Below are 230,686 nucleotides of genomic sequence, written 5' to 3'. Positions count from 1 at the left end.
CGTTGAACGAATGGATATCGTTCAGAGTGAAACGGTAGTTAGCCGTAGTAGTCTCTGTCAGGTTGATGGCATCGCTGCTCTGGCGTGCCGCAGTACCCTGTCCGTGATTTGAAGAGAGACTTGGGAACGACTGGAGGAATGCTGTAGAATGGGTGAAATCGACACCAAACTGAGTACGGATAGTCAGATTCTCTATCGGATAGATTTCAGCATACATGGTAGAGAGCACCTTATATTTCTTGTTCTTGATAGGATTCAAGCCCATGTAAACGATAGGGTTCTCGCTGGTTCCAGCCCAGTTGCCTGCTGAAAGTGAAGCCAGACTGCCATCCTTTGCGTATGGATTCCAGTAAGGCAGCATGAATCGGCATGCTGAGATAGGAGTAACGGTAGTATAGCTACCGTCGTCAGCCTGCTGAGCCTCCTCATAGGCAGCCATGGTGTTGGTACCTACCTTCAACCACTTGCTAGCCTTTACATCTGCATTGGTGCGGATGTTGTAACGGCGGAAGGTTGAATTCTGTGCGATACCGTCCTGATCGTAGAAACCACCAGAAACATAGTAGTTCAAGCGGTCGGTAGCACGGTTGATAGAGAGTTCGTAGCTCTGCAGCGGAGCGCGGTCGTTAAACACCTCGTCCAGCCAGTTTACGTTTACTCTTGAAAGGAGATTGTAATCCTTACCTGTATCCAGACCTACTTCTTTCTCAAACTGGATACGCTCGTCGGTATTCATCATTTTCCAGTTGGTCTGTGCCAACTCAGAGAAACCATACTGTGCACGGAGCGTAATCTTCGCCTTGTCCATTGACAAGCCTCGCTTGGAAGTGATGACAACCACACCATTGGCAGCACGTGCACCATAGATAGAGGTAGAAGAGGCATCTTTCAATACAGAGATACTTTCGATGTCGTTAGGACTCAAAGTATTGAAATCAGAACTTGAGATTGGCACGCCGTCGAGGATAAAGAGTGGCGACTTTCCGGAGTTGATAGAGTTGGTACCACGGATTTGGAAGGTAGCCGCCTTGCTAGGTTCACCCGAAGAAGAGATGACCTGCAAACCAGTACTCTGTCCCTGCAAAGCTTGGTCGAAGCTTGCCGCCGGCACATTTTCTATTTTTTCAGACTTTACGGCAGACACGGAACCCGCAATGGTTCCCTTCTTTCTCACGCCATACGCCACCACAACCACTTCATCCATCATCTTGGAATCCGAAGCAAGGGTGATGTTGAGCGTATTTGTCTGCGCTTTCACAACGTGCTTCTGCGTAACGCAACCCACATAAGAGTAGGCAAGCGTAGCCTTCGAAGCACCCTTAATTTCGATGGTATAGTTACCGTCAATATCGGTCACTACGCCATTTGATGTTCCCTCTTGCATAATGGTCACACCAATCATCGGTTCGTTGTCTTCAGCAGACACGACTGTACCCTTGACGCTGAAACTCTGCGCCAAGACCGATTGGATAGACAACAATACAAGTGAGACAAGTAAAAGAGTTAATCTTCTCATCCTTGTTTGTTTCAAGTTTATTAATTAATAATTATAATTTTTTTCTCGTTTGGTAAAAGCCGAAAGCACTCAGGGCGACACTTCGCCCCTCCATTTATACATTCTTTCACTAATATGCACGCATGGAAATACCTATTTAACTTAAATCGGTGCAAAATTACGAATATTTTCTTATTTGCCCAAGATTATCGCTTAAAATTTAAATGTTTGATATGAAATATCTATGTTTTTTAGCATATTTGCTCATAAATTTAGTTAATTGTCGATTTTTTGTCACATCCGATTACAGTTTGCAAAAACAAGTTCAATACATACTTTTTTTGTTTCTATGCAGCCGTTTTCATAAAGCTGAAATTACGTCCCGACGTAGCTTGTACTACGTCGGGACGTATCTTTTGCTGCGTCGGGACGTAGCAAATGCTACATCGGGACGCATTTTTTACTGCATCGGAACGTATTTTATCAGCTGACGCAAGTGGTTCAATCAGCTAACGCAAGTAGCTCAATCAGCTAACGCAAGTAGCTCAATCAGCTGACTCAAGTGGCTCAATCAGCTGACGCAGATATCTCGACAAGCCGAAGGATACGTCTCCATTAGCCTACGGAGTCGTATCCGTAACCCAACGGAGTCGTATCCGTAACCCCACGCAGCCATATTCTTAACCCCACGCAGCCATATCTATAGGCAAACGGAAGCACATCATTTATTTACCTCTTCACCTTCATATATTCCGTAGGAGTCATGCCATACTCCTTGGAGAAGCATTTGGAGAAATAACTGCTGTTGGAAAAACCAACGGTATACATCACCTCGGAAACACTGAACTTGCCCTGGCTCAGGAGCTCGGCTGCACGCTTCATACGCATCTCACGGATATACTCTACAGGCGTACGACCCGTTATCGCCTTCGTCTTGCGATACAGCTGTTTGCCACCTATGCCTATCACATCCTGCAACATCGAAACATTGAAGTCGGAATCAATCATGTGCTTCTCTATCGCCTCATTGATCTCTTCGAGCAGACGCTTGTCTGCCCCATCCAACTCGCAGACATTTACTTCCTTCTTTTCCTCTTCAGAAGACTCAGAGCGTGCAGGAACTGGTTCTGAGGATGATGACTCAGGCTCAGATACAGGCGAAGCGGATAACCCAGTGGCAACAGCTGATGGCTCCTCAGGTTTCTTCACATTCAGGTAGCGGACCATCAGAGCTGTCACCTCATCAAATGAATGATGAGCTACGGCAGCCTTCAAATCTTCCGTCAGACGGTTGAAGAAGTCAATACGCATCTGTACCTGCTCCAACACCTCAGCCTTCTGCTTCTGGGCATCAGCCAGTTCCTTGCGCAGAAAATACCAGCTTACCAGCCATGCCACAAACACGATGAGTGCCGTGATATAGAAGAGCTTGCACCACCATGAGAGATACCAAGGCGGCAGGACGGAGATGTCGAGCGAATAAACCTCGGCAGCTATCTTGCCTTCACCATCCACGGCATGAACCGTAAGATGATAATCGCCATACGACAAACCATTGTAGGTGATATCGATGTTGCTCGAGTTCAGATAATGCCAGTCGTGGTCGCTGCCTTCGAGTTTGTAAGCATAAACGGCTGAAGGATGATCAGCAAAAGGAAGGTCGGTGAGCTGCAAGGTGAAGTTGTTCTCATCACTCTTCAGTTTCAGGATTTCTCCACGCTCCTCACGAGCCTGTCCGTTTACGATGATTCCAGCCAGCATCAGGCGGGTAAACTGCTTAGGCTTCTGTGCTACATCGGAACTGATTGCCACATAGCCGTCATTGCCGCCCATCATTACCTCATGAGTCTGTCTGCTGTAACAGATGTTGAGCGGCGCAACAGAAGGAATCATGAAACGCTGGCTCTCGCCCTGTGGATTGATTACGCAGCATTCATTGCCCGATACCACCCATATCTTGCCTTCCACATCGCACATGGTACTTACCTTACCACCAATCTGCCATGTCTTGGAAGAAAAGCTGTTACCCAGCACAGAACCGGCTGCATAATAACAGGTTACCGAATTGTTATCACCCATCCAGATATTGCCCTTGCTGTCTGCCATCAAATAGTTGACAACATCTGAGTTAGCTACCTGCACCACCTTCATATCGTTCGGATTGATGCAGTCGAGACGGGTATAGGTAGAAACCCAAATCCTACCCTTTCCATCCATCACCATCTGACCTACATGCAGACCAGAGAGCGCATTCTTTCCCTTGTCCGAGTAATGCCAGTCGGCTATGGTCTTGCCGCTCAGAAGAGCCGCCTTATCCATCACGAAAACACCGCCCTGATAAGAACCCATCCATATCCTGCCCTTCTTGTCCTGGAGAATATCGTAAGCCCAGGCAGTAGAATACTTGCCACTCTTATCGTAGACGATGAAATTGCGCATCTGACGGGAACTGCGGTCATAGAAGTTGATGCCATGGTCAGTACAGATCCATACATCGCCGTCATGGTCTTCATAAATCTTGCGTACACGGTTATGACTCAGCGGGAAGGCAGAGCTGTTCTGCTTGTACCATGCCACATTCTGATAACCTTCAGCATTCCGGGTGAAATGAATCAGTCCGTTGGTACCGCCCATCCACCATTCGCCGTTACGAGTCTGGAGCATGGCATGGAGACAGTTGCCCTCACCCGACATCGTAATCTTATCGAGCGATACATAGCGGTAATAGGTATGGGTAGTGAGACGGGAGAGTCCATTGTCAGTACCCACCCATACATTCTGCCATTTATCTACAAAGCAAGCCCAGACAATGTTGTTAGGAATAGAAGCATCATCGCGGGAATCGTGGATATAATGGGTAATGGCATTGGAGAGTGCCATCTGATAGAGTCCGTTATCGGTTCCGATATAGAGATTGCCGGCAGCATCTGTAGAAAGACATTTGATGGAATTGCCGTTCAGAGCTGGAATCTGTGAGAAGTTCCTGAGCTGCAGATCGGCACAATAGAGAGCGCCCTCGGTACCAATCCAGTAGCATCGGCGCTTGGCATCATAGGCGAGCGCATTGACCAGCGGCTGTTCTCCGGCACGGAGCGGAATCAGTCTGCTGCCGAGACGCAGACCAGCAAGCGAACCTACGAGCAAGCCTCGCGGAGTAGAGAGCAAGGCATAGACATCGCCACCGAAGTCAGTCTTACCACCCTTGATATCGAGCACACGGAGTTCCTTCAGCTGCTTGCGCTTCGCCTCATCGGCAAAAGCCTTCATGGCTGGTGTTTCGGCATATTGATAAGATTGCGTATCGAATTTCAGGATGCCGTTGCCAGTAGCCAGATAGAGCATCCTGCCCTCGAAGCCGAGCGCATTGACACGCGTATTGCTGAATGTATGTTCCTGAAAATGGCGGTAGCTATGATAACCATCATAGCTGTAAAGACCGTTGTCGGTTCCGAGCCATATCATTCCATCACTGTCCTGGGTAATGGCACAAACGGACTGAGCACCTTCAAGGGAGGTGTTAACGAAACGCTGCGCATAGATGGCGAGCGAAATAAAGAGCATAGCAATTGCCATGCTGATGCGGTTTATAGGTTCTTTTGACTTTTTCATGTGTGCAAATTTACACAATATTCATGATAACGCCAAAAAATATCGGAGAAAATTCAAAAAAAAAGAATCCCCTGAGAAAATAGCCGCTGCTATTCCCAGAGGATCCGATATAAACTATATACTTTATAACCAACTGAAATCTGTCTCAGTCTTCTTATATTGCCTGGAGCGTAATCGACTTTTCGATATTTCGCTTGCTGTCTTTTACCTTCAGGATGATGTCGCCCTTCTGCTTGCTGCTCTGTACGATGACTACGAGTTTGCCAGAGAAGAGTTTCATCTGTGGCTGGGTGAACGGTTCGAGCGATGTGGCATCGCCGTTGCAGGCTGCCTTGAAAGTGCCGGCACCACTCACCTCGAAGGTCAGTTCGTCATCGGCAAGCGGACATTCATTGCCGTCCTTATCCTGCAGACTCACGGTGATGAAGGCAAGATCGTTGCCATCGGCATTCAGAAGCACATTGTGCTCATCGGTACAGCCTTCTACCATGCAGGCAACAGGCTCATGATCAGGTGTTTCTACGCAGAACTTCATCTGTGCAGGCTCGCCGGCAGTACGCTTCACGTCCTCACCAACCTTTTCGCCATACTGGTTGTAAGTAACCACGCGAATCTCACCCGGTTCATACTTCACATTGTTCCAGCGCAGACGGTAGCGGTCGAGGCGGCTTAACTTGTCCTTGCGAACCCTGCCCTGACTCTTGCCGTTGACGAAGAGTTCGCCTTCCACACCATCGGTGTAGCAATATACAGGGGTAACCTGTCCTTCCCTGCCCTTCCAGTTCCAGTGAGGAAGAAGATGGGTAGTATGCTGCTGCTCGTTCCAGCGGGCACGATACATATAGTAGCGGTCCTTAGGAAGTCCGGCAAGGTCGCAGATACCGAAGTAGCTGCTGCGGCTTGGCCAGTAGGTATCGTAAGGAGTCGGCTCGCCCAGATAGTCGTAACCGGTCCATACAAACTCACCGATTACCCAACTGTAGTCATCCTGCATCTTCCAGTCATCATCCGGAAGATTGCTCCAGGAACAGTATTCGGTATCATAGCTTGAGCACTGACCATCAGGATAGGTAGCCTTATCACTTACCACTACCGGGAACTTGTATACGCCACGGGAGCTGACCGTAGAGGCGGTTTCTGAACCGAGGAGGAAGCCCTGGGGCAACTGCTCAATATTCTTATAATATTTATGTACGCGATAGTTGAAGCCCGGAACGTCCATCACCTGGGCAAATCCACTCTTCAGGGCATCCTCAGCCTTATCCATACCCTGGGTTACAGGGCGAGATGGGTCGTACTGATGACAGATATCCTGCAGACGCTTGGCAATCTGCACACCCTCCTTGCTCCACTGTTCTGGAATCTCGTTGCCGATACTCCACATGATGATGCTAGGATGATTGCGGTGGTGCTTTACCAGATTGGTGATATCCTTATCGCTCCACTCCTTGAAGAACTTGGCATAGCCGTTCTTGCATTTAGGATAAATCCACATATCGAAACTCTCTGCCATGACCATCATACCGAGGGAATCGCAGAGTTCCATCTGCATGGTAGAAGGCATGTTGTGGGCAGTACGGATAGCATCGCAACCCATCTGCTTCATCATCTTGATCTGACGGATGAGAGCTGCCTTGTTTTCTGCTGCACCCAACGGACCGAGGTCGTGGTGCAGACAGACACCCTTCAGTTTGCGGGTAACGCCATTGAGCTGGAAACCATAATCCTTGGATACGGCAATGGTACGGATACCGGTCTTCAGGGTCTGGACATCAGCCACCTTTTTTCCTTCATATCGGGTAAGTTTTACCTGATAGAGGTAAGGAGATTCCGGAGACCAGAGCTGAGGATTCGCCACCTTCAGAGTAGTCTTGATTTCAGGATTGGCACCTGTGACAGTCTGCTCGGCAACCTTCTTGCCAGCCTCATCCAACAGGGCTATGACGGTCTTGCCCGACTTACCAGTCTTTCCTTCCAGCAGCGCATTTACTTCTACTTCAGCTTCCTGCTTATCAGCCTTCAGGGTACGGACGAAGGTATCCCAGGTAGAGAAGTTTTCGTTGCCATAGAGTTCTACGGAAACCGGACGGTAAAGGCCGCCTCCCGGATACCATCGGCTGCTCTCCTCTACATTATTAAGATGTACCTCGATGAGATTACTCTTACCAAACTGGATGAAAGGTGTGATGTCGATGCGGAAAGCATTGTAGCCGTAAGCCCACTTGCCTGCCTCCTTGCCATTGACGCTGACAACAGGCTGGCTCATGGCACCGTCGAAGACGAGTACGGCACGCTTATAGCCCTTAGGAGCCGTCCAGTTCATCTTATACATACCCTCACCTATCCAAGGCAGCGCACCAGAACGTCCCGACTTCTCGGTCTTTTCGGTTTCGCCATTCTGCTCGATGGCCACCATCTGCAGGTCCCATTTCTTATCGAAAGGTCCCGAGATAGCCCAATCGTGCGGAACGGCTACCTGCTGCCACGCCTTGCCATCACGGGAGAAGTCCCATGATGGCAGGTTGATAACCTTTCTGCTCTGCGCCTGACACAGCGTAGTGAGGGCCAGGGCAAGAGTCATGAAAGTAATGCTTCTCTTGATCATATTGCTATTTAATATTCTTATTTATATGCATCGAATACGGCAGTTGGTTTGCCGCTGTTGTCGAAGGCTCCCTTGGTATATGCAGGCCAACCCAGAGTGGTATAGTTGGCTGGCTTCCAGTTGTTGTAAACTTCTGGTTCCCAATAGAAGATACCCTCGCAGGTAGAGATTGCCTTACAGCCATCCACCATCTTCTTCATCAATGGCGCAGCCTGGTCAGAGCCCCACCACATACCGATTTCAGAGATGATGACGTCCTTGCCATACATGGAAGAAAGAGTCTGGATGTTAGAGAGACAACTCTCTGCATAACTCTGCCAGTTATCATCTTCCGGATAAAGAGACAGTCCGATGACATCCCACTTTCCGCCATTGTCCTTCAGCTTATCGTAGAGCCAGGTAAGTCCACCGAGGTCCTGACCCTTATCTACATGCACGATGACTTTTGCCTTAGGATAAACTTCCTTTACAGCATCATAACCGGCGTTGATATAAGCAGCAAAATTGGCTGCATTCTTAGATACCTGACCGGTTACAGCCTCATCGCTATTCCAGAGCATTCCGTCGCGGGTTTCATTACCCACCTGCACCCACTCTACGTTGGTTACGCCTCTATCCTTCAGGGCTTTCAACACATCCTTTGTATGATCAGCCACAGCCTGTTTCATCTGTTCAGCAGTATAGCCCTGCCATGCAGCAGGAACTTTCTGGTTGCCCGGGTCAGCCCAGGTATCAGAATAGTGGAAGTCAATCATCAGACGGAAGCCGAGCTGCTGAGCACGCCAAGCCTTGGCGATGACATCATCCTTGCCACACCAGCCACCTTCCGGATTTACCCAGACACGCAGACGGATGGAATTGGTTCCCTCTTCGCGGAGGAGCTTCATGCATTCTGTAGCCTTGCCATTCTGATTATAGAATTTCACCCCATCCTTCTCCATCTCTGTGAGCCAACTTACATCGGCGCCCTTGGCGAAGCCACTCATATCGTATGTCTTCTCCTTTTCAGGAGTGGTATTATCATCATTGCTGCAACTCGTGCCCGTGATAGAAAACAAGAGTGCTGAAGCCAGCAATATGGCTTTTCCTAAAATATTCTTCATTGCTATTTTTCTTATTAATTATTCATATTTCCATGTCATGGTGTTGAGGTCAGCGGTAACGGTAACTTCACCACCAGTTACATCATCCTTGAACCAAATGTCCCAACAGTCACTAGCTGTTGACAATTTAAAAAGATCGCTTGGATCAGAACCATACCAAGTCTGCTTGTCGTCCTTGTTTTCACCTACGAAGATAAACCGGAAATTCTCCCAAGCTGTTGGCTTGTACTTGCAGGTATAAACGCCATCACTCACCTTGTTCATCACGGCAAGAAGGGTGTTACCATCCTTAGAGAACATACAGAGGGTATTGCTAACCTCTGGCTCTGGAGTTGTCTGGTCGCCCTCAACGATGGTGTATTCCAGCTGGCTGTGCTCACCAACTTTCACGGTTACGGTATAAGTACCAGCCTTGGCAATATTTACACTTCCAGCTGTTGCAGCATCTGTCATTTTGCCATCAGCCAAAGTATAGTTCATGGTCTTCACCACAGCTGCAGCATCTTCTGTACCTGTATCCTTGCTGTACTCTGCACCTGTTGCTACGATGCTAATTGGAGTATTATCGGCTGCGGTTGTAATCACCTTGGTCCAAGCATAGTTAGGAGCATCATAGGTCATATCTTCACCATTCAACTGCATCGACTTGATGTAAGTTGGCTTAAGTTCCTTAGCTTTTGTATCAAGAACTGTATAATAAATACCTGTCTGACCTGGGAACCAGATGTTCCATGCAGACTCAGTATTATCCATTTCGTACACATGGTTATCCTGTCCTACATTACCCCAAATGGTACCATCATTTTCCTTACCCCAGATATGGAACCAAGAAGAGGCATTCATATAGCCAGAATAAACTCCATCAGAATTAGGAGAATAGAGTTTGGTCAGAACTTGATCCTTTTTCTCATTCAGGATATTGATGTAGCTCATATCAATGAGGTATGGAGTAACCTTTACCTGGCAGACATTGCTGTAAGCGGCATCAAGATTGGCACCCATCTGACTCTTGATACGGAAATAAAGAGGTGAACTCACATCAGGAGACAAGCCGAGATCCTTGGCTGCAGCATTGAGATCAGCACCGGTGAAAGCCTTGGAAAGGTCGGTTACGGTGTATTCCTTTACTGATGCGAAATCTTCTGAGGCGGATGCCTGCAGATAAGTCTTCAACACTCCGCTGCCCGCAGGCTTGGTTTCATCGCTCGAAAACAAGGTAGGATTCTGCCAAGCCAACGAGAGGACAACGTCCTTACTGTTATCTACAGACAGCTTCACATCGGATGCCGATGCCATCAGATCGGATGCCTTGAAGCCATCCAGATATATCTTGTCGCCACTCTCGTCGCAACTCACCAGGGCGGTGAGTGCGCAGAGAAGCATCATCAAGTTTCTAAATATCTTTTTCATTCTTTTATCCTATTAATAGTTGTCGTTATGAAGATTTGGATTTGCGGTAAGCTCGGTGTTAGGAATTGGATAGATGTTGTACTTGCTATCCACTGCCTGTCCATCGTGGACACCACCCTTCCACTGCCAGATGTACTTATTAGTAGTAAACTGACCATAGCGAATCAGGTCAGTACGGCGATAACCTTCATGATAGAGTTCACGGGCACGCTCATCGAGGATGAACTGGAGGAACTCATCATCGTTGGCAAAGTTGCTTGCCCATACATCAGAAGCATGAGAGCGCTCACGAAGCTGGTTGATCCAATAGATAGCACCCTGCTTGCGGGAAGCAATCACGTCAGGATCTGCAGCATCACTACCACCAGCCCAGTTATCCCAGTCATTATGCAGACGAACCACGCACTCGGCATACATCAGATAGACATCAGCCAAACGGAAGAGAGGGAAATCGGTATCCACACCTGCATCTCCTGTATTGGATGCAGTGGTTCCATCATCCTTCAGGTTACTCCATTTCTCAGAAAGATAGCCAGCGGTTTCATCGGTCATGCTGGTTACATCCTTGCTCTGACCATTGGTAAAGAACTTGCAACGCTTGTCACCATTGCCATCAATATCGGTCTGGGTAAACTTATCCACGAACTCAGGACGAAGACGGAATTCACTCCAGCCGGCAGTTACACCATAATCGGCTACATTCTGGTTGGCATTCGACATACTTACCTGTCCACAAACCAGATAGGTAGAAGAACCCCAGCTTACAGTATGCTCAGCACTTACCGGCAAGGCGAAGATAATTTCGTTGGTACGCTTATCATTATCAGCATTGAAGAGCTTGCTGTAATCAGACTCCAAAGAGTAGCCCATATCCATCACCTTCTCACAAGCCTCCTTGCACTCGGCATACTTGGCAACGCCGGTATAAACCTCGCTGTTCAGATAAAGCTTGGCAAGCAAGGTATAGGCAGCACCCTGAGAAGCCTGACCGTAAGGACAGGTGGATGCTGGAAGCATATCACCTACACAATCCTTCAACTCGCTCTCAATATAATCAAATGTCTGCTGAGGAGTATAACGAGGAGGAATGTAGCTGCCCACAGGGTCGTTCTCTGTCACCATCGGAATGTTGCGATAGAAATCGAGGGCATGGTAATAGAACAGAGCGCGCATAAAACGGACTTCAGCCTTATACTCCTTCATCTTCTCAGCATCAGCACCTGAGAAATTGGCATTATTGGCATTGCGGAGGAACTCGTTGCAGAGGGCGATGTTGTAGTAGATACGATAATACATATCTGATACCCAGGCATCGTTAGCATCCCAGGAGAGATAAGTAAGACCCGTAGTCTGCTCACCTGTCAGCCAGGTAGAGGCAAATTCATCGGTACCACACTCCTGCATATTGATAAACATACGCATGTAGTCGAAGCCACTGCCGCCGTTCAATACGGATTCCATATCCTTATTATCGCCGCCCTTGCCCTGACCGCTAGTCACCATGGCAGCGTAAATCTTACCCAGCACAGCCTCATAATTGGCAAGCGAGGTATAAACATCCTTAGAGGTTGTCTCTGTATGAGGATATTGGTCAAGATCGGAAACACAGCTGGTAGTGCCTGTCAGCACCGCTGTTCCCATCATCATACTATATAATATATTCTTAAGTTTCATTGTTATCTGTTTTGATTGTTAGAACTGAAGTCCGAGGCTTACTGAGTAAGTGCGAGGACGTGGATAGAATGAGTTGTCCATTCCGTTTGGCACCTCAGGATCTGTACCTGAGTAACCGGTGATGGTGAATACATTCTGTACCATCGCAGATACGGTGAGCGAAGCCCACTTGTTGATCTTGCCTACATTGTAACTCAAACTCAGGTTGTCGAGTTTCAGGAACGAAGCATTCTCTACGTAGTAATCAGAGAGATACTGACGGGTCTTGAAACCTGTCTTCAGGAAGCTGGTATTGAGGTTGTTGAGTTGTGAGTTGTTGTAGCTTACTGTCTCAAAAGCACCTGTACTCATACCCATGCCGTTGTATACATAGTTGTCGATGTTGGCACGGAAACTCATACCGAGTGTCAGCTGCTTGTATCTCAAAGATGTACTCAAGCCCATGATGTACTTAGGGGCTGGAGAATGATAGCGGTAGAGATCTGACTCATTGATTTCGCCATCATTGTTCAAATCGGCATAAGCACCCTCGATAGGCTTGCCTGTCTTTGAGTCGTAGAGCTGATGATACACATAGAACATGTATGGCTCATATCCCTCAGAGAGTACCTGGAACTGGTAAGCATCGATAGATGGACCTACCTTCACGTTGGTCTGGCTTCCACCCTTTATCAATGAAAGGTTCTTCACCTTCATGTTCTGCCAGGTAAAGTTATAGCTCAGGTTCCACTCCCAGTCCTTGGTCTGGATAGGGGTTGCATTCAGAGAAACCTCAATACCCTTGCTGTCCACATTACCTACGTTGGTAAGGATAGTCTTTGAGAAGTTGGTACCTGCTGCTGTTGGTACTGATGCCAACAGGTCCTTGGTCTTACGGGTATAGAAATCGATGGCACCACCGATACGGCCATCCAGGAATCCGAAATCGAGACCGAAGTTCCAGGAGGTTGTAGTCTCCCACTTCAAGTCTGATACGTATGCCTCAGGACGGTAAGTATTGATATACTGTCCGTTGATGAATGCTTCGGCACCTGTCACGCTGTAGGTATAAACCGGCAGATAGTTGTAGTTGCCGATACCTTCCTGCTGACCGGTAACACCATAGCTGGCACGGAGTTTCAAGTTAGAAAGTACCTTCTGGTTCTTCAACCAAGGCTCTTCTGTCAAAGTCCAGCCCAAAGCAACAGATGGGAAAGTACCCCAACGGGTATCCTTAGAGAAACGGGAAGATGCGTCTCGACGAACGGTAGCCGTCAGGAGATACTTTCCATCGAATGAATAGTTGATACGTCCGTAATATGACAACATTACATGACGGTAATCTGAAGCCTTTACGGTTGACAGGTTTGTGCCTGCCGCACTTTTGGTATAATAAAGAGGTGTAGTACTCTTCCAATACTGGTAGTCGTAACCGGCTGTCAGATCTACATTACTCTTGATATCTTCGAAATACTTTGCATAGTTGGCATAGAGGGTAAGCAAGCGGTTCTCGTTCTTCTGAGGACCATACTTGTAATCGCTACCGCCCAAAGACTCATCCTTGTTGTAGCTCTGTGCTGCGTAGGCAGGAACATAAACGGTTCCGTCGCCCTTGGCATAGTCAGCACCCACGGTAGCATGGAGCTTGAGGTCTGGCAGGAAGTGAACCTTGTAATCTACATCCATAGAACCGATGAAGCGGCTTACCTTACTCTTTGAATCATACAGATCAACCAGACCGCGAGGGTTTCTTACACCGGCATTCACTGGATAGCCATCAGCATCGAGTGCCTCATTATAGCCACCATATTTGTCGTTGCCGGAATAAACCGGGATGGTTGGGTTGAATGTGGCAGCTGCCCATACAGCGCCACCATTATTGAATGAGTTGTTATTAAGCGTTCCCTTGGCGTTGATGGTCAACTTCAGGTGATCCTGGAAGAAGCTAGGAGTCAATACAACGTTACCTGTCCAGCGCTCTACATTGTCCTTGCGAACCAGACCGCTCTGGTTGTAATAGCCTACAGACACTCGGAATGGCAACCACTTGTCGATGCTGCCGCTCACGCTGAGGTTATTATCTGTACCGAAGGCTGTGCGGTAAACCTCATCGTTCCAATCGGTATTGGCTGTACCGAGCAATGACTTTTGGTTATCTGTACCGTACTGGTTGATGACATTCACAAATTCATCACGACTCAGCATATCTACCATCTGCGCACGGGTCTGCAAACTGTTGGTGGTATTGAAGTTCACCTTTACAGCACCCTGCTGTCCCTTCTTGGTGGTAATGATAATGACACCGTTAGATGCACGGGAACCATAGATGGCTGTAGAAGAAGCATCCTTCAATACAGTCATGCTCTCGATATCAGAAGGGTTGATCATGCTGAGGAAGTTGCTGCTGTTACCCGAAATACCACCCTGCTCCAATGGCACACCATCGAGCACGATAAGAGGGTCGTTACTGGCATTAAGAGATGCACCACCACGCACACGGATGGTACTGCCGGCAGAGGCAGAACCACTGTTGGACATAATCTGTACACCCGAAACCTTACCGTTGATCAACTGTTCTGGAGAAGAAACGAGACCTTTATTAAAGTCCTTCGATTTCACGGTAGCTACGGAACCTGTCAGGTCACTCTTTCTTGCCGTACCATATCCGATGACCACGACATCAGCCAGCGCCTTGCTGTCAGATTCGAGTTTCACCTTCATATTGTCTGAGATAGAAAGTACCTTATCAATATAACCGATATAAGATACCTTGATCTTCTTGGCTGAAGAAGATACCTGAAGACTGAAGTTACCGTCAAAATCAGTAACTGTACCGCCCTTTTCGCCTTCCACTATGACAGTGGCGCCAATCAGAGCCTCACCATTCTGCGCATCAGTCACCTCACCTTTGATGGTTCTTGTCTGCGCCATGAGTTGCAGACATCCGATGACGAACAATGCCACGAGAAGCAAACTTCTCTTTGCTAAATTCTGGATTGCGTTCATTGTTTTACTTTTAGGTTGCGTTTAAAATTGTTTTCGGTTGCAAAAGTAGGGAAAAGAGAAAAAAACAGCAGACAGATTTCAGACAAAAATAAAGAAAAAACGGACAAAAGCAAATCTTTATCTAGCTTTTGTCCGTTTTGTCATTTAAAAAGCAGGAATCTTTATCAGATTCTTACCTGATATCTCGCCGGTAAAAACTTTCCCGTTAGAAAATTACCTTCTTCACGCTTACATGTCCATCATGGTTCACCTTCTTGACGATATTGATACCTTTCTGAGGAGCAGAAAGACGGGAACCTGCCAAATCATAATACTCTATGCGAGAGGAGCCGGTTTCTGCTAACATGTCGGTATGGGAAATACCGGTTGTAGCACTTGTCAATACTTTTCCTTCTGCATCGTAGGTCTTAGCTGTGCTGTAGTTCTTGATGGCATGATCGAGTTCAGACATATCTACCGTAGGAAGTGAAGAAGTATAAGCCTTCCAGATTTCTACCTTACCTGCACCAGAATACTTTTCACAGATGGTAGGAACATCCACTGTCTTGTCGAGATAATGCTGGGTGTAAGAGGATGTGGTTTGAGTAGGAACCCAATCTGTCTTGGTTACAGGAAGAGACTTGCTAATCTTAGCGCCATCAATATTGGTATAACCTTCCATCAAGTTGTTACAGCCCTTGTAGATACAATCATAGCCTTCAGCCTTAGAGATATTCAAGCTACCACCTCTATCTGAGCGGATAGGCGACTTCGTATCTTCGAAATAGCAACCTTCTTCATATGCCACAGCTCCTGTACGGATATCCCAGCCATCCTCGCAACCACGCATATAGTTATTATAATAATGTACATGACCACCACGCTGGAGAGGAAGACGGGAGCCTTCGATCTGATCAAAGAAATTATGATGGAAAGAGATGGTACGGCAGTTATCATAAACATCTGAATCACCCTTACCCCACAAACAGCTCTTGTCATGATCGTGGAAATAATTATAGCTGAATGTCATCCACTGCACATTATTCTTGCAGTCGAGCAAACCATCATAGCGGTCTTTATTGGCTGCACCACCATTGAAGAATTCACAATGGTCTATCCAGATATGTCCACCCCAATTGGTCTTGGCACTTACCTTATCTGCCTGGATTCCGATGCAGTCAGGGTCGCCTACTTCTACCTGTGCTCCATTACGCCAAGCCACAATCTTATTCTCACCTGTTCTGAGCACAGGAACGCCCTTCATGGTGAAACGGCAGTTACGGATAATGATGTTATCAACCGACTGCATCACGAAGGTGATATGAGAAAAGAGAGGTGCCTCACCTGTTGTTGGGTTCACCACGCCAATCAAAGTCTTATTAGGAGCAACCATAATGCGCTCGCCATAGACAGACTCCACGCCAGACTTACCACTCTGGTCGTCAAGCAAACGACCGGTACTCAAATCATCCACATAACACTTGATACCTGTAGTAATATCATGGTCAACGATAACGATATATGGATCTGTTGCCTGGAGATAAGCCTGCAACTGAGAGAAGTTATCAGCCTTCACCACCTTGCCACCGGCACCGCCGGTAGTTCCTCCGGCACGAAACCAGTTAGTACCAGGAACGCCTTCATAGGCAGCAAAGCCATCTATAGAGAAGTCACGACCATCCTGGGTCTGTGCATTTGCCATCATAGAGAATCCACAGAAGAAAGCAGAAGCCAAGAGAGTTTTACGACAAACAGCCTTAAGCTGTGCTGAAAAAGTAGAGTTTATTTGTTTCATTATAGGATTAGTTGTTATTTAATTTATTTCTTTGAGAAAAAAGGGCTGTCCTCATCATGAAAAGACAGCCCTTAGTTTGTTTCACGTTATATTTCCTTCCCTCATTGGGAAAAACATGTTTATTATTCTGTTACAGGTACAAGTTTGATGAGAGCGATTGTAGTTGTATCACCCTTTGTAATCTTATGAGCACCTGCCTCAAGCACAACTGTTGTAGGAGCTCCTGTCTGCTTTACGCCATCTACCTTTACATTAGTTTTTGTACCAGAAGTACCATAATATACATACAGAGTCATCTTCTGAGATGTGGTGAAAGAAACTTCAGTATTAGACTCCATCTTAAGACTTGCAGAATAAGTAGTACCTTCGATAACAGTTTCTTCTGCTTTTACACTCTTAGCTGAACCTGTCAAAAGAAATGCACTATTAGAAGGAACAGCCTCTTTTCCGTTCACAGTAAAGCTGCATGTTACAGTACCCTCAATAGGAGTTACTGTGCTACCACCTTCTGTACCACCAGTAGAGCCGCCTGTGCTACCACCTTCACCAGAACCAGAACCTTCGCCAGAACCACCTGTTTCGCCACCTTCTGTAGAACCACCTTCGCCAGTTGCATTGCTCTCACCGAACACTTTAACAACACCAGAAGTATAAGCATCAAGAATGCTTGCCAAAGCAGGCAATGGCTGCTGGTGACCGTTTGTTACGACTGTCTCATCAGGAATAACGAAATCAATATCACCATGATTCAAACGACCTGCGCCATAGAAGCCTTCTACAATAGCAGGAACATCTTCTGCCTTATCTGCAGCGTATGCATACATGAGGCTTGAGTTGGTATCGAAATTGTTGTAAGAAGTACCACCTACCAAAGTCTTTACGCTTGAAGGAACCTGCTCACTTGGGGCAGAAACCTCGTAAGCATCAAAACTTGTATTATTGTTTGCGTATGTGATATAGCTGAAGTTATCAGGCTTGTTGGCAAATACATTGCCGTACGCTTTAATCAGACCACCATCCTCACCAGAGAAAGTACCATCACCCATAGCATCAGTTCCTTGCTTAGAGCTCATGATAGGACGCTTAACAGCATCAAAGTAATTAGACTCCATGAATACACTTGAACCCTTTGTTGCACCAATACCATAAACATCATTATGCTGATAGTAGTTGTTGTACATGTGAACACTCATGGTACGAACGCGAGCCATACGAGAGTCTGAATGGTCGAACCAGTTGTGATGATAAGTAATCCAGTTTTCACCAGTTTCACTCTTCATACCACACATAGAAGCCTTACCATTATCCCAGAAGCGGTTGTAAGCTACAGTAACATACTTAGAATCGCCCTTGATATCTACCGTACCGTCACCCTTAGCCTGGTCGGCAGCACTACCCTTTTTACCATAGAAGAGATCCATGTTGTGAATCCACACATTAGAGTTTTTGGTATCAAGAGACATAGCATCATCCAGGCAACGCATGATAGCAAAGTTACGGAACTCTACACTCACTGCCTCTCTAAGCAAGAAGCCGAAGCCATATACGGTAGCATCATCACCTACACCTTCGAATGTCATATTCATAGTAGCTCCCTTAACCTGCAATCCCTCTGCAGAACTTGAAATGTGATCCAAATCAGAAAGACTAACCTTACCAATGATACGGAATGCGATAGGAGTTTTATCCTTACCTTTAGAATAAGCATCAATAATAGACTGAAGACCAGTAATAGTCTCTGACTTACCTGTATTGACGGTTGTAGAAACTGTCTTAGCGGTCTTGGCTGTAATATACAGAACCTTAGCACCAGCCTTCAAAGTACCATCATTATTATAAGCACCTACACCATCATACTTGAAATGAGCAAAGCCCTCACGGTTGAAACTCTTTACTACCAAGTTAGAAGCTGTATTGGCACCAGTAATCTCTGTACCTTCAGCATTTACAGGAACAACCTTTACAGAATAAGTACCAGCCTTCAAACCGAGAACATCAGCACGATAGTAAGAAGCATACTGACGAACCAGCTGAGCATCAATCTTCTTGTCATCTACATATACATTATAAGAAGAAGCGCCCTCGAATGGAGCCCACTTCAGGTAAGCAGACTCCTGCCAGCCCTTTGCCTCAGTAATCTGAATCACACCTGCAGGATTTTCAATATCACCACTTTCGCCCTGCTCTACTTTCTTTGCGAAACTGATTTTCTGAACAGAAGCATCATACTCATCATTCTCTGAACCTGATTTAGGTGCGATGATTGCCTTATCACCTTCGAACTTCACACTTGTCAAATCTGCAGTATTATAATACTTCACATCACCCGACTTGGTGGTAACATACATCTGGTTCACCTTGCTGTTACGAGCCACGGCATGGGTAATCTTAAATGTCCCTGTCTGTGCCAAAGCTGCACTCAAGCTCATCAGGAGGAGAGCCAAAGTAAATACCATTTTCTTCATTGTTCAATCCTCCTTATTTTATTTGATGATTACTTTCTTACCATTAATAATATAAACACCCTTAGATAAACCCTGGAGGGAAGAACCTACACACTGGCCCTGAAGGTTATAAACCTTACCTTGCAATGCCTGCTTAATGCCTTCTACCTGGCTGATGCCGGTAGTTTGATAAGTGAAAGAAAGGGTTACGAGCAACATATCTGCCTGATCAGATGTATTATCTGAATACTGAAGAACGACATTGTCGCCATCGAAGGTAATCTCTGAGACAGTCTTTTCTATGACCTGACCATCAATCTTAACCGTCTGTTTGCTGCCGGCAAATACTGCCGTAGACAACATTCCAGCCAACAATAATAAATAAGCTTTTTTCATTTTAATGAATGTTTGTTAGATTAATTTTTTGGTTTGTTGTTGATTTTTACAATGCAAAAGTAGTGAAAAAATAGCTATTATAAAACATCCTGGCGCATTTTTCTTACGCAAACGTTTTCATAAGTGTAAAATGGAGTATTATAAAAAAGGGCATAAAAAAAGACTGAATCCTGTTACGAAGATTCAGTCTCATAAAGAAGTGGTACCACCAGGAATCGAACCGGGGACACAAGGATTTTCAGTCCTTTGCTCTACCAACTGAGCTATGGCACCAACTTTCACAAATCGCGATTTATCATTTGCGGGTGCAAAGGTAATACTTTTTTCTGGTTCCTGCAAATTTTTCGGGAAATTTCTTTCAAAAAAAGATAAAAAAGTCTATTTTTGTTGGTATTATCCATTATTTAATGTACCTTTGCAGCAGAAATCGGGATTTAGCGCAGTTGGTAGCGCACGTCGTTCGGGACGATGAGGTCGCTGGTTCGAGTCCAGTAATCCCGACCAAAAGCCGTCTAATGTGCCTATACACAGGGGATTTGCCTTGGTCGTGGCCAAAATGGTCGGCGAAATTTCGGTATCACAAGAACTTAAAAATCCGTAAGCCTATGAAGTTTATAAAGGATTTTTTTTATATCAATTACCATGAACGGCGAGCAGTACTCGTAATCCTGACCCTGCTCGTTGTCAGTACCACAATGATTTTCATTGTAGGTTCTAAAGAAACCATGCCATCAGAAAAACAACAAGCCCATAACGATAGTATCATCAGGCATGCCACGCGGCAACAGCCAGGCTATTATGAAGACGGACTTCAGTCGAGCGAAGTATTCGCCTTTGACCCCAATACGGCAAGCCAATCTGATTTCCAACGGCTGGGACTGGAATCATGGCAAGCCAGAAGCATCATCAAATATCGAAATAAAGGAGGTATCTTCAGGACACCTAGAGACTTTGCACGGGTTTACGGACTAACCAAGAAGCAATTCGAAAAACTGCTGCCCTTTATCAGAATTGGTAAAGACTACCAGCCGGCTGCCAACTTTTACCCAAGAGAAAGATACAACTACGGCTATCAAGAGACGGCTATAAGAACTAGAGAAGAAAGGAAGAAAGACACTATCCAATACAGTTATCCACGAAAACTGAAAGAAGGTCAGTATATCAACATCAATTCTGCTGATACGACCGAACTGCAGAAAATTCCCGGCATAGGCTCTTACTATGCCAGAAGCATCATCCGTTACAGAGAGCGGTTAGGCGGTTTTGTTTCCATGAGCCAGATACAAGAAGTGGAAGGCGTGCCCGAGACAGCCCTCCACTATATGAATATTGATGCAAAACATATCAGAAAAATGAATGTCAACCAGCTCAGTTTAACCGAATTGCGCAAACATCCTTACCTGAACTTTTACCAGGCAAAGGAAATCGTAAACTACCGCAGAACCCATGGTCCGCTGAAAAGTGCTGAAGAGCTGCGTCTACTCAAAGACTTTCCACCTGCCGAAATAGAAAGAATCAAGCCGTATCTTGCCTACTAGGAGCAAGATAGCCTGTCTGCAAGTTTGCCGGTTTTGCTAAATGACACCAAACTGGTGCAGGAAGATAAGGAAAATACAGATTGGACAGATAAAACGGATAGTGAACAGGAAAACAGGGAAGAGAGTTCCCTTCAAGGTTCCCCAGTTGGTAAACTCATCACGCACAATCTTCTTTGGCACATACCATCCCAGGAACAGACAGGTGATGAACGCTCCCAACGGCATGAGCAGCTGGGCAGTAAAGTTGTCACAATTGCTCAAGAAATCCTTGCCGAAGAAGCCCAAATCAGGTACGGCACCCTGAGAGAGCGAACAGAATACAGCTATGATGCAGCAAACGACGGTCTCGAACCAGGCTCCCTTGGCACGGCTTATCTTACCCTCCTCATAAATAAAGGCGGTACCTATCTCGTGCATCGAGATGGTAGAAGTCAGGGCTGCCAATACAAGCAAAGCATAGAACAACACCGAAATCACATAACCGACAACCGGCATGTTACCGAAAGCCTCCTGGAATACATTTGGCAAGGTAATGAAGATGAGCGAAGGACCGCTGTCTGGCTGCACACCTACCGAGAAAGCTGCAGGGAAGATCATCAAACCTGCCAATACGGCGATTACCGTATCAATGGTCACAATCTGAGTAGCAGACTTCAAGAGATTGGTCTGTCTGTTGAAGTAAGAGGCATAAGTACACAGACAAGCCGTACCCATGCTCAAAGAGAAGAACGCCTGTCCCAGCGCTTCGAGCAACACGTTTTCATCTACCTTAGAGAAATCCGGCTTCAGCAGGAACTCCACTCCCTTCATCGCTCCCGGCAGAGAGCAGGAAGCTATCACAATCACAATCAACAGGAAGAAGAGCATAGGCATCAGTATCTTGGATGCTTTCTCTATACCATTGCGCACACCGCGTACTACCACCATGTGGGTAAGCAGGATAAAACCTACTGCCCATAAGGTAGGACGGATAGGATCGGCTGAAAAGGTCTGGAAATAGGTCTTCACATACTCTGCATCGCCATGAACACCGCCCATGATACTGGCATAGAGATACTGCAGGCACCAGCCAGCCACTACGGCATAGAAACCCAGGATAATCATAGAGGTGATGATACCCATCAAGCCCAAAGCACCCCAAGCCTTATGCTTACCCAGATTGGTATAAGCACGGGCTGCATTGGATGCAGAATGACGGCCGATGATGAATTCGCTCATCATGCCAGGCAATCCGAGTAGGATGATACATACCAAATAGATGAGAATGAAGGCGGCACCACCATTCTGACCTGCCATATAAGGGAAACGCCACACATTACCCAAACCGACTGCCGAGCCGGCTGTGGCAAGAATAACGCCCAACTTACTACCAAAATTTCCTCTTGTTTCCATTATCTAAATCTTTAATGTGTAGTGTTTGTTGTTTTCCGACGAAACGGGAGATGCTACACCTTATTATATATAGTTATATCTGATTATATTATCTATCCGATTACAAATACTTTATCCGAAGACCCCAAACTGGTTCAGGAATACCAGGAAGATGAGGACAGGACAAACGAACTTAATCAGGAAAAGATAAATACCGAAGAGACGGCCCTTCAAGGTTCCCCAGTTAGTAAACTCATCCTGTACGATCTGCTTAGGTACATACCAGCCCAGGAACAGGCAGGTAAGGAATCCTGCCAGAGGTAGGAATATCTGACCCGTAACGAAGTCGAACCAATCGAACAGCGCCTTTCCGAAGAACGAAAGCTTATCTGTTGCACCCAAAGAGAGCGAACAGAAGGCTCCGATGATGGCACAGGAAACCGTAACGATGGTAGCACCCTTCTTGCGGTCTATCTTCAACTCCTCGTAGAAGAAAGAGGTATTCACCTCATGAAGTGACATCAGCGAGGTCAAGGCTGCTACCGACAGCAACACGTAGAAGAGCAGCGAGATAATCCAACCCAGTACAGGTAACGATGCAAACGCCTGATTAAAGACATTCGGCAAAGTGATAAAGATGAGCGAAGGACCACTATCCGGTGATACTCCTACTGAGAAGGCTGCAGGGAATATCATCAGACCAGCCAGTACTGCTACCAGCAAATCGATGATGGAAATCTGCAAAGCACTCTTAAAGAGATTGGTCTGACGGCTGAAGTAAGAGGCATAGGTACAGATACAGCCCATACCGATACTCATAGAATAGAACGACTGACCCAAGGCATTCAGGAACACGTTTCTGTCTACCTTTCCGAAATCAGGCTTCAACAGGAACTCCACGCCCTTACCTGCATCCGGCAACAGACAAGCTGCTACCACAATGATCAAAAGCAGGATGAACAGGAGAGGCATCATCACCTTAGAAGCCCTCTCTATACCGCCGCGCACACCATGAATAATCACGAAATGACAAATCAGGAATATCGCTACCGTCCACATAACCGGACGCACAGGATCAGAAGAAAACTCCTTGAAGTAATTCGCCACAAAGGTTGGGTCACCATGCAGTTCGCCCATGATGCTGGCATAGACATACTGCAGACACCAGCCCGAAACCACCGCATAATAGCCCGTAATCAGGAAACCGGTAAGCACTTCAAGATAGCCTACCCACTTCCAAGCAGTACCATTAGAGAGTTTGGTATAGGCACGTGCGGTATTAGAGGCACCATGACGGCCGATGATAAACTCAGAAATCATACATGGAATGCCCAACAGGAGCACACTTCCGATGTATACCAGAATAAAGGCTGCGCCACCTTCCTGACCAGCCATATAAGGGAAGCGCCATACGTTACCCAAACCTACGGCGCCACCTGCTGTAGCAAGAATCAATCCAATCTTGCTACCAAAACTTCCTCTATTTGAATCAGTCATTTCTATCTTTCTATTACTAATTTCTTATTTTTTAATTTTTCTTCGTGCAAAATTATAAAATAATTCTGAAATATATGAATTATTTGAAAGTAAAAACACAATTTTAGTAATATTTATGCAATTTAATCCGTTTTAGGACGCAGAAATGACCTTTTCGATACATTTTCTAACGATATTCAGCCGGCAAGGTATCACGCCACTTCGAGAAAGGATTGCCCAAGAGATGCGAATTGTAGAATCGCTTGTCGCCTGTTACCTCCATGCCGATGAAATCAGGTTTCTCATAGGCTTCGGTCTCGCTAGCCAACTCCACCTCTGCCATGACCAGACCTTCGTTATCGCCATAGAACTCATCTACCTCGAAGGTATGACTGCCACTTTTCACAAGATAGCGACGCTTATCGATGACGCCACCCTGACAAAGCTGCAGAAGATGCTGCGCCTCGTCCATCGTTATCTCCTTTTCAAACTCATAGCGGGTCATGCCGCCATTTACCGACTTACCCTTAATAGTAAGGTAAGCCTTCTCATCCCGTGTGCGAACCCGCACCGTAGCCCCCTCGGCAGGAATATATCCCTGCTGGATATGACTAGAAGAAAAGGCGGCGCTTTTGTAAGCGTCGCCCTTCTTAACGAGGAATTTTCTTTCTATTTCTAATCCACTCATAGTCTTATGCTAATGATGCTGCATAGATGAGAAAAAGAATACCGAGGGCTATCAAGCCACCGAATATCCACTTGATTACTTTCTCGCCTTTTGCAGCCTGTTTCTTCTGATAAGCCTCATGTTTGGCTCTTCTTAAGTCTTTATTTCCACTCATAGTCGTATGTTTTTTAGATGATTATTGTTGTTCGTCATCATTCGTAGGGAACTCCATCAGGTATGCCTTGATGAAATCATCTATCTTGCCGTCCATCACGCCATCTACATCCGATGTCTGATAGTTGGTACGGTGGTCTTTCACACGACGGTCGTCGAAGACATAACTTCTAATCTGGCTTCCCCACTCTATCTTCTTCTTACCAGCCTCAATCTTAGCCTTAGCCTCCAGACGCTTCTTCATGGCGCGGTCGTAGAGTTGGCTCTTCAAGAGCAACAGGGCTTTGGCACGGTTCTTTGGCTGGTCACGGGTCTCGGTGTTCTCGATGAGGATTTCTTCTTCCTCGCCGGTATCAGGGTCGGTATACCAATAACGCAGACGGACACCGGATTCAACCTTATTCACATTCTGACCACCGGCACCACTCGAACGGAAGGTATCCCAGGAGAGCTTGGCTGGATCAACATATACCTCGATGGTATCATCTACCAGTGGAGTTACGAAGACACTGGCGAAACTGGTCATTCGCTTGCCCTGGGCATTGAAAGGAGAAACACGCACCAGTCGGTGCACACCGTTCTCGCTCTTCAGATAGCCATAAGCGTACTCGCCGCCCTCGATGGTCATGGTCACGCTCTTGATACCAGCCTCATCACCTTCCTGCATATCGGTGATGGTTACCTTGTAGCCATGAGCCTCAGCCCAGCGCATATACATACGCATCAGCATCTGTGCCCAGTCCTGGCTTTCTGTACCACCGGCACCGGAATTAATCTTGAGCACGCAGTCCATCGGGTCTTCCTTCTGGCGAAGCATGTTCTTCAACTCCAGGTCTTCTATGGCTTTTATCGCCTTGGCATAATCGGCATCCACCTCTTCCTCTGTCACCATTTCGTCTTTATAGAAATCGAAGGCAAGCTGCAGTTCATCGGCATAAAGACGTACAGTCTTATAACCGTCGAGCCATTTCTGTATGCCTTTTACCTTCTTCATCTGCTCCTGAGCATACTTCGGGTCTTCCCAAAAGTCAGGAGCCTGGGTGCGGAGCTGCTCCTCTTCGAATTCTACTTTCTTCTGGTCTATATTGAGATAGTGATGCAGAGCGTCAGCTCTGTCCATCACATCCTTCAACTGGTCAGCTGTAATCATTAACTCTTAACTTTTAACTTTAAACTTTATGATTACTCCTCATACATCTTGTCAATCTCCGCCTTGTAGTTCTTGTTGATGATAGGGCGGCGAATCTTCAAGGTATTGGTCAACTCACCCGACTCCATAGAGAAGTGGTGAGCCAGGAGGGTAATGCGCTTAATCTGCTCATAATAAGCCAGATGCTGCTGGAGAATCTGGATACGGTCCATCAGCATCTTCTGCACCTTTTCGTTAGCACACAAATCTTCACGGCAAGTGAAGGCGATATGATGCTCACGTGCCCAGTCCTCCACGAGACGGAACTCTGGAACGACGAGGGCTGATACGAACTTGCGCTGGTCGGCAATCACAGCCACCTGATCGATAAACTTATCTACCAGGAGCAACGATTCTACCTGCTGCGGAGCGATATACTTACCATTCGATGTCTTGAACAGGTCCTTGATACGCTCGGTGAGATAAAGCTCGCCATCCTTCATGTAGCCGGCATCACCGGTATGGAAGAATCCATCCTTGTCGAATGCCTTCGCATTGGTGGTATCACGATGATAATATCCCGGAGTGATGGTAGGACCCTTGAGGAGCACCTCATTATCCTCACCTATCTTTACCTGAATGCAAGAGATAGGGCGCCCCACAGAACCCAGACTGCGTTTCTTGTCAGAATGATCGCAAGATACGGTGGCAAGACTCTCGGTCAAACCATAACCCACCACCATATTGATACCGATGGCATGTACAAATGCCTCTACTTCCGGACTTACATAAGCACCCGCTGTAGGGAAGATATTAGGTTTATCCAAGCCCAACTGCTTGCGAACCATGCTCAAAATGGTCTTGTTGATAACCTTATATTCCAACTCCAATGTCAGAGGAGGGCGCTTGCAGTTTGCCAGATATTCTATATTCCGCTTCTTTCCTACTGCCAAGGCATGGTAGAAGAGTTTCTTCTGAAGAGGACCTGCATCATCCATCTTTGCCTTTACGGCGATATACACCTTCTCCCAGAAACGTGGCACACTACACATACAGGTAGGATGCATCTCTCTCATACTCTCCTGAATTTCATGAGGATAAGTATTGATGATGAGTTCGGCACCTTCGCTCAAGCAGAGATATGCCCATCCACGCTCAAAGATATGGGTGAATGGAAGGAAATCAATGACACGGTCCTTTTCGGTAACAGGAATGCACTCATTGTTTGCCTTCAAAGCAGCATAATACTGGCTATAGGTAAGCATCACGCCCTTGCTATCTCCGGTTGTTCCACTGGTATAGAGGATATTAGCCAAGTCATCCATACTTGCCTGCTTGTAGAGTTCCTCTACCTCCGTCTGACGAGGAAGATTCTCACCCAACTTCAGGAAGTCCTTGAAATAGAGGGCAGCAGGGTCATGTGTACTGATGCGCACGCTTGAATCGAAGATGATGATACGCTCCAGAGAAGGACAGAGGGCAAAGATACGGTGAGCCTTGTCATACTGCTCCTGTTCGCCAACAAAGAGGAAGCGAATCTGCGCATCATTAATCATATATTGAATCTGCTGCTCGCTGCTGTTGGCATAGAAAGGCACAGAGGTTACTCTGATACCGTACGCACCGAAGTCGGTGTACAGATAATGCACACAGTTCTGCGAGAAGACAGCGATTTTGTCAAGAGGTTTAGCCCCAAGATTCAGGAGGGCATTGCTCACTTGTTTCACTCTTAAGGAAAAGAGGCTGAATGAAACCGATTGCCACTGGTCGCTGCCAAACTTTCTGAAAGTTAAAGCAGTTTTCTCTCCCCATTTCTTGGCGAGATCATGTACCAGTACCGAAAGATGACTATTAATCTGCATAAGCTTATATTTATATTCTGATGCAAAGATAATAGAATTTGTTAAGAACACAAAATAAAAAGATATTTTTTCCACTTTATCTGCTCTTTTTTTCGTATCTTTGCAAAAAAATCAAAGAATAGGGAGATTATGATGACACAAGAAGAATATGTAAGCGATGCCGTGGATTTGCTGAAAAAGCTTATCGCCACCCCATCTGTAAGCAGAAACGAGAAGGATGCTGCCGACATCATGGAGCAGACCATCCGCAAATATGGTTTCGAACCTCATCGTGAGGCGAACAACATCTGGATTATCGACCCTCATTACGATGAGAGCCGACCTACCCTGCTGCTCAACGCTCACATCGATACCGTGAAGCCTGTGGCTTCATGGACACGCAACCCGTTTTCACCGGATATAGAAGAGGGTGTACTTTACGGCTTGGGCAGCAACGATTGCGGCGGTGGACTCTGTTCGCTCCTCCAGATATTCAGAATGCTGACCGCAAAGCCTCAGCAGTATAATCTCATCTATCTGGCATCTGCCGAAGAAGAGGTTTCGGGAAAGGATGGCATTACCCGTGCCCTGCCTTTGCTTCCGCATATCGACCTTGCCATCGTAGGTGAACCTACCGGCATGAACCCGGCTGTTGCCGAAAAGGGACTGATGGTGCTGGATGTGATTGCTCACGGAAAGAGCGGTCATGCTGCCCGCAACGAGGGAGTAAACGCTATCTACGAGGCATTGGATGATATGCGATGGATTCGTGACTATAAGTTTGAGAAGGTAAGCGAGTTCCTGGGACCTACCAAGATGACGCTTACCGTAGTGAATGCCGGAACCCAGCACAATGTGATTCCGGATAAGTGTACGATGCTTGTGGATATCCGCACCAACGAGTTCTATGACAACGAGGAGGTTTACAAGTTTATCTGCCAGCACCTGAAGAGCGAGGTGAAGGCGCACAGTTTCCGTCTGAAGTCATCCCGCATCGACCCGGCGCATCCTCTTATCAGGAAATGTGTAGCCATGGGCATGAAGCCATTCGGCAGTCCTACCCTCAGCGACCAGGCTCTGATGCACTTCCCTTCGTTCAAACTGGGTCCGGGCGAATCCTCCCGCTCCCATTCAGCCGATGAATTTATCAAAATAAGCGAGATTTCGGATGCTGTAGCTAAATACCGGAAACTCTTGGATGGAGCCAGCATCTGAAAGAGACATTCGTAATCTACATCTCCACTTTCAGCAGCTTTATCTCCTCTGCCGTCAGCCCCGTCATATCCATGATAGACGCTTCATCCATACCCTTTGCCAGCATCTTCCTGGCAATTTCAAGGCTTCGCTGGTTCATGCCTTCTTCTATGCCTTCAGCTCTACCTTTCTCCATGCCTTTCTCCATGCCTTTTTCCATACCTTCTTCCATTCCTTTCTGGTATCTGTCATCCAGAAGGGTTCTTTCAACACTTACCGAATCCCAGAATTTATCATAGGCTCTGAGTTCGGCATCAGTAAAACCGGAAACTTCAAGATCTTCTACGGCTTTTCCAATCTCTGGGTCATTGAGCAGGTCGGCAGGAATATCCTTCGTATTGGAATTTATTTCTGTCAGGAAACGGAGCCACAAGACCATCATGCGCTTATCGGCAATGGAATGTGGAGTGAACTTAGGGAGTTCAATGAAGGTAAAATGCAAGCCTTCGATGATCTTATTGCTGTCCTTATCGTGCACGATGCGGTAGTTGTGGATGAAATCTGGAGTATCATGCGCAAAGATATCATTTATCAGGTTGAGAGAATACACTGGTTGCAGTTCGCTGTATTTTCCTCCCTTTTTTGCCTGACTCACATAGAGTTTGGATGCATTGAACAGTACGCGCTGCTGGAAAGCGTCGGACCATTCCATCTGCATTTCCACGCAGAACTTCCTGCCTCTGACATCGGTGCAGAGTACATCCACTATGGTGTTCTTGCCCCCTTCGAGCTGAGGCACAAGTTCTGTAGGCAGATACTTGATTTTGCGTATCTGCTCCTCGTCGCTGAGTGGCAGGAGGGCGTTCAGAAGGCTGATCAGTCTTTTAGGATGATTGCCGAATATCTTCTTGAACGTAAGGTCTGCCTTAGGATCTAAGTACTTCATAACCATCTGTTTTAAAATTCTATAGCGCAAAGTTACGGTTTTATTTTCATATCTGCAAGAGTTTTCTAGGATTTTTAAAGGTAAAAAAGTAAAAAGGTAAAAAAGTAAAGATTTTGCTATCCCCAATACTATCTGATAACTTTTTCTAAAACTTTTCGACCTGTACGGTTGAAATTACCCACACGCCCTGGGCTAGGAGCTTACTTGCGAAACTTGAATGCATACTTTTGCACGCAAGCGTATGCTGCAGATTATTCAAGTGGTTCAGTCAGCTTATTCAAGTGGCTCAATCAGACTACTCAAGTGGCTCAATCAGCGAGTACAGCCGTCTGCGTAACCCAGTTCAGTCGAATCCTTAACCCAACGCAGCCATATCCTTAACCCAGTTCAGCCACATCAGTTGGTAAACGGAAGTACATCGTTTGTTTACCTCATTTGAGTGCTCAATGACTACCAGGGAGAATTAGCCTTTCTGAGGGTACCATCAGGGACAATAACAGGTACCATCAGAGACAATCATGAGTTTTCTGATATGCCCGAATGACTACCAGGGAGAATCTTAAATATATATTACTGAATATCAGACAGTTAGGTACAGTTTTTTCTTCCCTATACTATACCAAGTATATTATATATATACATTTACATCTTTTACACTATACGTAATACGGGAGGAAAAAGATTTTTTTTTCAACAAATCAGCTTTTAAAATGCATTTTTTCTCTTCAAAAATTTGCATAAGTCTGAAATAAATATTACTTTTGCAACATGAAAGCGCGGAGAATGCGATTCTCCTCCCGATGAAGGACACCGGGAAATGCTTTCGGTTAAGGATTAGAACATAGCTCATTGAGTAGGATTCAGCCCCAAAAGGTGAGTGATCAAACTGTAATCCTTACAGGGCATTCTATGCCTGATAAATTTGATGAAAATTTATCGGCATGGATGCAGAGTAAGGACATAAGTTTGACAGCAAGAGAAAAGGCTGAAACTCCTTCCATCACGGATTGAGAATTTTTATCTTGTTATGTTTTCCTTACTCCAATTCCATGCCGGTTTTCAATAAACAACAACAAGACTTGCCCCAATCGGTAGGCCATTAACAATTTTAAAAGAAACCTACAATGGAACAATTTAATCAACAGCATCCGGGCGGGCAGCAGGCCTTCCCTCAGACAAACCAACAAGAGAAACAACTGATAGCCATCCTTGGCGTACAGGGATTGTCTTACCAGAACTATTCTGTGCTAGAACTCAAAATCGTTCTGCAGATTATCAAGCATGCCCAGAAAGCCATCTTGGGCTATGTTATCCCTTATCAGGTAACTTCACAGACTTTTAATGGCTTCACCGCAGAACAGAGAGCTGCAGACCACACCGATGTCATCATGAAACTGTCGGAGTTTCCTTATGGTGCTCATCATTATCCGCAATTGCGCGATGCCATCAAGCGTATAGAATCCCAGCCCATCCTGCTGCCGTTTAAGCTGGAAAAACAGACATTATACCGGAAATTTGCATGCCTGTTTAAGAGTGAGATATACCAAGACCGGCACAAGAACTGGATGGTAAAATTCCGCTTCGACAACAACGTGATACGGTTTTTCTACAGTTTCGACAAGGGAGTCAGCCGTATCGACCTCAATGCCATCAACCAATGCCGCAGCGCATCGAGCATCAAGTTATATATCATCATGAATTGCTGGGGTGCAAAGGGATTCACCATCTGCAAAACGGCGCATATCCAGCAACTGATGCATGGCAGGGAAGATTACTACAAGACCTGGTCGGCACTGGACAACAAATGTCTGACTTTTGCCTGCAAAGACCTCAAGCGCCTTTACCAGAACCACATCATCGACCAGTATCTTACCTATAAGCCTTTCTTTCTGGAGGAGGGTAAAAAAGAGAAGCATCACCTGCCCGAACACATCACCTTTACCCTGCACGACCGTCGCACTTCTGGCGAAACTGCGGAGGGTGCAGAAGTGAGCAGCGAACTGAGAGGACAGCGGAGCAAACTGAAACTCCGGCTGCAATACAATTATGATGTGAGCGAGAAGAAGGCTGACCAGCTGAGCGGCTATCTCAGGTTAGATATGATTGGCGACCTGGAGGACTTCTTCATGCGAAAGGATTATTACATAGCCAACTGCAGGCGTTCGAACAAGAAGATGAACATGGGTGGCTATATGACCACAGCGATGATAGGTTTCTTTAAGGATCATGGTGTAGAAGGATTGTAAAAAATATAAAGCTTATGAATTATCCCCAACGTATGTACAGCAAGACCGAGCTGGGTCTGCTCTACTTTCCCGACACAACCGACGGGGCAACAGCGCGCCGTCATATCATGGGATGGATTAAGCGTTGTGAGCCCCTCTGGAACGAGCTGCAGCGCTTAGGCTACCAGGAGCATAGCCAGTATTTCCCTCCCCGCCAGGTATTCACCATCTTCGAATACCTGGGCGAGCCGGGGGCATAAAGAAAAAAGGGTGTGTCATAAGTCCAGATAATGGCAGCAAGATGCCCTGAACCAACGGTCACCGGCCGAAGGGAAAGGTAAAGGGCAAAAGCTCCTAGCCCAGGGCGCTGCCCTGGGCTAGGAGCTTCTGCCCTTTCAGGGCGTGTGGGGCAACTATTCATACATTATCGGCTCATTCATACATTATCGGCTCATTCATACATTATCTGCTCAGCCAAGCCTCCGGATTGAGTTTGGCAGTCTCCTTGCGAAGCTGGAACTGGAGGATGTTATCAGAGCCAACACTACCCAAAGCCTGACGGGTACTTACCTTCTGACCTTTATGAACGCTGACCGATTTCAGATTACAGTAAACAGAGATGTAGGCACCATGACGGACCAGCACGTTCCACATGCCACCATAACCGAAGACGGCACTCACCTCACCATCGTAGATGCTGCGAGCCACACAACCCGGCTTGCCCTGGATATTGATACCCTTATTGTCGAGCGTTACACCCTTCAAACCTTCTACATGATACTGACCGAAATGACTCACCACACGGTAACTGCCGCTGATAGGCATCGGCAATCGGCCACGGTTAGCCTCGAATCCACCGCTCAGCATGCGGTCTACCGAACTCAAGGTAGAAGCCTCCTGTGCCTCCTTCCTGGCAGCGGTAATCTCACGGGTACTGCGTTCCGCATCCATCTTCGCCTTCAACTCGGCAGCCCGTCTTTCAGCCTCCGCCTTTCTTGCAGCCTGTTCGGCAGCAGCCTCACGGGCAGCCTGTTCGGCGGCGGCACGCTTGGCAGCCTCGGCAGCAGCACGCGCCCTAGCCTGCGCTTTTGCCTTCGCCTTAGCCTCAGCCTGGGCAGCAGCCTCCTCCTGAGCCTTTCTTGCAGCCTCGGCAGCCAGTCTTGCTTCTTCGGCAGCCTTTCTGCGGGCAGCTTCGGCAGCAGCCTCACGCGCCTTGGCTTCGGCTATACGACGGGCATTCTCCCTGGCAGCAGCCTCGGCAGCAGCTTTCTTGCGAGCCAGTTCCTCGGCACGCTTCTTGGCGGCAGCAGCGGCAGCAGCCTTTCGCTTAGCCTCGGCAGCAGCACGGGCTCTCGCCTTGGCAACTTCCCGAGCAATCAGACGGTCAATCTGTGCATTGATTGCCGCATCTTTCTGACGCTGGTCGGCAATCACAGCCTGAATGGTCTTCTGCTGTTTCTGCAGTCCCTGCACCATTTCCTGCTGCTGGGTCTGCTTACCTTCCAATGCCGTCTTCTCCTGCTTACCCTTATATAATAAGGTGTTCTTATGTCCCTTTACATGCTGCAACTGCTGGTGCTTCTCGTTCACCTGCTTCTGCTTAGCCTTTACAGCCTCGCCCTGCACCTTCTGATAGGAAGAATACTGGCGGATGAAGGAAAGGCGGCGATACATCTGTGTCAGATTCTTGGCACTGAAGATGAACATCAGCTTGTCCTGAACCGTATGATGACGGCTCATATAGCGCATGGAACGGATATACTTGTTCTTGCGATCCTGCAACTGTTGCTGAAGCGTTTTCAACTGTGCCTGCAGAATGCCGATATTGCCGTCAATATGATGGATATCCTTCTGGATACCGTCAATCTTCTTCTGACGCTGGTCTATTTCTCCGTTCAGCGCCATCAGGTCTTCAAGACGTTTCTTCACATCCGCCTTATTTCTCTGCAAAGCCTGCTCCTGTTCTCTGATCTTCTTCCGGATAGAAGCGCGCTGTCCCTGCAAACCTCGGATAGAGGCATTACTATAGGTTGCCGCCTTGCGTTCTGCTCTGGTTGACGCAGCTGATTTGGATGTTTTTTTGGACACATGCCTTCTGCTGTTCTTCTTTCTGGCAGGAGTAGCAGCCTTCTTTTTCGCAGTTACGGCAGTCTTCCTCACCGGCTTCTTCTGGGCAGTATGGTTCTGCGCAAAAGGTGCGAGCGAGAAGGTGATTGCCATGATGAATAATAAGATTCGCTTCATTTCTTATATTAAAAACCCATGTTCTATAATTTCAAACTCTTGATGAGTATTTACATACTCAATATCTTGCTGAGCACATCAGTTGGAGAAATCTGCTTGTATTTGCCCGAAATCTCGGTCTGAGTGCTCCATTTGCTGTCGGTCTTCACCTGATTCAATTCCAGATTGATTTTAGCCTCCTGCTTTTTCCTGGTAGCAGTAGTGGTCATCGACAGATTCAGGGAGGCAGGGAACATCTTGACGCCTACACTCTTGAAGTTGCCGTAGTCGACGTGGAGATTGGAGGTGCCGTTCTGCGTACTCTTATAGACAACATCTGCTGCTGTGATACGGCCGGTAGTGCGGTTGGCTGTCCAGGCATAGGTCATATTGCCGTTCCTGTAACTTACCGGCACAGCATCTCCTGCCACATCCAGTCTGGCATCAAACTTCTTCAGGTCTGATTCCTTCACGGTCCTTTCGCCCGGCAGGAGCAGCTGGTTCCAGAAGAGAGCCTGCAGAGAATAGAAGGAGATGCCCTGCTTCTTGAGGAAGTCTACCTGGGTATAATCTGCCTTGATATATTCCTTGTGCAGACGGTCGATGATAAGTACATGGTCGGGAGTAAACTCCAGACGGCCCACCTCTGTACCTAAGATAGGAATAAAGAGCTGGATGCGGATGATTTCATCCTTACGCATGCTCAGTTTGCCCGGCACGGTAATATCCTTATCACCAGCCTGGAGAGTAAACGACATGTTGCCTACAATATTCTTGGTATACACCTGATTGTCTGAAACCTTCTGTACGAAAGCCAACTTCTTGAGCGTCTCACTCTGACGAGAGTCAGAACCCTTGGTGGCATTCTCTTTCTGATGACTGGCTGATGTGGAGCCAGAGCCCTGTACATTCTTGCTGGTTCCGCAAGAACCGAGGAGCAGGATGCTGCAGGCTGCGGCAAGCAGCATCATCTTATTCTTCTTCATTATATATTTCATCTTTCCTGATTTTTCTACTTTCCGTTTATTTCTTCTTACCTTTTCTAACTGACTTTTTCGTAGCGGCAGGTTTCTGCTTTGGCGCATTACGCTTCTTCAGTTCTTCTTCGGTAATATATTGTCTGTTCTTAATCTTCCATGCCAACACCTCAGTCTGGTTCTCGCCGGTATAGGCTTTCTTCCAGAAATCTACGGATTCATCGGCCATACCGTTCATATAATAGATATCGCCGGCATGTTCCAGAACCGTACTGTTATCTGCGGTGGAATCGCGGTTTTTGAGTGCCTGATCTATATAGGTCTTGGCATCAGCATAGCGTTCTTCCATAAAGAGAATCCAAGCATAGGTATCCAGATAAGTACCGTTGTTCGGCTCTGCCTTGATGGTCTTGTAGCTCATCGACTCAGCCTTATGCAGGTCAACGCCCTTCTCGCTCAGATAGTAGGCATAGTTGTTCAGCGCCATCACGTTATCATCTTTCCATTGCAGGCAGGAGTCGTAAGCCGCAAAGGCTTCCTGCTCTTCACCTTTCTTATGAAGGATATCGCCGGTTACGGCATAGAGGTCAGAAACCAGGTTAGCCGGCGACTGTGCATTCACCTGCGCCAATCCGAGACGGAACTCACGGAGCGCCTCGTCTTCCTTATCTTTCTGATAATACGCCATTCCACCGAAGTAATAGAACACCATTTCTTCGGGATTATACTCCTGAGCCGCCTTACATTGCTGGGAAACCAGGTCATATTTCTTCTCGTTCCAGAGCATCTGTACGAGTTGCATTCTGGCATTCACGTTATCCGGAGCTATGGTAAGCACCTTTTCGAAGGCACGGCAAACAGAGTCGGCCGGCATCTTCTTCAAACTCATATAAGCAGCTCTCATCTCTGCCACTTCGGCTGACGGATGAGCCACGTTGAGCGCCTTGTCAAACAGCGCAATCACCTTGGTAGAATCGCCCCCTTCGCTCTCGTTCTTCTGAATGAAAGAGCGGTACATCATCACCTTGGTCTCCAGATCCGATTTCGGACTCATCAATATCTTATCGAGCATCTGCTCGGCAAGCTGCTCCTGATGGGTGGCATTATAATAGTCGTAAAGCGACATCTGGGCATAGGAATTGTCAGGCTCTTCCTTCAGCACATCGGTAAAGCACTTGTAAGCTTCCTTCTGGCGGTCGTGCTGTACGAGCCAGTTGCCCAGCATTGTCTTGTACTGCATATCCAGCGGATGCTGGTCTACCAGCGACTTCAGTTCCTGATAGGCAGCCTTCTTGTCGTTCATCAGTTCATAAACTCTCATTTTAGAGAGGGTGAACTGTTCGCTTTCACCTTCTTCCACCTCAAGACGCGAAATGGTTTTGAGTACTGATTTATAATCTTTATTCTGGGAATAAAGCTGAACCAGGATGCGGAGGGCATCGGTATTATCGTGGTTTTTGGCATACAGATCCTCATAGGCATTGATGGCAAGATCGTATTTCTGGCTACCTATATAATATCTGCCCAACTGCTCTGCATAGGTCTGATTTTCCGGATTCAGTTCTATCGCCTTCTGCATATAGGCAAGTGCCAGGGAATCCTGCTTGAGCTGAGAATAGAAAAGCGACTCATAGAAATAGGTTTCAGCCGCCTTCGGGTCAATCTTCCGGGCATGCTCAAAGAGGTCGAAAGCTGCCGAATAATTGCCGGCAGCCTGCTGGCGCGCTCCCTCCAGGAAGAAATAGTTGTAGCGCTGGCGGTCGTTTGGAGAGAGATGATCCTCCTGAACCGCCGGCTTCTGAACCGGCTGCACCTTCTTCTTACGGGCAAGCGACGGCATGGCTACCGAACCCAGCAAGACCAGCCCCATTGCCCAACTGATATTTCTAAGATTCATCTTCACGATTCTAATCCTTTCTATTCTATCTTTAATAATCTGTTATTTTACACCCGTATGACCGTATCCGCCGGCTCCACGTTCGGTTTCATCGAGCTCATTAACCTCGATGAAATCGCATTGTTCGTGCTTGGCCAGCACCATCTGGGCTATACGTTCGCCATCGTTGATAACGAAATCCTCTGTAGAGAAATTGATGAGCAGAACCATGATTTCACCGCGATAATCGGCATCGATGGTTCCCGGCGTATTCAGTACAGTAATGCCATGCTTCAAAGCCAGACCGCTGCGAGGACGGATCTGCGCTTCATAACCTGCAGGCAAAGCCATATAAAGACCGGTTGGCACCAGTCGCCGCTCCATAGGATGAAGCACGATTGCCTCATCGATGTTTGCACGCAAATCCATGCCGGCACTCTGAGGTGTGGCAAACGCAGGTAGAGGCTGATGCCCCTTGTTGATAATCTGTACTTTTATCATGACTTTTTCTTTTTTATCTGTGTCTGAGTTTAATAATCTGCAAAAATAAGCAATTTTGATGGAATAAATGAATTTTTGAGGATAAAAACATGTAATTTATCATATTTTATTTTGATTTGTGCTTACTTTAGTGTATTTTTGCGCTACAGAATCAAGTAATACAATAATATGGAATGGAAACAACTGATATCCAACAAGCGTTTCGGACAGGAGCATAAGCATGCCGAGCGCCATGATGATCGCTCTGAATTCAAGCGCGATTACGACCGTCTTATCTTTTCATCGGCATTTCGCCGCCTGCAGAACAAGACGCAGGTTTTCCCTTTGCCGGGCAGCATCTTCGTTCACAACCGCCTCACCCACAGTCTGGAGGTGGCGAGTGTGGGCATGTCGATAGGTAACGACATTTCCCGACGTGTCATCCAGAAGCGGCCTGAACTGAAGGATACGCTCGTTGAGGAGATAGGTACCATAGTAAGTGCAGCCTGTCTGGCACATGATTTGGGCAATCCGCCTTTCGGTCATTCCGGCGAGAAAGCCATCCAGACTTTCTTCTCTGAAGGACCGGGTCAGAAAATAAAATCAATGGTTTCATCGGAGTTTTGGGATGATATTACGCATTTCGAAGGCAACGCAAATGCCTTCAGAATCCTGACCCACCGGTTCAAGGGGCGCCGTCAGGGAGGCTTCGTGATGACCTATTCCATGCTTGCTTCCATCGTAAAATACCCGTTTGCAAGCAGTCTTGCCGGCAACCACGGCAAATTCGGTTTCTTTGCTTCCGAAGCGGAATCTTACAGGAAAATTGCCGATGAATTGGGCATTTTTTGCAAATCTGCACCGGGTGAGCCTCTCAAATACGCCCGCCATCCACTTGTATATATGGTAGAAGCTGCTGACGATATCTGCTACGAAATCATGGACATCGAAGACTCCCATAAGCTCAAGATTCTTTCCTTTGCCGAGACCGAGCACTTGCTGCTGAGTTTCTTCGATGAAGATATCCAGCAGAAGATACGCCAGCGCATCATCGACGAAGAAATGACTGACGAAAACGAGAAAGTGGTTTACATGAGAGCCAGCGTCATCGGCAAACTGGAGAACGAATGTGTGGCAGCCTTCCTGGCGCACGAGGAAGAAATCCTTGCCGGAACTTTCGAGGGCAGTCTCATCGACCACATTTCCGAGCGCCAGAAAAAGGCATACAAGGAATGTGAGAAGATCTCCTACTCTAAGATTTACCAAAGCAAGCCGGTGCTCGACATAGAACTGTCGGGTTATAAAATCATGGCAACTCTGATGGAGGTTTTCATAGAGGCAGCCGTCAACCCATCGCGTTTCTACTCCAAGCAGCTCTTACGCCGGGTAAGCAGCCAGTATGATATAGAGAACGAGAATCTGGAGGAGCGCATCATGGCGGTAATTGATTATATCAGCGGCATGACCGACATCTATGCGCTCGACATCTATCAGAAGATCAACGGAATCAGTCTGCCTATTGTATAAGGGAAAATGTAAGGGATAAAACAGATCTTAAACTAAAAAAATAACACGGACAATTTGATTTGTCCGTGTTATTTTTTTCTTCTTATTTTAAAAACACCCCGTATAACGGCATGTTGGTGATATTAGCCTGCTGACGATAAGGCAACATAGAATAACGGATGGCTGAAATATCCGGATGCTCCAGCAGATAATGATGAAGGGAGGTTGCCTTGACGCTTGTACCCCCTTTTACCTCAATAGGCAATAAGACACCATCACGCTGAATCAGAAAATCCATTTCCATACGAGAAGTATCGGAACTGTAATAATAAATATGCTGCAATCCGGATGCAAGCAACTGCTGCAACACATACTGTTCCGTAAAAGCTCCTTTATATTCAGTAAATACCGCATCACCCAAAAGAACCTCCTTGGCAGACGTATCAGCCATGGCGCCCATCAACCCGCAATCGCATAAATAGAGCTTAAACGCCGATAAATCTTCATAAAACTTCAGAGGCAACTCCGGCTTCGATACCTTTGTAATCTTATACACCAGTCCAGCATCCACCAGCCACTGGATGGCAAGTTCAAATTCCTTGGCCCTACCGCCCTTCTTCAATACACCATAGACAAACTTTTTGTTCTCCTTCGACAACTGCCCCAGAATGGATTGCCAAACCATATCAATTCGGGGCACTTCCTGTGATGGAGCATGCTTGGAGAAATCACTGGCATAGTTGGAAAGAATCTCGTTCTGCAGGCTGCGCACCTGATTGAGCAACTTATTTTCAGCAAAAGCCTTTACCACTTCGGGCATGCCACCTACATAATAATATTGTCGCAGCAAATCCTTCAGTTTTTCGTGAAAAGCATTCATCAGTTCATAATCATGGCTGTGCATCAGCTTCAGCAACTGCTCCTCGCCCATCGCCATGAGGAATTCCTCGAAATCCATCGGAAAGAGACGCAAAGTCTGCACCTTGCCTACAGGAAACGAAACTCCTGCATGTAAAGCGACTCCCAGCAGAGAACCAGCTACTACAATATGATATTCCGGGGCATCTTCACAGAAATATTTCAAAGCCTCTAAAGCCTGCGGGAATGCCTGCACTTCATCCAGAAAAATAAGAGTTTTGCCTGGAATAATATCTACCCCAGTCAAAGCACTTAAGCCCTGAATGATTCTGGCGACATCAAAATCACCCGAATAGATAGCTTGCAGGTTTACATTCCTATCGCAACTTACGTAAGCCAGACTATCAAATTCCTGCCTACCGAATTCCTTAAGGACATAAGTCTTTCCACATTGTCGTACACCATTAAGAATCAATGGCTTGTGGTGCTCCTGACTCTTCCATTCCAGAAGCTGTTCATATACCTTTCTCTTCATATCTTTACACTTTTAGACACATAAAAATGCCAGAACGATACACTTTTCGACACATGAAACCATGCTATCATTACACTTTCTGACACATAAAACCTGCGCAAAGATACACTTTTCGACACATAAAACCAAAATTCCGCTGCCTTTTCCGAGATTCATTAAGACTATTTAACCCAAGTTGTTTTGCCCCATACGCCCTGGGCTAGGAGCTTCTGCCCTTTCAGGGCGTGTGGGGACATGATGGTGTTCTGATGCCTGGGGCGTGTGAAGCTTACATGCGAAACTTGAATTAAATACCTTTTTCCTTATAAATCAAATTATTGGCTCCGCTCGTAATCTTCAGAGCCTCAGGATGTTCCTTAATAAAACTGTTGATATGGCGAACTCGCTTCTCTTCCAAAATCTCATCGATGGCGATGAGGATACCGGTCTCCTCCACATCACCAAAACCATAGTTGATGGCGGTACCGAAAAGCTTCATCGTAGGACTCAGACTCATGTAGGCATTAACAAGAGGAGGAATATTATAACCCAACTTGCGAACTTCACGGTTCAGAATACGATAGTCTGCCTTGAAGTCATCTTCTGTAAAGATGGCAGCCAAATCACTCTCCGGAATATCCAATGTCAGCGGTTTCATCGGGATTACGAGATTCTCCTTGTCATCAAAATGCTTCTTGAGGAAATAGAGAATCATGTCGCGGCCACGACGGATGTAAGACGGATACATCGTCATCTTGCCGAAGAAATATTTTACTTCCGGATAGAGAACCGTCAAGGCGCCCAAACCATCCCAGAGATTGTCGAGAGCAAAGATGCTCTTGGTGTTGGTACGCACATTCTGATATTCGAGCGAAACGAAAGAACGGCCCAACTCTACGGTATAAGGCATATACTCCTTGAGAAACTTGTCGGAGAAATGGAACATGTGGCTGGTTGCCAGCTTAGGCTGTCCCTTCTCATCGAGCTCCCAGTCCTTACCCAAGAGATAACGGTAACCGCCGATAATCTCATCGGCTTCAGGATTCCAGACAATCAGCTGCTTGTAACAGTTGTCACCAAAGTCGAACTCATCAAGATCCATAGATTTGCCCGTTCCGCCTCCCGCTTCGCGGAAAGCGATTTCACGAAGTCGACCAATCTCTTTCAGCACATTAGGCGAATCATTTGCCGTAACGATGTAAATCTCGTTATGGCTCTTATTGGTCATTCTCAGTTGCTTGTCGGGTGTAAGCTCGCTCTTCAGGAGCTCACGGTCAATCGGTTGGATGATTTCTTCTTCCATATTACTCTTCTTCTATGCTATGATTCTACGATTTCGTTAATATAAAACAATGTTCCCGGGTTTTGCAAACCATTAAAGTTCATAAACCCTGTCTTCAACATACTGCGCCCACTCGGTAGCCGACTTGCTCTTATCAAAAGTCTGCCAAGGAATCGGTTTGCCGATGGAGATGCGGAAATGCTTGCCCACATTCCTGTACATCTCGTCAACCAGGAACAGCATGGCGAGATTAAACGGCAGATACTTGTCGCTAAATCGGGCGATGCGGTAGAAACGTTCAGAGTTGCACCCTCCGAAATGGATAGGCACCACATCGCGCTGATATTCTATACTCTTAGAGATAAACGTCTTCTTCCAAGGCAGGTCGTGGATGGTTCCATCCTTGCGCTTGCGGCTGTTCAAGCCTGCCGGAAACATCAGCATGTGGTTGTCACTCTTGAAGCCCGCCTCCACCATCCGTGGGAAATCGCGACTCTGGCGACCCGTCTTGTTGATGCCGATACTTACAGGTTTCAAACCCGGCAAGTTGAGCAGAAGATCATTCACCAGATAGCGGAACTTGCCATCATAGTGCTTGCCGATGATGGAACCGAGACATACACCGTCCTGTCCGCCCAGAGGATGATTGGAAACAAAGGTATAGAGTTTGCCGTCGTTCTTGTCAGGCAGGTTTTCCAAGCCTACGATTTCAACATCCATCTTCAGATAGCGCACACATTCGGTGAGCCATTCAGTACCCGAAAGGCCACGGCTCTCCCACAAGAACCTGTTCACCTCGTCCTCGTGAATAATCTTCTTGAGCCAGGAAACCAGGAAGCGCGGTACGAATTTCACCTTGCTTCCCATCTTGCTCTTAAGAATCTTATCTATGTCTATCGTTTTCTCTATTGATTCACTCATGTTTGCTAAAACTTATATAAGTTAGTGCAAAAGTAACTCAACTTTTTCAAATACGTGCCATTTTTTCCAAAAAAATAGCAAAAAAGCGAAAATTTATTAGTTTTTTAAAACTATCACGACAAATCGAGCCCATTTTGTACGTATTTTTACAAAAACTTCACACTTGATGAGACCAAAAAGGCGATGCCCGAAACTGGAAGGTGAAGTTGACCAAAAACAACTTTTTCATTAAGTTTTATAAATTTTGTGGGAAAATGTAAGGCTATATGGAGATTTTTATGTACCTTTGAACCCAAATTTATACATTAATAAGTACGCACGCAATATTATAACGCGATAAGACAGCAAAAAGATATATGATAAAGACAGCAGAAACATATCACGTACCGGTGCTCCTCAAGGAGAGCGTTGACGGGTTGAACATACAGCCAGGAGGCATCTATGTAGACGTAACCTTCGGTGGTGGCGGACATTCCAGAGAGATTCTGTCGCGCCTGACTGAGGGAGCGCACCTGTACAGTTTCGACCAGGATGCCGATGCAGAGCGCAACGTGGTGGCAAACGAGAACTTCACCTTCGTATGCTCCAACTTCAGATTCCTGAAAAACTGGATGCGCTACTACGGGGTAGACGGACTCGACGGACTGTTAGCCGACCTGGGCGTATCGAGCCACCACTTCGATGACGAGACCCGCGGTTTCTCCTTCCGTTTCGACTCCCCACTCGACATGCGCATGAACAAGCGTGCAGGCAAGACTGCTGCCGACATCGTAAACGAATATGACGAAGGTGCCCTTGCCGACATCTTCTACCTATACGGTGAGCTGAAGAACTCGCGCCGCATCGCCTCGGCACTCGTCAAGACAAGAACCGAGAAGCCCATCCTTACCACCAAAGACTTCATGGCAGCCGTAGAGCCCCTCTTCAAGCGGGAACGCGAGAAGAAAGACATGGCAAAACTCTTCCAGGCGCTGCGCATAGAAGTGAACCACGAGATGGACGCCCTGAAAGAGATGCTCCGCTCAGCCACGGAACTTCTGAAACCGGGAGGCCGACTCAGCGTCATCACCTATCACTCGCTGGAAGACAGAATCGTAAAGAACATGATGAAAGCGGGCAATGCAGAAGGCAAGATAGAGCAGGACTTCTTCGGAAGAATAGAAACCCCTTTCAAACTCGTGAACAACAAGGTAATCGTTCCCGATGCCGACGAGCAGGAAAGGAACCCTAGGAGCAGAAGCGCCAAACTAAGAATAGCAGAAAAGAAATGATAAACGATAAAGACATAAACATCAGTGAGAAGCCTATAGCCGAAGAAAAGGCACAGGCATCACAGGAACCGCCGAAGCAGGAAACTCCGCAGCAGGAGCCACAGCAGCAGGAGGCTCCACAGGCTTCGCTCAAGGAAGTGATTGCCAAGCAAGCCATTGAGGAAGAGGCGTCAGGATCATCGAGCTTTACGCTGCGAAAGATTCTGGGTGGAGACATTCTTACCGCACAAATCATACGCCGGCAGATATGGCTCGTTATCCTCATCGTGTTTTTTGTCATTATCTACATATCCAACCGATACAATATCCAGAACGATATCATCGAGTTGGACAAACTGCAGAAAGAACTGCAAGACACCAAATACAAAGCGCTGTCTACAAGCAGCCAGATAACAGAGAAGAGTCGTGAAAGTAATGTGCTCGACATGCTGAAGAACAACAAAGACAGCGTGCTGCACATCGCCACCCAACCTCCATACATCATAAACGTACCCGAAGAATGAGCAGCAAATTTGATCACAAGAAAGTAATGCCCCGCTACAGCGCCATCGCCATCATCATGACGATTTTCGCCATAGCCGTAGTGGGTAAAGCGCTCTACATCATGACCGCCAAGCATGATTACTGGATGAAGGTGGCAGAACGGCAGAAGAAGGATTCCGTGACCGTAAAGCCAAACCGAGGCAACATCTTGAGCTGCACAGGACAGCTGATGGCAAGTTCGCTGCCGGAGTTTAAGGTTTTCATGGACTTCAAGGCGCTGAAAGATGCAGAAAACGACTCGCTGTGGGATGCCAAGCAAGACTCCATCTGTCTTTGCCTGCACCAGATATTCCCGAACCTGAGCGAGTCTGATTTCAAGAAGCACCTCACCGAAGGTCGCGCCAAGATGAGCCGCCACTGGCCGGTTTATCCGAGGCGTGTAGACTATAACACCTTCACCGAGATAAAGAACATCCCTGTATTCCGCCTGAAACCCTACCAGAGCGGTTTCCACTGGGAAGAATATAATGCACGAACCAGAACTTACGGTTCGCTGGCAGGCCGTACCATCGGAGCCATGTATGGCGCCAAGGATACCGCCCGCTTCGGTCTGGAGCTGAGTTACGACTCCATCCTGCGAGGCACCAACGGTATCGTGCATCGCCGCAAGGTTCGCAACAAGTTCCTCGACATTACCGATACCCCTCCTATTGACGGAGCCGATATCGTGACCACCATCGATGTGAGCATACAAGACCTTGCCGAACGCTCACTCATCGACGAGCTGAAGGAAATCAACGCCAATGTGGGTGTAGCCATCGTGATGGATGTACCTACGGGCGACATCAAGGCCATCGTAAACATGGAGAAATGTTTCGACGGCGAATACAGAGAAATCCACAACCATGCCGTGAGCGACCTTCTGGAGCCAGGTTCGGTGTTCAAGCCAGCCTCTATCCTCGTAGCGCTGGACGACGGAGTGGTAGACACGACCTATCACGTAGAAACCGGTGGCGGTATATGGCCGATGTACGGCAGAGAAATGAAAGACCACAACTGGCGAAAAGGCGGATACGGAATGCTGACCCTCGCACAGACCCTGTGGTACAGTTCGAACATCGGTGTGAGCCGCATCATAGACGACCATTACCGCAACAACCCAGAGAAATTCGTAAAGGGTATCTACCGTACCGGTCTGCACGACGACCTGAAGATTCCACTGGTGGGAGCAACACCAGCCAGAATCCGCATGCCGCACAGAAACAAGAACGGACAATATGACAACTGGGCAAAGACCAGTTTGCCATGGATGAGTATCGGATATGAGACCCAGGTACCGCCTATCTCTACCCTCACCTTCTACAACACCATCGCCAACAACGGCAAGATGATGCGACCAAGATTCGTGAGCAAGGTAATGAAGAACGGAGAAACCATCATGGAATTTCCTCCTGAAGTGATGCGCCAGCAGATAGCCAAGGAGAAGAGCATCAAGGAGCTGCAAACCATCCTGGAACAGGTGGTAAGCGTGGGACTGGGAAAGAAAGCCGGTTCGCCTAACTTCAAAGTGGCAGGAAAGACCGGTACAGCCCAGATTTCAAAAGGTGCCGGTGGATATAAGAGTGGCGGAACCAGCTATCTCATCAGTTTCGCAGGCTACTTCCCTGCCGATGCGCCACGCTACAGCTGTATCGTCTGCATACAGAAATCCGGTTTGCCTGCTTCGGGCGGTACGATGTGCGGTAAGGTCTTCCATCAGATTTCAGAAGGCATCATGGCGCAGAGTCTGAAAGTTGACGTAAAGGACGCCCGCGACTCAGCATCCGTCTTCGTTCCTGACGTAAAGGCAGGCAATATCCTTGCTGCCAACTATGTGCTCAGCCACCTCGGCATCAAGACCAATGCCAACTGGAGTGGCAGCTATGCCGACGGCAACCCTATCTGGGGCAAGGCAGAGCGCGTGGGTAACCACAGCATCAAGCTCATCAGGGAGAAGCAATACGGCAAGACGATCGTACCCGACATTACCGGAATGGGAGCCCGAGACGCAATCTACAATATGGAGAGCCGGGGCATCAAGACCCAGATTATAGGTAGAGGAAAGGTAGTAAAGCAGAGTCTGGTGCCGGGAACGGTCATCAAGAAAGGTGCCGTATGCAGCATTGTGCTCGAATAAAACTCAGAAACAGTTATCTGAAACCCTATATATAATAAGGTGCAGATAAAGAAATATATAGAATATAAAACAGAAACAGGATATGAAGTTACAAGAATTACTCAAAAACATCGAGCCGGTTCAGATAATCGGCGATGCTGATGTAGAGGTTACGGGAGTAAACATCGACTCTCGCAAGATTAAGGAAGGTCATCTCTTCGTTGCCATGAAGGGAACGCAGGTTGACGGTCACAAGTTTATTCCAAAGGCATTGGAACTGGGCGCAAAGTCGGTTTTGTGCGAAGACATGCCTGAAGAGAAAGTTGAGGGCGTAACTTACATTCAGGTCGCTTCGACCGAGGATGCTGTCGGCAAGGTAGCAACCCTCTTCTACGGCGACCCTTCAAGAAAGCTCAAACTGGTAGGCGTAACAGGTACCAATGGTAAGACCACCATTGCCACCTTATTATATAATATGTTCCGCAAGTTCGGCCATAAGTGTGGTTTGCTCTCTACCGTCTGCAACTACATTGAGGACGAGGCTATCCCTGCCGACCATACCACCCCAGACCCTATCGAACTGAACATGCTCCTGGGCAAGATGGTAGAGGCTGGCTGCGAGTATGCCTTCATGGAGTGCTCTTCTCACGCCATCGCACAGAAGCGTATCGGAGGTCTGCAGTTTGCCGGAGGCTTGTTCACCAACCTGACCCGCGACCACCTCGATTACCACAAGACATTCGAGAACTACCGTAACGCCAAGAAGGCTTTCTTCGACGGACTGCCTAAGACAGCCTTTGCCATTACCAATGCCGACGACAAGAACGGCATGATCATGGTACAGAACACCAAGGCTACCGTGAAAAACTACTCTACCCGCAGCATGGCAGACTTCAGAGCCAGGATTCTGGAGTGTCACTTCGGCGGCATGTATCTGGAGATTGACGGCAGAGAAGTGGGCGTACAGTTCATCGGTAAGTTCAACGTGAGCAACCTGCTCGCCGTATATGGTGCAGCCATTATGCTCGGCAAGAAGCCAGAGGATGTACTCGTAGTGATGAGTACCCTTCACAGCGTAAGCGGAAGACTGGAACCAATCCAGTCACCAGAAGGTTATACCGCCATTGTTGACTATGCCCATACACCAGATGCACTGGAGAACGTATTGAACGCCATCCACGAAGTGCTCGAAGGCAAGGGCGGAGAAGTCATCACCGTTTGCGGTGCCGGTGGCAACCGTGACAAGGGCAAGCGCCCATTGATGGCACAGGAGGCTGTAAAGCAGAGCGATAAGGTAATCATCACCAGCGACAACCCACGTTTCGAAGAGCCACAGGACATCATCAACGACATGCTTGCCGGACTCAATGCCCAGCAAATGAAGAAGGTAATCAGCATCGTAGACCGCAAGGAAGCCATCCGCACAGCCTGCATGCTGGCAAAGAAGGGCGACGTGATTCTCGTAGCCGGTAAGGGACACGAAGATTACCAGGAGATCAAGGGCGTAAAGCACCACTTTGACGATAAGGAGGTGATTCGCGACATCTTCGGAATTTCACAGAAGTAAAAGCAATCAAGAAAAGAAAGAAAAATGTTATACTATCTCTTTAGATTTCTGGAGCAGTGGGGCATCTCAGGTTCTCACATGTGGGGCTACATCTCATTCCGTGCCCTGCTTGCGCTGATTTTATCATTGGTAATCTCTGCCTGGTTCGGCGAGAAATTCATCAAGTATCTCAAGAGCAAGCAAATTACAGAGACACAGCGCGATGCCAGCATCGACCCGTTTGGTGTCAAGAAGATTGGCGTTCCTTCTATGGGTGGTGTCATCATCATCCTGGCTATCCTCGTACCGGTACTGTTACTCGGACGTTTGCGCAACATCTATCTGATTCTGATGATCATCACCACCGTATGGCTCGGCTTTCTCGGTGGAATGGACGACTTCATCAAGATATTCAAGCGCGACAAGGAGGGATTGAAGGGCAAATATAAGATTATAGGACAGATTGGCATCGGCCTGATCGTGGGACTGGTACTCTGGTCTTCACCTGATGTAAAGATGAACGAGAACCTCGCCATCGAGCAACAGGGACAGGAAACGGTGGTAAAGCATCGTACGGAAGCAAGAAAATCGCTGAAGACCACCATCCCATTCGTCAAGGGACACAACCTCGACTATTCCAGCATCACCAGTTTCTGCGGTAAGTACAAGGTAGCAGCAGGCTGGATTCTCTTCGTCATCATGACCATCTTCGTTGTAACAGCCGTATCAAACGGTGCCAACCTCAACGATGGTATGGACGGAATGTGTGCCGGAAACTCCGCCATCATAGGTGTGGCGCTAGGCATACTTGCATATGTGTCGTCGCACATCGAGTTTGCCGCCTACCTCAATATCATGTATATTCCTGGTTCTGAGGAACTGGTAGTATTCTTCTGTGCCTTCATTGGAGCCCTCATCGGTTTCCTCTGGTACAACGCCTACCCTGCCCAGGTATTCATGGGCGATACGGGTTCGCTGACCATCGGCGGTATCATCGCAGTAGGTGCCATCATCATCCACAAGGAGCTGATGCTGCCTATCCTCTGCGGTATTTTCTTCGTAGAAAGCCTCAGCGTGATGATGCAGGTTTACTATTACAAGATAGGAAAGCGGAGAGGTGTGAAGCAGCGTATCTTCAAGCGCACACCTATCCACGACAACTTCCGCACACAGGACAGTCAGCTGGATCCTGACTGCAAGTATCTGTGGAAGAAGCCTCGCAACTGCTTCCATGAATCAAAGATTACCATCCGTTTCTGGATTGTAACCATCATTCTGGCAGCATTGACCATCATCACATTGAAGATCAGATAAAATACAGGCTCTTATCAGCCCGACAAGTATAGAGAATAAGACAATGAGCAAAATTGTAATTTTAGGAGCTGGCGAAAGTGGCGCAGGTGCAGCCGTGCTGGCAAAGAAAGAGGGATTCGAGGTCTTTGTTTCAGACATGTCAAAGATCAAGGATAACTACAAGAAGTTGATGGATGACCACAACATCGAATGGGAAGAAGGTCACCATACAGAAGAAAAGATTTTAGATGCAGATGAAGTCATCAAGAGTCCGGGTATTCCTAAGGAAGCACCTATGATACAGAAACTGATGGCTAAGGGTATACCTATCATCAGCGAAATAGAATTTGCGGGCAGATATACTGATGCCAAGATGATCTGTATCACGGGAAGTAACGGTAAGACAACCACTACCTCGCTGATTTACCACATCATCAAGTCGGCTGGCTATGATGTAGGTCTGGCAGGCAACATCGGAAAGAGTCTGGCCCTTCAGGTGGCTGAAACTCCTCATAAGTACTACGTCATCGAGCTGAGCAGTTTCCAGCTCGACAATATGTATGAGTTCCGTGCCAATGTGGCCATCCTGCTCAACATCACTCCAGACCATCTGGACCGCTATGAGTTTAAGATGCAGAACTATACCGATGCCAAGATGCGCATTACCCAGAACCAGACAGAAGAAGACAGTTTCATCTTCTGGAACGATGATCCTATCGTTACAAAGGAGCTGGCTAAGTACAACCTCAAGTCACATCTCTGCCCATTCTCTGAGTTCAAGGAGGAGGGTTGCGTCGGCTTTATAGAGGATGGCAAGTACAAACTCAACTTCCCTTCAGACTTCGAAATGCCACAGGCAGACATGAGCCTACGCGGCAAGCACAACATCTATAACAGTCTGGCTGCAGGTCTGGCATGCAACATCGTAGGCATCGATCACGAGACCCTGCACAAAGGCTTGAGCGACTTCCCTGGTGTAGAGCACCGTCTGGAGAAAGTGGGCAAGTTCCAGGGCGTTTACTATGTGAACGATTCAAAGGCTACCAACGTAGATGCCTGCTGGTATGCGCTGGAGAGTATGAACACCCCTACCATCCTTATCATCGGCGGTAAGGATAAGGGAAATGACTATAACCAGATCAAGGACCTGGTAAAGGAGAAATGTGCTGGTATCGTATATCTCGGAGCCGACAACCAGAAGTTGCACGACAACTTTGACGCACTCGGCATCCCTGTACGCGACACTCACAGCATGAAGGATTGCGTGGCAGCCTGCCAGGAATTGGCAAAGCCGGGCGATACCGTACTCCTCAGCCCATGCTGCGCAAGTTTCGATCTCTTCAAGAACATGGAAGATAGAGGCGAGCAGTTTAAGACGCTGGCAAGAGCTATCGGAGAATAACAGTTTTCAAAAAATAGAACAGATAGAACTATAAAGAAATGAATAACAAGAGCATTGGTAATATTTTCAAGGGAGACAAGGTGATCTGGATGGTCTTCTTCTTTCTCTGTATGATAAGCATCGTGGAGGTATATTCTGCCTCCAGCTCCTTGTCGTACAAGACAGGAAACTACATGGCACCTGTCATCCGCCACATCTTGCTCTTGGGAGGCGGTCTGTTCACCATGATTTGCATGCTCAAGGTGAAATGCAAGTACTTCAAGATTGTTACCCCCGTCGTGATGGGCATCTCATTACTGTTGCTCGTTCTGGTCTTGGCTACCGGTCAATCTACCAACGGAGCCTCCCGATGGTTCTCTCTGATGGGCATACAGTTCCAGCCTTCAGAAATAGCAAAGGGAGCGGTAGTACTGGCTGTAGCTCAGATTCTTAGTGCCATGCAAACAACTCAGGGAGCCAACAGGAAGGCATTCAAGTTCATACTTGTAGCAACTGCTCCATTTGTAATTCTCATCGGACTGGAAAACTTATCCACAGCCATGCTCCTCAATATCACAATCTTAGCCATGATGCTCATCGGACGAGTGCCGATGAACCAGATTGGCAAGCTGGTGGGACTGGGCATGATTGTCATCGTCACAGCCTTTGCAGGTATCATGATAGTAGGACAGGACAAGGGCGAAGAGGGCAATAAACCGGAAAATATGCTGACCGAGAAGGTTGAGCAGGAACAGAACAAGCCTAACATGGCAGAAAAGATGTTCCATAGAGCCGACACCTGGAAAGCCCGTATTGACAAGTTTATGAACTCAAAGCCTGTAGCCCCACAGGATGTCGATCTCGACAAAGATGCCCAAGTGGCACATGCCAACATCGCCATCGCCTCTTCCAACATCGTAGGCAAAGGGCCTGGAAACTCAGTAGAAAGAGACTTCCTCTCACAGGCGTTCTCAGACTTCATCTATGCCATCATCATCGAAGAGATGGGTATATGGGGAGCCGCACTGGTTGCATTCCTCTACATCATCCTCCTGTTCAGAGCTGGCAGAATAGCCAACAGGTGTGAGAACAATTTCCCAGCCTTTCTCTGCATGGGACTCGCCATCATGCTGGTTACCCAGGCACTCTTCAACATGGCAGTAGCAGTAGGTTTGGCTCCTGTTACAGGACAGCCACTACCACTCATCAGTAGAGGTGGTACATCTACCATCATCAACTGTCTGTACCTGGGCATCATCCTGAGTATCAGTAGAACAGCCAAGAAGAAAGAGATACTTCAAAATGAGCTCGACGACAGCAAAATGGTGGCTGCCTGACAAGAGTTTTATAAATTAAGGTGAAAAAATGGCAGAAAATGCCGTTAAATCGATATTTTTTTATACCTTTGCGTTATAAACATGAACGGATATGAATAATGAATTAAGAATTATCATAAGCGGAGGCGGCACAGGTGGTCACATCTTCCCTGCCGTATCCATTGCAAACGCCATCAAGGCGAAGCGCCCTGATGCTAAGATTTTGTTTGTAGGTGCACTCGGCAGAATGGAAATGCAGCGGGTACCTGCTGCGGGTTATGAGATCAAGGGCTTGCCTATCTGCGGCTTCGACAGAAAGCATCTACTCAAGAACATCGCCGTACTCTTCAAGATATGGAAGAGCCAGCACATGGCAAAGAGTATCATCAAAAACTTCAAGCCTATGGCGGCTGTGGGCGTAGGTGGCTATGCTAGCGGTCCGACTCTCAATGTTTGTGCCAGCAAAGGAATACCTTGCCTCATCCAGGAGCAGAATTCATACGCTGGTGTAACCAATAAACTCTTGGCCAAGAAGGCTGAAAAAATCTGTGTGGCTTACGAAGGAATGGAGCGTTTCTTTCCTGCAGACAAGATTATCATGACCGGTAATCCTGTTCGCCAGAATGTATTGGATACTACCATCACCCAGGAAGAAGCACGCAAGCTGTTCGGTCTCGACCCTGAAAAGAAGACCATCTTGCTCGTAGGTGGCAGCCTTGGCGCAAGAACCATCAACGAGAGTGTGCTCCAGCACCTCGACCTGGTGAAAGAAAGCGGCGTACAGTTTATCTGGCAAACAGGTAAATACTATAATGCTGCCATCATGGAGCAACTGAAAGGTCAGGAGCTGCCAATGCTCAAGGTTACTGATTTCATCAGCGACATGGGTGCTGCTTACAAGGCAGCCGACCTGGTTATCAGCCGCGCAGGTGCCAGCAGTATCAGCGAGTTCTGCCTCATCGGCAAACCGGTTATCCTGGTTCCAAGCCCTAATGTGGCAGAAGACCACCAGACCAAGAACGCCATGGCATTAGTCAACAAAGATGCTGCCATCTACGTAAAGGATGCCGATGCACCAGAGGTATTGCTCAAGAAAGCAGTTGACACGGTAAAAGACGAGGCTAAGCTTGCTTCGCTCTGTGAGAATATCAAGAAATTAGGATTAAAGAACTCTGCCGACGTCATCGCCGACGAAGTAATCAAATTAGCAACAAAGTAATGGAAATAAAAGATATTAAAGCAGTTTATTTTGTAGGAGCGGGCGGCATCGGAATGAGCGCCATCGCCAGATACTTCCTCAGCAAGAAGTTGGTTGTAGCCGGATATGACAAGACTCCATCCAATCTAACTCATGAGTTGGAGAAAGAGGGAATGCTTATCCACTATGAGGAGAATGTTGACCTCATACCAGAAGCCTGCAAGGACGCCAAGACAACATTGGTAGTCTACACACCGGCAATTCCTGCTGAACACAAGGAACTGGTTTTCTTCCATGAGAATGGATTCACCATCGAGAAGCGAGCTCAGGTTCTGGGTACATTAACCCGTACCCATAAGGGACTGTGCGTAGCGGGTACACACGGAAAGACATCAACATCTACCATGTGTGCTCACATCATGCACCAAAGCCATATTGACTGTAATGCCTTCCTGGGAGGTATCTCAAAGAACTATGGCACCAACTATATCCTCTCCGACAAGAGCGACTATGTTGTCATTGAAGCAGATGAGTTTGACCGCAGTTTCCACTGGTTGCGCCCATGGATGAGCGTCATCACGGCTACAGACCCAGACCATCTCGACATCTACGGCACCAAGGAGGCTTATCTGGAAAGTTTCCGTCACTATACAGAACTGATCCAACCGGGCGGTGCACTCATCATCCACAAAGGTCTGGAGATGAAGCAACACGTACAAGACGGTGTCAAGATATACGAATACAGCCAGAACGAGGGCGACTTCCACGCTGAGAACATCAAGATAGAGAATGGAGGTATCACTTTTGATTTCATCTCTCCTATCGAGAACGTAACGGGCGTAGAACTCGGACAACCTGTGCCTATCAACATCACAAATGGTGTGGCAGCAATGGCAATGGCACAATTGAATGGTTGTACAGCCGATGAACTCCGTAACGGCATGAAGACCTACGGAGGAGTTGACCGCCGTTTCGACTTTAAGATCAAGAATAACAAACTGGTATTCCTGTCTGATTATGCTCATCATCCAAAGGAGATATATCAGAGTGCGAAGAGTATCAGAGAGTTATACAAGGACCGTAAGATAACAGCCATCTTCCAGCCTCACTTGTATACTAGAACCCGCGATTTCTATAAAGATTTCGCCAACAGTTTGAGTCTCTTGGACGAGGTTATCCTCTGCGACATCTATCCAGCTCGCGAGCAGTCTATTCCAGGAGTAACCTCCAAGCTTATCTATGACAATCTGAAACCAGGTGTAGAAAAGAGCATGATTCATAAAGAAGACGTTCTTGACCTGGTAAAGAATCGAGACTTCGATGTTCTAGTTATCTTAGGAGCTGGCGATTTGGACAACTATGTTCCACAAATTACCAAAATACTTGAAGAGAAATAAATGCATATCAATTGGAAGAAAACCATCATCATCGCACTGGATTTAGTACTCGGTACTTATCTGGTATTCGCTTTCACCAGGTTTAACAAACCTGATGAAACGAAGTTGGTATGCACCAAGGTGAACATCAACATTCAAGATGAGATGACGAATGGCTTTCTGAATGCGAAGGAAATCAAGAAACGACTGGAAGCCAGGAAACTCTATCCGCTGGGGGAACCGCTCAAAGAGGTGAACGCCCGCATGATAGAAGAAACCTTGAAGACCAGTCCTTTCGTCAAGACGGCAGAATGTTCAAAGACTCAGGATGGTCTTGTTGACATCTACCTCACCCAACGCATGCCAATCGTCAGAATCAAAAGCATCAGCAACGAGGACTATTATATTGATGACCACAATCAGATCATGCCCAACACGAACTATACATGCGACATTATCATCGCAACGGGCTACATCAACAAGTGGTATGCTAAAAAATACATCTCATTATTAAGCAAAGCGCTGATGACGAATGAACTCTGGCGAAACCAGATAGAACAGATCCATGTCCTGCCTGATAGAGGAATAGAACTGGTACCGCGAGTAGGCAACCACATTATATATATAGGTAACCTGCCAGAGACCAACCTCATCGACAAACGAGAGCAAGCCATCAACGATTTCGTCAACAAGAAGATGAATCGATTAGAGAAATTCTATAAGTATGGACTCTCACAAGCTGGCTGGAACAAGTATTCGTATATCAATATCGAATTCGACAACCAGATCATATGTAAAAAGCATCAAAATAGCTAATTAGAAAATAGAAACAGATTAAGATAACATATAAGAACTATGCCAAAGGAATTTATTGTAGCTATCGAACTTGGCTCATCTAAGATGACAGGTATAGCAGGTCAGAAAAATTTGGACGGCAGCATCACCGTACTTGCCACCGTAGAGGAAGATTCATCTTCTTGCATCAGAAAGGGTGTGATCTATAACATTGACAAAACCTGCCAATGCTTGACCAACATCATCAAGAAGTTGAAGAATATACTGAAACAGGATATTACCCAGGTCTATGTAGGCGTGGGCGGTCGCTCTATACGCAGTATCAAGAACGTCATTGTCAAGGATCTCCCAGGTAACACCATCATCTCACAAGAGATGATCAATGAACTGATGGATATCAACCGCAACATGACCTATCCGGACCAGGAAATCCTGGATGCTGCAACTCAGGAATACAAGATAGACAACCAATACCAGATAGACCCTGTAGGAATACAGTGTAACCATCTGGAAGGCATCTTCCTGAATATACTTTGGCGCAAGAACTTCTATAACAATATCAATACCTGTTTTGAAAATGCCAACATTCCTATTGCAGAAATGTACCTGGCTCCTTTAGCTATGGCTGACAGCGTTTTGACAGACTCAGAAAAGCGTGCAGGCTGTATGCTTGTTGACTTGGGTGCCGATACGACAACCGTTTCTGTATATTATAAAGGTATACTTCGTCATCTCTCTGTCATCCCATTGGGCGGCGGCAACGTGACCAAAGACTTAACTTGTCTTCAGATTGAAGAGCCTGATGCAGAAAAGATGAAACTCAAGTATGCCAAGGCTTATACCGATATCAACAATATCGACCCGACCCTGAACTACCCTATCGACAAGGATAGAGTGGTTGAAAGCAAGAAGTTCATCGAAATCGTAGAAGCACGCGTAGAGGAAATCGTAGAAAACGCATGGTTCCAGATTCCTGTGGAATTCTCAGATAAGCTGTTGGGGGGTATCATCCTTACAGGTGGCGGCAGCAACATGCCTGAAATCGATAAGGTTTTCAAGACACATACCCACATCGACAAAGTACGCATTGCCAAGTTTGTTTCTCAAACAGTCAACTCCAAGGATCCTAAGATTACCAATCACGATGGTACAATGAACACCGTATTGGGACTCCTGGCAAAGGGAGACATGAACTGTGCAGGTGACGAAATCGGCACTGATCTCTTCAGCAATTCTGCAGAAAAGCCAGTAGCAGCCGAGCAGCACAAGGCTCCTAGAAACCCTAACGAGACTGCCGGCAAGGGCGTTGTTCTTACTGCGGCAGAAAAAGCGGCTGCTGACGAGGCTGCCCGCAAGCAAAAAGAACTGGAAGAAGCTGAGGCAAGACTTCTGGCAGAAAAAAAAGCCGAAGAAGAAGAAAAGAGACGCAAAGAAAACAGTCTCATCCATAAAATGATGAGAGGTTTCAAGAAGTTTGTGAAAGATACCATTTCTGAAGAAGAATAAGATGCCAAAGACCAGGCCATCAGAAAACAGATTTCACAACAGGTTAAATAAAAAATCAGATAGATAAACCCTATAAAGATTATACGACTATGCTAGATAATGGAAACGCTCCTCATATTCTTGACTTTGGGGAACCTGAAAAAGAAAATAGCATCATCAAGGTGATTGGTGTTGGTGGTGGCGGTGGAAATGCCGTCAACCACATGTACCGCGAAGGTATACACGATGTAACATTCGTACTCTGCAACACAGACAACCAGGCACTTAACGACTCACCTGTGCCTGTACACCTGCAGCTAGGTAAGGAAGGTCTGGGTGCAGGAAACAAACCTGCCAAGGCACGCCAGGCTGCCGAAGAGACTCTTGAAGATATCAAGAACATGCTCAACGATGGAACAAAAATGGCATTCATCACAGCGGGTATGGGTGGCGGTACCGGTACAGGTGCAGCACCTGTCATCGCCAGAGTAAGTAAGGAGTTAGGTATTCTTACCGTTGGTATCGTAACCATCCCATTCCGTTTTGAAGGTCCTAAGAAGATTGACCAGGCATTGGATGGTGTAGAGGAAATGTCGAAGCATGTAGATGCCTTACTGGTAATCAACAATGAACGTCTCCGCCAGATTTATCCAGACCTTGCCGTTCTCGATGCCTTCGGCAAAGCTGACGACACCTTGAGTGTAGCTGCTAAAAGTATCGCTGAAATCATTACCGTACATGGTCTCATCAACCTTGACTTCAATGATGTGAAGACCGTACTGAAAGATGGCGGTGTGGCTATCATGAGTACAGGTTACGGTGAGGGAGAAGGAAGAGTAAAGAAAGCGATAGAAGATGCCTTGAACTCACCACTCCTTAACGATAATGACGTATTCAACTCTAAGAAGATTCTGCTCAGCATCGCATTTGCAAGCGAGAAGAAAGATAATCCTGGCCTGACCATGGACGAGATGAATGATGTCAACGACTTTATGGAGAAATTCGGTGACGACTTCGAACTGAAATGGGGTCTTGCCATTGACCCTGAATTGGGAAGCCGCGTAAAGGTAACCGTTCTCGCAACAGGTTTCGGACTCGAAGATGTAGAGGGAATGAACCGCCACCTCAAGAAACATACTGAGGAAGAATCTCGCCGTCTCGCTGAAGAAGAGGAGAAACGTGCTGAAAGAGAAGACCGCCGCAAGCGCTATTATGGCAGCGACGGCAATACGACACAGTATAAGCGTCATCCACACATATTCCTGTTCCGCCAGGAAGATTTGGATAACGAGGATGTCATCCTTCAGGTAGAAAACACGCCTACCTATAAGCGTACCCGACAGACTCTGGAAGAAATCCGTAATATAGCTTCCGGTAATACAGAACCGAAAGAAGACAATAACGATGATGCTTCTTCTGTACAGGGCGTCATCAGTTTTGCCTAAACAGAGAATACAGGCTAGGTCTATTTCAGGTTTACGTCAAGTAAGCGAGGAAACCAGAAATGACTAAGCAAAAAGTTCCTGAAGGACTGAAAAGCTCTTCATTTCAGGAAAATCCGGCAAATGAAGTTTATAATACTCCAGTATCACCTCTACACACCTGTTCCGTTCGATACGGGACATTGTGTAGAGGTGCATTGTTTTATAGTCTAAACGGAACAAAGACACAAGCCGCATAGAATCTTCCTTATTTAAATAATGTACATGCGAAGGAACATGAGCTGCAAAACATCCATCTACCAAATCAAAATAATCGCCAGACATACCGCTCTCTATATTGGGCATAAAACCCAAATGAAAAGAGAGCTGAATCATAAAGACTATATGGAAATTGGCAATAGCACCTTTAGCATGGTCTAACCATTCGATACTGTCCTGTATGAAAAGATAGAGCGCACCATTAGCCTGCTCATGACGGGTAGCATATGAAAGCAGTTCTGCCAAGAACATGGAAATGCCAAGTTTGTATGGAGAAAAAGGGATATCAGAGAATGGAATCTGAATCGAAACATCCCTAAGGCGCTGCAGATTTGACTTGAGACGATAATCAAATTCTAAATTCAAGACCATGAGCGGTTGGAAAAGCTGCCGTTTCATCTTCCCCTTAGATGACTTAGGCACACGTACCATAAAGGAGAGTCTCCCCAACTTTTCGGTGAAGAAATCCACGATAAGTTGAGAGTCCCCATACTTGATGGTTTGCAATACGATAGCACTAGTTTTTATCTCCATTTTGCCTAATATTAGTGAAAAACAGGGCAAAAATACAAAAAAATGCGCATTTAGCGAAAATTTTCTATGAAAAATTTGCTAGATTCAAATAAAAGTAGTAACTTTGCACCCGCAAATAAGCAATGGTCCCTTCGTCTATCGGTTAGGACGAGAGATTTTCATTCTCTAAAGAGCAGTTCGACTCTGCTAGGGACTACAAACATTTAAGAAATAAAAAAAATAACATAAAGAAGATGGCAAATCACAAATCATCAATCAAGAGAATCCGTCAGGATAAGAAGAAGGCTTTGCACAATAAGTATTATGCAAAGACTATGCGCAATGCTGTCCGCAAGTTGCGCAACATGTCTGACAAGGAAGAGGCTGCAAAGCTCTATCCTACTGTTCAGAAGCTTTTAGACAAGTTGGCTAAGATCAACGTTATCCACGACAACAAGGCTGCAAACTTGAAGTCTGGTCTTACAAAGCACATCGCTAAGTTGGCCTAACTTATAAGTCAAAGCAAAGAAATAAATAAGGCTGCAATCCTATTATAGGGTCGCAGCCTTATTCTTTTCTATGAACCCGACTACCCATTTCCTGCATCATAAAATCTTCCCATCACAACCGGTTTATACTACAACATACCCTATAAAAATGCGCAAAACGATTATTAAATAGCTTTTTCAAGACACTTTTGCCGCTAAAGTTCACATTCTACGTTTTTTCTTCACTTTTTGGTGATTTTTCACAAACAAAAGTTCCTGTTTCTCAGCTTTTTTTAGTATCTTTGCACGGAAATAAGACAATACTAAAATGGCAGAAAATCAAAACAACGCAAATAATTACTCTGCGAGTAACATTCAGGTTCTGGAAGGCCTGGAAGCTGTTCGCAAACGTCCGGCGATGTACATTGGTGACATCTCCGAAAAGGGGCTTCATCACTTGGTAAACGAGACAGTAGACAACTCTATTGACGAAGCAATGGCGGGATACTGTACCGACATCGAAGTTACCATCAACGAAGACAACTCTATCACCGTAGAAGATAATGGTCGTGGTATCCCTGTGGATATGCACGAGAAACTACATAAATCAGCCCTCGAAGTCGTTATGACCGTGCTTCACGCAGGTGGTAAGTTTGACAAGGGTTCTTACAAGGTATCTGGCGGTTTACATGGTGTGGGTGTAAGTTGTGTGAATGCACTTTCTACCCACATGTTGTCACAGGTGTTCCGTGGCGGCAAAATCTACCAGCAGGAATATGAGAAGGGTAAGCCTCTCTATCCGGTTAAGGTGGTAGGTGAAACCAACAAGCGCGGTACACGCCAGCAGTTCTGGCCAGATCCAACCATCTTTACTCACACTGTCTATAAGTGGGACATCATTGCCAACCGTATGCGCGAGTTGGCATTCCTCAATGCAGGTATCAAGATTACCTTGAGAGATTTGCGCCCTGACGAGGAAGGTAAGACCAAGGAGCAGGTTTTCCACGCTAAGGATGGTTTGAAGGAATTCGTCCGTTACGTAGACCGTCACCGCACTCATCTCTTCGATGATGTTATCTATCTGAAGACAGAAAAGCAGGGTATTCCTATCGAAATTGCTGTGATGTACAACACAGATTACTCTGAGAATATCCACTCATACGTCAATAACATCAACACCATTGAGGGTGGTACCCACCTGACTGGTTTCCGTATGGCGTTGACCCGCACCTTGAAGGCTTACGCAGAAGCTGACCCAACCATCTCTAAGCAGATTGAGAAGGCAAAGGTAGAGATAGCACCAGAAGACTTTCGCGAGGGTCTTACTGCCGTTATCTCCATCAAGGTAGCTGAACCTCAGTTTGAGGGACAGACCAAGACCAAGCTCGGTAACAGCGAGGTACAAGGTGCCGTTCAGCAGGCTGTAAACGAGGCTTTGTCTGATTATCTGGAAGAACATCCAGACGAGGCAAAGCGAATCTGCGAAAAGGTTGTCCTGGCTGCTACGGCCCGCATAGCTGCCCGCAAGGCACGTGAGAGTGTACAGCGCAAGAACTTCATGACAGGTGGTGGTCTTCCTGGTAAACTTGCCGATTGCTCAATGAAGGATCCTAAAGAATGCGAGATTTTCCTCGTCGAGGGTGATTCCGCCGGTGGTTCTGCCAAGCAGGGTCGCGACCGTTTCCGTCAGGCTATTCTCCCATTGCGTGGTAAGATTCTGAATGTAGAAAAGGTACAGTGGCACAAGGTATTCGAAGCTGAGTCTGTCATGAACATCATCCAAAGTATCGGAGTCCGCTTCGGTGTAGATGGCGAAGACAGCAAGGAGGCTAATACCGACAAGTTGCGTTACGACAAGATTATCATCATGACCGATGCCGACGTCGATGGTTCTCACATCGACACATTGATTATGACACTCTTCTATCGTTTCATGCCAAAGGTTATTGAAGAAGGCCATCTGTATATCGCTACCCCACCACTCTACAAGTGTACTTATCGCAGCAAGGTAAGCGAGTATTGCTATACAGAGCAGCAGCGCCAGGCATTCATCGACAAGTATGGAGATGGAGTAGAAGACAAGAATATCCACACCCAGCGATACAAAGGTTTGGGTGAGATGAACCCAGAGCAGCTTTGGGAAACTACTATGGACCCATCTACACGCTTGCTCAAGCAGGTTACTATCGAGAACGCAGCCCAGGCTGATGAAATCTTCTCTATGTTGATGGGTGATGATGTGGAACCACGCCGCGAATTTATCGAGCAGAATGCCACATACGCAAACATCGACGCTTAAGACAATTCAACTAATTTACATAAGGGGCTGTGCCATTTGCCAATAAATGACACAGCCTCTGCTTATATAAAACCCAACAAACCAACTTATGAAACATTTACTTATCTCTTGCCTATTACTCTCTGCAGCAGGCACACTCCAGGCTGTCCCAAAGAGTAATATTCCACCGCTGAAGCTTTGGTACAATAAGCCAGCTACAGCCTTTGAAGAATCATTACCTATCGGTAACGGTAAGTTAGGTGCATTGATCTATGGTGGAGCCAACAATGACTCTATCTATCTCAACGACATCACCTTGTGGACAGGAAAGCCTGTCAATCGCGAGGAAGGAGGGGATGCCTACAAATGGATACCAAAGATTCGCGAGGCTCTGTTCAAAGAAGATTACAAGGCAGCCGACTCTTTACAACTGCATGTACAAGGACACAATTCAGAATACTATCAGCCACTTGCCATCATCAATATCAAAGATGCAAATAAAGGACAATTCAGTAACTACAAGCGTGAATTGAGCCTTGACAACGCTACGGCAGCATTGAGTTATACAAGAGGGGGAATACAATACCAGCGAGAATATTTCGCATCACATCCGGACAAGATGATTGCCATTCACCTGACAGCTACACAGAAGAAAGCTATCAACTGCGACATCTCTCTCACCTCTCTGATTCCTCATCAGGTAAAAGCTTCCAATAAGCAACTCACCATCACGGGCCATGCTATGGGAAAGCCTGAGAACAGTACCCACTTCTGCTCCATCCTCAGCATCAAAAACCAGGACGGAACCATTACTGCCTCTGATTCTATCCTCCATCTGCAGGGCGTAAGCGAAGCTGTTATCTATTTAGTGAATGAAACCAGCTACAACGGATTCGACAAGCATCCGGTAAAAGAAGGGGCTCCATATATTGAAAAGGTTAACGACAATGCCTGGCACTTGGTCAACTATACCTATCCAGAGTTAAAACAGCGTCATATAACCGATTATCAGAACATCTTCAACCGTGCCAAGTTTGCACTCAAGGGAGCAAAGTTCGACAACAAGCGAACCACCGACCAGCAACTCTTTGATTACACTGAGAAAGAAGAGCAAAACCCTTACCTGGAAATGCTCTATTTCCAATATGGAAGATATCTTCTTATCAGCTGTTCGAGAACTCCAGGCATTCCTGCCAATCTCCAGGGACTTTGGGCTCCGGCACGAAAATCTCCTTGGCGTGGAAACTACACCATCAACATCAACCTGGAAGAAAACTATTGGCCAGCAGAGGTAACCAACATGTCTGAGCTTGTAATGCCTGTAGACGGACTGGTGAAAGCCATGTCTGTAACAGGAAAATATACAGCAAAGCACTATTATGGAATTGAAAATGGCTGGTGCGGTGGACACAACACAGACGCATGGGCAATGACCAATCCTGTTGGAACCAAGAAAGAGAGTCCTAAGTGGAGCAACTGGAACATGGGAGGTGCCTGGCTTGTACAAACCTTATGGGATCACTACGATTACACCCGCGATAAGGAATATCTACGCCAGACAGCCTATCCATTGATGAAAGGTGCAGCAGACTTCATGCTTGACTGGATAATAGAGAACCCGAAGAAACCGGGCGAACTGATTACTGCCCCTTGCACTTCACCTGAGGCAGAATATATCACCGACAAGGGCTATCAAGGCTGCAGTTTCTATGGAGGTACTGCCGATCTTACCATATTGAGAGAATTGTTTAAAAACACACTCAAAGGTGCTCAGATTCTCGATATAGATCAAGCATATCAGGCAAAGTTACAGGATGCTATCAATCGTCTGCACCCTTATCAGATAGGAAAGCGCGGTAATCTGCAGGAATGGTATTACGATTGGGATGACCAGGATTGGCATCATCGCCACCAGTCACACCTTCTCGGTTTACACCCATTCTATCAGATTTCATTAGATAAGACTCCAGATTTAGCAGCAGCTGCTGCCAAGACTCTTGAGATAAAAGGAGACTTCTCTACCGGTTGGAGCACAGGATGGCGTATCAGTTTATGGGCTCGCCTGCACAGAGCAGACAAGTCATATTCTATGATCAGGAAATTGCTTAACTATGTACATCCGGGCAATTACAACAATCCGAAGAATCGCCCTTCAGGAGGAACTTATCCAAATCTCTTCGATGCTCACCCACCTTTCCAGATAGATGGCAACTTCGGAGGCACAGCAGGCGTATGTGAGATGCTGATGCAATGCGATGGCGAGACTATGCATCTTCTTCCTGCTCTACCTAAAGAATGGCCTGCAGGCGAAATTAAGGGTATCAAAGCACGTGGAAACTACGAGATTAATCTCGTATGGAACAATGGAAAGGTCAGCAAAGCTTCCATCACCAGCAAGAATGCCGGAAACCTGACCGTCAAGTATAATGGTAAGCAGAAAGCATTAAATTTCAAGGCTGGCGAAACAAAACTCATAAAATAGACAAATAATAATCTATGAGATATTTTACAATTCTCATCTTTACAACTCTCTGGGTGCTGAATTCCTATGCACAGGAATTCGGTACCCATTGGGTATCATATCCATTCCCCAATGATTCTTCTGAGATATTATACAGGAAAATCTATCATCTTAATCAAAAGCCTTTAAAGGCTGAGATAAACATGGCAAGTGGAGGAAATACCCGCCTATACATCAACGAAAGAAATGCTACGCCAAGCATTTTCAACGAAGGAGCCAGAGACAGCATCCTTCTGATGCAAACCATAGATATCTCCAGATATCTGAAAAAGGGCGAAAACATCATCGCGGTCTGGTATGCACCAGGAAGAATAAGAAATAAGAGCAAACAACTCTCGCTGGAACTTCATGGCTGGTATACAGACTCTGTTCCTTTTTATCATAAAGCAGACGAAACATGGTGGTGCAAACCCCTGAAGGGCTGCAGTTACAACGAAAAGGAACACTTTGACAATAGAATATACAATACTGAGTGGAAATCGGCAGAATACCAATCTGCAGGATGGGTTCATCCGACAGGTGCTTTCAAAGATTCAACAAACTATATCTTTGTTGACCAGCTGCCATACCTCACCCAGAACAAGCTTCAAATGGTATTAGAACCATACCAGGAGGAATTTGATCATCAGGGATGCCGTATAGACTTCGGACGTCCGTTCCGCGGAACCATCAGGCTCACGATACGCAATGCCAGCAAAGGAACAACACTTCATATTAACGGAAACCAATATGTATGCAGTGGCGAAATGGACGAGCAAGCCTATTACCGCATCCATGCTGAGCATCAAAAAGATTTCGTGATAACTTGGGATAAAGGTTTTAGAAGAAGTAATATCACAAATATAGAAGGATTAGAGATTTCGGAATAAGCTCAACAGCGTTTCGAAATCTCTTTTTTTATAAAACAAAAAAGACTTCGGAACTATTATCTTCCAAAGTCTCTAACTGAATTTAGTCTTCCAATTCGGCAAGTACTTGTTCTGCCACTTCGCAAAGCTCATCATACCATTCCTTGCCGAACTTCTCTACAAGCGGACCCTCCAGGAACTTATAAACCGGAAGCTTCAACTCCTCACCCTTCTTGATGGCATCCTTGCAGATGCGCCACTTGTTATAGTTGATGCCATACACCTCGTTGCCGAAATCCTTGGCACGGATTGGATACAAAGCACAGGAGATAGGCTTCTTGAACTTCGACTTTCCTTCGCGATAAGCACGCTCCAGAGCACAGAGACAACAGTTAGGAATCGTATGTCCATCGCCCAGGTCTTTCAAATCCTGGTAGCAGGTAAACACACAATCCTTACCATTCACGATGCTCGTTACCAAATCGCCTTCAATATCGGTATAAGCCACGCCCTGCTTATCAATGATAGCCTGGGCAGAAGCTGAGAGATCATCCCAAACTACATCCAGCGCATTCTCAATCTCCATAATCTCATCCAAGGTAACAGGAGCTCCCGCATCGCCTTCGATGCAGCACTCGCCCTTGCAGGCATCAAGGTCGCAACAGAATTTTTCGGTGATAATATCAGGTGAAACCAACACGTTGCCCACCTGCAGAATACGCAGTTCGTCTTTCTTCATAATGTTTTTGAGATGAATAAATTTCTTTGAGTGTATAATAAAAATAATGATAGCTACCCATGAGTGGATAGCTATATATTAATAGGTGTACCTACCATTGGATAGGCGTAATTCCGTTCTGCTGCAGATACGCATTGCAGCGGGAGAAATGATGATTGCCAAACCATCCGCCACGGTTGGCAGATAATGGCGATGGATGCACACTTTCCAATATCAGATGCTTGCTTGTATCGATGAGCTTCGCCTTGCTCCGGGCATAACCGCCCCAAAGGATAAACACCAGGTGCTCCTTATCCTTGCTGAGCGCCTTGATGGCAGCATCGGTAAACTCCTCCCAGCCTTTGCGCTGATGGCTCGCAGCCTGATGGGCACGAACGGTCAACGTGGCGTTGAGCAACAATACTCCCTGCTTTGCCCAGCGGGTTAAATCGCCCGTGGCTGGCATCGGAGTACCGAGATCCATCTGAATCTCCTTGAATATATTAATCAATGATGGTGGGAAAGTGATTCCGTCCGGCACAGAGAAACTCAGTCCCATCGCCTGACCCGGCTCATGGTATGGATCCTGTCCGATAATTACTACCTTCACATCATCAAAAGGACAGAGATTGAAGGCATTGAAAATCAAGCGGCCAGGAGGATAACAGGGCGTACGCAGGTATTCCTCTTTCACGAAGTTTGTGAGGTCAACAAAATACTGCTTGTCGAACTCTTCTCCTATATGCTGTCTCCAACTTTCTTCTATCTTTACGTTCATGCTTAATATAAATTCAAAAGTATCTTAAGATACTTACGCAAGTATCCTAAGATACTTGGACAAGTATCTTAGGATACTTTTTTGAGGTATATAAAATCGTTTTTACTTGTTGTCAGAAATCAAGTTCTCACCTGTCATATCTGCAGGCTTCTCCAAGCCCATGATATGGAGGATAGAAGGAGCTACGTCTGCCAAACGACCATCCTTAACGGTAGCTGAGTTATTGTCAGTTACGTAGATGAATGGAACAGGGTTCAAAGAGTGAGCAGTGTTTGGTGTACCATCCTCGTTGATAGCGTGGTCTGCATTACCGTGGTCAGCGATGATGATAGCCTCATAATCGTTAGCCTTAGCAGCCTCGATAACGTCCTTTACGCAGTTGTCAACAGCGTGAACAGCCTTAGCGATAGCGTTGTAGATACCTGTGTGACCTACCATATCACCATTAGCGAAGTTTACAACGATGAAGTCGTACTCCTGAGTGTTGATTGCACCCACCAACTTATCCTTTACCTCGTAAGCGCTCATCTCTGGCTTCAAGTCGTAAGTAGCCACCTTTGGAGAAGGAACCAGGATACGGTCCTCACCCTCGTATGGAGTCTCACGACCACCATTAAAGAAGAATGTTACGTGAGCATACTTCTCTGTCTCTGCAGTGTGGAGCTGCTTCTTGCCCTGTGCGCTCAAGTACTCACCGAGGGTATTCATTACGTTCTCCTTAGGGAAGAGGATGTGAACGCCCTGGAAGCTTGCATCGTATGGAGTCATGCAGTAGTACTGCAAGTCCTTGATGGTGTGCATGCCTTCCTCTGGCATATCCTGCTGAGTCAATACCTGTGTCAACTCCTTGGCACGGTCGTTACGGTAGTTGATGAAGATAACAACATCACCCTCCTGGATAGTACCGTCAACCTTAGAGTTATTGATTGGCTTGATGAACTCGTCTGTTACGTCCTCATCATAGCTCTCCTGCATTGCCTTCACCATATCGTCAGCCTGCTTACCCTTACCCTCAACGAGCAAGTCGTATGCTTCCTTTACACGGTTCCAGCGCTTGTCACGGTCCATAGCATAGAAACGACCTACGATGCTTGCGATGTGTGCACCATTCTTGTCGCAGCAAGCCTGAACCTCCTCGATGAAGCCCTTACCGCTCTTAGGGTCTGTATCACGGCCATCCATGAAGCAGTGAACGTATGTCTCCTTCAAACCATATTCCTTACCAATCTCAATCAACTTGAAGAGGTGATCCAAAGAAGAGTGAACACCACCGGTAGAAGTCAAGCCCATTAAGTGGAGTTTCTTACCAGTCTTCTGAGCATAGCTGTAAGCGTTGATGATCTCCTGATTCTTCAAGATGTCACCGCTCTCGCAAGCCTTGTTGATCTTAACGAGGTCCTGATATACCACACGACCAGCACCGATGTTGAGGTGACCAACCTCAGAATTACCCATCTGACCGTTAGGAAGACCAACGTCCTCGCCACAAGTCTGGAGAGTAGAATGTGCTGAAACTGCTGTCAAATAATCGAGATAAGGAGTTGGAGTCTTGAAGATAACATCACCCTTATCATGCTTACCGATTCCCCATCCGTCGAGAATCATTAAAAGAGCTTTTTTTGCCATAATTACATAAAATAATTTAAATTCGAATTTCAGTGTGCAAAGTTACAACAAAATAGGTGAAGGACAAAATAAATTAAGATAAAAAAACTCCCACCTTTCTAAAAAGATGAGAGTTGATTATACTTTCTTTTCTCTATCCAGTCTTTTTGCTTTATTTACTTGACAATTACTCCTGACGAAATATCAAAATAGCAGAATACCGGCATCTTGCAAACCATCATTATTCTGTTTACCATTTCCCTATTTCTGCGTCTTACCCGTAAATAAGCATCAAAAAACAAATAGAGAACATGAAAAAGATTCTAATGATTCTTGCAGCCATCCTCGCCTTAGGCAGCCTGACCGCAAAAGCACAGATGAGATCGGGCGTGGACACGCTCACCCTCGACCAAGTGAAGTATCGCATCACCTACGATGCAAAACAGGTGAACGACACCACACAAATACCATATATTTATCGCAAGGCACAGATGCGACTCGACATCGGTAGCAACATCACTCACTTCTATAACCAGTCCAAGGAGCAATGGGAGCAGCAAGTCTTACAAATGATACTTTCAGGCGGTGTCATTGACCTAAGAAAAGCCGAGCCGGTAAAATGCATGGACTTTGAATTCCTCAAGAACTACCCAAAGAACGGTCAGACCCTATTTCAAGAATCGTGGGCTTTGAGAACCTATCACTGCATCGAAAAGGCCGAGACTCCTGATTGGCAACTCATCCCAGACAGCACCACAACCATCATCGGCTATCCTTGCCAACTCGCCAAGACCAACTTCAAGGGAAGAACTTGGTTAGCTTGGTATGCTGAGGATATCCCTGTGTCAGAAGGTCCTTGGAAGCTCTGCGGTCTGCCTGGTCTCATTCTCCGTGCCTACGATGCACAGCAACAATTCTATCTCAACGCCATCGGACTGGAAGACCTGAAAGGCAAGGAGGCTCTCAAATACGCCAAGCCCGAAGAGGCAGAGAAAGTTTCCCAGTCTGACCTCACCAAAATCAAGCAGAGAGACGATGGAAGCGAGATACTAAGATATGAAAAGTGGACAGATGAGAATGGAAAACCTATCAAACCAAAAGCAAGGAAACGTGTCTTCAATCCAATCGAGCGATAGGGACATCTCAAAGGCTTTCCATTTCAGATTTTTGCGAGTTTCTACAAAAATCTGAAATAGAAAGCTTGTTTTCTTGTTCTTATCGACAATTTATTGTACTTTTGCAAAAAGATTTCTGAAACAACAAATGTAAAGTTGATAATTTGACGATAACAATATGATTTATACAAGCAAGAAAATCATCATATTTCTGTTCACTATCATGCAGCTAGCCATTCTCGCCAGTTGCATGGACTCAGGATATCGCCTATCTTTCCCTGAGATAGACGACCTTGCCGACGAATACCCAGCACAAGCCAAGGTATTCCTCTCTCGTGCTGACAGCAACGACAACAAAGGCTACTATAAGCTCTTAACAGCCAAGATAGAGTATCAACTCAAAGGTTACATTTATAAAGAAAACTACATAGACGATGCCATCAACATCTTCGTGAACGAAAAGGATGAACCCCTTCTCGCACGTTCCTTATATTATAAGGGAGCCTCGATACTCAACAACTATCGAGATACAGCAAAAGCCATCAAATGGTTCGCAAAAGCCATCGCCTACGATAGCAACATGAGAGAAAAGGAGAAGCTGGATATGTACAACATATTGTGTCGCATTACCCACCAAAACATTTACACCGTAGAGTTAGAAGACGAGGCTCGCCAAACCAACAATATCCGCTACCGTGCCTGGGCACTACTCTATCGTGGCATCAACAACCAAGATCAGGAACTTGCCAACCAAGCTTTCGAAATTGCCAATCAAATCAAAGAGAACAAGGACAGCACCTTGGGCCCCATGTACTATCATTACTTCCAAGCCTTGATGGACAGGGGCAATGTGCCTGATTCCATCTTGATAAGCTATGCAAAGAAAGCGCAAGACAATTTCGGGGTAAAATACGACAACAACATCGATTTCTATCGCTTGCTCACAAGAAACAGCAAGGAAACCCATGCCTTCGCCACGCAGCATATCAAAGAAAACTATAGCATAGATCAAGAATGCCTAAAGTCATGGGGTTCCTATTTCTTTGCTTTAGGATATAAGTATTATCTCCCCTTATATTTCCTCTCCCTACAAAAAGGAGATACGCTCATGGCAAACCGTGTTGCCCACGAATTACGACAAGAAGCTCCCTTGCTTGCCAAAGACGAAAACTCAGGAAAGGAAAATCAAGTAAAACTGATGTACGAGGGTGGTAACACCCGTTATCGCTATGAAAAGGTTAAGACCTATATATTTGTAGGAATCATCATCGTGCTCATCATTCTCCTGTCGATGACTTACCTCTCCATTTCCAGAATCCGAAAGGCTCACCAAACTATAAAAAACTTGCATGGGTCACTGCACCAGTTAAAAGATGTGGAGAACTCTTCGTTATCGGAGCAATGCGAACAATTAAACCACGAAATCACCACCCAGCTTCGCAAACTGAAACGCCGTGACAAGGACATAGAAGAATACAAGGCTCAAATTACCGAGCTCACAGAGATCAGCCAAGGCTTGGTGTATTATTCGATGACGATACAAAATCAAAACATCAGCCAGATAGGTAAGCAAGGCATCCGACAACTTCTCGCCAGCTTCAAGGTGATAGACGAGAAGTATAGCGAACGATTGGAGAACTACGACTAATCCATCACAAAGCCTCTTCTGCATCCTCTACCATATCGGCAAGAGCGATGAGGAAGTGATGCAAATCCTGCAATACTCTCTCTCGAATATCAGGGTAAGAAAGTCGAGAATCAAGAGTGACACTGGAGCAGAGTCATTCGATGACATCATCAGCTAAGCACTCCCATAAGTTTTTCGCTTTACTTCATTAACTTATCGAAGCATTACAAAAAGCTTGTATTTTAAGTTTTTCATAATCGTAACTCTCTCGTTATCAACATATCTGTACTCACTGACATGTAATTCCGATTTGGCTACCTCTATCATTTGTGTTACCTTTGCATCCGAAATTCAAAACATCAAACGACTATGAGAAGAATAACATTATTATTAGCAGCCATACTCACAGTATGCAGCTTGAATGCTCAGAAAGGCAACAAAAATGAGAAAGTGGTCAATATTGACAAGGTAAACTATCGCATCACCTACAATGGGAAAATGGTACCAGATACCACAACAGTTCCCTACAACTATTGGGAGAGCGAAATGCGACTGGACATCGGTAGCAAGACAACTCATTTCTATGATAGAACCAAGCAAATATCCGATTCTATCATGGATGAACAAGCTAAGACGGGGCAATATGACATGAGTAAAATTCCTAGAGGTGGCAGAATCCGTTGGGAATTCTACAAGAACTATCCATCAAAGGGGCAAACCACTTTACTGGATAAAGTCCTTGGTAACTATTACCAATGTACAGAACAATTAGAGGTGCCAAACTGGCAGCTTATCCCAGATAGCACAACTACCATCATTGGCTATAAATGCCTGTTGGCAAAAGCACTCTTCAAAGGCAGGACCTGGTATGCCTGGTACTCAGAAGACATACCTATAAGCGAAGGACCTTGGAAAATTTCCGGACTGCCTGGTCTTGTTTTACTTGCTTACGACCAGAACAAACAATACATATTCAATGCTATCGGTATGAGCACATTGAATGGGACCGAAAGCATAACTTTCACGGAAAAGGCAAGAGAGAAAGTAACACAGAAAGAGTTAAGAGAGGCTAAGCATAAATTTGATGGCGCAGAAGCTCTCAAAGCAACAGCGAGAAAAACTGGATTTACGTTTAAGAAATTACCCGAAGGTGCCATCAAGGCTCTAAACCGAAGCAACAAGGGCAACCCTATCGAGCTGGAGTAACTCCAGCTCGATTAACTGATCGTATTCTATGTCATAACAACAAACGAACAATATAAGCATGAAAAGATATTTATTCATCACTTGTTTGGTATTCCTTGGAATCATCGGAATATCAGCCAAGAAAGAACAAACTCCCATCCATCGCTTGATACTGCAGGGCGACAGTTGCATGAACGAGCATGACTCGTTCCATGCCATCACCTATTACCAACAATATATCAATGAGCATCCACACGATTTGAATGTTCTCAGAAAGCTCGCTTCTTGCTATCGTCTTCGTGGCGACAACAAGAAGTGTATCGCCTGCATGGATAGCATTCCTAACGACAGTCTCAACCATGAAGACTTGCGCATGATGTTCTATTCCTATCTTAATCTTGGCGATAAAAAAAAGGTAGAATTATATGGCATGACTATCTATGGCAAATACCCATACGACGGGGAGGTATTTGCCACCCTACTTCAGCAATGGAACAACCATGGGGAGCCTGAAAGCGTTTCAGCATTCGCCTTGTCGTATGTTGAAAAACGTGACTCCACGAATATTCTCATCAACAAGGAGCTTGCCTATTCACTCTATTTACAGCTTAGATACGAGCAAGCCATCCCTAGATACAAGAAGCTTATAGCCGATGGATTCGACAATTTTGAGTCTAACCTCGTCATAGGATTGTGCTATTATAACTTGGAAAAGTACCGAGAAGCCTATACCTATCTGAACAAGGCGGCAGAGATGAAGAAAGACAACCCAAATATGAACTGTCTCTTCTACTTGGGCATGACTTGCAAGAAGATTTCCGAACAGACTAAGAACATCGTGGAAAAGGAAACCCTGGCAAGACACGCCATCATCAACCTGGAACGGTCTATAACCGTGGCTTACCCTCGCAGTCGTGGACTATATGTAAACCAGCAACTCGCTGAGCTTTATTACTATAAAATGGAATACGAGAATGCAGGTCATGCCTTCGCACAGTGCATCGAATATGATGACGAGGACGATCCTCACAACTATTACAATGCTGCTCAAATGTATATCGGAGCCAAGATGAATCCACAGGCAAAACTCTATCTCCAGATGTTCTTGGCAAAAGCTGATAAGTTGAAGGATGAAAAGGAAAAAGCTAAACTTACAGCGAAAGTAAAGGAGCAACTAAAAGGAAAGTAAAATAAAACAGATAACTTCTTAGTGTACTCTTCGCTAGTTTTAGCGTCTATTAAAAAGCTATAAATAGCTGTTTTTTTGCAGAGTGCCACAAAAAGTGTAACTTTGCAAGCAGATTAACAGATAAAGGCAGAATTATGAAGAAAATCATCTTAGCTTTAGCAACCTTGCCCTTTATGGGAAGTGCTGCAACAAAAGCACAAGTCACAAAAGTCACTGTGCGCTCTATCTCGGGAAACAGTAAGGAGGAAGTCGAGAACATCGACAACGCCAAGTATCGCATTACCTATGAGGGGAAATGGGTGAACAATCCTTCCATCAAACCCTTCATCTACACGGATAGCGAGATGCGCCTCGACATTGGTGAAAAGGCGACCAGCTTCTATGACAGAACGAAACAGGTAAAGGATTCACTCATGAACGAAAAAGCCAAGACTGGCAATTTCGACTTCTCAGATTTACCTAAAGGTGAAAGTTTCCCGTTCTCCTACTACAAGAACTATCCATCTACTGGCAAATCCATCCAATTGGAATCTGTCGGCACTACAGATTACAAATGCACAGAGAACGTGGAGACACCCGACTGGCAACTCATCCCCGACAGCGCAACAACCATCATCGGCTATCATTGCCAACTAGCCAAGACCAACTTCAAGGGAAGAACTTGGTATGCATGGTTCGCCGAAGACATTCCTTTGCCAGAAGGTCCTTGGAAGCTGATTGGACTGCCGGGCTTGACACTGAAAGCATACGATGAAAACAAAGAATATTCATTCACAGCCATCGGCATGAGTACGTTGACAGCACCAACACCTATCACGTTCCCCAAGGCTAAGAGAGAAGAGATCAGCCAAAAAGACCTCAGAGAATTCAAAGAGAAGTTTACGCCTGGAATGGTGTTGGAAACATTAAACATCAAGAACATAAAAATACAGGACGAAAAGGGCAACCCTATTGACATGAAGAAATTCATGAATAAGAAGAATGTCTTCAATCCGATTGAACTTCAATAATAAATAATAAATGAAGAGAATAATTATCAGTTTTATCGCTTTCTTTCTCTTGCTCTGCATCCCAATGGCGATGCAGAGCAAGAGAAGCACTCCTATCTTACTCGATGACGACAACACTGCTACCGGGATTCATGGTTATGTAGAAGATTCATTGACCCATAACCGTCTAGCCAACGTCTCCATCACGCTGCTCCGCAATGGCAAACCCTTGAAGTTTACAAGAACAAAGGAGGACGGAACCTTCGTGCTTTCTATCACCGAAAAGCAAGCCAACGACAAACTGCAGGCCACGTTTATGGGGTATAAAAAGACAAAAACATCGATTTCATCGGGAAAAGAAACCATCATCAGTATGGCTTCAACAGCTTTTGTCTTGAAGGAAGTACAAGTAAAAGGCTCTCGCATCACAGGTCGAGACACCATATCTTTCGACCTCACCCGCTTTGCCAATGAACGTGACAACAGTCTGAAGGATGTATTGAAAAAGCTGCCTGGCGTGGATATAGAGAAGAATGGCCGTATCAACTACAATGGTAAGCCCATCAACCGATTCACTGTGGAAGGTCTCGACCTGACCGGTGGCAAATATAACCAATTGGAAGAAAACATCAAGGCAAAAGATGTGAAAAAGGCCGAAGTCATCGAGCATGACCAACCTATCAAGGCGCTCCAGAACAAGACCTTTACGGATAATGTAGTGATGAACATCGCCCTGAAGGATAGTGCCCGCGACAAACTGATGCCTACTCTCAAGCCCTACTTGCTCGTAGGGCATCCATCCCACGTAGGCGGAAGCATCAATATCATGCAAATTGGCAAGAAGAAACAGATGATGTATGATGCAGAATACGACAGAACAGGTAAAAATCTCGGCTATGCACTTAACCAACTCGCATCTTACAGCAATCGTCTGGCTCCAGCCTCCCTTCCATCATGGATATCAGTACCATCGCTTGACGCTCCTATCGACGAAGAACGCCTGCGCTTCAACACCTCGCAAAAATACTCCATCAACCATATCAAGAAGAACAAGGACGATACAGAGACTCGCATAGAAGCCAACTATCTTCGTACGGTAACCAGACAAGAGCGAGAGAACATGAGTATCTACGACCTCGGCGGCGAAGCTCCCACAGTTACCACGGAGCACAACCACAAGACGATGATCAGCGATGCCTTCAATCTGCAATGGGAGAACAAGGTAAACAAGGCTGAGCATTATGGCAACGAGAGCATCAGCCTCAGCACAGCACAAAGCGACGGTTTGTCAAACATCAACGACACGCTTACCCAACGTGTCCGCATCCCAAAGCTCGACCTATCGGCAAGTATCTACCGTCTCTTCGTCTTCAAGAAAAGTCAACTCTCTTGGCGTAGCACTGCCGACTATCACCATGGTGTGGCGGACCTCTACGTTAACGACGAGCGGAATCGCATCCGCACCAACCTTTGGCATACTGCCCACGCCTTACAGTGGATGAGGAATCGCTTCCACTGGACACAGGAATATAGAATGAGTATCGACCTCAACAATATCTATGCGAAATATCAGGAAAGAAGCGATGAAATCGGCAAAAACAGTCTTAACATCACAGGGAAGTTCACCCCTTACTGGCAATACAAGACCGAGACGTTCCGTATGTCGTTCTCTCCCGATTTCATCTGGGAACGCTTCACCTATCCACAGAAAACTTTACTTACCATATCACCCTACCTTTACTTATATAAGAAATTGGATTTCCGTAGAGAGTTGACTATCTACACAGGATACAGTACAGGAACAGGCAATGCCACCAACTACGCCATGAAGCAATATCGTCAAAGTTATCGCTCTTGGTACACTTCGAGCGACATCATTCCGATAACTCGTTCTCTTTATGGCAAGTTGAGTTACGACTACAAGCGCCCTATCAAGGAAATCTTCTTCAGCGCATCGGTCAATGCCAGCAAAAACTGGATGAACACGGCATCCGACCTACGCATCGAGGATGGCAAATACTATACCTCATTATATAAGCAGGACAGCAAGAGCAACAACCTAGGGGCATCACTCTACATATCGAAGGGCTTCTACGACCTTCATCTGAAGACCCGACTGGAGGGCAGTTACAACTACAGCAAGGGTGAGCAATACAGCAGCGGCAAAGCCATCAGCTACACCGCAGACAACTATACTGTGAAGCCTAGCATCGACTTCTCGCCGTCCTGGTGTGCCTTTAGCTATGAGGGAGAATTCTCTTTTTACAACTCGAAACGTCAAAAAATGGCGAAGTCATCGTTATTTAATTGGCGCCAAAGCGTATCTGCCACCGCTACCATCAGCCATGTGGACCTCTCCTTCTCGCTCGTACATTATCGCAATGAACTGCAAGAGGGCAGCCATCTTAACACCCTCCTTGGCGATGCCTCGGCAGTATGGAGAATGAAAAAGCTCCGCCTTTCAGCAGAGCTTCGAAACCTATTCAATAAGAAGAATTATATGGAAACCATCTATAGCGGCATCAGTACATTGACCGACTGCTATTATCTTCGCCCTCGCGAACTGATGATTTCCGCCCAGTATTCCTTCTAAACAAGAACTCCCGTCTCTTTTCAGAGATGGGAGTTCTTTGCTTTTAAGGATAAGAGACAAGGTTATAAGGGATTTTAACTTTTTTAGTTGATTTTTATTTGGAACATAACATTATTATTTGTATCTTTGCAACTGATAATATCTTGTTATTATCCCCATAATTATGCAAGAAACGAATAATATATTAGCAATATTAGATAACTACCTCCACGACAATCCTGATGAGATTGCAAAGGAGATGGCAAACGACTTCAGAAAACGAAGAATAGAGAAGAATCTGACACGTGAGCAAGTGGCAGACAAGTCAGGCGTTGCCGTCAGCAACATCACCAGATTCGAGCAAAAGGGCCTCATCTCCCTCAAAAATCTGATTGGTATCGCCATAGCTTTGGACTACACATCAGAAATCAAGAACGTCTTCTCGCACCCCAAGTACTCCACCATGGAGGAGTTGCAACAGATAAAAAGAAACGCTAACAAGAAAAAGGCTTACAGACAATGAAACATATAGAATCTTTAGCCGTGAAATATCACCAGGAGAAAGTCGGCACACTGTCATTGAATGCCGATGGAAAGGTATGCACATTCGAGTATGACAATCAGTGGTTGGCATCTGGCTTTAGTATATCTCCGTTGGAATTGCCACTGAAGCCTGGTCTTTTCATTGCCAAAGCCACCCCTTTCAACGGGAACTTTGGCATCTTCGAAGACAGCCTTCCCGATGGATATGGTAGATACCTATTGCATAAAGCCTTGCTAAAAGAGGGTATCAACGACTTTGAGCTATCTGCTCTTGACCGACTGAGCATCGTGGGCAATGGAGGTATGGGGGCATTGACCTACGAACCTATAACTTCTATCCAGACTGGACACGAGATAGAGGACTTTGACCTTTTACAAGCCAAAGCCTTGGAGGTGTTGAAGGAGCAACAGGATAATGACGCAGGATTGCTATTATATAATAGTGGTAATAGTGGCGGTTGTCGCCCAAAAGCCATTTTTACAAATGAGGATGGTCATTGGTTGGTCAAGTTTCGCCATACCTACGACCCACAAGATATGGGAAAGCAAGAGTATCATTATAATGAGATAGCCAAGCAATGTGGCATCCAAGTACCCGAGTTCAAACTGGTAAACAACAAGTATTTTGCCTGTCGTCGCTTCGACATTTCTCCAACAGGCGAACGCATTCACGTAGCCACAGCTGGAGCCTTGCTCAACGTTTCCCTTTCCAACCCCATTCTCGATTACCTTAACCTTTTGGCACTTACCGGTTATCTTACCCAGAGCCAAGAGGATGTGGAGGAGATGTTCCGCCGCATGGTTTTCAATTACATAATGGACAACAAGGACGACCACTGCAAGAACTTCTCTTTCTTGGTTCAGAAAGAGAGCGATGGCAAATGGCATTGGCATTTAGCCCCAGCCTACGACCTCACCCATTGCACCGAGGGATATAATGGTGAACACGCAACATCTGTAAATGGAACTGGGCATCCGACCGTAGAGGATATGATTGCCGTTGGCGTAAAGAATAAAATGAAGGAAAAGAGATGCCGCGAAATCTACGAAGAGGTAACCGAACAATGCTAGAATAAAAGCGAACTATCTGCGTGCGCTGTGTGGTCTATTCCTTACAACGGAATTACAATAAAAACGCCTCTATCTCTTTTTCTGAGATAGAGGCGTTTCTGTTTAATCTATTTTATTTTGCACAAACCACGAATTATTTATTCAGCTTCAGATAGTTCAACTGAACCTTAGGAGCGCAGGCATTGCTAGTCTTCTCGGTATATTCTGCCACCTTCAATGTAGCAGTACCCTTGATGTTCTCTACATCACTACCTATCTTGAAGAGATAGTTACCTGCATCTACCTTCCACTGGCTGTTAGCCTCATCGAAGCTGGCAAGATCGCGCTTTTCAAGTGTCATCTTCAAAGTCTGGCTCTCACCTGGATTCAGCAACTTGGTCTTGCCGAAGGTCTTGAGTTCCTTGGCTGGCTTCTCGTAAGCGCCCTTAGGAGCGGTGACATAAACCTCAGCAACTTCCTTGCCGGCAACCTTACCGGTATTCTTGATGGTTACGCTAACCTCGATATTGTTGCCTTTAGCCTTGACAGATGGCTTGCCAAACTCGAAGGTAGTATAGCTCAAACCATAACCGAAAGGATAAGCCACATTCTTCTTGAAGGTATCAAAGTAGCGATAACCTACGTAGATATCCTCCTCGTGGTTGCTATAATCGTACCCCTTGATGTTACCCTTGCTCCAATCCAGCAGATTCTTGTAGGTGTACATATCGTAATCCTTGGCAAAGTTGGCAGTAGATGGATGATCGGTAGCAGCGATAGGCCAGGTCATGGTCAACTTACCCGATGGATTCACCTTACCGGTCAGGATATCAGCTACAGAGTTGCCGCCCTCGATACCTGGCTGCCATGCAACGAGAATAGCATCCACACGGTCTCTCCAACTGGCTGTCTCCATCACAGAACCAGAGTTGATGATGACAATCACCTTCTTGCCCTTGGCATGGAAAGCATCAGATACACGGAAAATCATATCCTGCTCTATCTGACTGAGGTTGAACTCACCATTGATCTGGCGGTCCATACCCTCACCTGCCTGACGGCCGATAGTGATAATGGCAGCATCAGCCTTTGGCTCCTCGCTTGCCACACAGCGCTCAGTAATCTCGATTTCATCGAGCTTTGGCTGACCCTGATCCAGGAACCACATCATCGGATTCTTGTCTGCCTTCAACTTAGCCTTGGCATACTTCACATAATTCTGATAGATTTCCGTAAGCTGAGGAGTAGTTGCTACACCGATATTCTTCAAACCGGTAACCATATCTACAGAATAGCCTACATTAACGGCTCCACTGCCAAGACCACCCGACATGAAGTCGTAAGAGTTGACACCGAAGAGCGCCACGGTCTTCAAGCCATGGATAGGAAGAGCTGCATCATTCTTCAGGAGCACCATACCCTCGGTAGAACTCTGACGGGTGATAGCAGCATGAGCCTTCAAGTCTGGCTCACCACTATATTTATATCCCTTGAATCGAGGAGTCTTCACGATATATTCGAGCATACGGCGAACATTGCGGTCCACATCCTTGATATCTAACTTGCCATTCTTTACTGCATCAACAATATCCTGCACCTGAGCTGGATAACCCGGCATCATCAGGTCGTTGCCAGCCTCTACTTCCTGTTCCAGCGGAAGGTCGGCACGCTTACCAATCCAGTCAGTCTCCACGATTCCCTTATATCCCCAGTCGTTGCGGAGAATATCGGTCAAGAGACCCTTGTTGCCCTGGGCATAAACACCGTTAATCTTATTATAGGCAGACATAATAGTCCAAGGATTGCTCTTGCGAACCATCATCTCGAAACCTTTCAGATACAGCTCACGGAGAGCACGCTGGCTCAATCGCTCATCCACCTTGGTACGGTCAGTTTCCTGAGAGTTTACAGCAAAGTGCTTGGCACTTACACCCACGCCCTGGCTCTGCACACCCTGTACAAAGGCGGTTCCGATAAGACCTGTTACGATTGGGTCTTCTGAATAATACTCAAAGTTACGGCCACAGAGCGGATTGCGATGCAGGTTCATACCCGGTCCGAGCACAACATCACAGCCATACTCCAGGGTTTCGTTACCGATAGCCTCACCCACCTTGCGCACCAGGTCGGTGTTCCAGGTAGAAGCCAGACAGGTTCCGATAGGGAAACCGGTGGCAAAGTAGCTACGGCTGTCACCTTCGCGATGAGCATCGATATGAACTCCGGCAGGACCATCACACTGTACGGTAGCAGGAATGCCGAGACGAGGGATGGCTACAGTAATACCCGCAGCACCCGGCACGAACTTCTTCTGATGTCCGAGCATAGCACCACTACCCACGAATCCATCGTTACCACCGCCCACTAAGAGTTGGGCTTTCTCTTCCAAGGTCATCGCCTTGATTACTTCATCGATGTTGTTGGCATTCAGCTGAGGTGCCGATTGCGCCATCATTGTAGTTGCCATCGCTCCAGCCGCAACGGTAAGAGCCAATTTCTTGTAGTTCATCATTTTGTCGTTTATTTCGTTAGTTATTACTTTTCTGTTCTTTTAGTCGTTTCGTCAGTTCCATGCAGTCCCTGAGAATACTGCATTTCTTCAAAAACTTGCTGCAAATATAATAAAATAAGGTGGAAACGCCAAGCATTTCCACCTTTTTTTCCTGAATTCAACAAGATTATTCCCGGATTTAACAAAAGGTATAGGAAGAACATAACATACTATACATATCCCTAACCTAAGACTAGTCCCGATATTTTATCTGAAAGTAATCAAAAACAAAACATTCCTTCCATTTCAATCTTTCGCAAATTTCATCAAAAAGAAGAAAAAATACTCGAAAACCTTGTAGGAATCAAACAATTATCGTATCTTTGCCGAATTATCCAAAAGTTGGGTACTAGAATAAGAACTTTTAATAATGAAAGGTATGGAGCAGAGGAATTCATCCATCGAAATCTATCGTTCCCCAGAGGGAAACATAGAGCTGAATGTAAAATTAGAAAATGATACCGTTTGGCTTACACAAAGCCAAATGGCAGAGTTGTTTGGCCGTGACAGAACTGTGATTTCACGACATGTCAATAACTGTTTTAAAGAAGGTGAACTCGACAAATCCTTGGTATGTGCAAAATTTGCACATACCAAGAAATATGGCCGCCACGACGGCTTTGAACAGGTTGTCGAAACGGAATATTATAACCAGGACGTCATTATCTCCGTAGGCTATCGTGTAAAGTCAATCAATGGTACCAGATTCCGTCAATGGGCTAATTCTATCTTGAAGCAATACATTATCAAGGGTTACGCCATCAACCAGAAACGCCTAGACAATTACAACGAACTGAAAGAAGTGGTTCGTTTGATGTCACGTGCAATTACATTGCAAGATCAAGTATCCGAGGGCGAATATAACGGACTGTTCAATGTCATCAGCGACTATGTTTATGCCCTGGATACTCTCGACAAATATGATTATCAGACATTACTCATTGACAAGACGACTCAAGCCGAGCCGTTCCATGCCACCTACGAAAATGCAATGGAAGCCATCAATGCTTTGAAAGAAAAGTTTGGAGGCAGTAAATGGTTTGCCAATGAGAAGGATGATTCATTCAAGAGCAGCATAGGTCAGATTTACCAAACCTTCGGTGGTGAAGAACTCTACGCTTCGGTAGAAGAAAAAGCAGCCATGCTGCTCTACCTTGTCGTAAAAAACCATTCATTCAGCGATGGCAACAAGAGAATTGCGGCCATGCTTTTTCTTTGGTTTATGGAGAAGAATGGCATTCTGTATGCTGAAAATGGACATAAGAGAATTGCCGACAACACACTCGTTGCCCTGACTCTGATGATTGCAGAAAGCAGAACTGAGGAAAAAGATGTTATGGTAAAAGTAGTCGTCAACTTGATTAACAAAGACAATCAATAGAATTGCCATTAAAAAACCGCACAACAGCTGTTCTACGCATGCACAACAGCTGAAAGACAAGCGCACAACAGCTGATGTGCGACCGCATATCAACTGTTGTGCGCTTCGAGATACTTACTGTTCCAACAACTTCTATTGTATCTCCGAACAACTTCAGTTACTTCTTTCAGATACTTATGACGCATTCTTCAAACGCCAATAACGCTTGAGGAAAGGCATTCAAAGCATTGCGGAAGCTTATTCAAATCATTGTAGAAATCTACTTCGCTGTATCCTTTGAGCTTCGCTTATCACGGCGATAACTGCGATAATCATCCAGCGGAATCTCAATATCAGGTTCCACCAGCTCACCCTCACGTGGCAAGGCGAACTTCTGATACTTGATGTTCAAGCCACGTTCTATCCACATACTCTCATAATAGGTCTGGATAGAGAGAATCTTACGTGTTTCCTCATCGATACCCTCCTGATGATAGAGGTCCTCGGTGCGGAAGAGCACAGGCAAATGGTTGCCATCCACCATATAAGTAGTATAGGTGAAGAGGAAGTTGGAGTCCGTCTTCAGATGGATGATACCGCCATCCACGAGGAAGTGGCGATAACGGTTCATGAAATAAGTAGATGTAAGACGCTTACGAGGATTCTTCATCTGCGGGTCAGAGAAGGTGAGCCAGATTTCCTGCACCTCATCCTCGGCAAAGAAGCGGTCGATAATCTCGATGTTGGTACGGAGAAAAGCCACGTTCTTCTGTCCTTCCTCTATCGCCTTCTTGGCACCGGTCCACATACGTGCCCCCTTGATATCCACACCGATGAAGTTCATCTCAGGATAGAGCTTGGCAAGTTCCACGGTATATTCACCCTTGCCGCATCCCAACTCCAGCACGATAGGATTATCATTGTGGAAATACATCTCACGCCACTTGCCCTTCATATCGAAAGGCACGTCATCTACTACACTATATGGATACTGGAACACGTTCTCGAAACGCTCCATATCCGCAAACTTAGCTAATTTTCCTTTGCTCATTGATTCTTTTTTTCTTCGTTTGAGTGCAAAGGTAAGCATTTAACGATAATTATACAAATCATATCATGGAATTTGTATAATATTAACGGAAAAAGTTTATTCCGCCTGAATACCGAAGTACTCGTTGAGTTCAGCGATGGCAGCACCATCGGCATTCGGAAGATCCTTCACCAGCTTGCCTTTCTCCAGCAGGAGGATGCGGGAGGAGATGTCGGCAACGAAGTTGAGGTTGTGGCTGGAGATGATGACCGTGGTGCCCTGCTCCTTGCAGATGCGCTGAATCATGTGGGCGATAGTCATCTGGGAAGATGGGTCGAGATAGTTGAACGGCTCATCTAGAAGAAGAACCTTCGGATTAATAATCATAGCTCCGATGATACCAATCTTCTGTCGGTTACCCTGAGAAAAATCACGGAGATACTTCTTGGTTCCCATGATTTCATCGTGCATAAAGCCCTCAAACTGAGCCAATCGCTCCTGCAGGGTTTCATCGTCAATGTGATAAACATCAGCGATGAAATCGAAGTATTCCTCAGGGGTGAGGAAGTCGATGAGGAATCTACCGTCGATGTAACTGCCGGTATATTCCTTCCAGGTCTCACTCTCGTTCACCTTCTGTCCATTGCTTTCCACGAAACCGTCATCAGCCTGAATCAGGTCGAGAATCAGACGGAGCAAGGTGGTCTTGCCCGCACCATTATTACCTACGAGTCCTATCAGCTCGCCCTTTGCAACACCCAGATTATCAATATCGAGTACGGTATTGCCATTATATATCTTTTTGAGATTCTGAATCTTGATATCCATTATTCTAATGTTTAATGTGTAGTGTTAAATGTTTACTTAGCTTTCCATAAACTTCTCCATGCGCTTATACTTGTTCTTCTCGAAGATGGCAGCTATCTTGGCGATGAACCATTTATGGATGGCGATACTGAAGACTGCCAGCGTTATGCAGGTGACAAACCATGCCGTCTCACCGAAGAAATAATAGACAGCACAGACACCAGCCAGCGGGAAGAGAAAGGCGATGGCATAAAGATTAATCTTCAGATTAGCTCCCTGCATGCTGAACATGGAAGTCTGGAATATCTCCAGACGGGAAGAGAAGAGTGCCGTAGGCAGATTGAAGAGATTGATGAATACTGCCAGACAGAAACCGCTGATAAGCACCTGGATTCCGATTCCTACCTGCAGGAAAAGGAACGGAAGGGTAAGCAACAAAGCGACAGCACTCACCACCATATAATAATAGAAGCAATTCTGCAGCATCTGTTTAACCTTAACAGGCTTGGTCATCAAACCATGGAAGAAGTTTGCCTCAATGCCAAAGGTCCACTGCGACAACACCACCGATGGCAGCAGGATGGCACCCGCCACATAGAGGGTAGTCATAGCCACCTTGTCCCCCATTTCCTGTCCCGCTTCTGCCGGGAGCAAGGCAAAGAGATAGGCATCGAAAAGGAAGATGGCAGCAATCATAATCACCATCGTACGGACACGCTTTGCTCTCAATGTGCCGATATATTGCAGACTGAAGAGGTTGATATGGCTGAAACCACGGAACCTGGAAACCTTCTGCTTCTGCTCGTTATAAATCTTTTCGTGATAGAGATAGATGGTAAGTCCGGCGAATACCGCTCCGGCAAGGAAGAAGATACCCGCCCATCCCATCCATACCGGGAAAAAGGAACTCACAAACATATATCCTATCAGCACGGCAAACATTCCCATCCATCCCAATATCAAGGGCCATTTCAGAATCCACTCTGTTGCCTTGCGGTAGCAGGTGATGTAGATGCCGTCAATATAAGAGAACGCCAGAAACAGAAAGAAACTGGCAATAACCTGACCTACAGGCAGGAAATAGATAAATACAGGAAGCATAAGCACTGGAAGCACATAGTTCCAGAAGCTCACGAGATTGGTAGTGAGCAGGAACTTGTTCCAGATTTTCTCCGGCACAGGTCGCGACTTCACGTAATCATCCATCGCCGTAATATCCCGCTTCATCACCATCTTCATGATGATGTCTGGAATCAGCATACCGACAACGATACCGGCTCCCAACAGGGCAGGCATGTCTTCGCCCCCAAGTTCTCCCCCATTCTCGGTGAAGCTGAGAAAGAAGCTCACGCCCATCACCACATACAGGAAGATGATGTAGCACGCCACGAAGGCATCTCGCTTATGGAAGTTACGGCGCTGCTGCAACCACCAAAGCCTTAAAAGTAATCTCAACATAAATTATTCTTTTTATGGTTTACGGGCACAAAGGTAAACAAAAATATCCGAAATCTCCTACAAAATGATAGAAATAACTTAAAAATAACATTAGATGAAAAGAAAGAGAAAACAAGAAGAGAAGAAAAGAAAGAAAAGGCATATATGTGAAAACGGCATCTCCTCACGAAGATGCCGTTCCTTCTAAACTAACATTAACTTATATATCAACTATTCATCAAAACTATTATAAACCTAAAAATTATAATACTCTTATTCAGACTGAACCGGCAAGATGTTATCATCCTCATCATAGAAGAGAGGAGCCACCTTTACGCTGCGAAGCCAGGTTGTATCATTTGATGGCACGCAGTCGTGATGGAACAGATACCACTGTCCCTTGTACTCACAGATGCTATGATGGGTTGTCCAACCTACTACAGGCTCCAGGATAACACCCTTGTAAGTGAACGGACCATAAGGATTATCACCTACAGCATAGCAGAGATAATGAGTATCACCGGTAGAGTAGCTGAAGTAATACTTGCCCTTATACTTATGCATCCAGCTGGCCTCGAAGAAGCGATGTGGATCATCTGCTGGCAATACATTACCCTCTTCGTCAACGATGACAACAGGCTTTGGCATTTCAGCAAACTGCTGCACATCATCCGTCATCATGGCTACACGAGATGGCAATGGGTTCTCCTTGCCTTCAGGGAGATGCTCATCCTTCAGAGCCTTGTTGTCCTTATACCACTGAAGCTGACCGCCCCAGATACCACCGAAGTAGCAGTAAATCTTGCCATCATCATCCTTGAACACACAAGGGTCGATGCTATATGACTTGCGGATAGGGTCGGCATTCGGAATGAAAGGACCTTCTGGCTTATCAGCTACAGCCACACCTAGATGGAACACACCATTATAATCCTTGGCAGAGAAGATGAGATAGTACTTGCCATCCTTCTCTACTACATCGTTGTCCCACATCTGCTTCTCAGCCCATGGCACATCCTTCACGTCGAGAATCACACCATGATCGGTTACCTCACCTTCCATCACGTCGTCCATAGAGAGAACATGATAGTCTTTCATCTGGAAGTGACCGCCATCATCGTCGAAGCATTCGCCGCTATCCCAGTCATGAGATGGGTAAACATACAGGCGACCGTTAAACACATTGGCAGATGGGTCTGCCATATAATCCTTTGGGAACAAATATCTTGCTTTCATTGTTGTTTATTATTTTAAGAGATGTACAATATTATCTAAAGAAATTTTACTTAAAGAGATTGACGATTTCCTTCACCACTGGCTTCACCTCGTTGTTGCGGTCGATGAGCAGTGGATAGTTGGTTCTGCCAGGGATAGGCCAGCCATTCAACCAAGAGTGACCATCGTTGACACCCCAGAAGGTAACACGACTGATGACATCCTTGTGACGCTCTACAATCTTAAAGAGATCGAGATAACGCTGATTGAAGAGTTTCTGCGCCTTCTTGTCAAGTCCCTTCACGTATGGATTGTACTTCTTCTGAAGTTCAAACTTCTGACTGATTTCCGCTCCGCCGAATCCTTCCGGATTAGGAAGCATGTTCATATCCAACTCCGTCAGCATCACCTTCACGCCTTCACCAGCAAAAGCCTCGATGCTCTTCTCATACTCAGCATAGTCAGGATAATCAAAACCATTGTGGCTCTGCATACCTACTGCATCGATGCGGAGACCCTTCGCCTTCAAATCGCGAACCAGTTTGCAGATAGCCTCTCGCTTGGCTGGCTTCGAAGTAGAATAATCATTGTAGTAGAGTTCTACGTTAGGGTCAGCCTCATGCGCAAAGCGGAAAGCCAGTTCGATGAACTCCGGACCGATAATCTTATAATATAGAGACTTGCGGTAAGAGCCATCATCCTCGAAAGCCTCGTTCACAACGTCCCAACCCTTTACTCTACCTTTATAATGAGTAACCACATTCATAATATGGTTATACATTCTGCCGATAAGCACTTCACGGCTTACCAGATTACCCTTATCATCGGTAAACATCCACTTAGGTGGCTGAGAATGCCAAACCAGACAATGCCCGATCAAGGTCTTGCCGTTCTTCTCTGCCCAGTCGGCCAACTTATCGCCATCTGTGAAATCAAAGCGATTCACCTCCGGATGATTCTTCTCACCCTTCATACAGTTTTCGGCAACTACCTGGTTAAACTGTTTCTTCACTACTTCCTCACCTGCAGGGTCTTGTCCATCAGGCAAATCGGTATTAATGGCAGCACCTACCAGGAAGTACTTACCCATAGTTTCCTGGAATGTTGGGATTTGAGCTGCAGAGTTCGCTTTTTGAGCGAAAGCTGTTGAAGCAAGCATCAGCCCCAGTGCCAGAGTTGTGATCTTTTTCATGTCTTATATCTATTTTTCTCGTTAATAATTATAGTATCTAGCTTTCTCCCTTGTGTCGGGCCTCAATCTTCTTGTTGATGTCGTCGATGACCTCATCGGTCAACTCATATTTAGAGATGATGAACATCGCCAAACCCAGCAAGATGGCAGGAATCACACATACCAGCCAACGGATACCCTCCTGTGCCAGAGGAGTCTGCTGCTCCAAATCGTTCATGAAGTAAGCACCGGCAGCATTACCTACCGACATCATGGCGAAGGCTGTAATGAAGAAGAGTGCCACGATACGGAGAGGACGGTTATGGAAGAATTCTGTCCACAGGTCACTCACCTTAACATTCTTGGTTTCCTTCTCGTCCATTACCACACGCTCCTTGGTTTGGGTAAAGCAGAATACCAGAAGGGCGAAACCTACCAGGGCAAAAATCAGCATGGCAACAAACCAAGCATTACTGTCGGTAGGAAGAGAGTTGCCCTCCTGAGCAGCTGCTGCCTGATAACCGGTCCATGCAAGAACTGCACCAGGAATAACACCACCCAAAGCCATACCTGCCTTATAGAAGATACCGGTCAGGGCATTGACGATGCCGGCAATACGCTTGCCGCTGGTATATTCTGCAAAAGAGATAACCTCTGGAATCAGAGCCCACATATATCCTGTAGCTACGATTACGCCTGTTGATTTGATGAACTGAGCGATATAAACCAGCGTGATATGATCCTTTACAGATCCCATCTTGCTGATGATATAAAGCATCGCCATACCCACGATAGCCACAGTAAGGAAGATGTAGAACATATTCTTCTTGCCCACCTTTTTCTTGATGGCAGGAACGAGTGGCATAAAGATGAAAGATGGCAAAGAGCCCAAACCCATGAAGAGTGCCATCTCGATAGGGAGATCCTTGGCTGCTGCGAGCATGGCTACCAGGATTGGAACACCTGCCGATACACAGAGTCCACCCACATTTGCCATGAACATACGTACAGAGGTAAGGATGGTTATCTCGTCTGTATCGCGAGTCAGCGAAGAGTTCAAGGCTCCGTAAGGCACATTGATCAATGTATAAAGCATAGACAAGCCTACGTATGTTACATAGGCATAGATGAGTTTGATGGTTTCTGTCTGTCCTTCCATACCATTCCAAAAACAGAGGATGGCAAGTACGGTGAGTGGCAAACCCGCCAGGACAAGATATGAACGATACTTACCCCAACGTGGATTATGCTTATCTACATAAGTTCCCACCAACGGGTCCCAGAGTACATCGACCAAGCGAACCACCAAGAACATGGTGGCAGCAACACCAGGATTAAGTCCATAGATGTCGGTGTAGAAGAACAACAGATACATGCAGATGGTCTGGTAGATGAGGTTTTGCGCCAAGTCGCCAGATCCGAATCCGATGCGTTGTAGCCAATTCAGTTTGTAGAATCCCTTAGATTCCTGTGTTACAGATGTCTGTTCCATATTTTATTCTGTCATTAAGTTTACACCTTATTATATATATAATATAAAAGATGCATATAATATATTTACTTCAATTTCTCTGCGGCAAACTTGCCCATTGCCTCATATCCCTTCGGATTGAGATGCAGCCAGTCGTCAGAATACTCAGCCTTCAGACGCTGAGGGTCTTTCGGATCGCGGGTCAGCTCATCGAAATCGATGACCTCGTCGAAGGCACCACTTTTTCTGATCCATTCGTTCACGGTCTGTCGCATCGCCTCATGCCAGTGAGAATACCAGCCGTTTCCCTTGGTTGGGGTGATGGTTCCGCCATACACCTTGATTCCCTTTGCCTTGGCTTTCGCTATCAGCACCTTGTAGCAGGCAATCAGGGTATCTGTTACATGCTCATAATTTCCGCTGCAGCAACCGATATCATTGGTTCCCTCGAAGATGATGAGTTTATCCACACCTGTCTGCCCCAGGATATCACGGTCGAAACGCTTCATGGCCGGTTCGCTCAATCCGCCCTGTACCACACAGTTGCCACCGATTCCAAGATTCAATACGCCGTATGGCTTTTCTGCATTCAGGGCATCCGAGAGGAAATCGGTCCAGCGGTTCTGATGGTTAGTAGTACTTCCACGGCCATCGGTAATAGAGTTTCCGAGGATAGCAACCACAGGAGTAGCCTTATCGGTCTTCACATCAATGGCAGAAAGATTGTACCAGTGATCCACCTCCTCGCCATCATCAAAACTCTTATCCATCGGTTTAGGAGTACGATGCAAACCGTTTACTATATAAGATGTGGTACGTGAACCACGATGGGATGTTGCATTCACTGGAGTCTGCTTACCATAGTCGATGGTAATCGTGAGGCGCTGTCCACTCTTCAAGGCATATTTCAAATCATCTGAGAAGATAGCCTTGCCAGGAGCGATGGTTACATTCTTCTTGCCATTGAATTTAAGATACTTCACGGTCTTACCATTCACAAACCAGTTGCTGTTCTTATCTGTATCTGCAATATACACCGATTTGATTTCTACCGGCTCCTTACTCTGCTCGTTGCTGAGCTTCACTCTGAGTTCCTCTCCGCCAAAAGATACATGAACCACCTGTCGACAAGAACGGTTGCTCAAGCTTTCCTTAGGCATATCTCCTTTACCAGTCCATTCCACTGCAGTAGCCCAAGTTCCTTTCCATACCTTCTGGGCAAAAGCTACAGAACTTGACGTAGCCAGTACGAGCGCCAGCGATAAGATTTTGATTGCTTGTCTATTCATTGTTATTATGATGCCTTTAATGTTTCTATTGTTGTTGACGATGCAAATTTACTAATAAGTAATGAAATAACAGCTATTTAATAGTTACCATTACTTTTCTATTTGTTTCATACCTGCAAAAAGGGCGCAAAAAGATAAAGAAACAAAAAGAAATGAAACATTTTGTTGCATTAGAATTTGTTTCTTTCATTGTTTTTTGTTACTTTTGCAGCCGTAACAACCTATTTTAAACAAGAAAACGGACAGAAAATATGAAGCATATCAGACATTGCCTCACGGCACTCTTCGCTATCACCATCTCGCTCATGGTATGGGCTGACAGTGGTGAACTTTTCACATCGGGCAAACTGTCAAGTTCGCTTATCAACTGCATTGTGCAGGATAAATACGGATATATCTGGGTGGGAACCGAATACGGACTCAACAAGTTCGACGGCTACCGCTTTACCAACTATCTGCACAACGAAGAAGATACAACCTCCATTACTGACAACATTATCTCCGACCTGCTGGTAGATAAGAAAGGTAACCTGTGGATAGGTTGTGCCAAGGGACTGATGCGCTATAATTATGAGACGAACAATTTCACCCGTCTCCAGTTTCCTGATGGCAGAAAGCCACGTATCTATTCTATGGTAGAAAGTCACAATGGCGATATCCTGCTGGGTACTGCAGGATATGGTCTCTATTCTGTAAAAGACAGAAATACCCAGAAAGGAACAGACGACCTTTTCACTATCAGACAGGAAAGGCAATACGCTGAGCGCGATTCTGATGTATTCTTTACCCATATCTACGAAGATAAGCATCATTATCTCTGGCAGAGTAGCCACCTTTCTATCTTCACCCGTTTCATCAAGAAACAAGGCAAGGTGCAGCGCAAAGACTTCAAATCGCCATGCGGAGCACCTGTAGCTTTCATCCAACATCGTCCGCAGGCCATGCTCATCGTCTGCATGTATGGCATCGTCTATTATGATTACCGGACAGGCCGCATCGCTGATGCCGGCTACGACTTTGGCGGTTATCAGAATAATGTAACCATCAACAATGCTACCTTCGACCACGAAGGCAACCTCTATATCAGCACCTCTGAACATGGTGTTCTCATGATCAGAAAGGGAAGCAACAGGGTAGAACAGTTGGAGAACAGCAACAGCAGTTTCAATCTGGCTACCGCCTTCGTCAACAATATCATTGAAGATAAGGACAACAATCTCTGGATAGGCTGTTACAACAAAGGTCTGTACCTGATCAACCAGCGCCAGCAGGCTTTCAACAGCTGGAGTTTCTCTGCACAGAACTACATCATCGGCAGCAGCGTTTCATCTATTGCACAAGGCGAAAATGGTGAAACATGGTGTACGGTACAGAACAGTGGTGTGTTCTGTTTTGATGCTTCAGGCAAGATTATCGCCCATCCCCAGTCACCTGCCGGTACTTGCATCATCTATAAAGACCGACGTGGCGATTACTGGATCAGCAATGGCAGCGCACTCTACAGCTACAACCCTCATACAGGTACATACCAGCAGAAACTCACCTTTACCAGCGCCGGCATCTACTGTATGACTGACGATGCACAGGGCAACCTTTACATTTCTGTATACAGCAAAGGTCTATATATATATAATGTGGAAAGCGGCAAGGTTACTGTTCTGAATATGCAGCAAAGAGGCGATAAAGGATTTCTCTGCAACGACTGGGTGCGAAGCATGGCGCTCGATCATACAGGCCATTTATGGATAGGAACCTCTAATGGAGTTTCCTGTCTCAATACCAAAACGCTCAGTTTCAAGGATTTCGGATGGCTCAACATTCTGAAAGACAGACAGGCGAATGGTATCTGCGAAGGAAAGAACGGCGATATTATCATCGGTACCGAAGAAGGACTCTATCTGTTTGACAGAAAGAGCAACAAGACGAAGAACTTCCCTCATGCGGAAGCGTTGAAAGGCAAGCAGGTATGCAGCATCATCAAAGACCAGAAGGGTGACTTGTGGGTAAGTACAACCATGGGCATCTGGCAGTACGAACAGAAGAACAGACAGTTTATCGGGCACATCAACGGCAACGGACTTACTACCCGTGAGTACGTGCTGGGCTCTTCCATGCATACCGCCAGCGACCTTATCGCCTTCGGAACCAGTGATGGTATCACAACCTTCTATCCTGACGTTGTCAGGGCCAAGAAGATGGAACTGGGAGATGTACATCTCACCAACTTCATCATCGACGGAAAGCCAATCAACTGTATGGTCAAAGACTTCAGCATTCCTTACTCCCAGAATTCATTCACTCTGGAGTTCTCGCTGCTCAACTACAGGAACACCGATAATATCAGTTTCCAATACCGTATCAACGACGGCAAATGGAACAGCACCAACGAAGGCGCCAATGCCGTAGCATTCAACAAGTTGAAACCGGGCGACTATACGCTGGAGGTGAGAGCTACCAGCAATGGCAGATATTCCAAGAATCCTACCATCATCAACATCAAGGTATGCGACCCTTGGTATGCATCACCCGAGGCATATCTCCTCTATATCCTGATCATAGCAAGCGTCATCCTGTATGTTATCTATACATACGAACGCCGCCGCAAGGCAGACCTGGAAGAGACCAAGATGCAGTTCCTCATCAATGCCACCCACGATATCCGCTCGCCGCTGACATTGATCATGGGACCGCTCAACAAGCTGAAAACAAGATTAACAGATGCCGAAAGCAAACAGGATATCGATACCATCGACCGCAATGCCCAGCGCCTCCTGCTTCTGGTAAACCAGATACTTGATGAGCGAAAGATAGACAAGAACCAGATGCATCTCCATTGCCAGGAGACTCCGCTCAAGGATTTCCTGCATGGCATCGTATCGCTCTACCGCTTCAATGCACAGGAGCGCAACATCACCCTTGAGCTGAAAGAAGACGAAAGCCTCAGCAGCGATAAAGGCAAGCTGAAGGTTTGGATAGACCGCATCAACTTTGACAAGGTTATCTCCAACCTGCTCTCCAATGCCATGAAGTATACCTTTGATGGCGGCGAGATTACTGTTATCATAGGTAAAGGCGAAAAGAATGCCACCATCAGGGTAGAAGATACAGGCATCGGACTGAAGGAAGAGAAGACCGACCGCCTCTTCGAACGTTTCTATCAGGGAAACAACAGCAGCGGTCTCCATATCGAAGGAACCGGTATCGGACTCAACCTCTGTAAGGCATTTGTAGAAATGCACGGAGGCAAGATCAAGGCCTACAACCGTACCGACGGCATCAAGGGTTCCTGCTTCGAAGTAAGCATTCCGCTGGGCAACAGCCATCTGCAGCCAGGCGAGATACTGGAAGAAGAAGACAAGAAGGAGCAGGAGATTACCAAAAAGAAAGTACAGGCCAACCGCAACTTCAATATCCTGATAGTTGACGATGACAGCGAGATTGCCCAATACATCAAGACAGAACTGAGCGACTGGTACCGCTTTGAGCGTGCCTGCAACGGCAAGGAGGGTTTGAAGATGCTGCTCACCGGCAAGTACGACCTCGTGATAAGCGATGTGATGATGCCGGAGATGGATGGAATCACCATGCTCAAGAACATCAAGAACAACAGTAACATTAGCGATATTCCTGTCATCCTGCTCACCTCAAAGAGCGAGGTGGAACACCGGTTGGAGGGACTTCGCAGAGGAGCCGATGCTTTCCTGGCAAAGCCTTTCGACATGGAAGAGCTGCATATCCTTATCGACAACCTGGTGGATAATGTGCGACGCATCCGTGGCAAATACAGCGGAGCACAGGGCCAGAAGGCGAAGATTGAGCAGATTCAGGTAAAGGGCAACAACGATGCCCTGATGGAACGCGTGATGAAATATATCAACGCCCACCTTGCCGATCCCGACCTCAATGTAGAGAAACTTACCGAGAAGGTAGGTATCAGCCGTGCACAGCTCCACCGTAAACTAAAGGAGATTGCTGGTGTTTCTGCCGGAGAATTTATCCGTAACCTCCGACTGGAACAGGCGGCACGACTCATCGAAGAGGGGCAGATTAATATCACGCAGGTAGCCTACTCTGTAGGTTTCAACAACCAGACCCACTTCTCTACCGTGTTCAAGAAACACTATGGCATGTCGCCTAGCGAATATGCTGAAACAAAAAGAAAAGAAAAATAAACAACAAATAAAAGAGAATAAGGTATTTTTTCGTATCTTTGCAACAGAAACAACAATAATACAAATTAACAATCTGCAAAGATATGAAGAAATACCTTATTTTATTAATTACGGTACTTACATCACTCCATGTTTCTGCACAGAGTGATGGCTCACAGTTATGGCTAGGAAAGCAGTATGCTAACTCATGCCAAGTCATCTCACAGTTGCCTAATGATGCAACAGCCAAGATTGCCAAGCAGGAGTTAGAAAACAACTGGCGTGGCAAGAATGTTGAGCTCAAGATAGACAAGAGTCTCAATCTGGGCGAGGGCTATAACATCTACGCCCGTCCTGCCCAGCAAGGCGACAACATTCAGTACGAAGCAACTATCACCGCCAGCAATCCTATCGGTTTGCTCTATGGTGCCTACGAGTTAATTCGACTTCAGAACACCGATGCCTACAACACAGGTAGCGGTAATCAGCAGAACTTCAGCAAAGCTATTGATGAGACCGAGAAGCCACAAGTGGGTCTCCGCATTCTTAACCATTGGGATAATCTCGATGGCAGCATCGAACGTGGCTACGCCGGAAAGAGCATCTTCAAATGGGAAGAAATCAAACTCGGCAAAAACGGTAAGGGCGGCAGCATCAGCAAGAGTCTGCACGACCGTCTCATCACCTATGCCCGTGCCAACGCCTCTTTGGGCATCAACGGCAGCGTACTGAACAATGTAAACGCATCGCCAAAGATGATGACTGCAGAATATATTAATAAGGTGAAGGTCATCGCCAACATCCTGCGTCCTTATGGCATCCGGGTATACCTCAGCATCAACTTCGCTTCGCCTATGGCTTTAGGCTACACCAAGACTGCCGACCCACTGGATAAGAAGGTTCAGCAGTGGTGGCAGAAGAAGGCAAAGGAGATATATGCTACCATCCCAGACTTTGGCGGTTTCCTCGTAAAAGCCAATTCTGAAGGACAGCCTGGTCCTGGCGACTACCACCGCACACATGCCGATGGAGCCAACATGCTTGCCGATGCCGTCAAACCATACGGAGGCATCATCATGTGGCGAAGCTTTGTATATGGTGCCAACCATAAAGGTGAAGACCGTGTGAAACAGGCTGTCAGCGAATTTAAGGGAATGGACGGAAAGTTCCGCGACAACGTCATCTTGCAGTCTAAGAATGGTCCGCTCGACTTCCAGCCACGTGAGCCATACGCTCCTATCTTCGACAACATCAAACAGACTCCACAGATAGCAGAACTTCAGATTACCCAGGAATATCTTGGTCAGTCTAAGCACCTCACCTATCTCGCTCCTATGTGGAAGGAATTCTTTGGCTTTGTTAATCCAGACAGACTGGTTGGAATCTCAGGTGTAGCCAATATCGGTGATGATGCCAACTGGTGCGGTCATCCGTTCTCTCAGGCTAACTGGTATGCTTTCGGCAGATTGGCATGGAATCCTTCACTTACAGCCGAGGAGATTGCTCACGAATGGCTCGTACAGACCTACGAAAACCAGGACGAGCGATTCACCAAGCCGGTAGAGATGATGATGATGACTTCGCGCGAAGCTTGCGTCAACTATATGATGCCTTTGGGTTTGCACCACATCTTCAAGTTCGACCACCACTACGGTCCGGAGCCAGATGGTTTCATCGCAAGTTATCCTTTGGAATGGTGCCCGGTATACTATCACAAGGCTGATGCTCAGGGTATAGGTTTCGACCGTTCATCCAAGGGCACAGATGCTGTCGGTCAGTACCCAGAACCATATCGCAGTCTGTATGATAACATCGAGACCTGTCCTGAAGAATATCTCCTCTGGTTCCATCATGTGCCTTGGACTTACAAGATGAAATCAGGCAGCACCCTCTGGCAGGAACTCTGCATGAAGTACAACATGGGTGTGGCGATGGTAGAAGTTTACCGCGACTTCTGGCATACCTCAGCCAAGCAGTATATGAAGGGGCATGAGCAGGAATGGCAACATACAGACTCTTTGCTCAATGTACAGTTGGAGAATGCAAAGGAATGGCGCAATACCTGTCTCAAGTATTTTCAAACCTTTTCTAAAATGAAGATCTATGAATAAGAACAATGTTTCTTCTACCGTAGACAAGTAATTAAAGAGGAAAATTCATGAAAATCTGTCGTAATCTCACTTTTTTATCGAGATTACGACAGATTTCTCGATTTAAGCCCCTAAAAGTCCTTAGGAAAATGTGATGAATATACTTAAAAGTCCTTAGGAAAATGTGATTTTCCTTGCGTAATTCACTGTTTATTAGCACCTTTGCCAAAACATATTTTTTAGCGTATGGAAAGACTACTTATATCCCAATTGTTAAAATGGAAAGACAGTCACGGAAGAAAGCCACTCATACAGGAAGGTGCAAGACAAGTTGGTTCGCACCAGTCTCTTGCCATACGAGAGAAATAACAGTTCAAAAACCACCAACATCCCCCTCTATATGCTCTTTGTTCTAGACAAAGAATTAAAGGCAGAAAGTTAGTATTTCAGCGAAAGCGGCAGTTTTTGACAAAACTGCCGCTTTCGCTTGTTTTTCATAAGCAAAAGTGTATAAAAACCGCATATTTATAACAAAATATCGAGCAAAGTGCAACTTTTCTAGAAAAAAGTTTGGTGATTTCCTAAAAAATGCTTAATTTTGCAGCCGATTAAAAATATTATTAAAATTTAGTGAAGTTTGAGATACTTCCTTATATATAATAAGGTATGACAACATACCCACCCCCACCAGTTCGGGATAAGAGTTAGAGACAAGAAATGAGCCCCCACGCTCAATAAAAGTTGGGAGAATATGTAGTGAGAAAGAAATATAAAACATTATATATTTATTAATTAATTAATTAAACGAGAGAGATTTATGGAAAAAAGACTCATGACAGTAGTTGCAGGTCTTGCTCTTAGCACGAGCATGGCTTTTGCACAAAGTCAAATCTCTGGTCACGTAACCTCTTCTGAGGATGGCAGCCCTGTTATCGGTGCTTCTATCAAGGTTGCGGGCACTAACACAGGTACAGTTACCGATATTGACGGTAACTTCTCATTGAACGCTCCTGCCGGAGCCAAGTTGGAGATTACATACATCGGTATGCAGTCTAAGACAGCCAAGGCTTCTTCTGACATGAAGATTGTTTTGGATGCAGACAATCATTCTCTGGCTGATGTCGTTGTTGTGGCATATGGTACAGCTAAGCGCCAATCTATTACAGGTTCTGTAACTGCTGTTGATTCTAAGGAAATCGAGAACCGTATCACTACTTCTGTAACAGGTGCGCTCGAAGGTGCTGCTCCTGGTGTACAGGTTAATAGCTCATACGGTGAGCCAGGTAAGGCTCCAACTATCCACATCCGTGGTGTCGGAACCTTGGTAAAGGATGCTGACCAGCCTCTTTATGTAGTAGATGGCGCAGCTTTCGATGGTAACATCTCTGAGTTGAACCCTAATGATATCGAGAGCATGTCTGTATTGAAGGATGCAGCTTCTGCTGCCCTTTATGGTAACCGTGCTGCCAATGGTGTCATCCTGATTACTACCAAGCGTGCAAAGTATGGCATCAAGCCTACTATCAATCTCCAGATCAACAATGGTGTTTACACTCGTGGTATCGGTGAGTATGAGCGCCTGAATGCTGACCAGTGGATGGAGGCATCTTGGTTGGCAATGAAGAACTACGCCATGTCGGGAAAGATGAATCTGGATGCTGCTGCGGCTGCTCAATATGCTACAACTCACTTGATTAGCGACTATGTAAAGCGAAATATCTACAATGCAAAGAATGATGCTCTGTTTGATGCAAACGGCAAGCTGATTGCTTCTCGCCTCTCTGGTTATGACGACCTCGATTGGCAGGATGGTGTTGAGCGTACAGGTCATCGTCAGGAGTACAACGTCTCTGGTGCTATAAGTGGCGAGAAGTTCAATGTTTATGCTTCTGCCGGTTACTTGAACGAGAAGGGTTATACCAAGAACTCTGCTTTCGAGCGTTTCACTGGTCGTATCAACTCTAAGTTCACTCCAAGCAAGTGGTTCGAGGCTGGTATCAACTTGAGTGCCAATGTATCTAATCGTCAGTTTAATGACAACGCTTCTGGTAATGCTTATGCTAACCCATTCTATACCACCCGTTACATGGCGCCTGTGTATCCTATGTATATGCATAATGCAGATGGCAGCTATGCGCTTGATGAGAATGGAGAGAAGCAGTTTGATGTAACCTCTGAGTACCTCTCTAACCGTAACATCGCATACGAGATGGTTGCTGACAAGGATAAGACCCGTCGTGCAGTAATCGATGCACAGGTTTATGGTAAGATTAATCTGCCATACAACTTCTCTGTGATGGTAAAGGCTAATGGTAATAACAGTACATCTAACCGCCAGACCTATAATAACCCTAACATTGGTGATGGTGCAGCAAACAATGGTCGTTTGTCCAGCCATGCATACCAGTATGCTACCTATACAGCCCAGGAGTTGCTGACATGGAATCAGACCTACGGTAAGCACAACGTAGATGTTCTTGCAGGTCATGAGAACTATAGCTGGGAGAGAAAGCTGACCCGTGGTATGAATACCAATATGGCTGTATCAGGCAACTTGGTGATGGGTAACTTCCTGACAAACTCATACTTCGATGGATTTAATGATGTAGATAAGACTGAGTCTTATTTGGGTCGTATCCGCTACAACTATGACGAGAAATACTTCGCAGACTTCTCATACCGCCGTGATGGTTCTTCCCGTTTTGCAAAGGATGCCCGCTGGGGTGATTTCTATTCATTCGGTTTGAACTGGAATGCCAAGAAAGAGAATTTCCTGCAGAATGTAGAATGGTTGAACGACTTGCGTGTACGTGCTTCTTATGGTGAGGTAGGTAACAATGCCGGTGTAAGCCTCTATGCTTATCAGGCTCTCTATGAGATTGACAAGAATGGTGGTAACACAGCCTTGATCAAGCAAACTTTGGCTGCTTCAAACATTAAGTGGGAGACAACTCAGACCGTTGATTTCGGTGTTGAGGGTAGATTGTTCGACCGTTTGAACTTCAGCATCGGTTACTTCGACAAGCGTTCTAAAGATCTTCTCTTCGAGGTTCGTTTGCCATATTCAGCAGGTTCATACCCTCATAATCCGGATATGTCTAATATGTCTCAGTATCAGAATATTGGTACCATTTCGAACCGTGGATTTGAAATCGCCTTGAGTGGTGAAATTATAAAGAACAAGGATTGGAACTGGACTGTTTCTGCAGATGCTACAACCTTGAAGAATAAGGTAATCAAGTTGCCTGGAGGTAAGGATATTCTTCATGGCGTACAGAAGTATTCTGAGGGACACTCTGCATACGAGTTCTTTACCTATCACTTCGCAGGTGTTGACCAGATGACAGGTAATTCTTTGTATGATATTGCCGATGACAAAGTTGAGGCAGCTAAGGCTGATGGTACACTTGTAACCATTAATGGCAAGAACTATACAACAGAGACAGCCAATGCTGAGCGTAAATGGGCTGGTACAGCTCTCCCATCTGTATATGGTTCATTCGGTACAAACCTCCGTTGGAAGGACTTGAGCCTCGGTGTATTGTTTACCTATAGCTTGGGTGGCAAGGTTTTCGATGCTTCTTACATGAGATTGATGAGCACAGCTTCTGCTTCATCAGCATCAGCTAACCATAAGGACATCCTGAAGTCTTGGAACGGTGTGCCTGAGGGAATGACAGAGACATCTCCAAACCGTCTCGATCCTAATGGAATTCCTGTCATCGACTTCAACCGCAGTACCTACAACAACGATACAAGTGACCGCTGGTTGACAAGCGCAGATTATCTCATCTTCAAGAATATCAACCTGAGTTACAACTTGCCAAAGGCATGGATCCAGAATATGGGTATCCAGGGCTTGCAGGTTAAGGCTGGTGCAGAGAACCTGTTCACACTTACAGCCCGTAAGGGTATGAACCCTCAGTACAGCTTCAGTGGTGGTTCTGATGATACATACGTAAGTGCACGCGTATTCAACTTCGGTTTGTCTGTAACATTCTAAGGGAATAATAAAATAAAGAGAAAATAAAATGAAAAATTATATAAATAAGATATTCGGTTGCGCTATTTTAGCTTCTGCAACAATGCTGGCATCTTGTGGCAGCGATTATCTCGAAACCAAACCGACAAGTTCTGTTGGTTCTGAGAATGCGGTAGCAACAACAGAGATGGCTTACATGGCCTTGAATGGTATCGCTCGTTGCCAGACTACTCAGCATTATGCTTTCACACAGGGCTTTGCTGGTGAGAATGCAATTATGCGTCTTTATGAGAACTTGCCAAGCCAGAATTATAATTATAATGCCTATGCATCTGGTTGGGCACCTATCCATAATCAGCAGTTCCATAATAGAACAAATACTATCTATGATGGATATGCTTGGTATTATTATTACCAGCTCATCGGTCAGGCTAACACTATCATTACCCGTATTGATGCAGCAGCAGGAAGCGAGTCTGACAAGAAGTTTATCAAGGCTTCAGCCTTGGCTTTCCGTGCTTACAGCTACGAGAAGTTGATTCACTACTACTGCTATCGTTGGCAGGACAGTAACAATGGTGCTTCACAGGGCGTGGTTCTTCGTCTTGATGAATCTACAGGCGATGCTCCATACGCAACATTGGCAGAAACCGTAGATCAGATTTACAAGGATTGCCAGGAAGCGATTACCTTGTTTGGCGAAAGTGGCATCGACCGTCCTGCTTCTGAGGTTTGGATTCCTAATGCAAACGTTGCTCATGCAGTTTATGCACGTGCAGCTTTGTTTCGCCAGGATTACCAGACAGCTCTTGATCAGGCTAAGCTTGCTAAGCAGGGTTATCCATTGATGAGCAATGCTGATTATAAGGCTGGTTTCTGTGAGCCAACATCAGAGTGGATTATGGGTAGCTATGGTGATGCTTCTGAAAATAACTGGTATTGGTCTTATGGTACACAGGGTGCTTGTAATGGTCACTATGCTACAGCAGAAGGTATGACTACAGGTGCTGGAACCATCGGCCATGAGTTGATTTCCCGTATTCCTAACAATGATGCCCGCAAGCAGAACTTCCTGACAGAGGATAAGTTCCCTAACCTTGACCTCTCTAAGGAGTCTGAGACTTACTATACATTTGGTATTCTTGGAATGGAGGATGATGACATCTATGCACAAGCAGATTCCATCGTAAAGGCTCATGCAGTAAAAGGATTAAATGCACCTTATCAGGCTGGTATCTACTATCTGGATGCAAACTTGAAGTTCTTTGTAACCGACCAGCCAGGTGTCAGCTACTTGCCATTCATCCGCTCTAGTGAGATGGTATTGATTGAGGCTGAGGCAAATTATTTCTTGCATCATGAAGCAGAAGCTCAGGCTGCATTGGTTGAACTGAATGCTACTTCTGGTCGTAACCCAGAATATACCTGCACCAAGACTGGAGAGGAGCTTCTTTCAGAGATTCAGGACTATCGTTGTCTTGAGCTTTGGGGTGAGGGCTTCGAGTGGAGCGACTTCAAGCGTTGGAACAAGGCTGTAGTTCGAAAGACTTTTAAAGAAGGTGGTAATGCACATTCGACTGTTGCTATCACCATCAATCCTGAGGATGGTAACAAGTGGACATGGGGCGTTCCTCTGAACGAGACCGACTACAATGCTGATGCAACTGCTCCGGAGATTAACTAATCAAATCTTTCGGAATAGTATAATATAATAAGGTGTATCCTTATTGCTCAACACAATGGGCAAAGGGATACACCTTTTTCTTTTTATCTCTCTCAAACATTTTCGACCTGTATGGTTGAAATAGTTTTATATTTCCTCGCAAGCCACCATTTCCGCTCCGCGGTAGATAACCACCAGCTTGTGGAGCTTTGTAGTCTTTACTGCCTCTCTGACCATATCACTGTCCGCATAGCGAGAGATTTGAGCTGAAGCCTCCTCGAAGAGCTTTTTTACTTGCTCATCTGTGGTTTGGCTCTTGCAATATTTCAACTCGATGATATATGAATCTACCATGTCCTTGTAGATGTCACAGAGCGGAGAGAGGAAAATGTCGGCATAGCCGCCGTCATTGTCCAGCTCAGAGATAGGGCGATAGAACTTGTTCTGGCTTGTCATCGCCAAGGTGAAGCCATGCACGAAAGCCTCTCCCTTCTGCTTGTCTCGCTGGGAGGAGTACTTCTTCAGGCAGTCGGCGATATACTCAAAGTATAGCTTGAATTGCCCATCGTATGCCAGTTTGCTCTCCAATTTACCCTTGCTATATCTATCATATACCAAGTCGTTCTCCTTGTAGGTGTCGAGCAGGTAGGTGTACATCTGGTCACGCACCACCTCATTCGGGATGATGAACTTGGTCTCACCCTTGTATGTTCCGTCTATCGTCACCATGCCGAAATAGAACAGCAGGCTGAGGAAGTTGTCTGGGTCGTTGATTCGCTCGGCAGGGAAGTTCTCGTTGAGCGTGCCTATCACGAATCCCTGGGTTACCAACTGCTGGATGATGCTGGCATCGTGGGCAAACTCCTTGTCGTGGCGGATGAGCATTCGCATCTTGTCATAGTCGATACGGATGTTGGTCTCTACCATGGAGTCGGGGATGTCGTACTCATTATCTATATAGTTACTAATGAAATTGAGTACCATCACGGAGTTGTACATCGTGGTCTTGCCATAGCTCTTGACGGCAAAGCAATAGTTGTCGTACCAAGGCTTCATCACCTTGATCAGCTCATCGGTGGTGTGATTGAACGGCAGGACGCTGCGGTAATAATCCAGCATCTCTCTCACTTCTTCTTCCGTGAAGCCCGTCATCTCATTGAATTTTGGGCTTAGGGAGTAGTTGGTTCCGATGTTGAATCCGCTGGTCAGGTCGTCCATGGTCACAGGGCTTACTCCCGTGACGAACACTCTGCCCAGAGTATTGCCAGCCGCACCCTTGATGGTGTTGAAGAACTGGCGCAAGTATCCCTCTCCGTGGGTCTGGTTGCGATACCTCACGAGATGCTCCTCATGGGCGAGAATCATGTTGGTGAAGTTGTCGTACTCATCGATGAAGAGATAAATCTTCTTCCCCACCTCCTGGCATTTCTGGCAAAGAAACCTCAACTTGGATACCGCATCAGGCTCCTGTTGCAATCCTTCCTTGGTACCAGCAGGAAGAATATGTGCATAGATGTCGCAGAAGAAATTGAATACAAGGCGACAATGGTTGTCCAGTCCATCCTTATAATCATCCAATCCTGCTGCCACTTCGGCAAAATTGAGGTGGATGATGAGATATGTATTATGCTTTGGTGTAGGATTCTGCCCGATGTATAGCTTGCCAAAGATTTCATCAAACTTGTCTTTCTTGTTGATGTCATAGTAATTCTCAAGCATGGAGAGGGTAAGTGTCTTGCCGAAACGGCGAGGGCGAATATAGAAGAAATACTTGTTGGATTCTTCTATTTGCTCTATGAAAGGAGTCTTGTCCACATAGTAACAATCCTCTTTTATGACATCCTCAAAATTCTGCATGCCGTATGGTATGCGCTTGCGATAAATGCGCTTTGGTCTTACTATCATAATTCAGTTTGATTATTCGTTTTTGAATCTGATGGCAAAGATAATACTTTATCTCCTAATCTCCAAAACTTTCCCGAAAAACTTCTAACACGATGCAGCAAAAATTACGTTCCGACGTAATTTTTCGAAAAGATCTTTGGTATATTCCATTTTAATTCTTCTATAAAAACTCCAGCAGTTATAGGTGCCGTTATAGATTTAGGTTATTGTTTCGATTTATGCCTCTACTTAAAATTTATGGCACATGTGCCACTTTTTTTAAGTGCAAAGATATGTGAAAGTAGAGTTCTAACCAAAAATTTTTAGATTTATTATACTAAAAAGGTGTGCCTACCAGCTGCGCGAATTCAACAAGGTGGCTGAGCAAGCATAATAATGCGGCTGAATAAGCGTAACGAGACGGCTCATCTGGCACAAGGATACGACTGCGCTGGGGCAAAGATATAGATTAGGAGGTTCAAGCAGTCGGTATCTGAGGTTCAGAGAGACTGTATCTGAGGTTCAAGCAGACTGCTTCTTGATGATTTCCACTAGGCTCGGCAGCTCTGCCGACTGCAGTCAGCAGGTCTGCCGAGCCTAGTGGCAACACCACATTATCGTACAACTACACACTCTTTAGTCGTACGACTGTATACCCTTTAGTTGTACAACCATAAGCCTACTGTTGTACAAGTATAAACTCATTGACAGTACAATAGTAGTTTTACAACTCAAACATTTTCCCAAAAATCCTTGCTTCTTTCAAAAGAAAAGCGTAACTTTGCAACCGAATATTAATTTTAGGAGGAAATCTATATGGAAGAGCTAAAAGATAAATACATTCGATTCGATTGGGCAATCAAACGATTGCTTCGTCAGAAGGCTAACTTTGGAGTACTTGAGGGATTCCTTACTGTGTTTATCGGTGAGCCTATCAAGATTATCGACATATTGGAAAGCGAGGGTAATCAACAGGAAGCCGATGACAAGTTTAACAGAGTTGACATCAAGGCGAAAAATAGCAAAGGGGACATCATCATCGTGGAGATACAGAACACAAGTGAGCTGTATTATCTGGAGCGCGTACTCTATGGGGTGGCAAAGGCTATTACCGAGCATATCAATCTCGGCAACACCTACAAAGAAGTAAAAAAGGTATATTCCATTAGTATACTTTATTTTGACCTTGGCAAAGGGTCGGACTATATCTATGTAGGACAAAACAATTTTATCGGCCTGCATACGCAAGACCAACTCATCATCAGTACCAAGGAGAAAGATACAATCGTGAGAAAGTCGCCTGCCGAAATATTCCCAACCTATATGCTAGTGCGCGTAAATGAGTTCAACAAGGTTGCCAAGTCTCCATTGGAGGAATGGGTTGATTACCTCAAAAACGGAGTCATCAATCCTGACACGAAAGCACCAGGATTGCAAGAAGCTCGCGAGAAGCTGAAATACTACTCTATGTCGAATGCCGAACGGCACGCCTACGATGAACATGTCAATGCCATCATGATTCAAAATGACGTTCTTGGAAACGCTAGATTAGAAGGGCATGCAGAAGGTAGAGCAGAAGGCAGAGCGGAAGGTAGAGCAGAAGGTAAAACTGAAGAAAAAAATGCCATCGCCCTAAAAATGCGTCAAGCTGGTCTGCCTATAGAGCAAATCATGCAATTCACAGGGCTATCGGAAGAAAATATCAAATCATTATAAACAGAATTGGTCGGTGCCTCTAATGGCATCGACCCTTTTTATGAGATAATGCATAACGAGACGGCTCATCGGGCGCAAGGATTATAATTAAAAAATACAACAAGGTGAAAAGATTTATAATGATACTATACTTCATCTGCACATACACACTACAGATGGCGGCACAAACATGGATTGGAACTTGGGCTACGGCACCGCAGACTGTGGTGAAAGCGTTTATGCCCTATAATAACAACATGACAAACCGTTCGGTTCGCCAGATAGTAAAGGTAAGCGTGGGAGGCGACGTGATAAGACTGAAACTGAGCAATATCTACTCGATGCAACCCGTAGTGATACGCTCCATCTATATCGCCCACGCCAAAGACTCCTTCAAGATTGATGCCAAATCGGCTCAATACTTCAAGTTCGGCAACAGCTACAAGGCTACTATCCCTGCCGGCAGACAGATAGTGAGCGATGCGCTGAAGTTCAATCTCAAGAACCTGGAGCGCGTAGCCATCACCATCAACTACACCTCGGCTCCCGATGTGCCTACCGTCCACATGGGCTCACGTACCACCTCTTATATCATGAAGGGAGTAACCAATGCCCACTCCAACTTCGAAAAGGCTTTCCGCGAGAACCACTGGTACAACATCAGCGGCATCGATGTGTATACTATGAGCACCAACATGAGTGCCATCGCCATCATGGGCAATTCCATCACCGACGGCAAATGTTCTACGGATAATGCCCAGAACCGGTGGCCGGATGTTATGTCGGAGATGCTGCAGCTGAAACATAAGATAACCAACCAGGGTGTACTGAACCTGGGCATCGGCAACAACCGCGTAACCGTGCCGGGCGGTTTCGGGGCACTCGCCAAGGAACGCTTCGACCGAGACATTCTGATGCAGAGCGGCGTAAAGAAGGTAATTATCTTTGAAGGCATCAACGACATAGGTGCTGCCAAGAGCGGCAACAGCGAGACGGTAGCCCGCCAGATTATAGAGAGCATACAGGGAATGATGAGGAAGGCGAAGGCCCGGAAGATGAAAGTTTATCTGGGCACCATCACGCCTTTCAAGGGTGCCGGCTACTACAGCCATTTCCACGAAGCAGCCCGACTCTATGTAAACGACTGGATTCGAAGTCAGGCAAAGAAAGCAGATGGCATTCTAGACTTCGCCAAGCTGCTTCAAGACCCGAATGATGACAGAAGGATGAAGCGGGAATATGCCAGCAACGACTGGCTCCACCCGAATCCTGCAGGCTACAAGGCGATGGGAATCTATGCTGCCGACATTATCAAATAAAAAAGCCGCCCTATTACAGGCGGCTTTTAATATATATAATAAGATGTTTTACTTCAAGACAATCTTGCAATCGTCCAGGCTCTCTACGGTAGCGAGCGCCTCATAACGGATTCCCTCCTTGCGCAGGAAGTCACCACCATGCTGGAAAGCCTTCTCGATGATGAAACCCATCGCCTCAATCTTGGCACCAGCCTTCTCGCAAAGGTCCATCACGCCCTTAGACGCATTACCATTGGCAAGGAAGTCATCGATAAAGATAACATGGTCCTCAGGAGTAAGATAACTGTTGCTCACACAAACCGTATAATCGCGGTCCTTTGTAAAAGAGTGAACCACAGAGGTAATCATACCCTCCATAGTCTTAGGCTGCTTTTTCTTCACAAATACAACAGGAAGATTGGTCAGATAACCTACCATGATGGCAGGCGCGATGCCCGAAGCCTCAATAGTAACAATCTTGTTGTACTTGATATCCTTGAAAAGGCGCACGAATTCCTTAGCTAATTCCATCATCAGAATAGGGTCCATCTGATGGTTTACAAAGCTGTCTACTTTTAAGATTCCACCAGGAAAGCATCTGCCCTCCTGCATAATTCTTTCTTTCAGTAAATCCATTATGACTTGAACTTTAATATGATTATTGGGTGCAAAATTACTACTTTTTTCGCAAACAAGGAAGTTTATCGCCCAATAATTTTGTTTTGTCTGCAATTTAGCGTAATTTTGCAGCAGAAATGAATAAGATGTTCAGGGAGCATGATATGATACCCCCTATAAAACTATAAGAATATGAATCCATATATCAAACAATTCCCCGACCTCATGGCGGGCAAGAAAATCATGTATGTTCACGGTTTCCTCTCTTCTGCACAGAGCGGCACCGTAAAGATGTTGCAGGAACTGATGCCGAATGCCACCCTCCTGGCTGAAGACATCCCGGTACATCCGGAAGAGGGCATAGAGATGCTGCAGAAGATGGCGGAGACTGAGAAGCCCGACCTCATCATCGGTACCTCGATGGGAGGCATGTATACCGAACTGCTGAAAGGATTCGACCGCATCCTCGTAAACCCTGCCTTCGAGATGGGCAATACGATGAGCAGCATGACCGGCAAGCAGGAATTCCAGAACCCGAGAAAGGACGGAGTGAACGAACTGATGGTTAACAAAGGCCTCATCAAGGAATACCGTGACTTTACCGAGCGTTGCTTCCAGGACATTACTCCCGAGGAACAGCAACGTGTTTACGGTCTCTTCGGCGATGCTGATCCGCTGGTCCATACCTTCGACCTCTTCCATGAGCACTATCCACTCGCCATCCCATTCCATGGCGAGCACCGACTTATCGACAAGGTAGCATTCCACTATCTCTGTCCGGTTATCCGCTGGATTGACGACAAGCAGAACGGCAAGGAGCGCCCTATCGTATACATCGACTTCGATGCCCTGCACGACAGTTACATGAAGGCAACCAGCTCGATGCACAAGGCTTACGAAATGCTGATAGAGCATTACAACGTATATATCGTAGCCCCAGCGCCAACCAACGACCATGAATACATGGCGAAGGTACAGACTTGGGTGGAGGAATACCTCTCTACCCCAGCCTACAACCACATCATCTTCTGCAACCAGAAGAACCTGCTCTACGGCGATTACTTCATCGACCCTAGCCCATGCGATGGTTTCATGGGTACGACGATAGAATACGGCAGCGATGAATTCAAGACCTTCGAAGAAATCATCACCTTCTTCGAAAGACTGGGAGGACAGTGATTTAGTTAATAGTTTATAGCAAAAAAGGTGCAACTCACTTTCTTACTTGTGAGTTGCACCTTTTTATCTATAAATATCTTTGATTCTTATGCCTTATCCAGATTCTTCGGCAACACGAGGTTCAGGATAACGGCGAGCAGGAAGACTACTGCCACACAGTTATCTGCAAAAACGGTGCGTACAATCTCTGGGAAGATGTTGAACATACCTGTTGCAGATGTGAATCCGAGACCTACGCTGAGCGAGAGGCTCACGATGACCATGTTGCGCTGAGAGAAGCCGGTACGCGCCATCATGCCGAAACCGGCAAAGAGGATGCTACCGAACATCATGATGGTACAGCCGCCCAATACAGCCTGAGGAATCGTAGTCAATACATAACCGATAGCTGGGAAGATACCACCGATAATCATGATGATGGCACCCATGGCAATTGTAAAGCGGTTCACCACTCCCGACATCGCTGCCAAACCTACGTTCTGACTGAAAGAAGTGATAGGAGTACAACCGAAAAGACCGGAAACCGAACTGACGAAACCATCGCAGCAGACTGCCGCACCCATCTCCTTAGTCTTAGGATCACGCTTCAACGCACTGTTGCAGAGCGCAGAAGTATCACCAATCGTTTCTGTGGCAGAAACCAGATATACAGCTACCACCGAGAGAATAGCACCGATATTAAACTCAGGTGTAAATGGAAGAAGCTTTGGCAAAGCTACGATAGAGAGACCAGAAAGTCCGCTGAAATCTATCATTCCCATAAACAGCGCCAGAATGTAACCTACCAGCAGTCCTACCAATACAGAGAGTGAACGCAAGAAACCCTTGACGAAAATCTGACAAAGCAGACAAGCCAGCAAAGTGACAGAACCCACAACCCAGTTGTTCATGCTACCGAAATCAGCAGCACCCTGACCACCCGCAAAAGAGTTGGCACCAACAGGAAGGAGCGAGAAACCAATGGCTGTTACCACGGTAGCGGCTACTACAGGCGGAATGAGCTTGATCCAATACTTGGCGAAAAGTCCGAGTGTTCCTTCTACCAGACCACCAATGATGACAGCGCCTATCAAAGTACCCATACCATGAGCACCGGCAATGGCGATGGCGAGCGAAAGGAAGGTGAAGGAGATACCCATCACGATAGGAAGGCGAGAACCGATACGCCATACCGGATAAAGCTGCACCAAGGTACCGATACCGGCGATGACCATACAGTTCTGGATAAGCACGGCGCTCACCGAACTGTCCAGACCTATCGCACCAGCGAGAATCATGATTGGCGCAATATTGCTGACGAACATCGCCAGCACATGCTGAAGACCAAATGGGAGTGCTTTACCTACGGGCACTCTGCCGTCTAATTTGTAGAGATTTTCTATTGACTGTTCCATTGTCGTCATAATAATTAGAGAAATTCCATTATCCATCAATTCAGGGTCTTTTCTGAATTTGGCGACAAAATTACAAAGAAAATCTGAGAAATCGTTCCTTTTCTCCATTTTTCTCTATCCCACATGATAGAATACAAGAAGAATCTACGAAAAAAGGAAGGCTGCTGTTCATATTCCGTGCAACCTTCCCTTTTTATCTTATTAATTAATACTCCGTCTTTTCCGCATTTTCCTCCCACATGCGGAAAGCACCGAGCGCCTCATCGCGCATCAGGGCAACCATCGGCTTGTGGCGGTCTTCTATCTTGCGATCTATCTCCTCGTAGATAAACTCATCATCGAAACCTATCTTTGCCGCATCCTTCCGGTCGTTGGCATAATAGATACGGTCGAGATGTGCCCAATAGATGGCACCCAGGCACATCGGGCAAGGCTCGCAGGAGGTATAGATCTCGCAACCTTCCAGATTGAAGCTCTTCAATTTGCGGGTAGCCTGTCGGATACAGTTCACTTCGGCATGAGCCGTAGGGTCGAGGTCGATGGTTACACTGTTGGAAGCCTCAGCGATGATAATACCATCCTTGGCAATCACAGCACCAAAAGGTCCGCCACCCGTCTTCACGCTATTCTTTGAGAGCTCAATGGCTCTATGCATCAATTCTTCCTTTGTCATTGCTTAATATTTTTAGATTAATAATACCCCTTCTTTCAATTGGGGGCTACAAATATACAAAAAAGAAATGATACGGCAAGCATTTCATGCATTATTTTTTAGTACTTTTGCTGCAAAGATACACTTTTTCGCACGAATATCCGACACTTTACTACATTTTTTTGCACGAACGCCCTAAATTTCCTTAAATACGCATTCCTGTTCAACAGTTAATTATCAATAATTATAAATACCTTTATTATAAGAGTAGTTATAATTTTCGTAACTTTGTAGCCTATGAATCAAAACAATATCAGCGCCGCAGAACTCTTCCTTAGGGTAAGAGAACTTTTGATACTCCCCGAACTGGAGCCGAAGACACGCAACAAGATGATGCACGATACGCTCATCCTCTGCTGCCACGAAGGAGTAAAGGAAACGAAACAGGCTTTCGGTAACCTTTTCTCCCAGGTAGATTATCTCTGTAAGGCTCACGGCATCAAGGTGGCAGACAAGATTGCCATCCAGACCATGCGCCGGCACAGTAATTCGCAGGAACCGCTCTCAAGCGAAGATTTGAAATATGATGCACGTGCCCTAGCCATCTTCATCTCTGCCGTATTCGGAGTGGATGTTCCCCACGAGCTGAACGTGCTTATTCCCCATACCAACCGCCCTTATCAGAAAGGACTGGAAATCAACAACCACCGCATCCGCTGCATCGTGAAGAACTGGGACAGCGATTTCATCCGCGTGGATATTGACCAAGATGCTGACGAAGAGGAATATCTCGTTCAACTGAAAGATGAAGAGAACCATATCGACCATACCTATCTCTGGGATATCCTGAAGGAAGGTATGCAGCTCAACCTGCTCGACTGTCAGGTGAAACAGCCCGTCATCACTCCCCGACTTATCGTGGTAGAACCCGATTATCTGGTAGATATCAGTAGCATTGCCACCTGCTTCACGGCTTTCGGTCATCATCCCCTGCTCTATCTGCTGAACCAGATGAAGCCCCGCGCCAACACCCAGGCTACCCTGCTCGGTAACTTTGCCGGTGCTGCGCTGGATGACATCATCAATACAAACGGCAAATACCAGATGAACGAAACCATAAAGACGAATTTCAGGGAGAAAGCACTGGAGTTCTGCACCTGTCCCTGGTTTGATGCCAAGAAATTCTATACCGATGCCAGTCTGCAGGCATTCAATCTGCAGCAGGTAGTGGATATTCTCTTTCCCCGCACCGCATCGCAGGCACAGATGTCAGCCTTCCGCGGCGAAAGTCTTTACGACAGGAAGAAAGCCATCCTCGAACCTTCGTTCGTCTGCGAAGCACTCGGCATACAGGGACGTGTGGACCTGATGACCACCGACTGCAAACTGCTGGTGGAGCAGAAATCGGGACGCAACATGAATATCGAAACCCATCAGGTTGATCCGGGGTATCACAGTTATCAGCTGGAGCCCCACTATGTGCAGCTACTGCTCTACTATGGCGTATTGCAGCACAACTTCAAGCTGAGCAACGACCGCGTGAATATCCGTCTGCTCTATTCCAAGTATCAGCCGCAAGACGGACTGATGGTGGTGGCGTATTACCACAAACTCTTCCAGGAAGCCATCACTTACCGCAACCAGCTGGTAGCCGCCTCTTTCGAGATAGCCAAGGAAGGTTTTGAACACGCACTCAACGAGTTTACACCCGATGTGCTCAATGTAGCAGGCACACAGGACTTCTTCTACAATAAGTATCTGAAGCCGCAGATAGAAGCCATCACCAGTCCGCTCCACAACCTCACCCCATTAGAGGAGGCTTACTTCTGCCGCATGATGACCTTCGTGTTGCGGGAACAGATGATCAGCAAGGTGGGCGCACAGGAAGGTACCAACACATCCAGTTCCGACCTCTGGACCATGCCACTCGCCGAAAAGAAAGATGCGGGCAACATCTATACCGACCTGAACATCATCCGAAAGGAACAGAGCAGCGCAGGAAGCGGATATGATACCATCACCCTGAGCGTGCCCGACCAGGGAAAAGACTTCCTGCCCAACTTCCGCATCGGCGACATGGTATATCTCTATACCTACAAGCTGAAGGAAGAACCCGATGTGAGAAAGGCTATATTATATAAAGGTGTACTGCAGGAGATTCACAGCGATGAGATTGTGGTGCATCTCACCGACGGACAGCAGAATGCCGATATCTTCGAGATGAATCTGCCTTACGCCATAGAACATGGAACGAGCGATGCATCGACAGGCGGAAGCATCCGCAACCTGCACCAGTTTATCTGTGCACCCAAGGAGAAGCGCGACCTGCTGCTGGGACAGCGTGCTCCGCAAAGAGATGCCTCGCTTACATTAACCAGACATTACGATGATGCACTGGACGACATCATTCTCCGTGCCAAGCAGGCACAGGATTACTTCCTGCTCGTGGGACCTCCGGGAACAGGAAAGACCAGTCGTGCCCTGAAGTTTATGGTAGAAGAAGCATTGAACGATGGAACGGGAATGCCGACAGCAGAAAGCATCGCCTCGGGAGGCAAGACGGCTCAGCAGCCTGCATCCTCCATCCTCCTGATGAGTTATACCAACCGAGCCGTAGATGAAATCTGCGAGATGCTGGTAGATTCCGGCATCCCATTCCTTCGCCTCGGCAGCGAGTACTCCTGCGACGAGCGGTTCCGCCCTTATCTGATAGAGAAAGCCATCAGCGACTGTCCGAAACTCGAAGCCATCAAACAATATATAATAGGAACGCGTGTAATCGTGGGCACCACTTCGATGATGACCTCCAAGCCGTTCATCTTCTCGCTGAAGCACTTCAAGCTTGCCATCATCGACGAGTCGAGCCAGATACTGGAGCCAAATCTCATCGGTCTCTTATCAGCAGTAGATAAGTTCATCCTCATTGGCGACTACAAGCAGTTGCCAGCCGTGGTGCAGCAGAACGAGCAGGATTCAGGCATTCCTACCATCAACGACAGTCAGAAAGGTGGCATCATCGACATGAGCATCCTGCAGGACATCTGTCTTACCAACTGCCGCAACTCCCTCTTCGAACGTCTGATTCATTGGGAAGATTACGAAGAGCGCAGCGAATTCATCGGCATTCTGCGCCGCCAGGGAAGAATGCATCCCGAGATTGCAGAGTTTCCTAACCGGATGTTCTACCGTCGGGAGAAACTGGAACCCGTGCCATGTCCACACCAGTTGGAGACAGAACTGTCATACACCCTTCCATCAGAAGATGCGCTCGACGACCTGCTGAAGGAGCACCGCATGATATTCCTCCCATCCAAATTCTGCAAGGAACCGAATGTATCCGATAAGATCAATGCCAACGAGGCAGCAATCGTGGTAGACCTGCTTCGCCGCATCCACCGCTTCTATAGAGAACGTTTCGATGCCAAGAAGACGGTAGGCGTCATCGTTCCTTACCGCAACCAGATAGCCATGGTGCGCAAAGGCATCGAAAAGCTCGGCATTCCGGAACTGGAGAAAATCAGTATCGATACCGTAGAGCGGTACCAGGGCAGCCAGCGAGATGTCATCATCTACAGTTTCACCATCCAGAACATCTGGCAGCTCGACTTCCTTGCCGGCAACAGTTTCGTAGAAGACGGCGCCATCATCGACCGCAAGCTGAACGTAGCCATCACCCGTGCCCGAAAGCAGATGATTATGACAGGCAACCCGGAGATATTGCGCAATAATCAGATTTTTAGCGAATTAATGAACTATGTGAAGGAAAAAGGAGGATATTTTTAAAATTTCCCCCAAAAAGTTTGGTGATACGGAAATAAAGTCCTATCTTTGCATTCGAATTATACACAAAAGGATAAACAAGAGACATAGATACAGATATAGGATTCCGGTGCTTCACTGGCACTGGAATTCTTTATTTTTTATGCTACTTGCCAACCGATTATTAATAACATTAAAACAACAAGAAAATTATGGCTTACATGTCACAAGAAGGCTACGACAAACTCGTAGCTGAGCTGAAACAGCTCGTATCTGTAGAGCGCCCTAAGGCATCAGCCGCAATTGCTGAAGCCCGCGACAAGGGTGATTTAAGTGAGAATTCTGAGTATGATGCCGCTAAAGAGGCACAGGCTCATCTGGAAGATAAGATCAATCGCCTGAAGCTCACCATTGCCGAGGCCAAGATTATCGATACCAAGCAGCTCAGCACCGACAGCGTGCAGATTATGTCGAAGGTAGAGATGACCAACATGGCTAACAAGGCAAAGATGACTTATACCATCGTGAGCGAGAGCGAGGCAAACTTGAAGGAAGGAAAGATTTCCATCAAGACTCCTATCGCACAGGGATTGCTCAACAAGAAGGTAGGTGAGGTTGCAGAAATCAAGATTCCTCGCGGCACCATCAACCTTCGCATCGACAAGATTTCATTTGAATAAAACGGAATAAAAGGAACTATCATATCGGCAGCGATGCCCGTATGACGGTTCCTTTTTATGTTATATGTAAGCCAACCCGATATACTCTACAGAAAATGAAAGTAGCCGATGCAACGACATCAAAAAGAGAATAAGATAATATGTATTATAAATTATTAATTATAAATTGATTAGCGATTATGGCAAGCATTTTTTCAAAGATTGCAGCAGGAGAGATTCCTAGCTACAAGTGTGCAGAAAGCGACAAGTTCTATGCTTTCCTCGACATTAGCCCTATCGGCAAAGGTCATACTCTGGTAATTCCCCGTAAGGAAGTTGATTACATCTTCGATATGGAAGACAAAGACCTGGCTGAGTTTGAGGTTTTCGCCAAGAAGGTAGCCAAGGCTATCAAGGCAGCCTTCCCATGCAAGAAAGTGTCGCAGGTTGTTTTGGGGCTGGAGGTTCCTCATGCCCATATCCACCTCATCCCAATGAACAGCGAAGCTGATGTAAACTTCCGCAAGGAGCATCTCAAACTCACAGAGGAAGAGTTCAAGGAAATTGCTGATAAGATCTATACAGAATTCAAGAAACTTTAAATGCAAGAAGTTTCAAACAGAAAAAGAGCTGCGAATATGCTTCGCAGCTCTTTTTATATCTTTATTTCATAAGCTCTTGCTTAGACGAACTCATCGCCTTTCTTCATCTGCACCTCGTTTACATATTTACGCACCAGGGCAGAAGAATCTTCTTTCTTGCATATCAACAATACATTGTCATTCTCGGCTACTATGAAACCATCCAGTCCGTTCAATACAGCCAACTTTCCTTTAGGCAACTTGATTACATTGTTGTGACAATTCTCCATCATCACATCGCTATCAATAACCACGTTGTCATCGCTGCTCTTCTGCATCGCCTCGTAGATACTGTGCCAGGTACCCAGATCAGCCCAGCCGAAGTCACACTTCATCATATAGACATTGCTAGGTTTGTCAAGCACTCCGAAATCTACTGATATATTAGGATAAGAAGAGAAGCTCTCTTTCATGTATGCATTCTCTGTCTCCACACTGAATTCGGGATACTGTTTATCGTAATCACGGAGTACAGGGGGCAGAATCTTGCAAAAACACTCACGCAGATACTTCACATTAGAAAGGAATAAACCCGTATTCCAATAGAACTCTCCACTCTCTACAAAAATCTTGGCAAACTCTCTTTCCGGTTTCTCTGTAAACGACTGCACCTTATACAATCCGTTGCCGATAGCTTCACCCATCTGAATATATCCATATCCAGGTTCAGGACGGGTTGGTTTCACACCCATCGTCAGGAAACGGTCATGTTCAGCCACAAAAGCCAGACCTTCCAATACGTTCTCCCGGAAAGCATCTTCATTGAAGATAGCCTGATCCGAAGGAGTTGCGATGATGCAGGCATCAGGATTGAGCATCGAGATGCGATGATTGGCCCATGCCATGCTAGGTGCCGTATTGCGATGAATAGGTTCCGCCAATATCCGTTCTGCAGGAACCTCAGGCAACTGTTCCTTTACCAGTTGAACATATTCTTCATTTGTGTTGATAAATATATGGTCGGCAGGCACGATCTTTGCCATACGGTCAAAGGTTTGCTGAAGCTGGGTGCGCCCCACTCCAAAGAAGTCGACAAACTGCTTCGGATAGTTGCTGCGGCTGCAAGGCCAGAGTCTGCGGCCCTTACCTCCCGCCAATATCACACAATAATTATTTCCGTTACTCTTCATATCTTGAGTCTAATATTTTGTTGGTTTTCAAAATTCATCTGTAAAGTTAGTGATTATCCGTGAAAGTGCCAAAGATTTTCTTGAAATTTAATAAAGTGGACTATAAAAACAACAAAAATTTAATGTTTCTGCATTAAAAATGCATTTTTTGAAAAAAAAGTCACTAAAAAGTTTGTCAGTTCAAAAATTATTAGTACCTTTGCAACCGCAAATAAGCAAAGTGGTATTTGCCCAGATGGCGGAATCGGTAGACGCGCTGGTCTCAAACACCAGTGGAGCAATCCATCCCGGTTCGATCCCGGGTCTGGGTACCAAGATGGAGAGAAGTTTACTTCTCTCCTTTTTTCGTTTATATACCTTAGTATATATACACATTTATCCCTGCATATCTACCCACTTACATCCTATCATATCCCCCATTCCACGAAAACGTTTACAGCGATTTATTTAGAATAAGCCTTTCTATTTTTGGTTTTTCAAAAGATAATATTTATCTTTGCAGAAGAAATAACTTATATATAATAACCCAACAAACCGAAAAAATAGATGAAGAAATTTTTTAGCATGGTATGTGCTTGCTTGTTGGCGCTAAGTGCCCAGGCAACCGACATCAAGAAGTATGATGCTCTTTACGAGAATCTACCATTCCAGATGGAGAAGGTGACCCGTCCGCAATTCCCAGCCAATGAGGTAAACCTCAAGGACTTTGGTGCTATTGGAGATGGCTCTTCTCTCTGTACCACAGCCTTTGCCAAGGCTATCGATGCGCTGACTCAGAAAGGCGGCGGCAAACTCATCGTTCCACAGGGCGTATGGTTCACAGGTCCTATCGTATTGAAGAGCAACATCAACCTGCATCTCGAAAAAGGTGCAGTCATCCTTTTCTCACCAGATGATGCCCACTATCCTTTTATAGAAACATCGTTTGAGGGTTTGGATACACGCCGCTGCCAGTCGCCTATCTCTGGCCATCATCTTACCAACGTGGCAATTACCGGTCAGGGGTGCATTGACGGAAACGGAGAATACTGGCGCCCATTGAAGAAGCAGAAGGTTACCGCTGCACAGTGGAAGCAGATTACTTCACGTGGCGGTGCATTCAAGAGAGCCGATTACTGGTTCCCATCAGAAGGTGCATTGAAGGCAGACAACAGTGCCAACATGAATGTGCCTAAAACTCCAGCTTCAGAAGAAGAATGGAATGAGATCAAGCGTTTCCTCCGCCCTGTAATGATCAGTCTCGTAAACTGCAAGAACGTTTGGCTTAATGGTGTCATCTTCCAGAATTCACCTGCATGGAACATCCATCCGCTGATGTGCGAGAACGTTCTTATAGAAGATGTATTGGTTCGTAACCCTTCATACGCTCAGAATGGTGACGGTCTTGACCTGGAGAGCTGCAAGAATGCACTTATCGTCAACTCTACTTTCGATGTAGGCGATGATGGTATCTGCATCAAGAGCGGTAAGGATGCTGACGGAAGAAAGCGCGGCATTCCTTGCGAGAATGTCATCGTAAACGGCTGTACCGTATTCAAGGGGCACGGTGGTTTCGTTGTTGGCAGCGAGATGAGTGGTGGCGTAAAGAATATCAAGGTGAGCGACTGCCAGTTCCTCGGCACCGATGTAGGTCTCCGTTTCAAGAGTACCCGCGGTCGTGGTGGCGTAGTAGAGAATATCTACATCGACAACATGTCTATGTTTGATATTCAGACAGATGTCATCACCTTCGACCTTTACTACGGTGGCAAGTCTGCCGTTGAGGTTCTCAACGATGGCGATGAGGCTAAGAGCCAGAAGGTACAGAAGTTCAAGGTAGACGAGACAACACCTTGCTTCCGCAATATCGACATCAACCATGTCATCTGCCGCACAGCCCGTCGTGCAGCTTACTTCAACGGTCTCCCAGAGATGCCGGTAAGCAACATCCATATCAGGGATATGGAGGTAAACAATGCTGAGTACGGTATCGTCATCAACCGTACTGACGGCGTGAAGCTCGAAAACATCAAGGTTAGTGCAAAGAATCACACCTTCGATGCAAAGAACTCGAAGAATGTGACTGTCAACGACAAGACATACAAGAAGATTGATGAAAAGGGTATCACCCTCGATTTCTAATATCGCCTTGATGATAAAAGACAGATTAGACATTCTCCGTATCTGTCTGAAAAAACGAAAAGGAGGTAAATACCTATCGATGGCATTTACCTCCTTTTCGTTTATAATAATCGACAGAAAAAACAGACTTCGTTTTAAATTAAAGGACCAAATTTGTAGCCTCTAATCCTTGAAATCTATACTCAATTCGCCAGTTCCTAAAAGATTGTAACTCATGCGATGATATGGAGTGACTCCAAATTCCCTGATGGCAGCACGATGCTTCTTGGTAGGATAACCCTTGTTGCCTTTCCAGTCGTACTGCGGATATTCTTCTGCCAGCGCATCCATGTAATCATCACGATAGGTCTTGGCAAGGATGCTGGCAGCTGCAATAGACAGATACTTGCCGTCACCCTTTACGATGGTTGTATAAGGCAAATCCTTGTAGGGTTTGAAGCGGTTACCATCCACGATAACTGCCTCCGGACGAACCTTGAGCTGGTCCAGGGCACGGTGCATAGCCAGAAAACTGGCGTTGAGGATATTGATTTTATCGATTTCTTCGGGAGTAACAATGCCCACGGCCCAAGCTACAGCATCACGCTCTATCTGCTCGCGGAGCGCCTTGCGCTTCTTATCTGTGAGCTTCTTACTGTCGTTCAATTCGGCATTCTGATAACCGGGCGGAAGGATAACGGCTGCTGCATATACGCTGCCTGCCAGACATCCTCTGCCAGCCTCATCGCAGCCAGCCTCTACCATATCCTTATAATAATGACTTTCTAACATAATTATGATGAATTTTACGTGCGCTGTATGCGGCTAAAAAGTCTTTATCTTTAGAACATCATAGCCACGCGTTTTACGCCCGCTACAAGCGCATCTATTTCTTCCTTGGTGTTGTACAAGGCAAAGCTGGCACGAACGGTGCCGAGAATGCCGTAGCGCTCCATCAAAGGCTGAGCGCAATGATGACCGGTACGTACAGCGATACCCAGACGGTCGAGCAAGGTTCCCATATCCATGTGATGAATATCACCAACCAAGAAGCTGACAACGGCATCTTTGCCCTCCTGTTCACCAAAAAGTCTGATTCCATCGATGGTTCGCATCTGCTCCATACAGTAGTGAGTGAGTTCCTGCTCGTGCTTGGCAATGTTATCCATGCCGAGCGCAGAAACATAATCGATGGCTTTTGCCAGACCGTGGGTAGCTACATAATCAGGAGTACCAGCCTCGAACTTGAAAGGTAACTTCTCGAAAGTAGTCTTTTCGAAACTTACGCTCTCAATCATTTCGCCACCGCCCTGATAAGGAGGCAACTTGTCGAGCCATTCTTCCTTGCCGTAAAGCACACCGATACCGGTAGGACCATAAATCTTATGTCCGCTGAAAGCGAAGAAATCGCAATCCATATCCTGTACATCCACAGCAAAATGAGGAGTACTCTGAGCGCCATCCACCATGACAGGCACATCGTGCTCATGAGCAATCTTTATCATCTCTTTTACCGGATTCACCGTACCGAGCACGTTGCTCACCTGGGCGATGCTCACGATTTTAGTGCGTTCGGTAAATAAATTGGCGAATTCATCGAGGTTAATCTCACCTTTATCGTTGATAGGGATTACACGGATGGCGATTCCCTTCTTGGCAGCCTGCAACTGCCAAGGCACGATATTGGAGTGATGTTCCATGGTAGAGATAATCACCTCGTCGCCCTCGCTCATAAAGGCATCGCAGAACGATGAAACCACGAGATTCAGACTCTCTGTTGTGCCACGGGTAAAGATGACTTCCTCAACCTTAGGCGCATTGATAAACTTGCGCACGGTTTCGCGGGCTGCCTCATGAAGGTCGGTAGCCTGCTGAGAGAGATAGTGAACACCACGATGCACATTGGCATTTACATTGAGATACTCATCGCGCATGGCATCGAGCACGCACAATGGCTTCTGTGTGGTTGCCGCATTATCCAGATACACCAATGGCTTATCATAGACCTTTCTCGATAAAATCGGGAAATCTGCTCTTACTTGATTGATATCATACATATTTTTAAGAACTTAACTCCTTTAAAAGGATATTATCTACTTGCAAAGCTTGCAGCCCTCGCACTTATTGAGTTCACCACGGAATCGCTTCTCTACGAGATGATGCAGGCGATCACGCAATGGCTCCAGTTCCATCTTGTCGATGACCTCGTTGATAAATGCAAACTGAAGGAGCAACTTAGCCTCCTCGCGGCTCACACCACGCTGCTGCATATAGAACAGGGCGGCATCGTTGAGCTGACCAACAGTACTACCGTGCGCACACTTCACATCATCGGCATAAATCTCTAGCATCGGCTGGGTGAACATACGGGCTGTCTTCGTAGCACAGAGGTTCTGGTTGGTTTCCTGAGAAACAGTTTTCTGGGCACCATGACGAACCAACACTCTACCGGCGAAAGCACCACGTGCCTCACCATCGAGCACATACTTATAAAGTTCGTTGCTGGTACAATGACCCACCTGATGATCGATGAGCGTATTGTTATCAACCACCTGGTTCTTGTCGGCAATCACACAACCATTGCAGAAGCACTCAGCTCCCTCGCCCTTGAATACGAGGTCAAGACGGTTGCGGGTAATACCGTTATGAAGGGTGATGACGTTATGGTTTACACGGCTGTTAGCCTGCTGCTCGATATAAACGTTACTGACACGGCGATTCTTGTAATGAGTCTCCTCCAGACAATAGAGGTCGAGACTGGCATTCTCGCCAACATAAGCCTCGATAACCTGGGTAGCGAGGAAGTTCTTGTCATCGGCTGCATGGTCGCAGAAGAGGAACTTAGCCTCAGCACCCTGTTCCATCACGATGAGTACACGGCGGTTTACCATCAAATCTACATCCGAACGGAGAATATTGATGACCTGAATAGTTCGCTCTACCTTTACATTCTTTGGAACATAAATCAGCAAGCCATCCTGTGCCAGGAATGTATTCAATGCGGTGATGCCATCTTCATCGGTTTTGGCAATCTTAGCGTAGTATTTCCCGATGAATTCAGGGTTTTCTGCAGCAATCTTGTTCAAAGAGTCCACAATTACGCCCTCCGGAAGCTCTACTTTAGGCAATGCTTTGTTATAAAAAGCATCGTTCACCACGAAGTAGAGCGAAGTGCTCAGATTAGGCACATCGCAGCGGAAAGCTTCGTATGGATCTACCGGAATTTCCAGACGGTTCAAGTTCAAGCCATAGTCTGGCTCGAAGATGGCGCTCATATCTGTGTACTTGTATCTTTCTACCTTTCGGGAAGGGAAGCCCAAGCGACGGAAGTTCTCAAACGCAGCATCGCGCACCGCATTGAGCACCTCAGCACTGTTCTTCTTGATCACTCTCGAAGAAGACTGATACAAGTCTAAATATTGTTTTTCTGAAAGCATAGCCATCCTCCTTATTATTTCTCATCTACTTCAGCCTTAATCCAGTCGTAGCCACGAGCCTCAATCTCCTTGGCAAGTTCAGGACCAGCAGTCTTCACGATTCTACCCTTATAGAGTACGTGAACCACACTTGGCTTAATCATATCGAGCAGACGCTCATAGTGAGTGATGACGATGGCAGATGTCTTGTCGGTATGCATCTTGTTCACACCGTCAGCCACGATACGCATCGCATCCACATCGAGACCAGAGTCGGTTTCATCGAGGATAGAGAGCTTTGGCTCCAGCATAGCCATCTGGAAAATCTCGTTGCGCTTCTTCTCACCACCCGAGAAACCTTCGTTTACTGAACGGCGAGCCAACTTGCTATCCAATTCCACCAATTCGCGCTTCTCACGCATCAGCTTCATGAATTCGCTTGTATTCAATGGTTCCAAACCCTGATACTCACGCTTGGCATTGATAGCCGCACGCATGAAGTTGGTCATGGATACACCAGGAATCTCCACCGGATACTGGAAAGAGAGGAACACGCCTTCACGGGCACGGTCCTCTGGCTTCATATCCAGGAGGTTCTTGCCGTTGAAGATAGCCTCACCCTCGGTTACGGTATAGAGAGGGTTACCTGTGAGCACAGCGCTCAAGGTTGACTTACCGGAACCGTTAGGTCCCATGATAGCATGTATCTCACCATCGTTGATAGTCAGGTTGATACCTTTCAATATTTCTTTGCCTGCAATAGTTGCATGCAGATTCTTTACCTCTAACATAATTTTAGTCAATTTTTATCGATTTCATCGAGAATTATGATAACTATCCTACGGTTCCTTCGAGTGAAACACTCAGGAGTTTCTGTGCCTCTACGGCAAACTCCATAGGCAACTTGTTGAGCACATCCTTGGCATAACCATTTACGATCAAGCCGACAGCCTCCTCGGTAGGAATGCCTCGCTGATTGCAATAGAAGAGCTGGTCTTCTGAAATCTTCGAGGTAGTTGCCTCATGCTCGAACACGGCTGTGTCGTTATGGGCATCCATATATGGGAAGGTATGCGCTCCACAATCGCTGCCCAGCAACAAGGAGTCGCAGGAACTGTAGTTGCGTGCATTGTCGGCATTGGATGTGGCACGAACCAGACCTCGATAGGAGTTCTGGCTATGACCTGCCGAGATACCCTTCGAGATGATGGTACTCTTGGTGTTCTTACCCATGTGAATCATCTTGGTACCGGTATCAGCCTCCTGATAGTTGTTGGTAACAGCTACGCTGTAGAACTCAGCTACAGAGTTGTCGCCACGCAAGATACAGGAAGGATACTTCCAGGTAATCGCAGAACCCGTCTCTACCTGAGTCCAGCTCAACTTAGAGTTCACACCGCGCAAGTCGCCTCGCTTGGTTACCAGGTTCAGCACACCACCCTTACCATGCTCATCACCAGGATACCAGTTCTGAACGGTAGAGTATTTCACCTCAGCATTATCCTTGACAATAATCTCTACGATAGCCGCATGGAGCTGGTTCTCATCACGCATTGGCGCTGTACATCCCTCCAGGTAAGAAACGTAGGCACCATCATCGGCGATGATCAATGTACGCTCAAACTGACCGGTGTTACGGGCATTGATGCGGAAGTAACTGCTCAACTCCATCGGGCAGCGGACGCCCTTAGGAATATAAACGAATGAGCCATCACTGAATACGCAACTGTTCAAGGCTGCATAAAAGTTATCACGATAAGGAACCACGGTTCCCAGATACTCTCTTACCAGATCAGGATGCTCCTTCACAGCCTCACCAATACTGCAGAAGATGACGCCCTTCTCACGGAGTTTCTCCTTGAAGGTAGTCTTCACCGACACAGAGTCCATGATGGCATCTACAGCGGTACCGCTCAAAGCCAGACGCTCCTCCAGAGGAATACCGAGTTTGTCGAATGTTTTCTCCAACTCAGGATCAATCTCCTGGTTTTTTGGCTTCTTTGCCAAAGGGTCGGCATAGTATGAAATCTCCTGGTAGTCAATAGGTGGCACGTGAACGTGTCCCCACTTTGGCTCCTTGAGCGTCTTCCAGTAATTGTAGGCTTTCAGACGAAATTCGAGCATCCAGTCTGGCTCTCCCTTCTTCTGCGAGATCAGGCGCACAACATCCTCGTTGAGACCCTTTTCTATGATTTCAGTATGTACATCGGTGGTAAAACCATACTCGTATTTCTGGTCTATCACATCCTTGACAACCTGATTCTGTTCTTTCTCTATTTCTGCCATTGTTATTTAGAATAACCGTTCGTTATTTTAACCCTAAATAGGGATAAGCCGCTGAGGACTCATCCCTACCTTATTATATATATGATAGAGCGAAAAACAAATGAATTCTTCGCTTTTCGTTCTTCACTCTTCACTTTATTAAAGCTTCTGCTCTACCTCGATCTCAGTGAAGGTCTCGATAACGTCGCCCTCCTGGATATCGTTGTAGTTGACGAGGCTCAAACCGCATTCCATACCGGTAACCACCTCCTTAACATCGTCCTTGTAACGCTTCAAGGCATCGATTTCTGCAGTACGTATCACGATACCGTCACGGATGACGCGAGCCTTATCCTTAGCGTGTACCTTACCCTCGGTAACGAGACAACCGGCAATAGTACCCACCTTAGAAATCTTGAAGGTCTGCTTAACCTCAACCTGACCGGTAACGATTTCCTTCTTCACCTTGTCGAGCATACCAACCATCGCACTCTTGATATCATCGATAGCATCGTAGATGATAGAGTATGTGTTGATCTCAACACCCTCACGGTCGGCAGCCTTACGAGCATCGGCAGATGGACGAACCTGGAAACCAACGATGACTGCATCTGAAGCAGATGCCAGCATCACGTCGTTCTCTGAAATCTGACCCACAGCCTTGTTCACCACGTTCACCTGAACCTTCTCGGTAGAAAGCTTGATGAATGAGTCGCTCAAAGCCTCAACAGAACCATCGGTATCACCCTTCACGATGACGTTCAACTCATGGAACTCACCACGTGCGATACGGTGAGAGATATCACCCAGGGTCAAGCGCTTCTGAGTACGCAAGCCCTGCTCACGCTGCAGCTGCTCACGCTTGTTGGCGATTTCGCGAGCCTCCTGCTCTGTCTCGATTACGTGGAACTGGTCACCTGCAGTAGGCGCACCATTCAAACCGAGGATGATAGCTGGCTCAGCAGGAGCTGCTGACTTGATGTTGGCATTACGCTCATTGAACATCGCCTTGACACGCCCCCAAGAAGTACCGGCGAGTACGATGTCGCCTACCTTCAGGGTACCGTTGGCAACCAATACGGTAGAAACATATCCACGACCCTTGTCGAGAGAAGACTCGATGATGGTACCTGTAGCACGACGGTTAGGGTTAGCCTTCAAGTCGAGCATGTCAGCCTCGAGGAGCACCTTGTCGAGCAAATCGTGAACACCGATACCCTTCTTGGCACTGATTTCCTGGCACTGATACTTACCACCCCACTCCTCAACGAGCAGGTTCATGTTAGCCAAGTCCTCACGGATACGGTCTGGGTTAGCACCTGGCTTATCAATCTTGTTGATTGCGAATACCATAGGCACACCGGCAGCCTGGGCATGAGCGATAGCCTCTTTGGTGGTAGGCATCACAGAGTCATCGGCTGCGATGATGATGATGGCGATATCGGTAGCCTGGGCACCACGGGCACGCATGGCGGTAAACGCCTCGTGACCTGGAGTATCAAGGAAGGTAACCTTGCGGCCACTGTTCAGCGTAACACTGTATGCACCGATATGCTGGGTAATACCACCTGCCTCACCGGCAATCACATTGGTATTGCGGATATAGTCGAGCAAAGAGGTCTTACCATGGTCTACGTGACCCATGACGGTTACGATTGGAGCACGTGGAACCAAGTCGTTCTCATCATCCTCTTCCTCGCTCACGGCCTCCTGAACCTCGGCACTCACGTATTCGGTCTTGAAACCGAACTCCTCAGCTACCATATTGATGGTCTCTGCATCCAGGCGCTGGTTGATAGATACCATGATACCTACGCCCATCAGTGTAGAGATAACCTGAGTAACGCTGATATCCATCATCGTAGCCAACTCGCTAACGGTAACGAACTCAGTAAGTTTCAGGGTCTTGCTTTCCTTCTGCTCCTGACGAGCCTGATCCTGCAACTTCTCCTGAACAGCCTCACGCTTCTCCTTACGGTACTTAGCACCCTTCTTGTTCTGACTCTTGCTGGTCAAACGTGCAAGAGTCTCCTTAACCTGGCGTGCTACAGCCTCGTCATCAACCTCGATCTGGCGCTGATTGCTGCGGTTGTTGTTATTGCCGCGATTATTATTGTTATTATTTCTGTTGCGGTTCTTGTTCTTCTTGTTATTACCGCCGTTGTTGCCATTACCTCCGCCATTATTCTTAGCTTCGGCAATGATGTCAACACGTTCTTTGTTGATACGAACACGCTTTTTGCGCTCATTGTGCTGTTGAGCCATTTTCTCCTCACGTTCCTTGCGGCGCTCCTCCTTGGTTTTCTTCTTAGGACGAGTGCTCTGGTTGAGGGAAGACAAATCTATCTTGCCCAACACCTTAGGCTCATTAGCAGTAAACTTCTTCTCACTCTTGAGAGTAAACACGCTGTTATCTGCTGCGCCAGCAGAATGCTGTGCAGTTTCATTCTTAGCATGATGATGCTCTTTCTTTCCCTGAGGAACATTCTGCTTATTCATCTGAGCGTTTGACTGCTGTGATTTCTGATGATTTTCCTGTTTCATTTGCTGTTTATGCTGAGAAGCCTGTTGTGGCTTCTGTTCCTTCTTTTGCTCAGCCTTAGGAGCGTCTTTCTTCTGCTCAGGACTGACGGCAGCAGTCTCAGGCTTTTCCGCAACAGACTCTGCAGCAGGCTTCTTACCGATATTGTCCAAGTCAATCTTTCCCAGCGGCTTATACTGCTGCCGTCCATTAGACTCCAACAAGCTTTCAGCGCGATTGTCCTTCTGCTCTGGCGCACGCTTCTTATCTTTTGCTTTTTTGGTAAAGAGTTTCTCAGCCTGATCACGAACCTCTCTGTCCTGACTGAAGGCATCATTCAATGCCTTGTATTGCTGGTCGGTGAGTTTGAAGCTCGGTTCTGCCTTGACATCTCCCAGGTCTTTTCTTTTCTCTAGGAATTCAACTGCCGTCTGAAGTCCTATATTTAATTCACGTAGTGCTTTATTTAATCTGATGCTCATAAATTATTTATTCTCCTATTTTTAAAGTTAGATTCCCTGCAAGCACTCGCTGGCAAGGGAATTATTGTTCGAATTCGGCGCGCAACACGCTGAGTACATGATCAACGGTCTCCTCTTCGAGGTCGGCCTTCTCAATCAGCAAGTTGCGAGGTGCATTGAGTACCTGCTTGGCAGTATCAAGACCGATGCCCTTGATAGCATCGATAACCCACTGGTCAATCTCATCAGAGAACTCATCCAAGTAGATATCCTCATCGGCCTCATTCTCGTCTACCTCACGGAATACATCGATGGTATATTCTGTAAGCATAGAAGCCAGTTTGATGTTCATACCGCCACGGCCGATAGCCAAACTAACTTCCTCAGGCTGCAAGTAAACCTCTGCTTTCTTGTTCTCATCATCAACATTGATTGAAGAAACCTTGGCTGGAGCCAACGCACGCTGAATGAAGAGTTTGGTATTGCTTGAGTAGTTGATGACATCGAGATTCTCGTTGCAAAGTTCGCGAACGATACCGTGAACGCGGCTACCCTTAACACCTACACATGCACCAACCGGGTCGATACGCTCATCGAATGTTTCAACAGCAATCTTAGCACGCTCTCCCGGAAGACGGGCGATACGGCGGATTGCAATCAGACCGTCTGCAATCTCAGGAACCTCAGCCTCCAACAGGCGTTGCAGGAAGATTGGAGCAGTACGGCTCAAGATAATCTTTGGATTATTGTTCTCGTTGTCTACACGAAGGATGACCGCACGAACAGTCTCACCCTTGCGGTAAGTATCACCAGGAATCTGCTCAGTCTTAGGCAACATGAGTTCGTTGTTCTCATCATCTACAATCAGAACCTCGCGCTTCCAAACCTGATAAACCTCACCAGAGATAACCTGACCTACGCGATCCTTATATTTGTTGTAGAGTGAATCATGCTCCAACTCAAGAATCTTGGAAGCCAAAGTCTGACGAAGAGTCAAGATGGCACGACGACCAAACTTATTGAAGTCAACCGTCTCACTTACATCCTCACCAACCTCGTAATCCGGCTCAATCTTACGAGCCTCAGAAAGTGTAATTTCCTTATTTTCATCTTCAACTTCGCCATCAGCAACAACAATACGGTTGCGATAAATTTCGAAGTCACCCTTGTCAGGGTTCACGATGACATCAAAGTTTTCGTCACTACCAAAAATCTTGGCAAGTACATTACGGAAGCTCTCCTCCAATACACTTACCAATGTAGTACGGTCGATATTCTTTGTTTCTTTAAACTCGCGGAATGTATCAATCATACTCGCTGTCAATTCTTGCTCTTTTTTAGCCATAACTTAATTGAAACTAATTATGTATTTTGTATATTTTACTTTATCCATCTGGTAAACGTGATCAACCTCCTGCTTAACCGGACGTTTTTTACCTTCAACCTTTACCTTTTCTTCAACGCCAACTGTGAAGTCATTTCCTTCAACAGCTTTCAAGATACCCTTCACCTTCTTGCCGTCGGCATCAAGCACCTCTACATCCTTGCCAATGAAATTGATATACTGCTGCGGAACTTTGAACGGTTGACCCAAGCCTGCAGAGCCAACTTCGAGCTCATAGTCTTCCTCGTCACGGTTCAAATGATCCTCAATATACTTACTCAAGGCAACACAATCCTCAATCCATACTCCATCGGCATGGTCAATCTCAACAACGATTCTATCGTCGGGACTGATTTCAATGCTTACCAAGAAATATTCCTTATCTTGGAGCCATTCTTCAACTAATTTTTTTACGACGTTTTTATCAATCATATATACCTTATTAAAATAAAATGAGGAACTCTTGTGAGCCCCTCATTCCACTGAACGTTGCAAAATTACAAATATTTTTGTGATTAGCCAAAAAAAATGCAACTTTTTATTCGCAACGTGCACATTTTTAATCGATTGTGCACGTTTTTGTACTTATTTCTTCACAGGATGCAGTATTTTTTCGTATTCTGATGGAGAATTCAGCAATTTTACTGCTTCCTTAATCTGCTTGTCGTAACGCATGGAATTCTGGATGGCACCGCGCTGGAAATAATAGGCAGAAACGATGTCATTTTCCAACAGATGCTTGATGTAATCCTTGTTATAATCCAGATCCTTTGCCACATTATGGCTCAGCTTTTTCTTCAAAGCCTCAAACTCTGCCTTGGCATCATCGTAGTAGCCTTCAAACTTAGCGAGTTTTTCCAAGTCCTTGAGATACTTTTCTGTTTCACGGTCGTACTGGAAGTTAGCCTTCAACACGCGTGTCTTGAATTCATCATAGTCGGCATCGGTCAGCGAGAATTCCTTCGCAGGAGCAATAGCAGGATGCTTGGCGATATAATCAACCTCATAATTAAGCATCACCTCATTACTGTCGCGGGCACCAGCCAGATAGAAGGCGATGTTTGGCAAAGAATCAGGCTTTACTTCTACATCCGGCTTCACACCACCTCCATCTCTCACTTCTCTGCCACCTGCGGTATAGAACACCTTGGTAAGAGAGTCGGGAACATGCTCCACATAACCGCCCTTATCGTGCTTATAGTTGAGTGCCTGAACGCATCGACCGCTAGGAATGAAATATTTAGCAGTAGTGAGTTTCACCTGTCCGTTATAAGGCAAATCCATGGTAGTCTGCACCAATCCCTTTCCATACGTGCGCGTACCTAATATTACAGCACGGTCATAATCCTGCAGACTGCCGCTCATGATTTCACTAGCACTGGCAGAATTCTCGTTCACCAATACCACCATCGGCATAACGGAATCTATCGGTTCAACCGTGGTCTTATAAACATGATTAGAACGCTGCAACTTTCCCTTCATCTCCAAGACTGTCTTACCTTTAGGCAAGAACATATTGATGATACTGACCGCTTCGGTAACAGAACCACCACCATTATTACGCAGATCGAAGACAAGGCTATTGGCTCCTTGCTTTCTCAAATCGATGAAAGCACGACGCACTTCCTTGGCAGACTGCTCGGTAAAGGAATTGAAGTTGATGTAACCGATGTTACCCTCCAACATGCCATAATAAGGCAAGAACGGCAACTGGATGGTACGGCGTGTTACCTTCACCTTCATCGTCTTGCCTGTACTTGGACGCTTAACTTTCAGCATGAAAGAAGAACCCGGTTCACCACGAAGATGATCGCTGACATAGCTCACCTCCTTATTGGTCATATCCTCATCATCAATACTCAGGATGATGTCACCCTTCTTCAGTCCCACTTCTGCAGCAGGCATATTCTCGTAAGGCTCGCTGATACAGACGCGCTGCAACTGGAAATTGTAGCGTATCACCGCACCTACACCCGCATACTTGCCGGTGAGCAGGTTCTTGAGTTCCTTCATCTTCTGCTCTGGATAATAGGTAGTATAAGGGTCAAGACTACGCAACATGGCATTGATACCATTTCCGACCACAACTTCAGCATCGAGCGTATCAACATACATCAAATCGAGATTCTTGTAGATGGCATTGAATATTTCCATATTCTTTGCGGCTTTGAAGTCATGATCTTTGTCAACCTGGGCAAAAGTAGGAACCGCCAGGAGCACCATAAGCAAGGAGAACAGTATTCTTTTCATTGTTACCTTATTTAATTGTATATGATTCAACTTATTGGTTATTTCCTCCCCCTCTTCACGGCATTCGCCCTCGGGAGAAGTTTTCGACCACAAAAGTACTCATTTCTTTGCGAAAAACACCATAAAATAGGCAAAAAGTGGCACAAAGATAAGAAAAAATACACTTTTTTAGGGAAAAAGCGAAAAAAGTCAGCAAAAAATTTGGCAGAATGAAGAAAAGTTAGTACTTTTGCACACGCAAATAAGGAACGTCATGTTCTTTACAGAAAAAACGCTTCAATAGCTCAGTTGGTTAGAGCACCTGACTGTTAATCAGGGGGTCGTTGGTTCAAGCCCATCTTGAAGCGCAAGAGAGTTTCAGGTTAGCCTCACAACTCATCTTCTTTCATAGCAAACTGCTTCAATAGCTCAGTTGGTTAGAGCACCTGACTGTTAATCAGGGGGTCGTTGGTTCAAGCCCATCTTGAAGCGCAGAAAAGAGTCGCAAGTTTTACTTGTGACTCTTTTTGTTTATCCACATTTTATCCCACTTTGCATTCTCCATTCCCATTTACAAATACTATATCCGGCAATAACCAGAGAAAGCAAATCGGGTAGGAGGTAAATGTTACTCATAAGAGGCATTTACCTCCTACTTTCGCATTCACCGACCTCCCACACCACCGTACGTGCGGTTCCGCATACGGCGGTTCCTACTTTGGGTGCCATTCGAGATACGAACCCATCAGCGTGACATACCCTGTCTTACGAAGACTATCATTGCTGATAGCCATTTTCAAAATAGGACTGTCTGCTACACGCCAATACCCAAGACGGCTGTTGCCCCACATATAGGCTTGGTATTTATCTATACCACACCTTACGAGGTTGGCAATCCTCGTCTTGACTCTCTTCCAAGACTTCCATATACACATGCGTATTCGTCTGCGCAGCCATTTGTCCGTTTCAAGGAGCAGTTGCTTCATATTTGCAAGATGATAGTACCCCACCCATCCTCGTATGTATTCCTCTAGCTTTTGCTTCCATTTTTCATATCCCCATCCATTGCTCCGATTCGTAAGTTCCTTTAGTTTGGCTTTCATCTTTGCTTTGGATTTGGGATGCACAGTCAGTTGGCATTTGCCTTTGGATACATAGAAGGAGTAGCCGAGGTATTTCACACCACGCACATACGAGACGACCGTCTTCTCCTTGTTCACCTTGAGGTATAGTTTACCTTCTATGAACTTGGTGATGGACTCCTTGACTCGCATTGCCGCTCGCTTGGACTTACAAAATATCATTGAGTCATCGGCATAACGAACAAAGGGGAGACCTCTGCGTTCGAGTTCCTTGTCCAACTCGTTGAGCATGATGTTGCTCAGCAGTGGACTCAACGGTCCTCCTTGGGGAGTTCCCTCCTCACTTGCCTCGAAGAAGCCCTTGTTTATCACACCGCTGCGAAGATATTTGTGTATAAGGCTGACAACCCTCCCATCCTTGATGGTTCGGCTTAGGATTTCTATGAGTTTGCTATGACTCACCGTGTCGAAGAAGCGTTCCAAGTCTAAATCGACAACGTATATATAGCCATTGTCGATTATCTTCTGCGCTCCCCTAAGTGCATCGTGGCATCCTCGCCTTGGGCGGAAGCCGTAACTTCGTGACGAGAACTGTCGCTCATAGATGGGTGTCAAGGTTTGGTTGATGGCTTGTTGCACCAATCGGTCAACCACGGTGGGGATGCCCAACAGGCGCTTCTTGCCATTGTCCTTCGGCATCTCTACTCGACGGACTGGGTTCGGACGGTATGAGCCGTCCTGCAAGGAACGTATCAGAGAATCCTTGTTAGCCAAGAGCCAAGGGAGGAGTTCCTCACAAGACATCTTGTCGATACCGCCGCATCCCTTGTTGCGAACCACCGCTTTGTAGGCTTGGTTCAGGTTATCGGGACTAAGGATTCGCTCCAACAAGTGCTCCTTGTCGAATGGTGCTTCCACGATGTTGTCTTCACACATCCACATGAAAGTCTGCGCTCCCCCATACCATTCGGATTCCGTCCTAGCTCTTTGGGGGCAGCCATTAACTTTTGCCAATGTTTTCTGCGTTCTTACTTTCATAAGGTATGTTTCATTTACTATCGTTTAATATAGGTTCTGTCCTTCATGCGCTATATCGAAAAGCACACTACTATGACATCTGCTGACTTCTCACGGCTAGCTTTACTCCTTGCCTTTCGCAACATAGCTATTCGACAAGTCCGTGAGACCTCCTCGGATAAGGGCATTGTCTTTCCATCTTATACCCACTTCATTTACACCAACCGTTCCGAATAGCTATAGGGCTTTGGTTTGTATAGCAACCTTACCCACGGTCATATGCCTTGTATGAAGTTTCTGTCCGTTAGGTCAGATGTTTGCCGCCGGCTTCTTTCAGATTTCACCTCACGATGAACACCCTTGCCTTTGGCTATGTAATTCCCGCTATTAGGGCTTACTCGGGACTTGCACCCGTTAGACAATGCTCGTGCCGAGCATACTATCAAAAAAGGCACATTCCGATCGGAATGTGCCTTTATATATAATAATGTGTCTAATACGCAGATTATTCTACATCATTGTTGTGATCCAAAGAGTCGTTGAACCCCTTAGGAGCCTGCTCATCATTACGATGCTCGTAACGACGTGGCTGACGAGCTGGACGCTCACCGCGACCTTCATGACGCTCATCACGACGACCGCGACGCTCACCGCGCTCAGGACGTGGACGACGCTCACGCTCTACATAGCCCTCTGGCTTCTCCATCAATACACGATGAGAAAGTTTGTACTTGCCAGTCTTAGGATCAATCTCCATCAACTTCACCTTGATCTTGTCGCCTTCCTTGATGCCAGCCTCTTCAACTGTCTCAAGACGCTTCCAATCAATCTCAGAGATGTGGAGCAAACCATCCTTACCAGGGAGAATCTCTACGAAGCAACCGTAAGGCATAATAGAGCGAACAGTACCCTCGTAAACCTCACCAACCTCAGGAACAGCTACGATAGCCTTGATCTTAGCCAAAGCTGCATCGATAGAATCCTTGTTAGGAGCAGATACCTGGACGTGACCCTTACCATCAGTCTCCTCGATAGTGATTGTCGCACCAGTATCCTCCTGCATCTGCTGGATAATCTTACCACCAGGGCCGATGACAGCACCGATGAACTCCTTAGGGATATCGAATGCTACGATACGTGGAACCTGTGGCTTCATCTCAGCACGTGGCTCAGAGATAGTCTCCATCATGCAGTTGAGGATGTGCTCACGACCAGCCTTAGCCTGCATCAAAGCCTCCTCAAGAATCTCGAAGCTCAAACCATCACACTTGATATCCATCTGTGTAGCAGTCAAGCCATCGCGGGTACCAGTGGTCTTGAAGTCCATATCACCCAAGTGGTCCTCATCACCGAGGATATCACTGAGGATAGCGTACTTGTCCTCACCTGGGTTCTTGATAAGACCCATAGCGATACCAGAAACTGGCTTCTTCATAGGAACACCTGCATCCATCAGGGCGAGAGTACCGGCACAAACAGTAGCCATAGAAGAAGAACCGTTAGACTCCAAGATCTGGCTTACCAAACGTACTGTGTAAGGGAAGTCTGTAGGAATCTGGCCCTTCAAACCACGCCATGCCAAGTGGCCGTGACCAATCTCACGACGGCCTACACCGCGCTGAGCCTTAGCCTCACCTGTTGAGAATGGAGGGAAGTTATAGTGAAGGAGGAAGCGCTGGTAGCTCTTCTCGAGCACACCGTCGATAAGCTTCTCATCCATCTTTGTACCAAGAGTACATGTAGAGAGAGACATAGTCTCACCACGCTGGAAGATAGCGCTTCCGTGAGGCATTGGGAGTGGAGATACCTCGCACCAGATAGGGCGGATTTCTGTAGTAGCACGGCCATCAAGACGCAAGCCCTCATCGAGGATGCAACGGCGCATAGCATCGCGCATTACGTCATCATAGTAACGGGTAGCCTCAGCGTGCTTCTCCTCCAAGTCTTCCTCAGAAAGATCGGTATGAGCAGCGTCATACTTCTCGAGGAAATCAGCCAAAACCTTGTCGAAAGCATCCTGACGTGCATGCTTCTCCAAAGCCTGGTGGTTGATATCATAAGCTGGCTTGTAAAGCTCAGACTTAATCTGCTCACGGAGTTCCTCATCGTTGATCTCGTGGTCATACTCACGCTTCACGTCAGTACCCTTCTCCTTAGCCAACTCATACTGGAGTTCGCACATAGGCTTGATAGCCTCGGCAGCCACCTTGAGGGCACCAATGAGATCCTGCTCAGAAACTTCCTTCATCTCACCTTCTACCATCATGATATTGTCCTTGGTAGCACCAACCATGATATCCATGTCTGCCTCTTCCATCTGCTGGAATGTAGGGTTTACAACATACTCACCATTGATACGAGCTACACGAACCTCAGAGATATAGTACTCGAAAGGAATATCTGAACAAGCCATGGCAGCTGAAGCAGCGAAACCTGCGAGGGCATCTGGCTGGTCAACACCATCGGCTGAGAGCAACATTACCTGTACGTAAACTTCTGCATGGTAGTTAGAAGGGAAAAGTGGACGCAAAGCACGGTCCACAAGACGAGAGGTAAGGATTTCCTCATCGCTGGCTTTGCCTTCGCGCTTGGTGAAACCACCAGGGAAACGACCTGCAGCACTGTACTGCTCACGATAATCTACTTGCAAAGGCATAAAATCTGTACCCGGAACTGCATCCTTTGCTGCACAAACAGTTGCGAGAAGCACTGTGTTACCCATGCGGAGAACCGCAGCACCATCAGCCTGTTTTGCAACTTTTCCGGTCTCAATTGTGATGGTTCTTCCATCAGGCAACTGAACACTTTTTGTAATTACGTTCATCTAAATTAAAAAACTTATTGTTTTGTCTAACATCTAAAATATCTAAAACGCTGCAAAGATACCTCTTTAATTATTAATAAACAAATAAATCAGCAATTATTTTCCACTTTTTTTAATAATTTATCTATAGAAGGTGCATTATTCGCAATTTTATTACTATCTTTGCACTCGATAATTTTGCAAAATAATAAAATTCATGAAGATAACTAGACTCTTTTCAGTGGCAGCGATTATGGTAGCTGCACTGGCTTTGACTTCTTGTAACAACAAGAAATTCCACATCAACGGCAATATCACAGAGGCTCAGGACTCTATGCTCTATCTGGAGAACATCAGCCTGAACGGTCCTGTGAAAATCGACTCTGTGAAACTGGGCGAGGATGGCGCCTTTGCCTTCGACGAGGCTGCCATGGACTCTGTTACCCCAGAGTTCTACCGCTTACGCATCGCCAACCAAACCATCAATCTTTCCATCGATTCTACAGAAACTGTCAAGGTAAAGGCGGCTTATCCGCAGATGAGCTTCAAATACGAAGTGGAAGGTTCTGAAAACTGCAACAAGATCAAGGAGTTGTCTCTTAAGCAGATGACTCTCCAGAGCAATATCAACGGGCTCGTGAAAGATCCTAACATCGGCAACGATTCTATCGAATCCATCGTAGGCCGCATGCTCCAGGCTTACAAACAGGACATCAAGACCAACTACATCTTCAAGGAGCCAATGAAGGCATACGCTTACTATGCGCTCTTCCAAACTGTACAGTTGGGCAATGTGAATACGCTTATCTTCAACCCTCGCAACAACAAAGACGACGTGAAGGTATTTGCTGCCGTAGCAACCAGTTGGGACACCTACTATCCTGGCGCTGAGCGTGGCAAGAACCTCCACAATATCGCCATCGAGGGAATGAAAGACATCCGCATCATCGAGAACCAGATGGCACAGCAGCAGATTGAGGCCAGCAAGGTGAGCGTAAACGGATGCATCGAACTTGCACTTCAGGACAACAAGGGACAGGTACGCCGTCTCTCCGACCTCAAGGGCAAGGTGGTACTGCTCGACTTCCATCTCTTCGCCAGCAAAGAGAGCACCAAGCGCATCATGATGTTGCGTGAACTCTACAACAAGTATCATGCTGCCGGACTGGAGATTTATCAGGTATCAGTAGACCCTGACGAGCACTTCTGGAAGACCTCTACCGCTGCCATCCCTTGGATTTGCGTACGCGATGAAGATGGCATTCAGGGCAAGAGTCTGGCTCTCTACAATGTCCAGAGCATTCCTACCTTCTTCCTGATCGACCGCACCAACACCCTGCAGGCACGTGATGCACAGATTAAGGACATAGAGGCAGCCATCAAGAACCTTCTTTAAGATAACCAGGAGTTAGAAGTTTGGAGAAAACAGTTTCGGCTTTTCATCTTCCAGCTTCTAACTCTTATTCTTTAACGTCAGTTCTGTATCTGCTTTCATGATAACATAGATGGCAATATCAGAATACGAACTATACAAGGAACTTAAGAACAAAAAACGATAAACTTTTAAACCCTAAAAAATGAATAAGAAATTTTTAGCAATGGCAGCCTTGGGGCTTATCACAATAGGAGCGCAGGCTAAAGTAAAGTTGCCACACATCTTGGGTGACAACATGATTTTACAGCAAAACACAGAGGCTAGCCTCTGGGGATGGGACAAACCAGGAACCACCGTAGAGGTAACCACCTCATGGTCTGGGCAGAAATATTCTGCCAAGACCGGAAAGGATGGCAAATGGGCTATCAAAGTACAAACCCCGAAGGCGAGCTACACCCCACTCTCCATCACTTTCGATGATGGCGAAAAGACCACTCTCAACAATGTGCTGGCAGGAGAAGTATGGGTTTGTGCAGGTCAGAGCAACATGGAGATGCCTGTAAAAGGATTTGGCAACTGCCCTGTAGAAGGTTACAACAAGGCGGTGCTAGAAGCAAACCAGTACAAAGGCATACATTACGTAAAGATTCCTAGCGTAATGAGCAGTAAGCCGTTAGATGATGCCAACTGCGAATGGAAGGAGGTTAACCCGGAAACCGTAGGCGATGCATCTGCTACAGGATACTTCTTTGCACAGGTAGTAAACAAGACTCTTGATATTCCGGTAGGTCTGGTCATGGCAAACAAGGGTGGAAGCCGTGTAGAAAGCTGGCTCGACCGCGACTACCTGAAGAAGAACACCAAGGAAGAGCTCGACTCTGTAAAGATGACCAAGAACCCTAAGTTTAAGTGGGATTTCCTCTACCCTCTTCTCTGGGGTAACGGAACTTTCCACCCTATCCTCAACTATAGCGTAAAGGGTATTCTCTTCTATCAGGGATGTTCTAACGTGGGCGACCCGGACGGCCAGTATACCAAACGTCTTGCCGACCTCGTTGCCCAGTGGCGCAGAGACTTCAAGCAGGGCGAACTGCCATTCTATTTCGTACAGATTGCACCTTATCATAATGGCGACGTAAATGGCGATTGGGGACCTAAGCTCCGTGAACAGCAGTTCAATGCAGCCAAGGTGATTCCAAACAGCGGCATCGTCTGTACCGAAGACCTGGTTTACCCATACGAGGTTGAGCAGATTCATCCATGTCAGAAACAGCCTGTAGGCGAACGTCTTGCACTCCAGGCACTCAGCAAGACCTATGGCATGAAGGGACTCTTCAGCGAGAGCATGACCTTCAAGGAGATGAAGATTGTAGGTGATACAGTAAAGGTGCATTTCGACAACACCTACGGAGCCTACAACCGCTTTGAAGGTATCGAAGGTTTCGAAGTTGCAGGCGAAGATAAGGTATTCCATAAGGCTACAGCCAAGCACTTCTGGCAGGAAGGCAACGATCCTTGGAATGAGTGCGTCATCGTAACCAGTCCTGAGGTAAAGAAACCAGTAGCCCTTCGCTACTGTTTCCGCAACTTCCAGCTCGGCAATATGGCAAATGCAGGCAACCTGCCTCTCTTCCCATTCCGTACAGATAATTGGTAAATATCAGATAACCAGCGGCCGATCTTTGTTCAGCAGTCAAAGACCGGCCGCTTTTCGATTATAACATGATGATAAATTCTTTTCCATTATACATTAATCATAAATGAGTCACGTATTAGATAAGTTTCAGTTTTGCCCGGTTTGCGGCTCTAATCATTTCGAAATCAACAACATCAAGAGCAAGAAGTGTAAGGACTGCGGATTCTCTTATTACCTCAATCCAAGCAGTGCTACGGTAGCTCTCATACTCAACAGTAAGGAAGAGCTCCTGGCAGTAAGGCGCAAGAAAGACCCAGCCAAGGGAGCACTCGATTTGCCAGGCGGTTTCGTCGACATGGATGAAACAGGTGAAGAAGGTATAGCAAGAGAGGTAAAAGAGGAAACCGGACTGGATGCAACTGACGTTAAGTATCAGTTCAGCTACCCAAATCTCTACCTTTACTCAGGTTTCATGGTTCATACCCTCGATATGTTCTATGAAGTGAAGGTGAAAGACGACACTCATATAGAAGCAATGGACGATGCTGAAGAATCATTCTGGATACCATTGAGCAGACTCAATCCTGATGAGTTTGCATTCGATTCCATACGCAAGGGGCTCCATCGTTATTTGGAAACAAAATTGGGGTAAAAAGGGTTCAATACAGCCAAATATGGCTCCCAAACATTAAAAAAACCAAAAAAAACACCATATAATAAGGTATAAGCAAAAAGTTTACTTACTTTTGCCAACCGAAAAAATTGTGTATAAGCTTATGCAAGAGAATTTAGTAATCGTCGAGAGCCCTGCGAAGGCTAAAAAGATCGAAGAGTTTTTAGGTAAGGACTATAAGGTTATGTCTTCTTACGGTCATATCCGTGACCTGAAGAAGAAGGAACTTAGTATAAACGAGAAAACCATGGAACCTGATTATGAGATTCCAGAGGAAAAGAAAAAACTCGTTACAGAATTGAAAACGAATGCGAAGAAAGCCAAGAAAATCTGGTTAGCATCCGATGAGGACCGCGAGGGAGAAGCCATCAGCTGGCACCTTTGCGAAGTACTGGGATTGGATGAGGAGAAGACAAACCGTATTGTCTTCCACGAGATTACCAAACAGGCTATTCTTGACGCAATCAAGAACCCACGCCATCTGGACATGAACCTGGTGAATGCCCAGCAGGCACGTCGTGTACTCGACCGACTGGTAGGTTTCAAGCTTTCTCCTATCTTGTGGAGAAAGGTTAAGCCAGCCCTTTCTGCAGGTCGTGTACAGAGTGTTGCTGTCCGTCTGATAGTAGAACGTGAGCGTGAAATCCAGAAGTTCCAGAGTGTTCCATACTATCGCGTTACCGCTATTTTCGCCCTGATCAGCGACAGCGGCAATGCAACAGAGGTAAAGGCAGAACTGGACCAGCGTTTCAATACCCACGAAGAGGTTGAAGCTTTCCTTGAGAAGTGTAAAGACGCTAAGTTTATGGTTGAATCTGTAACCAAAAAGCCTTTAAAGCGTTCTCCTGCACCACCTTTTACTACTTCTACTCTGCAACAGGAGGCAGCACGCAAGCTTGGTTTCACCGTTGTACAGACCATGATGATAGCCCAGAAACTTTACGAAAGCGGACGCATCACTTACATGCGAACCGATAGCGTAAACCTCTCTACGCTCTGTTCCAACGCCAGCAAAGATGAGATTATCAGAGAATATGGCAAGGAATACAGCCAGACTCGTGCCTACCACACCAGTTCAAAGGGTGCACAGGAAGCGCACGAGGCTATCCGTCCTACATATATGAATGAACCAACCATCGAAGGAACCGCTCAGGAGAAGCGCCTTTACGAACTCATCTGGAAGCGTACCATCGCATCTCAGATGGCTGACGCACAACTCGAAAAGACAACTATCAACATCAATATCGGCAACACAAGCGAAAAGTTTGTTGCTACCGGCGAGGTTGTTTCATTCGATGGTTTCCTCAAGGTTTATCTCGAGTCAACCGACGATGAAGAGCATGCTGAGGATTCTTCCCACATTCTTCCAGCCCTGAAAGAAGGCGATGAATTGCAGCGCAGAGAAATCCTTGCTACAGAGAAGTATTCTCTGGCTCCTGCAAGATACACAGAGGCCAGTCTGGTGAAGAAACTGGAAGATCTCGGCATCGGCCGTCCATCTACCTATGCTCCAACTATCAGTACCATCCAGCAGCGTCAATACGTAGTAAAGGGTGACAAGACGGGTGAAGAGCGCACATTTACCATAGATTCTCTGAAGGGCATCAAGATAACCCAGAAGTTGAAGAAAGAGATGGCAGGCTCTGAAAAGGGCAAGCTTCTGCCTACTGATATCGGCATCGTAGTAAACGATTTCCTGATGGAGAACTTCCCGAACATCATGAACTACAACTTTACAGCAGACGTAGAGAAGAAGTTTGATGATATTGCAGAAGGAAAGACCGAATGGACCAACTGGATGAAGGATTTCGACAAGGGCTTTGAGCCTGAAGTGAAGGAAGTCCTGGAAGCCCGCAACCAGCACAAAGCCGGCGAGCGCAATCTCGGAAATGATCCAAAGACCGGAAAGCCAGTATTCGTCAAGATTGGCCGTTTTGGACCAGTGGTACAGATTGGTTCTGCAGAAGACAAAGACAAGCCTCAGTTTGCCCAATTGCCATCAGACAAGAGCATCGAAACCATCACCCTGGAAGAGGCTTTGGAACTCTTCAAGCTACCAAGAGAACTCGGTGATTATGAAGGCATTACTGTAACAGTTGGCTCTGGCCGATACGGCCCTTACATCCTCCATAACCGCAAGTATGTTTCTATTCCAAAGGAGGATGATCCGCTGACCATCACACTGGATAGAGCCATCGAACTGATCAAGGAAAAGCGCGAAGCCGAAGAGAAGCGCCATCTCAAAGTTTTCGATGAGGACGATAAGATGGAAATTCTCAATGGCAAGTATGGTCCATACATTGCTTACGACGGCAAGAATTACCGCATTCCAAAGGCAAAACATGAGAGTGCAGAGGAGCTTACATACGAGGAGTGTATGGAAATTATCAAAGCTGCTCCAGAACCAAAGGCTAGAGGCAGAAAGAAATCATAAACATGCCTCATTGACATAGAAACAGAAGAAAATGAAGTCAATCATCATCATAGGATACATGGGCGCCGGCAAGACAACGGTCGGCAAAGCCCTCGCCAAAGACCTTGGCGTTATGTTCTACGATCTCGACTGGTATATCGAGAGCCGAATGCGCAAAACCGTTAAACAGATCTTCGATGAAGTTGGAGAAGAGGGATTTCGCAAGATAGAGCACAATATGCTACACGAAGTGGCAGAGTTTGAAAATGTAGTGGTAAGTTGCGGAGGAGGAACACCATGTTTCTTCGACAATATGGACTACATGAACCAACTTGGCGAAACGTTTTACCTGAAGGCATCTCCAGAGACCCTTCACGCTCATCTGAAGATGGGCAAAGGCGTGCGCCCTCTGCTGCTCAACAAAACACCGGAAGAGGTAGACGAGTTTATCCATGAGCAGCTGAAACTTCGAGAGCCTTACTACGAGAAGGCAAAACACATCATCGATATCAACGTGATGGACAATTATGATAAAATCAACGCTATTGTTCAACAGATCAGAGACCTGCTGAACATATAGCCGTATCTAATAAAGTAATATATAATAAAGGTAACAAACAAAACTGATTTCCAGCAAGCAAGATTAGAAAATGAAGAAATGGACTATTGAAGACTCGAAGGAGCTCTACAACATCTGTGGTTGGGGTACTTCTTACTTTGGCATCAACGGCAAGGGTGATGTCTATGTAACTCCATGCAAGGACAACACGCAGATAGACCTGCGCGACATCATGGACGAGTTGGCATTACGCGACATCAACGCTCCCGTACTGCTCCGTTTCCCAGACATCCTCGACAACCGCATCGAGAAAACAGCCAGCTGTTTTCAAAAGGCAAAGGAAGAGTATGGATACAAGGGAGAAAACTTTGTCATCTATCCTATTAAGGTGAACCAGATGCAGCCGGTCGTTGAGGAGATTATCTCTCACGGCAAGAAGTTCAACCTCGGACTGGAGGCTGGCTCTAAGCCTGAACTCCACGCCGTCATCGCCGTACAGGCACAGAGCGACTCGCTCATCATCTGTAACGGCTACAAGGACGAGAGCTACATCGAACTTGCCTTGCTGGCTCAGAAGATGGGCAAGCGCATCTTTATCGTAGTAGAAAAGCTCAATGAGCTGGATATCATCGAAAAGGTAGCCAAAAAACTCAACGTAAAGCCAAACATCGGTATCCGCATCAAACTGGCTTCTTCAGGCTCAGGCAAATGGGCTGAAAGCGGCGGCGATGCATCTAAGTTCGGCTTGACCAGCGCAGAACTGCTCACAGCCCTCAAGAAGATAGACGAGATGGGGTTCCACGACTATCTGCGCCTTATCCACTTCCATATCGGAAGTCAGATTACCAAGATTCGCCGCATTCAGACTGCTCTCCGTGAGGCAGCCCAATTCTATATTAGCCTCCACAAGATGGGCTACAATGTAGATTTCGTAGATTGCGGTGGCGGACTCGGTGTAGATTACGACGGCACCCGCTCTTCAAGCAGCGAGAGTTCCGTAAACTACTCTATCCAGGAGTATGTGAACGACTGTGTCTATACATTCGTAGATGCAGCCAATAAGAACAATATCGAGCACCCTAACCTCATCACCGAGAGCGGCCGTTCGCTCTCTGCCCATCACTCAGTCTTGGTTATCGATGTCTTGGAGACAGCTTCCCTGCCAGAAATGCCAGAGGAGTTTGAGGCGAAGGAGACTGACCACCAGCTGGTGAAGGATCTTTATGAAATATGGGACAACCTGAATCCTCGCAACATGCTGGAAGACTGGCATGATGCCGAGCAGATTCGCGAAGAGGCATTGCAGCTTTTCTCTCACGGCATCGTAGATCTGAAGACCCGTGCAGAGATTGAGGCAATGTACTGGAGCGTGTGCCACGAGATCAACAATCTTGCCAAGCACATGAAGCATGTACCAGAAGAACTCAGAGGATTGGATAAGATTCTTGCCGACAAGTATTTCTGCAACTTCTCTCTGTTCCAGAGCCTGCCAGACAGTTGGGCTATCGACCAGCTCTTCCCTATCATGCCTATCCAGCGCCTGAACGAGCGTCCTACCCGCAACGCTACCTTGCAGGACATCACCTGCGACAGCGATGGAAAGATTGCCAACTTCGTTACCGACGGACATATCGGCAACGTTCTTCCTCTTCATCCATTGAAGAAGAACGAACCATATTATCTCGGTGTATTCCTCGTTGGTGCCTATCAGGAGATTCTGGGCGACATGCACAATCTCTTCGGCGACACCAATGCTGCCCACATCTCTGTAAAGGACGGCAAATATAGCATCGACCAGATATTCGATGGCGAGACCGTAGAGGAGGTATTGGATTACGTACAGTACAATCCGAAGAAACTCGTCCGCCAGTTGGAGCAGTGGGTAACCAAGAGTGTGAAGGAAGGTAAGATTTCGCTCGATGAGGGCAAGGAATTCCTGGGCACCTATAGAAATGGTCTCTTCGGATACACATATCTTCAGTAAGAATTAACAGTTGATAGTTAATAGTTTACAGCAAGATTGCCCTATAAACTATTAACTATAAACTATAAACTAAACTTAAAGATGGAAAAAGTAACAGTAGTAAAGGTAGGCGGTGCCATCGTTGAAGACAGCGAGCAGCTGGCACAGCTCTTGAAGGATTTCGCAGCCATTCCTGGCAAGAAAGTATTGGTACATGGCGGTGGCCGCCGTGCCACTAAGGTAGCCGCAGCCCTCGGCATCGAGAGCAAGATGGTGAACGGCCGCCGCATCACTGATGCAGACATGCTGGAAGTGGTAACAATGGTTTATGGCGGTCTGGTCAACAAGAACCTGGTTGCCAAGCTCCAGGCTAACGGTGTGAATGCTCTCGGTCTGACCGGTGCTGATATGGACGTAATCCACAGTCACAAGCGTCCGTTGAAGGACGGTATCGACTTCGGATTCGTGGGCGATGTAGAGCGTGCCAACGGCAAGATGCTCCAGACCCTTATTAATGAAGGTATTACTCCAGTGATGGCTCCATTGACCCATGACGGCAAGGGCAACATCCTCAACACCAATGCCGACACCATAGCCAGCGAGACTGCCAAGGCTCTGGCTCCTTACTACGATGTGACATTGATATATAGTTTTGAAAAGAAAGGCGTGCTCAGTAATCCTAAGGATGACGACAGCGTGATTCCAGTGATTACCCATGCCGATTTTGAGAGATATAAAGCAGATGGTACCGTGGCAGGCGGCATGATTCCTAAGTTGGAGAATGCGCTTGCAGCCATCGATGCTGGTGTGAAAGAGGTGATTATCACCCTTGCTACCGCCATCGACGGAAAGCACGGAACGGTGATTAAGTGAAGAACGAAGAGTGAAGAGTGAAGAATTCATCACCTTTTTTCTTAACAAGAGTTAAAAATAGAAATAAATTAAGATTGGTTGTAACTTTCTTATAGCATAGTCGTCATTAATTATAGAGGGATGAAAGAAATCAGTTTCCAGAACGATGTTTTGCCGCTGAAGAACAAACTCTTCAGGCTGGCCCTTCGCATTACTCTCAACCGGGAGGAAGCGGAAGACGTTGTGCAGGATACGCTGATTAAAGTCTGGAACGCCCGCGACAGATGGCTGGAGCTTGACTCCATCGAGGCATACAGCCTCACCATCGCTCGCAACCTCTCGCTCGACCGCATCAAGAAGATGGAAAATCAGAATGATTCGCTGGAAGAGCAGAATACAGAAAGGTTAGACGAAAACACTTCTACCCCCTCAGAAAGGATGATTCAGAAAGACAAACTGGACATCGTAAGGAATATTATCGACGAGTTGCCTGAAAAGCAGCGCAGCTGTCTGCAGCTTCGAGACATCGAAGGAAAGTCCTACAAGGAAATAGCAGACATCCTCTGCATCACGGAAGACCAAGTAAAGGTGAACATCTTCAGGGCTCGTCAAACAGTCAAACAAAGATTTCAACAATTCGACAGATATGGATTATAAGTACATCAACCAACTTTTGGATCGCTACTGGAAGGGCGAGACTTCTCTCGAAGAAGAGGAGATTCTCCGTGCATTCTTCAGCCAGGACGAGTTGCCTGCCGAGCTGAAGCCATACCAAGCGCTCTTCTCTTACGAGATGGGCGAGGCTAAGCAAGAGGCGCTGGGTGATGACTTCGACCAGAAGATGATGGCGATGATTGAAGATGAATATACCAAGAAGCCTAACAAGGCAAAGGTGATTTCTTTGACAGAGCGCCTGAAGCCTCTCTTCAAGGCTGCTGCCGTGGTAGCTATCATCCTGACATTGGGCAATGCTGCTCAGGTACCTTTCCAGAGCAATGACATTGATTCTGTTGAAAACGTAGGATACATCAAGAGTGGCAAGGGCGTGTCCGTAGCCATGGGAGATTCTGCTTCGGTTGATTCTATGCAACGCACAGGCATCGATCAGGTAAGCACTCCAACAACGTCTCCAACGTTATTAAAGTAGATTATTTCTATGCTTTCTCTATAAAAAATCATGTTTAGTAAAACAATTCTGAAGCTGTGAAGTTTCAATTCTCTCAAATTTTTCATAACATACTAACGTAATAGGGCTGCCAGGATGTACTGGCAGCCCTTACTTATTTTATATATTTTGCACGCAAGCGTATGATAAAGGATACACAAGTGGCTCAATTTATTGCTACTGCGAAGCTTCATTTAAGTCTCCTTCCGGTCATCATTGATGACTCTTACTTACCTCAATATAAGACACTTAACCTGTTTAAGAAGGAGCGTTTGAGAGGTTATTTTTCCAGATGGGGGTTAACAGAGTTAACAGTTAACAGCCCAGAATGTATACTTCCCCCCACTCACATATAATAATAAGTATATATATTTATATATAATATAAGGTATGGGAGAGGGGGAGGATGCAAAAAACAGCTGTTAACTGTTAACCTGTTAACCCTTTGCCCCTTTTGTTAACATAGTTTTCTCCTCCAGAACTCACCGTTTCTCGGTGCAGAAGTCATCGTTTTCTTTTTGGGAATACATCGCTTGCCGGATAGAAATCCTTGCCATTACTTGTTATTTTTTTCTGGCGAAATCAGCCATTTTTGTTTATTGCCAATAAATAAATCTGCGGTTTTTTATTTACTGGCAATAAACAAATCGAATATAAGTTCTATCATCAAAGCTCTTATTGCCCTCTACGATGCCCTTGGTGGCGATAAAGGAACGGATGTTCTGAGGGTCGTTGGCTATCTGCTCTGCCAATGCCGCCTCGCTCGCTGCCAAGGTTGGCTTCAGGAACGGATATCCATCGCTCGCCAATACAATCTCGGAGGAAGAAGATGGAATTGTATCTGATGCAGAAAGCGGAGTCAGAGCAAGGGACTGAATCTGATGCTGGAACAGAATCCTGAACAGAACTAGAAGCTGAAACAGAGACAACCTTCACTCCCTCCCGATAGATAGGAAATCCATCAATAACCGTATAGGTCTGGTTCTGCCCCGAAAGCATCGCCTTGATAAGCAATGGCTCTATCTGCTTTCTAGCCTCAGCAGGCGAAAGGCCCTGCTCTATCAGTTCTACCCTCTTTCTGGCAATCTCCTGCTCATAAGGCTTGCCGTTCTCATAAAGCTTGCCATCGATGATTGCCTGGCAATCGCCCACCATCCATACTTCATTCCTTGTTCGGCTATAAAGGATAGCCGAGGCGGTAAGCCGCTCTTCCGGATGCTCCTTCAACCGCTCTTCCACCCCAAGCTTTTCATACACCTTATTATATATATACGCCGTTACGCCCTGACAGAAATCATCTACCGAGGCATCCGCCTTCAGTTCCTCCCAGATATACTCCGAGATAAGCATCATGGCATATCTTCCGTTCTTCATATCAGGATTGAGATGCTTCGGCGTCTTGCTCGTACTGCCATCAATCACAGCGATGAAATCATCGGTAACTACCATTCCATCCTCACAAGCCTCAGGGCTCTTCTTTCCTATGATACTGCTTTCTATAATCTTCATAAAATCTACTTATCTATCCGGTTATATATCTGAAAAAAGGTTACCCATCCAGGTAACCTTTTTACTCGTTTATTTATCTCTTAAGCCTTCACCTTCTTTAATCTGATAACCAGCTGTATGAAGCTTGGAATCATGATGCAGAGAGAGAAGCCTATGGCATAATACATGGTTTTCTCATCGCCATGGAAGAGGTCGATGAGCTTGCCATCGCTCTGAGGCATGATATTGGACAGGACATACGCCATCGTATTATTCACCCAGTGGAGCAGGATGCCCGGAACAAGACTCTTGGTGCGATAATACATCCAACCCAGGAGTAAGCCCAGCAGGAGGGCATTGACAAACTGCGCTACGTTGGCGTGAACCAGACCGAAGATGGCAGCCGAAATCATGATGGCTACCCAATGGTTCTTCTTGCTCATAAGACCCAGCAGGGTGCGGAGAACGGCTCCACGGAACACAACCTCCTCAGCAAAAGGCGCCAGAATGCCGATAGCCACATAACCCCAAGGCTCCTTCATGAGCGATGCGAATATCTGCTCGGTATTCTCGTCCATCTCGATGCCTATCTGCTCATATATGAACTCCAGAGGAATGATGGTTCCCAGGGCGAACAATGCCACCCAGAGAAGCGTTGCCCAAGGCTTGGAAAGCAGATAATCGCGGGTCAGCGGTGTCCACTTCGTCTTCAGGAAGATGACGAGGGTGATAACGTTGCTGAACGCTGAGGTAAGCGCCGTCAGGATAGGATTGCTGCCCGAACTGATAGCCAGGAGCGTTGCCTGGTAACCTTCGCCCTTAATGCCCGCCCAGATTCCTACGCCAGCATACATCACGATAATCTGTACTACTATAAATATAATCAGGTAGAGGACGATATCCGTCAAACCTCTCTTTAAATTAATCTTTGCCATTGCTTTTACTGTTTATAATTAATCGTTTATAGTTAATAGCATTCTCGCTATCATTCCGCTTCCTTTTCAAAGAGATCCAGCACGGTCTGCTCATCCTCTTTCAGCTGCGCCGCCAACTCCTCGGGACTGTCAAACTTCTGTTCGCCCCTTATTCGCTTCACGAAGCTTACGAGCAAGAGCTGGTCATAAATATCCCCGTCGAAATTGAAGATGTGCGTCTCTAGCGTCAGTTGTCTGCCATTGAAGGTTGGGCGATTGCCCACATTCATCATTCCCCGTTTCCATACCACCGTATTCTCCAGTCTTACCCTTACGGCATAGACACCAGGGGCAGGAATCAGCTGTCCAAAGTGAGAGATGTCGAGATTGGCTGTAGGGAAGCCGAGCTTTCTGCCTTCGTGATATCCGTTCACCACCTTTCCGATGAGGGTATAAGGGAAACCGAGGCACCGGGCTGCCATCTCCACTTCTCCCTCTTTCAGGAAAGAGCGGATGACGGAAGAAGAGATATTGATGCCGTCTATCTGGAAAGCTTCGTTCCTGATTACCTCGATGCCCATCTCCCTGCCGTAGCGCACGTAATCTTCGAAAGTCTCCTCGCGGTTGTGACCGAAGCGATGGTCGTAGCCGATGAAGAGTTTCCTTACGTTGAGATGGTCGTGGAGCACCTGCTGCATAAACTCTCTTGCCGACATGGCAGCCATCGCCTTGTCGAAATGCAGCACCACAGCATTATCCACTTCCGTCTTCGAAAGCAGCAGCAGCTTGGAGTCGAGTGTGCTCAGCATCTCTGGCTGATAATCTGCCTGCAATACCTTGCGGGGATGCGCATCGAAGGTGATGACGGTGGATTGCAAGCCTTCCTTTCGTGCCGTCTCTACGAGATGATGAATCAGGAACTGATGTCCCCGATGCACCCCATCGAAGAAACCGATGGTTGCCACACAAGGCGGCAACTGCACGATATCATTATAATGTATTGTATTCATAAGGACTGTCTTTAACATTCATATCAGAAGAATAACTCCGATGGATTATCTTCTCTTTGCTATCATTCTCTTAAAAGTTCTCCACAGCTCGCCCGCCCAAAGTACAACGGAGGTTGAGCCGATGATGAGCAGCCACTCGTGGAGCGACAATGGTGTGGTGCGGAACATTTCACCACCAAAGGTTACGATAATCCACTGACCCACCAATACCAGTACAAGCACCAGAATCATTCCCTTATCCTTCAGGAAATGGCGGAAAGCAGTATGATGGCTCATCAGCGCCTTGGCATTGAAGAGGTTCCAGAACTGAATCATCACGAAGGTGGTGAAGAACATGGTCAGCTCATGCACATCTACTCCACCCTTGCCTCTGCGCTCACAGTAAACCAGCAGGGCAAACATAACGAGGAAGAAGACGATGCCGCAGAACAGAATGCCGAAACCGATGCTCTTGTTGATGATGAAATCGGATGCCTTGCGTGGTTTATCCTTCATCACCTCGTGAGATGGAGGCAATGAGGCAAGTGCCAAGGCTGCGAAGGTATCCATGATAAGGTTCACCCAGAGAATCTGAGTAACCGTCAGAGGCATCTCGGTTCCGATGACTGAGCCGCCAAGCACCAGCAGGAGGGCTACCACGTTTACTACCAACTGGAAGAAGAGGAAGCGCTGCAGGTTGCGATAGAGCGAGCGTCCCCACATCACGGCGTTGGCGATAGACTTGAAGGAATCATCGAGCAGGGTCATATCCGAAGCCTCCTTAGCTACGGAAGTTCCCGAACCCAGCGACAAGCCCACGTGAGCATAGTGAAGCGCCGGAGCGTCGTTGGTACCGTCGCCTGTTACTGCAACCACCTCGCCACGCTTCTGGAGCATGGCCACCAGTCGCTGTTTATCGGTAGGACGGGCACGGCTCATCACACGGATATCCTTTGCCCGTTCGTAAGCCTCTTCATCAGAAAGAGCCTCCCACTGTTCGCCCGTAATCATCTGCTGGTCGAGCGAGGTCAGAGAGCCATCTGCTCCGATATTCTCAGGTTCATCTTCGAAGACACCTATCTGCTTGCCTATCTCCAAGGCGGTGGCAGCCGTATCACCCGTAACCACCTTCACCTCGATACCCGCATGGCGGCACTCCTGCACAGCAGCAGGAACATCCGGACGGATAGGATCGGCAATGGCTGCAATGGCCTGCAACTGAAGGTCGTTGGCATCGAGAAGTGCTACCACTTCGGCAGTAGAGGTTCTGGAAGTTCTCATGATAGAAGCTTCTATCTTCTTATAGGCGAACGCCAGGGTTCTCATAGCCTTATGCTGCCACTCATCGAGTTCTTCGACTGACTGTCTCTGCATTCTATCTTCGATGATGCATTTCTTCATCACGATTTCAGGCGCACCCTTTACGAAGAGATAGGTCTCGCCATCAACTTCTGCCAAGGTTGCCATCATCTTTCTTTCGGTAGAGAAAGGCAACTGCTTGAGCACATTCACCTGCTTGCGGAGTTCTTCATAATCCTTGCCCTGGGCATCGAGCCAGAGCAAGAGAGCCGACTCGGTAGGGTTTCCGATAGGTTTGCCGTCATTCAACTCGGCTGTAGAGTTGAGGGCAATGGCAGTATCGAGCAGCGCCTCATCGCCCTGCTTGAGTTCCAGGGCACTCACCTGCATCTTGTTCTGGGTAAGCGTACCGGTTTTATCGGTACAGATCACGGTAACGGCACCCATGGTTTCGCAGGCATGGAGCTTGCGCACCAGATTGTTCGACTTCAGCATTCTTCGCATGTTGAGCGCCAGAGAAAGGGTAATCGCCATCGGCAATCCTTCCGGCACCGCCATCACAATCAGGGTAACAGCCATCATGAAGTATTTCAGCACGATTTCTGCCATATAGAAATAATCCTTGCCACCCCATGCCGGGTTGGTGAGGATATCGTGAATCAGGAAGATGAAGAAGGCTGCCACAGATACTACAGAGCCTACCTTGGAAATCATCTTAGCCAACTTGTCGAGCTGCATGTGAAGCGGTGTCTCCACCGAAGTCTGTTCGGTAGATTTTTTCGCCACCTTACCAATCTCGGTAGCATCGCCCACGGCAGTAACCACGAACTCGCCCCTGCCATTCATCACCATGGTAGAACGGAGGATGACGTTGCGAGGATAGGCTCCATCGCCACCGCCTTCCAGAGATTTCTCGGTAACGGGTTCGCCCGTAAGGGTAGATTCATTAATCTGCAGGTCGTTGCAGACGATGAGTTCGCCATCGGCAGGCACCTCGTCGCCCACTTCCACGAGCACTACATCTCCCACCACCACATCGTGGCGTGGAATCTCCATCACCTTACCATTGCGACGCACCTTAACCGGCTGCTCTTCGCTGAGCGCCGTAAGCAGATTAAACTTCTTGGCTGCATCGCGCTCAAAGTAGAAGCCAACGGTAGTAGCAAGGAAAACTGCCACGAAGATACCGATGGTCTCCATGAAATTCTTTTCGATAAAAGCAAGGATGAGAGATACGAAAGCCGCCACAAGAAGTATCTGGATAATCGGGTCGCGATATTTATCCAAATACAGTTTCCATAATGAAGTACGTTGAGGAGGGGTGAGCACGTTTTTGCCATGCTGTTCCCTACTCTGTTTTACTTGTTCGTCGGTAAGACCGATTCTTTTGTTTTTGTCTATGTCCATTTCAGAATAGATATACTTTTCTTTTTTGTGTACGATTAATAAGTACATACGCACGTGTGCGCACATAATTTGGTGCAAAGATACGCTATTTTTCTGATTCTAAGAAAATTTTTAAGATTTTATTTGGTTATTTGCCCAAAATCTAGTATCTTTGCACTCGAATTTGATAAAAATTCAATGGACTTGTAGCTCAGTTGGTTAGAGCAACAGACTCATAATCTGGAGGTCCTAGGTTCAAGCCCTAGCTGGTCCACAAGGTTAAGCATCTGAATATTAGATACTTAACCTATTTTTGTTTCTAGACCTTTCTGGATTAAGAAATACAACCACCAGAGCTTTTCCTCTTTATTTGCTACATTGTTGACTGATTGTTGACTAATTAAATTAAACGTAACATGCTGACAATCAAAGCAGAAATTAAAAAAGGAGAGCTTAAAGCAAATGGTACTTACAATGTAAAGATACGCTTTACGCTCAATCGTAAGGTGAAGAGACTATCATCTAGTCTTTTCGTTTCTCCAAAGGACTTAACTAAATCTGGAGATTTCAAGAAAACAACCAAGATTTACAAGGAGATTGAGAACTTAGTACAAGGGTACAAGAACAAGTGCAATGAAATGCAGGTTGATTTAAACAGCTATTCTCTTGATGATATTTTCAAGCACCTAAAGTTTGAGGATATGAAAGACAAGGAGATTGACTTTATCGACTTTTCCAGAAAGTGGATTGCTAAGGCTACCATAAAAGGAGCAAACAATTACAAGACCGTTCTCAACTCACTCACTTCATTTATTGGACGTGACAGCCTCAACATTTCAGAAATCAATTTATCCTTTATCACAGGATATGCTGATTATATAAAGAAATGTAGAGAAGCTAAAATAGAGAAGTTGGAGAAAGCAGGGAAGCGTGTTCCATCTAACAGAATGATGTCTTTATATTTAGGCAGTTTACGACACCTATTTAAGGAGGCACAGAAGGAATACAACAACTACGACAATGGTTTGATACTTATTCCATCATCCCCTTTCGACAATTTCAAGATTCCGAAACAGGAGGCAACCCGAAAGAGAGCACTTGATAAAACCACTATCAAGAAGATTTATGCTCTTCCATATAGGAATACAAGCAAAGGCATCAAGGGGACGTGCAGATACGACCTAGCTAAAGATTGCTTTATCTTATCCTTTGGGCTAATTGGCATGAACTCTGTTGACCTTTATAACGTGACAGATTACAAAGATGGTAAGCTGACATACTACAGAACCAAGACCAAAGCACGTAGAAATGACAAGGCGAAGATGGTGGTTGATGTTCCTCCAATGCTGAAACCATTGATAGAGAAGTACAGAGACAAGTCTGGCAAACGAGTCTTCAATTTCTATCAATATTACGCAAACGACAAAGGCTTCAATAAGGCAATAAATCGAGGCTTGAAAGAAATTGGCTCAGAATTAGCTATAGATGATTTGGAGTTTTACGCTGCTAGACATTCATGGGCAACATTAGCCATCAATAAAGTTGGCATAGACAAATATACCGTCCATGCAGCACTCAACCACGTTGATGAGTCAATGAGAGTGACCGACATTTATATCGAGCGAGACTTTCAGAACGAGAATAAAGCTAATGCTAAGGTCGTAAAATACGTTTTGGGGACTAAATAACAAAGCATTAATCAAAGTTACGAAAAAAAGAGAGCATAAAATGGAAAAAAGCTCTTTAAACTTTGCTCGGTCAAAAATAATTATTATCTTTGCAGCCCATTTCAATACTTCGATGGAGAAATCTGTTTAAGTGGAGGGATGGACTGCTAGATTTAAGAAAGAGTGTTCTTTGACTTATTGAGACAGGAATTATTAATTTTAATTTCAAAAAAATATGATTAATTTCAATTTCTCGTTGGATAGCACGTCACCTATCCAACAATACGATAACGTAGGTGCTTATAATACTTTACGTGCATTAATGAATCGTGGAGAAAATTTGACTACCAAGTTTTTCACAAGTAAAGATAACAAGCCTTGTGCGTGGATAGAATCTCGCTATGTTGCAGGTTTTAAATACGAGCTTAAAGATAGCTCCTTACATGGTTTAATCAACTATCTACAAGATGGCATTCTTGCGGATTTTGACATTAACCCCACAGACACAGAGCCACTAGAAGATAACTCAGATTTTCAAATGGAAATTTTCAAGATGTTCGTGAATGCAGGGAAAGCAATTCAATACGCTCCCTTATTCCGAACACAACCTAAATTTCTATCAGCAATGCTGCCACTCACAAAAGGAAAGATAATTTTCCGAGTGGAAAGGTCAGATGAATTATTAGACTACTTGCGTGAAAAAAAGCAGGTAATCATTTAAGATTATCACCAAACAAGGACAACTTATTAATTTATATGTCCTTTAAAAAGCTAACAAATGAACGTTACAGAAATTGAAATTAAGAAAAAATCCAATGGTAAAATTCAACACCTTACAGAGGTCTTAAAGGAGATTCCGACAAACACGATATTGTGTAAGACCTTAACAGGACTCGGAGCTACTTATGGTGAGATAAAAGCTAAGCGTCATTCTATAATCATAGAGCCTAACAAACCTGTAATCGTAGGTAAATACAAAGACTCAAAGCATAAAGATGACAATTTATTTCCTGTGCATGAGGGAATCTATTCAGATGATGTAGTTAATTACATAGAAAACACATTTGAATATAACAGCACCCATACAGGGAAAAAAGGGCGCAAATATATTAAGATTCTCACGACTCCAGAAAGTTTTCCAAAGGTCAAGTCTGCATTCGAGGAAGTTGATTTTGATATTAGATTTAATTGCTTCCTATTATATGACGAATGTCACAAATTAGTTAAAGATGCAGACTATCGGAATAGCATAAGTTTACCTATGGACTTTTTCTTCCAATGCCAATATAAGGCTATGGTTTCTGCAACACCAATCGAGATTAATGACCCTCGGTTTGAAGAGCAAGGTTTTCAGATTATTAAGATTAAGCCAACCTTTGATTATAAACGAGACATCAACCTGTGGGTAACAAACAATTTACTACAGTCTACAAAAGAGGTTTTAGCTAAGATAGAAGACAAAACATGTTTCCTCTTTTGCAACTCTACAGATACTATTTATGCGTTGATGGAACAGCTCAATCTTCTAGATAAATCTGCTGTTTTTTGCTCAGATAAAAGTGTAGATAAACTGAGGGGACTAAACTTTAAATCCGCTTATAGTACTTGGGACGAGAAGAATATGAAGCATTATAATTGGCTAACTTCTCGTTTTTACAATGCGGTAGATATAGAAATAAATGAGTGTCCTAACGTTCTGCTTCTTACAGATTGCTATATGGCTGAATATACGATGTTCGACCCTAACACTGACATTATCCAATGTGCAGGTAGATTTCGGAATGGCATATCAAGCCTACACCTAATTAGTAATATAAACAACCATTATCCTATATGGAATCGAGATGAATTGAATGGCTACATTAAATGTTTTAAAGAGACATATGATAATATAAACTTGCTCTATGAACAAAATAGAAAGTGCAAAATGAAGCAAGAAGCATATAAAGCCATATTAGATACTTTACCTTTCACTCAATTTCTAACTACAGATGGTTATATTAACTACTTTGCAATTGACAACTATATTGATAATGAATTTATCAAGGGGTACTATCAAAATTCAGTTAATCTCTATCGGGCTTTTAGCGACAATGAAGTTTTCTCTTTATCCTCCTATCATAACAACCATTATAAATTAGGAGATTACGAAAGATTACATAGAGAGAACAATGCTATTTCACTAAAAGTAAAGAGAAAGATACTAGTTAAGCAATTAGAAATACTTGGGGATTGCTCAACTGAATTAGATTTAAGTTTCAAAGAAGAATTACGACAGGTAGACAAGCTTATAGTGGAAGCTTACGACAAGCTCGGTAAAGCAAAAATAGAAGAGCTTAGATATAACAGCAAAAAGATAAAAAGGGAAATAATCCTTACGGACTATCATAACAAAGCTAGAGGTAACGAAGCCCAAAAATTATTAAACTTAGATTTTCAGATTGGTGCTTGGTACTCAGCAGAGAATATCAAGTCAAAATTAAAACAAATATGTAAGGATTTAGATATGAAACCATTAAAAGCTGTTACATCACATACTATTTTAGATTTCTTTGAAGCAAAGCCTCAGCAACGAGGCAAGAAACGAGGATATTTAATTATCCGCAAAAAATTTATTTAATGGCGACAAAAATTTCAGAATAAGCCTTTTATAGACCCTATTCAAAAAATGTCGCCAGACCTGTCTCAGTAACAAAGAACACTTAATCTTCATCATACGGGGATGCCATTCTATGGTGTCCCCTGTTTTTTTATTTCATTAGGCATCATTTTCTTCTATATTTCATACTATGACCAGAACTTTATAGCAACAAACAAATCAAAATCTTATGCAGAAAAATATCAGAAATCTCTTGGATTTTTTCAGAATACACATATCATTGTCTAAGAAGATGGAACTAGTTTTCACTTTTTGGCATAAAATATTTAATAGTTATCTGATTAATCAAACTAAGCCGTGAGCCTCAACGCTTGCGGCTTTTTTCGTTTTTATACTATCCATAGACAAGAGAGCACAGGACAAGACACACTTATTTGCCCACATAGACCAATCCATTCCAAAACCATCCTACAGCACCCATAAACAGCCTCAACTTTTTCACCTGCATATTTAGTTAGGAAACATCATATCTCAAAAATTCAGAAGACAAGAGAAAAGAGAGAAAGACTAAAAATAAGAGTTTTACACATAAATTATATAAGCCCCTACTTTTATCCCCCATGTGTTCTACGAAAGGCGGGGGGACATATACTTTAGTCCCCTCCTCACACTTAGAAAGAAAAATAGATATAGAAAATAGTCATGTAATAGCAACTATATTTATTTTGAGATTATAAACAACATTATTCACTTCTAATTTATTGAGATTATGAACAACATTATTTTATTGCCACAGGCACAGAGAACAAATCGCATCGAGGATGCAGTTATCTTAGACGAGTTTAAAGCAGAGAATCACTTTATCGAGGCTAACACGCAAGAAGTAACTTTCGAGCACTTGAAGAACGATTGCATCACTCCTGTTTTTGCTAAAGACAACGAGTTGACCATCAACCACGCTGACTTTATCGAGACCATTGAGGATGCAACCAGAACTTTCTTCCATGGTCAAAAGGTTGGAACTCCCAACATTAGAGTTTCCCACGTAATCAAGGGTAGAATACCAGAGGCAGTTAGAAAGCCTGCTAATCAACTCTTGGATTCAGACAAGACCATCTACTATGAGCGTGCAGCATTCAGCATTGACATTCCTACGGTCTTCGAGACTGTAATGGGTAACAAGCTGAACCTGTCCATCGTAGGAGTCAGAGCATACAATCAGATGAACTTATATTCCAAGAAGTCGCCAGAGCTATTCAGGCTAGCTATTGGTTTCAAAAATCAAGTCTGTTGTAACATGTGCATCTTTACAGATGGCTACAAAGAGGATTTGAGAGTGACATCTACCAATGGACTCTATCGTGCAGCCTTGGAGCTATTCAATAGTTTCAATCCTGCCAGACAGCTTCAACTTCTTCATTCGTTAGGGAACACTACCATGAGCGAGCATCAATTTTGCCAAATTCTTGGTAAGATGAGACTCTATCAGTGCTTACCCAACTATTACCAGAGAAGCATCCCTAAGATGTTGCTAACTGATACACAGATTAACAGCGTAGCCAAAGCATACATCAATGATGAGAACTTTAGTAGTTTTGGAGAGGACATCAACATGTGGAAGTTCTACAACCTGTTAACAGGAGCTAACAAGTCTAGCTACATAGACTCATTCTTGGATAGGAGCCTCAACACCACCCAACTTGCACTTGGCATCAATGCAGCTTTGCATGGTGACGAGCGATATAAATGGTTTATCGACTAACCACAGACAGGACATCTATCAGAAATGGTAGGTGTCCTTTAGTTACTAACTAATAAGCAAAAGACGCTTCATTGATATATGTAGCTATGAGAGAAACTAAGCTGAAATGTTAAATCTCAACATATATTAGAAGAAAGACAGACAAATCCTTGGTCAATCAAACAATTATTGCTAAATTTGCACCAATTCTACAAGGAGTAGAAGTACATATTTAGAATGAGCGTTTGAAGTTATCTTAACATAGAATCTGGACAATTCTAACGACATAGGTAACAGGTCAAGGTGCTCATGCTTTCATGTTGCATATATATACTCATATATATAACACATGGAGCATGGGCTATTGTCTGTTTATATGTCGCAAGCAGTCCAGAGCTTTATGTTAGTAAACATCAATAGTCCCCATGCTCCTTTCTTTATGTGTAGAAAGCAACTATCAATAAAAGCCTATCTAGTGGGGATATAAAGGCAACTTTATTATATTTATGTGGATTTGGGTTATCATAATTGCTATTGCCATCGGAGCTTTCATTGGTTATGCTAATTCTGGAAAATCAGAAGATGCCGTGGGTGGAGCTATGGCAGGTGGGTGCATGGCAGCAGGGTGCATTGGAAGAATTGCTATAGCAGCATTAGGAATCATATTGATTCTCTGGTTGTTTAATCTTTTATTTTCATAAAGAACATGAAAACGTTTTTTATCTCATTAGTAGTATCCATTCTAATATATATATTAGGTGGAATGATTGTGTGGAACTTAGTTTGCTCATTTGCTATTGATGTACCCAACTTGCCCATAACAACATTAGAAAAATACAGATTATTCACTTACTCTGGTTTAACAGGAGTAGTTATGTTAATTACACAAATAATCGAGGATGATTGCACGAAAAATCGTGAAGAAGCTATGACCTATTTCTATGTTGCATTAGGAATAAATCTAGCGATTGCGATTGGAGTGAATTATTGGAACACTGTATGGGATGCTGTACTTTTTATCCTAGGTTTAATTTATAATTTGGGAAATATTGGAATTATGACCATGACATTTTTCGCTTATAATGACAATGATATTGATTAAAATTTAAATAAGATGAAACGTTTGATATTTTTTATTACCCCTAAAATCCGCAACTATCATCCAATACACGATTAAGGGTAGATTTATGAGTCGTTAGTAGCAGCTTTCAGTAAAAAGCAACAGCACAACATCAATATGTAGCCACCATCCCCTTACCCCACGATGCGACTTGAGGTAATACGCAGATTCAAACCGGAAAGAAAGGATTCTTATCCGAATTCTGTTTTGAAGGGTTTTGCATAAGCTCGGTTCTCTGTGTAGATATTCAGCACGTATTGCCTTGCAGTCATGATCCACTTGGCAGGTACGGAGATGAATCTGAAGACAAAAGCCTTTATGCGACTCGTTTTCTTGAGCCCAAAAGCCTTGGTGTCAAGCCTGCTCATGATGGTCTTGTAGAAATTGTGTATCAATGCAGTAAGCAGAAGAAAGACAGTATTCTCCGCCATGAATGACTTGGGGAGCCTGCTCCAACCGAATCCGTTGTTCATGTCGTCAAAGATACGTTCCTTGCCGCCACGCAGATTGTAGAATTCAACAATGTCCCTTGTCGATGACTTGTAATCGTTGGTCAGAATACAACGGTAAGTGTATTCGCTTTCCCACAGGTCAAGGTCGCCACTGTTGCGTCTTTGTCTCTGGATGACAAGACGATAGCACTTGCCTTCCCATTTCTCAACGAGAATGGAATTGAGTTCGAACTGGATGCCGTTAATCTCCTCCGTCTTCCATCCTCTCAGAGCAAAGATGTCATTGTAGAGCGAACTGCATCGGTTGGCACGGATGTAGAAATGTTTGCAATGCTTCTCTATCTCACTGACGATTTCCTTCGAGCAGGAACCGCAGTCTGCCCTGAAGCGATTTACACGGATGTTCTGGGATTCCAGAAGAGCGAAGAATCTCTTATGGGTGTCTGCCTGATGAAAACGCACATTCGTGTTACCATCGCTGTTCTCGATATAGACTATCTTGTCACCGATAACATATACGCCAGGCCTGTAGCCGAGGAACTTTTTGTAGGTCGGTTTTGCATCATACTTCTCCGTTTCAAGGAACTGATGGTCAAAGTCAACATCGTATTCCTCAATTTCCTTCAACTCGCCTGTAGAAACCAAAGCGTTTATAAGCAATGTGTTGAGTTTGTCTGCAGTATTGAAATCATAGGTCTTGCCTTGGTCGGAAGTATAGGAGATGTTTTCCTGTGTCAGTTCCTTGATGGCTCTGAGGATGGTATCAGAGCTGCATGTACGAAGGGTAGGATGATACGAGAGATGGCGCATCAGTTGTGACGTTACATCTTCCACGCATGAGCCGCCACAGAAATAAACGCTCATCAGCGAACGGACTATCTCGCTGAACTGATATCCGAAGATACTGCTGCATCTCTGACCCAGTGTTGAGTCGATAACGGGTGAAAGCATGGAGTCAAATTTCTCCATGATTGAAAAAATTCCTCCAAAAGGTGTGAGTTTCTCAGATTTAATTTGTATTTTTGCCATGTCATATTAGAGTTTTGCTTGTTTTCTTTTTGCAACACTAAGATAAGTGAAAATTCTGACATGGCAAAATCCTGGGCAACTTTTTGTTGCTCAGGAACTTATAAATAAAGTTAAATTATAGTGTTGCGGAATTAAGGTTACCCTATTATGGGGAGCAACTTCATTATTTGCACAAGATGACAATCTTATCTATAAGTTCAAAGGAGTTTCCTTTGAGCCTAGTAAAGATATGTTTATAACCCTAGCTCTTCAATCAAATGATTCAATAAAAGATGTCGCTTTCCTTTCTGACATTTTTGACAACAATCAAAAATATATAAGAGCAGGCTATGATGAAATGCTGTTTGAAAAGATTTTAGGGGCTTTAGCTGAAAGAGTTCAATTTCAACAAAAATCACTAGCTATGGGAACTAAATTAGTTACCCAAGCAATAAATCAAGGTGTAGCAACATATCAAAAAGCTAGAACTGAAGAAAAAGCTATTGAAGCACAAAAGCAGGCTGAGCGAAAGGCTTTTATGGAAAAAGCTAAAGCTGAAAACCATCAAAAAGCAATAGAGTTTGAAAACATGACAAAAAATGGGTCTGTTAAAAGTACTTCTACACCAGATATATATAATCATAAGCCTATAAACATTTCGGATTTATATACAGCAGACGGCGATTATAATGCAGCCTTACAGATGGAAGCACAAATCCATGGCGAAGCTTATGCTAGACAAAAGGTAAAAGAACGAAGAAACAATGCTATCGCACAAAGTAAAAATAGTACTGACATAAATAAACCGATAGAATACGAAAAAGTTATCACTGCTGTCACAGAAAGCCGAACCCAACTATATATTAAAATTAAAGTTGGTTATATTATAGGTTACAGTAGAGGCTTAAACCAACTTGGCAAGCACGATTGGACTTTTGTTCCTAATGTCAGCTATACAAAAACATTCCAAAACCGAGAGTTCGCCTATACTGCAAACGTAGGTGGCACACGAATTTACTTTAATCTGTAACAATTATGAAGATACTTCTTATTCTCATCACAACTATTGTTTTTTCTTTGCCATCATTCGCAAAGGGAGAAATTGACTATGTTAAGTCAGCCAATAATGTAACACTAATTGGAAGCAATACAAACATAGGCAGCATTATAAACGCAGGTGCTATGAAAAGAGGCATGATAATCGCTATTGCCAATTCAAAGAAAGCTCCTTTAATCTATAGTTTAGAGCAATACACATCAAATAACAAACAGCAATATGCTTTAAAAGTTTGGGTAAGTCCAAATAAGAAAATGCCCTCTATACTTAATTCAAATGGTAAACTGCTATTGAAAACTGCAAAAGGCAACAATATTGAACTTACTTCATGCTTTACAGAAGCAACCATTAATGAAGCATGGAATCTTTCATACACATCATCTATTTTTCCCATAAGTAAAAAACAACTTGAAGAACTTACAACAGGAGTTACAAAAGCACGAATAGAACTTCTCTGTTTAAATACAGAAAAGAATACTACAGAATACAGCTATAAGGATTATGAATATTCAAAAGATGAAATTGGCAAGAATCTAAAGAAATGGTCAGAAGCAATCGAAAAGGAATCAATATCCCCTACGATTACTCCAGAAGACAACTCGCCAAAAGATATACATGAGAATTTCTGATTCCATGTAACACTCCTATATATTGTTACAAGCCAACTTCTTCTTTTATGTGGAGGTTGGCTTTTTTGCTAATAATGCATAAATAGAAAAGATTTGGTTACCCAAACTGTTGTTAAACCAAAGAAAAGCATTATCTTTGCAGCCATACACCAACATATATCAATATGACAGAATACAAGAGACAAGACATCACAACAGAACTTCGTGGAGCACTTCAAGAAGTGAAAGAGCATATCGAGGGTAAGAAGCTACTTCAATCCTTAGATAGTCTTCTTGAAGAATTATAAGAGAGATGGGGTTCTCTCTATAAAATGAATCCCAATATTATTTGCAAAGTACATAACTATTGTACCCAAGCAAAAAGGATGATTGTTGACTCATTGTTGACTAATTTCATTCTATCAGTGTTCATTAACAGGTTGACAAATAGCATAAAAAGACTTGTAGCTCAGTTGGTTACACCTTGCTAAATCCGCAGGAGTTAGTAAGGCTCGGCACAGACTCATAATCTGGAGGTCCTAGGTTCAAGCCCTAGCTGGTCCACGCTTCTATTACAGCGACTTACGAGCAATCGTGGGCCGCTGTTTTTCTTTTTGCACAGAACTTATCCGGCAAGAAAAAGAGGGCAACTGGAGCTTTTGCAACCAAGTTGCAGAAACCTTTTCGTAATTTTGCAACCGAAATAGAAAAAGGAACTGAATGTTCCTGGTTATATAGAACTAAAAGTATTGCAAAATTATGGAAGAAATGAAACATTCTCACGAACATCATCATGACTGCTCATGCGGCACAGAAGGACATGAGCACCAGGGGTGCGGTTGCCACCACCATCATCACCATGAAGAAGGCGGTTTGAAATCCAAACTCTTTCTGATAGGAGCAACCATCATCCTCCTGATTATCGCTGTTTTCATCGAAAAGGAATACAGTCTGGCTACCTGGCAGTTACTCCTCGTCTATCTCATTCCTTATTTATTGATAGGACATGAGACGCTGGGCGAAGCTGCAGAAGGTATTGCCAAGGGCGATATGTTTAACGAAAACTTTCTGATGGCTATTGCAACCATCGGAGCACTTTGCATCGGATTCTTCCCAGGATCAGATACAGAATTCCCGGAGGCAGTCTTTGTGATGCTCTTCTTTCAGGTGGGCGAACTCTTCGAAGGATATGCGGAAGGAAAGAGCCGCGACAGTATTTCGCATCTGATGAATATCCGACCGGATGTAGCGAATGTTGAAAGAAACGGAAAAGTAGAGTCGGTTTCGCCGGAAGACGTCAAGATAGGAGAAACTATCGTAATCCGTCCGGGAGAGAAAGTTCCATTGGATGGTATTGTTGTTGAGGGAAGCTCAGCCTTGAATACCATTGCCCTGACAGGTGAGAGTATGCCACGGGATTTGAATGAAGGCGATACTATCATGTCCGGTTGTATCAACCTTTCAGGAGTAGTTCGTGTACGCACCACCAAGAGTTTTGGCGAAAGTACCGTATCCAAGATTATCTCTCTGGTAGAGAGTGCAGACAAGAACAAGTCGAAGAGCGAGGCTTTCATCACCCGTTTCGCCCGAGTCTATACTCCTATCGTTGTTTTCGCAGCCATTGCCCTGGCGGTTATTCCTCCATTCCTGGCAGCTACAGGAATCGTAGGTGCAGGAACCTTTGGCGAGAACTTCCCATTATGGCTCAACCGCGCCTTGATATTCCTGGTAGTTTCCTGTCCTTGCGCCCTGGTCATCAGCGTGCCCCTCACCTTCTTTGGCGGCATCGGCGGAGCATCCCGGAACGGTATTCTCATCAAGGGCAGCAACTATATGGATGCTTTAGCCAAGGTGGGAACCGTTGTGTTCGACAAAACCGGAACTCTGACCCACGGAGAGTTTGCCGTGGCAGCTGTTCATGCTGATGATTTCTGCCTAGACCATTCATCCCACGATGCAGATAATGTGCATATTGGCGAATATTCTGACAAGGAGAAGATTCTGCTGCATTTGGCGGCTCATGCCGAGCATTTCACCACTCATCCTATCGGCGCAGCCCTGCGTACTGCCTTTCCGCAAGAAGCAACAGATGGCTGCGAGGTGACCGATGTAGAGGAGATTGCAGGACAGGGTATCCGTGCAAAAGTGAACGGCAAGGTGGTTTGCGTGGGCAACAAGAAGATGATGGAAAGCATCGGTGCCCAATGGCACGACTGCAACCAGGTGGGAACCATCATCCACGTCGCCATTGATGGCAAGTATGCGGGACATATTGTGATCAACGACACCCTTAAGGGAGGAAGCGCCCATGCCATCAGAGAGCTGAAAGAACTTGGAGTAGAGAAAACGGTAATGCTGACGGGTGACCGCAGAGAAGTAGGAGAAGATGTTGCCCACAAACTGGGACTGGACGAGTGTCGTACCGAACTGCTGCCAACCGACAAGGTTTTGCATGTAGAACAACTGCTGAAGACAAAACCGGCAGGCAAGACACTCGCTTATGTAGGCGATGGCATCAACGATGCCCCTGTATTGAAGCGTGCCGATGTGGGCATTGCCATGGGTGGACTGGGTAGCGATGCAGCCATCGAAGCTGCCGATGTAGTACTGATGGATGATGACCCTAGAAAGATTGCCCTTGCCGTGAAGATAGCCAGAAGAACCATTCATATCGCTCACGAGAACGTGGTATTTGCCATCGGAGTGAAGGTTGCCGTACTGATTCTCGCCACCATTGGTCTCGGCACCATGTGGATGGCTGTCTTTGCCGATGTAGGTGTTACGGTACTGGCTGTATTGAACGCCATGAGAAGTTTGGGTAAAAATCGTCTTTTTTATCGTTAAATACCAAAATAAGTTGTATCTTTGCAACCGAATTTTAATATACAATACTGAATGGTTATGTATAAAAAAGACATTTTGACTATGAATAAGATTATCAAACTCATCTTCGTGCTCTGCTGCTTCTGCGGCATTGCACAGGCTCAGCCTCAACGCCCTAAGCTCGTTGTAGGCATTGTTATCGACCAGATGCGATGGGATTATCTCTATCGCTACTACGCCCGCTACGGCGAAGGCGGATTCAAGAGAATGCTCGGAGAAGGATTCAGCGTAGAAAACTGCAAGATTCCTTACATCCCTTCGGTTACAGCCATCGGTCACTCTTCTATCTGGACCGGTTCCGTTCCTTCCATCCACGGAATTGCAGGAAATAACTTCGTGAAGGATGGAAAGGTAGTGAATTGTACTGCCGACGATACCGTCAACCCAGTAGGTTCTGACAGCAAGGCTGGCAAGATGTCGCCTCGCAATCTGTGGGTAACCACCATCGGCGATGAACTCCGTCTGGCTACCAACAACCGCTCTAAGGTGATTGGTGTAGCCTTGAAAGACAGAGCATCCATCCTCCCTGCAGGCCATCACGCCAATGGCGCTTTCTGGTTTGATGACAAGTCGGGCAAGTTCATCACCAGTACTTTCTATATGGATAAGTTGCCTGAGTGGGTGAACAAGTTCAACAAGCAGAAACTCCCAAACAAGTATCTTTCACAGAAATGGGAGACACTCTACCCTATCGATTCCTACAAGGAGAGCACCAACGATGACAACAACTACGAGAATGGAATTGTTGAAGGCGAAAAGGCTGTATTGCCACTCGATCTGCCTACCTTATATAAAAAGCATGGTTACAAGATTCTCCGCAGTACCCCATTCGGCTGCAACCTGACTTTCGATATTGCCAAGGCTGCCATTGAGGGAGAAAATCTGGGTAGAAACACAGATACTGATTTGCTGACCATCAGCTGCTCCAGCACCGACTACATCGGACATCAGGTGGGCGTGAACGCCATCGAAACAGAAGATTGCTATCTCAGATTAGATAAGGCATTGGCAGATTTCTTCGCTTATCTCGACCAGACCGTGGGCAAGGGAAATTATCTCACCTTCCTCACCGCCGACCATGGAGGCGTAAACAACGCCACCTTCCTGCAAGACCAGCGAATCCCTGCCGGCATCTGGAACAAGAAGGGACTGGTAGATGAATTGAACAAGAGTCTGAAGACAAAGTTCAACACCGACAAGGACCTAGTAAAGACCATTATGAACTATCAGGTATTCTTCAATACAGACATCATCGAGGAACTCGGTCTGGATTACGCAGCCATCAAGCAGGTGGGAGTAGACAGACTGAAGAAAGACAAGGACGTGCACTATGCCTTCGACATGGAGAAGACCTCTATCGAGAGCATCCCTGAAGAGCTGAAGTTTCGCGCCATTAACGGTTATAACCGCGAGCGCAGCGGAGGTGTTCAGATTGTACTGAAACCAGGTCACTACGATTATTACAGCAGCAAGGGAACTACCCACGGAGCATGGAATCCATACGATATCCATATTCCTTGCCTGTTTATGGGTTGGGGCATCCAGCACGGCGAGAGTGCCCAGCCTCACTATATGACAGATATTGCCGCTACCGTTTGTGCTATGCTGCATATTCAGGCACCTAACGGCTGCATCGGCACACCGATATTCTAATAAAAAGCAAAAAGCCAGATAATAACAAAGGCTAGGTTCACGATTCTGGGAACCTAGCCTTTATTTTTTATTCAAAAGAAGATGTTCTTCTATTCCGAGAAGAACATCTCTTATTCTTCGTTCATAATCTTCATATATTCCTCGTAAGAAATATATCTGCCACCCATCGATTTGAGATGAGGAGTCTCCAACTGACAATCTATCATCTTGCCACCGTGCTCCTGCAAGTATCTGGCAAGGAAGATGAGGGCAATCTTAGAAGCTGACGGAACCCTGGAGAACATGCTTTCTCCTATAAAAACCTTGCCGATGGTGACACCATAAAGTCCACCCACCAGTTCATCGGTTTCATTATCCCATACCTCTACGCTCGCCGCAAAGCCCTGCTTATGGAGGGCAGTAAATGCTTGGATGATGTTCTCGCCCAACCATGCGCCATCTTCCCAATACCGTCCGTTGGTCTTGCTGCATCCCCGTATCACGCCATCGAAATCTTCGTTGATTCCTATGCTGTATCTGCCCTTTCTCATCAGAGTACGCATGGAATGACTGATGTGGATTTCATCAGGGAAGATGACGAAACGTTTCATCGGACAGAACCAGAGTATTTCAGGCTGGTCACGGAAACTATACCAGGGAAAGATGCCATTGCTATAAGCCAGCAACAGGCGGTCAATACTCAAATCGCCACCAATCGCAAAGCATCCATCCTCATCGCCATAATGCGGATCGGGAAAGTAAATCTCGTCCGCAGTATCATCTATCTGTAATATCATACGCTTATCTTTTATCAAGAATTTCTTGACTAGACTTTCATTCTAATAATTAATCACCAGTTCCCTTCCGTCAAAATCGACATGCGCCTTGCCACTCTTCTTGAGTTTGCCGAAGAGCAGCGCCTTCATCAGGATCGGTTTCAGGCGGTTACCGATGACACGGTCCATCTCGCGGGCACCATATTCCTTGGTAAAGCCCCATTTCAGCAACTGTTCACGCGCAGCATCGGTTAACGTTACGGTAACTCCCTTTGCTGCCAGTTTCGCATCGAGTTGACGAAGTTTCTTGGCAAGAATCAGCTCTGCCATGTGCTTATCCATATCGTTGAACACCACCATGTCGGAAAGTCGGTTGATAAACTCAGGCTTGAAAGTCTTCTTCACCTGTGCCAGCATCGCTTCGCCACGGCTTACGTTTCCATTGAAACCAACGCTAGCCCGTGAAGCATATTGTGCTCCGGCATTTGAGGTCATGATGAGAATCACGTTACGGAAATCAGCCTTCTGACCCTTGTTATCAGTCAGACGGGCACAGTCCATTACCTGGAGCAGGATGTTGTAGATATCGCTATGCGCCTTCTCTATCTCATCGAGCAGGAGTACACAGTTTGGCGTCTTGCGGATGGCATCGGTCAGAAGTCCTCCATCCTCATAACCCACGTATCCGGCTGGCGAACCGATGAGTTTTGCCACGGTATGCTTCTCGGTATATTCACTCATATCGAAGCGTACCAGTTCGATGCCGAGTTCCTTGGCCAACTGCCGTGCCACCTCGGTTTTTCCTACTCCGGTAGGTCCCACGAAGAGGAGCGAAGCCAATGGTTTGTCATCATCTGTCAATCCCGCCTTTGCCATCATCACAGCCTCAACCACCTTGTCTACAGCCTTGTCCTGACCGTAAATCTTGTCGAGTATGCGCTGGCGGAGCGTAGCCAAAGCATCGTTATTCTCATCTTTCATCGCAGCCGCATCAATCTTGCAGACTTTAATCAGAATCTGCTGGATGATAGCCTTGGTAACATAAGAGCGCTGGCGAGATTCTACCGGATGCACTTCCAGATAAGCACCCGCCTCATCCATCAGGTCGATGGCCTTGTCTGGCAGACAGCGGTTGCTGATATATTTGGCGCTGGCACGGACGGCATATTCCAGGGCGTCCTTGCGATAGGTTACATTGTGGAACTTGTTGTATTTATACTGCAAGCCCTCCAATATCTTGATAGCCTCCTCCTCGGTAGGTTCCTTGATGTCAATCTGCTGGAACCGGCGCACGATGCCCTTGCTCTGAGCCATGTAACGGTTATATTCCTCGTAGGTGGTAGAGCCGATGAAACGGATATCGCCTGCCTCCAGATATTGCTTCAGCATATTGGATGCATCAGGTCCGCCATCTGAGCCACGACCGGCACCTATCATATTATGAATCTCATCGATGTAGATAATGGTGTTGCCTTCCTTCACGGCTCCTTCCATCACCATCTTGATGCGTTTCTCGAAGTCGCCACGATATTGGGCACCGGCAAGCATCTGTCCCATATCCATGCCGTAGATGCGAGCCCCCTTGAGGCGTTCAGGAACCTGGTTTTCGTTGATGAGTTTGGCGAGACCATAGACCAGAGCTGTTTTGCCGACTCCGGCTTCTCCGATGTGGAGCGGATTGTTCTTCTCGGCACGGCAGAGCACCTGGATGGTTCTGTCCAGTTCCTGTTCTCTTCCGATGAGCGGATTGTGCTCTTCTACCTTGTCAGAAATACAGGTAACCAGCTGATGCCAATCCTGTACAACCTGTCTTCTGCCTTCTTCCTCGTCGTCGTCATACTCGTTGGCATAATCGTCATCATCAAAGTCTGCTCCCATGCCCATGCCAGCCTCTCCAGTATCTTCTCCAATAGGATAATAACTGTCAACGCTCGCCAGGAACTCGCCCTGCCGGTCGCCCACATTCTTACACAGCAGGAAGGCGGCTTCTGAATTCTGCAAGCCAAACATCGCCTGCACAAAATGGGGTACATTCACCAGCTGTCTGTCGGCAGCAGCAGCCAGGGCGCACGCCGTTCCAAACATAGTTTTGAAGAGCGATGACGGCTCTGGCAGATACTTGATGGTTTCAGGCACACGCTCCTGCTTGGCGAGCCATCCCACCAAGTCTTCGTGCATCTTGAGGCTGTCTACGCCTTCTTCCTGCAGCGCCTGACAGAATGCATACTGCCTGAGCAACGCCAGCAGCATGTGCTCGGGCATCACGAACTCGTGGTCGAAGAACCGGGCTTGCTTCATGGCATCGTCCATCAGAACACTCATATATCGGGTCAATCCCATACTGTCCATTCTATTTTTTCCTTTCTTTTTCTTAGCATATATTGGGGATATTTCCCCGAAATCAACGCCTATTCCGGCATATAAGTGAGTTTAAGCGGAAACTTCTGCGTACGGGCTTTCTCCATCGCTTTCTCCACTTTACTCTTGGCGATGTCATAGCTGTAGGTGCCCACCACGGCTTTCTCTTCGTGATGAACCTTGAGCATGATTGCTTCAGCCTCAGCCTGCGACTTGAAGAAGATGGATTCGAGGATTTCTACCACGAAGTCCATCGGTGTGAAGTCGTCGTTGAACATCATTACCACGTAACGCCCCGGCTCCTTGAGCCTGGTTTTCTGGCGTTCACGAATTGCTGTTTGTTCTTGAGCCATATTTTAATTCTTACTTTTTATAAGCATTGGTAATCTCCACAACATAAACATCGTGGAATCCACCCTTGGCACCATACCACTGGAGCAGGTCCTTGTCAAGGAACTTCTCGGCGGTCATACTGTCCTTATAAAGTTTGCGGCATTCCAGGGTGAGTCGTGACAGATCGAAGGCGATGCTGCCGTTATCAGTTTCTACAGGAACCAGTCCTGTTTCCTTCACCTTATCCAAATCGCGTCCGCTCTTAGAGCCGCAGAAGTTATAAATCTTCCGAGCCTCCTCGCTGTTGCCGAGGAAAGAGAGAGTCATGAATTCATTCTCTTCGATGATGCCGTGGGTGAAACGCTCCGGACGGATAAAGACCACAGCCACCGGCTTGTTCCAAAGCCATCCCAAACAGCCCCAAGAGGCGGTCATCATATTGAAATGATCCTTGTTGCCGGCACATACCAGCATCCACTCCTTACCAATAGTCTCGAAGACGTTGTCATTCAGTTCTTTTACGTTGATCTTTTCCATCTTATCTGTTCCTTTCTTTTTAAGTTCTAATTACCATAAAATTGCGACAGCAGTATTCTGATTGCTGAATGCTGCCCATATCAACTGCAAAGATACAAGAATAATCTGAAAAAGCGAATGTTTCTTTAAGAAAATCGCATCACCCTATTGAGGATTATGCCTAATTAATACTTTTTTATGCCACAAGAAGGCTGAATTGAATACGATTTGTGAGGTAGGAAACCGACCTTGATTTACATTAACTTTGCATCAGCTGTTGAAAAAATAATTCACATTTTATTTTGTCAGTTGCCTAAAAGGCAGTACCTTTGCACCCCGAATGCCGAAAGCCGGGAAGGCGGAAGGCTTCCATTTTTTATTCATTTATAAACATTTAATTTAATGTACAAAACAATTTTCAACAAGCGCAACAGCTTGAAGTTCAACCGATTCTCTAACAAGAGCTACTCACTCTTCGCAGTTTTGGGACGAGAGGTACTTGTTGGTGCACTCAGCGTTGCTACCCTGAGCCATGCTAAGGCAGCAGGCGTAAGCACAGAGGGAGCCAAGGTTGATTCTACCCTCTACAAGGGCGGAAAGGCTTACGAGCTGGATGCGGTGAGCGTTACCGGATCTCGTGCGCCGATGACTGTAGAACAGTCACCTAAGATTGTGTCTGTCATTACCCGCGACGATATTCATCGTGCGGCTGCGCAGACTATCAACGATGTATTGAAATTAGCTACCGGCGTGGATGTCCGTCAGCGTGGTGGCTTTGGTGTTCAGACGGATATCTCCATCAATGGTGGAACCTTCGACCAGATTACCATTCTCCTGAATGGTGTCAACATTTCCAATCCTCAGACTGGTCACAATGCTTCTGATTTTCCTGTAGCTCTTGCTGACATCGACCACATCGAAGTGCTCGAGGGGGCAGCATCGCGCTTATTCGGAACTTCAGCCTTCAATGGTGCCATCAACATCGTAACCAAGAAGGCTAAGAGTGAGTGGGTATCTGCAAGTGTAGAAGGCGGAAGCTTTGGAAGCTTCGGAGCACAGGGACGCATTCAAACAGCTTTTGAAACGGGCAAGTGGACCCAGGCTTATTCTGTAAGCGGAGGCTACAAGCACTCGGATGGCGGCACGGACAACAGCGACTTCGAGAAGGGACAGGGCTACGGCAATCTCTCTTTCTCTTACGACCAGCGTTTCGACATCATCGCCCAGTTGGGTATTGCTAGCCAGAGCTATGGTGCCAATACTTTCTACAGCGCCAAATATAACAATCAATATGAGAAGACAGACCACGGTCTGGCTTCGCTCAATCTGAGTCTGCACAACCAGGAGAAGACCTGGGAGATTGCGCCTCAATTCTATTATAACAAATTCAAGGATCACTATCAGATGATTCGTGGAAAGGCTGGAGCTGCAGCAGGCGAGAACTATCACGACCTAGATGTTTATGGTGGTGGACTGAATGCCAACGTGGCTTGGGCTTTGGGTAAGACCGCAGTGGGTTTCGACATCAGCAAGGAGTGCATCTACTCTACTGCATTGGGCGAGGAACTCGCAGAGAAAGACTATAAGGATATCTCGGGTTCTGACCGTCAATATACCCGAAAGGGCGAGCGCACTAATACCAACATCATGCTGGAGCACAACTTCATCTTCGGCGGCTTCACCTTGTCGGCTGGTGTCTTGGCTAACAAGAATACAGGTCTTGACAACGACTTCCGTTTCTATCCTGGTGTAGATATGAGTTATCGTCCTAACGACAACTGGAAGTTCTACGCTTCCTGGAACAAGGCATTGAGAATGCCTACCTACACCGATTTATACATGAGTAATGCGGTGCAGCAGGGCGACATCAACCTAAACCCGGAGAAGAACTCAACCCTCAAGGTGGGAACTCAATATCGCCAGACTGGTTTTGCCGCAACCGTAAGCGGATTCTACGCACACGGCACCAACATGATTGACTGGGTTCAGACATCCGTGACCGAGCAGAATGACAGCAAGTATCACGTGATGAACATCGGAAAGCTCAACAACATGGGCTACAACGTAGACGCTACTATCTACATGAGAGAATTGGTACCAAACAGTTTCATCACCCGCATCAAGTTGGGTTATGCTTACATCTATCAGGATCATAAGACCGAAACAAACATTCTGAAATCACTCTATGCATTGGAGTATCTGAAGCACAAGGCTGTATTCGGTCTGGATCATCAGATTTGGAACAAGCTTTCAGCTTCGTGGAGCGTAAGATGGCAGCAGAGAATGAATGGCTATCATCCATATACCAAGGTAGATTGCAAACTGATGTGGGACGAGAAGAAATACAATATCTTCGTGAAAGCCGACAACATCACTTGCCACCGCTACTACGACCTCACAGCTGTTAAGCAGCCAGGTTTGTGGATTATGGCAGGAGCCAGCGTAAATCTCGGCCGATAATATAATCTGACAATAATCATCCCAAAAGATGATAAATATCCGAAACACGATTCGGATATCAAATAAAAAAACGAGCCTTGATGGAGGTTTCTTCCTTCCGTCAAGGCTCGTTTCCTTTTATTCCGGCTATTTCCTTTTATTTCAGTTATTCCGGTTTCTGATATTTTCCGTTCACTTTTATCGGTTCGAGATGGATTCCCACATGGGTATCTGCACCGAAGTGCTGCTTCAGTTTTATTTCTATATGAGTAGCATGCTCATGCGCCTCATAAAGCGAAAGAGAACCCGGCATACGGACGTGCATTTCTATCGCAATCTTGTTTCCGATGCGACGGGTACGCAGGTTATGAATCTCTCCCACTCCCTCTTCTTCATTTGCAATCTTCAGGATTTCATCTTCCTCAGTTTCTGGAAGACTGGCATCCGTCAGTTCTTTTACAGACTGCATCACCAGTCCCCAGGCGGCCTTGATGATAAAGGCACTCACGATGATGGCTGCAAGCGGATCGAGCACCGCCCATTTTTCTCCCAGGATGATGGCGCCACCAATACCGAACATCGTTCCGATACTCGATAAAGCATCGCTGCGATGATGCCAGGCATTCGCCACTACAGCCTCGGAATGATATTTCTTTCCGGCTTTAACCGTAAACTGATAAGCCCATTCCTTCATCACGATACTTACGATGGCAGCAATCAAGGCTACAACGCCCGGCTGCTGCAATGTCTCGCCGCAGATGGCACGATAAGTCTTGGTTACGCCAGAATAACAGATCATCACACCCACCACGAAGAGCGAAATACCGATGATGGCTGTGGCAAGCGTCTCGTATTTGCCATGACCATAATCATGGTCCTTATCCATCGGCTTATTGCCCAGTTTTACGAATACCAGTACCACCACATCGGTGGCGAAATCGGTAAGCGAATGGATGGCATCCGCTATCATAGCTGCCGAATGTCCGAGAATACCTGCAGCAAACTTCAGCACGAGCAGCACCACATTGATGATGCTTCCCGCTATCGTCACCTTATATACTTCCTTTACTCTATCCGCATCAGCGGAATGATTCTTTTTCGTTTCTGCGGGCATCTCTTGCTCGTTATATATTCTCTCATTCTTGTCCATACTATAAAATATAACAGAAGTCCTTTGCTTCCTTAATAATGTTTTTGTATAACCAAATTCCTGTCTTTCATGAATTGAGCGGCAAAAGTACATCTTTTTTCTGAAATCGGATAAAAAGAGAGATTAAAAAAGTATAACGAATAGGGAATAATGTGATAGCGAAGAGAGAAAAGCATGGAATTTTGTGATAAAACGCCTTAAAACAATAGGAATTTTGTGATTTTCAGTCCGAATTCCTTTGGAATTTTGTGATAAAGTTGTATCTTTGCACTCGAATAAGAACTATAAACATATTGATTATGAAGCTTTTGCGCAGAAAGATTGATAATTATCTCAAGGAATGGAAAAGCGATAAGGAGAGAATGCCCCTCATCGTGAAGGGAGCCCGACAAGTAGGAAAGACCGCTTCCATCCTACAATTCGCCCATGACAACTATCAAAATGTGGTTGCCATCAACTTCGTATTGCAACAAAAATACAAGGCAATCTTCGAAGAAGGTTACGAGGTAGACAGCATTATCCGGAACCTCACCCTCATCAATCCTTCTCTCAAGATAGAAGCAGGTAACACACTCATCTTCTTCGACGAGATGCAGGATTGTCCTGCCTGCGCCACCAGTCTGAAAGCCTTCAAGATAGATGGCAGGTACGATGTTATCTGCTCTGGTTCGCTTATGGGTATCAATTATCGCGAGATAGAATCGAACAGCGTGGGATATAAGGAAGACTACACGATGCACTCAATGGATTTCGAGGAATTCCTATGGGCAAAAGGTTATGATTCTGCCTTTATAGAACGCCTTTACGAAAAGATGGTCTCCATCACACCACTTTCTAATATGGAAATGGATATTTTAGAGAGGCTATTCCGTGAATACATGACTATCGGAGGAATGCCTGCCGTAGTCAATATGTACGTGAGCAACGGAAACTTCAGCGGCACGCTCAAGATACAGCGCCAGCTTCTTCTTGACTATGAGGAAGACATTACGAAATATGCGCAAGGACTCGACAAAGGAAAAATCAAGAACGTGTACGACCATATTTCTGTCTTCCTGGGACAAGACAACAAGAAATTTCAGATAAGCAAGATTGCCCATGGAGCAAGAAACAGAGAATACGTTGGCACCATCGAATGGCTTCGTGATGCAGGTATCATCAACGTTTGCTATTGTCTCGCCCAAGTATCCTTACCTCTGAAAGGCAACTACGACCCGAAATCGTACAAACTCTATTATAAGGACACGGGCTTGCTGGTTGCCTCGCTAGATGAGGAATCGCAAGAAGACATCAGAGTGAACAAGAACTATGGTACCTACAAGGGCGCCATCTACGAAAACATCGTTGGAGACATACTGGTAAAGCAAGGCTATAATCTTTACTTCTATCGCAACGAGAAATCTACCCTAGAGATGGATTTCTTCATTCGTGATGCCCAGTCGCTCATCCCCGTTGAAGTAAAAGCCACGGATAATGCCACCAAGTCGCTCGCCAAGCTAACAGCACAAGATGGTAAATATCCCGACATCAGATACGGCATCAAGCTCTGCAATAAGAACATCGGTTTCAATGGTAAGTTTTACACCTTCCCCTACTTCCTCACCTTCCTGCTCAAACGATTTGTGAGAAGAGAAAGATAGAAATGCGGAAATCCGCAAAAATCTTTCCTGTTATGATTGTAAATATAGAGACTAATATCTACCTTTGCTACGTATAGACGATAGTTTTATAAAGTATGTGATAACAGGCGACCTCATCAAGAAATACCAAAACGATGACGGCATCGTATTTATGGACGTATTTGATTTCTTGTTGGATAAGGAGTCTATATGATAATTTATAAGGAAAAGGCTAATGGCAATCTTGGATATTTCCCCTCCAAGATTGCCATTTATCCCTAAGTAAATCGAGAGTTATAAACTCGAATATTTTATGAAAGCCCAAAGACTATCGGGATAGTATATTTCACCCTAACACAGTTTCCCTTAAGCTTCCCTGGTTTCCATTTAGGCATAGCCTTGACTATTCGCATAGCCTCTTTATCCAAAGAAGGATCAACACTTCTTGTAATCTCAACATCTGTAATTCTTCCATCTTTATCGACAACAAATTTTACTATCACCCTACCTTGGATTCCATTTTCTTGTGCAACTACAGGATATTTGAGATTAGCCGCAATGAAGGATGATAAGGCATTAGAGCCACCAGGGAACGAAGGCATTTCTTCTACTTGCTCGTAAATTTTATCTGTATCAACCAATTCCGAATTGCCATCTATTGACATCATGATCGGCTTGACAGGTTCCTCTTTTTTAAAAACATAAACATAATTTGCAAGGTACTTGTTTTTTATCCCCAAATCATTAAATTTTACGACCAAAGGCTTTGCATCTTTATACGTTACCTTTGCTGTATCTGCATCTATGAAGAAATCCTCATTTATCTCACCATAATACCCTTCCCCCAGACGATGACCACGCATAATCCAATAAGGCTTTCGATTTACGAGTATCGAAGTCGGACAAATCATATTCTGAACATAAACGAACTTGCCAAAACGACGTAGTCGCTCTGCAGTCTGAAATCCCCTATTAAAATCCTCTTGAAATTGTGGAGCTTCCGCTATAGGCACAGATACATATATGGTAGCTCTTATTTCATTAAAATTACATGTAATAGGAAAATATTCTTTGTCGGCATTATACTTTTCCAAATCCAAGCTCCAATTTTCCCCCATTCTATCCTTAATTGCGTCATAGCAAATGGAGTCAAACACAAACTTTGAAGATTGCTGTAAACGCAGTTCGTAAGCTGTAGTCTTCTCGAATTCTCTTATCTCATTCCATGCACTAAATTTTTCCTTCACACTTTTCATGACTCGTCCTCTGTCGGTCATTTCATATCGTTCCCGTTCTGAATTTTTTGCTGCATTCTCAATAAGTCTTTGCCAAAACAGTGTATTTGAATCCACCGACTTTTTATTTCTTGCACCTCTATTGTTCTTACCCATAGAAGTGGTCTTACCCTTAACCGTTTGAGACGTTTGCCCCATTTTTCTCATTTGAGGCTTTCTCGTTTGAGCATTGCTACCAACCATACATAGCAAAGCTACTATAAGTAAAATAATATGTTTCATAATTTTCCTTTTTTATAGAAAAGCATTAGTACTATTTATTTCCATCTTTATCCCATCATTTTCTCCTCGCGAAAATCTTACGAACCTTTGTCCATCCCACTCTTGAGATTTTCTGACGCAATAAGTTTGGAAGCCATATCCCTTATCTACGATTCTTACCAGAAAAGGATTCCAATCGTAATATGCTTTGTTTATCACTTCTGTTATATCCACGCCATCCAATTCCTTCCGTTCTTTCATCGGAAGTTCCATCACGCAGCTTCCATATTGGTTAAAAGCATCAACGGTATGACGTTCACACTCTGCAGAATGCCAAAACGTTTTACTAGGATACTTCATCTCCATTATCAGAAGCAATCTTCTTTTCAACTCGCCTGATACAATTGCAGGAAAGACAAAATCCTCGTATGATGTTTCATCGTCATAAACGTACACATTATCACCTCCATCCGTCAAATACCAGAAATAGTCATCACCCTCTTTCAGCATTTTAAATGCATATACTTCTTGTGCTTCGTCAGATAAAGTATCACCTTTTGTAGTTTGTGCTTTTGCTGCTTCTTTCACAAGCTCTCTGCCCCCTTCTTTCAGTCCTACTTTTATCCCAACAAACAGAATTACCACAAGTATAGCAGAAAGCACCTTCCAAGACTTTCGCCAGAAAGATGTTTTCTCCTCACGATCAACTGTGGTGCTTGCCTCTTCAGGCTCTATACTATCTACTTTTTGAGTCATAGACTTTTCTGTGTCAGCATCAAGCCATTCACCGCAATATCTACATTTTTTTGCCACGGCAAGGATTTCCTCCCCACAATAGGGGCAACGTTTATGCTTTGTATCCATACATTTCTATTTGTCAAACAAATCTTGATAAACCTTAGCCCATTCTCGCCAAGAATATCCACGAGAAGGATGACGCTGGCGAATCATAAGAGCCTTATCTTCGCCGCCAGTGCTAAACCAACGAGTATTAACCTCATCACCATTAGCCAGAAACAGTTTCTCACCATCTTTCTCGCCAAGAGGATAAAGTCTATTGAAGAGACCATAACCCCAAGTTATGATAACATCAGGTTTCAACTCTTCAAGAATTTCCTTGAATGCCGAAACAGAGCTATTAAACTCGTCAGAAATATCCTTTACACCTGGTCTTGCTATATTGAACTGAATAAAATTGTAAAAAGCAAGTTGATTCCAAACGCATTCTCTATCATCTACAGATATTTCCCTGTTCAACAAAGCCTTTGTTTGGCTAGTATAGCCTCTATAGAAAGAGGCATCTTCACCACTTACAAAACCGTCCACAATTTCTTGAGTAAATGTATGGTGACAAGGAGCACCAGCATTTTCTTCATTATAATGGCTTAGTCCTAACAACAACACTTTCTTGCCACTATTCAAGAATCCTTTCTCGTAATCCTTACCAACAAAAGGATAAGCATTTACATGTTTCATACGCTATTCTATTTTAAAGTTATTAAATGTCGGGGACAAAGATAGTGGTTCTATTTGAAACTATCAAGTCCATAATGGTTCATAAGCGAAATTTCTTGATTTCGGCTTAACAAAAGTAGTAAAAATCGTTCTGTTTCATTGGTATATTATCATTTTGCCAGGTGTTCCCGAGACTTGGCGGGTTAAGATTTCGGTTTCGGCAAAATAAAAAAGCGTGGGAACTTACCCGTCACTCGTCCCACTCTCTGAGGCCTTCGCATTGCCCTGCACTGTTGAACGAGCAACGTCGAAGCCCACGCCGATATGTATACACTTTTCCCTATACGGATATAAGACCTATCGCTTTGACGCAATAAGCCATACCAGTAAAGGAATGTGAATTAACACATCCCGAGAGCACCTACCGTTGCTATGTTCATTGACAGTGCATGAAGTTTGCGAAGTTTCAGAAAGTCAAGAACAAAGCGCTAAGTATGCGCCTTTTCCATTATGTCGTGATCCTTACTCAGAATCATCGGCAAATATACGAATAATGTTTGAAAGAGCAAAAGTTTTAAGCAAAAAATCTTCATTGAGGGATAAAAATCATCAAATTCCTCCCTCTCTGAGGGATTTTTCTGTATTTAACCACGCTATGCGAAATTTTTATTGTACTTTTGCACCCGTGCTTGGAAAAGCAACAAATAAAACAGAAGAGTAAACGATATGGCAGAAAAGAATAGCATACCCCAATTCGTGAATAGCGAATCTATTATGTCGGATAGCAACTATGTGAAGTGGCTCTCCGATTTGAAAGGTCGTATTCGCATCGCCCAACTCAAAGCGGCTATCAAAGTCAATGAAGAGTTGCACAAGCTTTATTGGAGCTTGGGAGAAGACATTTGTAACAAGCAAAAGCTATATAAGTGGGGCACTAATTTTATAAAACAGCTTAGTTTGGACTTGCGTTCTGCATTTCCAAATGTAGAAGGTTTTTCTTGGTCAAATCTTTATAAAATACGCAAGTGGTATCTCTTCTATTCTTCGCAAAATGATTTTTTGTACCAAGCTGGTACAAAATTAGAAACCTTAGAAAGTACTAGCGTTCCTATGCCTGCGATTTTGCTTCGTGTACCCTGGAGGCATCAGACTGTCATTGTCTCAAAATGCAAGACCATATTGGAGGCAATATTCTATCTCAACCAAGTGATTGAAGGCAATTTGAGTCGTAATGAGTTAGAACATATTATCGAAGCCCATCTTTATGAGCAAAAGGGAAAAGCCTTGAATAACTTTGAGTCCACACTCCCTGCGCCACAGAAAGCCTTGGCTAACGAGATGCTCAAAGACCCTTATAAATTAGATTTCTTATCCATGGCTGGCGACTTCTCGGAAAAGGACCTAGAGGATAAGCTGGCTCAAAACATTACTCGTTTTTTACTCGAACTGGGCAAAGGTTTTGCTTATGTTGGGCGACAAATGGAACTTACCACACCAAGTGGAAAATCATACTTCCCCGACATGGTATTCTATCATACCAAACTCAAATGTTATGTTGTGATTGAGCTAAAAGTGGTTGATTTCATGCCAGAGTTTGTTGGCAAACTTAACTTTTATGTTGCAGCAGCCGACGAACTTTTAAAAGACGAAGGAGATAACCCTAGCATTGGTATTCTGCTATGCAAAGACAAAGATTCATCTGTTGTTGAGTGGGCTTTAAGAGGCATTACCACTCCATTAGGTGTTGCAAGTTACCAGCTACAAGAGGTATATGAGCGAACTTTACTCGAAATGAAAGAGCAATCCACAAAGAATTCCACTAGCAATAACAACGATTAAGAAAGCATAAACAGAATATGGTTTTAAATTACATTTGGATAGCATTTTTCGTGATTGCGTTCATCTTCGCACTCATCGGATTGGCAATGGGAGATACGACTATCTTCCAGAAGATTGTAGATTCCACCTTCGACTCATCCAAGAATGCCTTCGAGATTTCTCTCGGACTTACGGGCGTGCTCGCCCTCTGGCTTGGCATCATGAAGATTGGAGAGAAGGCGGGAGTTGTGAATGTGTTGGCAAGAGCGCTCAGCCCGGTCTTCACCCGTCTCTTCCCCGATATTCCGAAGAACCATCCGGTGATGGGAAGCATCTTCATGAATATCGCTTCGAATATGCTGGGACTCGATAATGCGGCAACGCCTACCGGATTGAAAGCGATGCAACAGATGCAGGAGCTCAACACGAAGAAGGATACGGCAACGAACCCGATGATTATGTTCCTGGTTCTGAACACCTCTGGACTCACCATCATCCCTACCACCATCCTCGCCTTCCGTGCCTCCTATGGAGCAGCCCAGCCTACGGATGTCTTCATCCCTATTCTGATGGCTACGCTCGTGGCTACGCTTGCCGGAATCATCATCACTTCGCTCTGGCAGCGCATCAACATCCTGCAGCCGGTATTGCTCGCAACTCTGTTGGGAATGTGCGCCTTCGTAGGCATCATCATCTGGGGATTCGGACAGATGAACAAGGATACGATGAACACGGTTACCACCTTGGCTTCTAACATGATTCTCCTGAGCATCATCCTCTGCTTCATCCTGGCTGGTTTCTGGAAGAAAGTGAATGTTTATGATGCATTTATCGAGGGAGCGAAGGAAGGTTTTACTACTGCGGTGAAGATTATCCCTTATCTCGTAGCTATCCTTGTGGGCATCGGCGTGTTCCGTGCTTCGGGAGCGATGGATATGGTGATTCAAGGCATTTCGTGGTCGGTAGAACAATGCGGCTTGAATGCCGATTTCGTAGGCGCCCTGCCTACCGCCATCATGAAACCGCTGTCGGGAAGTGGTGCACGAGGCATGATGCTGGAGGCGATGAAGAACTATGGTCCTGATTCGTTTGTGGGCAGATTGAGCTGCATCTTCCAGGGTTCCACCGATACCACCTTCTATATATTGGCAGTATATTTCGGAAGCATAAGCATCAGGAATACCCGCCACGCCGTGGCTTGCGGCTTGCTCGCCGATTTGGCAGGAGTCATCGCAGCTATCGCTATAGCATATTTATTCTTCGGATAAGAGTCTCCCACAGATTTCACAGATTTACACAGATAATCTTTGAATGACAGCGCAAGCCCAATTTAACATTTAACACTTAACATTCAACATTAAGAAAGATAATGGCAAGTTTAAAATCACTCGCAAAGGATACCGCCATCTATGGTTTGAGCAGTATCATCGGCAGATTCCTCAACTATCTGCTTGTACCACTCTATACGGCAAAGATCAGCGCCGCAAGTGGTGGTTATGGTGTCATCACCAACATGTACGCCTATACGGCGTTACTCCTCGTTATCCTGACCTACGGAATGGAGACCACCTTCTTCCGTTTTGTCAACAAGGAAGGAGAAAACTCAGAAAAGGTTTATCACACGGTATTGAGCATGGTGGGCTTCACTTCCCTACTCTTCATCGCCCTGGTATTCCTCTTCATCACGCCTTTGAGCGATGCGATGGGCTACGCCGACCATCCGGCTTATGTATGGACCATGTTCGTAACCGTGGCTATTGATGCCTTCCAGTGCATCCCGTTCGCTTACCTCAGATACAAGAAGCGCCCATTGAAGTTTGCTGCCTTCAAGTTGCTCTTCATCGGTCTGAACATTGCGCTCAACCTGGTTTACTACGTCATCATGGATGGTCACGATGTGGGTTATGCTTTCTACATCAACCTGGTTTGTACCGCCTCCATCACCTTCTGTTTCTACAAGGAACTGAAGGAAGGATTCATGGGCGAGAAATGCTCCTGGAGCGAATGTAAGGTGCTCGTCAGGAAGATGCTGGGCTACAGCTGGCCAATCCTCGTGCTCGGTATTGCCGGTATTCTGAACCAGACAGCCGACAAGATTCTCTTCCCTTACATCTATGAGAAGGGCGATGCGCATGCGCAGCTCGGAATCTACGGAGCAGCCAGCAAGATTGCGATGATCATGGCGATGATTACACAGGCTTTCCGCTATGCTTACGAGCCATTCGTATTCGGCAAGGCAAAGGATAAGGACAACCGACAGACTTACGCTTCGGCGATGAAATATTTCGTCATCTTCACCCTGCTCGCCTTCCTGGTGGTAGTAGGTTATCTGGATGTATTGCGCCATATCATCGGTCGCGACTACTGGGATGGTTTGAAGGTAGTGCCTATCGTAATGGCTGCCGAAATCATGATGGGAGTATATTTCAACCTCAGTTTCTGGTACAAGCTCATCGACAAGACCATCTGGGGTGCTTACTTCTCAGGCATCGGTTGTGCGGTATTGATAGCCATCAACGTTATCTTCGTACCAGTTTATGGTTACATCGCCTGTGCCTGGGCTGGCTTCGCTGGATATGGAACAGCCATGCTGCTCTCCTACTTTGTGGGTCAGAAGAAGTATCCTATCAACTATCCGGTGAAGGAGATTATGATTTATGTGGTTCTCGCCCTCATCCTCTTCGCAGGAATGACCGAGGCTAACAGATACTTCTCCAGTGGAATTGCCTGCCTCATCAACACGGTGCTCATCCTCATCTTCGCCGCTTATCTCGTGAAGAAGGATTTCCCATTGAAGAGTCTGCCAGTGGTGGGAAAGTACTTTAGAAAGTAAGAGATTCCAATCATTGAGATTATATTCCAAGAAGTCCGTGGACAATGTGTAAGTCCACGGACTTCTTTTGTTTATATTATACAGAACCTTCGCATGCGGTTCAAGAATAGACAAAAGGACCCAATGTTCCTGGTCCCGAGCAATACCCAGAATATAATAGCAGCCAGCAAGGCGCCCTGTAAGAGCTAAAGCAAACGGCTGAGTGAACGAAACGAGACGACTGAATGAGCTGAAGAATATGACTGAGCAAGCTGAAGGATACGGCTCCGTAAGTGAAAGAAGACGTCTGATCAGGTTCAAAGAGATAGAATATGGAGTTCAAGGAGACTGCTTCTAGAAAGTTGCCACTAGGCTCAGCAGCTCTGCTGAGCCTAGTCAGCAGGTCTGCTCACTGCAGTCAGCAGGTCTGCCGAGCCTAGTGACAACACCTTTTAATCGTACAACAATACCCCCTATAGTTGTACGACTACACACCCTTCAGTTGTACAACTATAAACCTTTAGACGTACAACAATGAATCCATCGATTGTTCAACTTGACTTTTTCTCCCATTTTATACATCAAAAACAAGAAATAGTCCGAGAATTCTCAAAAAAGTAATCTTCCTTTTCGTTATTCCCTCATAAAAGTATATCTTTGCAACGATTATTCCCTCATAAAAAATAAAGAGCATGAGAAAGATACTACAGGACAAGATCAATATGAACGATATCAACAAGATATGCATCATGACACAAGGTAAGGAGAACGACCACCGGAAGGAAGAGCTTTACCAACTCACCTTCGATGAAAACGACCGCGTATCGTTCAATGCGCTTTGGGCTTTAACCCATTTCGATGAAACCAACAACCCTTGGCTCTTTCAGAAGCACGATGACCTGATTGATAGGGTTCTCGTAGAGAAGAATGAGACCAGGCGCCGCCTGATGCTTCAACTCCTTCTCCGTCAGCCTTTCGAGGAAGAATCACTCCGTTCTGATTTCATCGATTTCTGCATCGCCAAGATTACAGCCTGTTCCCAGCCCTACGCCATCCGCTGCTACTGCATGAAGCTCGCCTACGAGCAGATGAAGTACTATCCCGAACTCCTCGAAGAGTTAAGAATGGCCCTGGATATGCTGGAGCAGGAGGTTCTATCACCAGGAATGTTATCGGCAAAAAAGCAAATTATGAAGAAAATCAAGCGAAGCCTTGGAAAATTCGGGAAATAGTCGTAACTTTGCAAACGTAATATTCTAACAATATAATACATAAATGGATGGAGATACAACTGAACGATTATCACAAGAAAGTCAATGCCCAGATGCAAAAGAGCATGGCTTATTGGCGAGAGCATCCGCTTTCGCTGGAGGAGTGCTTAGCTCAATTCAAGCGCTTGCGGGAACAACGAAATGTTTGCCAAGCATTCCTGGTATTTCCGCAATGCCCTGGTTCGTGCCAACTATCGAAACATTCAGAAAGGCTTAGATTATTCTCCTATCTACCTGGTTCGTTTCTTCAGGAACTTACTCCTAAAAGATAGTTGGGTTCTCAAGAACAGGTATTTGCATATCCGGCCGACTGATGATTGGAAAGAGCAGCCGAACTTAAATTCTCAAACAGGAAGTGGACAGAAAAACAACTTCATAAATAAAGAAGGAGAAGAAAATGTCCCAAGCTTGTCCCAAGTTCGTCCCAAGTTCGTCCCAAGTAGAAGAACTCATAATACGTATAAATAAAGATTATCTATCCATCGGCGATATAATGAACCTGTTTGGATTAAAGAACAGAACCAGATTTAGAAAAGAATACATTACCCCAGCCCTAGCCGAAGGAGCCTTGGAGATGAAATATCCAAACACCCCAAGACATCCACGCCAGCAATATCGAATGACAGAACAGGCAAAGACTTGGAAAGAATGGTATGAGAAAAAGAATAAATAACATCATAATATAAATAGAAAACAAAAACAAGTAATGAAGAAAAAAGCAACGGTCCTTATCGCCTCTATCATGGCGTTCTGCGGAATCAACACCGCTCACGCTGACGAGGGAATGTGGACAATTTACAACTTGCCTAACGCTGCGTATGAGATGATGCAGCGCGAAGGCTTCAGTATGACTTACGACCAGCTCTACAACGGCGAGAACGCCTTGAAGAATGCTGTGGTTAACTTCTCGGGCTATTGCTCAGGCGTAGTCGTTTCTCCAGACGGTTTGGTATTTACCAACCACCATTGCGGTTTCGAGGCTATCAGAAGCCACTCTACCGTGGAGCACGACTATATGCTCAACGGTTTCTTTGCTAAATCTTACGCAGAGGAATTGCCTAACGAGAATATGTTCGTCAGCTTTATGGTTGAACAGAAGGATGTAACCGATAAGGTGATGAGCCTCGGATACGAGAAACTCGACAACAAGAAGCGCGATGAACTCATCGATTCTCTGGAGAACGAGATGACTAAAGAGGCGAAGAAGAACGATTCTACCCTCCATATCACCGTTCAGCCTTTCTACGAGGGCAACAAGTGGTACGCTACTACTTACCGCGACTTCACCGACCTGCGTCTGGTTTTCACCGTACCAAAGTCTATGGGTAAGTTTGGTGGCGATACAGACAACTGGATGTGGCCTCGCCAGACCTGCGACTTCTCTGTATTCCGCATCTATGCCGACCCTAAGACCAATGGTCCTGCTGCCTACAGCAAGGATAATGTGCCTTACAAGCCAAAGCGTTGGGCTCAGGTTTCTCTCCAGGGTTATAAGGATGGCGACTATGCGATGACCATGGGTTACCCAGGCAGCACAGAGCGCTATCTTTCAAGCTACGGAATCCAGACCATGCGCGATGCTGAGAATGCGCCTCGTGCCCAGGTTCGTGGCGTAAAGCAGGAGGTGATGCAGAAGCACATGCGTGCCGACGAGGCTGTCCGCATTAAGTACGACAGCAAGTACGCCAGCTCTTCCAACTACTGGAAGAATGCCATCGGTATGAACAAGTGTATCGACTCTATCGGCATCGTGAATCTAAAGCGTGAGTACGAAACCCGTCTCCGTGCTTGGCAGGATACAGCCAAGGCTGCCAACGACCTCGCCCACAAGGTAGATTTCGACAAGCTCGCCAAGCTCTACAAGGAGAGCGCTGACGTGAAATACGCCTGGACCAACTTCGCTGAATCTTTCACAAGAAGAAGCAACATCGAGTTCTCTACCCGTGCCATCAAGCTCCAGACCGACATGGAGGTGAAGGGTCCTGAGAAGAACAAGAAGAAGCAGTATCATGAGTTTGAAGATAACTCTGCAGAATGGGATATGGCGCTCGATAAGGAAGTGCTCGCTACCCTTCTGAAGAACTACAAGGAGCACGTAGATGCCAAGTGGTTGCCTAAGTTCTACAAGACCATCGACACTGAGTTTGGCGGCAACTACGCCAAGTATGTGGATTATCTCTGGGAGAAGTCGCTCATCATGAAGAAGGGCGCCAAGCTCTATTTCAACAAGAAGGGATATGAGAAGGATCCAGGCGTAAGCTTCGGTATGGATCTGAACGATGTATTTGCAGATTTCGCTGCTCAGATGGGCAGCATCAACGACAGCATCGCTGAGCAGGAGAAGTATCTCTGTGCTGCCAAGCTCCGTATGGAGGAAGACATGCCTCACTACAGCGACGCCAACTTCACCATGCGATTGAGCTACGGTCAGGTAGGCGGTTTCGACCTCGGTGGCAAGCCATCAGGCTATTATACCACAGCCGAGAGCCTCGTTGAGAAGATGAAGCAGGGCGATAAGGTAATCGATTACTACGCTGAGCCTATCATGCACGAGCTTCTCTCTGAGAAGGATTTCGGCAAGTATCAGGATAAGACGACTGGCAAGATGCAGCTCTGCTTCCTTACCAACAACGATATTACCGGCGGTAACTCTGGTAGCCCTATGTTCAACGGCAAGGGTGAGTTGATTGGTCTTGCTTTCGATGGCAACTGGGACAGCCTCAGTTCTGACATCAACTTCGACAAGCGCCTGGCTCGCTGCATCGGTGTGGATATTCGCTACGTGCTCTACCTGATGGATAAGTGGGGACACGCAGACCGCCTCTTGAAGGAGATCAATGCAAAGTAAATTCTATCTCTGAATCAACAGAGATGATATAAAGGTTTATCCTGGAATAAAGATTAGTCTCAGGATGATATAAAAAGAGCGGAAAATCAGCTGTTAACTGTTAACCTGTTAACTTCTGGCTTTCCGCTCTTGTTTTTTCTTATAGGTTCTCAACTAATATTGCGAGATATTATTCAGTTCCTTCAATGAAACCTGACGAGGCTTCTCGGCGAGTTTCTTCTTCAATTCATCCATCGTTATTTCTGCAGCTGGATTGAACTCATCTGATTGCATATAACCCAACACGCTCTCGTAGAAAGCCCTACCCTCTGGATATTTGGCAGCCTTCTCCAAATCGCTCATGCAGATGAGGAGCTTTCCGGCTCCCACCTTCCATTCCATCACCAAACCCAACTTATGATTCCGCTCGATATTATCGATCACCTGAACTACCGGGCGATAATCCTTGGCGAAGTTGTCAAGCACCAGCGGATGCGATTCCTTGATTATCGGGAACCATTGCCAGTTGGTGTGCATTTCCGTAGGGAATCCCTTGAATATCGGATGTTCCGGATTCGTAAGAATGCCCAGGGTTCCTGGAGAAACCTTCTTCTTGTTGTTCTCGCAGATGGTCTTGAACATGCGATAGTTCCAGTAATCGGTCTGGAAGAGTCCACCCACGGTATAAGGTGTGGCATTATCTGACTGAGAAAGCGTATCATCTGCAGCCACGAAATGGCTGGAAGTCGTAGGAAGCCAAAGCACCTTTGCTCCCTTTTCTAGTTTCTTGACGACATCGGAAGTCAAATCCTTGGCAATAACGACTTGCTTTTTCAGATAGTCGATATTCTTTGGGGTCGTATAAACCCAAAGGTCGTAAGTATTGGAATATCTTGTCGCATCAAGTTCACCTTCATATATATACAAGGAGAGGGTCAGTTTGCGAGAACCCACATACACGTCCAAGCACTTACCATCCCCATCGTCAATTCCGTTGGCTTTCACTTTCATCTTATGAACGATCTCGCCAACATCTATCCATCCCTCCTCGTCGGTATGGATAGTTATCTCGCCTTGTGCCAAAGGAGAAGGCTGATTCAAATGAGTAAGAGTTTCGGCTACACTGGACTCGTTTGGATAACGTTCGTCTTTGGCATAATCCAACTTCCATTCCACTTTCTTGCCCTTCAAAGACTCTCCCCCATAATTGGCGATTTGAATCTTCGCCTTCATCGTGTCATTCTCCTCATAGCAGAATCTGTCTGTCACCAACAAAGGCACCACAGGCGAGCACCACTGGCGCCATTCCTCGGGCGTAGTGATTCCCTTACTCTCCATAAACGCATCGAGGATGCCTACGAAAGCACTTCCCTGACCGGGATAATCCTGAATATCGAGCAGTTGGAAGCCCGCCATATTCCGGGTTCTCAAATCCATCTCTATATCGGCTTTATAGAGTTTCACGCTCCATAAGCCCGAAGCCTTGTGGAAATCATCAGCCTGCGAGAGCATTCCGGCTGCAGCCAGACGACGGCGGAACACTCCAAAGTTATAAGGATGAAGTACTCCGGTATATTTCTTCATTTCCCGATAATCAGGATAGGTCTGAAACTGTCCTGTTTCGTGAGAGATGATTGGGATTCCGGCCTTATCGCAAGCCTCATCAAAATTCATCGTAGAATTAGGATGGAAATGATTGATCATTCCTCCATCGTAGGCATCGGCAAACGAGAAGGAACCACGGGTATGAGTATTGTATTTGCCCCATCCCTCGCCTCCGATGCGGCAAGTGGTGAAGTAATCCATTCCTTCTTTTATTCCCTGATAACCGAGATAGTAATTGCTTCCAAAAGTATAGTATTTATCTGGCGCAATCTTGCGGAAATCATCCACAAACTCCTTCATCTTGTCGATATCTCCCCAGAGTTCATTACCCAGCGCCATCATTCGGAAAGAAGGATGGTGACCGTATTCTCTGAGGATGTTCTCGCCTTCCTGATGCAGGAACGCCATCAGCCTTTCATCCTTCTTATCAAAAGACCCCCAGAAAGGAAGTTCCGGCTGGAGATAGATTCCCAGACTGTCCGCAGCCACGAAAGCCGCCTCCGGTGGGCACCAGGAATGAAAGCGCACATGATTGATTCCATACTCCTTGCAGGTTCCGAGATACTTCATCCAGCCTTCCACGCCCATTTCCACATGTCCCGTCAGCGACCATACAGCCGCATCGTGCTTGCCACGGAGGAATATCCTATGACCATTGGCGTAGAAGTGGGCGCCCTTGATATGAAAATCCTTGGCGAAATCAGGCATCTGAAGGGCTGTAGAAGAAGCTACAGAACGGCTAGGGATTGCTCCTGCTTGCATTTCTATAGAAGAGGCTAGCTGGAGTTCTATCCTTCCGATAATTCCATTCCAGTTGGTCTGCGTATCTTCCGTATAAGCATGGCTGGAGCCGTAAACCTGATCAGGCACACCTCTTCCATTATCCACTACGATTTCCAAGAAATGCTTGCCCGGCTTCACCTTCTTTGGCAGAAGATAGCGCTGGGGAGTAGAGATGAAGTTACAGGAATCCACCAGTTCTCCATCCACATACACCCATGTCGGTCGGGTACGCTCCAGGAAGAGTTCTACCGGCTTCTTCCAGTCCTTCGGGATATTGATTGTTCTGGAATATCTTGCAGCTCCTTTATAGGCATAGAGCCTCGTAAGATGCGTTGTTTCCATCGTATCTTTCGGAGCGAATCCCAGATGGTTCGTATCGATGGTACCGGGAAGAATGGCACGCTTCACCTCACCCTGCGAGGCACGCTTACTCTTGGCGAAAGCGCTACCGCTCTTTCCCAACTCCACATTCCATTCACCAGCGAGCGAAATGCTCTGTGCTTGCAAGCCCAGACTTACCAGTCCCAGACAAGCGATAAGAATAGTTTTCTTCATTAACTTATTACAGAATATCTTTTAGGGTTAAAATTGCGTATAAAGATATAATAAATTTGATGTTTACGGCTGCAAATATACAAAAATTGCGGTAAAAACACCGCAATTTACCAAAGAAATTGCTGTGTTTTTACCGCAAAATATGGATATTGCATCAAAACATCCCTTTGATGCAGACTTTCATCTTATTATAAATCGCTGCCTAAATTACTTCTTCTTAGGTCTGCGACGAGCCCAGCCTTCTTCCTCGAAGTTTGGCTCCTCACCCTTGAACTTCACGTTGTCGTTGTTCTGGAAGAACTGGCGCCAATCGCCTGTATCCTCCTGAGGGCGAGACTTTCTGCCGCCACGGCTTCCACGTCCTCCCTTTCCACGAGCATCTCGAGAGTCTCTAGCATCATCAGCAGAACCTCTGCGGCTGCGTCCGCCTCTTTCTGAAGAACGACCGCCTCTGCCCTCAGAACTGCGTCCTCCGCGGGCTGCTCTGCCATGACCTTCCTCATCAGCATCGTTACATCTCACGGTTCTGCCCTTATACTCAGTACCGTTCAAAGCCTTCATCACGCGCTTCGCATCCTCCTCAGGCACCTCGATGTAGGCAAACTTACTCAGCAGGTCGATGTGACCCACCTCCTGGCGACCCTTCACGTGCTTGTTCAGATACTGCATGATTTCGCCCGGATAGAAACCATCTGCCTTACCCAGGTTGATGAACAGTCTCTTGAAACCAACCTCAGTCTCATGCTTTCTGCGACCATTGGAAACCTTGCCACGGCCTTCGCCACGACTTCCACGACCTTCGCCGCCACGGGAACCCTTGCCGGTCTCAGGCTTGATAATCTCAGGAGCATTCTTATAGTAATCGAGGAACTTACCGAAGGTGATGGTCACCATCTTCTTGATGATGTCCTCCTTGTCGATGTACTCAAACTGGCGGTTGATTTCAGCCATGTATGGTTCAATCTGATCCTCATCCACATCGGTCTTCATAATGTCGTCCATGGTCTTGAAGAGCTGCTTCTTGCAGATTTCCTCTGGGGTTGGCAATACGCCATCCACGAAGTCCTTGCCAATCTGCTTCTCTATCTGGCGAACCTTGAACTTCTCTCTAGTATGGATGATAGAGATGGATGTTCCCTTCTTTCCGGCACGACCGGTACGACCGCTTCGGTGGGTGTAACTTGCCACATCATCAGGCAAACCATAGTTGATAACGTGAGTCAGATCATCTACGTCTAGACCACGGGCAGCCACATCGGTAGCCACCAGGAACTGAACGGTATGATTGCGGAACTTCTGCATGGTGAGGTCACGCTGCTGCTGACTCAAGTCGCCGTGCAGTGCCTCTGCATTATAACCGTCCTTAATCAGCTTATCTGCAATATCCTGAGTCTCCAGCTTGGTGCGGCAGAAGATAATTGCAAAGATGCGTGGATAGAAATCCACCACGCGCTTCAGGGCGAGATACTTGTCCTTGGCATTTACCAGATAGTAGATGTGGTTTACATGCTCAGCACCCTCGTTGCGCGAACCCACTACGATTTCCTTGTGGTCGTGCAGGTAGTTGAGGGCAATCTTCTCGATGTCCTTGCTCATGGTAGCCGAGAAGAGCAGGGTGTTTCTATCCTCAGGCACGTTCTCGAAGATGGCATTGATGCTCTCAGAGAAGCCCATGTTCAGCATCTCGTCAGCCTCATCAAGCACCACGTTGTTCACGTTCTCCAACTGAGCCACGCCACGATTAATCAAATCGAGCAGACGGCCAGGGGTAGCCACGATAATCTGCACACCATGCTTCAGGGTGCGAATCTGGCTTCCGATGTCGGTACCGCCATAAACTGCGGCAATATGCAAACCGTCGATGTACTTGGCAAAGCTGTTCAAATCGTCTGCTATCTGAAGGCAGAGCTCACGTGTAGGACTGAGGATGATAGCCTGTGTCTGCTTGCTGCTGGCATCAGTTTTCTGGATAACCGGAATACCGTAAGATGCAGTCTTACCCGTACCGGTCTGCGCCAACGCAATCACGTCGTTCTTATTACCAAGCAAATATGGGATTACTTCTTCCTGAACTGGCATTGGATTCTCAAATCCAAGCTCTTCGATGGCACGGCGAATCTCCTCGCTCACGCCCAATTCTTCAAATGTCTTCAAATCTTTTTAACCTTAATTCATAATAATCAAAATGGAAGGCCGAATTCACCCTCCCAGCCATGAATTAGGGTGCAAAATCCTTCCGAAACGCTTGCGGCAATCCTACGCATTTATTAAGATTGCCTAAATTCGGGTGCAAAGATACGAAAAAAATGTGAGTTTCTTGCAGATTTCTGCAATATTTTATTACCTTTGCATGAAAGTTACAACAAACAGATAACCAAGAAAACTTGAAATATATGAAAAAAGTTATTTTCACTCAAGAATGGATTGCTTTGCATCCATATGAAAAAGCAGACGAAACAGATCTGTATTATACAGAACTCGCCAACGAAATATACCACGCTCTTGACGAGGCGTGCTACACCCATAACTTCAAGAATATGGATGAAGCCAAGCAGCTGGCACTCAGCATTGCCGGTTATTTCGAAGATGTGATTTCGGGCACAGGCATTTGGAAGACTTTCACGGAAGAATGCAAGCAGCGCTACGGCACCTACATTCCTTTCTATGAGAAAGAAAGCGAATTCATCAAGAGTACACTCAACGAAGATGACCCGGCTTACGACCCTGAGGAAATCAACATCGCTGATGTCAAGTTCCTGCTCTGGCACCATTACCAGCAGAGCAGTTTCGTACAGGAAGCCGTTCCTTTCCTCTTCGGAACCCTGGAACTGGCTGCCAAACTTGCCTACAACATTCTCGACAGAGAGTATGAAACGGCTCCGGAAAACGAGCGTCTTCTGACTTATCTCAGCGAAATGCCTGAGATAGAGGGCAACGCTGAAACGACCGAAGAGGACATCGAGAAGAACAAGGAGTTGGATGAGATTCACCGTCGCGACACCCTGGCGTGGTTCCATTATGGCTGCTATTTCAACGTGGGCAACCAGAAGCGCCTGCAGTTTACCCTCCAGCAGATGGCAAACTCGCCTCAGGGACTCACCGAACCGCTCGCTTATTCTGTGCAGATGGAAATGACCATCGTCGGCAGAAACAATCTCCTGGCGCTCACTTCTTACGAATGGCTCCGCAAGATTTGCAGGAACATGCCTACCCACAAGATCTGGGAGGATGAGGAGTTCAGGAAGAAGGCTATAGAGCCACATGAAAAGGCAGATCATGAGAAGGCGATTCACGACTACAATCTGCTCAAGGCGAAGGGATATGAAGACAAGTTCATCTTCCTAGAAGATGTGAAGACGCTGAAGGAATTCCTCAAGGAGATTGAATTCGAGTTGCCAAAGGACATCCGATTCCCTCAGAAATACGAGAAAGGCATCATCTTAAGCGGAAGTCCATACACAGGCATCAACATCAGTTTCGGTCTGGCTCATTGCATCGCATCGCCTGAGAACCCATACTATGTACAGGAGCGTGCAGAGACCGACAGCTTTGGCATTATCAGCGGCAATGGTCTCCCATTCCCTTACGAAATTGTCTGCAAACTGATAGAAAACAACCTGATTCCTGACGCAAACATCTTTACGAGCCAGTATGTAAAGGAAGAAGGCTTGAAGATTACGCAGGCAAACCTCCAGTTCCTTGCCGATTACTACTTGATGGGCAGAAAGGACAAAGACCTGTCGCCTAAGGAGTTGTGGTAAAGATGCATTCAGCATACTCAAAAAGTTCACTACGCTAACTCCATTTTTTAAGGCGTTAGCGTAGTAGACTTTTACTGATTTATAGAAGAAAGAGCGGAAAATCAGCTGTTAACTGTTAACTCTGTTAACCCCAAGCTGTTCTTCCGCTCTTTATTTATTTCTTATTTCAAATTCTTATCCAGAAACTCCAGCATTTTCTCCTGTGCCTTCAGTCCGCAGGAATGAGGGATTTCCCAAAGCTCCGTATCCAGCAGATTATCAACTCCTTGACTCTTCCAAACCTGATGCATTTCGGCGAAAGCATCCTTTACACCAGATACGGGGAAGAGCTTATCTTTTGTGCCATTGATGAAAAGCATCGGTTTCGGGCAGGCGAGGGAAGCAATGTGGGGATAATCGAGATATTGCCTCAACCCCGGGATGCAATTCGCAAAACCGCCATTCTCCTTTCTTCCGAATCTCCGGGTAAGCTGCGCATCGGTGGTAATCATCCAGCAGATGGAAGCACCCGCCTTGATTCTATCCGATAAGGCAGAGAGCATCCACGAGCGATAGGCTCCCATCGAACACCCCACGCATCCGATACGCTTCGCATCCACCATCGGCAGCGAAGCCAGGAACTCGGTACTGGAAATATCATCGTAAGTCATGAAGGCAGAGAGGTCTCTACCCAGCATCATCATGTTGCCGGCTATCAGGTCGTATTTGTTTCTATCTACGCCCTCCTTTCGGCCTCGTTCTCCCCACATCGGAGCATCTGCCGAAAAGACTACGTAGCCATGTTTCGCCAGATAATCGCCCACGTACTGATTATCATAAAGCTGCCTTGCCCACGCATCCGCATCATCCAAGATCTCCTGACAGAGTGCCTGCTTCGTAGGGGAATCTTTTTCTTCCGGAGTAAAGAAAGGGCGAATCATCTTCTCCTTTCCGATAAAGAGATGAGCACCATGATCATGAAGCGCATTGACTGTTGGGAATGGTCCCTTGCCATCCGGAATCAGGAGATAAGCCGTAATACGGGAATAGGCGTTGATATTGAAGGCGATTTTCTGCGCCTTATATCCGTCTCTCTGTTCCTCACCGAGCACTTCCATATCCCAAGCCGCAGCCGCTTTCGGAGGCGTCATCATGCATTCGAGAACCTTCGCCCTTGCCGCCTTCTTCCACTTCTTGAAGTTCTTAATCGGACTGTTTCCCCAAGCCATCGGATAGGTCAGTTCCTTCTTCAGCGTTTCTACATAGGTAGGAATCTCTCCCTGCCATTCATACTTCTCCCGCTTCTGAAACTTCGGCTTCGGAGAGGTTTTTGCAAACGGCACAGAGGTCTGTGCAAGCGCCACCGATGCCTGCAACAAAGCGATGATACTATATGTGATAATCCTTTTCATTCTCTTGTCTTGTTTTGTTAGAAATCTATCTTCCTGTTTATAAGATTAGTTATTGTTTGCAAAATTAAGAAATTATCCGCAAAAAGAGCCCAATAATCTCGATATTTTTGCGTACCTTTGCCTAAAACATTTATAAATAACGGATAAAACATTCATAAACAACAGATAAAACATCATCAAATAGAAAATAAAGACATGAAAATAGCAGTTTTTTGTTCAGCAAATAAGAATATCGACCCCGACTTCTTCACATTGACTGAAGAGATGGGAAAGTGGATGGCTGAGAACGGCCACGACCTGGTTTTCGGCGGCTGCAACTCCGGTCTGATGGATTGCATCGGCAAGGCAGTAAAGGCGAATGGCGGCAGAACCATCGGTGTGGTTCCTACGCTTGTAGAGCGAGGAGGCAGAACCTTCCCAGACCTCGACATCGAGATTCCGTGTGATAATCTCAGCGACCGCAAGGACCTGATGCTTGCCCAGAGCGACATCTTCGTAGCCCTTCCTGGCGGCGTCGGCACCCTGGATGAAATCTTCACCATCGCCGCCGCCCACACCATCGGATACCATCACAAAATGGTGATTCTCTACAACATGAAAGGCTTCTGGAACTCCACCATCGCCCTATTGGATGACATGGCAGAGAAAAGCATGATTCGTGGCGATTGGCGGGATGTGATAGAAGTAGCGGATAACCTGGAAGAGTTAAAGGCGATAGTTGAAAATTCCCATTAATATGATTTTTCGGCAAACTTGCACATTTCTCATATCAAAAAGTGGCAAACTTGCACATTTTTGATATAAAGGAAGGAATAGAAACCTATAAACGAAATACTCAGAAACAAAAGAAAGAGCGGAAAAACAACTGTTAACTCTGTTAACCCCCAGTTGTTCTTCCGCCCTTGATATTTTCTTCAAGACCATCTATCCCTTATTTTCTTTCCCCAAAAGGAAATCGGAGAGGCTCATCATCAGAATGCCTTCTTCATTATAACCCGAACGATACCTATCCCCTACGATTATCAGCTTGCGAAATCCATCGTTTACATTCAAAAGAGAAGCCTGCTCCTGATCTACCTTCTCCTTATCAGGCAAAGCATAAGCCGACTGGATATAGAGGCGTTCATCATGACGGTTCACCACGAAATCTATCTCAAGATTCCTACGCTGCAGCTTGCCATTCTCATCCCGCTTGAAGCTCTCCACTGACCCCACATCCACAGTATAACCCTGCTTCCGCAATTCGTTATAAACCACGTTTTCCATGATATGGGTAAATTCTATCTGTCAGAAATCTACCACGGCATTTCTAATACCGATGTCCTCGAAATAATACTTGGTACCAGCACCAATGTATTTGCGTCCCTTCACATCATAACGCAAAGCCTCGCTGATGATGAAGGAATCCTGCAGGTATTCCAAATACCTGCCAATGGTTTTTGTACCGATTTCCACTCCTCCAACAGATTTGAACGTATTAGAAATTCTCTGCACAGAAGGAAGGATTTACCACATCGGCGAATGCCGGTGATAATCTTTATCATCCCATTGCCTTCTGCCGAGATGAGTTCTTTCAAGTATGCTTTACGTTCAAAATACATAGTTTTATGACGTTTTTTTGTGTCAAGACACGGTTTTCAGTCGCAAATTTATGATTCGTGGAGAAAAATATCTGAAAGCAGCAAGAGAAAACCCGAAAATCTTTCATTCAGAATGAACAATTTCTCAAAAATCTTTCATTCTGAATGAATACTTTCGCCCAAAACCTTTCATTCTGAATGAATAGATTCCTAATTAAATGCCCTTAGGATTCCAGCTGAAATGCTTTTCCGACACATAGCCTTCAGAACCCTTATTCCCGGCTGCGCCTTCAATTCTAATCTTATACCAGCCGTTCTGATAGTTCAACACCTGATAGCACTCAGGAATCTCATGGCTACAGCCTCTGAGGGTGCCAATTCTCTTGGCATCTGTGGATGGAGCATCATAAACATGGATGGTGATGTTCTTGGTAAGATAAATGAACCCCTTACCATCCTCTGCCCTGTATTCCCTTACGGTTCCCCTATCCATAGAAGCCTTAGAAAACTCCTGACCGTCAAGAACATAACAGCCTTGCTCCTCATCCTTCTCTATGAGCGGATAGAAATTACCATCTGATAGCTCCACCACCTTGCCGCTTCTGCCTTGCACCGGATAAAGCCTACCGCAGTTTTCCTTGCTTTGCTTTCGGGTCATGAGCTGAGCACCATAAGCGGCAAGTTCAGCTGCCTTCACACGTTTGAAGAGACGCTTTTTCTCGGGATAAGCCACATCCCTGTTTTCCAGTACAATCCCATCAGCATTCAGCTCTCCACAAAAAGTCACCACCTCCTTATCAAGGATATCCTGACTCTGCTTCCACCCCAAATACTGCACATCGCCTAAGGCATCGATCGCATCAAAATGATTCTTAAAATTGATACTGATAGGCATGTTGAGAAATCGTCTGTCCTTTGCACTCAACGTGAAACTTATCTCTTTACTTTCACCCTTTCTGAAGGCAAACGGCAGCGCATAAAAGCCTGGCAGAAAGCCTTTTCTAGCCTTCATAAACTCATCGCTCGTTCCGTAGAACTTCCCCTTATACTCACCCTCCGGGGTTCGGGCAATCACCAGAATCTCGTCTTCGAAATCCAGTTTTCCCTTCTCGTTATTATCGCAGAGATAATACAACGTATCACCGGTTTGTTTGGCATTACCTGCGTATGCGTTCATGGCTAAAGCCGCAAAGAGAGCTATCAGATGTTTCATACCTATCATATTTAAATAAGATACTAAAGACTCATTTTTGGGAGCAAATATACGTTTTTTACTCGACTTCACCAAGTTTTATCGGGAATTACACGGAATATTTAAAGGTATTTAAACAAAGAAAGAGCGGAAAAACAACTGTTAACTGTTAACTCTGTTAACCCCAGTTGTTCTTCCGCCCTTAAACTTTATACTGTTACTTCCCTTATCCTTACCAAATCACTACCCCGATACACAACAGCCACTTGGTGAATTTGAGTTCCATTCATCATCTGCGGCAAACGGGCATCCTTGGCATATTGGGCAAGTTGCTTGGCAGCTTGCTTATATGCTTCTTCCACATCTCCATCAGAAGCACTTGGTTTCAGATATTTCAATTCCAGAAGATAGCTGTGTGCTATCTCCGGATAATGAATCTTGTCAGGAATCAACGCCATGTCGCAATAACCACCGTTCAATTCCATTTCCTGCACTACCATATAATAGTTTGCCTGATTCAGATAAGCCGCAATAAAGCCCTGTATATTACGCTCCTGCTGAATGCTCGAATGAATACTGGTGCAGTTTTGATAACCTTGGGTAATATACTCGAAAACCGACACAAAACTCCCCTCAAAAGCCATCTCGTCATAATAGTCACCAATAACAGAAGCCTTGATGTCAGCTTCCTTCCCATACTCCTCTATCAGATAAGCATAATATTGGCGGCGCACGTTTTCATTAGGAATCCCCAATTTCACCCGGCGACCCTTTCTGCCCACAATCGTCAGCAAACCATAATAATAGAGCAAACTCGGGAACAACTCCGGATCTACCAAGTCTTGCGCAGGGAAACTCTCGTGCAGTTCGGCATAAATATAACCCTGGTTGGTAATCTCGCGAAGCAAACTATGCCTGTCGCCCTTCAACTTATCCAGATAGATGATTTTCTTCAACTTACCCGTATCAGTCATCGTATTCGGATCTATCATCTCTACAGGAGGCTTACCGGTTCGGATGATGCTGCGGAGATAATAGATAACCATATCATTGTTGAACATCGAAGAATCCACACCAAAACTCTGCTCGGCAAAGCAATAGTTATCGTACCATGGCTTCATGTCTGCCACGATTTGATCGGCAGGCAGCTTGATCAATCCCAACTCACTATAATACGCTATCATCTCACGCAATTCCAATTCGCTGAATCCCAGCATCATATTAAAGGTAGAATCCATAGAGATATTCGTGGCGATATTATAGCCGCTCGAAAGGTCATTCACCGTAACAGGACTTACTCCCATCATCAGAATACGCTCGAAAGTACCCTTAAACAGTTTGAAGTAATCACGATAGAAACCCTGCGCATGGGTCAAGGCATGATACACCTTCTCACCCTGTTCGCTCAACACATTATTGGTGAAGTTGTCGTATTCATCAACTATCAGATAAAGAGGAATCTTCCTGGCTTTTGCCGCCATCGTTATCGTATTGAGTTTAGAGGCAGCATCCTGGCAGCTCTTCACCTTCGCAACCGTATCTTCATCATAATACTTCGCATATTTCTTGATAAACTCATCGAGCACAATACCGGAGTAGGCATTGAAGTTATCATCGAGCGAACCCGTGCCCGATGCAGCAAGCGAATAATCAAAAAACAGTACCTGATAGCGACTCTGCAACGAAGTGGGATGCTGCTCTATCCAAGTATCCTTAAAGAGAGATGGGAAATCCTCCTTTCCCTCCACATCGTAATAGGCAGAAAGCATTCCCAGGAAGATGCTCTTTCCGAAGCGTCGGGGACGGATGAGATAGAGGAAGTTTCCCGCCTCCTCTATCTGTGGTATGAACATACTCTTATCTGCCCAATAGCAATTCTGGTTGCGCAACTGGGTAAAGGATGATATTCCGTATGGTAATCTCTTGTAATCCATGATGAATGATGAATGATGTTTTGCCTATTCCGCCAGCAGCTTCTCAGCCATCGCCTTACCCAGAGCCTCGCACTGCGCCTTTACCTCTGGAGTAATCGCCTGCTTCATATCCACCGGCTCGCCCACTGGCTCGTAGTGGAGCTTGGTTTCGTTCCACTCCTGAATCTTTGCTACTGCCTTGCTTGCCCAGCAATGAGAACCGTACCAGCCAAGAAGGTGGTTCTTGACGTCCTTATTGGCAAGCTCGGAGAGGAGAACCTCCATTTCGTGATAAAGACCGGCATTGTAGGTTGGAGCACCTACGATAAGGCCCCTGTAGCGGAAGATGTCGCGCAGGATGTAGCTGTGGTGAGTCTTCGAGATGTTGTACATTACGATGTTCTTCACGCCAGCCTTGCTTGCCGCACGGGCGATGATTTCAGCCATGCGCTCAGTATTGCCGTACATGGTGCCGTAGCAGATAACGAGGCCCGGCTCCGTCTCGTACTTCGACATCTTATCATACATGCCGATTACCTTCTCAATATGCTCGTGCCAAACCGGACCATGGGTTGAGCAGATGTAATCCAGCTCCACGCCAGCCAACTTCTTCAAGGCATTCTGAACAGGGATTCCATACTTACCCACAATGTTTGAGTAGTAGCGAACCATCTCCAGCCAGAAAGTCTCGCAGTTGATTTCCGTATCGATGATTCCGCCGTTCAGCGCACCGAAGCAACCGAACGCATCTCCTGAGAAGAGCACCTTGTTCTTCGCATCGAGGGTTACCATGGTCTCTGGCCAGTGAACCATAGGGATGAGAACAAAGCTCAGCTCGTGGTTGCCCAGAGAGAGGGTTTCGCCATTCTTCACCTCTACCACGTCATCTGTTACGCCGTAGAAGCCTTCCAGCATTCCCAGCGTCTTCTTGTTGCCCACAATCTTGATGTTAGGGTAATATTTCTTGATGAGGGCGATAGACCCGCTGTGGTCAGGTTCCATGTGGTTGATGATAAGATAATCGATTTCTCGGTCGCCAATCACCTCGTGAATGTTCTCGAGGAACTGGGTGAAGAAATCAACCTCTACAGTATCTACCAGCGCTACCTTCTCATCGTCAATGATATAAGAGTTGTAGCTCACTCCGTTAGGCAAAGGCCAGAGGCCCTCAAAACGATGCTTATTGCGGTCGTTTACGCCTACGTAATAAATTTTGTTTATAATTTCTGTCATATCTTTTATATTTTTATAATTCCTTCTTCTTTTCTTCTCCAAATTCCTTGGAAACATAATTGTAGATGTCCTTGCAGCATTCGGTGGAGAATTCTTGAGCCGAAACAAGGAGACTGTCCCATTGCGCCTCAGATAAGCCGCGGTCAATGTCCTCGCGGGTGATTCCATCCTTGATCAGTCCGAAAACGAAACCGGCATTGAAATTATCGCCGGCTCCGATAGTGCTCACCGGTTTCATCTTCTCCGAAGGATAACTCTTGGCAAAGCCGTTCTCGGCACGAACCTCTACAGGCTCAGCGCCCTGGGTGCAGATAAACTTCTTGCAGTAGAAACTGATTTCGGCATTATAAACCTTATCCGCCTCCGGTTTCTTGTAGAGGATTCCAAAGTCCTCGTGGCTTCCGCGTACGAAATCAGCCATCTCCAGGTTCTCTATCAGATTAGGCGTAATCTTCATGATTTCGTTCTGATGAGAAGCACGGAAGTTGATGTCGTAATAAAGAATGGCGCCGTGCTCCTTCGCATACTCCAGGAAGCCGGCAACCTGAGGACGGACCACAGGATTCAGAGCGAAGAACGAACCGAAGAGCACGATGTCGCCAGGATTGATTTCCGGTGTGGCAAACTCCAGCTGGTCGTGAGGATGATCCTTGTAGAAGATGTAGTCAGCATTGTTGTTCTCGTCGAGGAAAGCCAGCGAGAGCGGCGACTTGGATTCCGGGAAGATGCTCACATTGTCAGCATTCACCCCATTATCTCTCAAAAACTGAATCACATACTCTCCTATGCGGTCGTTGCCCGCCTCGCTGATAAACGAAGCATTTACGCCCGCACGGCCCAACGAGATGACTGCATTGAATGATGAGCCACCCGGTACTGCCTCTATCGGCTTGCCGCCCTTGAAGATGATGTCAAGCACGGTTTCTCCTATTCCTATTACTTTGCGCATTGTTTTTGTTGTCTATATTTTATTTTTGGTGGCAAAGATAAGTCTTTTTGGCGATAATGCAAAATAAATGACTTTTTTTTGGGATAAATTACATTTTCAGTGTAACTTTGCACCTTGAAATGAAATACAATACTTATACACTCGATAATGGCCTCCGCATCATCCACCTGCCTTCAGACAGCAAGGTGGTGTATTGCGGTTACCAGATTAACGCCGGCACCCGAAACGAGGAGCCGGGCGAAGAAGGACTTGCCCACTTCTGCGAGCACGTTACTTTCAAGGGCACAGAGCGCCGCAAGGCGTGGCACATTCTCAACTGTCTGGAGAGCGTGGGAGGCGACCTGAATGCCTACACCAACAAGGAGGGCACGGTTTATTACTCCGCCATCCTCAAGGAGCACATCGCAAGAGCCGTAGATCTGCTCACCGACATCGTTTTCCATTCGGTTTATCCGCAAGCGGAAATCGACAAGGAGGTAGAGGTAATCTGCGATGAGATAGAGAGTTACAACGATTCTCCTGCCGAACTGATTTATGATGAATTCGAAAATATCATCTTCAAGGGTTCGCCGCTGGGCCACAATATTCTGGGCACAGCTGAGCAGGTTCGCTCGTTCAAGACAGAAGATGCGCTGCGCTTTACAAGAAAACTTTACCGGCCGGATAATGCGATATTCTTCGCTTACGGAGACATTGACTTCAAGAAGCTGGTGAAGCTTATCAGGAAGGCGCTCGCAGATGATGATTCGGGCAAGGTTGCTGAAAATGCAGCGAATTCAGTGGGCAAGCTTGCTGAGGAAAAGCTCCCACAGATTTCACAGATTACACAGATTTCAGGGGATGAGAATTCTATTACTACAGAAAAATCTGTGTCATCTGTGAAATCTGTGGGACCTGAAAATTATCCATCTGTGGGGAAAGAGATTGCCGGGCAGACGATTGTGATGCAGAAGAATACGCATCAGGCTCATGTGATGATTGGAACCCGCGCCTACGATGTGAACGACAGCCGCAGAATGCCGCTCTATCTGCTCAACAATATGCTGGGCGGACCGGGAATGAACGCCAAGCTGAATCTCGCCCTGCGCGAGCACAACGGACTGGTTTACACCGTAGAGAGCACGATGGTGGCTTATGGCGATACGGGCATTTGGAGCATTTATTTCGGCTGCGATGAGCACGACGTGAAGCGCTGCCTCAGACTGGTTCGCAAGGAACTGGATAAGTTCATGCAGAAACCGCTGAGCGAGGCGCAGCTCAAGGCCGCCAAGAAGCAGATTAAGGGACAGGTAGGCGTGGCTTGCGACAACCGCGAGAACTTTGCCCTCGACTTCGGCAAGAGCTTCCTTCACTATGGCTGGGAGAAGAATGTAGACCGACTCTACGAGCAGGTGGATGAGATTACTGCCGAACAGATACAGGCCGTGGCTCAAGAATTGTTTGATAAAGACAGGCTCACCACGCTGATTTTCAGATAATGTTGATTTTCAGACAAATAGCTCAAGTAATAAGAAAATAAAGAAGGCAACAACTTGGGGCGTCATGCGACTTCCCTCGTTGTTGCCTTCGTAATTTAATGAATTAAAAACTGCTTTTTTCCAAAAAATTCTTTATAATCTGCTGAATAGCTTAAAATGAGCGATTTATAAGTGTTCAACCTCAATAGAGGTAATGATTTGGCAATAGTCACAACTTCTGCAATATGCATATGTTTGCTTTGCCTAACAACTCTTTACAGTTGCAAAAATACAAAATAAAAATGAAACCACACTATGTTGGTGCAAAAAAACAATAGTCATAAAACAAAGATTAACTTCGCCTTATGACTATTGTTGTCCACATTAAACTTATTTATCATTTAATTGGTTCCGCATGCACATAGTATTCACTGTTTATAGGGTCTTCCCCGTCAGTTTTAAGTATCAGTACCATGCGAGAATGTTTTGTACGCCAATATGCTTTAATATCAGCATCTTCGGGTAGTGCCTTAAACGTTTTACACAGCGAAGCCTTTTCTGTTTCTTTTATAGTACTATGTGCTTCATAGTACTGGTCCATAATCTTCAACAGACCTTCTCTTTCACGTTCAAGCACGCCTAACATATATTCCTTGTCGTTTTTGTCTTTTGCTCCTTTCAGTACAATACGTAACTCTGCATACGGTTTTGTAATGTCTTCTTTGTAGGCAGTAGGTGGAGTTAGGATAAACTCACGGCTCTTGTCCAGCAAGCAATATTCTGTTAGTTCGGGGTTCTTGGAATTATACCTTACGTTATCCCAATCGTAACCAAAGAATCCATCATTCACCAAATAGAGCCTCTTTCGGGCTTGATAGACAATACGGCCATCTTTATAGCCATTGGCATAGACAATAGTATTGTCATGAGGCGTGAAGAAGTATGTGCTCCACCAATAGGAAGTATTCAAACAGTTTGTCTTACGTTCCATGATTCCAAAGCTATCTGGCATATCACGACAATCACTCGTCCAAGTAATTGAATCGTAGTAGTTGTAATAGGCATTATCTGAAGAGTTGAAACCATATTCATCGGTAAGCTCAAATGTTACAAGGCAGAAGGTCTGAAACACAGGGTCTGTGTTGTCTTTGTCGTCTTCTGCATAGTATGCCTTAATCTTAAACTTGCAGTTGTCGGGAACAGAACGGTCAATATCCGTATCATACGTGTAACTTTTCTTCATCATTTCCAAATCGGTTTCGGTCATGCGTTTATATACAATCATGCCATATATAGACTTGTAACCATTGCTGCCATCACTCGTCGCTCCCAATTTTTGTATGGTGTACATTAAGGTCTTGCCATTCGACTCGTCAAGCTTAAGAATCTGCATGTATCTGCTGTCTGTTGTCTGCTTGTTGCTGCCAAACAGTATGAAGCCTTTGTCCATGTCATAAGTCCATGATACACGACTGAAACAAAAGGCTGGCAAGGCATCACTATAAAAATAACTAAAAGCTTGCTGTGATGTCTCAAACCAAAAGTGTGTAGGGCTGCCACCAAATCTGTCTTTCCAAAATTCCTCCTTGCTCAACTTTCCGTTTTCCTGTACCTCATAAGTGGCAATACTCTCCCAACCATAGCCCTTGACCTTACTCTGTATTTCTTCTGCTGCTATTGGCTTTCTCCCTTTTAGCACACAGCACCCCTCATCATTAACAGTATAGGTTTGGTTGAATAGATTCATATCCAACTTACATTGCTCAACACTCAATTCCTCAGACTTATCGCAACTGCCAAATACAACAGTGCAAGCTACGATGAGTGCTATTAACCAAAACTTCTTAGTCATAATAATCCAAATTTAAAGATTTTACATATAGACAGATTACGGATTTTCAGTGTTTCAAATTCTGCTGTCCAAGATAACTGAGTGCAAAAATACAAAAGTATCAACGTAATAGTGCATTTTTTTATTTTTTATAACACTCAAAACATACTTTTGTGCAAATAAAGGAAGAATAAACTACACCTGACAAATCTATTTACATATTTCTATGCACTGCCTACAGTTGGTACACTCACTTTCTGCAACCGTTGGGAGCAAAATTTCTTCGCCCTCATGGTGGAGCGAGGCGTTTTGGGGTTCCCAAAACATAACCTCGCTCCCTCCTCTAAGAACAAAAGACGAGATATTTGCCTTTCGGCTTTCCATGCCCAAGGTTGCAGACCTTAATTCTCTCAATTTGCGCCAAACATCAAAGCTGCCACATTGAAAGAACAAGGTCACAGACACAAGCTACTTTGTACATGGAGTTTGCAAAGGAACAGGTGATATTTTCAGTGTGAAACTTGCCAAGTGTTTCAGTTGTGTGTTGTTGATTTCCTTTGTGAACTATGCCGAGTGTGTTATGTGTGCTGTGGGTCCTCGGTATAGTCTGCATAAATCTAATGCCATGCTAAAACACTGCGGAGGTTCGCCCAAGTGGCTGGAGGCGCAAAGCCTCCAAGGAACGTTGCTGCAACCATTTCGGAGAATAGAGCGGTTGCCAATTAATCCACAAGCACATTTTACAGCGTACCAAGTGAGGGCATGTAAAACGTTGAATTGTTGAAGATAGGTGTTATCTTTATGAGAACCAACCACTTATACCCTCAACAAACTCTCAACAAATAGCTCTACACAACAAATTACTGGGCAAAAAAGAAAGAAAGGAATGGTGTTCATGGTTTTCTCTTTTCAACATTATCTTTCTTTTGTTGAGAGATTTGTTGAGAATATGTTGAGCCGTAAATACCTGATGTTCAATACTTCTTTCATCATATTCAACAATTCAACAAAAATAAGGGGTGTTTTGTCCGTCATTTTTATGAACAGAACTCATCCCCCTACAAGTAAGAATGTCATGCTTATGCTTCAGTACTTATTCACGACAGTACGACAGCGCCAAGCCAACAAACAAGCAAGAGGACATTCAACTAAAGGCGGTTGTTCTTCTATTGAGTTGTAGGATGATGACACTACTTTTCTCTTTTGCCCCATACAATCTCTTGAAGATGGTGGCACGAAACCGAGCTGCCCCGTATGAGTTTATACGGAAGCAAAGGGCAACAATCATCGGAAAGCCATACAACGTTTGCCAAATGCCATTGGAAGTTTCCTGTTTCTGTTGGACTTCCGACACCGTCAATAAACCATCCTTGTATATTGACCTTATCACAGCATGGAGTTTCATGGCGGTGACATGAAGCATATCAACCAATTCACCCTCACTCATCCACAAGTCTTGCAAGTTGGACGGAATGGATAACATTCCATTTCCGTCCACGGTGATTACAGTCCTTTTCATGCCATTCCCCCCATTGTCGGCATATGCCCCTTGATTCGACTTTCAAAAGCTGATATGTCATGCTCCAATTTAGTACTTGTCACCTTTGCGTAAATTTGTGTTGTGGCGATGTCCGTATGTCCCAGTATCTTGCTTACACTCTCTATCGGCATACCGTAGTTTAAAGCCAAAACTGCGAACGAATGCCGGGAGACATGAAATGAAATTCGCTTCTTGATGCCACACATTTTTGCCACTTTCTTTATACGCTTGTTTACCATGTCAAGTGAGCCAATATTAAACAAGTGCATATCTTTTCTCAATGGCTTGTAACGTTCAATTATCTGTATGGCTGCATCTATCAGTTTAATTTTGAATGGTACGCCTGTCTTTTGACGCTGAGAAACTATCCATGGAGACCCACTTATAATGGCAACATTGTCCTCTGTAAGATTCTTGATGTCAACGAAAGAGATACCTGTCCAACAACCAAACATAAACAAGTCTCTCGCAAAAGCAAAGTTGGGATTTTCCAACTCTATTCCTGCAAATATGTCCAATTCTTCCTCTGTCAAGAACTCACGCTCCTTGTGGTCTGGGTCAACGTGGTACATGGCAAACGGATTTCTCTGTATCTTGCCGTTGTAGTGTGCTGCCGTGACGATATGCTTCAATGGTATGGAGTATATCCAAATGGTAGATTGCGTGAGTCCAATGACATTCTTCAAATACAGACAAAAATCACGGATGAACTCCTCGGTAAGCTCATTCATGGACATATCGCTGCGCTTGTACTGAAATTTGATGAACTCGGCAACGTACTTTCTTACCGTCAGATACTTGCGGTAGGTTCGGACAGCTCGGTCTTTTCCCACGCGTTGGGCAAAGGCTGCGTTCTCCTTGTCAAAAGCTCTGAGTAATGTCTCATACTCCGTACCTATGCCTTGATATGCGTTTCTCACCATTTCAGCGGTAACGAACGCCTCACGGTCGGAAAGCCGTTGGTAATGCTTAGCGATTTGAGCCTTGATGTTATCAAGCGCAAAGTTCACCTCATTGGCTTCCTTGCTTCTGCCTTTGGCTCTGTTGCCCTTGGCATCCCATATCGCCTTGGTCACGCTCAGCTTGCAACTGAACTGTGCGATAGTTCCGTTGATTGTCACACGTCCCATGATAGGGACAATTCCGTTTCTCTCCTTGCTTCCGTTTACATAGAAGACTGTCTTGAATGTACTTCTCATAATTCCTTGCTTTTTGTTCTGTGCAAAATTAAATCATGAGAGTTGCATGGCAAATTCACAACCTGTGCAGAATTGAGAAGTAAAAACCGAAGCCGTTAAAAATGCTTATTAGAGCGTTTCTTTGAGGTAATGACTTGAAAGCGTTTCTACTTCTCAAATCCGCCATTTTCGCATTTCCTCACGAATGCCACAAAAAGCCAACGACTGCCACAACCACTTGAAACTCAAAACAAAAGCTCAAATCTGCTATTTTTTGCTTTTTTAGTCATTCTTTTTTCTTAAAAACAACTAACAATTAACCTAAAAACTTAAACCTAAAAACCTAAAATGAAAATCTATAAAACCTAAAACGAATTCTTAACAATCTATATATGAAATCCCCAATCAGAATTTATCACGAAAACTCTCAGGGGACAGTATGAATTTCAAATGAAAAGGAGTTTTTACTCTCCTCTCTGATTTCGGAAGCCCTTTTGGCTCCCTACTGTTTTTTACTCAGCTGTGCATTGCTGCCAGCCATTTTTAATCTCGGCTCTTTTGGAGCCCTTCGCATGGCTAATCTCCGATTAAGCCAACTTGTTGCTAATAGCACCAACTTCAGCTACACATGCAACAACTACTGCGAAAATCATTCCTAATACTAACATAATCTTTTCCTTTCTTAAATTTGTTATCTTAAATATACAATCTTGTAGTTTTACCTAACAAAATCTTAACTCTCTTTATTTCTTACCTCCCGGAGGAGGATTTCTATGCTCTCTTAGCTTCGTAGCTTATTTACCGCAGTTCATTCCGAGGTTCATACCTGCGCAAGCAACTACTGCGAATGCTACTACTGCTACTGTCATTATCCCGAACATTACCATAATCTTTTTCCTTTCTTTTAACCTCTTAATCAATCTCTTCGAGATTTTCCAGAAGTCTTCAACCGAATCTCAGAACCAGGTTCCGAACCGGTCTCAAACTTGTCTCGAATCGATTTCGTAAGTTATCCTTACTGAATCAATCTTTTATCCTTTTTTCTTTTTCTGGTGCAAAGGTACAACTTTTTGTGTGCGCACACAAACATTTTAGGAGAAAAGTTTCAAAAAGCCCTTTTTTCTTGATTAAGGTCAAGAACATTTACATTCTCATTACAAATCAGGCACGGATTACTCGGATTACACGGATTTAAGTCTCTCACATCAATTAAAACACATTCATAATCTCATAGAACATCCGTGTAATCCGCATAATCCGTGCCTAATCTATTCTACGCAGCCACTCCTGGCGTTCCGTAGTGCCCGTACTTGGCTATGAAACGGGCGGTCTTGGTGAAGGTGCCGTCCTCGTTCTTCATGATGAAGCCACGCTTCTTCCAGTTGCACAGCAGGATGGCAAGCTTCGTCTTGGTGCCATGAACCTGACAGATGTTCTGAATCTCAGTCTTGTCAAAGGTGTCATGAACGTAGAGAAGAAGATTGCTCACACCGGGAGTATGACACACAGAGCGGCTGTCTGCATCTATCGCCTCCTGCATCTGATTGCCGAAGAAACGCATCTTGCACCACAGATCATACTTCACGCTCCATACGATGAAATCCTCTATCGCCTTCTCCCACTTCTCGCCATTCGCCAGATAAAGCACCATCGCGCGGCGGAAACCATTCGCCAGACCACGCTTGGCAAACTCGGCGTAAGGCTTGTTGTAAGCCAGCTGAGCCATCTCCATAATCTCATTCTCCAGGCGCTCGATAAGCTGGCGAGCCTTACGGCACTCCTTGAAACCGCTGGCTGCGTTCAGCTGCTGGATGTAAGGAGAAAGCTGCGACTTGAACTGCGCATCATAACTGCCCACCTCCGGACGCGGAGCGAAATCGGGACGGATGATGGTGGCGAGCGTCAGGCGGCTCACGGCTCCATCAGCCACCTCACGAACCGAGAAGAACTTCTGCGTAACGGCAATGGTGCTCGAAGCATTCCAGTTGAAACGGGTCTTTACGCGGGCTGTAACGCTCTTGGTTCCTACTCGCTCCTGGCCGTCCTCTGAATTGTCCCAGCAGAGGCGAATCAGCTGGCTAGGGTCGTTAAACTTCCTGAGCATGTCTACCTCGTCCATCTTGCAGTAGAGATAAGCATCGCCAGCCTTCTGCACATCGTCGAGACGCTGGATGTAGGCAGCGCGGGTAAGGTCGGGCGAAACGATGCGGATGCAGATGTCTTCCGGGCGCACAGGCTTCTTCTTGTTGTCGCCCATGGTGTTCACCTCGTCCTTCCAGTCCTGCTCCTTCTGGCGGTTCACCTTATCCATCTGAACCAGGTCTTCGATGATGCAGTCGATGGGTCCGTTGACGAGCGATTTGCCTGACGACATGGCTGCAATGAGCAGATTCATCATCGCCGCCTCGTGCACCTGATTATCCGTGTAGCGGAAGGTTACGCCCTTAAGATGAGCGGCAAGCGCAGGGAAGACCGCCATTGCCACAGCCGCCTTGAAATCGGCAGGCACCTTGCTGGTGAGCAGCTTGATGAGCTTAGGCAGCTTGGCTGGCAACTGAGGAGGAACATCGGCATAGATTCCCGCCTTCTCGGTGGCCTGCTTGGCAAGATGATTCTTGCGAGCAGTCTCTACAGCCTGCTTTACCAAATCTGGAATCGCGGTAGATTGCGCCACCTTGCAGGCATTCTCTACGGTGGCGAACGCCTTCGCCTCGTCTTCGCCAAAGGTTTCTATTACCTGCTTGATCCAAGCCGCCTCACTATTACAGATGTATCTCAGCAGGCAGGCTTCACGATAGATGAAGTTGTTGCGGTTGCCGTGGACAGGAGCGCCGCCCATCAGCTCTACCAGCGCCTTCACAATCTCCCCGTAAGGAACGCCGTCGTAAGTCTGCTCATACTGCACGGCATTGGCAGCCCGTCTCGCCTTCTCCTCCTCGCTCTCGATGGGTTCGAAATCTACGGTTGGAGCAGAAGATGCATTCTGAAATGCCTGGCTCTGAGAGGCTCCTGAACGGGCTGAATCTACATCCAGCGGACGGCCGTCAATATCCAGTCCTCTCTTGCGGTAAGCCTCACGATATTCAGCCACAGCTTCCTTATCCAGGCGCTTGTACCAGTCGTCGGCAGTATAGATCTGACTTGCCGCATCGGTGATGAAGATGATGCGCTCCGGGGTTACGCAGCTAGGGTCTTCGGTGGCGTGGATGAGTTTGCAGAAGGCGCTCTGAGCCTCAGCGATGGTCATTCCTACCGGGATGCGGATGTCGATGTGGGCCTTGTTGCGGGCTGAGCGCTCGATGTGGAGCACCTTTCCCTTCCAGAGTTCAATGTCTTCGGCTGAGAAGATTTTCTCTCTGAAGAGCTTCTCTGTAGGCTCATCAAAAATTCCGTTCAGCAGAAGGGCATTCTTCACCGCTGGCTCAACCTCCTCAGGATTATCAATGTCTACGGTTGTCTGGAAGGTGAAAGCCTCTGGGTCGATGAACTTCTGGGCGCGATGGTCTTCGAGGAAGTGGAAGTAGTGAGGTGAGCGGAAAGGCAGCTGCTTCTTGAGGTCAGTAATCTTGCGGTCGAGCTGCTGGTAAGTCTCTCCCGCCTTCATCTCCTCCTGCATCATCTGGTTCTGCTGGGCGGTGAGGTCACGGATCTGACCAACAAGCTGTGCGAGCCAAGGCTGCTTGGTGAGTTCGGTGTAGTAATCGAGGAGATGGGATGAAATCTGTCCCATGTTCGCTCTGCGGTTAGGGTTCATTGCGATGATGCGGCTGCTGAGCTGCTTGCATTCATCAAAGGTTAATGATTTTTGTGTCATAAATCTATATTTTTTTAGTTGTAAAAGACAGGCTCTTTGCAGAAACCTGCCGCCTTCCATTCTGAAAAGCGGTGCAAAGATAAGGAAAAAGAAAGTAACTCCATTATTATACCTCTGCCGGTAAAAGCTGTATAAAAATATCGGGCAAGAGGGGTAAAAGTTTTTAGATTCAGGTATAAAGAGAGGTATAAAACAAGGGAGAAGAAAAGAAACAGGCTACAAGAAAAAAGCGTTGGCAACAGATTACAAATCCGCTGCCAACGCCCATTATTCTTTTAGCCAATCATCTAACATAATACCCTTCTTAAAAGCTTCTTCTCCCAGGATTTTCATAAAAATATCAACAATCTCACAATAACGGTTGAATTTTGCCTCTTGTGTATTAATCAATTCTTCCTGCTCCAGATCTTTCCATTTCAAAGCTTCATGGTTGGAAAAGGGAGCGATTCCTGCTTGCCTCAAATCATCCCTACCGCAGAGACGAGCTTTCGGACCGGATATTTTTTTGCCTTCAAATAGCTCTTCCAAGAATGTACAGAACGATTGAGGAGATTTGGGTGGGAGTAATTCCCAATCGCCCATCAGGCGGAAAATAGGATACCAATAGGCCTGTTTTGAAAGAAACACGCCATAATATCCCCTCTTCTGATAAACAGCAATCTTCAAGACTGCCTTTTTCACCAATGCCATGAGTTCCTTCTTATGCTCTCCAATCGCAGGTTTCTTCCCCACAGTCTTCATCGCTATCAGTGACTCCTCATCGCCGTGCTTGCCCCATTGCTTCACATCGTCCACCCAGCCATTCATAATCAGCAGCACGATGCCCGAGAGCAGCTGGAGCATCTTCTTTCTAGGCACACGCTTATAGAACACCTGACGGAGGAAATCTACAGGGTCGGCCTTGAATGTTGGGTAGAGATTGTGGGGGAAGGCGTGCAGCTGCTGTTCTATGGCGTCCAGCTGGTCTTTATAATCGTAGGTGCCCGTCTGCTTCTTCTTGATGGCATTCGGGGCTTCTACGAAGAAAGAATAGGCCGCACGCTCGCGGTAAGCCGAACTGGTGATGAATCCCATCTCGGTAAGCAGAACGGCCCGGAGGCGCTGCAGTTCCTCATCGTCTATCTGCTCCAGCTTATGAAGAATGCGGCTTCTGGCCTGCGTCATTTCGCGGGAATAATCGCTGCGCTGGATTTCGAGGAAACTGCTGAGCCGCTCTCTTGCCTCAGAAAGGCAATCAGAAAGTTCCTCGCGCAGCATCGCTTCAGTTTCCGCATCAAGAGAACGGTTCTCTGCCTCAGAAGAGGTTTTATCGGATGCAGAAGAGGAGTTATTGGATGCAGAAGAGCTCTCATCCGAAGCGCCTTCAGAGAGCGTATTCTGGAGACGGATGATGCTGTTGATGACGCCTTCGAGCATCATGGTGCAGTCGCTGAAGCGGGTGAGCTGTTCGATGGGCAGCACAGGACCGGAGTATTGCCAGTCATCATAAATCTTATCATCATATATTTCGCGGCGCGCCTGCTCCATCTCCTCATCAGAAACATCAGAGAGCGCCCTCACCATGAGCTGCAATCCAGCCTTATCGCCCTCGTTCTTGCTGTTGCAGCCTATGCAGCGGGTGCGCAGGTTCCGCTCCTTACGGGCGATGATGAGGGCGCGTACGTCCTCGCCTTCCAGGGCTGAAACATAGCCTATGAGCTGCTGTTTGTCATAAGCTTTCACCGCCAGCATGTCGAAGGTGTTGGCGTCATCGGGCACGAGGCAGATGGTTCTCCCCTCTGCTTCTTTAGCATACTCTACCTCATGGCCTTTCACGTCATTATGGGTGAGTCCTACGATATGGAATGTGAGATTCTTCATTTTATGTTGTTATTATTGTTTTTACGTTTGTTTGCAGTCAGGTTACAAAAGTAAGGTTTTTCGATGAAACCACCAAGCATTCTTGTTTAAATTTCCTAAAAGAGAGGACAGAGAAGCCGAGGGGGTTAACAGGGTTAACAGTTAACAGCCGTTTTTTGCATGGCCCCCCTCGCGTACCTTATTATATAATAATATATATATACTTATTTTTATATAAGTGTGTGGATGGAAGTATGCATTTTTGGGGTGTTAACTGTTAACCTGTTAACCTTTTGCTCTCAGAGCGCCCTTCTTCCATCAGAAATGCGTTCTCTCCCGATGCCTGTTAAAGATGGCTGGCTGAGCCTTGGCAGGAAAAAACTCAAACGCGCTGCTACAGCCCGTTTTACGGGCTTATATGATGGCTAGAGAGAGGCATAAATGATGGCTGAAAAGGGGCATAAATGACGACTCACGAGGGGGGATGGATCATGCGTCGCGACGGAAGAAATGTTGCGTCGCGACGGAACGGGGAATGCATCGCGATGCAGAAAAAAGGGCTTTTTAGAGCGGAAAACTATGAGTTGCGGGACAGAAAACTATGAGTAAGTTTTGTTAACGGGAGGGAAAACAACAAGGCGATACTCTTCTCTTATAGGAAGAATATCGCCTCGTTGCCTTCATTAAAAAGGAGGTCAAGGATGCTCATATTGGGCTGAAAACCGTATTTCTGCTCGTAAACCTGGTAATAGCGCTTCGACTCGAATTCGGGGTCAGGAAGAGGTTTCTTGGGACGAATCGCATCGCGGAAATCCTTGATTTCATTCTCTGCTCCCATTTCTTCACGCTGAATGTACTCTTCGGTAACCGAAATCCTGGGACGGATGTCGAGGAGTTCTATCATCTTCTCTGTAGTCTCCATGTTGAAATCGAAGAGGAACTCGTATTTCTTCTCGTAGAAAGGGCGGATGTCGTCCTGATAATACTCGAAGAAAGGGCTCTCGCCATAAGCGGAAAGGAGCGCATTCCAGTGCACGTGGCGCCAGTTGGCGTGGTCGGAGATGCGGATGTCCTTCATCGACAGAGAGATGTCGTGATTGGTGGGGATGGTGAGCGAGAGGGGGCCGTTGGTGGTAGGGATGATCATACGGTTACGATAGGTTTGCTTGATAAAGCTCTCGTGGCGCTCTATCAGGCATTCATCGTAGCGGTTCAGCTTCTGGTACCACTGGATGGGGCCGAAATATGTGGAAGAAAGAAGGGCTTTCAATTTCTGCTTTGTTATGAAGGGTTAATGATGAAGAGGGGGACGAGCGATGGAATCGCTCGGAACGGGGGGCAGACGGGGGACAAGCTTTCGGCAGCGCGAGGGAGCTAGAACAGCTTAAAGGCTTTGCCTATCATCTGATGCTTATGAACGAGCTGCTGGCCGGTTGGCGTCTTCAAGAGATAGAAGCGGCAATCCTTGCAGCCGCAGCGCTTGCAGCAGATGGTTGGAATGACGAACTGCATGGTGTCGATGCGCAGCGTATCACCCGGAAGCTTCTCTATCCTGCCTATGAAATGAGACTCGAAGACGCGCTTGCGGCGCTGGTTCTTGGGCTGGTAAACCACCGTATCGGTGAAAACAACCACATCGCCACGCCCGAAATTTTCGTAGTCAATCCTGTTCACTATCACCCGGTTGCCTGCCTTCAGCTGGGGCGGAAGCCCGCCCTGAGGCACCGAGAAGATAGTAAAGACATAGGTGCGCACTGCCCAAGCCAGGAGCAGCGACAACACCAATGCTATTAGGAATTTGCCGGCAGTCTTCAATTCTTATTTTTTTTTCTTACTTAATATTGTCTACAAAAGTGAAGAGGCGGTTCCAACGGATGCCTGAGAAGCCCGGATGATCTGGGCTGTGGCTCCACCAGATGAAGATAGGCTTGCCCACGATGTGGTCCTCAGGCACGAAACCCCAGTAGCGGCTGTCGGCTGAGTTGTGGCGGTTGTCGCCCATCATCCAGTAGTAGTCGAGCTTGAAGGTGTAGCTCTTCGCCTGCTTGCCATTGATGAAGATGCGGCCAGCGTTGTCTACCTTCAGGTCGTTGCGCTCGTAAACCTTGATGCAGCGCTCGTATACAGGCAGATTCTTCAGCGTCAGAGCGATGCTCTCGCCCTTCTTCGGAATCCATACCGGACCGTAATTATCTCTTGTCCAGCCGGTATAGGCGTTGAGCGGATAGAGGTCGCCATAGGTTGCATCCGTATTGATAGAGATGCTCTCTACGAGGTTTCTGTTCGCCTTCAGCGCCATATAAGCCTTCTTGGTGAGCGGAATCACGCCACTCTGATTATACATCAGCAGGTCTTCGTTGGTGATTCCCAGTTCATCGGCAAGGTCGATAGGGAACTCGCCCTTGAGCTTCATCTTATAAGTATACTGCACGTTATCAGGCTCCTTGTTTGCCTTTCCGTTCAGATAAACGATGTGGTTCTTGATCTGCAGGGTCTGACCAGGCAAGCCCACACATCGCTTTACATAGTTCTCGCGGCGGTCGGTAGGACGGCTGATGATGTCGCCATATTCGCCCGGCATGCTGCTGATGTAGTTGCGGCCTGTAGCATAAACCTGCTCAAAATAGTGGCGCTGCTGCAATGGGTTCATCGCACGCACATCCTTTTCCTGTCCGTTCTGCTGCATCAGCTGGTCGCCGATGCTGTAAACCATCTGGTAGTAATCATTCGCCTGATAGCGCTCCTCATTGACGAGCGTATCGCCTGCAGGATAATTGAACACCACGATGTCATTGAGTTTCACGTTGCCCAAACCCTTTACGCGGCGGTAATCCCAGTGAGGCCACTCTATGTAGCTCTTCACGTTGACCAGCGGCATGGTGTGCTGGGTGAGCGGCATGGTGAGCGGAGTTTCAGGGATGCGAGGGCCGTAGCTTACCTTGCTCACGAAGAGATAATCGCCCGTGAGGAGACTCTTCTCGAGAGAGGAAGACGGAATGACGTAGTTCTGGAAGAAGAAGAGGTTGATGAAATAAACCGCTACGAGAGCAAACACCAGCGCATCTACCCAGCTCATGATGAAGCGCACAGGGCCTTCTTCATCCTTCCACCACTGCCAGTGAATCTTCTTGGTGATGTAAACATCGAAGATGAATGGAACCACAATGAGTCCCAGCCAGCTTTCTACCCAAACCAGAAAGAGGAGATAGAGGGCGAGAACCACTGCGAACTTCGCCCACTGTACCTTCATATTGAGTTTTTGTTTCTGCTTGTCTATCATAACTTCTGCTTAGAACTTAAATAAATCTGATGTGGTGAGCAAGCCGGAATGGTTGGCTGTGAACTCAGCTGCGAGAACGGCTCCCAGGGCGAAACCCTTGCGAGAATGGGCACTGTGCTCGATGGTAATCATATCAGCATCGCTGTCATACATCACGGCGTGGATTCCCGGAACCTCGCCATCGCGTACGCAGTTGATGACCAGGTCTTCATCAGTAATGTTTGCATCGCCCTCATCGTGATGACCATCCTCAGTCCAATAAGTAACGCCACGCTTCCAGTCCTTCTTTCTGTCGATGTTGTCGATGATTTCCTCGGCAAGGGTGATGGCTGTTCCAGATGGCGCATCGAGCTTATGAACGTGGTGGGTTTCCTGCATGCATACAGAGTACTGTGGGAAACCATTCATGATTTTAGCCAGATAGCGGTTTACGGCAGAGAAAATGGCCACACCGATGCTGAAGTTAGAGGCCCAGAAGAGGGTCTGCTTACCATCGGCGCAGAGTTTCTCCACGTCTTCCTTATGGTCTTTCATCCAACCTGTAGAACCTGAAACCACCTTCACGTTGTGAGAGAAAGCCTTCAGATAGTTGCCGTAGGCGGCAGTAGGGTTGGTAAACTCAATGGCAACATCGGCAGAGCAGAACTCCGGGCTGTCGATGTCTTGAGGGTTATTCACGTCAATCTTACAAACGATTTCGTGGCCACGCTGCAGGGCGATCTCCTCGATCATGTGTCCCATCTTTCCGTAGCCGATCAAAGCAATTTTCATCTTTATCTATTTTTATTTTTGTTCTTATTTCTAAACCTTTCGGCAAAAAAATGCAAATGAGCGCAATGAAAGCTTGCTTTCAAATTGCCGAGTGCTGCTTTTTTTATGCAAAAATACACATTTTTCTTCGAAAAACCTTGAAAAATCCTTGTTATTATAATAATAAATAGAAAATTTTGGTTATTTTTGCAGTGATTTAAGGCTTTTAGCCTCATTTAGTAACTAAAAAGAGAAAATTATGAGCAGATATATTTTTGAGACGAAGATGGAAGTAAGAGATTATGAGTGCGATATTGAGGGCATCGTGAACAATGCCAACTATCTGCACTACATGGAACATACCCGCCATCTCTTTCTGAAGGAATGCGGCCTCAGCTTTGCCGAAATGCACAACAAAGGCGTGGATGCTGTGGTGGCGAGAATGAACCTGCAGTACAAGGTTCCGCTGCAATGCGATGATGAATTCTTCTCGCGTCTGTGGCTGGAGAAGCAGGGCGTGAGATATGTTTTCCATCAGGACATCTTCCGTGCCAAGGACGAGAAACTCTGCCTCAAGGCAACCGTAGAACTCGTCTGCCTCATCAACGGAAAGCTGGGCAACAGCGAGGACTACGACAAGGCATTCGAGAAATACTTCTCTCCTCAGGGTTAACAGGTTAACAGTTAACAGCTGATTTTTCAATACCCCTTCCGCACACGAGCGAAGAACTTGCGTTCCGAAAGAGGCAATCCTATAAACCATAAAAGCCGAAACAATATGGAGCAACTTCTTCATTATGTGTGGAAGCACAAGCTCTTCCCACTCTCTCCACTCACCACCACCTGGCACCAGGCTGTGGAAGTAATTGACCCCGGACTGCACAACCGCAATGCAGGGCCCGATTTCTTCAATGCCAAAATCAAACTCAACGGAACCCTATGGGTGGGAAACGTGGAGATTCACGACAAGGCAAGCGACTGGTATGTGCACGGACATGATAAGGATGAACGCTACGACAACGTTATCCTGCACGTTTGCGGAACCATCGATGTAGAAGCCAAGAACTCGAAAGGCGAGCCCCTCGTGCAGTTGCAGCTCGACATTCCCGAAAACGTATCGAAGCATTATCAGGAGCTGCTGAGCATCGACCAGTATCCTCCCTGCTACCAGATTATCCCATCGCTCACCCGCCTCACCGTGCACAGTTGGATGAGCGCCCTGCAAACCGAGCGCTTATCGCAGAAAACCGATGCGATAGAGGCGCGCGTGAAGCAATGTAACGGCGATTGGGAAAACGCCTACTTCGTGACCCTGGCGCGCAACTACGGGTTCGGAATCAACGGCGACACCTTCGAGCAGTGGGCTTACCATCTGCCACTGAGGGCCGTAGACCATCACCGCGACGACCTCTTCCAGATAGAAGCCATCTTCCTGGGGCAAGCCGGACTGCTGGAGCTGAACACCATTCCCGAAAGATATCAGAAAGACGCGCTGAACGACGGCTATTTCTCCCGATTGAGGAACGAATATCTCTATCTCTCGCATAAATTCTCGCTGCAGCCGATGGATTACAAGCAGTGGCGCTTCCTGCGCCTGCGTCCGCAGAACTTCCCTCACATCCGCATCTCGCAGTTAGCCAATCTTTATTATAACCGCCGTGCGGGGCTGAGCCAGCTGCTCGAGGCAAGCACGGTGAAGGAGGCGAAGCAGGTGCTCTCAACCAGCGTTACGGAGTATTGGGAAACCCATTATACCTTCGGCAGCACGAGCATCCGGAACGAGAAGCACCTCTCCCCTTTCTCGCTCAATCTGCTCATCATCAACACCGTGGTTCCCATCCTCTTTGCCTATGGAAGGCACCGGGGCGAGGAGAAATACTGCGACCGCGCCTTCGACTTCCTGGAGGAGCTGAAGGCCGAGAATAACCACATAGTAAGGATGTGGAAGGAATGCGGTCTGCCGGTAGAGAACGCCGGGGATAGCCAGGCACTCATACAGCTGAAGAAGGAATACTGCGACAGGAAGGAATGCCTGAGGTGCAGGATAGGTTACGAATACTTGAAAAAATAAAGATTATGGCTGATCAACAGGAAATACTGAACACCATCCTCCTGACAAGGCTCAATTACTTCAGCCTGGCAGGAATGCTGGAGCTATACAGAAAGGTAGGCTCCGCTACGCTCATCCTGGAGCATAAGAACAACCTCAGAGACATCCTCCCCGATGCCTCGGATAAACTCGTGAGCGCTATCCAGAACTGCGAAGAAGCCCGAAAACGCGCTGAGGAAGAACTGGAGTACGACATACGCTACGGAATAGAACCCATTCCGATGAACGACGACCGCTATCCGCAACGCCTCAAAGACTGCGATGACGCACCTCTCATCCTCTTCTATAAAGGCAACGCCAACCTCAACCAGCAGCGCGTCATCAACATCGTAGGAACCCGCCACTGCACGCCTTACGGCGAAGACCTCATCCACCGCTTCATCACCGACCTGAAGCAGCTCTCACCCAACGTGCTCATCATGAGCGGACTTGCCTACGGAGTGGACATCGTGGCGCACCGCCAGGCACTCGCCAACGGCTACGAAACCATAGGCGTGCTGGCTCACGGTCTGGATGACCTCTACCCCCGTCAGCACCGGGAAACGGCGGCAAGAATGATAGAACAGGGCGGACTGCTCACCGAATTCCTTACCCGTACAAACGCTGATAAGATAAACTTCGTGCGCCGCAACCGCATCGTAGCGGGAATGTCGGATGCCTGCATCCTGATAGAGAGCGCAGCTCATGGCGGCGGCCTCATCACCTGCGATATTTCGCAATCCTACGGCAGAGACGTCTTCGCCTTCCCGGGCAGAATAGGTGATTACTACAGCGAGGGCTGCAACAACCTGATACGCAACAACGGCGCCACGCTCATCACCAGTGCCGAGGACTTTGTGAAGGACATGCGCTGGCAGGATGACGCCACCCTGATGCGAGCCAAGCAGCAAGGCATCGAGCGCAGCCTCTTCCCCGAGTTATCAACAGAAGAAGAGCTCATCGTCAGCATCCTCTCAAAGACAAACGACCTGCAGATCAACATCATCAGCGTGAAGTCGAACATCGACATCTCCCGCCTCACCTCCCTCCTCTTCCAGATGGAAATGAAAGGAATCATCCGCACCCTGGCAGGGGGAATGTATCATCTTTTAAAGTGAATCAAAGGAGGAGTTAAGGAGTTAAAGGGAGTTAAGGAGTTAAGACAACAGTTATGAGATACTCATGTTTTTTGTATATCATGGCAAATTCTCATAAAAAAAGTGTAACTTTGCAACCGAAATTTTGGAGAAGGAATATCAAGGATTATCATTTTCGAAGCATTTGTCTTAACTCCTTTAACTCCTTAACTCCTTTAACTCCTCATAAAACGATGAAAATAGGTAATATAGAATTTGGGCCTCAGCCCCTCTTCCTCGCTCCGATGGAAGACGTAACAGATATTGGCTTTCGCATGCTCTGCAAGCGATTCGGAGCCGCCATGGTTTATACTGAGTTCGTATCGGCGGAAGCCTTGGTGCGAAGCATCAAGAGCACCGTCAGCAAGCTTACGATAAGCGATGAAGAGCGCCCTGTGGGCATTCAGATTTACGGCAGAACCACAGAGGACATGGTGGAAGCTGCCAAGATCGTGGAACAGGCGAAGCCGGATGTGATTGATATTAACTTCGGTTGCCCGGTGAAGAAGGTTGCCGGAAAGGGTGCAGGAGCCGGAATGCTCCGAAATATCCCATTGATGCTGGATATTACAAGAGAAGTGGTAAAGGCGGTAAACGTGCCCGTAACTGTGAAAACCCGATTGGGATGGGATTGCGAGAACCTCATCATCACCGACCTTGCCGAGCAGCTACAGGATTGCGGGATCCAGGCGCTCACCATCCACGGCAGAACCCGTAGCCAGATGTACACCGGAGAAGCCGACTGGAGCCTCATCGGAGAGGTGAAGAACAATCCCCGCATCCATATTCCTATCATCGGCAACGGCGACATTACGACCCCAGAAGAAGCCAAGCTTGCCTTCGAAAGATACGGCGTAGATGCGGTAATGATTGGCCGCGCCACCTTCGGCAGGCCTTGGATTTTCAAGGAAATTCGTGATTATCTGGATAATACGGGCGCTGCTCCATTAACCGTAGATGAGAAAATCGACCTCTTGGAAGAGCAGCTCCGCATCAACGTGGAGCGCATCGACGAGTACAGAGGCATTCTCCACACCCGTCGCCACCTTGCCGCCTCCCCTATCTTCAAGGGCATTCCCGATTTTCGCCAGACGAGAATCGCCATGCTGAGAGCCACGACCGTGGAGGAACTGAAAGAGATATTGAAAGAATGCCGCGAGAGAATCAAGGCGATAGAATAAGAAACAAAAAGGGAGAATCCAACAGACACCTGTTAGTTTCTCCCTTTTACTTTTAAAAGATTGACTTTATATAATCCATCAAATTTTCATTCTTATAGCTTGGAGTTTGAAGTGATCTACCACCCTTAAAACCATGCTTAATCAAAACACTTTCATTCAATTGGTCTCCAGAATATTCTGCAACCAACTTTAATCTAAAAGTAATATCCGTAGGAGCTTGCTCAAGCCAATATTCAGAATCCTCACGCTTACAATTATCGGCAACAACTTGAGTTTTAAATCTAACGTTTCTAGTATTTGACATAAACAAATATACTATATCTCCTACTTCAAAATTAGCTGTATTTACCCAACTAATAAATCCACTCTTTATCAAGCTCTTTGCGTGATTACATTTTTTCTCATTTGCAAAAGCAATCCACTCTTTATTCCCCATTGTTTAAAAAATATTTGATAATATCATCTATTGTTGCCTTAAACAACCTACCATAATCAGAACTTACACTATTAGGTGCCCATATCTTAAAACATTTTTGCCCTAATGTGCTACCATAAAAGAAAGTATATGTCAGTCCCATCACCTCGAAATCAAAATGTTCACCAGACTTTGCTGTTTTAAAAGTTTCAGAAAAGTCTTTTAGATTTTTTACAGCAGTTTCCTTATCTCCCAACAACAAATTCACATCATCATGAAATTTTGAATTATTACGTAACGTTAGAGAATACACATCCCCTCTCTCTGTTGTAGACTTCATCAAACTGACGGAACCATTTGTAAACCCCTTTACCCTCTCTATTGAACCAGACTTTTTTAATTGCGCATGACTCATAATTGGGCAAACACTTAAAATTAATGATAAAAGAAGTATAACTTTAAATCTAAACATAATCAAAAATAATTATCAAATTACTATTGTCTCATCCATAGCAAGTCAAAGTACATCAATCTGGTTGCCATTTTGATTTGCTGCCCCTTCTTTCCTCCTGTATATAAGAACTCCTGTTCTTCAGAGGTAAACAGAGATTGAAAACCATTTTTTTGATAGAAAGAGATTACTTCGGGAGCATTGATTGCATCTACTATCACAAAGCGACAGCCAGACTTGTTGTCATGAGACATAAACCAACCCTTGATGAAATCAATGACTTCACTGCCTATTCCCTTTCCACAAAAATCCTTGTTTACGCCCAAACGACCGATAAGAATACCAGGGTATCTACGCAGAGGCTTTTCATGATGCGTAAGACTTTTCATATAATCCTTACGGCTTCTTGGCAAATCATAAATACGAATGCTATCATTAGAAACCGTAAAGGCACAAACGATTTTGGTGGGGTCATCATTCTTTCGAAAACAATATGATTTCCCCATCAAATAATAAGCATAGCGTGTGGCATCATTCTTGAAGAAATCATCCAGATCTTCATTGCCACACGAGAATGGTTGACAGGTGGATAATAAGTCATCTGTCAATTCACTAAAAAAGCATTGTGAACTCAGAAACATAAATGCCTCCTTTCTTATCTCATACCTGCCTTTTCCAAAATGCTGCGAGCCATTACACAAAAGGGATGTTCTTCGATATTTTTGAATCCCTTAAAATTGCGCTCGGCCTCTTCTGCATGGCGCAAAAACTCTTTTGCTTCTTTACCATGCAATGTTGGTATTGCTTTGATTGCTGTTGCCATAATCTTATCTCCTATCATTATGTCAACTGCCAACCTGTAACAAAGTTAACAGGTTAACAGTTAACAGTTGTTTTTTCTATACTTCTACCTGAAATTGAAGAAACCTAGCTTCCTCAAATTATAGAGAAGGGCTTTACTTCTTCAATATCGAAGCACCTTCGAGCAGGGCGAGTGCCTTATTCTCGTTCTCCTCCATGATTTCACGCTCTCCCGGACCCTTGTCGTTGATTCCGCAGAGGTGCAGGATGCCGTGGATGATGACGCGATGGAGCTCATCATCGTAGGTCTTGCCAAACTGCTCGGCATTGGTGCGGACCGTATCCAGCGAAATCACGATGTCGCCGTTAATCACATCATCCTCATCGTAATCGAAGGTGATGACATCGGTATAGTAATCATGACCCAGATACTCGTTGTTTACTTCGAGAATCTTCTCGTCATCTACAAACATATAGCCAATCTCACCCACCTTGCGGCCATGAGAGGCAGCTACCTTACGAATCCAGGCACTCGTATCACGCTTCTTGATCTTTGGCATTTTCACGCCGTCTACATTGTATGTTATCATACGCTTCTTCCTCCTATTTTTATTTTATTTTTGGTAAAAATTCATCTACTTCTCTTCCGAAGAATCTCAGCTCCCTAACCAGCGTTGAGCTGATGCTGCTGTATCTTGGGTCAGAAAACAGCAGGATGGTTTCTACGCCGCCCAACTGCTTATTGATGTCAGCCTGCTCTCTTTCGTACTCGAAATCCTTGGCAGAACGGACGCCACGAACCAGAAACCTGGCTCCCATACGATGCGCCAAATCGATGGTGAGATCATCGTAAGAAACCACCTCCAGGCGATAACCCTTAGATGCATCTTCCGCATCCACCAACTCCGAACATTCCTTCGGGAAAACAGCCTTGATATCCTCCACACGCTTCGAGATTTCCTCGCTGGCGTGCTTCAGTTTGCTCACCGCCACTGCAATCACGAGCTTGTCGAACATCGGCAAGGCACGCTCGGCAATGTTCTGATGTCCTATCGTAAATGGGTCGAATGTACCCGTAAATATTCCTATCTTCATGTTTTTCTTCACTCTTCGTTCTTCACTCAAACAAGTCTCCCTGCATAATATTGCTTGTATACGGATTTCTGCCGAGATGCTCGTAGGCAAGCGGCGTTGCCATTCTGCCTCGCGGCGTGCGCTTGATGAAACCCTCCATGATGAGGAACGGCTCGTAAACCTCCTCTACGGTGCCGCCATCCTCGCCTATTGCCGTGGCAATGGTGCTTACGCCTACCGGACCGCCACGGAACTTGTCGATGATGGTGGTGAGAATCTTGTTGTCAATCTCGTCCAAGCCATACTGATCGATGTTGAGCGCCTTGAGCGCCATCTGGGCAATATCGTAAGTGATGGTTCCGTTGCCCTTTACCTGGGCGAAATCACGCACTCTTCGCAGCAGGGAATTGGCGATACGAGGGGTTCCGCGCGAACGGCGGGAGATTTCCACAGCCGCCTCATCCTCTATCGGCACCTTCAGGAGCATCGCACTTCGCTTGATAATCTTCTGAAGCGTAGCCGGGTCGTAATATTCCAGATGCAGATTGATTCCGAAACGGGCACGCAGAGGAGCTGTAAGCAGACCGCTTCTCGTTGTTGCTCCTACGAGGGTAAACGGATTCAAGTCTATCTGGATGCTGCGAGCCGAAGGACCCTTGTCTATCATGATATCGATGCGGTAATCCTCCATCGCCGAATAGAGATACTCCTCTACCACAGGCGAAAGTCGGTGGATTTCATCGATAAAGAGCACATCGTTGGGCTCCAGCGAGGTAAGGATTCCCGCCAGATCGCCCGGCTTATCAAGCACAGGACCCGATGTAATCTTGAATCCTACGCCCAGTTCGTTGGCGATGATGTTGCTCAGCGTGGTCTTACCCAATCCCGGCGGACCATGGAGGAGCGTATGGTCGAGTGGTTCGCCACGATATTTGGCAGCCTCAACAAAGACCTCGAGATTTTCCACCACGCCATTCTGTCCGCTGAAATCAGAAAACTTCAGCGGGCGCAGCGCCTTCTCGAATTCCTTTTCGGCAGGCGAAACTATTTCTTGTCTTATATCAAAATCTTCGTTCATTCTATGACTATTATCGATAATATGGGTGCAAAGTTACACATTTGTTGCGGAATTAAAGAAGAAAAGCCGAATTATTTTGCCCATGATTTTGCACAATCCCAAAAGATTCGTGCAGATTTGCAAGCGTTACCCTACAAAAATGTTATAATTTATCATTTTCTTGCAGAATAATTTGTTTATCCGATAGAAAAGACGTACTTTTGCACTCGATATTGAAAGCGAGGAAAGAAATAAATAAGAGAGAAATATCAGGATTTTAAAAGAAATAGAATTATGCTTAAGTTATTTCAAGGGCTCAGCAAGCTGCTGGCCAATTACACATCTATCTTCGTGATAGGTGTTGCAGTGTTCACATTCTTCTTCCCACATACCTTCGACTGGGTGCGCGGAACTACTCAAACCGTCATTCTCGGCATCATCATGCTCACTATGGGTCTGACCTTGACCACCAACGACTTCAAGATTCTGGCTCAGCGCCCGCTGGATGTCTTCATCGGAGCCTGTGCCCAGTTTATCATCATGCCGGGTGTGGCTTACACCCTGGTTCATGTGTGGCATCTTGACCCAGCCCTGGCACTCGGAATCCTGCTGGTAGGTTGCTGTCCGGGCGGCGTTTCGAGCAACATCATGAGTTATCTGTGTCATGGCGACGTAGCTTTCTCCGTAGGAATGACCTGCGCCTCTACCATTCTTGCACCGGTGATGACTCCGCTGCTGATGAAGATTACGGCAGGCGAGATTATCCATGTAGATGCTGTGGGAATGTTCATCAACATCCTCATCGTAACGATTATTCCTGTGGCCATCGGCTGCGCCCTCAACTATATTTACGGCAAGAAAGACTGCTTCCCTACCATCCAGAGTCTGATGCCGGGCATCAGCGTTACGTGTCTGGCAATCATCGTAGGCGGTGTGATTTCTACGGTTCATGATGACCTCGTAGCCCGCGGCTTATCGCTTTTCCTCTGGACTTTCGCCGTGGTTTTCTGCCACAACACGCTGGGTTATCTTCTCGGTTGGCTTGCCGGCAAATGTGCCGGATTCAATACCGCCAAGAAGCGTACCATCAGTATTGAGGTAGGAATGCAGAACGCCGGTCTTGCTACGGTACTTGCTGGCAACTTCTTCGCAACCCAGCCTCTCGCCGTATTGCCTTGCGCCATCAGCTGCGCCTGGCACAGTATTTCCGGCACCATCCTTGCCGGAATCTATCTGAAATGGGACCATCTGCATGAGAAGAAGTAAATGACTTCTGAAAAAGATAAAAAAAGGTCGTGAGATTTCTGATTGAACCTCACGACCTTTTCTTATATCATTACCTCACGGGGTTAACAGGTTAACAGTTAACAGCCGTTTTTTCTATAGTTACTTCCCCGTAGTCAGCAGCTGCACGGCTCGCTGAACTATCTCGTTGGTCTCGTTCCAGACCTGGAAGTATTGGCTCATATCCCAGATATCTCTTGCAACAAGGGCTTTCAGCTGCAGGGCGAGGTATTTCTTCGTCTGAATTAATTCAGCCTCATCCTTTGGCTCTATCTTCTCCTTCTTGCCCTCGGCGATAATGCCATCTATCAGCGAAGAAGGAACCTCGTAGGTGGCGAGGAACTTATCGAAATCCTTATACTGGCTCTTCAGCTCCTTACGATGCGCATCGATGAACTTCAGACTGTGGTTGATGACGATACTCTTGGCTGCCAACTGACGGTGCATCTTGGTGTACTTGGTTGTATCCAGCGGAACGAAATAATCTGGCATGATTCCACCACCACCATAAACTACACGATGCTTGCGCAAGGTATAATACTTCAGACTGTCTGAAAGATGGATGCTGTCCTGATTGGTGAACTCGCCATGCTTGTAACGCTTGTCCAAATCCATCGCATAATCCAATCTGTCACCTTTCTTATATGGCTTCTGGATGCATCTGCCGCTAGGCGTATAGTAATGGGCGATGGTGAGACGAATCTCGCTGCCATCATCGAAGGTCAGCGGACGCTGCACCAATCCCTTGCCGAAGGTTCTGCGACCAACCACTACGCCACGGTCCTGATCCTGGATGGCTCCGGAAACAATCTCGGCGGCAGAAGCGGTAAACTCATTGGTGAGCACCACCACCTTGCCATTGCGCCATCTGCCGTTAGCCTGCGCCTTGTATTCCTGGCGAGGCGCTGCACGACCGCTGGTATAAACGATGAGATCGCCCTTCTGCAGGAACTCGTTGGCAATCTGAGCCGCAGCCTGAAGATAGCCTCCACCATTATCCTCAAGGTCGAAGATAAGATCCTTCATTCCCTTCTTTTTCAGCGAATCCATCGCTATTGTTACCTCTTTATGACTGGTAAGACC

The 230,686-nt window shown here is 46.0% G+C and carries 167 protein-coding genes, 6 tRNA genes and 1 pseudogene (2 of these 174 cut by a window edge); 82 read left to right on the top strand and 92 right to left on the bottom strand.

The features are described from left to right. The 11 genes from KUA48_RS10155 to KUA48_RS10105 all read right to left on the bottom strand — a co-directional run. Positions 1–1,516, bottom strand: partial view of a TonB-dependent receptor gene (locus KUA48_RS10155; protein ID WP_218431873.1) — the 5' portion only. It extends 1,421 nt beyond the left edge of the window; 1,516 of the gene's 2,937 nt are visible here — the first part of the coding sequence; the start codon lies at positions 1,514–1,516; its stop codon lies off the left edge, out of view. A 708-nt stretch (positions 1,517–2,224) separates the two neighbouring features. Further along, positions 2,225–5,104 (bottom strand): two-component regulator propeller domain-containing protein, encoded by a 2,880-nt coding sequence (locus KUA48_RS10150; protein WP_218431874.1) that lies wholly within the window; start codon positions 5,102–5,104, stop codon positions 2,225–2,227. 154 nt (positions 5,105–5,258) lie between these two features. After that, positions 5,259–7,709 carry a glycoside hydrolase family 2 TIM barrel-domain containing protein gene (locus KUA48_RS10145; protein ID WP_218431876.1) on the bottom strand — a complete coding sequence of 817 codons (2,451 nt, stop codon included), beginning with the start codon at positions 7,707–7,709 and terminating at the stop codon, positions 5,259–5,261. A 17-nt stretch (positions 7,710–7,726) separates the two neighbouring features. Further along, positions 7,727–8,812 carry a glycosyl hydrolase 53 family protein gene (locus KUA48_RS10140; protein ID WP_218431878.1) on the bottom strand — a complete coding sequence of 362 codons (1,086 nt, stop codon included), beginning with the start codon at positions 8,810–8,812 and terminating at the stop codon, positions 7,727–7,729. 18 nt (positions 8,813–8,830) lie between these two features. After that, positions 8,831–10,222: a DUF5114 domain-containing protein gene (locus KUA48_RS10135; protein ID WP_153080485.1), complete on the bottom strand. Its 1,392-nt coding sequence runs from the start codon at positions 10,220–10,222 to the stop codon at positions 8,831–8,833. Positions 10,223–10,234: 12 nt separating this feature from the next. After that, positions 10,235–11,896: a RagB/SusD family nutrient uptake outer membrane protein gene (locus KUA48_RS10130; RefSeq protein ID WP_256624402.1), complete on the bottom strand. Its 1,662-nt coding sequence runs from the start codon at positions 11,894–11,896 to the stop codon at positions 10,235–10,237. A gap of 18 nt (positions 11,897–11,914) precedes the next feature. Next, on the bottom strand, positions 11,915–14,881 hold the full coding sequence (locus KUA48_RS10125) for a TonB-dependent receptor (RefSeq protein ID WP_215651259.1): 2,967 nt from the start codon (positions 14,879–14,881) through the stop codon (positions 11,915–11,917). Between the two features lie 205 nt (positions 14,882–15,086). Beyond that, entirely contained in the window at positions 15,087–16,655 is a 1,569-nt protein-coding gene (locus KUA48_RS10120; protein WP_218431880.1) for a polysaccharide lyase family 1 protein, read from the bottom strand. Positions 16,656–16,777: 122 nt separating this feature from the next. After that, entirely contained in the window at positions 16,778–19,120 is a 2,343-nt protein-coding gene (locus KUA48_RS10115; protein WP_218431881.1) for a pectate lyase, read from the bottom strand. A gap of 18 nt (positions 19,121–19,138) precedes the next feature. Next, positions 19,139–19,495, bottom strand: coding sequence for a subtilase (locus KUA48_RS10110; RefSeq protein WP_218431883.1), 357 nt, complete (start codon positions 19,493–19,495; stop codon positions 19,139–19,141). Positions 19,496–19,695: 200 nt separating this feature from the next. Beyond that, a tRNA-Phe gene (locus KUA48_RS10105) sits at positions 19,696–19,768 on the bottom strand. Positions 19,769–19,923: 155 nt separating this feature from the next. On the opposite strand from KUA48_RS10105, the gene KUA48_RS10100 reads away from it, so the two are divergent. Together KUA48_RS10100 and KUA48_RS10095 are read left to right on the top strand one after the other, a co-directional pair. Then, positions 19,924–19,999: transfer RNA gene (locus KUA48_RS10100), tRNA-Pro, on the top strand. A gap of 101 nt (positions 20,000–20,100) precedes the next feature. Then, complete coding sequence (locus tag KUA48_RS10095) at positions 20,101–21,033, top strand: helix-hairpin-helix domain-containing protein (protein ID WP_369503222.1); 933 nt, start codon at positions 20,101–20,103, stop codon at positions 21,031–21,033. 36 nt (positions 21,034–21,069) lie between these two features. Here KUA48_RS10095 and KUA48_RS10090 read toward each other — a convergent pair whose 3' ends face one another. The 6 genes from KUA48_RS10090 to KUA48_RS10065 form a co-directional block, all read right to left on the bottom strand. Next, on the bottom strand, positions 21,070–22,425 hold the full coding sequence (locus tag KUA48_RS10090) for a sodium-dependent transporter (RefSeq protein WP_153072531.1): 1,356 nt from the start codon (positions 22,423–22,425) through the stop codon (positions 21,070–21,072). 111 nt (positions 22,426–22,536) lie between these two features. Continuing rightward, complete coding sequence (locus KUA48_RS10085; RefSeq protein ID WP_022120223.1) at positions 22,537–23,901, bottom strand: sodium-dependent transporter; 1,365 nt, start codon at positions 23,899–23,901, stop codon at positions 22,537–22,539. Positions 23,902–24,067: 166 nt separating this feature from the next. After that, positions 24,068–24,568 carry a CYTH domain-containing protein gene (locus tag KUA48_RS10080; protein ID WP_006847608.1) on the bottom strand — a complete coding sequence of 167 codons (501 nt, stop codon included), beginning with the start codon at positions 24,566–24,568 and terminating at the stop codon, positions 24,068–24,070. A 4-nt stretch (positions 24,569–24,572) separates the two neighbouring features. Then, entirely contained in the window at positions 24,573–24,722 is a 150-nt protein-coding gene (locus KUA48_RS10075) for a hypothetical protein (protein ID WP_194252742.1), read from the bottom strand. A gap of 21 nt (positions 24,723–24,743) precedes the next feature. Next, the gene (gene prfB, locus KUA48_RS10070) at positions 24,744–25,871 is read right to left on the bottom strand and encodes a peptide chain release factor 2 (protein WP_022120221.1); all 1,128 of its coding nucleotides are present in this window, start codon (positions 25,869–25,871) and stop codon (positions 24,744–24,746) included. A gap of 32 nt (positions 25,872–25,903) precedes the next feature. Then, positions 25,904–27,712: a long-chain fatty acid--CoA ligase gene (locus tag KUA48_RS10065; protein ID WP_218431887.1), complete on the bottom strand. Its 1,809-nt coding sequence runs from the start codon at positions 27,710–27,712 to the stop codon at positions 25,904–25,906. 129 nt (positions 27,713–27,841) lie between these two features. Between KUA48_RS10065 and KUA48_RS10060 the strand changes: the two genes are divergently transcribed. Continuing rightward, entirely contained in the window at positions 27,842–28,906 is a 1,065-nt protein-coding gene (locus KUA48_RS10060; RefSeq protein WP_153072533.1) for a M20 family metallo-hydrolase, read from the top strand. A 16-nt stretch (positions 28,907–28,922) separates the two neighbouring features. On the opposite strand, the gene KUA48_RS10055 is transcribed toward KUA48_RS10060, so the two are convergent. Next, the gene (locus KUA48_RS10055) at positions 28,923–29,837 is read right to left on the bottom strand and encodes an Rpn family recombination-promoting nuclease/putative transposase (protein ID WP_228273492.1); all 915 of its coding nucleotides are present in this window, start codon (positions 29,835–29,837) and stop codon (positions 28,923–28,925) included. Positions 29,838–30,955: 1,118 nt separating this feature from the next. On the opposite strand from KUA48_RS10055, the gene KUA48_RS10050 reads away from it, so the two are divergent. Continuing rightward, on the top strand, positions 30,956–32,077 hold the full coding sequence (locus KUA48_RS10050) for a replication initiation protein (RefSeq protein ID WP_153072535.1): 1,122 nt from the start codon (positions 30,956–30,958) through the stop codon (positions 32,075–32,077). A 14-nt stretch (positions 32,078–32,091) separates the two neighbouring features. Next, complete coding sequence (locus KUA48_RS10045; RefSeq protein WP_119238599.1) at positions 32,092–32,316, top strand: DUF4248 domain-containing protein; 225 nt, start codon at positions 32,092–32,094, stop codon at positions 32,314–32,316. Positions 32,317–32,518: 202 nt separating this feature from the next. Here KUA48_RS10045 and KUA48_RS10040 read toward each other — a convergent pair whose 3' ends face one another. Genes KUA48_RS10040 through dut form a run of 4 tightly spaced genes read right to left on the bottom strand, consistent with a single transcriptional unit; the run spans position 32,519 to position 37,633 of the window. After that, the gene (locus KUA48_RS10040) at positions 32,519–34,300 is read right to left on the bottom strand and encodes a murein hydrolase activator EnvC (RefSeq protein WP_218431889.1); all 1,782 of its coding nucleotides are present in this window, start codon (positions 34,298–34,300) and stop codon (positions 32,519–32,521) included. Positions 34,301–34,350: 50 nt separating this feature from the next. Beyond that, positions 34,351–35,265 carry a DUF4292 domain-containing protein gene (locus KUA48_RS10035; RefSeq protein ID WP_228112436.1) on the bottom strand — a complete coding sequence of 305 codons (915 nt, stop codon included), beginning with the start codon at positions 35,263–35,265 and terminating at the stop codon, positions 34,351–34,353. A gap of 37 nt (positions 35,266–35,302) precedes the next feature. Beyond that, entirely contained in the window at positions 35,303–37,153 is a 1,851-nt protein-coding gene (locus KUA48_RS10030; RefSeq protein WP_218431891.1) for a tetratricopeptide repeat protein, read from the bottom strand. A 42-nt stretch (positions 37,154–37,195) separates the two neighbouring features. Beyond that, positions 37,196–37,633 (bottom strand): dUTP diphosphatase, encoded by a 438-nt coding sequence (gene dut, locus KUA48_RS10025; RefSeq protein ID WP_117692971.1) that lies wholly within the window; start codon positions 37,631–37,633, stop codon positions 37,196–37,198. Positions 37,634–37,801: 168 nt separating this feature from the next. Here dut and KUA48_RS10020 point away from each other — a divergent pair, with 168 nt between their 5' ends. Next, entirely contained in the window at positions 37,802–39,139 is a 1,338-nt protein-coding gene (locus KUA48_RS10020) for a deoxyguanosinetriphosphate triphosphohydrolase (RefSeq protein WP_153088851.1), read from the top strand. Positions 39,140–39,221: 82 nt separating this feature from the next. Here KUA48_RS10020 and KUA48_RS10015 read toward each other — a convergent pair whose 3' ends face one another. From KUA48_RS10015 to KUA48_RS10005, 3 genes are all read right to left on the bottom strand, one after another. Beyond that, entirely contained in the window at positions 39,222–40,511 is a 1,290-nt protein-coding gene (locus tag KUA48_RS10015) for an ATP-binding protein (protein ID WP_153079481.1), read from the bottom strand. 286 nt (positions 40,512–40,797) lie between these two features. Next, on the bottom strand, positions 40,798–41,793 hold the full coding sequence (locus KUA48_RS10010) for a GNAT family N-acetyltransferase (protein ID WP_218431893.1): 996 nt from the start codon (positions 41,791–41,793) through the stop codon (positions 40,798–40,800). 72 nt (positions 41,794–41,865) lie between these two features. Beyond that, positions 41,866–42,693 carry a glycerol acyltransferase gene (locus tag KUA48_RS10005; protein ID WP_153088857.1) on the bottom strand — a complete coding sequence of 276 codons (828 nt, stop codon included), beginning with the start codon at positions 42,691–42,693 and terminating at the stop codon, positions 41,866–41,868. Positions 42,694–43,049: 356 nt separating this feature from the next. Here KUA48_RS10005 and rsmH point away from each other — a divergent pair, with 356 nt between their 5' ends. From rsmH to ftsZ, 12 genes are all read left to right on the top strand, one after another. After that, the gene (rsmH, locus tag KUA48_RS10000) at positions 43,050–43,964 is read left to right on the top strand and encodes a 16S rRNA (cytosine(1402)-N(4))-methyltransferase RsmH (protein WP_218431894.1); all 915 of its coding nucleotides are present in this window, start codon (positions 43,050–43,052) and stop codon (positions 43,962–43,964) included. Further along, positions 43,961–44,467, top strand: coding sequence for an FtsL-like putative cell division protein (locus KUA48_RS09995; RefSeq protein ID WP_153083273.1), 507 nt, complete (start codon positions 43,961–43,963; stop codon positions 44,465–44,467). Before rsmH ends, KUA48_RS09995 begins: the two co-directional genes overlap by 4 nt. Next, positions 44,464–46,623 (top strand): penicillin-binding protein, encoded by a 2,160-nt coding sequence (locus KUA48_RS09990; RefSeq protein ID WP_218431896.1) that lies wholly within the window; start codon positions 44,464–44,466, stop codon positions 46,621–46,623. The genes KUA48_RS09995 and KUA48_RS09990 overlap by 4 nt, the downstream gene beginning before the upstream one ends. 82 nt (positions 46,624–46,705) lie before the next feature. After that, the gene (locus KUA48_RS09985; RefSeq protein ID WP_153079485.1) at positions 46,706–48,169 is read left to right on the top strand and encodes a UDP-N-acetylmuramoyl-L-alanyl-D-glutamate--2,6-diaminopimelate ligase; all 1,464 of its coding nucleotides are present in this window, start codon (positions 46,706–46,708) and stop codon (positions 48,167–48,169) included. A gap of 24 nt (positions 48,170–48,193) precedes the next feature. Further along, positions 48,194–49,462 (top strand): phospho-N-acetylmuramoyl-pentapeptide-transferase, encoded by a 1,269-nt coding sequence (gene mraY, locus KUA48_RS09980; RefSeq protein ID WP_118151295.1) that lies wholly within the window; start codon positions 48,194–48,196, stop codon positions 49,460–49,462. 43 nt (positions 49,463–49,505) lie between these two features. Then, positions 49,506–50,843 carry a UDP-N-acetylmuramoyl-L-alanine--D-glutamate ligase gene (gene murD, locus KUA48_RS09975; protein WP_218431898.1) on the top strand — a complete coding sequence of 446 codons (1,338 nt, stop codon included), beginning with the start codon at positions 49,506–49,508 and terminating at the stop codon, positions 50,841–50,843. A 38-nt stretch (positions 50,844–50,881) separates the two neighbouring features. Next, positions 50,882–52,159 (top strand): FtsW/RodA/SpoVE family cell cycle protein, encoded by a 1,278-nt coding sequence (locus KUA48_RS09970; RefSeq protein ID WP_118151291.1) that lies wholly within the window; start codon positions 50,882–50,884, stop codon positions 52,157–52,159. Positions 52,160–52,250: 91 nt separating this feature from the next. Then, complete coding sequence (murG, locus tag KUA48_RS09965) at positions 52,251–53,357, top strand: undecaprenyldiphospho-muramoylpentapeptide beta-N-acetylglucosaminyltransferase (protein ID WP_118151289.1); 1,107 nt, start codon at positions 52,251–52,253, stop codon at positions 53,355–53,357. Beyond that, the gene (gene murC / locus KUA48_RS09960) at positions 53,357–54,733 is read left to right on the top strand and encodes a UDP-N-acetylmuramate--L-alanine ligase (protein ID WP_218431900.1); all 1,377 of its coding nucleotides are present in this window, start codon (positions 53,357–53,359) and stop codon (positions 54,731–54,733) included. The genes murG and murC overlap by 1 nt, the downstream gene beginning before the upstream one ends. Further along, the gene (locus tag KUA48_RS09955) at positions 54,734–55,528 is read left to right on the top strand and encodes a cell division protein FtsQ (RefSeq protein WP_117587299.1); all 795 of its coding nucleotides are present in this window, start codon (positions 54,734–54,736) and stop codon (positions 55,526–55,528) included. A 39-nt stretch (positions 55,529–55,567) separates the two neighbouring features. Continuing rightward, the gene (gene ftsA / locus KUA48_RS09950) at positions 55,568–57,013 is read left to right on the top strand and encodes a cell division protein FtsA (protein WP_153072551.1); all 1,446 of its coding nucleotides are present in this window, start codon (positions 55,568–55,570) and stop codon (positions 57,011–57,013) included. 89 nt (positions 57,014–57,102) lie between these two features. Continuing rightward, positions 57,103–58,437, top strand: coding sequence for a cell division protein FtsZ (gene ftsZ / locus KUA48_RS09945; protein WP_153072552.1), 1,335 nt, complete (start codon positions 57,103–57,105; stop codon positions 58,435–58,437). A 63-nt stretch (positions 58,438–58,500) separates the two neighbouring features. On the opposite strand, the gene recO is transcribed toward ftsZ, so the two are convergent. Continuing rightward, entirely contained in the window at positions 58,501–59,226 is a 726-nt protein-coding gene (gene recO / locus KUA48_RS09940; protein WP_119227538.1) for a DNA repair protein RecO, read from the bottom strand. Between the two features lie 233 nt (positions 59,227–59,459). Here recO and rpsT point away from each other — a divergent pair, with 233 nt between their 5' ends. The 4 genes from rpsT to KUA48_RS09920 all read left to right on the top strand — a co-directional run bounded on the left by rpsT (position 59,460) and on the right by KUA48_RS09920 (position 65,361). Beyond that, complete coding sequence (gene rpsT / locus KUA48_RS09935) at positions 59,460–59,714, top strand: 30S ribosomal protein S20 (RefSeq protein WP_006847644.1); 255 nt, start codon at positions 59,460–59,462, stop codon at positions 59,712–59,714. A gap of 307 nt (positions 59,715–60,021) precedes the next feature. Beyond that, positions 60,022–61,992 carry a DNA topoisomerase (ATP-hydrolyzing) subunit B gene (gyrB, locus tag KUA48_RS09930; RefSeq protein WP_006847646.1) on the top strand — a complete coding sequence of 657 codons (1,971 nt, stop codon included), beginning with the start codon at positions 60,022–60,024 and terminating at the stop codon, positions 61,990–61,992. A gap of 88 nt (positions 61,993–62,080) precedes the next feature. Continuing rightward, positions 62,081–64,453: a glycoside hydrolase N-terminal domain-containing protein gene (locus tag KUA48_RS09925; RefSeq protein WP_218431901.1), complete on the top strand. Its 2,373-nt coding sequence runs from the start codon at positions 62,081–62,083 to the stop codon at positions 64,451–64,453. A 14-nt stretch (positions 64,454–64,467) separates the two neighbouring features. Further along, positions 64,468–65,361 carry an alpha-L-rhamnosidase N-terminal domain-containing protein gene (locus KUA48_RS09920; protein ID WP_153079488.1) on the top strand — a complete coding sequence of 298 codons (894 nt, stop codon included), beginning with the start codon at positions 64,468–64,470 and terminating at the stop codon, positions 65,359–65,361. A gap of 82 nt (positions 65,362–65,443) precedes the next feature. On the opposite strand, the gene KUA48_RS09915 is transcribed toward KUA48_RS09920, so the two are convergent. The 3 genes from KUA48_RS09915 to gpmI form a co-directional block, all read right to left on the bottom strand. Further along, on the bottom strand, positions 65,444–66,079 hold the full coding sequence (locus KUA48_RS09915; protein ID WP_117692943.1) for a DUF3109 family protein: 636 nt from the start codon (positions 66,077–66,079) through the stop codon (positions 65,444–65,446). Between the two features lie 91 nt (positions 66,080–66,170). Next, a complete protein-coding gene (locus tag KUA48_RS09910; RefSeq protein ID WP_118253897.1) occupies positions 66,171–66,836 on the bottom strand; it encodes a uracil-DNA glycosylase in 666 nt (221 codons plus the stop codon). A gap of 102 nt (positions 66,837–66,938) precedes the next feature. Then, positions 66,939–68,462, bottom strand: coding sequence for a 2,3-bisphosphoglycerate-independent phosphoglycerate mutase (gpmI, locus tag KUA48_RS09905; protein ID WP_117692940.1), 1,524 nt, complete (start codon positions 68,460–68,462; stop codon positions 66,939–66,941). Between the two features lie 290 nt (positions 68,463–68,752). On the opposite strand from gpmI, the gene KUA48_RS09900 reads away from it, so the two are divergent. From KUA48_RS09900 to KUA48_RS09865, 8 genes are all read left to right on the top strand, one after another. Further along, positions 68,753–69,577: a GLPGLI family protein gene (locus KUA48_RS09900; protein WP_218431902.1), complete on the top strand. Its 825-nt coding sequence runs from the start codon at positions 68,753–68,755 to the stop codon at positions 69,575–69,577. A 157-nt stretch (positions 69,578–69,734) separates the two neighbouring features. Further along, the gene (locus KUA48_RS09895) at positions 69,735–71,204 is read left to right on the top strand and encodes a hypothetical protein (protein ID WP_218431903.1); all 1,470 of its coding nucleotides are present in this window, start codon (positions 69,735–69,737) and stop codon (positions 71,202–71,204) included. Positions 71,205–71,552: 348 nt separating this feature from the next. Then, complete coding sequence (locus KUA48_RS09890; RefSeq protein ID WP_119227542.1) at positions 71,553–72,389, top strand: GLPGLI family protein; 837 nt, start codon at positions 71,553–71,555, stop codon at positions 72,387–72,389. Between the two features lie 58 nt (positions 72,390–72,447). Continuing rightward, positions 72,448–73,557 carry a CDC27 family protein gene (locus tag KUA48_RS09885; RefSeq protein WP_218431904.1) on the top strand — a complete coding sequence of 370 codons (1,110 nt, stop codon included), beginning with the start codon at positions 72,448–72,450 and terminating at the stop codon, positions 73,555–73,557. Between the two features lie 134 nt (positions 73,558–73,691). Continuing rightward, on the top strand, positions 73,692–74,567 hold the full coding sequence (locus tag KUA48_RS09880; RefSeq protein ID WP_218431905.1) for a GLPGLI family protein: 876 nt from the start codon (positions 73,692–73,694) through the stop codon (positions 74,565–74,567). A gap of 10 nt (positions 74,568–74,577) precedes the next feature. Beyond that, positions 74,578–77,139 carry a hypothetical protein gene (locus tag KUA48_RS09875; protein WP_218431906.1) on the top strand — a complete coding sequence of 854 codons (2,562 nt, stop codon included), beginning with the start codon at positions 74,578–74,580 and terminating at the stop codon, positions 77,137–77,139. A gap of 163 nt (positions 77,140–77,302) precedes the next feature. Continuing rightward, positions 77,303–77,641: a helix-turn-helix domain-containing protein gene (locus KUA48_RS09870; RefSeq protein WP_218431908.1), complete on the top strand. Its 339-nt coding sequence runs from the start codon at positions 77,303–77,305 to the stop codon at positions 77,639–77,641. Then, positions 77,638–78,732, top strand: coding sequence for a type II toxin-antitoxin system HipA family toxin (locus KUA48_RS09865; RefSeq protein ID WP_218431910.1), 1,095 nt, complete (start codon positions 77,638–77,640; stop codon positions 78,730–78,732). The genes KUA48_RS09870 and KUA48_RS09865 overlap by 4 nt, the downstream gene beginning before the upstream one ends. A gap of 133 nt (positions 78,733–78,865) precedes the next feature. On the opposite strand, the gene KUA48_RS09860 is transcribed toward KUA48_RS09865, so the two are convergent. Then, complete coding sequence (locus KUA48_RS09860; protein WP_218431942.1) at positions 78,866–81,220, bottom strand: glycoside hydrolase family 3 protein; 2,355 nt, start codon at positions 81,218–81,220, stop codon at positions 78,866–78,868. Between the two features lie 412 nt (positions 81,221–81,632). On the opposite strand from KUA48_RS09860, the gene rhuM reads away from it, so the two are divergent. Continuing rightward, positions 81,633–82,643, top strand: coding sequence for a RhuM family protein (gene rhuM / locus KUA48_RS09855; RefSeq protein ID WP_218431912.1), 1,011 nt, complete (start codon positions 81,633–81,635; stop codon positions 82,641–82,643). A gap of 259 nt (positions 82,644–82,902) precedes the next feature. Here the strand turns inward: rhuM and trmB are convergent, their stop codons facing one another. The 7 genes from trmB to KUA48_RS09820 all read right to left on the bottom strand — a co-directional run bounded on the left by trmB (position 82,903) and on the right by KUA48_RS09820 (position 91,042). Then, the gene (gene trmB, locus KUA48_RS09850; protein ID WP_022121261.1) at positions 82,903–83,673 is read right to left on the bottom strand and encodes a tRNA (guanosine(46)-N7)-methyltransferase TrmB; all 771 of its coding nucleotides are present in this window, start codon (positions 83,671–83,673) and stop codon (positions 82,903–82,905) included. 96 nt (positions 83,674–83,769) lie between these two features. Then, positions 83,770–84,480: an ABC transporter ATP-binding protein gene (locus KUA48_RS09845; protein ID WP_117692930.1), complete on the bottom strand. Its 711-nt coding sequence runs from the start codon at positions 84,478–84,480 to the stop codon at positions 83,770–83,772. Between the two features lie 36 nt (positions 84,481–84,516). Continuing rightward, positions 84,517–85,917: a DUF5687 family protein gene (locus KUA48_RS09840; protein ID WP_153072559.1), complete on the bottom strand. Its 1,401-nt coding sequence runs from the start codon at positions 85,915–85,917 to the stop codon at positions 84,517–84,519. 252 nt (positions 85,918–86,169) lie between these two features. Then, positions 86,170–87,132 (bottom strand): glycoside hydrolase family 43 protein, encoded by a 963-nt coding sequence (locus tag KUA48_RS09835; protein ID WP_153079648.1) that lies wholly within the window; start codon positions 87,130–87,132, stop codon positions 86,170–86,172. Positions 87,133–87,178: 46 nt separating this feature from the next. Then, positions 87,179–88,303, bottom strand: a complete 1,125-nt coding sequence (locus tag KUA48_RS09830; protein WP_153072561.1) for an endo-1,4-beta-xylanase — start codon at positions 88,301–88,303, stop codon at positions 87,179–87,181. Positions 88,304–88,340: 37 nt separating this feature from the next. After that, the gene (locus KUA48_RS09825) at positions 88,341–89,774 is read right to left on the bottom strand and encodes an MFS transporter (RefSeq protein WP_218431914.1); all 1,434 of its coding nucleotides are present in this window, start codon (positions 89,772–89,774) and stop codon (positions 88,341–88,343) included. Between the two features lie 65 nt (positions 89,775–89,839). Further along, positions 89,840–91,042 (bottom strand): SGNH/GDSL hydrolase family protein, encoded by a 1,203-nt coding sequence (locus tag KUA48_RS09820; RefSeq protein ID WP_153088878.1) that lies wholly within the window; start codon positions 91,040–91,042, stop codon positions 89,840–89,842. Between the two features lie 251 nt (positions 91,043–91,293). Here KUA48_RS09820 and KUA48_RS09815 point away from each other — a divergent pair, with 251 nt between their 5' ends. The 4 genes from KUA48_RS09815 to KUA48_RS09800 all read left to right on the top strand — a co-directional run bounded on the left by KUA48_RS09815 (position 91,294) and on the right by KUA48_RS09800 (position 102,949). Continuing rightward, a complete protein-coding gene (locus tag KUA48_RS09815; RefSeq protein WP_218431916.1) occupies positions 91,294–95,214 on the top strand; it encodes a hybrid sensor histidine kinase/response regulator transcription factor in 3,921 nt (1,306 codons plus the stop codon). A gap of 83 nt (positions 95,215–95,297) precedes the next feature. After that, positions 95,298–97,304, top strand: coding sequence for an alpha-glucuronidase (locus KUA48_RS09810; protein ID WP_153085247.1), 2,007 nt, complete (start codon positions 95,298–95,300; stop codon positions 97,302–97,304). A gap of 796 nt (positions 97,305–98,100) precedes the next feature. Further along, complete coding sequence (locus KUA48_RS09805; RefSeq protein ID WP_153079652.1) at positions 98,101–101,286, top strand: SusC/RagA family TonB-linked outer membrane protein; 3,186 nt, start codon at positions 98,101–98,103, stop codon at positions 101,284–101,286. 28 nt (positions 101,287–101,314) lie between these two features. Continuing rightward, a complete protein-coding gene (locus tag KUA48_RS09800) occupies positions 101,315–102,949 on the top strand; it encodes a RagB/SusD family nutrient uptake outer membrane protein (protein ID WP_153072566.1) in 1,635 nt (544 codons plus the stop codon). Between the two features lie 126 nt (positions 102,950–103,075). On the opposite strand, the gene KUA48_RS09795 is transcribed toward KUA48_RS09800, so the two are convergent. Next, on the bottom strand, positions 103,076–104,833 hold the full coding sequence (locus KUA48_RS09795) for an ATP-binding protein (protein ID WP_218431917.1): 1,758 nt from the start codon (positions 104,831–104,833) through the stop codon (positions 103,076–103,078). Between the two features lie 795 nt (positions 104,834–105,628). Between KUA48_RS09795 and KUA48_RS09790 the strand changes: the two genes are divergently transcribed. Next, complete coding sequence (locus tag KUA48_RS09790; protein ID WP_118081831.1) at positions 105,629–106,528, top strand: Rpn family recombination-promoting nuclease/putative transposase; 900 nt, start codon at positions 105,629–105,631, stop codon at positions 106,526–106,528. Between the two features lie 104 nt (positions 106,529–106,632). Further along, on the top strand, positions 106,633–107,826 hold the full coding sequence (locus tag KUA48_RS09785; protein WP_371833695.1) for an SGNH/GDSL hydrolase family protein: 1,194 nt from the start codon (positions 106,633–106,635) through the stop codon (positions 107,824–107,826). 48 nt (positions 107,827–107,874) lie between these two features. Here KUA48_RS09785 and xpt read toward each other — a convergent pair whose 3' ends face one another. Continuing rightward, complete coding sequence (xpt, locus tag KUA48_RS09780; protein WP_218431919.1) at positions 107,875–108,441, bottom strand: xanthine phosphoribosyltransferase; 567 nt, start codon at positions 108,439–108,441, stop codon at positions 107,875–107,877. 174 nt (positions 108,442–108,615) lie between these two features. On the opposite strand from xpt, the gene KUA48_RS09775 reads away from it, so the two are divergent. Then, positions 108,616–109,602, top strand: coding sequence for a YqiA/YcfP family alpha/beta fold hydrolase (locus KUA48_RS09775; RefSeq protein ID WP_118255323.1), 987 nt, complete (start codon positions 108,616–108,618; stop codon positions 109,600–109,602). 86 nt (positions 109,603–109,688) lie between these two features. On the opposite strand, the gene KUA48_RS09770 is transcribed toward KUA48_RS09775, so the two are convergent. Next, on the bottom strand, positions 109,689–110,996 hold the full coding sequence (locus KUA48_RS09770; RefSeq protein ID WP_153072568.1) for a nucleobase:cation symporter-2 family protein: 1,308 nt from the start codon (positions 110,994–110,996) through the stop codon (positions 109,689–109,691). Between the two features lie 205 nt (positions 110,997–111,201). Beyond that, on the bottom strand, positions 111,202–111,669 hold the full coding sequence (locus tag KUA48_RS09765; protein ID WP_218431920.1) for a nucleoside deaminase: 468 nt from the start codon (positions 111,667–111,669) through the stop codon (positions 111,202–111,204). Between the two features lie 276 nt (positions 111,670–111,945). Between KUA48_RS09765 and KUA48_RS09760 the strand changes: the two genes are divergently transcribed. From KUA48_RS09760 to KUA48_RS09750, 3 genes are all read left to right on the top strand, one after another. Then, positions 111,946–115,431 (top strand): ATP-binding protein, encoded by a 3,486-nt coding sequence (locus KUA48_RS09760; protein WP_218431921.1) that lies wholly within the window; start codon positions 111,946–111,948, stop codon positions 115,429–115,431. Between the two features lie 188 nt (positions 115,432–115,619). Beyond that, positions 115,620–116,087 (top strand): transcription elongation factor GreA, encoded by a 468-nt coding sequence (greA, locus tag KUA48_RS09755; protein ID WP_006847697.1) that lies wholly within the window; start codon positions 115,620–115,622, stop codon positions 116,085–116,087. 179 nt (positions 116,088–116,266) lie between these two features. Then, positions 116,267–116,668 carry an HIT family protein gene (locus KUA48_RS09750; RefSeq protein ID WP_218431922.1) on the top strand — a complete coding sequence of 134 codons (402 nt, stop codon included), beginning with the start codon at positions 116,267–116,269 and terminating at the stop codon, positions 116,666–116,668. An 80-nt stretch (positions 116,669–116,748) separates the two neighbouring features. Here the strand turns inward: KUA48_RS09750 and KUA48_RS09745 are convergent, their stop codons facing one another. Then, complete coding sequence (locus tag KUA48_RS09745; RefSeq protein WP_022253094.1) at positions 116,749–117,837, bottom strand: mannose-1-phosphate guanylyltransferase; 1,089 nt, start codon at positions 117,835–117,837, stop codon at positions 116,749–116,751. Positions 117,838–118,066: 229 nt separating this feature from the next. On the opposite strand from KUA48_RS09745, the gene KUA48_RS09740 reads away from it, so the two are divergent. Beyond that, positions 118,067–118,151 (top strand) — tRNA-Leu (locus KUA48_RS09740). 232 nt (positions 118,152–118,383) lie between these two features. Further along, positions 118,384–119,958: a glycoside hydrolase family 28 protein gene (locus KUA48_RS09735; protein ID WP_218431923.1), complete on the top strand. Its 1,575-nt coding sequence runs from the start codon at positions 118,384–118,386 to the stop codon at positions 119,956–119,958. A gap of 162 nt (positions 119,959–120,120) precedes the next feature. On the opposite strand, the gene KUA48_RS09730 is transcribed toward KUA48_RS09735, so the two are convergent. From KUA48_RS09730 to KUA48_RS09690, 9 genes are all read right to left on the bottom strand, one after another. Further along, positions 120,121–120,729, bottom strand: a complete 609-nt coding sequence (locus tag KUA48_RS09730; RefSeq protein ID WP_117695264.1) for a ribonuclease HII — start codon at positions 120,727–120,729, stop codon at positions 120,121–120,123. A 50-nt stretch (positions 120,730–120,779) separates the two neighbouring features. Next, positions 120,780–121,994 (bottom strand): aminotransferase class V-fold PLP-dependent enzyme, encoded by a 1,215-nt coding sequence (locus KUA48_RS09725; RefSeq protein ID WP_118255328.1) that lies wholly within the window; start codon positions 121,992–121,994, stop codon positions 120,780–120,782. Positions 121,995–122,030: 36 nt separating this feature from the next. Then, positions 122,031–123,374, bottom strand: a complete 1,344-nt coding sequence (sufD, locus tag KUA48_RS09720) for a Fe-S cluster assembly protein SufD (protein WP_218431944.1) — start codon at positions 123,372–123,374, stop codon at positions 122,031–122,033. Positions 123,375–123,388: 14 nt separating this feature from the next. After that, entirely contained in the window at positions 123,389–124,144 is a 756-nt protein-coding gene (sufC, locus tag KUA48_RS09715; RefSeq protein ID WP_218431924.1) for a Fe-S cluster assembly ATPase SufC, read from the bottom strand. Between the two features lie 43 nt (positions 124,145–124,187). After that, entirely contained in the window at positions 124,188–125,639 is a 1,452-nt protein-coding gene (gene sufB, locus KUA48_RS09710) for a Fe-S cluster assembly protein SufB (RefSeq protein ID WP_119227394.1), read from the bottom strand. A gap of 138 nt (positions 125,640–125,777) precedes the next feature. Then, positions 125,778–128,621, bottom strand: coding sequence for a translation initiation factor IF-2 (gene infB / locus KUA48_RS09705; RefSeq protein ID WP_153087748.1), 2,844 nt, complete (start codon positions 128,619–128,621; stop codon positions 125,778–125,780). Positions 128,622–128,682: 61 nt separating this feature from the next. Further along, the gene (gene nusA, locus KUA48_RS09700) at positions 128,683–129,945 is read right to left on the bottom strand and encodes a transcription termination factor NusA (protein WP_022120775.1); all 1,263 of its coding nucleotides are present in this window, start codon (positions 129,943–129,945) and stop codon (positions 128,683–128,685) included. A gap of 3 nt (positions 129,946–129,948) precedes the next feature. Continuing rightward, positions 129,949–130,416 (bottom strand): ribosome assembly cofactor RimP, encoded by a 468-nt coding sequence (rimP, locus tag KUA48_RS09695; RefSeq protein ID WP_218431925.1) that lies wholly within the window; start codon positions 130,414–130,416, stop codon positions 129,949–129,951. Positions 130,417–130,569: 153 nt separating this feature from the next. Beyond that, positions 130,570–132,234: a S41 family peptidase gene (locus KUA48_RS09690; RefSeq protein ID WP_153087751.1), complete on the bottom strand. Its 1,665-nt coding sequence runs from the start codon at positions 132,232–132,234 to the stop codon at positions 130,570–130,572. Positions 132,235–132,507: 273 nt separating this feature from the next. Here KUA48_RS09690 and KUA48_RS09685 point away from each other — a divergent pair. Then, a tRNA-Asn gene (locus KUA48_RS09685) sits at positions 132,508–132,581 on the top strand. A gap of 50 nt (positions 132,582–132,631) precedes the next feature. Next, positions 132,632–132,705: transfer RNA gene (locus KUA48_RS09680), tRNA-Asn, on the top strand. A gap of 221 nt (positions 132,706–132,926) precedes the next feature. Here KUA48_RS09680 and ltrA read toward each other — a convergent pair. Both ltrA and pnp read right to left on the bottom strand, forming a co-directional pair. Continuing rightward, entirely contained in the window at positions 132,927–134,333 is a 1,407-nt protein-coding gene (gene ltrA, locus KUA48_RS09675) for a group II intron reverse transcriptase/maturase (protein ID WP_218431927.1), read from the bottom strand. A gap of 484 nt (positions 134,334–134,817) precedes the next feature. Beyond that, entirely contained in the window at positions 134,818–137,136 is a 2,319-nt protein-coding gene (gene pnp, locus KUA48_RS09670; RefSeq protein WP_153072578.1) for a polyribonucleotide nucleotidyltransferase, read from the bottom strand. A gap of 196 nt (positions 137,137–137,332) precedes the next feature. Between pnp and KUA48_RS09665 the strand changes: the two genes are divergently transcribed. The 9 genes from KUA48_RS09665 (at position 137,333) to KUA48_RS09625 (ending at position 147,733) form a co-directional block, all read left to right on the top strand. Then, entirely contained in the window at positions 137,333–138,511 is a 1,179-nt protein-coding gene (locus KUA48_RS09665; protein ID WP_022120778.1) for a TlpA disulfide reductase family protein, read from the top strand. A 181-nt stretch (positions 138,512–138,692) separates the two neighbouring features. Continuing rightward, the gene (locus KUA48_RS09660; protein WP_153072580.1) at positions 138,693–140,147 is read left to right on the top strand and encodes a sialate O-acetylesterase; all 1,455 of its coding nucleotides are present in this window, start codon (positions 138,693–138,695) and stop codon (positions 140,145–140,147) included. A 103-nt stretch (positions 140,148–140,250) separates the two neighbouring features. After that, positions 140,251–140,778: an NUDIX domain-containing protein gene (locus KUA48_RS09655; RefSeq protein ID WP_153072581.1), complete on the top strand. Its 528-nt coding sequence runs from the start codon at positions 140,251–140,253 to the stop codon at positions 140,776–140,778. 124 nt (positions 140,779–140,902) lie between these two features. Then, positions 140,903–143,233 (top strand): type I DNA topoisomerase, encoded by a 2,331-nt coding sequence (topA, locus tag KUA48_RS09650; RefSeq protein WP_117695295.1) that lies wholly within the window; start codon positions 140,903–140,905, stop codon positions 143,231–143,233. 31 nt (positions 143,234–143,264) lie between these two features. Further along, positions 143,265–143,792: a shikimate kinase gene (locus KUA48_RS09645; RefSeq protein ID WP_153072582.1), complete on the top strand. Its 528-nt coding sequence runs from the start codon at positions 143,265–143,267 to the stop codon at positions 143,790–143,792. A gap of 70 nt (positions 143,793–143,862) precedes the next feature. After that, entirely contained in the window at positions 143,863–145,755 is a 1,893-nt protein-coding gene (gene speA, locus KUA48_RS09640; RefSeq protein ID WP_118254296.1) for a biosynthetic arginine decarboxylase, read from the top strand. Positions 145,756–145,836: 81 nt separating this feature from the next. After that, on the top strand, positions 145,837–146,607 hold the full coding sequence (gene argB, locus KUA48_RS09635) for an acetylglutamate kinase (RefSeq protein WP_218431929.1): 771 nt from the start codon (positions 145,837–145,839) through the stop codon (positions 146,605–146,607). A gap of 120 nt (positions 146,608–146,727) precedes the next feature. Continuing rightward, positions 146,728–147,243: an RNA polymerase sigma factor gene (locus KUA48_RS09630; protein WP_153072583.1), complete on the top strand. Its 516-nt coding sequence runs from the start codon at positions 146,728–146,730 to the stop codon at positions 147,241–147,243. Further along, positions 147,233–147,733, top strand: a complete 501-nt coding sequence (locus tag KUA48_RS09625; protein ID WP_118153548.1) for a pyruvate ferredoxin oxidoreductase — start codon at positions 147,233–147,235, stop codon at positions 147,731–147,733. Before KUA48_RS09630 ends, KUA48_RS09625 begins: the two co-directional genes overlap by 11 nt. 693 nt (positions 147,734–148,426) lie before the next feature. On the opposite strand, the gene KUA48_RS09620 is transcribed toward KUA48_RS09625, so the two are convergent. The 4 genes from KUA48_RS09620 to KUA48_RS09605 form a co-directional block, all read right to left on the bottom strand. Continuing rightward, entirely contained in the window at positions 148,427–149,260 is an 834-nt protein-coding gene (locus KUA48_RS09620; protein WP_334649269.1) for a hypothetical protein, read from the bottom strand. A gap of 80 nt (positions 149,261–149,340) precedes the next feature. After that, positions 149,341–150,174, bottom strand: a complete 834-nt coding sequence (locus KUA48_RS09615) for a CPBP family intramembrane glutamic endopeptidase (RefSeq protein ID WP_215651231.1) — start codon at positions 150,172–150,174, stop codon at positions 149,341–149,343. A gap of 50 nt (positions 150,175–150,224) precedes the next feature. Further along, on the bottom strand, positions 150,225–151,163 hold the full coding sequence (locus KUA48_RS09610) for a bifunctional riboflavin kinase/FAD synthetase (RefSeq protein WP_153089207.1): 939 nt from the start codon (positions 151,161–151,163) through the stop codon (positions 150,225–150,227). 45 nt (positions 151,164–151,208) lie between these two features. Continuing rightward, complete coding sequence (locus KUA48_RS09605; RefSeq protein WP_218431931.1) at positions 151,209–153,848, bottom strand: calcium-translocating P-type ATPase, PMCA-type; 2,640 nt, start codon at positions 153,846–153,848, stop codon at positions 151,209–151,211. Positions 153,849–154,027: 179 nt separating this feature from the next. Here KUA48_RS09605 and KUA48_RS09600 point away from each other — a divergent pair. The 7 genes from KUA48_RS09600 to KUA48_RS09570 all read left to right on the top strand — a co-directional run bounded on the left by KUA48_RS09600 (position 154,028) and on the right by KUA48_RS09570 (position 160,936). Then, positions 154,028–154,101, top strand: a tRNA-Ile gene (locus KUA48_RS09600). A gap of 142 nt (positions 154,102–154,243) precedes the next feature. Further along, positions 154,244–155,515, top strand: coding sequence for a phage integrase SAM-like domain-containing protein (locus KUA48_RS09595; RefSeq protein ID WP_218431933.1), 1,272 nt, complete (start codon positions 154,244–154,246; stop codon positions 155,513–155,515). Positions 155,516–155,729: 214 nt separating this feature from the next. Then, positions 155,730–156,215 carry a hypothetical protein gene (locus KUA48_RS09590; protein ID WP_218431935.1) on the top strand — a complete coding sequence of 162 codons (486 nt, stop codon included), beginning with the start codon at positions 155,730–155,732 and terminating at the stop codon, positions 156,213–156,215. A 57-nt stretch (positions 156,216–156,272) separates the two neighbouring features. Next, positions 156,273–158,114, top strand: a complete 1,842-nt coding sequence (locus tag KUA48_RS09585; RefSeq protein ID WP_218431936.1) for a DEAD/DEAH box helicase family protein — start codon at positions 156,273–156,275, stop codon at positions 158,112–158,114. Positions 158,115–158,862: 748 nt separating this feature from the next. Beyond that, entirely contained in the window at positions 158,863–159,855 is a 993-nt protein-coding gene (locus KUA48_RS09580) for a DUF3871 family protein (protein WP_218431938.1), read from the top strand. A 485-nt stretch (positions 159,856–160,340) separates the two neighbouring features. Beyond that, positions 160,341–160,535 (top strand): hypothetical protein, encoded by a 195-nt coding sequence (locus KUA48_RS09575; RefSeq protein WP_153072591.1) that lies wholly within the window; start codon positions 160,341–160,343, stop codon positions 160,533–160,535. A 5-nt stretch (positions 160,536–160,540) separates the two neighbouring features. Beyond that, a complete protein-coding gene (locus tag KUA48_RS09570) occupies positions 160,541–160,936 on the top strand; it encodes a hypothetical protein (RefSeq protein ID WP_153072592.1) in 396 nt (131 codons plus the stop codon). Positions 160,937–161,145: 209 nt separating this feature from the next. Here KUA48_RS09570 and KUA48_RS09565 read toward each other — a convergent pair whose 3' ends face one another. After that, positions 161,146–162,435, bottom strand: a complete 1,290-nt coding sequence (locus KUA48_RS09565) for an IS1380-like element IS612 family transposase (protein ID WP_218433801.1) — start codon at positions 162,433–162,435, stop codon at positions 161,146–161,148. Between the two features lie 229 nt (positions 162,436–162,664). Between KUA48_RS09565 and KUA48_RS09560 the strand changes: the two genes are divergently transcribed. The 5 genes from KUA48_RS09560 (at position 162,665) to pafA (ending at position 168,615) form a co-directional block, all read left to right on the top strand. Continuing rightward, entirely contained in the window at positions 162,665–163,444 is a 780-nt protein-coding gene (locus KUA48_RS09560; RefSeq protein WP_218433440.1) for a hypothetical protein, read from the top strand. A gap of 5 nt (positions 163,445–163,449) precedes the next feature. Further along, complete coding sequence (locus KUA48_RS09555) at positions 163,450–164,100, top strand: hypothetical protein (protein ID WP_153072594.1); 651 nt, start codon at positions 163,450–163,452, stop codon at positions 164,098–164,100. A gap of 164 nt (positions 164,101–164,264) precedes the next feature. Then, complete coding sequence (locus tag KUA48_RS09550) at positions 164,265–164,387, top strand: hypothetical protein (protein WP_256624484.1); 123 nt, start codon at positions 164,265–164,267, stop codon at positions 164,385–164,387. Positions 164,388–164,952: 565 nt separating this feature from the next. Beyond that, positions 164,953–166,923, top strand: a complete 1,971-nt coding sequence (locus tag KUA48_RS09545) for a heavy metal translocating P-type ATPase (protein WP_153094460.1) — start codon at positions 164,953–164,955, stop codon at positions 166,921–166,923. Positions 166,924–167,004: 81 nt separating this feature from the next. Beyond that, positions 167,005–168,615, top strand: a complete 1,611-nt coding sequence (gene pafA / locus KUA48_RS09540; RefSeq protein ID WP_218433439.1) for an alkaline phosphatase PafA — start codon at positions 167,005–167,007, stop codon at positions 168,613–168,615. A gap of 110 nt (positions 168,616–168,725) precedes the next feature. On the opposite strand, the gene aat is transcribed toward pafA, so the two are convergent. From aat to KUA48_RS09520, 4 genes are all read right to left on the bottom strand, one after another. Next, positions 168,726–169,391 carry a leucyl/phenylalanyl-tRNA--protein transferase gene (gene aat, locus KUA48_RS09535; RefSeq protein ID WP_153087762.1) on the bottom strand — a complete coding sequence of 222 codons (666 nt, stop codon included), beginning with the start codon at positions 169,389–169,391 and terminating at the stop codon, positions 168,726–168,728. Between the two features lie 42 nt (positions 169,392–169,433). Continuing rightward, entirely contained in the window at positions 169,434–171,668 is a 2,235-nt protein-coding gene (locus KUA48_RS09530) for an AAA family ATPase (protein WP_371833707.1), read from the bottom strand. 110 nt (positions 171,669–171,778) lie between these two features. Next, a complete protein-coding gene (locus KUA48_RS09525) occupies positions 171,779–172,081 on the bottom strand; it encodes an ATP-dependent Clp protease adaptor ClpS (protein ID WP_006849241.1) in 303 nt (100 codons plus the stop codon). 10 nt (positions 172,082–172,091) lie between these two features. After that, the gene (locus KUA48_RS09520; RefSeq protein ID WP_153079412.1) at positions 172,092–172,598 is read right to left on the bottom strand and encodes a flavin reductase; all 507 of its coding nucleotides are present in this window, start codon (positions 172,596–172,598) and stop codon (positions 172,092–172,094) included. Between the two features lie 381 nt (positions 172,599–172,979). Here KUA48_RS09520 and KUA48_RS09515 point away from each other — a divergent pair, with 381 nt between their 5' ends. Further along, the gene (locus KUA48_RS09515) at positions 172,980–175,037 is read left to right on the top strand and encodes a TonB-dependent siderophore receptor (protein ID WP_153079411.1); all 2,058 of its coding nucleotides are present in this window, start codon (positions 172,980–172,982) and stop codon (positions 175,035–175,037) included. A gap of 145 nt (positions 175,038–175,182) precedes the next feature. Here KUA48_RS09515 and KUA48_RS09510 read toward each other — a convergent pair whose 3' ends face one another. Then, a complete protein-coding gene (locus tag KUA48_RS09510) occupies positions 175,183–176,166 on the bottom strand; it encodes a cation diffusion facilitator family transporter (RefSeq protein ID WP_371833694.1) in 984 nt (327 codons plus the stop codon). Between the two features lie 299 nt (positions 176,167–176,465). On the opposite strand from KUA48_RS09510, the gene KUA48_RS09505 reads away from it, so the two are divergent. Beyond that, positions 176,466–177,806, top strand: coding sequence for a DUF4143 domain-containing protein (locus tag KUA48_RS09505; protein ID WP_334649349.1), 1,341 nt, complete (start codon positions 176,466–176,468; stop codon positions 177,804–177,806). Between the two features lie 290 nt (positions 177,807–178,096). On the opposite strand, the pseudogene KUA48_RS09500 reads toward KUA48_RS09505, so the two are convergent. The 3 genes and pseudogenes from KUA48_RS09500 to KUA48_RS09490 all read right to left on the bottom strand — a co-directional run. After that, a pseudogene (locus KUA48_RS09500) lies at positions 178,097–178,414 on the bottom strand (energy transducer TonB); the annotation flags it as partial. 900 nt (positions 178,415–179,314) lie between these two features. Then, positions 179,315–180,145, bottom strand: coding sequence for a zinc ribbon domain-containing protein (locus KUA48_RS09495; RefSeq protein ID WP_218433434.1), 831 nt, complete (start codon positions 180,143–180,145; stop codon positions 179,315–179,317). 6 nt (positions 180,146–180,151) lie between these two features. Next, positions 180,152–180,757: a hypothetical protein gene (locus tag KUA48_RS09490; protein ID WP_218433432.1), complete on the bottom strand. Its 606-nt coding sequence runs from the start codon at positions 180,755–180,757 to the stop codon at positions 180,152–180,154. 705 nt (positions 180,758–181,462) lie between these two features. On the opposite strand from KUA48_RS09490, the gene KUA48_RS09485 reads away from it, so the two are divergent. The 6 genes from KUA48_RS09485 to KUA48_RS09460 all read left to right on the top strand — a co-directional run bounded on the left by KUA48_RS09485 (position 181,463) and on the right by KUA48_RS09460 (position 189,485). Then, positions 181,463–182,575: a YhcG family protein gene (locus tag KUA48_RS09485; protein WP_218433431.1), complete on the top strand. Its 1,113-nt coding sequence runs from the start codon at positions 181,463–181,465 to the stop codon at positions 182,573–182,575. Between the two features lie 17 nt (positions 182,576–182,592). Then, positions 182,593–183,822 carry a nucleoside recognition domain-containing protein gene (locus KUA48_RS09480; RefSeq protein WP_218433430.1) on the top strand — a complete coding sequence of 410 codons (1,230 nt, stop codon included), beginning with the start codon at positions 182,593–182,595 and terminating at the stop codon, positions 183,820–183,822. Positions 183,823–183,923: 101 nt separating this feature from the next. Beyond that, on the top strand, positions 183,924–185,387 hold the full coding sequence (locus KUA48_RS09475; protein ID WP_153094438.1) for a lipopolysaccharide biosynthesis protein: 1,464 nt from the start codon (positions 183,924–183,926) through the stop codon (positions 185,385–185,387). A gap of 671 nt (positions 185,388–186,058) precedes the next feature. Then, the gene (locus KUA48_RS09470) at positions 186,059–186,598 is read left to right on the top strand and encodes a hypothetical protein (protein WP_153079402.1); all 540 of its coding nucleotides are present in this window, start codon (positions 186,059–186,061) and stop codon (positions 186,596–186,598) included. A gap of 436 nt (positions 186,599–187,034) precedes the next feature. Beyond that, on the top strand, positions 187,035–187,310 hold the full coding sequence (locus KUA48_RS09465; protein ID WP_218433429.1) for a Fic family protein: 276 nt from the start codon (positions 187,035–187,037) through the stop codon (positions 187,308–187,310). A gap of 33 nt (positions 187,311–187,343) precedes the next feature. After that, positions 187,344–189,485, top strand: a complete 2,142-nt coding sequence (locus KUA48_RS09460) for a S46 family peptidase (protein ID WP_218433428.1) — start codon at positions 187,344–187,346, stop codon at positions 189,483–189,485. A 153-nt stretch (positions 189,486–189,638) separates the two neighbouring features. On the opposite strand, the gene KUA48_RS09455 is transcribed toward KUA48_RS09460, so the two are convergent. Next, positions 189,639–192,407: a beta-glycosidase gene (locus KUA48_RS09455; protein WP_218433427.1), complete on the bottom strand. Its 2,769-nt coding sequence runs from the start codon at positions 192,405–192,407 to the stop codon at positions 189,639–189,641. 207 nt (positions 192,408–192,614) lie between these two features. Next, positions 192,615–194,561, bottom strand: a complete 1,947-nt coding sequence (locus KUA48_RS09450; RefSeq protein WP_153079398.1) for a DEAD/DEAH box helicase — start codon at positions 194,559–194,561, stop codon at positions 192,615–192,617. Positions 194,562–194,800: 239 nt separating this feature from the next. On the opposite strand from KUA48_RS09450, the gene KUA48_RS09445 reads away from it, so the two are divergent. Continuing rightward, the gene (locus tag KUA48_RS09445) at positions 194,801–196,168 is read left to right on the top strand and encodes a DUF3843 family protein (protein ID WP_153087777.1); all 1,368 of its coding nucleotides are present in this window, start codon (positions 194,801–194,803) and stop codon (positions 196,166–196,168) included. Between the two features lie 161 nt (positions 196,169–196,329). On the opposite strand, the gene KUA48_RS09440 is transcribed toward KUA48_RS09445, so the two are convergent. After that, the gene (locus KUA48_RS09440) at positions 196,330–197,559 is read right to left on the bottom strand and encodes a S9 family peptidase (RefSeq protein WP_218433426.1); all 1,230 of its coding nucleotides are present in this window, start codon (positions 197,557–197,559) and stop codon (positions 196,330–196,332) included. A gap of 195 nt (positions 197,560–197,754) precedes the next feature. Here KUA48_RS09440 and KUA48_RS09435 point away from each other — a divergent pair, with 195 nt between their 5' ends. Beyond that, positions 197,755–198,294: a TIGR00730 family Rossman fold protein gene (locus KUA48_RS09435; RefSeq protein ID WP_118255252.1), complete on the top strand. Its 540-nt coding sequence runs from the start codon at positions 197,755–197,757 to the stop codon at positions 198,292–198,294. Between the two features lie 189 nt (positions 198,295–198,483). Here KUA48_RS09435 and KUA48_RS09430 read toward each other — a convergent pair whose 3' ends face one another. The 6 genes from KUA48_RS09430 to KUA48_RS09405 form a co-directional block, all read right to left on the bottom strand. Further along, positions 198,484–198,825 carry a hypothetical protein gene (locus KUA48_RS09430; protein ID WP_256624482.1) on the bottom strand — a complete coding sequence of 114 codons (342 nt, stop codon included), beginning with the start codon at positions 198,823–198,825 and terminating at the stop codon, positions 198,484–198,486. Between the two features lie 21 nt (positions 198,826–198,846). Further along, positions 198,847–199,014 carry a DUF4143 domain-containing protein gene (locus KUA48_RS09425; protein ID WP_256624481.1) on the bottom strand — a complete coding sequence of 56 codons (168 nt, stop codon included), beginning with the start codon at positions 199,012–199,014 and terminating at the stop codon, positions 198,847–198,849. 339 nt (positions 199,015–199,353) lie between these two features. Next, on the bottom strand, positions 199,354–200,352 hold the full coding sequence (locus KUA48_RS09420) for an SH3 domain-containing protein (RefSeq protein ID WP_218433425.1): 999 nt from the start codon (positions 200,350–200,352) through the stop codon (positions 199,354–199,356). Positions 200,353–200,540: 188 nt separating this feature from the next. Then, a complete protein-coding gene (locus KUA48_RS09415) occupies positions 200,541–202,265 on the bottom strand; it encodes an ATP-binding protein (RefSeq protein ID WP_218433423.1) in 1,725 nt (574 codons plus the stop codon). Positions 202,266–202,289: 24 nt separating this feature from the next. Continuing rightward, positions 202,290–203,477 carry an FprA family A-type flavoprotein gene (locus KUA48_RS09410; protein WP_218433421.1) on the bottom strand — a complete coding sequence of 396 codons (1,188 nt, stop codon included), beginning with the start codon at positions 203,475–203,477 and terminating at the stop codon, positions 202,290–202,292. Between the two features lie 13 nt (positions 203,478–203,490). Then, entirely contained in the window at positions 203,491–204,426 is a 936-nt protein-coding gene (locus KUA48_RS09405) for a PfkB family carbohydrate kinase (protein WP_006848949.1), read from the bottom strand. A gap of 119 nt (positions 204,427–204,545) precedes the next feature. Here KUA48_RS09405 and KUA48_RS09400 point away from each other — a divergent pair, with 119 nt between their 5' ends. Next, a complete protein-coding gene (locus KUA48_RS09400) occupies positions 204,546–205,904 on the top strand; it encodes a pitrilysin family protein (protein WP_153073152.1) in 1,359 nt (452 codons plus the stop codon). A gap of 376 nt (positions 205,905–206,280) precedes the next feature. Here the strand turns inward: KUA48_RS09400 and KUA48_RS09395 are convergent, their stop codons facing one another. The 9 genes from KUA48_RS09395 to dapB all read right to left on the bottom strand — a co-directional run bounded on the left by KUA48_RS09395 (position 206,281) and on the right by dapB (position 220,136). Beyond that, a complete protein-coding gene (locus KUA48_RS09395; RefSeq protein WP_089545425.1) occupies positions 206,281–207,735 on the bottom strand; it encodes a hypothetical protein in 1,455 nt (484 codons plus the stop codon). A gap of 1,123 nt (positions 207,736–208,858) precedes the next feature. Next, positions 208,859–209,233: a hypothetical protein gene (locus tag KUA48_RS09390; protein WP_038606222.1), complete on the bottom strand. Its 375-nt coding sequence runs from the start codon at positions 209,231–209,233 to the stop codon at positions 208,859–208,861. Then, positions 209,230–210,453, bottom strand: coding sequence for a site-specific integrase (locus tag KUA48_RS09385; protein ID WP_022459668.1), 1,224 nt, complete (start codon positions 210,451–210,453; stop codon positions 209,230–209,232). The genes KUA48_RS09390 and KUA48_RS09385 overlap by 4 nt, the downstream gene beginning before the upstream one ends. Positions 210,454–211,705: 1,252 nt before the next feature. Then, on the bottom strand, positions 211,706–214,246 hold the full coding sequence (locus KUA48_RS09380) for a hypothetical protein (RefSeq protein ID WP_218433548.1): 2,541 nt from the start codon (positions 214,244–214,246) through the stop codon (positions 211,706–211,708). Between the two features lie 267 nt (positions 214,247–214,513). Continuing rightward, positions 214,514–216,106 carry a hypothetical protein gene (locus tag KUA48_RS09375; RefSeq protein ID WP_218433547.1) on the bottom strand — a complete coding sequence of 531 codons (1,593 nt, stop codon included), beginning with the start codon at positions 216,104–216,106 and terminating at the stop codon, positions 214,514–214,516. 631 nt (positions 216,107–216,737) lie between these two features. Further along, the gene (locus KUA48_RS09370) at positions 216,738–217,355 is read right to left on the bottom strand and encodes a WbqC family protein (protein ID WP_118254503.1); all 618 of its coding nucleotides are present in this window, start codon (positions 217,353–217,355) and stop codon (positions 216,738–216,740) included. Between the two features lie 104 nt (positions 217,356–217,459). Then, on the bottom strand, positions 217,460–217,900 hold the full coding sequence (lepB, locus tag KUA48_RS09365) for a signal peptidase I (RefSeq protein ID WP_218433546.1): 441 nt from the start codon (positions 217,898–217,900) through the stop codon (positions 217,460–217,462). A gap of 16 nt (positions 217,901–217,916) precedes the next feature. Further along, complete coding sequence (gene lepB / locus KUA48_RS09360) at positions 217,917–219,365, bottom strand: signal peptidase I (protein WP_153080707.1); 1,449 nt, start codon at positions 219,363–219,365, stop codon at positions 217,917–217,919. Between the two features lie 9 nt (positions 219,366–219,374). After that, positions 219,375–220,136: a 4-hydroxy-tetrahydrodipicolinate reductase gene (dapB, locus tag KUA48_RS09355; protein ID WP_006848940.1), complete on the bottom strand. Its 762-nt coding sequence runs from the start codon at positions 220,134–220,136 to the stop codon at positions 219,375–219,377. Between the two features lie 238 nt (positions 220,137–220,374). On the opposite strand from dapB, the gene KUA48_RS09350 reads away from it, so the two are divergent. From KUA48_RS09350 to dusB, 4 genes are all read left to right on the top strand, one after another. Further along, positions 220,375–220,788 carry a thioesterase family protein gene (locus KUA48_RS09350; protein WP_022122009.1) on the top strand — a complete coding sequence of 138 codons (414 nt, stop codon included), beginning with the start codon at positions 220,375–220,377 and terminating at the stop codon, positions 220,786–220,788. A gap of 105 nt (positions 220,789–220,893) precedes the next feature. Beyond that, entirely contained in the window at positions 220,894–222,186 is a 1,293-nt protein-coding gene (locus KUA48_RS09345; RefSeq protein WP_218433545.1) for a DUF2851 family protein, read from the top strand. A 5-nt stretch (positions 222,187–222,191) separates the two neighbouring features. Next, positions 222,192–223,322 (top strand): DNA-processing protein DprA, encoded by a 1,131-nt coding sequence (gene dprA, locus KUA48_RS09340; RefSeq protein ID WP_153087367.1) that lies wholly within the window; start codon positions 222,192–222,194, stop codon positions 223,320–223,322. Positions 223,323–223,534: 212 nt separating this feature from the next. Beyond that, positions 223,535–224,521, top strand: coding sequence for a tRNA dihydrouridine synthase DusB (gene dusB, locus KUA48_RS09335; RefSeq protein ID WP_118152516.1), 987 nt, complete (start codon positions 223,535–223,537; stop codon positions 224,519–224,521). 52 nt (positions 224,522–224,573) lie between these two features. Here the strand turns inward: dusB and KUA48_RS09330 are convergent, their stop codons facing one another. The 7 genes from KUA48_RS09330 to ruvB form a co-directional block, all read right to left on the bottom strand. Then, complete coding sequence (locus KUA48_RS09330; RefSeq protein ID WP_022111304.1) at positions 224,574–224,957, bottom strand: hypothetical protein; 384 nt, start codon at positions 224,955–224,957, stop codon at positions 224,574–224,576. Further along, a complete protein-coding gene (locus tag KUA48_RS09325; protein ID WP_153094424.1) occupies positions 224,947–225,408 on the bottom strand; it encodes a hypothetical protein in 462 nt (153 codons plus the stop codon). Before KUA48_RS09325 ends, KUA48_RS09330 begins: the two co-directional genes overlap by 11 nt. Positions 225,409–225,431: 23 nt before the next feature. After that, positions 225,432–226,028, bottom strand: a complete 597-nt coding sequence (locus tag KUA48_RS09320) for an N-acetyltransferase (protein ID WP_153094423.1) — start codon at positions 226,026–226,028, stop codon at positions 225,432–225,434. 14 nt (positions 226,029–226,042) lie between these two features. Further along, complete coding sequence (locus KUA48_RS09315) at positions 226,043–226,210, bottom strand: hypothetical protein (RefSeq protein WP_006848934.1); 168 nt, start codon at positions 226,208–226,210, stop codon at positions 226,043–226,045. A 133-nt stretch (positions 226,211–226,343) separates the two neighbouring features. Next, positions 226,344–226,778, bottom strand: a complete 435-nt coding sequence (gene ybeY / locus KUA48_RS09310) for an rRNA maturation RNase YbeY (protein WP_006848933.1) — start codon at positions 226,776–226,778, stop codon at positions 226,344–226,346. A 19-nt stretch (positions 226,779–226,797) separates the two neighbouring features. Then, complete coding sequence (coaD, locus tag KUA48_RS09305; protein ID WP_153073144.1) at positions 226,798–227,283, bottom strand: pantetheine-phosphate adenylyltransferase; 486 nt, start codon at positions 227,281–227,283, stop codon at positions 226,798–226,800. A 22-nt stretch (positions 227,284–227,305) separates the two neighbouring features. Beyond that, positions 227,306–228,340, bottom strand: coding sequence for a Holliday junction branch migration DNA helicase RuvB (ruvB, locus tag KUA48_RS09300; protein WP_153073143.1), 1,035 nt, complete (start codon positions 228,338–228,340; stop codon positions 227,306–227,308). A gap of 273 nt (positions 228,341–228,613) precedes the next feature. Between ruvB and KUA48_RS09295 the strand changes: the two genes are divergently transcribed. After that, positions 228,614–229,585: a bile acid:sodium symporter family protein gene (locus KUA48_RS09295; RefSeq protein ID WP_218433544.1), complete on the top strand. Its 972-nt coding sequence runs from the start codon at positions 228,614–228,616 to the stop codon at positions 229,583–229,585. A gap of 120 nt (positions 229,586–229,705) precedes the next feature. Here KUA48_RS09295 and KUA48_RS09290 read toward each other — a convergent pair whose 3' ends face one another. Then, positions 229,706–230,686, bottom strand: partial view of a S41 family peptidase gene (locus KUA48_RS09290; protein ID WP_218433543.1) — the 3' portion only. It continues 603 nt past the right edge of the window; only the last 981 of its 1,584 coding nucleotides appear in the window; its start codon lies beyond the right edge, outside the window — the gene reads right to left on this strand; its stop codon occupies positions 229,706–229,708.

The sequence above is a fragment of the Segatella copri genome, from assembly GCF_019249795.2.
GTDB lineage: Bacteria > Bacteroidota > Bacteroidia > Bacteroidales > Bacteroidaceae > Prevotella > Prevotella copri_B.
This window is presented reverse-complemented; position numbering and strand designations above follow the sequence as displayed.

Bases quoted from the DNA above. Each gene is read 5' to 3' on its own strand.
- KUA48_RS10150 (WP_218431874.1), bottom strand. From the start codon at position 5,104: ATGAAAAAGTCAAAAGAACCTATAAACCGCATCAGCATGGCAATTGCT.
- KUA48_RS10145 (WP_218431876.1), bottom strand. From the start codon at position 7,709: ATGATCAAGAGAAGCATTACTTTCATGACTCTTGCCCTGGCCCTCACT.
- KUA48_RS10140 (WP_218431878.1), bottom strand. From the start codon at position 8,812: ATGAAGAATATTTTAGGAAAAGCCATATTGCTGGCTTCAGCACTCTTG.
- KUA48_RS10135 (WP_153080485.1), bottom strand. From the start codon at position 10,222: ATGAAAAAGATATTTAGAAACTTGATGATGCTTCTCTGCGCACTCACC.
- KUA48_RS10130 (WP_256624402.1), bottom strand. From the start codon at position 11,896: ATGAAACTTAAGAATATATTATATAGTATGATGATGGGAACAGCGGTG.
- KUA48_RS10125 (WP_215651259.1), bottom strand. From the start codon at position 14,881: ATGAACGCAATCCAGAATTTAGCAAAGAGAAGTTTGCTTCTCGTGGCA.
- KUA48_RS10120 (WP_218431880.1), bottom strand. From the start codon at position 16,655: ATGAAACAAATAAACTCTACTTTTTCAGCACAGCTTAAGGCTGTTTGT.
- KUA48_RS10115 (WP_218431881.1), bottom strand. From the start codon at position 19,120: ATGAAGAAAATGGTATTTACTTTGGCTCTCCTCCTGATGAGCTTGAGT.
- KUA48_RS10110 (WP_218431883.1), bottom strand. From the start codon at position 19,495: ATGAAAAAAGCTTATTTATTATTGTTGGCTGGAATGTTGTCTACGGCA.
- KUA48_RS10095 (WP_369503222.1), top strand. From the start codon at position 20,101: ATGAAGTTTATAAAGGATTTTTTTTATATCAATTACCATGAACGGCGA.
- KUA48_RS10090 (WP_153072531.1), bottom strand. From the start codon at position 22,425: ATGGAAACAAGAGGAAATTTTGGTAGTAAGTTGGGCGTTATTCTTGCC.
- KUA48_RS10085 (WP_022120223.1), bottom strand. From the start codon at position 23,901: ATGACTGATTCAAATAGAGGAAGTTTTGGTAGCAAGATTGGATTGATT.
- KUA48_RS10080 (WP_006847608.1), bottom strand. From the start codon at position 24,568: ATGAGTGGATTAGAAATAGAAAGAAAATTCCTCGTTAAGAAGGGCGAC.
- KUA48_RS10075 (WP_194252742.1), bottom strand. From the start codon at position 24,722: ATGAGTGGAAATAAAGACTTAAGAAGAGCCAAACATGAGGCTTATCAG.
- prfB (WP_022120221.1), bottom strand. From the start codon at position 25,871: ATGATTACAGCTGACCAGTTGAAGGATGTGATGGACAGAGCTGACGCT.
- KUA48_RS10065 (WP_218431887.1), bottom strand. From the start codon at position 27,712: ATGCAGATTAATAGTCATCTTTCGGTACTGGTACATGATCTCGCCAAG.
- KUA48_RS10060 (WP_153072533.1), top strand. From the start codon at position 27,842: ATGATGACACAAGAAGAATATGTAAGCGATGCCGTGGATTTGCTGAAA.
- KUA48_RS10055 (WP_228273492.1), bottom strand. From the start codon at position 29,837: ATGGTTATGAAGTACTTAGATCCTAAGGCAGACCTTACGTTCAAGAAG.
- KUA48_RS10050 (WP_153072535.1), top strand. From the start codon at position 30,956: ATGGAACAATTTAATCAACAGCATCCGGGCGGGCAGCAGGCCTTCCCT.
- KUA48_RS10045 (WP_119238599.1), top strand. From the start codon at position 32,092: ATGAATTATCCCCAACGTATGTACAGCAAGACCGAGCTGGGTCTGCTC.
- KUA48_RS10040 (WP_218431889.1), bottom strand. From the start codon at position 34,300: ATGAAGCGAATCTTATTATTCATCATGGCAATCACCTTCTCGCTCGCA.
- KUA48_RS10035 (WP_228112436.1), bottom strand. From the start codon at position 35,265: ATGAAGAAGAATAAGATGATGCTGCTTGCCGCAGCCTGCAGCATCCTG.
- KUA48_RS10030 (WP_218431891.1), bottom strand. From the start codon at position 37,153: ATGAATCTTAGAAATATCAGTTGGGCAATGGGGCTGGTCTTGCTGGGT.
- dut (WP_117692971.1), bottom strand. From the start codon at position 37,633: ATGATAAAAGTACAGATTATCAACAAGGGGCATCAGCCTCTACCTGCG.
- KUA48_RS10020 (WP_153088851.1), top strand. From the start codon at position 37,802: ATGGAATGGAAACAACTGATATCCAACAAGCGTTTCGGACAGGAGCAT.
- KUA48_RS10015 (WP_153079481.1), bottom strand. From the start codon at position 40,511: ATGAAGAGAAAGGTATATGAACAGCTTCTGGAATGGAAGAGTCAGGAG.
- KUA48_RS10010 (WP_218431893.1), bottom strand. From the start codon at position 41,793: ATGGAAGAAGAAATCATCCAACCGATTGACCGTGAGCTCCTGAAGAGC.
- KUA48_RS10005 (WP_153088857.1), bottom strand. From the start codon at position 42,693: ATGAGTGAATCAATAGAGAAAACGATAGACATAGATAAGATTCTTAAG.
- rsmH (WP_218431894.1), top strand. From the start codon at position 43,050: ATGATAAAGACAGCAGAAACATATCACGTACCGGTGCTCCTCAAGGAG.
- KUA48_RS09995 (WP_153083273.1), top strand. From the start codon at position 43,961: ATGATAAACGATAAAGACATAAACATCAGTGAGAAGCCTATAGCCGAA.
- KUA48_RS09990 (WP_218431896.1), top strand. From the start codon at position 44,464: ATGAGCAGCAAATTTGATCACAAGAAAGTAATGCCCCGCTACAGCGCC.
- KUA48_RS09985 (WP_153079485.1), top strand. From the start codon at position 46,706: ATGAAGTTACAAGAATTACTCAAAAACATCGAGCCGGTTCAGATAATC.
- mraY (WP_118151295.1), top strand. From the start codon at position 48,194: ATGTTATACTATCTCTTTAGATTTCTGGAGCAGTGGGGCATCTCAGGT.
- murD (WP_218431898.1), top strand. From the start codon at position 49,506: ATGAGCAAAATTGTAATTTTAGGAGCTGGCGAAAGTGGCGCAGGTGCA.
- KUA48_RS09970 (WP_118151291.1), top strand. From the start codon at position 50,882: ATGAATAACAAGAGCATTGGTAATATTTTCAAGGGAGACAAGGTGATC.
- murG (WP_118151289.1), top strand. From the start codon at position 52,251: ATGAATAATGAATTAAGAATTATCATAAGCGGAGGCGGCACAGGTGGT.
- murC (WP_218431900.1), top strand. From the start codon at position 53,357: ATGGAAATAAAAGATATTAAAGCAGTTTATTTTGTAGGAGCGGGCGGC.
- KUA48_RS09955 (WP_117587299.1), top strand. From the start codon at position 54,734: ATGCATATCAATTGGAAGAAAACCATCATCATCGCACTGGATTTAGTA.
- ftsA (WP_153072551.1), top strand. From the start codon at position 55,568: ATGCCAAAGGAATTTATTGTAGCTATCGAACTTGGCTCATCTAAGATG.
- ftsZ (WP_153072552.1), top strand. From the start codon at position 57,103: ATGCTAGATAATGGAAACGCTCCTCATATTCTTGACTTTGGGGAACCT.
- recO (WP_119227538.1), bottom strand. From the start codon at position 59,226: ATGGAGATAAAAACTAGTGCTATCGTATTGCAAACCATCAAGTATGGG.
- rpsT (WP_006847644.1), top strand. From the start codon at position 59,460: ATGGCAAATCACAAATCATCAATCAAGAGAATCCGTCAGGATAAGAAG.
- gyrB (WP_006847646.1), top strand. From the start codon at position 60,022: ATGGCAGAAAATCAAAACAACGCAAATAATTACTCTGCGAGTAACATT.
- KUA48_RS09925 (WP_218431901.1), top strand. From the start codon at position 62,081: ATGAAACATTTACTTATCTCTTGCCTATTACTCTCTGCAGCAGGCACA.
- KUA48_RS09920 (WP_153079488.1), top strand. From the start codon at position 64,468: ATGAGATATTTTACAATTCTCATCTTTACAACTCTCTGGGTGCTGAAT.
- KUA48_RS09915 (WP_117692943.1), bottom strand. From the start codon at position 66,079: ATGAAGAAAGACGAACTGCGTATTCTGCAGGTGGGCAACGTGTTGGTT.
- KUA48_RS09910 (WP_118253897.1), bottom strand. From the start codon at position 66,836: ATGAACGTAAAGATAGAAGAAAGTTGGAGACAGCATATAGGAGAAGAG.
- gpmI (WP_117692940.1), bottom strand. From the start codon at position 68,462: ATGGCAAAAAAAGCTCTTTTAATGATTCTCGACGGATGGGGAATCGGT.
- KUA48_RS09900 (WP_218431902.1), top strand. From the start codon at position 68,753: ATGAAAAAGATTCTAATGATTCTTGCAGCCATCCTCGCCTTAGGCAGC.
- KUA48_RS09895 (WP_218431903.1), top strand. From the start codon at position 69,735: ATGATTTATACAAGCAAGAAAATCATCATATTTCTGTTCACTATCATG.
- KUA48_RS09890 (WP_119227542.1), top strand. From the start codon at position 71,553: ATGAGAAGAATAACATTATTATTAGCAGCCATACTCACAGTATGCAGC.
- KUA48_RS09885 (WP_218431904.1), top strand. From the start codon at position 72,448: ATGAAAAGATATTTATTCATCACTTGTTTGGTATTCCTTGGAATCATC.
- KUA48_RS09880 (WP_218431905.1), top strand. From the start codon at position 73,692: ATGAAGAAAATCATCTTAGCTTTAGCAACCTTGCCCTTTATGGGAAGT.
- KUA48_RS09875 (WP_218431906.1), top strand. From the start codon at position 74,578: ATGAAGAGAATAATTATCAGTTTTATCGCTTTCTTTCTCTTGCTCTGC.
- KUA48_RS09870 (WP_218431908.1), top strand. From the start codon at position 77,303: ATGCAAGAAACGAATAATATATTAGCAATATTAGATAACTACCTCCAC.
- KUA48_RS09865 (WP_218431910.1), top strand. From the start codon at position 77,638: ATGAAACATATAGAATCTTTAGCCGTGAAATATCACCAGGAGAAAGTC.
- KUA48_RS09860 (WP_218431942.1), bottom strand. From the start codon at position 81,220: ATGAACTACAAGAAATTGGCTCTTACCGTTGCGGCTGGAGCGATGGCA.
- rhuM (WP_218431912.1), top strand. From the start codon at position 81,633: ATGAAAGGTATGGAGCAGAGGAATTCATCCATCGAAATCTATCGTTCC.
- trmB (WP_022121261.1), bottom strand. From the start codon at position 83,673: ATGAGCAAAGGAAAATTAGCTAAGTTTGCGGATATGGAGCGTTTCGAG.
- KUA48_RS09845 (WP_117692930.1), bottom strand. From the start codon at position 84,480: ATGGATATCAAGATTCAGAATCTCAAAAAGATATATAATGGCAATACC.
- KUA48_RS09840 (WP_153072559.1), bottom strand. From the start codon at position 85,917: ATGTTGAGATTACTTTTAAGGCTTTGGTGGTTGCAGCAGCGCCGTAAC.
- KUA48_RS09835 (WP_153079648.1), bottom strand. From the start codon at position 87,132: ATGAAAGCAAGATATTTGTTCCCAAAGGATTATATGGCAGACCCATCT.
- KUA48_RS09830 (WP_153072561.1), bottom strand. From the start codon at position 88,303: ATGAAAAAGATCACAACTCTGGCACTGGGGCTGATGCTTGCTTCAACA.
- KUA48_RS09825 (WP_218431914.1), bottom strand. From the start codon at position 89,774: ATGGAACAGACATCTGTAACACAGGAATCTAAGGGATTCTACAAACTG.
- KUA48_RS09820 (WP_153088878.1), bottom strand. From the start codon at position 91,042: ATGAATAGACAAGCAATCAAAATCTTATCGCTGGCGCTCGTACTGGCT.
- KUA48_RS09815 (WP_218431916.1), top strand. From the start codon at position 91,294: ATGAAGCATATCAGACATTGCCTCACGGCACTCTTCGCTATCACCATC.
- KUA48_RS09810 (WP_153085247.1), top strand. From the start codon at position 95,298: ATGAAGAAATACCTTATTTTATTAATTACGGTACTTACATCACTCCAT.
- KUA48_RS09805 (WP_153079652.1), top strand. From the start codon at position 98,101: ATGGAAAAAAGACTCATGACAGTAGTTGCAGGTCTTGCTCTTAGCACG.
- KUA48_RS09800 (WP_153072566.1), top strand. From the start codon at position 101,315: ATGAAAAATTATATAAATAAGATATTCGGTTGCGCTATTTTAGCTTCT.
- KUA48_RS09795 (WP_218431917.1), bottom strand. From the start codon at position 104,833: ATGATAGTAAGACCAAAGCGCATTTATCGCAAGCGCATACCATACGGC.
- KUA48_RS09790 (WP_118081831.1), top strand. From the start codon at position 105,629: ATGGAAGAGCTAAAAGATAAATACATTCGATTCGATTGGGCAATCAAA.
- xpt (WP_218431919.1), bottom strand. From the start codon at position 108,441: ATGGATTTACTGAAAGAAAGAATTATGCAGGAGGGCAGATGCTTTCCT.
- KUA48_RS09775 (WP_118255323.1), top strand. From the start codon at position 108,616: ATGAATCCATATATCAAACAATTCCCCGACCTCATGGCGGGCAAGAAA.
- KUA48_RS09770 (WP_153072568.1), bottom strand. From the start codon at position 110,996: ATGGAACAGTCAATAGAAAATCTCTACAAATTAGACGGCAGAGTGCCC.
- KUA48_RS09765 (WP_218431920.1), bottom strand. From the start codon at position 111,669: ATGACAAAGGAAGAATTGATGCATAGAGCCATTGAGCTCTCAAAGAAT.
- KUA48_RS09760 (WP_218431921.1), top strand. From the start codon at position 111,946: ATGAATCAAAACAATATCAGCGCCGCAGAACTCTTCCTTAGGGTAAGA.
- greA (WP_006847697.1), top strand. From the start codon at position 115,620: ATGGCTTACATGTCACAAGAAGGCTACGACAAACTCGTAGCTGAGCTG.
- KUA48_RS09750 (WP_218431922.1), top strand. From the start codon at position 116,267: ATGGCAAGCATTTTTTCAAAGATTGCAGCAGGAGAGATTCCTAGCTAC.
- KUA48_RS09745 (WP_022253094.1), bottom strand. From the start codon at position 117,837: ATGAAGAGTAACGGAAATAATTATTGTGTGATATTGGCGGGAGGTAAG.
- KUA48_RS09735 (WP_218431923.1), top strand. From the start codon at position 118,384: ATGAAGAAATTTTTTAGCATGGTATGTGCTTGCTTGTTGGCGCTAAGT.
- KUA48_RS09730 (WP_117695264.1), bottom strand. From the start codon at position 120,729: ATGTTAGAAAGTCATTATTATAAGGATATGGTAGAGGCTGGCTGCGAT.
- KUA48_RS09725 (WP_118255328.1), bottom strand. From the start codon at position 121,994: ATGTATGATATCAATCAAGTAAGAGCAGATTTCCCGATTTTATCGAGA.
- sufD (WP_218431944.1), bottom strand. From the start codon at position 123,374: ATGCTTTCAGAAAAACAATATTTAGACTTGTATCAGTCTTCTTCGAGA.
- sufC (WP_218431924.1), bottom strand. From the start codon at position 124,144: ATGTTAGAGGTAAAGAATCTGCATGCAACTATTGCAGGCAAAGAAATA.
- sufB (WP_119227394.1), bottom strand. From the start codon at position 125,639: ATGGCAGAAATAGAGAAAGAACAGAATCAGGTTGTCAAGGATGTGATA.
- infB (WP_153087748.1), bottom strand. From the start codon at position 128,621: ATGAGCATCAGATTAAATAAAGCACTACGTGAATTAAATATAGGACTT.
- nusA (WP_022120775.1), bottom strand. From the start codon at position 129,945: ATGGCTAAAAAAGAGCAAGAATTGACAGCGAGTATGATTGATACATTC.
- rimP (WP_218431925.1), bottom strand. From the start codon at position 130,416: ATGATTGATAAAAACGTCGTAAAAAAATTAGTTGAAGAATGGCTCCAA.
- KUA48_RS09690 (WP_153087751.1), bottom strand. From the start codon at position 132,234: ATGAAAAGAATACTGTTCTCCTTGCTTATGGTGCTCCTGGCGGTTCCT.
- ltrA (WP_218431927.1), bottom strand. From the start codon at position 134,333: ATGAAAGTAAGAACGCAGAAAACATTGGCAAAAGTTAATGGCTGCCCC.
- pnp (WP_153072578.1), bottom strand. From the start codon at position 137,136: ATGAACGTAATTACAAAAAGTGTTCAGTTGCCTGATGGAAGAACCATC.
- KUA48_RS09665 (WP_022120778.1), top strand. From the start codon at position 137,333: ATGAAGATAACTAGACTCTTTTCAGTGGCAGCGATTATGGTAGCTGCA.
- KUA48_RS09660 (WP_153072580.1), top strand. From the start codon at position 138,693: ATGAATAAGAAATTTTTAGCAATGGCAGCCTTGGGGCTTATCACAATA.
- KUA48_RS09655 (WP_153072581.1), top strand. From the start codon at position 140,251: ATGAGTCACGTATTAGATAAGTTTCAGTTTTGCCCGGTTTGCGGCTCT.
- topA (WP_117695295.1), top strand. From the start codon at position 140,903: ATGCAAGAGAATTTAGTAATCGTCGAGAGCCCTGCGAAGGCTAAAAAG.
- KUA48_RS09645 (WP_153072582.1), top strand. From the start codon at position 143,265: ATGAAGTCAATCATCATCATAGGATACATGGGCGCCGGCAAGACAACG.
- speA (WP_118254296.1), top strand. From the start codon at position 143,863: ATGAAGAAATGGACTATTGAAGACTCGAAGGAGCTCTACAACATCTGT.
- argB (WP_218431929.1), top strand. From the start codon at position 145,837: ATGGAAAAAGTAACAGTAGTAAAGGTAGGCGGTGCCATCGTTGAAGAC.
- KUA48_RS09630 (WP_153072583.1), top strand. From the start codon at position 146,728: ATGAAAGAAATCAGTTTCCAGAACGATGTTTTGCCGCTGAAGAACAAA.
- KUA48_RS09625 (WP_118153548.1), top strand. From the start codon at position 147,233: ATGGATTATAAGTACATCAACCAACTTTTGGATCGCTACTGGAAGGGC.
- KUA48_RS09620 (WP_334649269.1), bottom strand. From the start codon at position 149,260: ATGAAGATTATAGAAAGCAGTATCATAGGAAAGAAGAGCCCTGAGGCT.
- KUA48_RS09615 (WP_215651231.1), bottom strand. From the start codon at position 150,174: ATGGCAAAGATTAATTTAAAGAGAGGTTTGACGGATATCGTCCTCTAC.
- KUA48_RS09610 (WP_153089207.1), bottom strand. From the start codon at position 151,163: ATGAATACAATACATTATAATGATATCGTGCAGTTGCCGCCTTGTGTG.
- KUA48_RS09605 (WP_218431931.1), bottom strand. From the start codon at position 153,848: ATGGACATAGACAAAAACAAAAGAATCGGTCTTACCGACGAACAAGTA.
- KUA48_RS09595 (WP_218431933.1), top strand. From the start codon at position 154,244: ATGCTGACAATCAAAGCAGAAATTAAAAAAGGAGAGCTTAAAGCAAAT.
- KUA48_RS09590 (WP_218431935.1), top strand. From the start codon at position 155,730: ATGATTAATTTCAATTTCTCGTTGGATAGCACGTCACCTATCCAACAA.
- KUA48_RS09585 (WP_218431936.1), top strand. From the start codon at position 156,273: ATGAACGTTACAGAAATTGAAATTAAGAAAAAATCCAATGGTAAAATT.
- KUA48_RS09580 (WP_218431938.1), top strand. From the start codon at position 158,863: ATGAACAACATTATTTTATTGCCACAGGCACAGAGAACAAATCGCATC.
- KUA48_RS09575 (WP_153072591.1), top strand. From the start codon at position 160,341: ATGTGGATTTGGGTTATCATAATTGCTATTGCCATCGGAGCTTTCATT.
- KUA48_RS09570 (WP_153072592.1), top strand. From the start codon at position 160,541: ATGAAAACGTTTTTTATCTCATTAGTAGTATCCATTCTAATATATATA.
- KUA48_RS09565 (WP_218433801.1), bottom strand. From the start codon at position 162,435: ATGGCAAAAATACAAATTAAATCTGAGAAACTCACACCTTTTGGAGGA.
- KUA48_RS09560 (WP_218433440.1), top strand. From the start codon at position 162,665: ATGTTTATAACCCTAGCTCTTCAATCAAATGATTCAATAAAAGATGTC.
- KUA48_RS09555 (WP_153072594.1), top strand. From the start codon at position 163,450: ATGAAGATACTTCTTATTCTCATCACAACTATTGTTTTTTCTTTGCCA.
- KUA48_RS09550 (WP_256624484.1), top strand. From the start codon at position 164,265: ATGACAGAATACAAGAGACAAGACATCACAACAGAACTTCGTGGAGCA.
- pafA (WP_218433439.1), top strand. From the start codon at position 167,005: ATGAATAAGATTATCAAACTCATCTTCGTGCTCTGCTGCTTCTGCGGC.
- aat (WP_153087762.1), bottom strand. From the start codon at position 169,391: ATGATATTACAGATAGATGATACTGCGGACGAGATTTACTTTCCCGAT.
- KUA48_RS09530 (WP_371833707.1), bottom strand. From the start codon at position 171,668: ATGAAGCAAGCCCGGTTCTTCGACCACGAGTTCGTGATGCCCGAGCAC.
- KUA48_RS09525 (WP_006849241.1), bottom strand. From the start codon at position 172,081: ATGGCTCAAGAACAAACAGCAATTCGTGAACGCCAGAAAACCAGGCTC.
- KUA48_RS09520 (WP_153079412.1), bottom strand. From the start codon at position 172,598: ATGGAAAAGATCAACGTAAAAGAACTGAATGACAACGTCTTCGAGACT.
- KUA48_RS09515 (WP_153079411.1), top strand. From the start codon at position 172,980: ATGTACAAAACAATTTTCAACAAGCGCAACAGCTTGAAGTTCAACCGA.
- KUA48_RS09510 (WP_371833694.1), bottom strand. From the start codon at position 176,166: ATGGACAAGAATGAGAGAATATATAACGAGCAAGAGATGCCCGCAGAA.
- KUA48_RS09505 (WP_334649349.1), top strand. From the start codon at position 176,466: ATGAAGCTTTTGCGCAGAAAGATTGATAATTATCTCAAGGAATGGAAA.
- KUA48_RS09495 (WP_218433434.1), bottom strand. From the start codon at position 180,145: ATGGATACAAAGCATAAACGTTGCCCCTATTGTGGGGAGGAAATCCTT.
- KUA48_RS09490 (WP_218433432.1), bottom strand. From the start codon at position 180,757: ATGAAACATGTAAATGCTTATCCTTTTGTTGGTAAGGATTACGAGAAA.
- KUA48_RS09485 (WP_218433431.1), top strand. From the start codon at position 181,463: ATGGCAGAAAAGAATAGCATACCCCAATTCGTGAATAGCGAATCTATT.
- KUA48_RS09480 (WP_218433430.1), top strand. From the start codon at position 182,593: ATGGTTTTAAATTACATTTGGATAGCATTTTTCGTGATTGCGTTCATC.
- KUA48_RS09475 (WP_153094438.1), top strand. From the start codon at position 183,924: ATGGCAAGTTTAAAATCACTCGCAAAGGATACCGCCATCTATGGTTTG.
- KUA48_RS09470 (WP_153079402.1), top strand. From the start codon at position 186,059: ATGAGAAAGATACTACAGGACAAGATCAATATGAACGATATCAACAAG.
- KUA48_RS09465 (WP_218433429.1), top strand. From the start codon at position 187,035: ATGTCCCAAGCTTGTCCCAAGTTCGTCCCAAGTTCGTCCCAAGTAGAA.
- KUA48_RS09460 (WP_218433428.1), top strand. From the start codon at position 187,344: ATGAAGAAAAAAGCAACGGTCCTTATCGCCTCTATCATGGCGTTCTGC.
- KUA48_RS09455 (WP_218433427.1), bottom strand. From the start codon at position 192,407: ATGAAGAAAACTATTCTTATCGCTTGTCTGGGACTGGTAAGTCTGGGC.
- KUA48_RS09445 (WP_153087777.1), top strand. From the start codon at position 194,801: ATGAAAAAAGTTATTTTCACTCAAGAATGGATTGCTTTGCATCCATAT.
- KUA48_RS09440 (WP_218433426.1), bottom strand. From the start codon at position 197,559: ATGAAAAGGATTATCACATATAGTATCATCGCTTTGTTGCAGGCATCG.
- KUA48_RS09435 (WP_118255252.1), top strand. From the start codon at position 197,755: ATGAAAATAGCAGTTTTTTGTTCAGCAAATAAGAATATCGACCCCGAC.
- KUA48_RS09430 (WP_256624482.1), bottom strand. From the start codon at position 198,825: ATGGAAAACGTGGTTTATAACGAATTGCGGAAGCAGGGTTATACTGTG.
- KUA48_RS09420 (WP_218433425.1), bottom strand. From the start codon at position 200,352: ATGAAACATCTGATAGCTCTCTTTGCGGCTTTAGCCATGAACGCATAC.
- KUA48_RS09415 (WP_218433423.1), bottom strand. From the start codon at position 202,265: ATGGATTACAAGAGATTACCATACGGAATATCATCCTTTACCCAGTTG.
- KUA48_RS09410 (WP_218433421.1), bottom strand. From the start codon at position 203,477: ATGACAGAAATTATAAACAAAATTTATTACGTAGGCGTAAACGACCGC.
- KUA48_RS09405 (WP_006848949.1), bottom strand. From the start codon at position 204,426: ATGCGCAAAGTAATAGGAATAGGAGAAACCGTGCTTGACATCATCTTC.
- KUA48_RS09400 (WP_153073152.1), top strand. From the start codon at position 204,546: ATGAAATACAATACTTATACACTCGATAATGGCCTCCGCATCATCCAC.
- KUA48_RS09395 (WP_089545425.1), bottom strand. From the start codon at position 207,735: ATGACTAAGAAGTTTTGGTTAATAGCACTCATCGTAGCTTGCACTGTT.
- KUA48_RS09390 (WP_038606222.1), bottom strand. From the start codon at position 209,233: ATGAAAAGGACTGTAATCACCGTGGACGGAAATGGAATGTTATCCATT.
- KUA48_RS09385 (WP_022459668.1), bottom strand. From the start codon at position 210,453: ATGAGAAGTACATTCAAGACAGTCTTCTATGTAAACGGAAGCAAGGAG.
- KUA48_RS09380 (WP_218433548.1), bottom strand. From the start codon at position 214,246: ATGACACAAAAATCATTAACCTTTGATGAATGCAAGCAGCTCAGCAGC.
- KUA48_RS09375 (WP_218433547.1), bottom strand. From the start codon at position 216,106: ATGAAGAATCTCACATTCCATATCGTAGGACTCACCCATAATGACGTG.
- lepB (WP_153080707.1), bottom strand. From the start codon at position 219,365: ATGATAGACAAGCAGAAACAAAAACTCAATATGAAGGTACAGTGGGCG.
- dapB (WP_006848940.1), bottom strand. From the start codon at position 220,136: ATGAAAATTGCTTTGATCGGCTACGGAAAGATGGGACACATGATCGAG.
- KUA48_RS09350 (WP_022122009.1), top strand. From the start codon at position 220,375: ATGAGCAGATATATTTTTGAGACGAAGATGGAAGTAAGAGATTATGAG.
- KUA48_RS09345 (WP_218433545.1), top strand. From the start codon at position 220,894: ATGGAGCAACTTCTTCATTATGTGTGGAAGCACAAGCTCTTCCCACTC.
- dprA (WP_153087367.1), top strand. From the start codon at position 222,192: ATGGCTGATCAACAGGAAATACTGAACACCATCCTCCTGACAAGGCTC.
- dusB (WP_118152516.1), top strand. From the start codon at position 223,535: ATGAAAATAGGTAATATAGAATTTGGGCCTCAGCCCCTCTTCCTCGCT.
- KUA48_RS09330 (WP_022111304.1), bottom strand. From the start codon at position 224,957: ATGGGGAATAAAGAGTGGATTGCTTTTGCAAATGAGAAAAAATGTAAT.
- KUA48_RS09325 (WP_153094424.1), bottom strand. From the start codon at position 225,408: ATGTTTAGATTTAAAGTTATACTTCTTTTATCATTAATTTTAAGTGTT.
- KUA48_RS09320 (WP_153094423.1), bottom strand. From the start codon at position 226,028: ATGTTTCTGAGTTCACAATGCTTTTTTAGTGAATTGACAGATGACTTA.
- KUA48_RS09315 (WP_006848934.1), bottom strand. From the start codon at position 226,210: ATGGCAACAGCAATCAAAGCAATACCAACATTGCATGGTAAAGAAGCA.
- ybeY (WP_006848933.1), bottom strand. From the start codon at position 226,778: ATGATAACATACAATGTAGACGGCGTGAAAATGCCAAAGATCAAGAAG.
- coaD (WP_153073144.1), bottom strand. From the start codon at position 227,283: ATGAAGATAGGAATATTTACGGGTACATTCGACCCATTTACGATAGGA.
- ruvB (WP_153073143.1), bottom strand. From the start codon at position 228,340: ATGAACGAAGATTTTGATATAAGACAAGAAATAGTTTCGCCTGCCGAA.
- KUA48_RS09295 (WP_218433544.1), top strand. From the start codon at position 228,614: ATGCTTAAGTTATTTCAAGGGCTCAGCAAGCTGCTGGCCAATTACACA.